Genomic DNA, 228,548 nt, shown 5'->3' with positions numbered 1-228,548 from the left:
TGCGGGCGTCGTCGAGCCGCAGGAACGGCTTGAACACTTCTTCGCGCATGTTGGCGGGAATGCCGGGGCCGTCGTCGTCGACGGTGATGGTGAGGTAGCGGTGGTCTCTGTGGCCGGTGATCGAGATCGTATCGGCGTGCCGCGCTGCGTTGGAGACGAGGTTGGCGAGGCAGCGCTTGAACGAGGCCGGCTTCACCGTCACGACCGGCAGGCCGTGGAATGCGACCGTCGTGGTGTGGCCGTGGCGCTCGGCGTCGCTGCGCAACTCTTCCAGCGCCATCGCCATGTCGGTCGGCTGCGCGACCTCGCCGGAATCGCCGCGCGCGAAGGCGAGATAGTCCTCCAGCATCATCGACATCTCGTCGACGTCCTTGCGCATCGCGTCGATCTCCGGACCTTCGCCGAGCAGCGCGAGCTCGAGCTTGAAGCGGGTCAGGATGGTGCGCAGATCGTGCGACACGCCGGCCAGCATCGCGGTGCGCTGCTCGATCGAGCGCTCGACGCGCGCCTTCATCTCGATGAACGCCTGCGCCGCGCGCCGCACCTCGCGGGCGCCGCGCGGCCGGAAGTTCGGCGCCTCGCGGCCCTTGCCGAAACTCTCGGCGGCATCGGCGAGCCTTAGGATCGGCTTGATCTGGTTGCGCAGGAACAGCACCGCGACGATCAACAGGATCGTCGAGGTACCGAGCATCCAGAAGATGAAGATCTCCGAATTGGAGGCGTAGGCGGCGCTGCGCTGCGCGAAGATCCGCATCACGGAATCGTCGAGCTGGACGCGGATCTCGACCAGATTGGATTTGCCGACGGTGTCGATCCAGAACGGACGGTTGATCTGCCGGCCGAGTTGCACCGACAGCGTCTGGTCGAGCAGCGAGAAGAACGGCTTTGGTCCCGGCGGCGGCATGTCGCCCGCGGGGAGGAAATCGACCACGAGCTGCAGCTTCTGCGCGATGCGGCGGAGCTGCGCGCGGTCCTTGTCCTGCGGGTAGTTCTTGTAGACGTCGATCAGCGCGGCGATATCCGATACCACCGCGGCCGACAGCCGCCGCGTCACCGTGTTCCAGTGCCGCTCCATGAACACGAATGCGACCACGGTCTGCAGGATCACCATCGGCACGATCATGATCAGCAGCGCGCGGGCATAGAGGCCGGTCGGCATCCAGCTCTTGAACGCATTGCCAACAGCACCATTGGCCTTCGAGACGCGCTGCGACGCGTTCTTGATTAGGGTCAGGCCGGTGTCGAGCGTGCTCATGGCAAATTCTTCGGCAGCTGCTTACGGCGAGGCCACCAGGCGATAGCCGATGCCGCGCACCGCCTGCAGGAACAGCGGATTGGCGGGATCATGCTCGATCTTGCGGCGCAGGCGGTTGATCTGCACGTCGACCGCGCGCTCGTTGACGGTGCCGCCGCTGGTCAGCGCGGCACGCGGCACGGTCTCGCCCGGCGCGCTGGCGAGGATGCGCAGCATCTCGCGCTCGCGGTCGGTGAGATGGATGATCTCCTCGCCCTGGCGCAGTTCGCTGCGCTCGATATGAAACAGGTAGGGACCGAACGCGATCTGCTCGACCGCGGTGACCTGCGGCGGCGCGGTGCGCTTGAGGATGTTGCCGATGCGCAGCACCAGCTCGCGCGGCTCGAACGGTTTTGCGACATAGTCGTCGGCGCCGATCTGCAGGCCCTCGATGCGGGCTTCCGCCTCGTGGCGCGCGGTCAGCATGATGATCGGCACGGTCGAGGAGCTGCGAATGAAGCGGGCGAGGTCGAAGCCGTTTTCGCCGGGCATCATCACGTCGAGGATGAGCAGGTCGAAATGCAGCCCCAGCAGCTTGGCGCGGGCGTCGGTGGCGCTCATCGCCGTGGTGACGCGATAGCCTTCGCCGGAGAGGAAGCGCGACAACAGGTCGCGGATGCGGCGGTCGTCGTCGACCAGCAGAAGATGCGGCGCATCGTCGGCCGGCTCCGCCGGCGTGCGCAGCACGGTTGCAGCCTGCACCACGGTCACTCCCTTGCTTTTCTGCCGCCGAAGATCGCCTCCAGCACCTTGTCGGGATCGTCGCGGTCGATCATGGCGCGCAGGAACTGGCGAACCGTCTCGACACCCTCGGCATCGATTCCGGCGATTGCGCGGTTGATGCGATCGGTCTGCAGCCCGGCGAGCCGCGCGACCAGCGCTTCGCCCTTGGGCGTCGCGTAGAGCAGGCGCTGCCGGCGGTCGTTGTTGCCGGTCTTCTGCACGATGTAGCCCTCGTCCAGCAGCTGCTTGAGCACGCGCCCGAGCGATTGCTTGGTGATTCGGAGCACGTCGAGCAGATCCGCGACCTTCAGCCCGGGATAACGGGTGACGAAGTGGATGACCCGGTGGTGGGCGCGGCCGAAGCCGAACGCCTCCAGCTCCTGGTCGGCGTCACCGACAAAGTCCCGATAAGCGAAGAACAGCAGCTCGATAATGTCCCAGCGCAGTTCGCGCGCACCCGCCGGAGCGGCGGACGCGGCCTCGCTCCCCTGCGAATCGGGCTTGGCTGCCATGCCTGAGTAATTTATGTCAGTCATATTGACGTATCTTGGGTTCAATGTTACAAAACTGCCTGTCGCGACGAAACATTAGGTCGTTTCGCCCTCGACAGCGTTTGAGGCGGCCTGAAAGAGCCAGTGATGGCGGTTTGGGCCGCAAATTGGACTACCGTGCGATTGTCGAGCGGCATTTCGGCAAACATACTGGACTTCAGCAATCCGCAAAAGCATGTCTAACCGGCATGTTGGCAACGGAACCGGCCCGTCGGCCGGAAGTGGTGAAGTTCAGGCCGACCGAGTCCTTAGGCCCGGGAGAAACGGGCCGGCGCCGAGACATCGCGCCGGTTCCGACAGCGGAAAGCAACAAGAAGATGAGCTTGAAATTCGATATCCAGCCTGCGCCCAGCCCGACGCCCGAGAAGGAGCGCGTGGCGAAGCTCGTGGACCCCGGCTTCGGCCGGATCTTCACCGATCACATGGCGATCGTCCGCTATAACCAGGCCAAAGGCTGGCACGACGCGCGCATCGAGGCGCGGGCGAATTTTCCGCTCGATCCGGCCGGCGCCGTCCTGCATTACGCACAGGAAATTTTCGAAGGCCTCAAGGCCTACAAGCGCGACGACGGCGGCGTGAACCTGTTCCGCCCGGACGCCAACGCACGGCGCTTCCGTGATTCGGCCGAGCGCATGGCGATGGCGCCGCTGCCCGAGGACGTCTTCATCGATGCGGTCGACCAGCTGGTGCGGATCGATCGCGCCTGGATTCCGGGCGGCGAGGGCAGTCTCTATCTGCGTCCCTTCATGATCGCGAGCGAGATCTTCCTCGGCGTGAAGCCGTCGGCGGAATACATCTTCTCGGTGATTGCCTCGCCGGTCGGCTCCTACTTCAAGGGTGGGCCTGCGCCGGTGTCGATCTGGGTGTCGGAGAATTACACGCGCGCTGCGATCGGCGGCACCGGCGCGGTCAAGTGCGGCGGCAATTACGCCGCGAGCCTGCGCGCGCAGGCCGAGGCGATCCAGCATGGCTGCGATCAGGTGGTGTTCCTCGACGCGGTCGAGCGCCGCTACATCGAGGAGCTCGGCGGCATGAACGTGTTCTTCGTGTTCGACGACGGCTCGCTCGCGACGCCGCCGCTCGGCACCATCCTGCCCGGCATCACCCGCGATTCCATCATCGCGCTGGCCAAGGACGCCGGCACCAAGGTGCGCGAGGAGCCCTACACGATCCAGCAATGGCGCGCTGACGCCGCCAGCGGCAGGCTGAAAGAAGCCTTTGCCTGCGGCACCGCGGCGGTGATCTCGCCGATCGGCAAGGTGTGTTCGGCGAGCGGCAATTTCGAGATCAGCGGCGGCGTCGCCGGTCCGGTCGCGATGGGGCTGCGCAAGAAGCTGGTCGACATCCAGTACGGCCGCACCAACGATCCGCACAACTGGATCCGCAACGTCGCGTAAGGTGCGCGTGAGCGTAAGGCAGGCACGCTCTCTGATTCCCTCGCCCCGCGCTCTTGTCCGCCGAAGCCCGCCTTCGGGCGAAGGCGGATGCGGGGTCGAGACGAGCGAAGCTCGCTCTCGGAGGGTGGGGTGAGGGGCTCATCTCTCCGCGGGCACCGCCTTCGCAATAGACCGCGTGCCATGCCCCTCACCCGAAATTCGCTCGCGCGAATTTCGTCCTCTCCCCGCAAAAGGGCGGGGAGAGGTGAAACGCCGTCACTTTCCTGTGCGATCGGCCGTGGTTTGGTGAACGGCCCGGCGCGGACGCGCGACAAAGGCCTCGGTTGCTGCTCCGATCACCCAAGCCGCTCGCGTGACATATGGCCAAAACACTCACACCACGCCTGAACTGCGCCGCGCTGATCATGGCTACGGCGTTCTCGTTCGCGGCACCCAGTTTGCCGGCCCGGGCCGAAACCATCATCGACGTTCGCACCGCCGACGCGGAGATGAGTGCCGCCATCGCCCATGCCCGCGAGACGCTGCCGACCTTCTGGGCCTCCTATGAGGCGCCGAAGCCGTCCGAAACTGGCCATTCGCTCAAGGTCCGCTTCCCGACCGGCGGCAGCCGCGGCGAGCACATCTGGATGGCCGACGTCAAAAAACTGCCGAACGGCGGCTATTCCGCACGCTTCGCCAACCAGCCGCGCGATCTGCCGGGCAAGCGGGTGGGCGATCTGGTCGAATTCAAGCAGGCCGACATCTCGGACTGGATGTTCATGCGCAACGGCAAGATCGTCGGTGGCGAGACCATCAAGCCGCTCTTGAAGTCGATGCCGAAGGCCGAGGCCGACGCCCTGCGCGCGCGGATGGAGCAGCCGTAGAGCATGATCCGGACCCGGAGGGCCGCGTTAGCGCAAAGAGCGAAGCGGTTTTCCGAAAAGATCATGCTCAAACAAAGAGCTAAAGCGCGACGATCGCGCTTTAGGCGGCAAGCCCCGGGTTGCCGCAATTCGCGGCGGCTGGTAAACGCCGCGCATGGCCGACAAACCCAAAAAACCGCAGAAACTGAAGGCGCGCCTGCCGCGCGGGCTGGAGGATCGTGGCCCGGCCGCGATCAACGCCACGCGCCAGATGGTCGAGAAGATCCGCGCCGTCTACGAGCTCTACGGTTTTGAGCCGGTGGAGACGCCGGCGATGGAATACACCGACGCGCTCGGCAAATTCCTGCCCGACCAGGACCGCCCCAACGAGGGCGTGTTCTCGTTCCAGGACGACGACGAGCAGTGGATCTCGCTGCGCTACGATCTCACCGCGCCGCTGGCGCGCTACGTCGCCGAAAACTTCGATGCGCTGCCAAAGCCGTATCGCTCCTATCGCTTCGGCTATGTGTTCCGCAACGAAAAGCCCGGCCCCGGCCGCTTCCGCCAGTTCATGCAATTCGATGCCGACACGGTCGGCTCCGCTTCGCCGGCGGCGGATGCGGAGATCTGCATGATGGCGGCCGACACGATGGAGGCGCTCGGCGTTCCGCGCGGCGCCTATGTGGTGAAGGTGAATAACCGCAAGGTGCTCGACGGCGTGCTCGAGGCGATCGGGCTGAGCGGCGAGGAGAATGCGGCGCGCCGCCTCACGGTGCTGCGTGCGATCGACAAGCTGGACAAGTTTCCCGCCGACGAGGTGCGCAAGCTGCTGGGTCCCGGACGCTGGGATGGCGGCGAAGAGGGCAAGGGCGATTTCACCAAGGGTGCCGACCTGAGCGATGCAGATGCTCACATCGTGCTAGCCGTCACCGAAAAGCGCGACGATTGGCGAGAGGCGATTGCTGCCGCTGACATCTATTTGGCCAAGAGCGAAGTCGGACAGACCGGCGTGGCCGAGCTCGAAGAGATCGCCAAGCTGGTTGCGGCATCGGGCTATGGCGAAGATCGCATTCGCATCGATCCCTCGGTGGTCCGCGGCCTCGAATACTACACCGGCCCGGTCTACGAGGTTGAGCTGCTGCTCGACACCAAGGACGAGAAGGGCCGCCCGGTGCGGTTCGGCTCGGTCGGCGGCGGCGGCCGTTACGACGGCCTGGTCTCGCGCTTCCGCGGCGAGCCGGTGCCGGCGACCGGTTTCTCGATCGGCGTGTCGCGCCTGCAGGCTGCGCTCACCATGCTCGGCCAGCTCGATACGCGCGCCGAATTCGGCCCCGTCGTCGTCACCGTGTTCGACCGCGACCGCGTCGCCGACTACCAGAAGATGGTCGCAGCGCTGCGCCAGGCCGGCATCCGCGCCGAGCTCTATCTCGGCAACCCGAAGAACATGGGCAACCAGCTCAAATACGCCGATCGGCGCAACTCGCCCTGCGTCATCATTCAGGGCTCCGATGAAAAAGCGCGCGGCGAGGTGCAGATCAAGGATCTGATCGAGGGCGCCAAGGCCGCGGCCGCGATCGCCTCCAACCAGGAATGGCGCGAGACGCGGCCGGCGCAGTTCTCCTGCGCCGAGGCCGATCTGGTCGCCAAGGTGCGCGAAGTGCTGGCGCGGCATGACGTGAAGTGGGGATAGCTGGATTGCCCTGCGCGGGCTTGACCCGCGCAGCCATCTTCAAAAGGATGGCGCGCCGAACCCGGCAATGACCGGTTCGCATGTCAACGATAACAAGGGAGTTTTTCCGATGCCCGAGATCACCGTCAGCATGGCCGCCGGCCGCACCGAGGAACAGAAGCTCGGCATGATGCGCGACATCACCCAGGCGCTGGTGAAGAACCTCGGCGTCGACGCGGACGCGGTCGTGATCCAGATCAACGAAGCGCCGCTGCATCACAAGATGAAGGGCGGCAAGAGCTTCGTCGAACGCGCTGCGGCCGCGAAGAAGTGACGCGTTAGCGTCATTCCGGGGCGGCCCGTCAGGGCTGAACCCGGAATCTCGATCCGCCACTTCTGGATTCCGGGTTCACGCTTCGCGTGCCCCGGAATGACGTCTGAGGCACCATGGACGCACGCGACTTCATCACAATCGGCATGAGCGCCGAGCGCATGCTCGTGGTGCCGCCGGAGCGCACGGTCGGGCATTTCGTGCCCGGAATGCCGATGGTCTATGCGACGCCGATGATGATCCTTGAAATGGAGATGGCGTCGGGCGATGCCATCCGCGCCGCGCTGCAGCCCGGCTGGGTCACCGTCGGCACCGAGGTCGACATCCGCCATCTCGCCGCAGCGCTGGTCGGCGCCACGGTGCGCACCACCTCGAAGGTCATCGCGGTCGAGCGCCGCGTGATCCGCTTCGAGGTCGAAGCTTTTGAAGGCACGCGCAAGCTCGGCGAAGGCCGCCACGCCCGCGGCCTGATCAACGTCGCGAGTTTCAACAAGCGGCTCGCCGGGACGTCGGGGCAGGCGCCGTAGACCGGTGCGTCTGCGCTGGCCACAGACTCCAACGTCATCCTGAGGTGCGAGCCTTGCAGCGCTGTTGCGCTGCTGGGCGAGCCTCGAAGGATGGGCCGCGGGCCGTGCATCCTTCGAGGCTCGCAAGAGCTCGCACCTCAGGATGACGGGCTTACAGAAATGCTCGCGGCGGTGAGCACGCTGGCGCTTTGCCCACCCTGCAATCCTACTTCGCCAATTCCTTCGAGCGCTTCGTCGCCGCGGCGATGGCGCGGGTCATCAGCGGCTGCATGCCGTCATCAGCCATCAGCACCTCGAGCGCCGCGGCGGTGGTGCCGCCGGGCGAGGTGACGTTCTGGCGCAAGGTCGCCGACGGCAGATCCGAACGGTGCAGCAGCTCGCCGGAGCCGGCGACGGTCGCGCGCGCGAGCGTGGTCGCGAGCGGCTCGGGCAGGCCGGCGGCAACGCCGGCGCGCGCCAGCTCTTCGGCGAGCAGGAACACATAGGCCGGGCCGGAGCCGGAGACCGCGGTCACCGCGTCCATCAGGCCTTCATCGCCAATCCACTCGACGAGCCCGGTCGCCTGCAGCAGCGCATCCGTGGTGGCGCGCTGCGCGGCGGTGACTGTCTTTGCCGGCACCGCAACCGTGATGCCGCGGCCGATCGCCGCCGGCGTGTTCGGCATCGCGCGCACCACCGCGCCGCCGACGACCTCCTCCAGCGCGGCGATCGTGGTGCCGGCCATGATCGAGACCACCAGCGTTGCGGGGCCGACGAACGCCTTCAGCGCGGCGCCCGCCTCGCGGAACGATTGCGGCTTCACCGCGACGACCAGCGTATCCACCGCGCCGATGTCCTGCGCTTTCGGATTGAGCCGGACGCCCTTTGCCGCGAGCGCGGAAATCTCCGGCGAAAGGTAGGGATCGATCACCACGACCCGCTCGGGCGCAAGTCCCTGCGCCAGCCAGCCGGTCAGCATCGCGCCGCCCATCTTGCCCGCGCCCGCAAGCGCGATGGTACCGGTGGTATTCGTCAATGCGCTGCTTGATGTGCTCACAGGGCGCTCCACACATTCTCCCGTCGTCCCGGCGAAAGCCGGGACCCATAACCACACGCGGTTCTAGTAAAGCGAGAAGGGAGCCACAAGTTCAAGTGTCATTGCCGGGCTTGACCCGGCAATCCATCGACTTGGAAGATTTTGCTGGATGGATGCGCGGGTCAAGCCCGCGCATGACGATCGAGTTTGCGGAGCCTACGCCTCGCCCTCGGTGTCGAACATCGCGGCGGACATCGCCTCGGCCGCCGACTTGCCGGCCCACACCACGAACTGGAACGCCGGGTAGTAGCGCTCGCAGGCGTGGATGGCGTTGACCACCATGGTCTCGCACTGCGCGGTGGAGGCGGTGAGACCGCCGGGCAGCACCAGCGCCTGGCGATGCATGATCATGCCGGTGTGGGTCCACAGATCGAAATGGCCGACCCACAATTGCTCGTTGATGGCGGCGACCAGCCGCTGCACCTCGGCGCGCCGCGCCGGCGGAATCTTCATGTCGAACGCGCAGGCGAGATGCAGCGCGTCGATCTCGCCCATCCAGGTGAAGGAGAGCTGATAGTCGGTCCAGTCGCCCTTGGAGACGATGGTCACCTCGTCTTCGCCGGAACGCTCGAACGCCCAGTTGTTGTCGGTGGCGATATCCTCGACCACCGCAAGCGGGTTGTTCCGGGATTCGATTACGCTTTCGAGGAGGGACATGCCGACTCGACCCTTGTTCTTATGATGATCGGTTGATACGCACACGGAAGCCGGCATGCGACAAACAGCGTCGTGGCCGAGTGCAGTTCCTTTGAGCGGGCTTCCGGATGCCCCTGGACCTGACGCGGATGAAGTGATGTGATTTGCGGAATCCGCGCAACCGCACGCCGAGTCCGTCCACAGCCAAAGCGCGCGTCGTCCACAACTGATCTCCGCCACACTTTTGATTTTGAGAACAAATCGGAATCGGCGTGGTGCCGTAACGGTTTGTTAACTATTTATCGGCGCCTCAAAGCGGCCGTGAATCAGCTGCGGGAGCGCGCGATCGCGCCGCCGAGCCTCGCGGGGCGCTCATGGGGACATGCCGATTCTCCGTGCCAAGGTGCTTGCCCGCCTGTCGCGGTTTAGTCATATTTGCTGTCAGGCACGTCCATCCCGGGCGTGCCGATGTTCTCAGGGCGGGGTGGAAATCCCCACCGGCGGTAAGGGTGATGAGCCCAAGCCCGCGAGCGCCTTCCTCCGCGAAGCCGGGAGAAGGGTCAGCAGATTCGGTGCAACTCCGAAGCCGACGGTTACAGTCCGGATGAAAGAGAACGGTTGCGGCAGCCCGCGCGGATTCGCGTGGGGCTCGTGTCGTTGTCCGTGTGCCCTGATTCTGGTCCTGAAAGAGGAAAGCCATGAATCAGATGTTGCAAGACGCTGAAGTCCAAACTTCTCAAGCCCAAGCCACCGAAACCGAAAATGCTCCCGACACGCCGGCGCTTCCGCCGGCGGTGGAGCATCCACGCTTCGCCAAGCCCCAGCGCGTCGCCTTCGTGCAATCGGCCTGGCATCGCGACGTGGTCGAGGAGTGCCGCATCGCATTCCTGCGGGAGATCGAAGAGCGCCACATCACCAATGTCGATGTGTTCGAGGTGCCGGGGTCGTTCGAGATTCCGCTGCATGCGCAGATCCTGGCGAAGACGCGGCGCTACACCGCAATCGTCGCCGCCGGCCTCGTCGTCGACGGCGGCATCTACCGCCACGAGTTCGTCGCCGACACCGTGATCAAGGCGCTGATGGACGTGCAGCTGCGCACCGAGGTGCCGGTGTTCTCGGCGGTGCTGACGCCGCAGCAATTCCACGAGACCGAGGTGCACTACGACTTCTTCCGCAAGCACTTCGCCATCAAGGGCGTCGAGGTCGCGGAAGCCTGTGCCAACACGCTGCTCAGCCTGGAGCGCCTGCGCGGCCAGGTCGCGGCCGGGATCGTCGGCTAGCACTGGTGCAAATGCGATCCCGGCATGCGCGCCGGGATCGCTCGCCTGCTGCGCTTTCGGCTATGCTTGCGGGCATAAAACAAAAGCGTGGGAGGCGTCCATGACCGAACAACATTCCACCGACTGGCTCGGCCTGTCGGGCCGCGTTGCCGTCGTCACCGGTGGAGGCGGCGGCATCGGCCGCGCCACGGCCGTCAGCTTTGCCCGTGCCGGCGTCAAGGTCGCCGTGATCGATCGCGACGAGCGCGGGCTGGCGGGGACGCAAGAGCAGCTGCGCGAGTTTGGCGAGCACCATCTCGTCCAGGCGTGCGACACGACGAGTGCCGACAGCGTCGCGGCCGCCGCCGACGCGGTGGAACGCGCGCTCGGGCCGTCCGACATCCTCGTCAACACCGCCGCGGTGCTGCGTCCCGGCGGGCTCGACACGCTGTCGCTCGCCGAATGGAATGCGGTGCTCGCGGTCAATCTCACCGGCTACTTCATTTGCGCGCAGGCGTTCGGCCGCCAGATGCGCAAGATCGGGCGCGGCAGCCTGATCCACGTCGCCTCGATCGCCGCCAGTAACGCGCAGGGCCAGAGCGGCGCCTACAGCGTCAGCAAGGCCGGCGTTGTGATGCTGTCGCAGCAGCTCGCCGCCGAATGGGGGCCGCACGGCATCCGCAGCAATGTGGTCAGCCCGGGCCTCGTGGTGACGCCGATGAGCCAGGCGTTCTACGATACGCCGGGGGTCACCGAGCGGCGCACCGCCGTGGTGCCGCTGCGCCGGATCGGCGCGCCGCAGGACATGGCGGATGCGACGCTGTTCCTGGCCAGCGACCGCTCGTCCTATGTCAACGGCGAGGAGATCATCGTCGACGGCGGCTATGCGCGGACCCTGATGAGCCACGTGCCGCGGCCGGGATTTTGAAGCGGCGGCGCGGCCGATCGGCAATCAATAACGGCCGCCACTGCCTTTTTGCTGCGTGATCCATTCCGACAAGGTCTTGGGTCGCGCTTCCGCTGTGCCGCGATTTGATTGGCCCGGAATTGCCTTGTTCCGGACCGCCGTCTGCGGGCGTTGTCGGAGCTCCCGCGCGTCCGGCGCCGTGGCGGCCTTTGACGCTGCGGCCAGATGGTCGGCGGCCTCCTTTTCGAGACGCAGTTTCTTCAAGCGCGCCATCTTGTCACGCTCAGCTTCGGCTTCAGCAGTGTCGGACAGCAGCGTCTTCGGGTGAGCGGTCTCGGCGGGCACGAGGAGCCCGATGATGGTTTCTTCGCCAAGCGCCTTGCAGGCTTCGAAGCGGTGCAGTCCCTCGACCAGAACGAAGCGGTCTTCGTCGGATCGAACCAGGATAGGAGCCTGCTGGCCGACGGCCAGAATACTTTCGGCGATTTCCTGAACCAGCTCGGGCTTGAGAGCTTTCTTCCGCTTCACCGGAACGTAGATCTTGTCGATCGGGAAGCTTTCCGGTTTGGGCATAGCTTCACCTCCGTAAGGATCGAGTTCCCATCCAGAGCACCAGGCGCCGGGAGCGGGACTTTAAGGATGAAGCGCCCGAGCGCCAAGGTAATTCCTTCGGGCCGACTGGACCACCCGCACGCGCGGGTGATGACATCGAGTTGGTCGATTAACAGTTGAAGCAGATCAACCCGTCATCCTGAGGCGCTCGCTCTGCGGCGCACTTGCGCCGCAGCGCGAGCCTCGAAGGATGAATCGGCCACAGACGGGGCCGTCGATCCTTCGAGGCTCGCAAGAGCTCGCACCTCAGGATGACGGATCCGACGGTGGCGCCACACGCTCACTGTCGTCCCGAAGGCTGGGCCCACAGGTTAGTGCCGCAATGGAGCGCGGTGGTGATGGGTCCCGGCTTCGCCGGGACGACGGCTAATACCGAACTTAGTCGAACAGGCTCGACACCGACTCTTCCGCGGCGGTGCGGCCGATCGCCTCCGCGATCAGGCCGGCGATCGAGATGGTGCGGATGTTCGGCGACTTGTTGACCGCCTCGGTCGGCAGGATCGAGTCGGTGATGACCAGCTCCTTCAGCCGCGACGAGGCGATGCGCGCGGCGGCGCCGCCGGACAGCACGCCGTGGGTGATGTAGGCCGAGACCTCCTTGGCGCCGTGCGCGATCAGCGCCTCAGCCGCGTTCACCAGCGTGCCGCCGGAGTCGACGATGTCGTCGACCAGGATGCAATTGTAGCCGGCGACGTCGCCGATCACGTTCATCACCTCGGACTCACCGGGGCGCTCGCGGCGCTTGTCGACGATCGCGAGCGGGGTGTTGATGCGCTTGGCGAGGCCGCGCGCCCGCGCCACGCCGCCGACGTCGGGCGACACCACCATCACCTTGGCGAGGTCGAACTTTTCCCTGATGTCGCGCACCATCAGCGGTGCCGCGAACAGATTATCGGTCGGGATGTCGAAGAAGCCCTGGATCTGGCCGGCATGCAGGTCGAGCGTCATGACACGGTCGACGCCGGCGCGCGAGATCAAATTGGCGACCAGCTTGGCCGAGATCGGCGTGCGCGAACCGGATTTCCGGTCCTGGCGGGCATAGCCGAAATACGGCACCACCGCGGTGATGCGGCGCGCCGAGGCGCGGCGCAGCGCGTCGGTGATGATCAGCAGCTCCATCAGATTGTCGTTCGCCGGATACGACGTCGACTGCAGGATGAACATGTCCGAGCCGCGGATGTTCTCCTGGATCTCGACGAAGATCTCCATGTCGGCGAAGCGCCGGACCACGGCCTTGGTCAGTTCGAGGCCAAGCCCCTTGGCGATGTCCTGCGCCAGCGCAGGATTGGAGTTGCCGGCGACGAGCTTGATTGATCCGTTCTTTGCCGACATCGATGCTTCCCCCCGCGCCTTGCTGGATACGACGTGCAGCATCTCAAGTCCTTACAGAACCGGCGGGTTTTCGGTGCGCGAGGGAATATCAGGATGGCGCCTCGGCTGGCAACCCATTAGCCCGGCTCGACCAGCGTTTTCTTGGGCAAAAATACCCCTTCTCCGGGGTATCGCGGGGTTTAGTTAGCGGAATATCCGAGCGCGACGGTCTCGGCCGCCGCCGGCGGTGGGGCGTTGGCGACCGCGGGGCCGCGCAGCTCGGGGGCCGGGCCGGGCGCAGGGCTCGCCGCGCCGCCATTGATCATGCTGGAGAGACCGCTGAGGCCGGCCTGGGCGATCTTGCGCAGCACCAGATCGTCGGCGGCGGCCCAGGCGTCGCGGCCCGCTTTGCCGGCGGGCTCCTCGCCGGAGAGGCGGAGCGCGCGCTGCTGGTTATTGTCGTAGACGTCCCACACCCACGCGATCACGGTGCGGCCGCGCACCACCTGCGCCGACAGATAGCTGCGGACGCGATAGGCCGCCGCGCCTTCGCGCGACACGATCGAGAGACTGCGCAGCTTCGATTCGCTGTCGAGCACGCCGACCATGCGGTCGAACACCTGCGGCGGCGGGCCGTCGATCGATTCGAACGTAACAGTCGCGCCGCTCGCCGGCGTTGCCATCGCATAGGAATCGGCCGCACCGCCGCCGGCGGCGCAGCCACCGAGCGTGCCGCCGATCGCAAGCCAAGTCGCGGCGATCGCGACGCGTACGATCGTCCCGGTTCGAGACTGGCTGTTTGACGCTTCCCTCATTTGCGTCCTGCGATATCGTTAAAACCGCTTAACGTCTAGGGCAGCGAGGGCACAGCGCCGTGAGCGAAACCGCCCGCAAAGGGGATGGATGGCAGGCTCGCCTGAAGAAACCACGGCAAAACAAGAATCTACGGCCTGATTCTGGGCCGACCTGAGCCAGGCCGCGGGATCGCATTTCTGTGTTCAGTCGGCCAGATGATGCCGCATCGCCTCGGTGATCCAGCTCCATTCCCGGTTTGGCTGGCATCCGGCGATTGTCCGCGCTCAGCCTTCCAGCGCGATCGCGTGAACGTGGCGGCCGTAATCGGCTTCCTTGCGGTGCACGGAGCGGCGATAGCTGAAGCAACGCTCGTCGGCATAGGTGTCGATGCCGAGATCGTCGATCATCAGCACGCCGGCATTTTCCAGCCGCATCCGGATGAAGCCGGCGAGATCGAACATCGCATGGCCGTCGCGTTCGCCGGGGATGAAGAACATCCCGTTCTCGGCATCGGCATCGATGAAGCGCGCGACGAACTCGCTGCCGACCTCGTAGGACTCCTGGCGGATCATGGGGCCGATCGCGGCGACGATGCCGCTGCGGTCGGCGCCGAGCTTCTCCATCGCGGCGATGGTCGATTCCAGGATGCCGGTCAGCGCGCCCTTCCAGCCGGCATGCGCCGCGCCGATCACGCGCGCATTGGGATCGACCAGCAGGATCGGGCCGCAGTCGGCGGTGGTCACCGATATCGCGAGGCCCTCGGTTCGCGTCACCAGCGCGTCGGCCTTGGGACGCGGGGCGCCGTTCCACGGCTCGGTGACGACAGCGACGTCGGGCGAATGCACCTGATGCACGCTGATCAGCTGCGCGAGCGGCACGCCGAGCTGCTCGGCCATCCGCCGCCGGTTCTCGGTGACCTTGGCCGGATCGTCGTTGGAGCCGAGGCCGCCATTGAGGCTGGCGTAGACGCCGTCGGAGACGCCGCCCTCGCGCGAGAAGAACGCGTGGCGCAGGCCCGGAATGGCCGACAGCAGCGGAGATCCCAGTGTCATGACTATTCAGCCTCGTCAGGTTGATCGCTGAGGCCGGCGATCGAGGTGAGGCGCGGATCGGAGATCGCCATCGCCTTGAACATCGAGCCCATGCCGCCGCGGCCCGAATCGGTCAGCCGCTTCAGCGCAGCGGCAATGTCGGCGGAGACTTCCGGGCTGGCCTTGGCCATCAGCCCCGCGGCGCGGGCCTCGACGCCGAGGCGCTTGAGGAAGTCGCCCTGCGTCACCGGCCCGTGCACGTTGGCGCCGACATCCTCGGCGGCCCGCGCCAGCGCCTGGAAATCGACATGGGCGGTGATGTCGGCCTCGCCCGGGTTCTTCAGCGGGTCGGCGAAGCTGTGGCGCGCGATCGCCTGGAAGGTGTCGCCGGCGTCGCTGCGCAGATGCCCGTAGTCGATGATCAGCGCGGCGCCGTCCTGGTCGCGCACCCGCGTCGCGAGCTTCATGATCTCGGTGTCGGGCCGCCATTCGAAGATCGCGCCCATCGGCGCGGCGCGCACCAACGGCGGCAGCAGCACCTCGAAGTTCGGCACCGGGTCGGGGGTGGCGGCGAAGTACAGCCGGCCATTGGCATCGATCCCGACGGTGCGCTCGTGCCAGCCGGTCTCGCGCCGGACCATCTGGTGGATCGGCAGCACGTCGAAATATTCGTTGGCGAGAATGACCGCGGGTCCCTCGGGCACCTCGTCGATGCTCTCGTGCCAGGTGATGTTACGCACCCCCGCCAGCGTCGCGCTCTGTTTTTCGCGCAGCACCGGGTTGACCTCGACGAGGTGGATGCTGAGCGACTGGTACAGCGGCGGCAGCACGCGGAGCGCGCGCAGCGCATCGGCCATCATGGTGCCGCGGCCGGGCCCGAGCTCGATCAGGCGCAGCGTCGCCGGCGAGCCGATCGCGCGCCAGATCGAGGCGCTCCACAGCCCGAGCAGTTCGCCGAACATCTGGCTGACTTCCGGCGCCGTGGTGAAATCGCCGTCGCGGCCCAGCGGATCACGCGAGAGATAGTAGCCGTACTGCGGATGCATGAGGCACAATTCCATGTAGCGCCAGACCGGCATCGGCCCGGACAGCTTGATCAGCTTCCTGATCTCGTCCAGCAGAGGAGAGGGGTCGCTCACGGCTGTCCTTGAACTGAGCTTGAAACGGAGTCGGGCGCCGGCCCGTTCGCCTTGCGGCGGACGGCGGCCACGATGATGATAGCGCCGACAATAATCATTGGCACCGACAGCAACATACCCATGGTTAACCCGCCCCACAGGAATCCGAGCTGCGGGTCGGGCTCTCTGAAATGCTCGCCGATGATTCGGGCAATGCCGTAGATCGCGATGAAGCTGCCGAGGATCAGGCCGGGCCGCCGCAAGGCCCCCATCCGGATCATAATGGCGAGGATGGCAAACAGCACGATGCCCTCCAGGCCCGCCTCGTAAAGCTGGCTCGGATGCCGCGGCAGCGGCCCGCCATTGGGAAAGATCATGGCCCAGGGCAGGCTGGCCTCGGCCGGGCGGCCCCATAATTCGCTGTTGATGAAATTGGCGAGGCGGCCGAGGAACAGCCCGATCGGCGCCACCGCGGTGGTGATGTCGCCAAGCGACAGGATCGAGATGTTGTTGCGGCGGGCAAACCACATCACGGCGGCGACGCAGCCGAGGAAGCCGCCGTGGAACGACATGCCGCCCTTCCACAATTCGAGGATTTCCGCCGGGTGCTCGATGAAGAACGGCAGATTGTAGAACAGCACATAGCCGGTGCGGCCGCCGACGATGATGCCGATGGTGACCCAGAGGATGAAGTCGTCGAGCTGCGGCAGCGTGATCGGCGCTGGTCCGCCCCACAGCCGCTCCTTCTTGATCAGCGAGCGGGCGTAGATCCAGCCGAGCACGATGCCGACGATGTAGGCCAGCGCATACCAGCGGATCACGATCGGCCCGAGCGAGACCGCGACGGGGTTGAACACCGGAAAGTCGATCAGCAGGAACGGCATCGGGATCAGAGCGCTTTCGTATAGACGGCGTAGGGCACGCCATGGATCGGCGGAGCATCGTGGCGCTTGCCGAAACCCATCTTCAGATACATCGGCAGTGCGACCGTCATGATGGGGCTCGTGTGCAGCGCGATCATCGGACTTAGGTCGCGCCGTGCTCGCGCAATGCATTCCGAGGTCAACGCATGCCCGAGTCCCTTGCCCCTGTCGACGGGGTCGACGACCAGCATGCGGATGATCGGCCACTCCTGGTCGAAGAACGCGGCTTTTTTAATGCCGGGACGGAAGTAGGCGACCGCGCCCGCCGCCCGGTCGCCGATCTCGGCGACGATGATCTCGCCGCTGGAACTGAGCTCGGAGGTTTTTGCCAGGCCGGCGCGCATCGCCGGCCAGTCGCTGTACTGCTCGCGGAATTGGTCGAAGGCGGCGAGCGCGAGCCGGTTCACCGCGCCGGCGTCGGACGTCCGGTAGTCCCGGATGCGCGCGCGCTCCGTCATCGCTGTGCCTAGACCAGGTTGCGGCGATAGAGCGCCAGCAGCCGCTCCCAGTGCCGTTCGGCGGCGTCGCGGTCGTAGACCGGGCGCTTGAGGAAGGCAAAACCGTGATGCGTGCCGGGATAGATCTCGACCTCGTTGTTCGATCCCTTCATCCCCGCCTTCACCCGCTCAATGATCTCGGCCGGCGCGTAGATGTCGGTCTCGGCGCAGGCGAAATAGAGCTCGGCCTTGGTCTTGGCTGCGGCGAGATGTGGGCTGTCGGGCTGATCGGTCGCCAGATGGGTGCCGTAGACCGAGGCGGCGGCCTTGACCCGATCAGGGAAATGCGTCGCCGCGTTTACCGCATAGCGGCCGCTCATGCAGTAGCCGACGGTGCCGACGATTTTGGTGTTCGCTGCCTTCTGGGTCTCGGCATAGGCGAGCAGGCCCTTGGTGTCTTCCATCACCAGCGGGATGTTGAGCGAGCTCATCAGCGCGAACATCCGCTTGCGCTCCGGCGATTCCGGATCGGGATTGATCGGGCCGAGCTCCATCACGCCGGCGCGGTAGTACATGTTGGGCAGCATCACGTAGTAGCCCGAGGTGCCGAGCCGCCGCGCCATGTCGCGCAGCTCCTCGCGGATCGCCGGCGCATCCATGTAGAAGATGACGACGGGAAACGGGCCGCCGCGCTCGGGATGGGTGATGAAGGTGGTGGTCTTGCCGTCCTTGGTCTCGATCTCGACGGTGTGCTCGATCATGGCGTTTCTGCTCGCGTTGAGAGGTGCGATTTCTGTTGTGGGTTCAATACGATTGCAAGGAAAGGCTGTTATGACAAGGCGAGCCGGGTGGGGCCTGCCATTCGCGCCGCACTTGAACCTGTCGGCGCGGATCGCCATTGTCTTTGCGCGCCCCTAGTGAATGCGGAGAGCCTGCCAGATGACCCAGACCAGCAACCGGTTTTTCGACGAGATCGGCCGTCTGATGAACGACGCCGCGGGCGCCGCCCAGGGCGTCAAGCGCGAGGTCGATCAGGTCATGCGCAACCAGGCCGAACGCATCCTGCGCGAGCTCGACGTGGTCAAGCGCGAGGAGTTCGACGCGGTCAAGGACATGGCCCGCCTGGCGCGCGAGGAGAACGAGACGCTGAAGGCGCGGATCTCAGCGCTGGAAGCCAAGCTCGGCATCGCCCCGGGAACGCCGGGCTGACCTTTTCACCCTCCCCTGGAGGGGGAGGGTCGGCTCATATTGAGCGCAGCGAAATGTGAGCCGGGGTGGGGTGAAGGTCCCTCCGCTCGACCAGTGCCCGTGTTGGGAGATCACCCCACCCCGGCCCGCATGCCGCTTCGCTGCATGCGGTCCGACCCTCCCCCTCAAGGGGAGGGTGACGCAAGAAAATTTCCTTCATTTCCTTGTCATTTCGCCCCTTTGGGGCTAAAAGCCCGCCACGTCCGCGGCCCCCGCACCCCTGGAGGCTTGCTGTGGACTTGAGCATGGGCCGCTTTGCGGCCTTTAACTTTTCAAATACAAGGACTTAACGCTATGGCGACCGTCAAGGAATTGAAGGCGACCGCGCGTCCGAAGAGCGGCAAGGGGGCCGCCCGGGCAGAGCGTCGCGCCGGGAGAGTTCCCGGAGTGATCTACGGCAACAACCAGCCCCCGGTGACCATCTCGGTCGACGACCGCGAACTGCGCCAGCGCATCCTGGCCGGCCGGTTCCTGACCACGATTTATGAGATCGATCTCGAGGGCAAGAAGCACCGCGTGATTCCGCGCGACTTCCACCTCGATCCGGTGAAGGATTTCCCGCTCCACGTCGACTTCATGCGGCTCGGCGAAGGCGCGACCATCCGCGTCAGCGTTCCGCTGCACGTCGTCGGCGCTGAAACCGCGCCCGGCATCAAGCGCGGCGGCACCGTCAACATCGTCACCCACGCGCTCGACCTCGAGTGCTCGGTCGACAACATCCCGCAATACATCGAGGCCAATGTCGGCAGCCTCGAGATCAGCCACTCGCTGCATCTCTCCGACGTCAAGCTGCCTGCGGGTGTGAAGTCGCTGGCCCGTGAGGACGCCACGCTGGTCACCATCGTGCCGCCGTCCGGCTACGCCGAAGAGCAGAAGGCCGCGGCTGCGGCGGCTGCTGGCGGCGCGGCTGCGCCGGCCGCGGGTGCTGCGGCTCCGGCTGCTGCGGCGGCCCCGGCTGCGGGTGCTGCGGCTCCGGCCGCGGCGGCCAAGGCGCCTGCCGGCGGCGACAAGAAGAAGTAAGGGGGCAGGTCGGCGCGCGATCGCTTGATCACGCGCCGGCATGGGATGCCGCGCCATGCGCCTCTTTGTCGGTCTCGGTAATCCCGGCGCCAGATACGCCAGCAACCGCCACAATATCGGGTTTCTGGCGGTTGACGAGATTGCGCGGCGTCATGGTTTCGCACCATGGCGCCGTCGCTTTCAGGGCGAGACCTCCGAAGGCGTGCTCGACCACGAGAAGGTCGTGCTGCTGAAGCCAACCACCTACATGAACGAGTCAGGCCGCGCGGTGCAGGAGGCGGCGAACTTCTTCAAGCTCGCACCCGCCGACATCACCGTGTTCCAGGACGAGCTCGAACTGCCGCCGGGCAAGGTGCGCGTCAAGATCGGCGGCGGCATCGCCGGCCACAACGGGCTGCGCTCGATCTCGGCGCATATCGGCAACGAGTATCGCAGGGTGAGGCTCGGGATCGGTCATCCCGGCGTCAAGGAGCTCGTGCACAGCCACGTGCTGTCGGACTTCGCCAAGAGCGACCGGGCGTGGGTGGAGGCCCTGTGCGAGGCCGTCGCCGACAATGCCGCCCTGCTGGCGAAAGGGCACAACGCCTCGTTCGCCAACAAGGTGCATCTGACGATGCAGGCCAAGGGATTTTTCGACAAGGGTGAGAACGGCGGAGAGCCCGCCTGATCCGCTTGTCGTCATGCCCGGCCTTGTGCCGGGCATCCACGTCTTTTGCGCGACATGCAGCGCAAGACGTGGATGGCCGGGACAAGCCCGGCCATGACGAGCCAAAACAATGTTGAGGAAGACATGGGATTCAAATGCGGAATCGTTGGGCTGCCTAACGTCGGCAAGTCGACGCTGTTCAATGCGCTGACCGAGACGGCGGCGGCGCAGGCGGCGAACTATCCGTTCTGCACCATCGAGCCGAATGTCGGCGAGGTGGCGGTGCCCGATCCGCGGCTGGAGAAGCTCGCTGCGGTCGCGAAGTCGGGGCAGATCATCCCGACCCGGCTGACCTTCGTCGATATCGCGGGCCTGGTCCGTGGCGCCTCGCAGGGCGAAGGCCTCGGCAACCAGTTCCTCGCCAACATCCGCGAGACCGACGCCATCGCGCACGTGGTGCGCTGCTTCGAGGACTCTGACATCACCCATGTCGAAGGCAAGATCGCGCCGATCGCCGACATCGAGACCATCGAGACCGAGCTGATGCTCGCCGACCTCGACAGCCTGGAAAAGCGCGTCGACAATCTCACCAAGAAGGCCAAGGGCAACGACAAGGAAGCCAAGGAGCAGCTCGATCTGGTCAACCGCGCGCTGGTGCTGCTGCGCGACGGCAAGCCGGCCCGCGCTCTGGAGCGCAAGCCGGAGGAGGAGCGCGCATTCCGCATGCTCGGGCTGTTGACTTCGAAGCCCGTGCTGTATGTCTGCAATGTCGAGGAGGCCTCCGCCAAGGACGGCAATAACTTCTCGAACGCCGTGTTCGAGCGCGCCAAGCAGGAGGGCGCGGTCGCGGTGGTGATTTCGGCCAAGATCGAATCAGAGATCGCGACGCTGTCGCGTGCGGAGCGCGCCGACTTCCTGGAGACGCTGGGTCTCGAAGAGGCCGGGCTCGATCGCCTGATCCGCGCCGGCTACCAGCTGCTCGACCTCATCACCTATTTCACCGTCGGCCCGAAGGAAGCCCGCGCCTGGACCATCGACCGCGGTACCAAGGCGCCTGCCGCCGCCGGCGTGATCCACACCGATTTCGAGAAGGGCTTTATTCGCGCCGAGACCATCGCCTATGACGACTACATCGCCGGCAACGGCGAAGCCGGCGCGCGCGATGCCGGCAAGCTGCGGCTCGAAGGCAAGGACTACGTCGTCGCCGACGGCGACGTGATGCATTTCCGGTTCAATACGTGATCGCGATCACGGCCGCACCTTCTTCCCTTCTCCCCTTGTGGGAGAAGGTGGCGCGAAGCGCCGGATGAGGGTATGCCTCCGCGGACTCAGGACGTGGGAGTATGCGGAGAGATACCCCCTCACCCGGATCGCATCTGCGATGCGATCCGACCTCTCCCACAAGGGGAGAGGTGAACTTCCGCCGCTGCTTTCACCTTCTCGCCTTCACCGGTCCGCCCGGCCGATCACGTCCATCAGCTCGGTGATCTTGCGCCGCTGGTCGGCCTTGTCGCCGGAGGCGATCGCGTGCTCGACGCAATGCGCGACATGGTCGCGCAGCACCTCTTCCTCGACGCGGCGCAGCGCCGCGCGCGCCGCGGCGATCTGCGTCACCACGTCGATGCAGTAGCGGTCGTCCTCGACCATGCCGGCCAATCCGCGGATCTGACCTTCGATCCGTTTGAGCCGTTTTAAACAGGATGCCTTGATCTCTTCCCTCATAAGGCTCATATACCCCCCTAGGGTATCTAAATCAAGAGGCCGGGATACCGGCCGGGAAGAGTTGCCGTGGCACACGCAGAGCACGACCATTCGCACGGGCATCATCATGATCACGGCGCCGCGCACGCCTGTTGCGGCGGCAAGCATGATGATAGTGCCGCGCCCGCTGAGGCGGCGTTCGCGATCGATCCGGTCTGCGGCATGAAGATCAATCCGGCGACCGCGAAGCACCGCTTCAGCTACAAGGGCGAGGAGTATCTGTTCTGCAGCGGCCGCTGCCGCGAGCGCTTTGAGGCCGAGCCGGAAAAATTCCTGAAGCCTCGCGAGGCGGAGCCGCCGGCGCCTGCCGGCACCATCTACACCTGCCCGATGCATCCGGAGGTGCGCCAGGTCGGTCCCGGCAGCTGCCCGATCTGCGGCATGGCGCTGGAGCCCGAGCAGGTCTCGCTCGATGACGGCCCCGATCCCGAACTGATCGACATGACGCGGCGGTTCTGGATCAGCCTCGCGCTCACGCTGCCGGTGTTCGTGCTCGAGATGGGCAGCCATCTCGGGCTGATGCATCTGGTGCCGCAGAGCTGGTCGAACTGGATCTCGCTGGTGCTGGCGACGCCGGTGGTGCTGTGGGCCGGCGCGCCGTTCTTCGTGCGCGGTTGGCAGTCGCTAGGGCTTGATCCCGAAAAGTGGCTTTCCGGTTTTCGGACCAGATCAAGCCCCACTGAAAAGCGCACGCGCAATCTCAACATGTTCACGCTGATCGCGATGGGCACCGGCGTCGCCTATGTCTACAGCGTCGTCGCCACGCTGGCGCCAGATCTGTTCCCGCCGACCTTCCGCGACATGCATGGCGCGGTCGCGGTGTACTTCGAGGCGGCCGCCGTCATCACCGTGCTGGTGCTGCTCGGCCAGGTGCTGGAGCTGCGCGCCCGCGCGCAAACCTCCGGTGCGATCCGCGCGCTGCTCGGCCTCGCGCCGAAGACGGCACGACGGATCACCGAGCACGGCGACGAGGACATCGCGATCGACGCGATCAAGGTCGGCGATCGCCTGCGTGTGCGTCCCGGCGAGAAGGTCCCGGTCGACGGCGTCGTGATCGAGGGCAGCGCCGTGATCGACGAATCCATGGTCACGGGTGAATCGATGCCGGTCACCAAAGCTGTCGGGCAGAATGTGATCGGCGGCACGGTGAACCAGAGCGGCGGCCTCGTGATGCGCGCCGACAAGATCGGCCGCGACACCATGCTGGCGCGGATCGTCGACATGGTGGCCAAGGCGCAGCGCTCGCGGGCGCCGATCCAGCGCCTCGCCGACCGCGTCGCCGGCTGGTTCGTGCCGGCGGTGATCGCCGCGGCCGTCGCTGCGTTCGCCGCCTGGGCGATGTTCGGCCCTGAGCCGCGCCTGACCTTCGCGCTGGTCGCCGCCGTGACCGTGCTGATCATCGCCTGCCCGTGTGCGCTGGGACTGGCGACGCCGATGTCGATCATGGTCGGTGTCGGCCGCGGCGCGCATTCCGGCATTTTGATCCGCGACGCGCAGGCGCTGGAGCGGATGGAGGCGATCGACACGCTGGTGATCGACAAGACCGGCACGCTGACCGAGGGCAAGCCGAAGGTCGTGCGCATCATCCCTGCCGAGGGCTTTGATGAAGACGGTTTGCTGCGTCTGGCCGCCAGCGTCGAGCAGGGCAGCGAGCATCCGCTGGCGCAGGCCATCCTCGCGGCGGCAAAGCAGCGCACGCTTGCGGTTGCCGCCGTCAGCGATTTTGCCTCGCCCTCCGGCAAGGGTGCGACCGGTACGGTCGACGGCAAGCAAGTTGCGCTGGGCAACGCAGTGCTGATGGGCGAATTGAAGATCGCAACGTCGGCGCTGGACGAGGCCGCCGAGGCCGCGCGCCGCGACGGTGCGACCGCGATCTACGTCGCGGCCGATGGCCGGATTGCGGGCGTGATCGCGATCGCCGATCCCGTAAAGCCGTCGGCGGCGAGCGCGCTGCAGGCGCTGCGCGCCGAGGGCCTCCGCGTCGTGATGCTGACCGGCGACAACGAGACCACCGCGCGCGCGGTGGCGCGCACGCTCGGGATCGACGAGGTCGAGGCCGGCGTGCTGCCGGAGCGCAAGAGCGAGGTGGTGCAGCGGCTGCGCGGCGAGGGCCGCACCGTCGCGATGGCCGGCGACGGCGTCAATGACGCGCCGGCGCTGGCAGCCGCCGACGTCGGCATCGCCATGGGCGGCGGCACCGACGTTGCGATCGAGAGCGCCGGCATCACGCTGTTGACCGGCGACCTCACTGGCCTCGTGCGCGCGCGAAAACTGTCGGTCGCGACCATGCGCAACATCCGCCAGAACCTCGCCTTCGCCTTCGTCTACAACGCCGCCGGCGTGCCGATCGCGGCCGGCGTGCTGTATCCGCCGTTCGGCATTCTGCTCTCGCCGATGCTCGGCGCCGCCGCGATGGCGCTGTCCTCGGTCAGCGTCATCGGCAATGCGCTGCGACTGGGAAGGGCGAAGCTGGATTAGAGCTCTCCCTTGCCTCTCCCGCCTGCGGGGAGAGGCCGGATCGCATCGCAAGATGCGATCCGGGTGAGGGGGACTCTCCACGAACTCATCTCTCACCGTGATTGCGGATGCAGCCCCTCACCCCAACCCTCTCCCCGTAAAGAACGGGGAGAGGGAGAAGGAAGTGCGTAGCCCGGATGTAGCGCAGCGAAATCCGGGGCCGCTCTTTCCGCATCGCGATCCCGGATTGCGCTTCGCTGCATCCGGGCTACGAAGTTCACGCCGGCTGCAGCACCGTGGCCCTCCGCTCGATCTCCGCATCGAGCCAGGTCGCGAGATCCTCGCTGACCTCGATCATCGGCAGCCGCACTTCGGGGCTGTCGATCAGGCCCTGCCGCCACAGCCAGTGCTTGGCCGGCGCCGGGCTCGGCTCGGCGAACAACAGCCGCGTCAGGCCGGCGACGCTGCGCCATGCGGCTTGCGCGGCATCGCGATTGCCCTGGTGCAGCAGCGTGCGGATCGCGGCGAAGGTCTTGGTCTCCAGATGCGCCGACAACAGGATCGCGCCGTCGGCGCCGTCGGAGAGCGCATCGAAGGTCTGCGCGTCCTCGCCGGTTAGCACGCGGAAGCCGGCGGGCCGCCGCGCGAGAAAGTCGATCGACTGCGCGCGGTCGGCGCAGCAATCCTTCATGCCGACGATGTTTTGATGCGCGGCGAGCGCCAGCAGCGTCTCGTTGGTCAGGTTCACCGCCGTGCGATACGGGATGTTGTAGAGCACGATCGGCGCAGCGGCGTGATCGGCAAGCGCATTGAAGTGCTGCAGCAGGCCGCGCTGCGAGGGCCGCGTGTAATAGGGGCTCGCGATCAGATAGCCGCTGATCGGCCAGTCGCAGGTATCGTCCAGCGTCTCCTTCATGCGGGCGGTGCTGGGGCCTGACAGTCCGAGGCAGATCGGCAATTGGCGGGAGTTGGCAGTAAGCTCGGCGAGCACCACGCTCACCAGCCCTTCCAGTTCGCCCATGCTGAGCGACATGCCTTCACCGGAGGTTGCACCGAGGATCAGGCCGTCGATCGGCCCGCCGGCGTAGTGCCGCACCAGGCGGCGCAGCGAGGCGACGTCGAGTTCGCCGTCGCGAAACGGCGTGATCAAGGGCAGCCAAAGGCCCTGCAATTGCTGATGTAGTTCGGTCATGTTCCATCTCCTTGGGCAGACAAGCCGGAGACGGGACCAACAAAAAACCCCGTCCAGGCGGCGGGGTTTCGGGATCGGTCAAATGCGAAGATGATCTTATCGCGCGCGATCTCGTGTCCCCGTGAGGGGAGCTTTTTTCGACGAGAGAACGGCGCACGAAGTCGTGATCATTCGTTAATCATGCTGCGCCGCGTGGTTGTTGTCAATGCGCGCGCTGACCGCGGCGTGCAGCGCATTCGACGTGATATCTGGATAAAAAAAAGCCGGGCTCGAACGAGCCCGGCTTAAGGTATTGGCCACGTGAGGCCGACACAATCACCTTCCAAGAGGGATTACTGAACACCCGCGCCACTGGAGGAGGGGGACATATGCGCGACGCGAACGCTCAGCGTGTAGGCACTATGATCCCCATCGGTGCCATGCAGCAACCATCCAGGTCGCATGTCAGACATGCGGAGACTTGGGGGGCGCTCGCGGCCTCGTGAGGTCGCGCAATTTGTGTATAGCCAATGCCTATAAGCGCCGCTTAATCAGGACGGCCAGCGCTGCGCCTTGCTGACGACGAAGTCGCGAAACACCTGCACGCGCGCCACCGTCTTCAGCTCCTCCGGATAGACGAAGTAGGTGTCGAGCGCGATCGAGTCGGACTCGCCGAACAGCTGCACGAGGTTGTTCTGCTCGACCAGATAGTCGGGCAGCGCGGCGATGCCGAGGCCCTGCTGGCAAGCGCGCACCAATCCCAAAATGTTGTTCACCTTGAAATAGGGTTCGCGCGGACCGGAGCCGTTGCGGCCGGCGTCGATCAGCCAGCTGCGGTTCTGCAGATGCGGCGGCACCTGCGCGTCGCCGAGCATGATGATGCGATGCGAGTCGAGATCGTCGAGCGTGCGCGGCGTGCCGAAGCGCTTGATGTATTCCGGCGAGCAATAGGCGTGGAAGCCGATCGAGAACAGCTTGCGCTGGATCAGGTCGGGCTGGGTCGGCTTGCGGGTGCGGATCGCAACGTCGGCCTCGCGCATCGAGAGATCGAGATCCTCGTCGGTGACGATCAGCGAGATCCTTATGTCGGGATAGAGCGCGGTGAATTCGTCGAGCCGCGGGATCAGCCAGTTGATGCCGAGCGCCGGCGGCGTCGTGATCTTGAGGTCGCCGCTCGGCCGTTCGCGGCTGTCGGTGAGCTTGGCGCGCGCCGCCTGCAGCTGCATGAACACGTCATGCGCGGTGCGGAACAGCAGGTCGCCCTGCTCGGTGAGGATCAGGCCGCGGGCGTGGCGGTGAAACAGCGAGACCGAGAGCTCCTGCTCCAGCGCGCTGACCTGGCGGGAGACCGCCGATTGCGAAAGCCCAAGCTGCTCTCCGGCATGCGTGAAGCTGCCCGCTTCCGCCGCTGCGTGAAAGACCTTCAGCTTGTCCCAGTCCATATCCGTAAATCCGTCGCGAGATCGTGCCATGGGTTTATTCCGCCGCTGCGCGATCGCTCGCGCGTAAAGCCAGGAAGCGTTCCGCCTCGAGCGCTGCCATGCAGCCGAGGCCGGCGGCGGTCACCGCCTGCCGATAGGTTTCGTCCGCGACGTCGCCGGCGGCGAACAGGCCGGGCACCGAGGTCGCGGTGGAGTTCGGCGCCACTTCGACATAGCCCGACGGTTTCAGCTTGATCTGGCCTTTGACGAGCTCCGTCGCCGGCGCATGGCCGATCGCGACGAACACGCCGTCGGTCTTGAGCTCGGTCAGCGTGCCGCTCTTGACGTTCCTCAGCCGCACATGGGTGACCTTGTTCGGGTTCTCCGTGCCGCAGATTTCATCGACCACGGAGTCCCAGACCACCTTGATCTTGGGGTGCTTGAACAGCCGCTCCTGCAGAATGCGCTCGGCGCGGAAATGACCGCGGCGATGCACGATGGTGACCTGCGAGGCGTGGTTGGTGAGGTACAGCGCCTCCTCGACCGCGGTGTTGCCGCCGCCGACCACCACCACTTCCTTGTTGCGGTAGAAGAAGCCGTCGCAGGTCGCGCAGGCCGACACGCCGCCGCCCTGGAATTTCGCTTCGGACGGTATCCCGAGCCAGCGCGCCTGGGCGCCGGTGGCGAGCACCACGGTCTCGGCGAGATAGACGTCGCCGCTGTCGCAGGTCAGGCGAAACGGCCGCTGGCCGAGCTCCAGCTTGGTGACCAGGTCGGTCACGATCTTGGTGCCGACATGGGCCGCCTGCTTCTCCATCTGCTCCATCAGCCAGGGGCCCTGGATCACGTCGGCGAAGCCCGGATAGTTCTCGACGTCGGTGGTGATGGTGAGCTGGCCGCCCGCCTGGATGCCCTGGATCAGGACCGGCTCGAGCATCGCGCGCGCCGCGTAGATCGCTGCGGTGTACCCGGCGGGGCCGGAACCGATGATTACGATCTTGGCATGGATAGGCGCGGGCATTTTGCGATCCCTCTGTGTTGGGGACTTTGATGAGGACTTGTGCGGGAAGCGCCCCGGAAACGCGTCGCGGGCGGCGCCAAAAGTGTCAAATCCAAGTCTAGGATATCTGGATAGCTATGCAAGATTTGCAATCCATCTCAGCGATTTTTCCCCGGAACTGAAGGTCACAATCGCGAAATCGTGCGCTGCACGCGCAATAAAATTGCGCAACGCGCGCCGCCTGCGCTATGAGAGTTGCGGACGGACTTGCCAAGTCCTGTAAATCAAGTCCTGCAAACTTTCTAGGGAACTGTAGTCGCGTGTCGAAGAGCCTTGACGAGATCGACCTTAAAATCCTGGCCGAAATCCAGGCCGATGGCCGAATCACCAACGTGGAACTGGCCAAACGGGTCGGCATCTCGCCGCCACCCTGCCTGCGCAGGGTCAGGGCGCTGGAGGAGGAAGGCTACATCCAGGGCTACCGCGGCCTGCTCGATCCGCGCCGGCTCGGCTTCGACGTCACGGTGTTTGCCGCGGTGCATCTATCGAGCCAGGCCGACGCCGATCTCCGCGCCTTCGAAAACTTCGTGCGCGCCGAGCCCCTGGTGCGGGAATGCTGGATGCTGTCGGGCGAGGTCGATTTCATCCTCAAATGCGTCGCCCCCGACATGGCGACCTTCCAGGATTTTGTCACCCACCTGACCGCCGCGCCGCATGTGCGCAACGTGCGGACCTCGCTGGTGCTGCACAATTCGAAATACGAGGCCGCGGTGCCGCTGGATCTGAAGGCGGCGGGCTGACGCGCGCTATTCAGCAGCGGCCTGCCTGACGCGCCGCTGCTCCTCATCACGCGAGTAGCGCAACTTGCCAATCGCAGCATCGACGCTGACCGGTCCGCCGCCGGCGACCGACAGATAGAGACAGGCGAAGCAGAACAGGATCGCTGCGGTTCCGCCATTGACGAGCGGCAGAAACACCGGCTCTCCGGTCTTGAACATGTGGCCGAGGAAATAGGCGAAGGCCATTTCGCCCGCCAGGATGAACGCCGAAATCCGGGTGAGCAGACCTATCATCAACAATGCGCCGAGCACGAGTTCGAGCGCGCCGGCGGTGACAATCAATGGAGGCGGATTGGCGAAATAGGCGAGCGCCGGAAACTTGAAGACTTTTGCGATGCCATACTGGAACAGAAGCAGACCCGTAATGCACCTGAACAGGCTCAATATGAAGGGCCGATAGGTTACGGGAAGAGGATCCAGGTTCATGTTCATCGTGCTCTCCACCACCGACCATCCCCGCGGTCAACGACAGCGGCGATGTTTGGTTCAACGATCAGCAGATCGCAGAGGCGCGACACGCTAACGAGTTCGTGAGCGTTGAAAATAGATCCGTATCGTCAAGCATTGGAACCTGGCCCGACGGTGGTTGTGGTGCGCCTCGCGGGACGGATGGATCGGCCGGAAATTCCGAGGCGCCTGCGTGACCCGCTACACGGTGTCGCGCTACAGCCTCCGCTTCCATCGCAGCAGGGCGTCGAGGCTGAGCGGCCCGCCGCCGGCCGAGGCCAGATAGAGGCAGGCAAAGCAGAAAATGATGGGAAGGCTTCCCTCGTTACGCAACGGAAAGAAGCTCACTGGCGCGTGCTCAATAAAATAGGCGAATGCCATTTCACCGGAGAGGATGAAGGCGACGCTCCGGGTCAACAGGCCCAGCATCAGCATTCCGCCGAGCACCAGCTCGAACATGCCTGCGACCCCCCACAGCGAGAACGGCGTCACCTCGGCGAACATCTCGACATGCGGAAACTTGAACAGCTTGGCGACACCGAACTGGAAGAGCAGCAGCCCGGTGATGAAGCGGAGAACGCTCAGCAAATAGGGCCGAGCGGTTGCGCCAAGGCGATCCATGTCCATGTTGCCCTCCGAATGATAATGCGCGCCGATGCCGGCGCGCATTATGGAGAACGTAGCGACGCTGTCACGCCCCCGCGTGCGATTCCTTCCGGAGCGCTATGCGGTCTTGCTTTCGCGGATCGCATCCAAGCTCAATGGGCCCGGGCCGGCGAACACGAAATAGAGGAAGACAAAGCAGTAGACCGCGGCGAGCTCACCGCCGTTCAGGATCGGATAGAAGCTCTTGCCCGCGTGCGCCATGAAATAGGCAACCGCGGTGAAGCCCGAAAGAATGAAGGCCACCGGTCGCGTGAACAGGCCGACGAGAAACAGGGCGCCGCCGATAAGCTCGATCAATCCGCCGATGCCCGCCAGCGAGCCGATATCGACATTGGCGAACATCGGAACGGTCGGAAAATGGAGAACCTTTGCAGTGCCGTGCTGGAGCAGGCTGAGGCCGACGTAGATACGAAGGATGCTGAGAAGGCTGGGCGAATACCGCCCGATCAGAACGCTGTTCATGCTGCTGGTGTCCCCAGATGGTTATGCAATATAATCAATTCCGTGGGACGAACCAATTAACAAGTTAATCAGATTTGCCAACTCACAATCGTGTCAGCGCGGGCTTGCGCACAAAAAAGCCGCGGCGATCCGCGGCTTTTCTGCACCAGTCACATCGAGGTAACTACCGCCACTCGACCTTGGTGATCTCGTAGGCCTTGGCGCCGCCCGGCGCCATCACTTCCACGGTGGCGCCCTTGGCTTTTCCGATCAGCGCGCGCGCAAGCGGCGAGGTGATGGAGATGCGTCCCTTCTTGGCGTCGGCCTCGACCTCGCCGACGATCTGCCACACCGCTTTCTTCTCGGTGTCCTCGTCGATCAGCGTGACGGTGGCGCCGAACTTGATGGTGTCGCCGGAGAGCTTCGAGATGTCGATGACGTCGGCGCGCGCGAGCTTGTCCTCGAGCTCGGCGATGCGGCCCTCGTTGTGCGACTGCTCTTCCTTCGCGGCGTGATACTCGGCATTTTCCGAAAGGTCGCCGTGCGAGCGCGCCTCCGCGATGTGTTCGATGATGCGCGGACGATCCACCGATTGGCGATGCTTCAACTCGTCAGTCAGCGCGGCGTATCCACCGGCAGTCATCGGAACCTTATCCATCATCTTCGGTCCTTCATCGCGCACGCCGCCGGCGTGCACGAGTATTTGGTTCGGTTTACGCAGGATCAGGGCACAAGCGTGCCCGGAGCCCAGTGATTTTCGGCCCCGCTAAGGGCCGTGACAACATCTAAGCGCGCGGTGAGTTCCAGCCATTCGGCTAATTGACCGCTTCGGGCCTTCAGCCCGGGAAGCGGTCAGCTCTCGGAAAAGTAACTCTGAAGCGTGCGGACCTCAAGGTCCCCGTCCCGATAGGCCCGGATCCCCTGCGCGGCCGCCACCGCGCCGGAAAGAGTGGTGTAATACGGCACTTTATGCAAGAGGGCAGCCCGCCGCAGCGAACGGCTGTCGGCCAGCGCCTGCGGACCTTCGGTGGTATTGAAGACCAGCTGGACGTCGCCATTGGTGATGGCGTCGACGATATGCGGCCGTCCTTCGAGCACCTTGTTCACCTTCTCGGTCGGCACGCCGTTGTCGCTGAGGTAGCGCTGGGTGCCTGACGTCGCCATCACCTTGAAGCCGAGCGAGTGCAGCAGCCGCACCGCATCCGCGATGCGGATCTTGTCGTCGCCGCGCACCGAGACGAACACCGTGCCACGGCGCGGCACCCGCGTGCCGCCGCCGAGCTGGCTCTTCGCGAACGCGACTTCGAACGAGCGGTCGATGCCCATCACCTCGCCGGTCGAGCGCATCTCCGGTCCGAGCACGGTGTCGACGCCGGGGAAGCGCGCGAACGGGAAGACCGATTCCTTGACGCCGACATGGCCGAGCTGCTTCTTCTGCAGCTTGAAATCGGCGAGCTTCTCACCGGCCATGATCCTGGCCGCGATCTTGGCGACCGGCGTGCCGACCACCTTGGCGACGAACGGCACCGTGCGCGAGGCGCGCGGGTTGACCTCGAGCACGTAGATCTCGCCGTCCTTGATCGCGTATTGCACGTTCATCAGGCCGACCACGTCGAGGCCGAGCGCAAGCTCACGCGTCTGCCGCTCCAGCTCCTCGATGGTGCTGGCGTCGAGCGAATGCGGCGGCAGCGAGCACGCGCTATCGCCGGAGTGGATGCCGGCTTCCTCGATGTGCTCCATGATGCCGACGATGAAGGTGTCCTTGCCGTCGGACAGACAGTCGACGTCGACCTCGGTGGCGTCGGACAGATAGCGGTCGAACAGCAGCGGGTTCTTGCCGAGCACGGTGTTGATCTGCCCGGTCTTGTCGTTCGGATAGCGTGCCTTGATGTCGGCCGGCACCAGCTCGGGCAGCGTGCCCAAGAGGTAATCGTTGAGCTGGTTCTCCTCGCGGATGATCTGCATCGCGCGGCCGCCGAGCACGTAGGACGGGCGCACCACCAGCGGCAGGCCGAGATCGGCCGACACCAGGCGGGCCTGCTCGACCGAATAGGCGATGCCGTTCTTCGGCTGCTTGAGGCGCAGCTTGTCGAGCACGCGCTTGAAGCGGTCGCGGTCTTCCGCAAGGTCGATCGCATCGGGCGAGGTGCCGAGGATCGGCACCTCCGCGGCTTCCAGCGCGCGCGCCAGCTTCAGCGGGGTCTGGCCGCCGAACTGCACGATTACGCCGTGCAGCGTGCCGTTCTTGCGCTCGGTCGCGATGATCTCCAGCACGTCCTCGGCGGTGAGCGGCTCGAAGTACAGCCGATCGGCGGTGTCGTAGTCGGTCGACACCGTCTCCGGATTGCAGTTGATCATGATGGTCTCATAGCCGGCGTCGTCGAGTGCGAAGCAGGCATGGCAGCAGCAATAATCGAACTCGATGCCCTGGCCGATGCGGTTCGGTCCGCCGCCGAGGATGATCACCTTCTTGCGGTCCGACGGCGCGCTTTCATCGGCGAGCTCGCCCGCGAACGGGCGCTCATAGGTCGAGTACATGTAGGCGGTCGGCGAGGCGAATTCCGCCGCGCAGGTGTCGATGCGCTTGAACACCGGGCGCACGCCGAGCGCGTGACGCCTGGCGGCGACGTCGGCTTCGGTGGTCTCCGTGAGCACGGCGAGCCGCGCGTCGGAGAAGCCCATGGCCTTCAGCGTCCGCATGCCGAACCCGTTCGGCGGCAGGCCGTTGCTGCGGACCTTGTCCTCCATCTCGACGATGGCGCGCATCTCGGCGAGGAACCAGGGGTCGATCTTGCAGGAGTTGAAGATTTCCTCGTTGGTCCAGCCGAGCCGCATCGCTTGCGCGACCTGCAGGATGCGGTTCGGCGTCGGCGTGCCCAGTGCGGCGCGGATCGCGTTCTTGTCGTCGCCGCGGCCGAGGCCTTCAATATCGATCTCGTCGAGACCGGTCAGCCCGGTCTCGAGCCCGCGCAGCGCCTTCTGCAGGCTTTCCTGGAAGGTGCGGCCGATCGCCATCACTTCGCCGACCGACTTCATCGATGTGGTCAGCGTCGAGGACGCGCCGGGGAATTTCTCGAACGCAAAGCGCGGAATTTTGGTGACGACGTAGTCGATGGTCGGCTCGAACGAGGCCGGGGTGGCGCCGCCGGTGATGTCGTTGGCGATTTCGTCGAGCGTGTAGCCGACGGCGAGCTTGGCCGCGACCTTGGCGATCGGGAAGCCGGTGGCTTTCGACGCCAGCGCCGAGGAGCGCGACACGCGCGGATTCATCTCGATCACGACCATGCGGCCGTCGACCGGATTGATGCCGAACTGGACGTTGGAGCCGCCGGTCTCGACCCCGATCTCGCGCAGCACCGCAATCGATGCGTCGCGCATGATCTGGTATTCCTTGTCGGTCAGGGTCAGGGCCGGCGCGATGGTGATGGAATCGCCGGTATGCACGCCCATCGGATCGAGATTCTCGATCGAGCAGATGATGATGCAATTGTCCTTCTTGTCGCGCACCACCTCCATCTCGTACTCTTTCCAGCCGAGCACGCTTTCCTCGATCAGCACCTCGTTGGTCGGCGAGGCGTCGAGCCCGCGCTCGATGATGTCGAGGAACTCTTCCTTGTTGTAGGCAATGCCGCCGCCGGTGCCGCCCATGGTGAAGGAGGGCCGGATGATCGCGGGCAGGCCGATCTCGGACAGCGCCATCAGAGCCTCGCCGAACGCGTGCTCCTGATAGCGCTTGCGGCGCTCGTTCTCGCCGAGCGTCCACTGCCGCTCGAGTTCTTCTAGCGCCTCGCCGGACAGCTTCTCCCGCTCGGCAAGGTACTTGTCGCGGTAGGACTTCTTCAGCGCCGAGGCGTTGGCGAGTCGCGATTTCGGCGTCTCCAGCCCGATCTTGGTCATCGCCTCGCGGAAGAGCTGGCGGTCCTCGGCCTTGTCGATCGCGTCTGCGGTGGCGCCGATCATCTCGACGTCGAACTTGTCGAGTGTGCCCTGGCGGCGCAGCGACAGCGCGCAATTCAGCGCGGTCTGGCCGCCCATGGTCGGCAGCAGCGCAAAGCCGCCCGGAATGACGTTGCGCTCTTTCTCGATGATCTTGCCGACGATCTCGGGCGTGATCGGCTCGATGTAGGTGGCGTCCGCCAACTCCGGATCGGTCATGATCGTGGCCGGATTGGAATTGACCAGGACGACCCGGTAGCCCTCTTCCTTCAGAGCCTTCACCGCCTGCGTGCCGGAATAGTCGAATTCGCAGGCCTGGCCGATCACGATGGGACCGGCGCCGATGATCAGGATGGTGGAGATGTCGGTTCTTTTGGGCATCAGCTCTCGCGGACTGGAATTTAGGCACAAAAAAAGGGCGCGCTGGTCGCGCGTCCCTCGGGGCCATGCGCTACGCTTGTAGCGCCGGAAGCGCGATCCCTCGCGCGCGGGTGGTCTTTAGACCAGTTTCCGCACCCGCGAAACCCCCAAAAGTGCCGAATCGACAGCGTTTCTGGGGGAAATTCCGCATTGGGCGAGTGAGGGACTGGGGGCTGGGGAGGGCTTGCCGAGGCCCGGCTTCGCCCTTTGGGCTACGCCGCGGCAGCCTTCGCTACGAGAGGGCTTGCCGAGCCGAAGCTGCGCGAGCAGCGAAGGCTGGAGGCCCGGCCTGGATTTGAACCAGGATACTCAGTGTTGCACCACTGCCGCGTCGACGCTTCCGCCACCGGGCCGAGCGGATCATTGCTGATTATTTCCGCACCGGCCATCTATCATTTTGATTAACGTTAACCTGTGTTGCAACCTCTGATCAGTGGTGCGCGACGAAGGTCATTCGCCACGGATTGTGCCCGATGTTGCGCGGCGCGAGCGTGGCGCTGAAGCCGGCCGCGCCGAGCTTTGCGATCATCTCGTCCTTGCCGTAGCGCTGCAGGCCGACCTTGTTGCGCAGCTGCCGGTAGTCGGACAGGGCGGTCGAGATCAGTCCGATCAGCGCATCGCGCAGGAAGCCGTGACGCGCCGCGAAGCCGAGCAGCGCCAGCACGTCCCTGATCATGCCGACCTCGGGGCGCAGGATGTCGCCGAGCACGAAGCGGCCCGACGGCTTCAGCAGGCGGTGGATCACGTCGAACGCGTTGTCCAGTTCCTGCGGCGTCATGTATTGCGCCACCGAATTCATCACGACGAGGTCGATCGAGTCAGGCTCCATCTGCTTCAGCTCGTCGAGCGAGCGCACGCGGATCTTGGTGTTGGGCGCAAAGCGCGCGACCAGCCGGCCGCGCACGCCGGGCGCGGGCTCGGCGAGATAGAGCCGTGCGCAGGCATCGGCGACCTTGGCGGCCGACAGCGCCTCGCCGCAGGCATAGTCCAGCACCACGGCATCGGGCGAGGCGATGTAGCCGATGATGTCGCGCGCGATGACTTCAAAATGCAGGTCGCGGTGCAGCCGGCTTGCATAGATCGTATGCGTGGAATCGTAATAGTCGATCCATTCATCCATCGCGTTAGGTATCCGGTAGAACAGGGGTTCCTGAGCGCAGGAACCGGTGATTGGGGTGATGCGTTAGCGGTCCGGCAGCCAGCATTCAATGCGCCGATAGTCCGGTTCCTAACAGGAAGGTTCACCGTGAGCAAAGCCAACAACAAATCCGGCAAGATTTCCTCTGATCTCGACACGCCGAGCGATCTGCCGCAGGCCGCGGTGGACACGGTTTCGGCCTCGCTCAACACGCTTCTGGCCGACGCTTTCGCGCTCTACCTCAAGACCAAGAATTTCCACTGGCACGTCAGCGGCCGGCATTTCCATGATTACCATCTGTTGCTGGACGAGCAGTCGGACGCGATCTTCGCCACCACCGACCAGCTCGCGGAGCGGGTGCGCAAGCTCGGCGGCGCCACGCTGAAGTCGATCGGCGATATCGCCAGGCACCAGACCATCAAGGACAATGACGAGGACTACGTCCCGCCGCGCGAGATGCTGCGCGAACTGATGGAAGACAACAAGCACATGGCCGCCGCGATGCGCAAGGCGCACAAGGTCGCCGACGATCACGAGGATTCCGGCACCGCGGGTCTTTTGGAAACCTTCATCGACGAGACCGAGCGCCGCACCTGGTTCCTGTTCGAGGCCAGCCGCCAGGAAGGCAGCAACGCGGCGTAGAATTCACCCTCTCCCCTTGTGGGAGAGGGTGGCGCCGAAGGCGCCGGGTGAGGGGTATGTCTCCGCGGATAGAAACCCCTCATCCGTCGCGGACTGCGTCCGCGCCACCTTCTCCCACAAGGGGAGAAGGGAAGATCGTCAATCCGCGGAAATGCCGTTCCCGGATTGCGTTGCGCTCCATCCGGGCTACGAATTTATACAACTTCGGAATATTGGAATATTACCCCTGACTTGCCCGACGTGTCAAGTCGCCTTCTCGAGCCGCGGTAGCCGGCGGCAGCCGCCGGCTACTTTGCATGGGGTTGTTTTCGCCATTATTGGAGTCCGGCCCCTGGGATAGCCCTGTGTGCTCACGGGCTGCGGCTTTCGCCGGGCCGACGGACTTGCTTCCACAGCCGCACCAGCGGGCCGTCCTTGCCCATCACCGGATCGGTCGCGGGGATTGCGACCAGCGGAATCGTCTTCAGCGCCCTCGCGTGGTTCTCCGGCGTCGGCCGCTGCAGATCCATCGGCGGCCCCGGCGGATAGGCGCCGACAACGGAAAAATCGTCGCTCGCCGACAGGCATTGATGCCCGGTGCCGGCGGGAAGGATCGCGACGTCGCCGGCCGCGATCTGAAGCGCCCGACCGTGCGCGCCGCCGAACTGCACGCGGGCACTGCCGCGGGCGACGCCGAGCACCTCATGCACGGTGGCGTGATAATGCGCATAGTCGTAGACGCCGTTGCGCCACATCGCACCCCAGCCATGGCTGCCGAACAACCGCTCGATCGTGGCTTCGGGATCTTTGCCGACGTCGACCGCGCCCTTGTAGACCAGGAACGGCATCGGATTGTTCGGCACCAGGCCGTCGTCCTGAAACACGATGGTCAGGGGATTGCTATCGGCACGGACGACGGACATGGCAGCTCTCCGGCGTTTGAACGAACTGATCTTCGCACAGACCAAATCGTCTGTCCGAAGGCCGGTTCCTACTGGATCCTGAACTTCAGCACCTCGTCCTTGAATCTTAGCCCATGCCCCGGCCGCTCCGGCGCCGTGATCATGCCGCCCCTGATCGCGGGCGGATCGACCCAGAGATCGTCGATCAGCGCCATGTTCTCGCACCAGATGCCGTTCGGGATCGAGGCCAGGAGGTGCACGTTCAGCTCGGGAAACAGATGCGGTGCGATGGTGACGCCCCAGGTGTCGGCAAGCGCCGCGATCTTGCGCAGGTCGGTCATGCCGCCGCGCATCGGGTCGGGCTGCAGGATCGGCAGGCAGGGATTGAGGAAGAACGGCCGCAGATCGTAACGCGTGAAATGGGTCTCGCCGCCGACCACGCGCATGTCGAGCGCGGCGGCGATGCGCTGGTAGCCGGCGAAGTCATCGGCCGGTACCGGCTCCTCGAGCCAGTAGATGTCGTATTTTTCGAACTTGCGCCCCATCTCGATGGCGAGATCGGCGCTCCAGCCCATGTTGACGTCGATCATGATGTCGATGTCGGGACCGAGCGCCTCGCGCATGCGGCGCACATTGTCGAGGTCCTGCGCGGGGGTGTGGACATGCGCGACCTGCATCTTGATCGCCTTGTAGCCTTGTTTGACGAAATGCAGCGCCTTCTCGATCATGCCGTCGCCGCCGGCGCCGCGGAAGCAGCCGGAGCCGTAAACCGGGATTTGCGAGCGATAGTGCCCCCACAGCCGGTGCAGCGGCAGGCCGGCGCGCTTGCCGACCGCGTCCCACAGCGCGATGTCGAGCGCCGACATCGCCATCGCGGCGATGCCGCCGCGGCCATAGGTCATCGTCGCGGTCCAGAGGTCGCGCCAGATCGCTTCGATGGCGGTGGCGTCCTTGCCCTTGACGCGTGGGATGATGCATTCGTCGAGGCAGGCGGCAATCGACTTCATCGCCGGACGGAACACGAACAGATATCCCATGCCGGTGATGCCGCCCGCCGTCTCGACGTCGCAAATCAGGATGTCGCGGGTGTCGCCGAGCGCTGCGCCCTTCAGCCAGGGATCATCCGCCCAGGGCAGCCGCAGCATCGTCACGCTGATGTCACGGATGGTCATGTCCGGATTGGCTGAAGTCATCGCGCGTCTCCCTGTCACTGCCGGGTCATGTTGGCCTGATCTCGGACAGCGAAAGTCAACCACACAACGCCGGCGCTGATCCAGCGCACGGCGTCATGCCTCCAATGCGCGCGGACGTGATGGTCTCAGGTTTTCGGCAGTTCGAACACCAGGCAGGTCGTGGTCGCGTGCGCCACCAGCTTGCCCTTGGCGTCAGTGATGCGGGCCTCGGCGGTTGCGACGCGGCGGCCGGCGTTGAGCACCTTGCCCTCGGTGCGGATGGTGCCGGTGTCCTTGCTCATGCCGCGGACGAACGAGATCTTGAACTCCAGCGTGGTGTAGCCAAAGCCCTGCGGCAGCGTGCTCTGCACCGCAAGCCCCATCGCGGAATCCAAGAGGATCGCGGCATAGCCGCCATGAACCGAGCCGATCGGGTTGTAGTGGCGCAGGCTAGGTACGCTGTGGATCACCACATGGCCGGTTTCGGCGCTGCAGTCGAACGGCTCGACATTCTCCATGATCGGCGGCTCCGGCAGCGTGCGGGCAAAGATGCCGCGCACGAAGTCGAGCCCAGACATCGAGGCCATCACCGCCAGCGAGGCGACGCCGTATTCGACCTTCGGGGCGGAGCTGTCGGTCATCTGCAAAGGTCTCTGTCATTGCGAGCGGAGCGAAGCAATCCATCTCTCCGCATTTGCGGAACGATGGTTTGCTTCGTCGTTTCGCTCGTCGCAATGACGAGGGAGCTACGCCGCGCTCTTCTTCTGCCGCATCAGGTCGGCAAAACGCTGGAACAGATAGTGCGAGTCGCGCGGGCCGGGGGAGGCTTCGGGGTGGTACTGCACCGAGAACACCGGCCGGCCCTCGAGCGCGATGCCGCAATTGGAGCCGTCGAACAGCGAGACGTGGGTCTGCGTCGCGCCGGAAGGTAGCGTCGCCTGGTCGACCGCAAAGCCGTGGTTCATCGAGGTGATCTCGACCTTGCCGGTGGTCTCGTCCTTGACCGGATGATTGGCGCCGTGATGGCCCTGATGCATCTTCATGGTTTTGGCGCCGACGGCGAGGCCGAGCATCTGGTGGCCGAGGCAGATGCCGAAGGTCGGTGTGCCGGAATCGATCACCTGCTGGATCACCGGCACGGCATATTTGCCGGTCGCGGCCGGATCGCCGGGGCCGTTCGACAGGAAGACGCCGTCCGGCTTCATCGCCAGGATGTCCTCGGCCGAGGTGGTTGCCGGCACCACGGTCACCTTGGCGCCGACGCCGGCGAGCAGGCGCAGGATGTTGCGCTTGATGCCGTAGTCGATCGCGACCACGTTGAATTCCGGCGCGGTCTGCTGCCCAAAACCCTTGCCCCACACCCAGGGCGTCTCGTCCCAGGTGAAGCGCTGGCCGGAGGTCACCATCGGCACCAGGTCCATGCCCTCGAGGCCGGGCCATTCGCGCGCCTCTTCCTTCAGCCCGTGCAGGTCGAACGCGCCGCTCTTGGCATGCGCGATCACCGCGTTGGGCATGCCCTTGGAGCGGATCAGCGCCGTCAGCGCGCGGGTGTCGATGCCGGACAGGCCGATGATGCCGCGGGCCCGCAGCCACTGGTCGAGATGGCGGGTGGCGCGGTAGTTCGAGGGATCCGTGATCGCCGAACGCAGGATCACGCCGCGCGCGCCCGGCGTCGCGGCCATGTTCACCGTCTCGATGTCGTCCTCGTTGGTGCCGACATTGCCGATATGCGGGAAGGTGAAGGTGATGATCTGGCCGGCATAGGACGGATCGGTCAGGATCTCCTCATAGCCGGTCATCGCAGTGTTGAAGCAGACCTCGCCGACGGCGTGGCCTTCGGCGCCGAGGCCGAAGCCTTCCAGCACGGTGCCATCGGCGAGCACAAGGAGCGCGGTCGGTTTGTGGTCCGGCCAGGCGGGAGCATTTTCGGATGTTGTCATGAGCGCTTTAAATAGCCGCCGCACCCTGTGGCGTCAAAGCGAAAGGGCGCGGATTCACACGGCAATGCCGGCCGATTTGACAGGCCGGATCGGCCTTTTAATCTAAAGTTCCCTTTGCAGGCGGTTTGCTTGCCGAAAATGACCGGGTCCGGAGCGTCCATGGACAACACAATGCCGATCCTGCTGGTCCCTGGCGTCATCTGCTCGCCGCGGATTTTTGCCCCCGTGATCCCCGCGCTGTGGCGGTTCGGGCCGGTGACGGTCGCCAACCACGTCCGCGACGACAATATGGGGGCGATCGCCCGCCGCATCCTGGCCGAGGCGCCGCCGCGCTTTGCGCTCGCCGGCCACTCGATGGGCGGCTACATCGCCTTCGAGATCATGCGCCAGGCGCCGGACCGGGTCGCCAAACTGGCGCTGATGAGCACCCAGGCGCGGGCCGACACGCCGGAGGCGACGGCGCGCCGCCGCGGCATGATCGAGCGCGCCAAAACCAGCCAGTACCGCAGCGTGGTCGACGAGTTGTATCCGGGCTTCGTGCACCCGTCGCGGCAGAGCGACGCAAGTCTGCGCCAGATCGTCGACGATATGAGCGAGGACGTCGGCGCGGAGGCTTTTGCCCGCCAGCAGACCGCGGTGCTGAGCCGGCCGGATTCGCGGCCGAGCATGGCCTGGATCAAGTGCCCGACCCTGGTGCTGACGTCGGATACCGATAACACCGTGCCGAATGTGCTGTCGGACGAGATGGCCAACGGCATTCCCGGCGCGAAGCTCGTGGTGCTGTCCAATTGCGGTCACCTGCCGCAGTTGGAACAGCCGAAGGCCTGCGCCGACGCGCTGGTTGAATGGTTGCGGAACTAGTTGTTCTCACGCGGCAAACTGCCTACATGAGGGGATTACCGGTTCAAGGACATCAGGATGCTGCGCGACGACATCAATAATGCGGTCAAGGACGCGATGAAGGCGAAGGACGAGCGCAAGCTCTCCACGCTGCGCATGGTCAATTCGACCATCAAGAACGCCGACATCGACGCGCGCGGGCAGGGCAAGCCGCCGCTCTCCGACGCCGATCTGCTCGGCCTGTTGCAGAAGATGATCAAGCAGCGCCAGGAATCCGTCGAGCTCTACGACAAGGGCGGCCGCGCCGAGCTCGCCGCCCAGGAGCGCGAGGAGATCGCAGTGATCTCGGCCTATCTGCCGAAGCAGATGTCCGACGACGAAGTGAAGGCCGCGATCTCGGCCATCGTTGCCGAGACCGGCGCCGCCGGCATCAAGGACATGGGCAAGGTGATCGGGGCGCTCAAGGCCAAATACGCCGGCCAGATGGATTTCGGCAAGGCCAGCGGCCTGGTGAAGGCGGCGCTATCGGCCTGATCTGACTTCGTAGCCCGGATGCAGCGAAGCGCAATCCGGGTAGGTCCATCCGCTTGGTGAGGTCCCCGGATTACGCTTCGCTGCATCCGGGCTATAAGTTTCTTCGTCATGCCCGGGCTTGTCCCGGGCATCCACGTCTTTAGACTGGCGTCCAATCAAGGATGTGGATGGCCGGGTCATGCCCGGCCATGACGAGGGACGGAAGCGACGCGCGCCATGCTCAAGGAAGCCGCTACCTACGACGAGCTCTACCGCAACTTCCGCTGGGAGATTCCGGACCGCTTCAACATCGCGACCGCCTGCTGCGACCGTCATGCCGATGGCACCGGCCGGCTCGCGCTGATCTATGTCGACGAGGACGGCGGCATCACGCGCACCTCGTTCGACGAGGTCGCGGACGCCTCGCGCCGCTTCGCCAATGTGCTTGCGGCCGACGGCATCGTTCGCGGCGACCGCGTCGCGGTGTTCCTGTCGCAATCGCTCGAACTGCCGGTCGCGCATTTTGCAGCCTACCGCGCGGGCATGATCTCGATCCCGCTGTTTGCGCTGTTCGGCGAGGACGCACTCGAATTCCGCCTGTCGAATTCCGCCGCCAAGGCCGTCGTCACCGACGCAGCCGGCTGGGAGAAGCTGGCAAAGATCCGCGATCGCCTGCCCGAGCTGAAGCGCGTCTACATCCTCGGCGAGAAGGTGCCGGCCGGCACGACATCATTCTGGGGTGCGATCCGATCGGCATCGCCCGAGTTTGCGACCGTCGACACCTCGGCCGACGATCCGGCGCTGATCATCTACACCTCGGGCACGACAGGAAATCCCAAGGGCGCGCTGCACGCGCACCGCGTGGTGCTTGGCCATCTGCCCAATGTCGAGATGTGTCACAACTTCCTGCCGCGGCCGGGCGATCTGATGTGGACGCCGGCCGACTGGGCCTGGATCGGCGGCCTGATCAACGGCTTGTTCGCGTTCTGGTATCACGGCATTCCGATGGTCGGACATCGCGCGCGCAAATTCGAGCCGCAGGCGGCGATGCAGATGATGGCCGAGCTCGGCATCCGCAACGTGTTCCTGCCGCCGACCGCGCTCAAATTGATGCGCCAGGCCAATGTGGAAAATCCGGGCGTGAAGCTGCGCAGCATCTTCACCGGCGGCGAGTCGCTCGGCGGTGAATTGTTGGGCTGGGTGCGCGACACTTTCGGCATCGATGCCCATGAGGTGTTCGGCCAGACCGAATGCAATCTGGTGATCGGCAGCAACTCCAACCTGTTTCCGATCCGCCCGGGCGCGATGGGCCGTGCCACGCCGGGCTTCGACGTCCGCATCGTCAACGACAAGGGTGAGGAATTGCCGCGCGGCGAGCGCGGCATCATCGGCGTGCGCCAGCCATGCCCCTGCACCATGATCGAATACTGGCGCAATCCCGACGCGACCGCGAAGAAATATGCCGGGGAATTCCTGCTTACCGGCGATCTCGGCGTGCAGGATGCCGACGGCTATTTCTGGTACGTCAGCCGCGAGGATGACGTCATCACCACGGCCGGCTATCGCGTCGGCCCGTCCGAGATCGAGCACACCTTGATGAAGCATCCGGCGGTCGCGATGTCCGCCGTCGTCGGCATCCCCGATCCGATCCGGACCGAATCGATCAAGGCCTGGATCGTGCTGCGCCCGGGCTACGCGCCGAGCGATACGCTTGCCCGCGAAATTCAGGAGTTCGTCAAGGTGCAGCTCGCCGCCCACGAATACCCGCGCTTCGTGCAGTTCGCCGAGACCTTGCCGATGACGGCGACCGGCAAGGTGCTGCGGCGCGAGCTGCGGGCGTTGGGCTAGATTATCTCCGGCAGGTTCGACACGATACGCACATGCAAAAAACCGCCTCTCAGGCCCCGGGCCTGCACCGCGCCTCGCTCAAAAAACTCCACGACCTCGATGCGGCGCTGGAGCTGATGTATTACGGCTGGCGCGGGATGACGCTAGAGGCGGACCGGTATCTCGCCACGCTCGGCCTGTCGCGCCCGCACCATCGCATTCTCTACGTCGTTGCGCGGCGGCCCGACATCTCGATCGGCGCGCTGATCGAGGTGCTCGGGATTTCCAAGCAAGCCTTGAACCGGCCGCTTGGTCTGTTGCTGGAGCGCAAGCTGCTGGCGTCGAAGCGCTCGCCCGAGCAGCATCGTTCCAAATTGCTGCGCCTGACCGAGGCCGGGCAACGCATCGAACAGCGCGCGTCGGGCTACGAGCGCAAGGTGCTCCGTGAGGCGTTCGATCGCGCCGGCGCACCCGGCGCCGCGGCGTGGATGAAAGTCATGGAAGCCATCGCCGACAACAACTAGTCGTCTCACGTCAACATGGTTGACGTCAGGATTTGACCATGCCAGTGTGCTCCGCGGTGATGCCGGGGAGGGCGATGGCATGGGCGAACAGATCATGGATCGGGCGGCCGCCGGACGCTTTGTCGCGGCGTGGTGCGCAAGCTGGTGCAAGGTCGATATCGACACCGTCGTCGCGCACTTTGCCGACGACGCGGAGATGCGCAGCCCGTTGGCGCTCAACCTGACGGATTCTCCGGTGGTCGCGGGGGCCGAGAACATCCGCGCCTATTGGCGCCAGGCCTACGGAAGCCTCGAAAGCGCAGACCTCAAGATCCTGAATTGGAGCTGGGACGAGACCATCGCGCGCCTGACGGTGTGGTGGCAACTCGGCGAGACACGCGCCAGCGAGTTCATGGACTTCGACGGTGCCGGCCGTGTGGTGCGCAGCGAAGCCTTCTACGGAAAATAGCCGATGCGATTTTTGGATTTCATCCTGCTCCTCAACGCGCTCTGGTTCTGCGCCGCCTTCGTCCAGTTCAGCATCGCGCAAGGCAATACGCTGAAGATACTGGTTCCGCGAGAAGAGCGTGGGAATCCGATTGCGCCGACCTTGTCGGCCAGCGTCGCGTTTCTCGGCGGCATCAATCTGCCGATCGGGTTGCTGTCGCTATATTGCCTATTGGCACGGCCGCCCTTCTTTCAGGCGACCGACGCGCAGCTCGCGTTGTTCCTGTTCTTCGCCGCGTGTCATTTGAGCCAGTTCGTCTACAACCTGCCCGTCCTGCTGCGCGGCGGCCGCGTCGGGGTCGCCTACTGGCCGGTGCTGAAGGGCCCGATGCTTCGGATTTTCGTCATCGATGCGACGCTGTTCGTGGCCAATCTGATTGTCGCGCTGCTGCTCGTATCGTGATCGGGTGGTCGTTTCTCCACGACCGTGAGTGTGGTGTCGCATCGCGTGCCAAACAAATCGGTGTCATCACCCGCGCATGCGGGTGATCCAGTATTCCAGAGACAGCAGTGCGTGAGCCGATAGGCCGCGGCGTACTGGATCGCCCGGTCCATGTGCGCAATTGCGCACAGGCCGGGCGATGACAGTTATGGGTGGGAACACAGCTTCGCGTTTGTGATTATGGGTCCCGGCCCCCGTGCGCAATTGCGCACTAGGCCGGGACGACGGCGGAGTTTGGGACGACTTGCGTCGCAAGCTTCACGACGGCAGCGCGATCCCCAATTCCTTCAGCGCGGCCATCATGCGTGCCGGGGGCTGCATCGGGATCACCATGGCCTTGCCGGACTCCAGGAGGCTCTTCAGGCTGGAGAGGATCGCCGGCCAGCCGGTGCGGCCGCCAGACAGGATGTCGTCGCTGATCGGGCGGTCATGCGACTGCAGCAGCGTCAGCTTGACGCCGTCGCCGGCCGGCTCGATCTCGTAAGTGACGAGCGTCGGCCCGAGCTTCTCGACCAACTGCGGCCAGTTGACGTTGAAGGTGACGGTCAGCCGCTTCAACGGATCGCATTCGATCACCTCGCCGGAGATATGCAGCGCACCGTCCGGTGTGCGCACGATGTAGGCGCCGCCGATCCGAAGGTCGACTTCGACCGCATGGCCGGAGAAATACTGCCGGCTGAATTCGGCCTCGGTCAGCGCCTGCCACACCTTCTGCGGCGTGGCGGCGATGTAGATCGTGTAGACGATCGCCGGTTTGAATTTCTCGATGTTCATGTCCAGGCGTATCCTTCGATAGATCTTCATTGTCATTCGGCGCCCTCAATCCCGAGCGCCGCGAGCGGAATCGCAGCCGCCCTGCCGGTCTCGAGCAGGCTCTTGAGCCCGGACAGGATCGCAGGCCAGCCCTTGGAGATGCCGTCGAGCAGCTTGCTGCCGACGCCAAAACCCTCATGCGTCACGATCAGCTTGACGATCTTGCCATGCGGCTCGAGCGTGAAGACGACCTTGGTCGCCGGCTCCTTGCGCATCTCGGGATCGGCCTCGTGCTTGAATGTGTAGGACAGCCGGCGCGGCCGGTCGGCCTCGAGAATTTCGCCGGTGTCGGTGATCGTTCCGCTCATCACCAGCGCGAGCGATGAGCCGACCTTCCAGTCGGACTTGAGCTCGGTGTCGAACCAGTATTGCCGCGTGAACTCGCTTCGGGTCAGCGCGTCCCACAGCTTTTCCGCCGTGGTCTCGATGTAGGTGACATAGACGAATTCGGGCTTAGGCATGGCTGGCCTCCCTGGCGCCGCTCGCGGGCAGATCGGCCGGCAGCTCGCGTCCGGTCTCGAGGAAACTCTTCAGGCTTGCGATCACCATCGGCCAGCCGCCGGAGATGTCGCGCAGCGTCTTCGGACCGAGGTTGTCGTGCGTCACGGTCAGCTTGACGACGCGGCCGCGCGGCTCGATGTCGAAGGTGACGCGAGAGGTCTGCTCGCGCGCGGCGCCGTCCTTCACGACGTCCCAGCTGTAAGCGAGCCTGTTCGGCGGCTCCACGGTCAGCACCTCACCCTCGACGGCGCTGCGGCCGTCCTTGACGAGGCGAAACGGTGAGCCGACCTTCCAGTCCGATGTGGCGCGGTAACCGAACCAGTAGCGTTCGGTGAAATCGCCCGATGTCAGCGCGTGCCACAGCTTCTCGGCGGTGGCCTCGATGTAGGTGACGTAGACGTAGTCCGGCTTACTCATCACGCTTCTCCAGTTGTCGTTTCAATTCGCTGAGCGCGGCAAGTTTCCCGCGCTCGAATTTTCTGATCCACCGCTCGCCGATCTGATGGATCGGAACCGGGTTGAGGTAGTGCAGCTTCTCGCGGCCATGTCTGATCGTGGTGACGAGGTTGGCCTCTTCGAGAATCACAAGGTGCTTGGTGACGGCCTGGCGCGTCATGTCGAGGCCGTCGCAGAGCTCGCCGAGCGTCTGCCCGTTCTGATCATGAAGCCGGTCGAGCAGCGTCCGCCGCGAGGCATCCGCGAGTGCTTTGAAGACTTCATCCATGGGTCGGATAATAGGCAACCAAATGGTTGCATGTCAAGAGCGTGTGTTTGGGCGCTGATTTCGGCGTGCTATGTCACCGGCAGCCAACGCAGATTGGCGCGGGAACACGGGGTGATGCGGATGGGTGGTCGCGTTACGGCAGCTTGCTGCACGGTTTTGCTTGTTCTGTTCGCAGGTGGCGCGAATGCCCAGCAACAAAAGATCGGCGACCCGCCCGAAGCCTCCAACATGAGGCTGGTTGGAACCAGCGACCTGCAGGCGCGCAGCGCGTATCAGCCGACCATTCATCACCAGGGCGACAGGTGGATCGCCTATATCGGTCATCACGGCGGCACCGACGACATTCCCGATCCGGTCAATCCGATGACCGGCAAGGCGGAACCGAACGGCACCTCGATCGTCGACGTCACCGATCCCGCGCATCCGAAGTATCTGCGGCACATTCCGGGACAGGAAGGCAAATATGAATCCGGCGGCGCGCAGATGGTGCGGATCTGCGACGGCAAGGATCTGCCGAAGGGCGACCGCAACGCGGTCTACATGCTGCGCGCCGTCGGCTCTCAAGGGCATGAGATCTGGAATGTCGCTGACCCCGCCAATCCGGTTCTCGTCACCAGGATCGGCGAAGGCCTGAAGGACACGCACAAGAGTTTTTGGGAATGCGATACCGGAATTGCGTACCTGGTGTCGGGCGCACCCGACTGGCGCACGCGGCGGATGACGCAGATCTATGATCTCAGCGATCCCGTGCAGCCAAGGAAGATCCGCGATTTCGGCTTGCCGGGACAGGAGCCGGGCTCGACCGGCGCGGTGCCGACCGAGTTGCACGGGCCGATCTCGACCGGGCCGAAAGGCAACCGCGTCTATTTCGGCTACGGCACCAACAAGGGCGGCTTCCTGCAGATCGTCGATCGCGACAAGCTGCTGAACGGGCCGAAGGAGCCGACGCCGGACAATCTGAAACTCCCGGAGATCGCGCGGATGCCGCTGTCGGGGCTGAATGGCGCGCACACGGTGTTTCCGATGCCGGGCATGCCGATCGCCGAATTCGCCCACGACAAGGACGGCAAGACCCGCGACATCGTGATGATCGTCGACGAGGCGATCCAGAACGAGTGCGGCGAGGCGCGGCAGATGGTGTGGTTCGCCGACGTCACCACCGAGGCGCGGCCGATGCTGATCTCGAGCTACACGGTGCCGGAAGCCAGCGGCAATTTTTGCGAGCGCGGCGGCCGGTTCGGCTCGCATTCGTCGAACGAGAGCATGGCGCCGGTCTATTACAAGAAGCTCGCCTTCATCGCCTTCTTCAACGCCGGCGTCCGCGCGCTCGACATCCGCGATCCCTACCACCCGAAGGAGGTCGGCTATTTCATTCCGTCGATCACGGCGGCGACCGACAAGCGCTGCGTCACCATCGACGGCAAGGACGGCTGCAAGGTCGCGATCCAGACCAACAATGTCGAGACCGACGAGCGCGGCTACATCTACGCGGTCGACCGCGCCAACACCGGCCTGCACATTCTCGAACTGACCGGCGCTGCGCGCGCGATCGCCGGCCTGCCGTGAGGCCGTGATGCGCGCATGGCCGGTCATCGCAGCGATGTTTCTGGCGCTCGGCGGCCTCTCGGCCGTGGCCGGCTACGAGATGGCGTCTCCGCGCGGCGGTGCATGGCGCGAGATCGCCTGGCCGTTCCCGCGCGACGGCTGGCCCGCCGGCCGCGCCTACCGCTGCGGCGCCGCCGCGTGCGGCGCCGATATCGAGGTGTACCTCCGGCCCAAGCTCGGCTTCTGCAACTGCGATACCGGCGTTGCCGATGACGACGAGGTCGATCGCGTCGCCGACGTCGACATGATCACCCCGCGCTTCGCGCCACTGCGGGCGGGCGATGTCGTGCGGGTCGCGGAGATGCCCGGCCGCATCAGAGCCTATGACCTCGACATGCCCGGCGGCAAGCGAACCGCGATCGGCATCGCAGTGTCGCATCGTTGCGATCTGATGGCAGTTGCGGCCCAGGGCAGCGGCGATGCGGCGCATGTGCAGCGCGCGGTGTTGGCGTTGCTGGAATCCGCCAGCTTGAAGCAATGGATGATTGCCGCAATGGACGGCCGCTGAACTGATGCCGCTTCACCTCTCCCCGCTTGCGGGGAGAGGTCGGATCGCATCGCAAGATGCGATCCGGGTGAGGGGGTACAGGTCTATTAACCCGCACCGCCTGGTGGAGAGAGCCCCTCACCCCAACCCTCTCCCCGTGAAGGACGGGGAGAGGGAGCAGATCGCGCGCTGAGCGCAACGCTCCTTCTTCACCTCTCCCCGCTCGCGGGGGGAGGTCGGATCGCCCCCGGCGATGCGTAGCATCGTCCGGCGCGATCCGCGTAAGGGGGTACTGGTCTCACCATCCGCACCAGACGTGCGGAGAGCCCCCCTCATCCCGACCTTCTCCCCGCACGCGGGGAGAAGGGGAAGCGCGCCGCTTCCCTCCGCCTCCGCCCCATGCATAATGTCGGCAACGAACAAAAGAGTCCTCTTATGTCCCTGCAAGCCTATCTCGCCTTCGTTGCCGCCTGCGTTGCGCTGGCGCTGCTGCCCGGTCCGATCGTCACCATGGTCATCGCCAACGGCCTGCGCTACGGCACGCGCGCTGCAATGATCAATGTGCTCGGCGCCCAGGCCGGGCTGGCGATCGTGATCGGCATCGTCGCGGTCGGCCTGACCTCGCTGATGGCGACCATGGGATATTGGTTCGACTGGGTACGCTTTGCCGGCGCCGCTTATCTGGTCTGGCTCGGCTACAAGCTGATCCGTGCGCCGGTCGAGGGCGTCAGCACCGACGAACCACTGGCGCCGCCGCGCGGCGGCTTCTTCCTGCAGGGCTTTCTGGTGCTGCTGTCGAACCCGAAGGTGCTGGTGTTCTTCGGCGCCTTCATCCCGCAGTTCATGGATATGGAGAAGCCGCACGTCCCGCAGGTGGCGCTGCTCGGCATCACCTTCATGGTGACGGCGGTGATGAGTGACGGGCTCTATGCCTTGCTGGCCGGCCGCGCCCGCAAATTCTTCTCCAAGGAGCGCACCCGGCTGATGTCGCGGATCTCCGGCGGCTTCATGATCGGCGGCGGCATCTGGCTTGCGCTGACCCGGGCGCGCTGAGCCTCGAGCGGGATGAGTATGCGGCGGGACGGGATCTCGGTTCACCTCTCCCCGTCGGGGAGAGGTCGGATTGCGCTCGGCGATGCGAAGCATCGTCAGGTGCAATCCGGGTGAGGGCCTTGCTCACTCGATAGACCATGACCCCTCACCCGATTTGCTGCGCAAATCGACCTCTCCCAAGGGAGAGGTGGTACTTCCGATGCCGCTACAGGCTCATCCCATCCGACCTAGCCCGCAAGCCGCTCGACCACGTCGCGCACCAAGCCCTTGAGCAGGTCGAGCTTGTATCCGGTCATCGGCAGCGGCTTTGCGCCCGACGTCGCAAGTTCGGCGGCCCGCGCGACGGTTTCGGCATCGGTGGGCTTTCCTTTCAGCGCCGCCTCGCATGCCGCCAGTCGCAGCGGCACCGGGGCGATGCCGCCGGCGGCGATATCGACCTGCTCGAACGTGCCGCCTGAGATCACGGCCCGCACGCAGACCTCCACCAGCGGCCATTCCGCATGGGTGCGGCTGATGGCGCGCTTGTAGAGCGCGCGCTCGCCGGCGAGCGGCGCAGCGAGCTCGATGCGCTGGATCCGTTCGCCTGATCCAAGCAAATTGTCGGCGGTGCCATTACTGCCGTCGCCGAGCAGGTCGGTGATCGACAGCCCGCTGCGCCGGTCGGTGGTGATCCTCGCGTCATAGGCCAACAGCGCCATCGCCATCGTCGACGGATGCGGCGCGACGCAAGGGCCGAGGTCGAACGCGACGTGATAGAGATGGTTGCCCGTTCGCGCCGGACAGTCGGTGCCGCCCTTCTTGAGACAGCCGATCTGCGGATTGCGGAAATACCAGCAGCGCGAGCGCTGCGCGAGGTTGCCGCCGAGCGTCGCCAGCTGCCGGATCTGCGGCGTCGCAAGGCCCTGCGCGGCCGCGGCGATGCCGGGATAGGCCTGCGCGATCCGCGCATCGGAGGCGATCGCCGCGATCGAGGTCAGCGCGCCGATCCGCGCCGCGCCGTCGGCGGCCCAGGTGATCCCGATCGTATCGGGAGTGGCGGCGAGATCGACGATCGGCCCGCGCGACACGCCGCTGCGGCGGCGTTCCGACAGATCGGTGCCGGCGGCACGGAATTCCGGCGCCGTGATTGTAGCTGCGGCTGCAGCACTCATGCGGCGGTCCTCCCTTTCAGCGCGGCAATGATGCGGTCGGGCCGGATCGGAATTTCGGTGAGGCGGACGCCGATCGCGTCGTGAATCGCGTTCGCCACCGCGGGCGACGTCGGCACCGTGGCGACCTCGCCGATGCCGACGCTGTTGCCGAGCACATGGTCGAAGCCGGCCTCGTCGAAATGCACGTTGATCTCCGGCGTGTCTGAAATCCCCGGGATGCGATAATCCTCCATCCCGGCCGTCAGCACGTCGCCGCTGATCGGATCGAGCTCGCGCGCCTCGTAGAGGGCGTAGCCCAGGCCCTGGATCACCGAGCCGCAGGCCTGGCTGTGCGCCAGCGCGGGAGCCGCGACCTTGCCGACCGCAAGGCCGGTGTGCACGTTGAGCACGCGGACGTGGCCGAGCCAGGTGTCGACCTCGACCTCGATCACCTGCACCGAGCTCGGCACGCCGGCGCCGACCACGATGTTGGAGAAGCGGCGCATCATCCAGCCGAAGATGATGCCGATGAAGCCGGCGTCGCGCAGCGGCGAGCGGACGCCGGGCGCGGTGTTCTTGCCATCCTCGCCGCGGGTCTCCGTCACGGCGATGTCCGCCGAGCGCGCGATCAGCTCGCGCCACGGCGCGTTCGAGCCGGGCGCCGGCTTGCGCGTCGCCTGATCGAGGATCGCGGCCTTCAGCTTCCGGATCGCGAGCAGCGTCGGCGGCAGCACCGAGGCGGTGACGCGGCTGCCGCCGGAGCCGGGCCCTTCCGGCAGCGACGAATCGCCGATGCGGACCTCGATCTCATGAGGCTCGAGATCGAATTCGCGCGCGACCGCGTCGGCGATCACGCTGCGGGTGCCGGTGCCGATATCCTGCGTCGCGGTGCTGGCGATGATGCGGCCGCCTCTCACCGCGACCTCGACCTTCACCTTGGGCTGCCAGAGATAGAGCCAGTAGCCGGTCGCGACCCCGACGCCGCGGCGATAGCGGCCGCTCTGGCCCGCCTTGCGGTTGCGCCAGACGTCGAGCCCGGCCGCCCAGTCATACAGCCGTTGCCGGTTGGGATCGGGATCCCAGCGCTTGCGCAGCGCAATCGGGTCTACCTTGAGCCGCCGCGCGGCCTCGTCGACCGCCTGCTCCACCGCAAAAGCCATCGGCGGACCGCCGGGGCCGCGGAAGGCGGACCCGGGCGGCAGATTGCTGATGACGTCGAAATCCGAGAGCGCCTTGGCTTCGGCCGGATAGATCAGCCGCGCCAGGCCGGCGATCGTCGAATTGATGGCGGCGCCCGTATCGGCATGCGCGGTGACGGACAGCGCCTTCAAGCTGCCCTGCTCGGAGGGCAGCAGCGCGACCTTCACCTCCGCGGCCGGCCGATAGCCGGCGACCGAGAGCTCCTCGTGCCGGTCGTAGGCGACCCGGACCGGCGCCTTCGCCGCGCGCGCGAGTTCGATCGCGGCGATCGTCTCCACGCCCATGCTCGACTTCGAGCCGAAGCCGCCGCCGACATGATCGGCGATGACGCGGACCTTGTCGTGGTCGAGCTTGAAGCGCTTTGCGATTTGCTCCTTGAGATGAAACACCCACTGCGACGAGGCGTGCACGGTGAGCCGGTCGCCGACGAAACGCGCCACCGCGGCGTGCGGCTCGAGGCAGGTGTGCTGCTGCGTGCCGGTGCGAAAGGTTGCTTCCACGAGCAGCGGGCTGCCGGCCTGGCGCGCCTCGTTGACCCAGCTGCGCACCTTGCCGGCGCGCTGCGAGAACGCCGCGGTCGGCCCGCGCACGTTCTGCTTCCACGGCGCCGGCCCGCCGCCAGCTTCCGAGACGTTGCCTGCGCGCTTGCGGCTCGCTTTGTCGAACACCACAGGCGCGTCATCCTTGCGTCCGGCGTCGAGCCCGATCACCGCGGGCAGGCGCTCATAAGTCACGTTGATCGCGGCGAGCGCGGCCAGCGCGCTTTTGCGGTCCTTGGCGGCGACCGCGGCAATCGGCTCGCCGACATAGCGCACGACGCGGTCGTCGGCGAGCAACGCCACGGCGGCGACGCCGGACAGTGCGCGCGCCGGCGCCAGATCGAGCGCGGTAATGCGGGCATGCGCCTCGCGCGAGCGCAGGATCACGCCCTCGAGCTGGCCGTCGTGCCTGATATCGACGGTGTATTTGGCCGCGCCCGTCACCTTGTCGCGGGCCTCGATGCGCGGCGCGGCCACGTCGTTGCCGTCGAACCGGCCGGCGCAGGCATCCGCCACCGCGCGAAAAATCCCGTCATAGGCGCCGCAGCGGCAGAGATGGCCCGACAACGCCGCGCCGATCTCCTCGCGCGACGGCACCGCCGTGCCCTTGGTCGCGCGCCAGCGGTCGCAGAACGCGGCGGCTTCGACGATGAAGCCGGGCGTGCAGAAGCCGCATTGCAGCGCGTCGTGTGCCATGAACGCCTTCTGCACCGCATGCAGGCTTGCCGCGCCGATGCCCTCCACCGACGTCACCGATTTGCCGGCGGCGGCCTGCGCCGGCATCAGGCAGCTTGCGACCGGCGCGCCGTCGACCAGCACCGTGCAGGCACCGCAAACACCGGCGCCGCAGACCAGCTTGGTGCCGGTGAGCCTGAGCTGGTCGCGGACGACGTCGATGAGCAGCGCGTCGGGATCGTCGGGCAGGGCTTCGACGCGGCCGTTGATGGTCATCGTGCTCATGGAGATCCTCCAGCCTTGCTCCGTGACGGTCTTCGCTCCGCCGCCGCCTTGCGGGCGGACGGCTTTTGCCTCGGCGCGGCGCCGGCGCACAGCACCCGCACCATCAGCGCCATGTCCTTCAGAAACGCATCGACCGGCTGCATCCCCGGGTGCTGCGATTTCGATGCGTGCAGGGCCATTTCGACCAGTCGGGCGAATTCGGCCGGTGCCATGCCCTGCGGCAGCACGAGCTGCAGCCTCTGCGCGGTGCGCGTGACGGTCGCGACGAGACGCTCGGCATAAACGGCCGAATATTTCTGGTAGAGGTCGCGCGCCTGCGCCAGATGCTCGGAATACAGCTCCTCGATATGCGGCGAGCCGTCGAACGAGGCGATCATCGTCTGCATCCGCGCCGTCATGCCGGCGACGAGGATGTCGGCAAGCGTGCCGCCGTCCTGCTCCGCCTTGCCGATCGCGGCCTGCTCGGCGGCAATCGCATCCTCATGCACGCGTTCGATCACGGCGCGGAACAGCGCTTCGCGCGATTCGAAATGATGATACAGCGCCTGCCGCGTCAGCCCGGCGGCTTCCGCCACCTGCTCGATCGAGGAGCGGCGAAAGCCGTGGCGGCGGAACACCAGCATGGTCGCATCGAGAATGCGGGTTTTCGGTCCCATTTGTCGAATTTGACAAATTATGGAAATTTGTCAAATCGCGATTTGGTGACTGCCGGGGGGGACACCTTGCCGCGCGGGGCGCGGCTCAGGTCTCGATATTCGGCACGCGATACATCTCGCGGCGCCATAGCGCCGGGCTGATGCCGACCGCGGCGGAAAACACCCGCGTGAAATGGCTTTGGTTGGCAAAGCCGGCCGCGATCGCAATCTCGGACAGCGGCAGGTCGATCACCGCCATCAATTGCTTGGCGACCTTCACCCTCTGCTGCAGCAGCCATTGGTGCGGCGGCAGGCCGGTGGAGACGCGAAACGCACGCGAAAAATGGCTGACCGACAGGTCGAACTCGGCCGCGATCTGCTTCAATGGGATCTTGCCGCGAAGGTCGGCCTCGAGCCGTTCGCAGGCCTGCCTGGCCTGCCATGCGGCAAGGCCGCCGCGGGCCGGCGCGGTGACGCTGTGCAGTCCGCCATAGGTCCGGGCGACATGGGCGCTGAAGGCGAGCATCACATGATCGACGAACAGCTGGTTGACTTCCTCCGGCCGGCGCAAGGCCTCGAGCAGCACGGCGCTGAGATGGCGGATGACGCCGTCGTCGTGGCCGATGCCGGGCTCGTAGCCGAGCTCGTCGATCCGCCGCGCGCGGGACTGCCGCGCGATATCGTCAAGCGCCGAGCGCGGCAGGTAGAAGAAGACGGAGTGAAACGGCTTGTCGATCACGTAGCGCGGGTCGCGCTTCAGATCGTACAGATAGGTCGCGCCGCTGCGGATGTTCGACTTGGTGATGCAGCGGCCGTCTTCCCAGCACTCGCAATCGTCGTAGTCGCGAAACTTGAGGCTGACGAGATAGGCGTCGTCCGCAGGCAGCGAGCCGGACAGATCGCGCACCGGATTGTCGTTGCGAATTTCGGTGACCGCGAGCGCATCGCTGCGCAACGAACGCGTGATCAGCGAGGGCGCATGTTTCAATTGCAGGGGTTGCCCGAGCCTCCGTCCGTAGACGCCAGCCTGTGCCATGTCGATGAATTCCGTCAGTGTTATCAGACCCGGGAGCCCACGATCGTCGTCCCAAATGGTCGTACTGCATTATCAGAGATCGGCGCGGCGCCGTCCAGTTCCTGGCGCGATCGTAAGCGGCCTTGGCGGAGCGATCACGACAACGCGATTTCGAAATGATTTCAAGGGCATTGAGGTCCGATGACGTTGCGCCGCATGCCGGCGGCCGGCGCCGGCAGGTGCACTAGCCGCAATCGCTCTGCAGGTACGGCAATCGCTCTGGGGCGGCGGCACGTCCAATTCGCTAGACCATCATCGCGCCCACGCCAACGACGGAGACACGCGATGATCTGGAAAGATTTAGGCAGCTCCCTTGCTCTCACCCGGCGACGCAGGGCCGTCGCCACTGCGCTCATGTACGGGCTCACGCTGACGGTTCGCTTCACGTCGGCGGCCGGTGACGAAGCGGACACGCCGGCAAAGGCCGTTCAGGGCAGCGATCCGATCACGTCGATCATGATCAATGACGGTACGCCGATCCTCGCCGGGGACTGGCTGCCGGGTCCGGCGCAACTGGCTGCCCTTCGCCGCGGCGCGTCGCTGAGTTCGCGAGGTTGCCTTGCGGCATGCGAGCGTCCCGCGCGCATGCCATTCGTCACCGGCTGCGTCTCGCGTCAATAGCGCGACTGAAGCCCGATTCACCTGTTCGCGTCGTTGATCGCAACAAGCCTTGCCGCCCGCGGCAGGCAGCGGCGGCGCGCGCGCCTGACTACCAAACCAGAGGAGACTTGAAATGCGAATCGTCATCATTGGTGCCGGCTTCGCCGGTATGTATGCCGCGCTGTCCGCCGCCCGCCTGCGCGAGATCAAGGGCGCTTCGCCCGAGGAGCTCGAGATTGCGCTGGTCGCGCCGCAGCCGACGCTGGTGGTCCGCCCGCGGCTCTACGAGCCGAAGCCGGAAACCCTGACCGCGCCGCTGCTCGACGTCTTCAACGCGATCGATGTGGTCTATGTGCAGGGCAGCGCCGAGGCGGTCGACACCAAGGCCCGCACCGTGCAGATCGTCACCGCCAAGGATGCGCGCAAGACGCTGCCCTACGATCGCCTGATCGTGGCGACCGGCAGCCGGCTGTTCCGTCCCAACGTGCCTGGGCTTGCCGAGCACGGCTTCAGCGTCGACAGCCTCGAGGACGCGATCGCGCTCGACAAGCATCTGCACGGCCTTGCCAAACTGCCGCAATCGACGGCGCGCGACACGGTCGTCGTTGCCGGCGGCGGCTTCACCGGCATCGAGGCGGCCACCGAGTTGCCGTCACGGCTCCGCGCCATCCTCGGCAAGGATGCCAAGCCGCGCATCGTCATCGTCGATCGCGGCGCCGCCATCGCGCCCGATATGGGCGAGGGCCCGCGCCCGATCATCGAGGACGCGATGCGCAAGCTCGGGGTCGAGGGCCGCTTCGGCGCCGGCGTCGCCGAGGTGAGCAAGTCCGGCGTCACGCTCTCGAACGGCGAGCATATCGAGGCCGCGACCGTGGTCTGGGCCGCCGGCATTCGCGCCGCGCCGCTGACCCAGCAGATTCCCGCCGAGCGCGACAATTTCGGCCGCCTGCTGGTCGACCGCGATCTGCGCGTGCAGGGGATCCCCGGCGTGTTCGCCGCCGGCGATGCGGCGCGCGCCGCGTGCGACGATGTCGGCAATTACGCGCTGATGTCGTGCCAGCATGCGACGCGAATGGGCGCCTTTGCCGGCAACAATGCAGCCGCCGAGCTGCTCGGCGTTCCGACCAGGCCCTACCATCAGAAGGGTTACGTCACCTGCCTCGACCTCGGCGGCGCCGGCGCGCTGTTCACGCGGGGCTGGGAGCGCGAGGTGACGATGGTCGGCGACGTCGCCAAGAAGACCAAGCAGGAGATCAACACCGTCTGGATCTACCCGCCGCGGGCCGAGCGTGCCGCCGCGCTGGCCTCCGCCGATCCGGAGCATGTGACCGACGTGTCTGGCTTCTTCTAGACCCGTCACGGAGCGGGCCGCGCTTGCCCTGAAGCGCGGCCCGCCCACCTCAAATCACTCTGGAGCTCGATCACCATGAAACACGACACCGTGCGCGCGTCGTCGTTCGCGATGCCGCTGACCAATCCGGCCTTTCCGCCCGGGCCGTACCGCTTCATCAACCGCGAATATTTCATCATCCAGTACCGGACCGATCCGGATGCGCTGCGCCGCGTGGTGCCGGAGCCGCTGGAGCTGACCGATCCCGTGGTGAACTACGAGTTCATCCGGATGCCCGACTCCACCGGCTTCGGCGACTACACCGAGAGCGGCCAGGTGATCCCGGTCGCCTACAAGGGCCAGCTCGGCGGCTTCACCCATCAGATGTTCCTCAACGATCATCCGCCGATCGCCGGCGGGCGCGAGCTGTGGGGCTTTCCCAAGAAGCTGGCGCAGCCGAAGCTCGAGGTCGAGATCGATACGCTGGTCGGCACGTTGAACTACGGCTCGGTGCGCATCGCGACCGGCACCATGGGCTACAAGCACCGCGCGCTCGACATCGCGGCCGAGGCGAAGAAGCTCGCCGCGCCGAATTTCCTGCTCAAGATCATTCCGCATGTCGACGGCACGCCGCGCATCTGCGAGCTGGTGCGCTATCACCTCGAGAACATCACCGTGAAGGGTGCATGGACCGGACCGGCTGCGCTCGATCTCTATTCGCACGCGCTGGCCCCGGTGGCCGAGCTGCCGGTGCTGCAGGTGCTGTCAGCCAAGCACCTTGTCGCCGACCTCACGCTCGGGCTCGGCAGCGTGGTGCACGATTATCTCGCCGCCGGCCACACCGCGCCGCGCCGCGGCGCCGACGCCTTGATCGAAGCGAATGCCGGCTGAGCGGAATCAGCCTCATCAGGAGTGCCAACCATGTTGAATGTGATGCGCGAGCAGACCAATCCGGTGCCGCGGCAGGCCAGGTCGCTGCCGTATGATGTCGTGGCGCTGGTGCTGCAGGGCGGCGGCGCGCTCGGCGCCTATCAGGCCGGCGTCTATGAGGGCCTGCACGAGGCCGGCATCCGGCCGAACTGGCTTGCCGGGATTTCGATCGGCGCGCTCAACGCCGCCATCGTCGCTGGCTCGCCCGAAGCCGAGCGGGTGCAGCGGCTGCGGCAATTCTGGGAGACCATCTGCGCCTACTCGATCGAGTGGCCCGCCGGCGAGGGGCTGGTCAATGCCTTGCCCTTTGCATTCGACATCAGCTCGGTCCGCAACGCGCTGGCGGCGATGCGGGCGCTGGTCCAGGGGCAACCCGGCTTCTTCAAGCCGCGCTTTCCCTCGCCGCTGTGGTCGCCGTTCTCGGGTGATGCCTCGACAAGCTTCTACGACACGGCACCGTTGCAACAGACCCTGGAGCGGCTGGTCGATTTCGACCGGCTGAACTCCGGGGAAGTGCGGGTCAGCGTCGGCGCCGTCAACGTCCGCACCGGCAACCTGACCTATTTCGACACCGCCGAACGCCGCCTCGGACCGAAGCATTTCATGGCGTCAGGCGCGCTGCCGCCGGGATTCCCTGCCGTCGAAATCGAAGGCGAGCACTACTGGGATGGCGGCGTGGTCTCGAACACGCCGCTGTCCCGTGTGCTCTCCGGGGAGCCATGCGACACGCTGACGTTCCAGATCGATCTCTGGTCGGCCAAGGGCCGCGTTCCCTACGACATGATGGAAGTGTCGAGCCGCCAGAAGGACATCCAATATTCCAGCCGCACCCGCGCCATCACCGATCAGGCGCTGCGGATGCAGAAGATGCGGCAGGCGCTGCAACGGACGCTCGCGCTGCTGCCGGACTCCGCCAAGCAGGATCCGGAAATCCGCGCCATCGCCGAGATGGCCCGCCATCGCTCCTGCAACATCGTCCACCTGATCTATCAGACCAAGCTCCACGAAGGCCATTCGCGGGACTACGAGTTCGGGCTGAGCGGAATGCGCGCACACTGGCAGAGCGGGCTGGAGGACATCCGCCGCACGCTGGCCGACCCGGGCCGCCTCGACCGGCCGGCGCCGGAGCTCGGCATCGTCACCCACGACATCCATCGCCGCGACTGAGCTTGCGGCACATCTCACCTACAAAGCATCGAAAGGAATTGTCATGTTGAAGGGCAAGGTCGCGATCGTGACCGGATCGACCAGCGGCATCGGGCTCGGCATCGCCAGCGAGCTGGCGAGGCTCCGCGCCGACATCGTGCTGAACGGCTTTGGGGATGCCGGGGAGATCGAGCAGATCCGCGGCGGCATCACGCGCGAGTATGGCGTGCGCGTCGCCTATGACGGCGCCGACATGTCGAAGGAGGAGGCAGTGCGCGGATTGATCGCCGCCACGGTTGAGAAATACGGCCGGCTCGACATTCTCGTGAACAATGCCGGCATCCAGTTCACCGCGCCGGTCGAGGAATTTCCGGCCGCGAAGTGGAACGCGATCCTGGCGATCAATCTGTCGGCCGCGTTCCACGGTATTGCCGCCGCGGTGCCGCAGATGCGGAAGCAGGGCTGGGGCCGCATCGTCAACATTGCCTCCGCGCATGGGCTCGTCGCGTCGACGCACAAGGCCGCCTATGTCGCGGCCAAGCATGGGCTGATCGGCCTGACCAAGGTGGTCGGTCTCGAGACCGCCGGCAGCGGCGTGACCTGCAATGCGGTTTGTCCCGGCTGGGTGCGTACGCCGCTGGTCGACAAGCAGATCGACGACATCGCCGCGCAGCGCGGCATCAGCCAGCAGGATGCAGCGAAGGAGTTGCTGGCGGAGAAGCAGCCGTCGCTGCAGTTCGTCTCGCCGGCGCAGCTCGGCGGCACTGTGGCTTTCCTGTGCTCGGGCGCGGCCGATCAGATCACGGGGACCGCGATCTCGGTCGATGGCGGCTGGACCGCGCAGTGACAGAAGGGCGAACCAACATGCAGGACGCGAAAGTCATTATTGTCACCGGCGGGAGCTCCGGCATCGGGCGCGCGGCGGCGCTTCGCTTTGCCCGGCAAGGCGACAGGGTGCTCGTAACCGGACGACGTGCCGGGCCGATCGAGCAGACGGTTGCGGAGCACCCGGGCATCGTGGGCCTGGTTGCGGATGCGGCCTCCGCGGACGACGCCGCGCGCACCATCGCCAAGGCGATCGAGACCTGGGGCAGGGTGGATGCGTTGATCAACAATGCGGGCGCCGGCGCGATCTTGCCGCTGGCCGATGCGGCAGCTGATCGCATCATGGATATCTTCGCGGTCAATGTGATCGGCCCCAGCCTGCTTGCGGCGGCCGCGCTTCCTCACCTGCGGGCCACGCGGGGCAGCATCGTCAACGTCTCGAGCACCTTCGGCCACAAGCCGGCGGCGGGATTGTCGCACTACGCCGCCAGCAAGGCGGCGTTGGAGCATTTGACACGCTGCTGGGCGCTGGAGCTCGCGCCGTTCGGCGTTCGGGTGAACGCGGTGGCGGCGGGGCCCACCGAATCGGGCGCGCTGACCGGCATGATGGGGCTCTCCCCGGAGCAGGCGGCAGCGATCAAGCAGCAGGAGCGCGCGCGCATTCCGCTCGGCCGGCGCGGTGTGCCCGACGATGTTGCTGAATGGATCGTTCGGATTGCCGGCCCGGCCTCGGAATGGATGACCGGCCAGGTGATCGCGGCCGACGGCGGTCTGGGGCTCGCCTAGCCGTGGCACCTGCCGGCCACGCGGCCGCCTGAGTGTGGTGCCGCCTTTCCGCGAAACCATCTCTGCCGACACGCATTGTCGGCGGGGGTGGAAATGGAGCGGAACATGGCGTCACGGAGAATTTGGATCGCAGTGGCGGGACGGCCAACAACACCGTCGGCGGGCCCGGCGTCGGCGTCGGCCACGCCGCCAACGGACGGCCGACCGGTTCGGGGCTCGGCTCTCCGGAGAATCCGATCAACGGTTCGCAATAGCGGCGGGAGGCGACCGGGATCGATTAGAACGATCCTAAGTGTCCTCGACTGAAGTGGGCGAAATTGCCGCAGCCTACTTCAACGCGCGTTGCGGGTTCGCAACAGAAGCAGCGAGATAGCCGGACCTTGGACGGGTTCTAAGGGCCGCACCGCTGCGCGCCGATCTCATCATGCTAGTGACGTGGCGATGAAATGCATCTGACGCGCGCGTCAGATGATCCGGAATTGGCAATTCAATTGACGTCAACCACAAAATCCCTGCGGCGCTGGGGCGCGGTCCACAAGTGGACCAGCCTGATCTGCACGCTGTTCATGCTGCTTTTGTGCATCACCGGCCTGCCGCTGATCTTTCACGAGCAGATCGACGATCTGCTGCACGAGCAGGTCAAGGCGGCCGAGGTGCCGGCCGGCACGCCGCTCGCCAATCTGGACCACATGCTCGCCAACGCGCTGGCGCAGGCGCCGGGAAAGGTGCCGCACTTCCTGATCTGGGATCGTGACGATCCCAACGCCATGTTCGTCAGCGTCGGCCCGACGATCGATGCCGATCCGACCAAGAACCTGCTGATCCGGATGGATTCGCACACCGGCGCCTATCTCGATGCGCCCGACGTGACCGGGCGCTTCACCTACATCATGCTGAAGCTGCACACCGACATGTTCGCCGGCCTGCCCGGAAAGCTGTTTCTCGGGCTGATGGGAATCCTGTTCTGCGTCGCGATCATTTCCGGAATCGTGGTCTACGCGCCCTCGATGCGCAAGCTGCGCTTCGGTGCTTACCGCGCCAAGCGCACCCGCGTTGTGCGCTGGCTCGACGTGCATAATCTCGCCGGCATCCTGCTGGTGGCCTGGACACTGGTGGTCGGCTTCACCGGCGTCATCGACACCTGGGCCGATCTCGTGCTGAAGATGTGGCAGTTCGGCCAGCTCGCCGAAATGACGGCGCAGTACAGCGACCGGCCAGTGCCGTCGAAGCTGACCTCGGTCAATGCCGCGGTGCAGGTCGCGACCGAGGCGGTGCCCGGGATGACGCCGAGCTTCGTCGCATTTCCGGGCACTCTGTTCAGCAGCAAGACCCACTATGCCGTGTTCCTGCATGGCGACACGCCGCTGACCTCGCGGCTGCTCAAGCCGGCGCTGATCGATGCGGAAACCGGCAAATTGACCGACAGCCGCGACATGCCCTGGTATGTGCTGACCCTGTTCGTGTCGCAGCCGCTGCATTTCGGCGACTATGGCGGCATGCCGCTGAAGATCGTCTGGGCGCTGCTCGACATCCTGACCATCTTCATCCTGGTCACCGGCCTTTATTTATGGTGGCGGCGGCGCAAGGCCGGCGTCAGCCAGGAGCGCGCAATCGCCAATGCCGGGGCGATCGATAATCCACTCTTGTCGTCGTCGCGCCGCTGATGATCTCGCATCGCTCTTTGGCCCAGATCTTCGCGGCCCCGCTCGTCATCGCGATCCTGAGCACGGTGGGACTGATCAGCGCGCTGGTCGGCGACGGCTGGTGGGATGCCATCTCGTGGGCGGCGCTCGGCCTGCCGGTGTTGCTGTATCTGCTGTTCATCTGGCGGCGCCGGTCCTATTGATCAGAACGCCAGCGCGTGCGCGGCGATGTTCTCGCCCGGCCTCGAGATCTTGCTGCACTACCCGAGCCGCAAGGGCCTGCCGGCGCGGGTCAGGGCCTTTGTCAAATTCATGCTGGAGCATCTGCGCAGGAATCCCGACCTGCAGACCGATCCGCACGTCCTGCTGGCGCCGTTCCGCGGTTAGAGCATGATCCGGAAAAGTGCGAAGCGGTTTTCCGAAAAGATCATGCTCAACAAAGAGCTAAAGCGGGCGCCCCGTGAATCAGCAACCTCGCGCCAGTGTGAGCGGCCTCACAGATAGCCTTGCGTCGGCCGCCTACACTTCGGTCATGCAAGGGCGAGCCTGCTCGCCCGGATGCTGCGAGGACACGTGCATGACCCAGGTCTATTTTCACTGCTCCAACACCCAAGGCGTGCTGATGGATCGCCGCGGCACCGCCGTCACCAGCCTCACCGAGGCGTGCGAGGCGGCCACCTGCGCGATGCGATCGCTGGTCGCGACGGCCAGCCTGGAAGACTGGCGCGACTGGGCCATGCATGTCAGCGACGAGGCCGGCGACGAGATCTGCCTCCTGTCCTTTGCATCCGTCCTCGGCAAGCCGCACTGAGAGATCCCAGCACCCCGAAATCATAGTCCGTAGTTCGTCTCGACCGTCCAGGAGTCCTTCGGCTGGCTGTGCAGATGCCAGAACTGGTCCGCCACCGCCGAGGCTTCCTTCGATTCCGGGGCAACCAGGGTGCAGACCGTCACCGTCGCGACATGGATTCCCTTGGCCCGGTACTGTTCGAAAAGCCCGTGAGCCAACGCGCGAATGCCGGCCTTGCCGATGCTGATCGAGAGAAAGTCCGGGCTCGGGGCAAGGGCGAAGCCGCCTCCCGTCAACAGAATCGTACCGGACCGTTGCGCTTCCATCTTCGAGGCAACGGCCTGCGCGGCGGCAAGCGCGCCTCCGATATTCACGGCCAGATCAAAATTGAAGCTGTCGCGCGGCTGCTCGGCGAGCGTCGCCTTGCGCAATGACGCCGCGTTGTAGTGCAGGACGTCCACCGAGCCGTGCCGCGTCTCAACTTCGGCGACCAGCTCCGCCACGCTCTTCGCGTCGCTCGCATCCACGTTCCGCGCCTCGGCCTTGTAGCCTTTCGACATGAGCCGATCGGCCAGCTCCTGAGCCCTGGGGAGCCGCCGGGCGGCCAGAACCACTTGAAAGCCTTCCCTTGCAAAGCGCTCGGCGGTCGCGAAACCCATTCCCGGGCCCGCTCCGATGCTGAGAAATGTCTTCATCGCTTGTTTCCCTTCGACGCTGCACTTGAACCTTCACCGCACGCGTCGCCGCCAATCGCTGGGGGTCTCCCCGGTCAACTTTCTGAACGCCGCGGCGAAGGCGGTCTGGGAGGAATAGCCGAGCGCGGCCGCGACCGAGACGACCGACACGTCGGTGTCGCGCAGCATGCTCATGGCCTGCTCGAGCCGATGCTGGCGCAACCAGGCATGCGGGGAGAGCCCGGTGCTTTCCTTGAACGCGCGGCAGAAATGGAAGCGCGACAGGCCTGCATCCGCAGCCAGGGCGGCAAGCGAGACGTCGGTGTCGCTATCCGAACGCAGGCGCTCGATAGTCCGGCTCAGCACCCTGGGCGACAGCCCGCCCATGACCGGCCGGAACGCGGCAGGTGAGCCGGCGTGCGCCGAGAGCAGGCGCGTCGCCAGAAGGTCGGTCAGCTGGTGCCTGAACAGCGTATCCAGTGCCGCGCAGCCCTCGAGCGCATCGGCCGCGCTCAGCAGCAATCGGGATGTGATGGGGTCGGGATGCGCGGTTCGCTCCACAAGGTCACCGGCAGCGGCGGTGCCGGCTTCGAGGGCAACGCGATCGAGCGTTGTTTGCGGAAGATAGAGCTGGAGGACGCTCAAGGGCTGAAAGATATCCCACCGCGAGGTCGAACCGGCCGGAATCACCGTGACGGTCCCGGGACGCGTCATTCCGTTGACAAACGCCCGGCCGTCGCGGCGCTCGAACCGCACCGGCTCGGCGGGAAAAGTCATGATGACGTGGTCGGCCATCGGCCGGACCACGTCATGCAGCGGATCATGCCTCCAGAAGGTGATCATGCCGCTGGTTGGGTCCGACGCCATGTGTAGCGGCGCCGTCTTGAGCACCCGCGCCATTTCTGCGTCGGCATGCGGGCGTTCGCCGGTCGGTAAATCGTCTTGCTGCACCGGAGACGCGCCTGCCTGATTCTGCGAAATAGCTCGCGCAAGCGGCTTGCTCATGGACCTGTTCTCGCCGGTGAGAGGGTCTGTCTTGCGCGTTCGATGCGTTCTAGGCGCGGTACGGGTCTGGGGTCTTTCCCGAAGCGACTGCGATTTGTCCGATCCTGCTGCACTTATCCGAAAACGCGCGCTCGATCGCAAGGCGGTGCGACGTTTGTGAAAGACAACAATCCTGACGCATCTGAGCAAAGAACCGAGCTTTGTGTTACGATTTTCCAAACTGTCATCCTCGCGCAACGGCTTCGCCTTTGTCGCTGGAGGTGCAAGCCCAGCAGCGCAATTGCGCTGCTGAACCCCGGAGGATGAACCGGCCCGGCTGGCGGCCGTCGATCCTTCGAGGCTCGCTTCACGAGCACCTCAGGATGACGGAACGAACAGCGCCGCACGACACCATGTCTGTTGCGCGATGGTCGCGATGCAGCCCGGCGGTTGTTGCCGGCGGCAACCTATGTCACCATCCAGACATCGAATTGTCATGGTTTCTGGAGGCCCATGCCACGGCGGAAATTTGCTTGGGAAAAACTGTCGGATGAGCAGTTGCTCGGGCAACGTCTCAGCAGCCTGCGGGTTGCGGTCGAGGGCACCTGGCTGCAGGATTGTCTCGGCACGCTGCACGAAGAGTTGGAAGAGCGCGGCATCCGGCTGCGGCCGCACGCGTGGATATCGAGCGAATGGTTCAGCCCGGCCAATGTGCCCGGCATCGCCATCCCGTTCTATCTCGCGCATCCCCGCCTGATGAAGCTCGAGAAGAAGATGATGCTCGACGTCGAGGGCGGCACCTGGTCGCAGTGCATGGCGATTCTCCGTCACGAGGCCGGCCATGCCCTGCAGCACGGCTACCAGCTGCAACGCCGCCGGCGCTGGCAGCAGCTGTTCGGGCCGTCCTCGAAACACTACCCGCGCTACTACCGGCCCAATCCGGCCAGCCGGAACTACGTCCAGCATCTGCGGCTGTGGTACGCGCAGAGCCATCCGGACGAGGATTTCGCCGAAACCTTTGCGGTGTGGCTGCGGCCGCGCTCGAACTGGCGCACGCGCTATGCCGGCTGGCCGGCGCTGAAGAAGCTCGAATATGTCGACGAGCTGATGGGCGAGATTGCCGGCAAGCGGCCATTGGTCGTGAACCGGGAGCGGGTCGATCCGCTGCACACTCTCAGCCAAACGCTTGCCGAACACTACAGGAAGAAGCAGGCGTTCTACGCCTTCAGTCCGCCGAAGACCTACGACCGCGATCTGTCCCGGCTGTTCTCCGCCGATATCAAGCATGTGCGCTCGCCGCCGGCGGCGGTATTCATCCGGCGTCACCGTGCCAGGATCAGGCAGCTGGTCGCGCAGTGGACCGGCGAGAACCAGTTGACGCTCGATGCCGTGCTCGATGACATGATCTCGCGTTGCCGCGAGCTCAATCTGCGCGCGGTCGGGCCCGAGCACAGGCTCGTCACCAACTTCACCATCCTCTTGACCGCCAAGACCATGCACGCGCTGTTTGGTCCGTCGCGGCGGAAATGGATTGCGCTATGAGGCGCCTTCGCATTCTCGTGCTGATGCACCCGGACTTCGTGCCGCCGGACTCGTCCGACGGATACTCCGCGCAGGAAATCAATGCGTGGAAGACCGAATACGACGTCGTCAGCACCTTGCGCGCGGCCGGCCACGAAGTCCGGCCGCTGGGCGTGCAGGAAGAAATCAAGCCGGTGCGCGACGAGATCGAGAATTTCAAGCCGCATGTGGTGTTCACCCTGCTCGAGGAGTTCCACTACGAGGTCGTGTATGACCAGCACATCGCGAGCTTTCTCGAGCTGATGCGGATTCCCTATACCGGCTGCAACCCGCGCGGGCTGATCCTGGCGCGCGGCAAGGATCTGTCCAAGGCGCTGGTGCATCATCGCCGCATCGCGGTGCCGGCGTTTGCGGTGTTTCCGATGCGCCGCAAGGTGAAGCGGCCGGCGCGGCTGGCGCTGCCGCTGATTGTCAAGAGCCTGAACATGGACGGCTCCTTCGGTATCTCGCAGGCCTCGATCGTCGATACCGACGAGAAGCTCGCCGAGCGCGTCGCCTTCATTCACGAGCGGATCGGATCGGCCGCCATCGCCGAGCAATATATCGAGGGACGCGAGCTCTATGTCGGCGTCATCGGCAACAACCGGCTGCGCGCGCTGCCGGTCTGGGAATTGGAATTCGGCAGCATGGGCGGCCAGCGCGCGCGACGCATCGCCACCGAAAAGGCCAAGCACGATACCAGCTATCAGGAACGCGTCGGAATCGTCGACGGGCCCGCCAAGGATTTGGCGCCGGAACTGGCGACCCGCATCCAGCATACCGCCAAGCGCATTTACCGGGCGCTCGGACTCGATGGATATGCGCGCATCGACTTTCGTCTCTCCGCCGACGGCATCCCGTATTTCATCGAAGCCAATCCCAATCCCGAAATCGCCAAGAGCCAGGAGTTCGCGACCGCGGCCCGGCACGACGGGTTCGACTACCCGGACCTGCTGCGGCGGATTGTTGCGCTGGGCATCAGCCGCGCCAAGGCCGGCGTGTCGCTGGGCTGAGAGCTGCGGCGAGGCCCGATTGATCGCGGGCCGCCGGAGCGTGATGAGATTAGGTCGAGCAGTAGCCGCATCGGAACGTGCCCCTCTCCCGCAAGCGGGAGAGATGAGCGAATTTCGAATCCAATCTCCTTTCGCGGCTAGATCTTCGCTTCCTTGCGCAGCGTCGTTTCGATCTCGCCGAGGATGCGCGCCAGGCGGTCGGCCCACGCGGTCTCGCCGGCCTGGTCGGAGATCAGGTCCTGGCGGATCTCGATGCCGGAGTTCATCAGGCCGCGCTTCTCGCCGTGCACGGGGATGGTGTAGTCGGTCTCGTCGCTGACCGCATAGGGCTCGTTGTCGCCGACCACGAGATCGCCCTCGCTGCGCAGATGTTTCAGCAGCAGCGGCGGCAGCATGGTGTCGCGATGATAGAGCGTGCCGATGTGCCAGGGCCGCGCGATGCCGGCATAAACCGGGGTAAAGCTGTGCAGCGCCACCAGCACCGTCGGCATGCCGTCGCGCAGCCGCCGCTCGATGATCTCGTCGATCCGCGCGTGATAGGGATCGAAGATCTGCGCGCGGCGCAATTCGGCCGCCTCGCGCGACAGCCCTTCATTGCCGGGAACGGTGGTGGCTTCGCTGATCAGCGGGATCGAGCTTGCGACATGCGGCGGGCGGTTGCAGTCGATCACCAGCCGCGAATAGCGCTGCGCGACCAGATGCGCTCCGAGGTGGTCGGCGAGTTGCGTGGCGACGCCGGCGATGCCGATGTCCCAGGCGATGTGGCGCACCAGCTCGCCCTCGGGCAGGCCGAGGCCGCCGAGCGGCGCGGGGATCTGCCGGCCGTAGTGATCACAGGTGAACAGGAACGGCGAGCGGCCGTCGGAATTATGTTCGAGGACCGGTGACGCGTCGGTGCTTGCGAGTAGGACGGATGGACCACCAGCATAGTTCAACGGCTTTTTTCCTCAACTTTGCCTATTCAGGCGGCATGCTGATCTGTAATCGAGCAGTACCCTCTATAGATTATCCAAGCCAGAATCACGATGATTGTCGACGATGCCGCTGCTGACCATCCATCACAAGACCGTTTATCGCTACGCCCGCCCGGTGGCGTTTGGCGAGCACCGCCTGATGCTGCGCCCGCGCGACGGCCACGATCTGCGCGTGCTCGACAGCGCGCTCCTGATCGATCCGGCGCCGATGTCGCTACGCTGGATCCACGACGTATTCGGCAACAGTGTGGCGATCGCGACCTTCGACGAGCGCGCCGACACGCTGTCGTTCGTGTCGACCGCGACGGTTGAGCTCAACACCGCGGAAGCCTTCGCGCTGACGCCGGACGATCCCGCCTATTTCTATCCCTTCCTCTACGACGATGAGGAATATCCCGACGTGCAGCAGTTCGTCACGCCGCAGTACGGCGATCCGAACGGCGAGCTGTCGGCGTGGGCGCGCCGCTTCCTGGATGCCGAGGCGCCGACCCCGACATTCAAGATACTGAGCGGCATCACGCATGCGATCAGGGAAGAGTTCAGCTACCGCAAGCGCCATGAGCGCGGCACCCAGCATCCGCTTGATACACTGCAGACGAGGTCCGGCACCTGCCGCGACTATGCGCTGTTCATGATCGAAGCGTTGCGCCGGCTCGGCATGGCCGCGCGCTTTGTCTCCGGCTATCTGGCGATGCCGTCGGATGGCGCAGGCTATCTCGGCGGCGGCTCGACGCATGCCTGGGTGCAGGCCTATCTGCCAAGCGCCGGCTGGATCGAGTTCGATCCGACCAACGGCATCGTCGGTACGCGCGATCTGATCCGCGTCGCGGTGGCCCGCGATCCCCGCCAGGCGATCCCGTTGCACGGCGTCTATCTCGGTCCGGCCGATGCCTTTGTCGGCATGGACGTCGATATCGACGTGGTCTCGGCCAGCCAGAGTGCGAACAGGGAGATGGCGTGACCATGCAGATCGGGGTCGGCTTCGAGATCACCTACACGGCTCCGCAGCCGACGCCGATGGTGATCATGCTGTCGATCCATCCGTCGCGCTTCGCCGACATCGTCGGCACCGAGCAGATCACGACCGATCCCGACGTGCCGGTCGGCTTCTACCGCGACAGCTTTGGCAATGTCTGTGGGCGGCTGGTTGCGGCGGCCGGCGGCGTCACGTTCCGCGGCAATGCATTGGTGCGGGATTCCGGGGTGCCCGACGCGGTCAATCCAGCCGCGCAGCAAGTGCCGATCGAGCAATTGCCGGACGAGATGCTGGTCTATCTGATGGCGAGCCGCTACTGCGAGACCGACAAGCTGACCGACATCGCCTGGTCGCTGTTCGGCAACACGCCGCCGGGCTGGGCGCGGGTGCAGGCGATCACGGATTTCGTCCACAACCATGTCAGCTTCGGCTATCAGCATGCCCACCACATGAAGTCGGCGCATGATGTCTACGAGAGCGGCGCCGGCGTCTGCCGCGACTTTGCCCATCTCGCGCTGACCTTCTGCCGCTGCATGGGGATTCCCGCGCGCTACTGCACCGGCTATCTCGGCGACATCGGCGTGCCGCCCGACCCGGCGCCGATGGATTTCTCGGGCTGGTTCGAGGTCTACCTCTCCGGCCAGTGGCACACCTTCGATGCCCGCCACAACACCCCGCGGATCGGCCGCATCCTGATGGCGACCGGCCGCGACGCCGCAGACGTCGCGCTCACCACGAGTTTTGGCCGAATGACGTTGGCGAAATTCGTGGTGGTGACCGAGGAGGTGGCCGCGGCGTGAGCGGCCTGGATTGCTTCGCTCCGCTCGCAATGACATAGAAGGCCATGACCTCCGACCTTCTCTTCGTCTACGGCACGCTGATGCGCGGCTTCGACCATCCGATGGCAAAACTGCTGGCGGGCAATGCCGACTTCCTCGCCGAGGCGCAGTGCCGCGGCCGGCTCTATCTGGTCAAGCACTATCCGGGGCTGGTGCGATCGGACGATGCGGCCGACATCGTGCATGGCGAGCTGTTCCGCTTGCGCGCGCGCGACGCCATGCTGGATGAGTTTGACATGTACGAGGCCTGCGGCGAGGGGTTTCCGCCACCGACCGAATATGTCCGCGAGATGCTGCCGGTCAGGCTCGCCGACGGCAGCATCAGTGAGGCCTGGACCTATCTCTACAATTGGCCCGTCACCGACCTGCCGCGGATCGCGTCAGGACGATTCCTGGAACACTAGAGCGATCGACCAGGCGCTGGTTCAGTCGACCGTCACGTGGGCCGTGCTGATGATCTCGCCCCAGCGCACGCGCTCGGCCGCGATGAACTTTGCCGTCGCCTCGACATCCATCGGATCGACCTGCACGCCCAGCTTGCCGAACTGGCCGCGCACGTCGTCTTCGCGCAGCAGCTCCGTCACCGTCGCGTTCAGCTTGGCGATGACGTCGTCCGGCGTGCCCTTCGGAGCCATCAGCGCGAACCAGGTCACCGAGGTGAAGTCGGGCACGGTCTCGCGCACCGTCGGCACGTCGGGCAGCGAAGGCGCGGGCGTCGGACCGGCGACGCCGAGAATGCGCAGCGTGCCGCCTTGGTGCAGGCTCAGCGACGAGCCGAGATTGTCGAAGAACAGGTCGACCGTATTGCCCATGATGTCCTGCAGCGCCGGCGCCGTGCCGCGGTAGGGGACGTGCACCATCGTGGTGCCGGTCAGCTTCTGGAACAGGATGGTCGTCAGATGCGAGGTCGAGCCGTTGCCTTGCGAGGCGAAGGTGACCTTGCCCGGATTGGCCTTGGCGTAGTCGATCAGCTCCTTGACGGTTTTGGCCGGAAAGCCGGGGCGCACGTCGAGCACGTTCGGCACGATGCCGATCAGCGCCACCGGCTTCAGCTCGGATGGATCGTAGCCAAGCTTGGCGTAGAGCGACTGATTGATCGCGATCGGACCGGGCGGGCTCGCCAGCAGCGTATAGCCGTCGGGCGGACTGCCGGCGACCGCCTCGGCGCCGATATTGCCGCCGGCGCCCGAACGGTTGTCGATGATGACAGGCTGATTCCATTTCTGGCGCAGCTTCTCGGCGAGGATCCGCGGCAGCGTATCCGCGGTGCCGCCGGCCGGGAACGGCACGACGATCCGGATCTGGCGGGCCGGATAGCCGGCCGCATCGTTCGCCTGCGCGGCGAGCGGCGTTGAGGCGGCGAGCAAGCCCAGGGCAATGCGGGCGGCGGTGTAAAATCTCATGTCTGAGCTACAATCGGTTGGAGGTCTGCGGGTGCGCCGGACTCGACAAACGCGTCGGCAAAGAATTGCGCGTCCGGCAGGCGATGATTTTCGGTGAAGTCGCGTTGCGCGGCGCTGACCATCAGCGGGTTGCCGCAGGCATAGACGTCGGCAGCGGACAGATCGCCATGGTCCTCGCGCACCGCCTCGTGCACGAGGCCGGTGCGGCCGGTCCAGGACGGCGAAGGCTCCGACAGCACCGGCGTGAAGCTGAACCAGGCAAACCGCTTCGCCCACTTCATCGGCAGATCCGCCAGATAGATGTCCTCGCGCGTCCGGGCGCCCCAGTAGAGATGCGTCGGTTGCTCGGCGCCGGCATGGATCGCGGATTCGACGATCGACTTGATCGGCGAAAAACCCGTTCCGCTCGCCAGCAGGATCGCGGGCCGCCCGGATTTGCGCAGGAAGAAATCGCCGAACGGCGCCTCGATCTGCAGCGTGTCCCCCACCGCCAGCCGCGGCAGGATCTGCGTCGAGAATCTGCCGCCGGAGACGTGCCTGATGTGCAGCTCCGCCCCGTCATTGTCGCGCGGCGCGTTGGCCAGCGAGAAGTTGCGCCGCTCGCCGTCGTCCATGATGACCTGCAGATACTGCCCGGCTTTGAACGGGGCGCGCAGCCCGATCGGAAAGCGCAACGTCACGATGCTGACGTCGGCGGCCGGCCGCGCCAGCCGGTAGACCGTCGCCCTGATGGTCTTGCGGCGGAAGATGTCGATCCGCTCGAACCGCTTCGGCTTGATCACGAGGTCGGACCGCGGCCGCGCCCGGCACATCAGCGCGGTGCGGTCCTCGGCGGTGCGGCGTCCGCGGCCGCGCTGGTCGACCTCGCCGCCGAGCAGGCCGGCTTCGCAGGTGTTGCAGGCACCCTTCCGGCACGACGACGGCATCGCGTAGCCGGCGCGCTCGGCGGCGTCGAGCACGAATTCGCGCGGCTCGCACGGGAAGGTCACCCCATGCTCGGCGACGGTGACGTTGAAGCTCATGCGATGCCCGCCTGCGTGGTGGATTTGTCGGCGGGCAGATTGCCGATCAGCCGCAGCGTTCGTAGCACGGCCGAGTGGTCGGCCTTGCACTGACCGGCGATGTCGAAGGCGCTGCCGTGACCGACGCTGGAAAACAGCACGCCGGCGCCGACCGACAGCGCCGAGGCGTTGCGCCCGGCCAACAGCTTGATCGGAATGTGGCCCTGGTCGTGATAGATCGCGACGAAGCCGTCGATGTCCTTGCGGCCGAGCATGATATCCGCGCCGACCGGGCCTTCGGCCGCGATGCCGGCCTGGCGCAGCCGCGCCACGGCGGGCGCGGTGATGTGATCATCGTCATCGCCGAACAGGCCGTTCTCGCCGGCATGCGGATTGATGCCGAACACGCCGATGCGCGGGTGTGCTACTCCCAGCCGTTGCAGGGTGGACGCGCAGGCGAGTCCCGCTTCTTCGATCAATTCCGGCGTCAGCCGCGCCAAGGCGTGATGGATGCGCTCGTGCAGCGTCGCATGCAGGATGCGCAAGCCGCCGCCGACCAGCATCATGAAGACCTTTTCCTCGGGCTTGCCGGTGAGCCGCGCGATCAGGCCGGGGTAGCCGGAGAACGGAATGCCGGCGGCGTTGACCGCGGTTTCGTTGTGCGGGCAGCCGACGATCGCGTCGACCGTGCCATCGCGGACCAAGCCGATCGCGGCTTCGACATAGGCGACGGTGGCGCGCCCGGCGGCGGCCTCGATCTGGCCGGGATGGAATTCGGATGCGGCCAGCGCGTCGACCCCATGCAGCAGGATGGCGCCATCAGCCGCGGGGGCAGCCGTGAAGTGCTGTAGCCGGGCGCCGGCACCGACGCGCTCGACATAGTGCCTGACGACGTGCGCGTCCCCGACCAGCACGATGCGGATATCGTTGCTCGCGTGCAGCTCCGCCGCGGCCCTGACCGCAATCTCCGGACCAATGCCATTGGGATCGCCAATGGTCAGCGCGATGGTCTTGCTGTCCTGGTTCATAGCGGCAACGCCAGCAAGGTATCGAAGCGGGAGCTGTCGCAGACCACGATGCGCTCGCGCAGCCTGGGCCCGCCGCCGTGCATGCCGTAGCGGTCGATGTAGCGGCCGGTCGCATAGACATCGGTGGTGCCGTCGCGCATGATCCGCGCCACGAAGAACGATGTCTCGCTGCGGACCTCGTCCGCGCTTTCGGAAACGATCCATGCCTGGCCGAGGAAGTGGCGGTAGACGTGGCGCTCGTAGATATTGGCCTCGCGCAGCGAGGCGACGCGGTCGCGCAGCATGCCCTTGGAGTTGGCGAAGATCACGCCGGCCTCCAGGCCTTGCGCAAAATTGTCCGATGTCGTGATCTTGTAAACGCAGTCGTCCTCGAAGAAGTCGGGCCAGGCCTCGAGATTGCCGCTGTCGATGCAGCGCGCGTAGGCGTTCTGAACGTGGTTGATGAGGCCGATCGTATTGCTCACGTGCATGACCTCAAACGCCCATCCGCGCGCGGTAGGCCTTCCAGAAGCCACGCACCGAGGCTTCGGTGACCCGGCTTTCGCTGGAGTCGGTGCCGGAGCCGCCCATCTCGATGATCGCCTGCTCATCGGGCGCGCCCAGGATGCCGCGCTGCACGAAGCCGCCGACGCAGCCGTCCTCCATCGAGATGTAGCCGGCCGGGCCGACCAGATTGGCCTGCTTCAGCCGCGTCATTCGCTGCTCGGGCGTGTCCTCGGCGAAGCCCAGCAGGGTCCAATGCAGGTCGGTCTTGTCGGGACCTCGGGGAACGATCTGCCGGACCGCGATGGCGTTCTGGATCTGCTGCAGCACGAAGGTCGGAAACACCGATAGAATCTGCAGCGTCGTGTTGTCGGGGAATTCCTTGAAGCTCTGCAGCAGCGACGGATCGGCGAGCTTGAACTCGCTGTCGGAGCGCAAATCCTGCGCGTCGTAGTCGCTGCTTTTCGCCGCGTTCGGATCGATGGCGGAGAAGCTGACATGGTGGCCGCCGGAGGGATCGACGATGATCCCGCCGGTCTGCGACAGACGGTTGAGCTCGAAGGTCGTGAAGAACAGGTGCAGGATGCTCGCGTGGTAGGAGTCCTTCACGTTCTCCATGTAGAGCTTCCAGTTGTTGGGCAGCGCCTGGGTGTAGCGGCCGAGCACGACCGGCGTCCGCCCGCTCATCACGCGTCCGATCCGGGAATAGATCTCCTCGCCGAGATGCTCCTCCAGCGGCGGCACGTCGTTGGAGAAGCTGCCGAACACGACGCCGAACGCTTCGGCGAGCCGGAGCTTGCGCGGGTTGTGCTGCTCCATGCAGAACGAGGGCGGCATGCCGCCCTTGCCCTTGATGCCTTCCTTGAACGCGACCTCCTTGAGGTTGCCCTGCCGGTCGTAGCTCCAGGCGTGATAGACGCAGGTGAATGCCTTGGTGTTGCCGCGGCTCTCCAGCGCGATCAGGGCGCCGCGATGCGCACAGCGGTTCTCGAACGCATAGAGCTCGCCGTCTGAATCGCGCGACACGATCACCGGCGTGTCGCCGACAAACGTGGTGACGAAGTCGCCGGTGTTCTTCACCTCGATCGCGAGGCAGAGAAAGTTCCAGCTCGGGCCCTGGAAGATCCGCTGCTGCTCGGCGGCGTAGATCGCCTTGTCCTGGAATATCCAGAACGGAACGCGCGTCACGCCATCGTTCGACCAGACGCGATCGCTTTCGCGCGGCGTGCCGCTGACCTGATCCAGCATGAATACCTCCCGACTCCGTGGCGCGTGGTCGTTGCCAACGCCCTGATTTGTTCGTATAACGAACAAGTGATCAACCCAGAATCATTCCGAATTTTCCTGTTGTCAACACGGCGTCCAGAGCATGCAGGATTGCAAAACTGAAGCACGGTTGCCGGAGGGCATGGCCGGCCTCGCCAAGGGATTGGCGATCCTCGAGGCCTTCTCGCCGCGGCGAAGGCGCCTGACGATCACGGAGGCGGCGGAGGTGTCGGGAACGTCGCGCGCCTCGGCGAGACGATGCCTGCTGACGCTCGCCGAGCTCGGCTATCTCGACTTCGACGGAAAATACTTCCGGCCGCAGGCGCGGCTGCTCGCATTGAGCTCGGGCTATTCCGGCTCGCGCTCGCTGCCGGAGATCGCGCAGCCGTTCCTGGTGTCGGCGCGCAACAGGCTGAACGAGTCGATTTCGCTCGCGGTGCTCGATGGCCAATCCGCGCTGTTCGTGGCGCGGGCCGAGGCCGAGCGGCTGGTGACGACCGGCATTCAGCTCGGAACGCGCATCGACCTGTATTGTTCGGCGACCGGACGGGTGCTGCTCAGCGGCTGGCTGGACGATCGCATCGCCGGCTACCTGGATGAGACGGAGATCACGGCTCGCACCCGGCATTCGCTGGTGAAGAAGGCGGCGCTGCGCGATGCCGTCAAGCAGGCACGAGCGAACGGATACGCCACCACCGACCAGGAGCTCGAGATCGGGCTGCGCTCGATCGCGGTGCCGGTGTTCGACGGCCGCGGCAACGTGGTGGCGGCGATGAGCGCCAGCGCGTCGTCGGCGCGCGTCACCATTTCGCAGATGGTGAATACGTTCGTGCCGGCCCTACGGGCGAGCGCCGACGGCCTCGGGCGGATCGCCTAGATCCTAGATTTCCCGCTCGACGCGGACGTCGACCTCGCGCTCGACATAATTCCATTCCTCGGTCGCGCGCAGCATGGCGACCAGCTCGTCGAACAGCGCCGCATGTTCGGGCGCGAATTCGAACCAGGTCAGGAAGTCGAAGGGCACGCCGAGGTCGCGCGAATGGTAGAGCTGCCGCGCGATCGCCGGCAGGTATTTCAGGGTCCCCGAGATGTGGTGCGACTTGTCCTCGAAAATCTGGCGCCGCTCGTCCTGGGTCAGCTCCCACCAGGCGGCGGATTTCCGGATCGGGATCAACGCCGCTTGGGTTGCCTCGCTGCGGCCGAGCCCGGCCTGCACCGCGGCAAGCTGCTCCTTCTCCGCCTTCTCGGTGTAGCGCAGATGACTGGCGACGCCGGCGAGCCGCCATGCGGTTTGCGACGGCAACAGCGGCAGCGCGATCGCCTCGCTCGCGATCACCGAAAGCGCCGCGACCTTCGGCAACGTCTCGCCCTTGATCCGGGCGATCGACGTCACCTTCCAGCCGCCGCTCTGTCCGCCTCTGAATGTCGTAAACATGGCGCCATCCAAGCGCGGAACCGGGGAGAGGGCAAGTCAGCCACATGGTCACTCCACTTGTCATTCCGGAGCGGCCCGAAAGGGCTGAGCCCGGAATCCATAGGCCGACGATGCGGATGCATGGATTCCGGGCTCGACGCGGAGCCTGTCATCCGGCCGCGCCTGGCGCGGACCCGTTGGCATCGCCCCGGAATGACGGGGGTGTGGATACTATGGATAGCGGGTGGAGGCGGATAAACTTGGTGGTCTGAGGAATTCCGCACTATATCGATGATCGTTTCGTACCGAACCCGAGCCAGATGCGTTTCACGCCGGAATTCCTCGATGAGCTGCGCGCCCGGCTTCCGGTCTCGGAAGTCGTGGGCAGGCGCGTCAAGCTCAAGAAGGCCGGGCGCGAGTGGAAGGGGCTGTCGCCGTTCCAGCAGGAGAAGACGCCGTCGTTCTTCGTCAATGACCAGAAGCAGGCCTGGTTCGACTTCTCGTCCGGGCTGAATGGCAACATCTTCGACTTCCTGATGAAGACCGAGGGCGTGACGTTTCCCGAGGCGGTGGAACGGCTCGCGGCGATGGCGGGTGTTCCGCTGCCGGCGGTGACGGCCGATGCGGCGCGGCATGAGCAGCACCGCCGCACCCTGCACGACGTGATGGAGCTGGCGGCAAAATTCTTCGCCGACACGCTGGCCTCGCGCCACGGCGCCAAGGCGCGCGGCTATCTCGCCGACCGCGGCCTGTCGCCAGCGACCCAGCTCCAGTTCCGCATGGGCTATGCGCCGCCGGATCGTTTTGCGCTGAAGGAGCATCTCGGCGCGCAGGGCATTTCCACCGAGGACATGGTGGAGGCCGGGCTTCTGGTGTCCGGCGAGGACAAGCCGGTGCCGTTCGACCGCTTCCGCGACCGCGTGATGTTTCCGATCACGGATGCCCGCGGCCGCGTCATCGCCTTCGGCGGCCGCGCGCTGGAGAAGGATGTTCCGGCGAAGTATCTGAACTCGCCGGAAACCACGCTGTTTCACAAGGGCGACAACCTCTACAACCTGTTCACCGCGCGCCAGGCCGCGCATGACGGCGCGCAGCTGATCGTGGTCGAGGGCTATGTCGACGTCATCGCGATGGTGACGTCCGGTTTTCCCGGCGCGGTCGCGCCGCTCGGCACCGCGCTGACCGAGAACCAGCTCGCGCTGCTCTGGAAGATGGCCGACGAGCCGCTGCTCTGCTTCGACGGCGACCGCGCCGGACAGAAGGCGGCCTATCGCGCGGCCGACCTCGCCTTGCCGCATCTCAAGCCGGGCAAGAGCCTGCGCTTTGCGCTGCTGCCGGAAGGCCAGGACCCCGACGATCTCGCCCGCTCCGGCGGCCGCGGCGCGATCGAGGAGGTGATCTCGGCGGCGCGTCCGCTCGCCGACATGATCTGGTCGCGCGAGATTGAGGGCGGCAGTTATGGGACGCCCGAGCGAAGAGCCGCGCTGGAGGCGCGGATCGGCGAGCTCACCAATGGCATCCGCGACGAGGTGGTGCGCCGCTATTACCGCCAGGATCTGCAGGAGCGGCTGCAGCGCACCTTTGCCCCCGAGGGCGGCCGCGGCGGCTACGGCAAGGGCGGTTACGGCGGCGGCAATTTTCGCGGCGGCCGCGGCGGCGAATCACCCCGCCATTTTGTACCCCGCGGCCCGGCGCAGGCCGGCCGGTTTGCCCCCAAGGGCGCGCCCACCCCCGGGATTTTGCGGGGGCCGTACCAGGCGGCGAGCCCGCAGCTCGCCAACAGCCCGATCATGCGGGGACAGCGCAGCGCGATCTCCCGTCGTGAGGCCCTGATCCTGCAATCCCTGATCAACCACCCCTGGCTGCTGCACGACCATCTGGAGGAGGTCGCGGCCCTCGAACTCGCCTATCCCGAGGCCCACAAGCTCCGCGCGGCCATCATTGCGGCCTTTGCCAACGATCACCACCATTCCCCGGACGAGGAGGAGCAGGCCGAGAAGATGCGGGCCGATCTCGAGGCTGGCGGATTTTCGCAGGTACTTCAAAGGGTTGAGCGAGCGATCACAACCCAGGCGGTGTGGGGTACGCAAATCGGCGCGGCGCGCGAGGATGTTTTATCGACGTGGCGCCAACTTGTTGCCTTGCATCAGAAAACCCACGCCTTACTTAGGGAAAAAAAGGATGCGGAAGCGGCCTTGGCGGAGGACTCCAGCGAGGCCAATCTGGCATGGTTGCAGGATATCCAGGCCCGGATGGCAGAAGCCGACGGGACCGAGGCCCTGATCGAGGGGTTCGGCGAATTATCGGGCCGGTTCCAGCGTAATGTCTGATAACAAAAATGCTGCGGACGGCGCTGGCCGCACCCGCGAAAAGACTCGCCAAATCCATGGTTTGGCTGCAAAAACAGGGTTAAGCGAAACTTAATAGCTAACGTAGCATTTTCAGGCGAAGTGGTTCCCGGTTCGCCGTCCGAAAATGCGTCAGATTTAAAATCTGTCGCGTCTTCCGACCGTAAAACCGGTATCCACTTTTACGGAAGACGCGACGGGCTATTTCAGAATGGAAACCGTCGAGACGGATCAAAGGGGTGGCGAAACTTGCGCCGCCCTTTGCGCGTCGAGAGTTATCAGATGAATTGTGCGAAATGCGCGCGTTGCGCCATTCCGCACGACCGCGTTTCGGGAGCTTAGTGAATGGCCACCAAGGCAAAGACGCTGCAGGTTAAGGACAAGGAAAAAGACGACAAGGCAGCGGATGCCCCTGAGAAGGATTCCGCTGACGCGCCGTCGCCGTTGCTCGACCTGTCGGATGCCGCGGTGAAGAAGATGATCAAGCAGGCCAAGAAGCGCGGCTTCGTGACCTTCGATCAGCTCAACGAAGTGCTGCCATCCGACACCACCTCGCCCGAGCAGATCGAGGACATCATGTCGATGCTCTCGGACATGGGCATCAACGTCACCGAGGCCGACGACAGCGAAGGCGAGGACGAAAAGGACGACGGCGACGACGACACCGACAACGAGCTTGTCGAGGTCACGCAGAAGGCCGTCACCGAGGTCAAGAAGAGCGAGCCCGGCGAGCGCACCGACGATCCGGTGCGGATGTATCTGCGCGAGATGGGCACCGTCGAGCTGTTGTCGCGCGAGGGCGAAATCGCGATCGCCAAGCGCATCGAGGCCGGCCGCGAGGCGATGATCGCGGGCCTCTGCGAAAGCCCGCTGACCTTCCAGGCCATCATCATCTGGCGCGATGAATTGAACGAAGGAAAGATCTTCCTCCGCGACATCATCGATCTCGAAGCGACCTATGCCGGCCCGGAGTCGAAGGGCGGCATCAATCCGAACCTGATCGCTGGCCCCAACGGTGAGGGCGCTGCGACCGAGGCCAATGGCAACGGTGCCGACGCGGCCGCGCCCGCCCATGTCGCGCCGCCCGCGGCGCCGCCGGCGGCAACCCCGTTCCGCGCCGCGCCCGCTGGCGGCGAGGCCGAGGCCGAGGAGAAGGATCCCGGCGAGGCCGCCGCCGAAGCCGACATGGACGACGACGAGTTCGAGAACCAGATGTCGCTCGCCGCCATCGAGGCCGAGCTGAAGCCGAAGGTGGTCGAGACGTTCGACAAGATCGCCTCCGAGTACAAGAAGCTGCGCCGCCTGCAGGAGCAGGACATCGCCAACCAGCTGCAGAGCGAGTCGCTGTCGCCGTCGCAGGAGCGCAAGTACAAGAAGCTGAAGGACGAGATCATCGTCGAGGTGAAGTCGCTGCGGCTCAACCAGGCCCGCATCGATTCATTGGTCGAGCAGCTCTACGACATCAACAAGAAGCTGGTCTCGTTCGAGGGCCGCATGATGCGGCTCGCCGACAGCCATGGCGTGGCGCGCGACGACTTCCTGCGCAACTACCAGGGTTCGGAGCTCGATCCGCGCTGGCTCAACCGCGTCTCGAAGCTGTCGGCCAAGGGCTGGAAGAACTTCGTTCATCACGAGAAGGACCGCATCAAGGACCTCCGCCACGAGATCCAGTCGCTGGCGGCGCTCACCGGGCTCGAGATCGGCGAATTCCGCAAGATCGTGCACGGCGTGCAGAAGGGCGAGCGCGAGGCCCGTCAGGCCAAGAAGGAGATGGTGGAAGCCAACCTCCGCCTCGTGATCTCGATCGCCAAGAAGTACACCAACCGCGGTCTGCAGTTCCTCGACCTGATCCAGGAAGGCAATATCGGCCTGATGAAGGCGGTCGATAAGTTCGAGTACCGCCGCGGCTACAAGTTCTCGACCTACGCCACCTGGTGGATCCGGCAGGCGATCACCCGCTCGATCGCCGACCAGGCCCGCACCATCCGCATCCCCGTGCACATGATCGAGACGATCAACAAGATCGTCCGCACCTCGCGCCAGATGCTGAACGAGATCGGCCGCGAGCCGACCCCGGAGGAGCTCGCCGAGAAGCTCGGCATGCCCCTCGAGAAGGTGCGCAAGGTTCTCAAGATCGCCAAGGAGCCGCTGTCGCTGGAGACGCCTGTCGGTGACGAAGAGGATTCACACCTCGGCGATTTCATCGAGGACAAGAACGCGATCCTGCCGATCGATGCCGCGATCCAGTCCAACCTGCGCGAGACCACCACGCGCGTCCTGGCCTCGCTCACCCCGCGCGAAGAGCGCGTGCTGCGCATGCGCTTCGGCATCGGCATGAACACCGACCACACGTTGGAGGAAGTCGGCCAGCAGTTCTCGGTCACCCGCGAACGCATCCGCCAGATCGAAGCCAAGGCGCTGCGCAAGCTGAAGCATCCGTCAAGGTCGCGGAAGCTGCGGAGCTTCCTGGACAACTGATTTTTGCGATCCATCGCAACAAGAACGGCGGGCAAGAGCCCGCCGTTTTTTGTTGCTGGACCGCGCCACATCTCTCGCGCCAGCGCCCGCGGCCACCCCTCTCCCCGACCCTCCCCCGCAAGGGGGGAGGGAGCCTGAGAAGCGTGCTCACCTCACACCGCAACGCGTCTCGTAGCTTGCGCGAAGCTTCAGCGTCGATCGCGCGTAAGTGAAGCACCGGCGGAAGGGCTCCCTCCCCCCTTGCGGGGGAGGGTGGGGAGAGGGGTGCCGCTCCGCTGCCGATCGAGCGCGAGAACAACACCCTCAGCACGATCAGACTCTCACCCGCGGCTGCCGCCCAGCGAGATGAACGCCATCAGGCACGGCTCCGGCAACGGGTTGCGCCAGCGGTGCCTTGTGCCGTTCTGCACCACGCAATCGCCCTGGCGCAGATGGACCTTTTCGCCGTCGTCGAGCTCAAGCGTCATCTCGCCGCGCACCACGATGCCGTAGTCGATGGTGTCGGTGGTATGAAAGCCGGGCGCATTGCGTTCGAAATGGTCGCCCATGCCGGGGACCTTTTCCGTCATCTCCTTCAGCCCGCTCTCGAAGGTGACGCCCGCCGGCGGCTTCCAGCCCTCGGGCCGCTTCGGCGGATAGGAGATCAGGCGAAACATCGTGCCGCCGGGGCCGGGGAACGCTTTCGTTCCGCCCAGCATCGGGTCCGGCTCGAGGCCGGTGAGCCGCGGCACGCCTTCGGTCATGTAGAGCTCGTAGAAGGTCAGTCCCGGGTTGGCGTCGATCTCGACCACCTTGCTGGTGACGTCGACCGACTTGAACACCGACTTGCCGGCCTCATTGCGCCCGGTCACCACCCGCTTTGGCGCGGGCAATTCGCTGGCGTCCTTGGCCTCAGTCGCGCGCGATATCGCGGCGAGGGCGCCGCCGCCCGCCAGCGCGGACAGCGCCTGCAACAGATGACGCCGGTCGTCGCCGTGGATTGGCCGGGACGCGGGCGCCTCCGGAGAGTGGGTCCTGCGCCGCGGCCACCAGCGCCAAGCGAGCCTGCTCATCGATATCCTCCGCTGTCTTGGTTGTTGTTGTCGTTGGCCTCGCACATGCCGGCGCCCGAAGGGATCGCGGACTCAAGGGGAAGCGGAAAAAGGGGGAGCGCAACGTCAAGGCGAGCCGCGCTCAGCCTAGAGCATGATCCGGAAAAGTGTGAAGCGGTTTTCCGAAGAGATCATGCTCAAACAAAGAGCTAAAGCGCAATGACGATTCGACCAAATCTCATCGCGCTTTAGGGGGCGGCGATCCGGCCGGCAAATGATGCAGCCGCGGCAGATCGCCTCGTATCGCGCCGGTGCGACACATCGGTCCGGCGGGCATCTCGCGCGCCGCGAACGGAGAGGGGAGGGAGGAACGCGTTACTTCTTCTTCGCGCCGACGCGGGCGATGCTCTTGATCTCGAGGGGCGGGCGGCCGCTCTTTTCCGCGATCTCGCGGTCCTGCTCGTGGATGTAGGCGCGCGCCGGTTCGTCGCCGTCGAGGCCGCCGAGCAGCTCGGCGGGCACGCGGCGGTTGGAGCGCTGCGAGCCGTCTTCATAGACGACGTTGAAGAAGGCGAATTCGCCTTTGGGATTGGTCCCGGGTTTCTTCGGCATGCGCGGCTTGTGATCGATCGGAGCCGCACTGTCAAAGCAAATCGCCGCGTTTCCGCGCCGGTCTGCCCTGCGGGATTCGCCCGCAAAAGCCCCTTGCGAGCCTCAGCCCTCGAACAGCACGAATGCCGCCCAGACACTGGGGTCGGCTGCGCCCGTGACCTTGCCGTCGCGGGCATCGCGCCTGGTCTGGCGCAGCGCGTCCGAATAGGTCAGGCCGCCGGCGAGGTGCTCGTAGAAGCGCACGGTAAAGTTCGCGGTGCCCTCGTCGGCGACCGGCCACAGCGTCAGCAGCGAGCGCCGCGCGCCGGCGATGCCGAGCGCGGTCGGCAGGCCGCGCAGGCCAGAGACAAAACTCTCGTCGCCGCGGCCGGTCTCGCAGGCCGACAGCACCAGCAAATCGAGCCCGGAGAGATCCCAGTCCATCAATTCGAAGGCGTAGAGATAGCCGTCGGCCTCGTCGGGCACCGGCAACCTGAGATCGCCGGCGCCTGACAGCACGATGCCGCTCTGCCAGAGCGTGTCGAGGCCCGACGGCGTCGAGTCGTGATAGAAGCCGTGGGTCGCCAGATGCGCGATGCGGGCCTTGCCGATCGCTTTGCGCAGCACGGTTTCGCCGACGCCGCCCCCGGTCAGTATCTCGACCGCAGCTCCACGGGCGCGGGCAAGCCGCGCGATCGCCTCGATCTCGGTTTTGGTCGCGGGCAGCGGCATCGGCCCCGGCACGCCATAGTCGATGCCGCCGGCGAGCAGGATCGCGCCCTTCTGCTCCAGCGTCTCGCGGGCATGGATCGCGATCAGCGCATCGGGGCTGGTCAGCATCCGGATCGTGAAGCGATCCTCCAGCAGGCCGCCGTCGCGGCCCGACAGCAGCGCGAACGGCACCGCGAACAGGAATCCATCAGGCACGATGTAGAGCGTGGTCTTGTCGGCGAGCAGCGGCTCCAGCGGCGCGATCAGCCGCGCCTCGAGGTTCTGGAAGCGGCCGCTTGTCGCAAGGTCCGGCACGGTCGCCCGGGTCGAGCGCAGCCGCGCGATCTCCGTGCGCACGCCGACATCGACCATGCGGCCGGGATCGCCGAGATTGACCACGCGCGGCTCGGCCTGCGCGGTGTCGATGATGGCATAGAGCACGGTCGCCGCCAGCGGCGCCTCGGACTGCCGGTCCGCCTTCCATTGCCGTGTGATGAAGTAGTTGACTACGGCTTCCCGCGGCGCCAGCAGCTGCGCCGGGCGCACCGGCTCGCGCGGCAGCGTGACGCCGATCGCGGCCAGCCGCTGGTCGAGCGCCTTCTCGGCCTCGTCCTGGCGCCGCCACACCGCGCGCGCCCAGTCGTCGATATTGCCGGACGAGAACAGCTCCTGCTTCTCGCCATTCAGCCGCAGCGCGGTGCGCACCAGCCGCGCGGTCTCCTCGTCCTTGCCGGCAAGCTTCGTCTCGAGCTGGCGCAGCGCGGTGGCGTCGGCGCCGCCGAGCGACTTCCAGCGCAGCACCGCGGCGGCAAACGCCGGCTGCGCCACCGCGCTCCCGGCGCCGGTGGCGAAGCGGCCGAACGCGAACAGCAGATGATCGGCATGGGCGCGGATCGCCTCCGCGACGGCGCGGTCGCCGGCGGTGCCAATCTCGCGCTTCATCCAGTCGAACATCGCGCGATCGAGCGCGGCAAACTTTTGCACGGCGAGCCTTGCATCGGTCGCGATCAGCGCCTCGGCGATCCCGAGCTCGATCTCGAAACTGACCGGATGCTGCGCGGTGAAGGCGCGCGTCGAGATCTTGAGCGCGGTCTCGCGCAGCCGCAGGCCCTTGTCGCGCTCGCCGCGTTGCTCGCGCTGGCCTGCCGCCAGCACCGCGGCCTTGATCCGCAGAAAGTCGGCGAAATTCTCCTCATTGGCGACGATCGCCTCCAGCCGCTCGAGGTTGGCCTCCGGCATCGCCGTGTCGCCCGCGGCCAGCATGTCGGTATAGAACAGCCAGGCGTCGGCCTGCCCGGCAAAGCTCGGATCACCAGGCGCCAGCACGGTCGCGATCGCGCGATGCCGGCGAAAATAGCGCCGCGCCTCGTCGAAGCGGCCGAGATTGAGAAAATCCTGGCCGGCATTGTTGACCGTCACCAGCGTGTTGAGGTGGTTCTCGCCGTAATGTTTGGCGCGTTTCTCGATCGCGAACAAATCGAGCTCCAACGCCTTGGCGGGCGCGCCGATTTCGCGCAACATGTCGGCATAGTTGTTGGCGAGCTTCCAGGTGGTGCGATGATCGTTGCCGAGCGCCTTCTGCGCCAGCTCGAAATTGCGCCGGCCGAGATTGGTCGCGGAGGCCGGCGAGCCGTTGGCCGAGAGCGCCACCGCGAGCTTGTCGTTGGCGATCAGCGATTCCTCCGAGCCTTCGCCCCAATAGCCGTTGAACAGGGCGATCGCCTTCAAATAGAGCGGCACCGCCTCCTGGATCCGGGCGTGGTCGGAGGTCAGGATGGCGTATGCCAACAGCACGTCGGCATTGGCGGGCGGCGATTGCGCCGCCGCCTTGCTCTGCATCGCCCGCGCGAACAGCTTTTCGGCGAGTTCGTCGCGCTTCACCGCGCGCAGCGCCGAGGTCGCCTGGTAATAGCAGCCCATCACGAACTGGGCGTCCTCCGGCTTGCCCGCGACGTCGAGTTTGTCTGCCGCGTCGAGCGCGGCGACGAGCTGCGCGTAACCTACCTCGGCCTTGCCGCCGCGCGTCGTCGCGATCGCGCTCTTCAATTGCGCGGTGACGGCCTGCGTCGCGGCCGCGCCCTGTGCCGGACGTTTTGCGCGGGCATCCTGCGCGGCGGCGATGCCGGTGGTGACCGCGAGCGTCGCGCCAAGCGCAGCCAACCCGATCGATGCGGCGATGATGCGCGCAGCCAGTCCGGCAAATCTCATCGGCAGGCACCTTCGTGGTGATCGGTCATCGGCCTCGCTTTAACGGTGCGGCTTTGCATGAACAAGACGGGACGAATGGAGGCGGTATGGAGCGGTTTTTTGCGATCTCTGTTTTGTCGCGGCCGGTGCGCTCGACGTTCACGCATCCCTTCCTTCTCCCCCTTGTCCGCCGAAGCCTTGGCGAAGGCGGATGTGGGAGAAGGTGGCAGCCGAAGGCTGCCGGATGAGGGGTATGCTTCCGCGAGTGCGGTGTACGTGGAGATATACCCCTCACCCGAGCGCATTCCTGGCTGACGCCGGTGCAGCCCTCTCCCACAAGGGGAGAGGGCGCAGTAATAGCCGCCGTGCCTTTTTGAGGCCGATATCGCCAGCGCATTCCTGGCCGACACCGGTGCTGCCCTCTCCCACAAGGGGAGAGGGCGCAGCAACTGTCGCCGGTCCTCGACGCAGCACCGGCGGGCGGCTAGGCTGCCGTACGCCATGCCCGATCCGCATTTGACCGTCTGGTACAACACGCGCTGCCCGGTCTGCGACGCCGGCATCGACTGGCAGCGCAGCAAGCTGGTTGCCGCGGTGCGCGCCGGGCGGATCGCCTTCAAGGACATCAATGAGACGCCCGATGCGCTGGCGCAGTTCGGCGTCTCGCTCGACGACGTCCGCCGCCGCTTGCATGCCACCGACCAGGACGGCCGCCTGATCGTCGGCGCCGATGTCGCGATCGCGATCTGGCGCCTGACCGCGAGCGAGGGCTGGCTGGCGGCGGTGTTCGGCAACCGGGTGATGCTGCCGCTGACCCGGTTCGGCTATGACCGGTTCGCCGACCTGCTGTTTGCCTGGAATCGGCGCAACGGCCGCTGGTGAGCAGGCCGGCGCGCGGAAGCTCCGGCGATTTCCCGGCAGCCGACTTTCGCAACGCAGCTGAAACGAAAAGCCGGACGAAAGCCGAGCGATTTTCTGACCATCGTCACTTGCGCGGCTACCGCCGATTCGCGTATGAGGCGAATCCTGCCACCTCTGCAACTTTCCTCTTGGGACGCCACCCCCGATGTCCAGTGCCACCCTCGACGCCAACAAGGCGCTCGTGCTCGCGCATTATGATGCCGTCATCAACCGCCACGATCCCGATGCCATCCGGGCGCACTTGGCACCCGGCTTCTTCGATCACGCCGCGGGCAAGAGGATGGGCGCCGACGAGGTGATCGCGCATTCGGCGGCGCTGCACGAGGCCTTCGCCGACCTGTCGGCGGTGGCCGAATGTCTGGTGGCGGAACGCGACATCGTCGCCGGCCGCCTCGTCTGGCGCGGCCGGCACCGCAGCCCCTGGCGCGGCATCCCGCCGACCGGCCGCCACGTCGAATTCCGCGGCATGACGTTCTGGCGGATCAGGGAGGGACGGATCATGGAGAGGTGGGCGGAGATAGATTTTGCGGGACTGGAGCGGCGGCTCACCGAATGATCCGGATTGACGGTAGTGGTCTTAGCACTGCTCAGAATTTCGCGCATTTGCCAGCCACAAGATGATCATTGCAACCGTAAGGATGAGAGCCCAGACACCGGTTGCCAGCTGCGATCGAAGAGGCAAAATCTTGCAGTTCATAGGCTGCGACTGCAGTCTCCGCGTATACTTTGGCTAGAAGTGTGAGCGAGTTTTCAGCTCTTCCAATTGTTTCGGCGTCTTCTAGACAGCTGTAGGCCGCCTTTTGGGCTCCATGGCTCGAATAGATGCTTGCCGCTTGAAGGAATGTCTCTACCAAGAGCTGACTCTCGTATAGTGCGGTGTACACGCGCGTTAGGCTGGCCAAGATAATTGGACTTACGTCCGCGCTGTACTCATTCGCAATCTGGCTAGCTTCTCCCGCGAGCTCGATTAGTGACGCGCGTCGATCGTCAGATCGAACATTGTACGCCAATCTCTCGAGTTGTAGACAGCCATCATGCACCCGCCCAGCATTAAACAGGCACCTGGCCAAGAGCTCAAGGAACAAGCAAAGTGGCCAGTTCAAAGCTCTTTCTGAGAAGAAGGCCACTGCACTTTCGGCGAGCTTGACGGAGGAGTCCTGATGTACGAGTGCGATCTCCATCATGTCATTGTAGAACTCTATCACATTCCGGTGGACGCCTTCCTCTGTGGCGTCATCCAGCGTCTCTGTCAGACCCGCAACGAGCGCAGTCAAGGCTGCATCAAGTCCGCTAGATAGATCGATCTTGCTCAAGGTGGCGTTCCAAAAAGAGGAAGGATGAGCCAATGTAGCACAACCATTAGATGTTATATCAAGAGCTGCTGGCTATGCGGAATGCCGGGTAATGTTACCCGAGTTACTGTGCAACGAACGTCGACAGAGGCGGGATATCTGCTTGCCGCTTTTGACGACTTCGTTTCGGCCATGGCATGATTGGTCACGGAAGCGGGAGTAATTTCGCATGCTCAGATGTTGGTTAGTAGCCTTTACCGGGGCCTTCTTGTTTGTATCCCCCTCCCACGCCGCCCGCTGTGGCGGCAATTTCAACAGCTTCATCCAATCGTTCTCGCAGGAAGCCGCTGCGGCCGGCATTTCGCAGAATGTGATCTCGTCGGCGCTCGGTGGCGTGCAGCAGGATGGCGGGGTGCTCGCGTTTGACCGGCGGCAGCGCTACACCTTCAACAAGACGTTTGAGCAGTATGTCGCGACCCGGGTCGGGCCGGGGCGCATCAATGGCGGGCGGGCGATGCTGCAGCGGCATGCCGCGCTGCTGTCGAGGATCGAGCAGCAATACGGCGTGCCGCGCCAGATCCTGGTTGCGATCTGGGGGCTGGAGACCGATTTCGGCAAGGGCGACATGGGCAAGCTGCCGGTGTTCCGCGTGCTCGCGACGCTGGCGCATGATTGCCGCCGCACCGAGCTGTTCCAGGGCGAGCTGCTCGCGGCGCTCAAGATCGTGCAGCGCGGCGACCTCGCGCTCAACGACATGATCGGCGCCTATGCCGGCGAGATCGGCCAGACGCAATTTTTGCCGTCGTCCTACATCAAGTATGGCGTCGATTTCGACGGCAACGGCCATGTCGATCTGCGCCACTCGGTGGCCGACGTGCTGGCCTCGACCGCGAACCTGCTCCACACCAACGGCTTCAAGATGGGCGCGCCCTATGGCGAGGGTACCGCGAATTTCGAGGCGATGCGCGAGTGGAACAGGGCGGTGATCTATCGCAAGACCATCGGGTATTTTGCCGATCAGTTGGTGGGGCGGTGAGGGCCGGATTCTGGCCCCGACGTCATTGCGAGCCACCCGGTCGGCGCGCAGCGCCGCCGGATGACAGGCTCCGCGAAGCAATCCATCTCTCGGCATATGCGGAGCGATGGATTGCTTCGTCGCTTCGCTCCTCGCAATGACGAGTTGAGAGTGCAGAGTGCCCCGGCATGGAAACCATCGGCAGCCAAAAGACCTGGTCGTTCTTCGATCACCGCGGCTGCCAGGTCGCGAAGAACTCGGCGGTGCGGCAGGGGGCGGGCCATCGTGTCGGGTCCTATGTCGAGCTCGCGACCAAGATCGCCGAGCTGCAGTTTCGCAACCGCGACCACGTGCTGCTGTTTCGCGGCCAGGGTACCGACCACCGCAACGTCAAGGGCAACTCGTCGCTGAAGCCGTCGCTGTTCCGCGGCGGACGCGGCAATCCGGACCGCGTGACCTTGGTCGAGCGGTTCGAGCGGCTCAAGCGCGCCGAGCAGATATTGATCGCGGAGTATGCGAAAGAAAAGCTGCTCGGCGTCGATCGGCTGAAACGGCATCACCTGCTGCGTTGGTCAATCCTGCAGCACTACGAGGTCTGTTCTACGCCGCTGCTCGACGTCACCCATTCGGTCCGGATCGCAGCTTCGTTTGCCTCACTGGCCGAGACCGATACCGCCTTCCTCTACGTGCTCGGTGTCCCGAACCTGAGCGGCGCGAACACCGCGAGCGCCGAGGCAGGTCTGCAGATCGTTCGCCTGTCCTCTGTCTGCCCGCCATCGGCGGTGCGGCCGCACCTGCAGGAGGGCTATCTGCTCGGCGAATACCCCGATATGACCGGCTACGAGCGTGAGGAAAACTACTATCCCTACGAAATGGATTTCGGCCGCCGGTTGGTGGCAAAGTTCTCGTTCAAGCCGGCCTCGTTCTGGAAGAACGACGACTTTCCTCGGGTGGCGCGCAGCGCGCTCTATCCGTCGGAGAAGAGCGATCCGGTCTATCGCCTCGCGCTCGGCGTGAAGAACCAGCTGGGGTGAGGGCGCATCCAACGTGATGCGAGCACGCCGCCAAGGCTCCCTCCCCCCTTGCGGGGGAGGGTTGGGGAGAGGGGTGGCCCCGGGCGTGATCGTCGAGGGAGGCGCGGCTTTCGCAACTCCGGTCATGCTTGCTTCGACACGTGCATCGAGAGAGCATGCCGTGTGGCACCCCTCTCCCTAACCCTCTCCCGCAAGGGGAGAGGGAACCCTACCCTTGTGCTCGCCTCACCTGCTCATCACTGTGGTCGTGCAATCGTCCACAGCGCTACTTCGCCGCCGCGTCGCGCGCCAGCCGGCGTGCCGCGGTCTTCTCCATCTGGCGCTGCATCACCTTCCAGTAGGTGGCGGGGAGGAAGCGTTGCAAGAGGTCCATGATGCGGGCGTCCTTGCCGATCAGGATGCGCGGCTCGTTGCTCTCGATGCCGGCGATGATGCGCTGCGCCGCGGCGGCCGGCGCGGTCCGCGCCAGCGCGTCGAACCGTTCGATCGATTCGGCGCGGCGGGCGTTGTCGGTGACGCCGACCCCGGTGCGGGAATTGCGCGCGATGTTGGTGGCGATGCCGCCGGGATGCACCACCGACAGGCGGACCGGGCTATTTGCCACCGCAAGCTCGTGGCGCACGCTTTCGGAAAAACCGCGCACCGCGAATTTCGCCGCGCAATAGGCGCTCTGGCCGGGCGGGGCGAGGATGCCGAAGATCGACGAGATGTTGACGATGTGGGCCTCGCGCTGCCGCGCAAGCTGCGGCAGGAAGGCGCGCGTGCCGTGCACCACGCCCCAGAAATTGATGTTGAACAGCCACTCCATCTGCGCCTGGTCGATCTCGTCGAACTGGCCGAGCAAAGCGACGCCGGCATTGTTGATGACGATGTTGAGCGCGGGATGGGCGGCGCCGGCGGCCTCCGCGAACGCGGCGATCTGATGCGGCTCGCTGACATCGACGCGATGCACGGAGACCTTGCGCTGGCCGGCTTTCGCAATGTCGGCGGCTACCGCCTGCAGACCGGCCTCGTCGCGGTCGGCGAGCGCGAGGTCGCAGCCGCGCGCGGCGAGCTCAAGCGCGAGCGCGCGGCCGATGCCGTTGGCGGCTCCGGTCACGGCGGCGGCGGATCCACGGATGGTGGTCATGCTGGGTCAAACTCCCTCGAACAATTTTGTTTCTGAAAATGGCAAATGGGGAACAGGGCAAGCCTGCCGTTTTTCTCAAATTGGAACCGAACCATCCAGCGATTTTATGCATTGACGTCAGGATACGTACTCGAACCAAAAGCACTCAAGCAAGGGAGGCACCGCCAATATGGGACAATCAACGCCCTATCGTGCGAAGGCCCTGGTGGTCGAGGACGACCCGATGCAGCGCGCGATGCTTGAGCTGCTGCTGGAGGAAAGCGAGTTCGAGGTCGTCGCCTGCGCGAGCGCGGAAGCCGCCGAGCTGGTGCTGCAGGGTAGCGGCGACAACGTCGCGCTGATGATGACGGATGTCGAGCTGGCCGGACACATGACCGGGGTCGAGCTCGCTTATGTCGCGAAGAAGTACAATCCCGATGTCGACGTCATCGTCACCTCGGGCAAGCCGCTGCGGCAATCGCTGCCGGCCGGCGCGATGTTCTGGGCCAAGCCCTGGGCGCCGCTGGACGTGATCCGGGTCGCCGAGATGAAGGCCTCGGCGCTCCAGGACGCGCGCCGGCCGTCATAACGAAGACGTCAGCGGGGCGGATGGCAGAATGCCGCCCCGCGCTTCCGCCGCGGCGGAGGGCGTGATATTGGCGGGCCGATGTCCCGCCCGTGGTTGACCATCGGACTGGTCTGGCTTGTCCTGTCACTCTTTCTGGCGATCGCGGCGCCTGCCGCGGCGGCAGAGGCGATCGTCAATTTCCCCTCGCTGGACGGCGCGACCGACCTGGTCGGCCATCTCACCCGTCCCAAACCGATTCCACCTGACTTCATCCCGCTTGAAAGAGCACCCGCATGACCTGGTCCTTCCTCCTCACCACGCTGATCGTGGTCGCGTCCCCGGGCACCGGCGTGCTCTACACCCTGGCGGTGGCGCTGACGCGGGGCTCGCGGGCGAGCGTGGCGGCGGCGTTCGGCTGCACGCTCGGAATCGTGCCGCAGATGATCGCGGCGATGCTCGGGCTGGCCGCCATCCTGCACACCAGTGCGCTGGCCTTCGCGGTGCTGAAATGGGGCGGCGTGGTCTATCTGCTCTACATGTCCTGGCAGGCGCTGCGCGAGCGCGGCGCGCTTTCGGTCGACACCGAGCTCAGGCCGCGCTCGAACGGCCGGGTGATCGTCACCGCGATCCTGATCAACCTGCTCAATCCAAAGCTGTCGATCTTCTTCCTGGCCTTCCTGCCGCAGTTCATCGCGGCCGACGAGGCCCATCCGCTGACGCGGATGGTCGAGCTCAGCGGCGTCTTCATGGCGATGACCTTTGTGGTGTTCGCGGTCTACGGCGTGTTCGCCGCCTCGGTGCGCGACCGCGTCATCACCCGGCCGCAGGTGATGGCTTGGCTCAGGCGGAGCTTTGCCGCTGGCTTTGCCCTGCTCGGCGCCAAACTCGCCTTCGCTGAGCGCTAACCGTGCGGCACACTCCGCTTCACCTCGCCCCGCGTGCGGGGAGAGGCACAGGCCGCCTCTGGCGGCCGTCATCAAGAACGCCAAGGCAATGCCTCGGCTACGACGCATCGATAGATGCGTTCCGGGTGAGGGGGAGTCTCCGCAAACGCAGCCGTCACCGAATGCGTGGAGAGAGCCCCTCACCCCAACCCTCTCCCCGTGAAGAACGGGGAGAGGGAGCGAGGCGCCGTCGGACTTCGACTTAACCTCATCATGCCCTAGGCAATAAAAAAGCAGGCCTTGCGCCTGCTGCCGTCTTCGATCGTGATGTCGTTGCGACCGATGATCCCGATCGGGTGCCCGGGCAGGGCGAAGCCGCTACCCGGGCGAGAAACGGTCTACTTCTTGGCCTTGGCCTTTTTCTTGGTGGCCTTCTTCGCCTTCTTCGCCTTCTTCGCTTTCTTAGCCATAGTATCCTCTCAAGGTTTCATGGATTGAACGCGACTCCGAGGCATGCTTGGCGGAGGGCCAGCCTCGCAACATCCTCGATATCAAACTCAGCAGATTCGGCGGCGGCTGCCGCGGGCTGTCACGACGCCGTCATCACGTTATCCACAACTGTTATGCGTTTTCGGCCGGTTTTCGCCCCGTTGTTGCCGCTGTCGGCCGCGTCGTTGTCGCAAGCGGCATGCTTAACGTTGCGCAAACGCCGAACGCTGCGTCTTCATCAAATCAAAACCACAGCATGGGATTGACCGGTTACGGGTGACGGACCGTTAAGCGGCGCGGCTGCATCCTGCCCGCAAGACAACGGGGATTGTCGTCGGAGGAAGCCCAACGGCGGGCGGTTCGACTACAGGAGAGGCGGGATCCAGAGCGATCTCGGACAATGGGCGATGTTGAGCGTTCCGACGCTTTGGACGGTGTTCGTCATCAACTTTCTCGCGCTGGGCCTGATCTGGGCCTATGTGACGCAGAGCTATCCGGCTTTGGGCGCGGCGCGGTTCTGGACTGCGTCGGCTTTCGTCGCGGCCGCCGGCGCCGCCTGCGCCATGTTCCGCGTGGTGATGACGGATTCGCTGTTGCCGCTGCTGGTGGCCGGGACGCTGATGGTGTTCGCCGCCTGCCTTGCCGCAATGGGCATCGAGCGGTTTTACGGCAAACCCGTGACCTGGCGCCGCACCGCGCTGACCACGGCGCTGACTTTCGCCGGTCTTGCCGTCTTCATCTTCGCCCATGACAGCATGCCGCTGCGCATCCTGGTCTACACCGTCGGGCAGGTCACGCCGTTCGCATTGACGCTGAGACTGCTGCTGTCGCCCGAGAACGGCCGCGTCAGCCCCGGCGCCCGGCTCGCCGGCATCGTCGCCTGCGTGCTGATCGCGATCTATGCGCTGCGCCTCGTCGGCGCGCTGCTGCAGCCCGGCGAGTTCTCCTTCGTGCGCTTCAATGCGAGCCAGTCGCTGGTGATCCTGCTGATGGTGTTCCTGGCGATGGCGCTCAATTTCGGCTTCCTGCTGATGGCGATCGACCGGCTGCGCAACGAGGTCGCCGACCTCGCGCTGCTCGACGATCTCACCGGCGTCGGCAACCGCCGCCATTTGCTGCAGCGGCTGACCGAGGAGTGCGCGCGCTCCGACCGCAGCGGCGATCCGTTCGCGCTGCTGGTGATCGACCTCGACGGCTTCAAGGGCATCAACGACACCCACGGCCACGCCGCCGGCGACGCCTGCCTGCAGCATTTCACCCTGATGGCGCAGACCAGGCTGCGGCCGGGCGACATGCTGGCCCGCTCTGGCGGCGACGAGTTCTGCATCGTGCTGCCGTCCTCGACCTTGCGCGAGGGAGCGATGATCGCCCGCCGCGTGGTCGAGGTGTGCCGCGCCGACGCCGCGCAGTGCACCGGCAAGGACATCCCGATCGCGGTCTCGATCGGGGTCGCGCAATGGACCCGCGAGATCGGCATGCATCCGGAGCGGCTGATCGCGGCCGCCGACCACGCGCTCTACGACGCCAAGAAGGGCGGCAAGAACGGCTTTGCGGCCTACGAGCCCGGCCCGGCGCCGTCGCGCGAGGTGCTCGAACTGCTGGAGGCCGCCCTGCGCAAGCGCGCGTGAGCGTGCTAGAGCATGATCCGGAAAAGTGCGAAGCGGTTTTCCGAAAAGATCAGGCTCAAACAGAGAGCAAAAGGCGACACGGACCCCTTTGTATGATGCTTCGCCTGCTTGCCGCCTGCCTCGCCCTCGCTTTGTCCTCCACCGCGCGCGCCGAAACGCCCGACCTCGCGGCGCTCGCGCGCGCGCAGGGCACGCCCGAGATCCCCGGGCTGAAGATGGTCTGGCTGTCGCCCTGGGGCGACGTCGCCAAGTCCCATCCGTGGCGCAACATCATCGTGCACCAGACCGAGGGCCCGGCCGGCTCGGCCCGCCTCGGCGCCCATGAGCAGCACAACAACCCGACGCGGCGCGGCGTCATGGTCTGGGTCGAGACCGACGGCACGGTCTATTGGGCGGTCACCGAGGACCTCGTCCCGACCCATGGCGACGGCGCCAACCGCAACGACAACAAGTACATCGACAACCGCGCGACCTATCGCCAGGTGGTCGGCAGCAATTCGATCGGCGTCGAGTTCGCCGGCAATTATCCCGATGTCACCAAGGGCCCGACCGACGCACAGATCGCCGCCTGGCGCGTCCTGGTGAAGCTGCTGCGCGCGCGTTACAAGATCCCGCTCGATCGCGTCTATGCGCACAACTGGATCGACTTCAAGGACGCCCGCTATTGCGAAGGCTGCGCGCTGGCGACGATGGCGCGGGAGTGGGGCGAGTAGGCTCTGTTGCTCGAAGCCGATACCTTGTATCGTGACGCCGCCTGCGGTTTCCTCGTCCAGCACATGGTGTAGGTGAGGGGTGATCATGGAAATTGGTCTGCGTGGTGGGCCGCCGGCCTTCGGCATCGGAGCCGTCCTGAGGCGCCACGCGAAAGCGCTGGCGGTGGGGCTGGTCGCCCCTGCGCTGTGCGCCTCGCTGCTGATTGCGCTGGAGCCGCCGAGCAAGCCGTTCCTCGACAGGAACAGTTTTCTGCTGTCCTCGGCCGGCTTCCGCGTCCAGGTCGCCAACGATGCCGCCGGCAAGAAGGCGCTCGACGCACTGCCGCCGCATCGCTTCGTGATCCACCGCAACGGCGGCGACGTGCGCTATCTCTACGCCGAGCCGCAGCACTGCGTCTGCATCTTCATCGGCACAGCGGCCAACTACCAGGATTACCGCGACATCGTAGGCCGCTCGATCACGCAGCCCGACGACGTCGCGCCCGACTACAAGACCCAGGCCAGCGCGCTGCTCTACGGCGATCCCTACGACTGGGACAGTCTGCACCAGCCGGACAGCATGGCCGAGTATTTGCGGACGTATTATTGATCGGGCGGACGAGAGCATTTTTGGTCGGGCCGGTTTCGGGCCATCTCTCCTCGACACTCGATGTGTTGCACCGCGCTTCAACCCGTCATCCTGAGGAGCGCGCTCTTGCGCGCGTCTCGAAGGATGCACGGCCCGGATTTTGCCGCGCGGCCAGAGCCGGGCCGTCGACCCTTCGAGACGCGCCTTCGCGCTCCTCAGGATGACGGTGATTGGATTGAGTGCGCATAGTCCGGAAGAGGTGAACCTCCGACGCCGCTCCGGCTCGCCCTCGTCTCATCGCGCGACAACAAAAAGCCGGCGTCGCCGCCGGCTTTCCTGTCTGTCGGCCCCACCCATCCCGCAGCCGAGCAAGAGCTCGCTCGCGTTAACGACGCTCGACGATTTCCGGCCTGAGCGAAATCGCTTCTAGGCTTGTTAAAATTTGCTGAGTACCTGTTCCACGCAAGGGATCAGGGGAAGACAAGATATGGCCAAGCGGGCCAAACGTGCAAAGACCGAGCCGCTCGCGATACCGGTGGCCGGAAGAATAGCAATTGGCGCCGTCGCCGCTGCCGCGTTGGGCTACGGCTTGCTGTCTAGCCCGGCGAGCGTTCAACCGATACCGAGGCCGTCCGCGCATCAGGTTTCGGCATTATCGGCGCCAACGCGCGTACCTGTTCCAGTACCAGCTCCAGTTCGTGCGGCAGCGGCGGCTCCGGCTCCGGCTCCAATCCCGGTCCCGACGCCTCCGGTCGAAACACCAAAAGCCGTCGACGCAAAAGCCGCTGATGCTCCCGGGAGATTTGTTCGCCAGGTGGTTGACTACGTCAGCCACCAGACGCCGGGCACCGTCGTCATCGATACCGGAAACACATTCCTCTTTCTCGTGCTGAACGACCACCAGGCGATGCGTTACGGCATCGGTGTCGGCCGCGAAGGCTTCACATGGTCCGGTGAACAGACCGTGGCGCGCAAGACGGAATGGCCGGATTGGCGTCCGCCTGCAGAGATGATTTCGCGCCAGCCTTATCTGCCGCGGTTCATGGCCGGTGGTCCCGGCAATCCGCTCGGCGCGCGGGCGATGTATCTGGGCGAGACCGAGTACAGAATTCACGGCACCAACAAGCCCGATACGATCGGCAAGCGGGTTTCGTCCGGCTGCATCCGGCTGACCAACGAGGACGTCATGGACCTCTATGAGCGGGTGAAGGTCGGCGCGAAGGTGATCGTGCTCCCGCCGCCCGCGCCCAATCGGCCATCCCGGGAAGCGCCGCCCGACGCCGCCTTCCGATCACCGGATCCGGTAGCGCCGTCAAACCGGCCCTCGGCAACCAACGCGCAAATGCAATCATCGTAGGATTGGGGGAGAGTAGGGGGGTCGTCGTCCTGATTGGACGAGGACGTTCGGCTCAGCAAAAGCTGTCATCGCCCGGCTTGACCGGGCGATCCAGTATTCCAGAGGCAGCAGTTATTGCGCGCCCTTGCTCGACCGCCGCGGCGTACTGGGTCCCCCGCTTTCGCGGAGGACGACAGCGGAGTTGGTGAGAAAGCTGCCCCAAAAAAACAAAAAAGCCGGCGTTGCCGCCGGCTTTCGTGTCTGTTGTTGGCTTGGCCGCCGCGCTTAGTGCGCGGCTTCCAGAGCGGCTTCCTGCCGGGCGATGGTGCCCTTGACCGCCGACTGCACCTTCTCGAAGGCGCGGACCTCGATCTGCCGCACGCGCTCGCGCGACACGCCGAACTCGGCGGCGAGGTCTTCCAGCGTCATCGGCTCATCCGCCAGGCGCCGCGCCTCGAAGATGCGGCGTTCGCGCGGGTTGAGCACGCCGATCGCACCATTGAGGGCCTGCCGGCGATGATCGAACTCCTCGCTCTCGGCCATCATGGCTTCGGCGTTGGGCGAGTTGTCGACCAGCCAGTCCTGCCATTCGCCGGCTTCGCCGTCGTCGCGGATCGGGGCGTTGAGCGACGCGTCACCGCCGAGGCGGCGGTTCATGTCGACCACGTCCTGATCGGTCACGCCGAGGCGCTTGGCGATCAGCTTGACCTGGTCGGGGTGCAGATCACCCTCTTCCAGGGCCGAAATCTTGCTCTTCGCCTTGCGCAGGTTGAAGAACAGCTTCTTCTGGTTCGCGGTGGTGCCCATCTTCACGAGCGACCAGGAACGCAGAATGTACTCTTGTATCGACGCCTTGATCCACCACATGGCGTAGGTGGCGAGACGGAAGCCCTTCTCGGGCTCGAATCGCTTGACCGCCTGCATCAGGCCGACGTTGCCCTCCGAGACGACCTCGGAGATCGGCAGACCGTAGCCGCGATAGCCCATGGCGATCTTGGCCACGAGCCTGAGGTGGCTGGTGACGAGTTTATGCGCCGCGTCGCGATCGTCATGCTCGCGCCAACGCTTGGCGAGCATGTACTCCTGCTGGGGCTCCAGCATGGGGAACTTGCGGATCTCGGCGAGGTAACGGGAAAGACCGGATTCTCCGTTGAGGACCGGTAACGTAGCTGTACGGGCCATTCGTGCGCCCTCCAGTGGTTCAGGCCCCCGATAGCGGCGGGCCCGGCAGGCGGCCGCTGTGTTAAAGCCGGCCGTGCTGCGATGTTCCGCGTTGGATATTCAACGCAGGTGCAACATACACCAAACTGTCCGTGATAGGGAAGGATTGCTGACGTCACGTCCCCGTGTGCCAGCTATAACCTGCTGTCATACCTCAGCTTTTCCGGAGGGGGTGCGTCATACCGCCGCCGCCAGGGCCTGTTGCAGGAGAAGCAAATCCTCCGGCAAAGCCGCCTCCCAGTGCAAAAGTTCCCCGGTCCGGGGGTGCTCCAGAGCCAGCAGGTAGGCGTGCAGGGCCTGCCGGCCGAGCGCGGTGAGTGATTCTTTACCTACCGCACTGAGCTGTCCGGCCTTGGTCTTGAAGTGCGCGCCATAGACGCTGTCGCCCAGCAGGGGATGGCCGATATGAGCGAGGTGGACGCGGATCTGATGCGTGCGTCCGGTCTCGAGCTGGCAGGCGAGCAGCGAGGCGATCGGCCTGCCGTCGCGGCCGGCAAAGGTCTGCTGCACCTCGTAATGGGTGATGGCCTCGCGGCCGCCCTGGCGCACCGCCATCTTCTCACGCGCATGCGGGTGGCGGTCGATCGGCGCGTCGATCGTGCCGTGGGGCCGGTTCGGCACGCCCCAGGCGAACGCCATGTAGCCGCGCTGCATCGCCCCGGTGCGGCCGTGGTCGGCGAACTGGGCGGTCAGCGACTGGTGAGCATGGTCGTTCTTGGCGACCACCATCAGCCCCGTGGTGTCCTTGTCGAGCCGGTGCACGATGCCCGGTCGCTTCACCCCGCCGATGCCGGACAGGCTGGAGCCGCAATGGGCGATCAGCGCGTTGACCAGCGTTCCGGTGGCGTGGCCGGCCGCCGGGTGCACGACGAGGCCCTTCGGCTTGTCGATGACGATGATGTCGTCGTCCTCGAACACGATGTCGAGCGCGATGTCTTCCCCTTGGGGTTCGGCCGGCGCCGCCTCCGGCACGTCGATTATGATCGTATCGCCCTTGGCGACATGATAAGCGGGGTCGCGGACGGCGGCGTCCTTGACGGTCACGGAACCGGCGAGGATCAGCGCCTTCAGCCGGGACCGCGACAGCTCGGGAGTGCGCTGCGCCAGCACGCGGTCGAGCCGCACCGAGCCCTCGTCGCCCGCGACGATGACCTCCAGCTTCCGACCGCCATTGGTAGAGACCTGTTGCAAAGAAGAGCCTTGTGATGACCGACACCGCCGTGACCGAACCGACCCCCGAGCAGGCCGCGTTGATCGCGCGGGTGCGGCGCATGATGCTGATCGCGGGCCTGACCTCGGCACTGGCCGTCGCCGTGGTGCTGATCGCCGTGGGCTACCGCCTTTATCGCGGCGAGGGAAGCCCCGTTTCGGTCACCGACGTCAGCGCTGCGCTGCCGAAGGGCGCCCGCATCGTCTCGACCGGCGTCGCCGGCGAACGGCTGGTCGTGACCCTCGATATCGGCGGTGCCACCGAAATCCGCACATTTGATGCAAAGACGCTGAAACCTGCCGGCAGGCTGACCTTCGTCACCGAGCCCTGATCGAAGCAATCGCGAATTCGCAGCGGCGATCAACCAAAAGCTGCAAAGTATTTTTGCATCTGCGTTCGCGCATTGAGATGCGCGCCGCCATCTTTTCGGCCGAGTTGCACGTTCAGCTTGCGCCATGTCGGAGTCCAATCCCAGCGCTTCCGTCAATCAGATCGGTCAATCCGAGCCGACGTCGTCGTACGCTGATCCGACGCGTCGCGCGCTGCTGACGGCATTGGCCGGATGCGCCTGTCTCGCCGCGATCGAGTCCGCCGCCGCCGATGACGAACAACCCGGCGCCAGTGAGCGGCCGCAAAAAGCCGACGTGCTGGTGCGCGCCGAAGGCGACAAGGCCGGCGAAGTCATCACGGCGGAGGATCTGACGCTCGGCGGGCCGCCGCTGCGCGCCTGGCCGAAGGATCCGAAAACCTCGGTTGTCCGCAAGGGCTCGCGGCTGAACGAGGTGGTGGTGGTCAAGCTCGACCCCAACGAGCTGGACGAGACCACGCGCGCCCGCGCCCCTGACGGCATCGTCTGCTACTCCGTGATCTGCTCACACGCCGGATGCCCGATCACCGCCTGGGTGAAGGAAGAGCAGGGCGACAAGAACGTCCTCAAATGCATGTGTCACAACTCCGAATTCGATCCGCGGCAGAATGCGCAGGTGGTGTTCGGGCCGGCGCCGCGTCGCATCGCGGCGCTGCCGCTTTCGGTCGCCGACGGCGCGATCTCGGTCGCAGCGCCATTCGTCGGAAAGGTGGGTGCTCAACAGGGAGGATGAGGCCGCCGCATCGGGATTTCTGCATGACCTAGAGCATGATCCGGATCCGGAGGACCGCGTTAGCGCAAAGCGTGAAGCGGTTTTCCGAAGGAGATCGTGCTCAAAATAAATCTGAAAAACAAAACAGAGCAGGGAGGTAGCATCTCATGACAAGGAAGCACTTGTTGTTGTCGGGCTGTGTCGCGTTCACATGCCTGGTCTCGACCTACGCCGCCGCAGGCCCGATCGAAAACTACAGTCCGGTGACGTCGGCGCGTCTCGAAAATCCGGAACCCGCCAACTGGATGCTGTATCGGCGGACCTATGACGGACACGGTTTCAGTCCGCTCGACCAGATCAACACCTCCAACGTCAAGGACCTCAAGCCGGCCTGGACCTTCTCCACCGGCGTGATCGAGGGTCACGAGGCGCCGCCGATCGTCAACAACGGCGTGATGTTCGTCGCGACCCCGATGGGGCAGGTGATCGCGCTCAACGCCAAGACCGGCGAGGAATACTGGCGCTACAAGCGGCAGCTGCCCGACGATCTGTTCCAGCTGCATCCGACCAGCCGCGGCGTCGGGCTGTGGGACGACAAGGTCTATCTCGCCACCACCGACGATCACGTCGTCGCGCTCGACGCCAAGACCGGCAAGGTGGTCTGGGACACCAAGGTGCAGGATTACAAGAAGGGTCAGTACATGACCCTGATGCCGCTGCTGGTCGACGGCAAGGTGATCGTCGGCGGCTCCGGCGGCGAGTTCGGCGTGCGCGGCTATGTCGTCGCCTATGACGCCAAGAACGGCAAGGAACTGTGGCGCACCTTCACCATCCCGGCCCCGGGCGAGCCGGGCAGCGAGACCTGGCAGGGCGACGACTGGAAGACCGGCGGTGGATCGGCCTGGATGACCGGCAATTACGACAAGGACACCAAGACAATCTATTGGGGCGTCGGCAACGCGGCGCCGTGGCCGGGGTCGGGACATCCCGGCGACAACCTCTACACCAGCGCGGTGCTGGCGCTCGATCCCGAGACCGGCAAGATCAAGAACCACTTCCAGTATCACCAGAACGACAGCTGGGACTGGGACGAGGTCGATGCGCCGATGCTGATCGACCTGCAGCGCGACGGCCGCTCGTTCAAGAGCCTGGTGCATCCGGGACGCGACGCGATCTTCTGGGTGCTCGAGCGCAAGCCGGACAAGATCAACTATGTCGCCGGCTGGCCGTTCGTGAAGACCAATGTCTGGAAGGGCATCGAGGCCGAGACCGGCCGTCCGATCGTCGATCCCGAGCACAAGCCGGTGCTCGGCAAGCGGGTCGAATTCTGCCCGTCGCTGTGGGGCGGCAAGGACTGGCCGTCGGCGGCCTATAGCCCGAACACCAAGCTGGTCTACGTTCCCGCCAACGAAAACTTCTGCGGCGGCTTCACCGGCGAAAAGACGCCGCTGGTTCCCGGCCAGCTCTGGCTCGGCACCAAGCCGGAGGACATCGGACTGACGCCGGGGCCGAACGCCGATCATTTCGGCGAGCTGCAGGCGTGGGATCCGGCCACCGGCAAGAAGGTCTGGCAGCACGACTTCAAGACCTCGCAGCTGTTCGGCTCGGTCACTGCGACCGCCGGCGACCTGGTGCTGGCCGGCGGCACCAACGACCGCGCCTTCCGCATCTTCAACGCCAAGACCGGCGAGTTGCTGTGGGAGCAGAAGACCAACTCCGGCATCATGGCGATGCCGATGTCCTACGAGGTCGACGGCACGCAATACATCGCAATCCAGTCGGGTTGGGGTGTCGACGCGCAGCGCATCCAGGACGCGCTCGCCGGCAAGGTTGCGGGCTTCGAGAACAACGTGCCGCAAGGCGGCGTGATCTGGGTGTTCGCGCTTAATAAGAAGTAGCAAGAAACTAGAAGCGCGAACCGTAGTCAGGGGGCGATGCGATCGGGAAGCGGCGGAGGGGGGAGCTCCGCCGCTTCCTGGTCCGCTTTCTGTCTATCCCCCGTCATTGCGAGCGAAGCGAAGCAATCCATCGCTCCGCATACGCTGCGGCATGGATTGCTTCGCTGCGCTCGCAATGACGGCTCAACAATCCCGCACTCCAAAAGAAAACGCCCGCGAGCAAGTCGCGGGCGTCCGGTCTGTTGCGTCTGGCGCTTCGCCGTGATCACGCCTCCAGCTGCTTGCCGATCGGCAAGTTGCGGATGCGCTTGCCGGTGGCGGCGAAGATCGCGTTGATCAGCGCCGGTGCGAACGGCGGCACGCCGGGTTCGCCGACGCCGCTCGGCGGTGTGCCGGGGGCGGGCGGCACGATGTAGACGTTGGTGATCGCAGGCGACTCGTCCATCCGGATCACCGGGAAGTCGTCAAAATTGCTCTGCTGCACTTTGCCGTCCTTGAAGGTGATCTCGCCATACTTGGCGAGGCTCAGCCCCATGATCGCGGCGCCCTCGATCTGCGAGTGGATGCGCTCCGGGTTGACATAGGTGCCGCAATCGATCGCGGTGTCGACCCGCGGCACCGTCAGCTTGCCCTTGTCGTCCACCTGCACCTCGACGATGGTCGCGATGTAGCTGACGAAGGAGCGGTGCACGGCGATGCCGAGGCCGTGGCCCTTCGGCACCTTGCGGCCCCATTCGCCCTTGTCGGCGACCAGCTCGACCACCTTGCGCAAGCGCGCGGTGTCGATCGGGTAGCTGTCATAGGGCTCGCCGTAGTTCCAGGGATCCTTCACCGAAGACAGGTTGACGATCCGCGGACTGCCGATCAGCTCGAGCAGCATGTCCTTGGGGTCGCGGCCCGTCGCCTGCGCGATCTCCGCGACCATCGACTGCACCGCGAAGGCGCGCGGGATGTTCGACACCGAGCGGAACCAGCCGATCCGCGTGAACGCGGCCGCTTCCGGATTCTCGCACTGCAGATTGGCGATCTCGAACGGGTTGTCGATCAGGCCCATGCCGAGCTCGAACGGCGCCTCGTGATTGGCGCCGGCCGCAAAGGTCGAGGCGATGGTCGGCGCCACGCTGCGGTGCCGCCACGCGATCACCTTGCCGCTCTTGTCGAGGCCGGCCTCGATGCGTTCCACCGAGACCGTGTGCAGGAAGTCGTGATGCACGTCGTCATCACGGGTCCACTGCACCTTGACCGGCACGCCGAGCTCCTTCGACAGCAGCGCCGCCTCGATCGCGAAGTCGCACTTCGACTTGCGCCCGAAACCGCCGCCGAGCAGGGTCACGTTGACGGTGACATTGCCCTCGGGGATGCCGAGCGTCTTGGCGACGTCCTCGCGGGTGCCGCCGGGGCTCTGCACCGGCGCCCAGATTTCCGCCTTGTCGCCCTTGACGTCGGCCACCGCGACCGGCGGCTCCATGCTGACATGGGCGAGATGCGGCAGGTAGTACTCGCCGGTGATGACCTTGTCGGCGCCCTTCAGCGCCGCCTCGACATCGCCCTCCTTGCGCACCACGAGGCCGGGTTTTCGTGCCGCTTCCTCGAGCGAGGCGCGATACGCGACCGAGTCGTACTTGGCGTTGGCGCCGTCGTCCCAGACGATCTTCAGCGCGTCGCGGCCCTTGATCGCGGCACCGGTGTTGTGCGCGATCACGGCCACGCCGCCGAGCGGCTGGAATTTCGACGGCCACGGCCAGCCCTTGACCTCCATCACCTTCTCGACGCCCGGCACCTTCTTCGCGGCGCTGTCGTCGAACGACTTCAGCTTGCCGCCGGTTACCGGCGGCCGCGCGATCACGGCATATTTCATGCCGGGCAGGCGGATATCGGCGCCGTAATGCGCCTTGCCGGTGGTGATGTCGTGCAGGTCGACGATCGAGACCTCGCCCTTGCCGAGATAGCGAAAGTCCTTCGGGTCCTTCAGCTTGAGGCTGTCGATCGCGGGCACCGGCTCCTTGGCGGCATCGGCGGCGAGATCGCCGAAGCTGGCGCGGCGGCCGCTCGCGGAGTGCACGACCTCGTGGTTCTGCGCCTTCACCTCGCTGGCCGGCACGCCCCATTTCTTGGCCGCGGCGGCCTCCAGCATCGCGCGCGCCGAGGCGCCGATCTGGCGCATCGGGATCAGATAGTGCCGCGTGCTGCGCGAGCCGTCGGTGTCCTGGTTGCCGAACTTGGCCTCGTCGCCATGGGCTTGCTGAACATGGACGCGTTTCCAGTCGGCCTCCATCTCCTCGGCGACGATCAAGGGCAGGCTGGTGCGGACGCCGGTTCCCATCTCGGCGCGGTGCGCCAGAATGGTGACGATGCCGTCGGGCGCGATCGCGACGAACACGCGCGGGTCGACCACGACGCCATGCGGCATCTTGCCGGCGCCGGTCTCATAGGCAAAGGCGGTGCGCGACATCACGGGCGCGGCGAGCACGAAGGAGCCGGCGATGCCGAGGCCCTTCAGGATGCTGCGGCGCGACACGTTCTCGACCTTCACGTGCTTCTCGAAGCCGCGAAGTTTTCCGGGATTGGTGATGATGTTCATGTCACACCCCCGTCGATGCGAGATGCACGGCATTCTCGATCCGCTGGTAGCAGCCGCAGCGGCAGATATTGCCCGACATCGCTTCGCGGATCTGGTCGTGGCTGGGCTTGGGGTTTTCGTTGAGCAGTGCGGCGGCCTGCATGATCTGGCCGGCCTGGCAGTAGCCGCATTGCGGAACATTGACCTGGCGCCAGGCCTTCTGCACCGGATGATCGCCGGTCGGATGCAGGCCCTCGATGGTTACGACCTCGCGGCCGACCACGTCGGACACCGAGGTGATGCAGGCGCGCACCGCCTCCTTGTCGACGATCACGGTGCAGGCGCCGCACAGCGCCTGGCCGCAGCCGTATTTGGTGCCGGTCAGCCCGGCTTCATCGCGGAGATACCAGAGCAGCGAAAGATCCGGGTCGCCGTCCCAATTCTGTTCCTGGCCGTTGATTTTTAGTTTGATCATGGTCTGTCCTCGCTCTGCTTAAGCCTTTGACCGGGAGCGGTGCAGGCGATGGAACGTCTTCCCTTGCCGGCGGCCGCCTTGATGTTTGTTTTGCCAAGATGTTGGATAAGCTGTTGGTTAAGCCAAATTGCCGTGCGTGCGCCTGGGGCGTGCGCTGTGTTCCAAGCACTCCTCTCGCTTCTCGGGCGCCCCGCCGGGCGCAGCATGGTGAATGGCTGCAATGCTATCAGAGGCTGGCGCCGAGTGACTTCACAGGCAGGTGTTTTGCATTTGCCGTTTGGCAAAAGCGGGGCCGTGCACGACAGCGGCGTGACATCTTAAGGTGGGACATGCTGCTGCAGGCGAGGCGACGGTGGCGTCTCGTCCGACACCCGTCATATCCCGATGCCAATGCCGCATCTGCGGGCATCGCGCCGCGCTGAACCCGCAAATCCGGAGCTCCGGCGCAAGATTCCGCCCCCGGGCCCGTAAAGGATCAGTGACAAAATCTCCGCCGCAATGCACAAGCCATCTTGCGGCAGGCCGATTTCAAGGCTATTGCCTTGCCTCTCAACGCTCCCTTCGTCTAGCGGTTAGGACGCGGCCCTCTCAAGGCTGAAACAGGGGTTCGATTCCCCTAGGGAGCGCCAGTGATGTCAATGGCTTAGATCCATTTGACAAAAATCCTCGAATATCCGTCGAATAAGCATTGGCGAACGTGGGCGAACGGGCGTCGCTGGTTAATCGGCTCAGCCGCTGCCTATGTGCGCTAGCGCCGCTTACTGAACGTGGGATCGCGATTGGAGCGAAGCCGCTTTTTTAGCGGGCTCATAGACCGCGTGAAAATCCGTTAGAGTAGCCTGCCTCGGCCGCTCCTGGACTTGTTTCTTTTCACAACGGCAGAACCGGACCGCGTCCGGCTACCAAGAAGAGTGGGTCGCGAGCCTACCTGCGGTTCATCCTGAGCGTCCCGATTTTCAAGGGCTCGGCTGCGAGCGCAAAGGTCAGGTTGCGCTGGGACGTCTTTTCATGTCCGCGCAGGACCGTGATGATCGACGCGTGATCGGTGGTGAAGAGCAGTTTTTCATCAAGGCAAGCTTCCACGTCGCCCTTCGGCCGCTTTTCCGATACGAGACCGAAGGATAGGATCGGGCGGATTGTTGGGTGAACATTGATCCCTGGCGTCGCCGCCTGCGTTTCGCTAAGGATAGGGTCTGTCTCCCAATACTTGTCACCATCGAAGAAAATCATCGGCGTCACCTCGTCGAGGGTTTTGGCGTAGTAGTTGCGCTCCACATCCTGATAAATCTCCCGCATCGTCCCGCCGCCGCCGCGGCCGTAAATGATGCCCGCTCGCGAATTGTTGACGAGGGCCTCCTCCCGCAAGCTGTTTTGGAAATATTTCGCGTAGTGCGTTGCGAACGGCATGGTTGGCTCCGCGCCATAGAGCCAGGTCGGGATCGCCAAACTAACCGGCAGGATCGAAGGCGCTTTAGCGCGAACCTCAACGGCCGTCTTCAACCAGTTGCGTGCTTCGTCGATCGCCCCAAGCTTATCTTTTTTGATCGTCCAATCATCATTAAAGAGATCGTCGAGGAAGGGGGCTTTTGGCGCGGCGCTTATGAGCCCAATTGCTTCGTCGAGCGGTCCAGCGCTGTCGAACGAAGAAAATGCCACCCCCAGATGCGCGGCCTCCATCACGCCCGGCCCGCCACCCGTGACCAGCAGAAAATGCTGCCGGGCGAGATCGCGCGCGAGGTGGGCGATGGCTGCGTAGGCCTTGTGATTGCGCGGAAGGCTGTGGCCGCCCATGACTCCCACGAGCGGCCGTTGAACCGTCTTCAGAAAGACCCGCAAGGCGTCGGCAATCGCGGCGTCATGCGCGGCCTGCGCTGCGCGGATGGCGAGCGACGTCGGCAAGGGGCCCCCGTCGCTGGCGAACTCGCGATAGATCGCGAAATCTCGCGACAGCGTGAAGCCCATCGGGTCCCACGGGTTAAAGCCTCCCAACAAATCGTCGGCGGTGTAGAGCTGATGGGGCACGGTCGCAGGCATCGCAATCCTCCGGAGAAAAATGACAAGAATATAAAGGGCGGAAGGCGTCTGGACGGGCGTTATACTCCTCCTGCACGTATTGCGCGAGCGGTCTATTCGTGCATGATATCCAGCCGAGCGGGGGAAGCGGTCATGGTCACTCCAGTGACAGTCAAGGCCTATGCGAGTCCAGGCTGCGTGCTTTTGACATTCAATTGGGCGGACGGTGTCGACCATCCGGATTTCCTGGGCTTCGCCATCGAGCGTAACCCGGGCTACGGGCGCGACGGAAAACCGCAGTTCTTGTTCAACAAGCTCGATTTCGTGCCGCTTGCGGAAGACGCCCGCCCGAAGGGAAGCGACCGCGCGCCGATCCAGAAGTTTAACTGGTGGGACGGCGGCATCAATGTCGACGACCAGGGAAGGACTTTTGAATACTCCGTCATTCCGGTCCTGGGCACAGGCCCGAATGACTTGACATTACAAAAGGGGGCTGCCGGTAAGCGAAAGGTCGCCGTGCCAAAGCCGCTCCAAGGGCAGATCGCCACCTATTTCAACCGGGCTGTCGTGAGCGCCCAGAGCTTTGCCAAACAAAAGGACAAGCCGCTCGAGAAGCAAATGGATTGGCTAGCCAATGGCCTCCAACATGCAATCCCAGACATCCTCGAGGAAAGCGACGCGTTCGACTGCGCCATCTATCATCTGACTGACAATCGATGGGTCATCCCGGCTTTTACCAGTTTCGAGGGACGCGGCTCGATTGTCTATTTCGACAAGGCGGACGATTCCAAGTCCCGCGCCGCCGCCCGTCTGATCGCGGACGAACGCCACAATATCTCGATCCACAAGCGCGATGCCATCTCAAAGCTGATGCACGACAAGTTCATTATTTCTTACAAGAAGAAGCATGAGCAGGCCGTGCTGATGGGCTCGACAAACTTCACGCCCGAAGCCCAGACGGTGCAGGCGAACCTTCTGCACATCATCCATTCGCGCGAGCTCGCCGCGCTCTATGCAGAGCGCGGCAATCTCCTCGCCAAAAACATCGGCAAGAAAGACATGGAGGCGCCTGCCTGGAGCGATGTGACAGACGTTGAAAATACCAAGATCCGCGTCTTCTTTCTGCCGGAGCCCGGCACGCAGCGTGAATTTTTGGACACGGTCACGGAGGCCGTAAGCAAGGCCAAATCCTCGGTGTTGTTCTGTATGTTCACAGCGTCCGACAAGGACCTGATGGAAGCCATCTTTGCCAAGGGCGATTCACCGAAGCATCTGATCTATGGCTTGTTGAACAGCATTGATGATCCCGATAAGCCGACCAAAAAGGGCGAAAAGCGAAAGCTTCCGGAGATCGCCAGCACCATCTTCCACCGCTCGCAGACGAATCCGGACACGCTTCCCTATTCAGCCTTCGGCGCCAATGCGCCGCGTGGCTTCTTGCCCGAATTGAGGACGATCGACACAACGGCTTACGACGCGTCGGTCACCAAGAGCAAGGCCAAGGCCGGGAAAAAGAAATCGCGCGTTCCGCCGATTCATGTGCACCACAAGTTCATCGTGATCGACGGCGACACCGCGGCGCCGACCATCTACACCGGCTCCCCCAATTTCAGCAAAGCCTCGGAGAATTCCAACGACGAGAACGTCCTGGAGATAAAGGGCAATGCCGCGCTCGCTCAGGCCTATGTCGCGGAATTCATGCGCCTCTACAACCACTATCGGGCGCGCGCCATTTGGAACAAGACCCATGAGAAAAAGGGAGCGAAACCGAAGCCGGGTTCCGACGCGGACCCGCTTGTGCTCAAGCAAACTCGCGATGAGTGGGTAAAGGATGCTTATAAGAAAGGAACGAAGGCATCGCTCGCCAGAGAGCGTGGTCTATAGGCCGAACGCCGAAAGGGCGGCACGACGGCTTGCTTTTTTGACTTTGCGCATAACTTTGTTGATTGACGTTGAACCTATGCTGTTCGCAGCCGATTAAAACGAAGCGATTGCAACCATGGCCCAGTCTGCACGATCGCCGACCCTTCTCTGTTTTTCAATCACGATAGGGTGGTCGCCGTCGCGGCCGGCTCGTCCATCGGTCAACCTCAGGAGCGTCCCATGCGAATTCACCGGTTGATCCTGTTAGCCGCTTTCATGCTGCTTGAAGCAACGCAGGGCGTGCAGGCGCGCGACGTCAAGATCGCAACGTGGAATCTTGGATGGCATCTGAGCCAGGCTGAAGCAAAGGACTGGATCCGCGATTGCGGCCAGCCTTTCAAGCTCAATCCCGCCAGCGGATTGTTCGAACCCGCGACAACCGGGACGACAAAGCCCGGCTGGGAGCTCAAATGGGGGCGTAACGCAAAGATCAAATGGGACATCGCCGTAAAGCCCCCATGCGACGTCTATCAGGCGAATTTCAAGATCGTCCCGGTAACCGAAGCGGCCTATCAAAAGCGCGCTCAGCAGCTCCAAGACTTCATCGGCCGGAACCTCGATCCGGACATCATGACGTTTCAGGAGGTGAGCGGCGCCACCGCCGTGCGCGAAGTTCTGCCCAACAACGGTGCTGACTACGAGATCTGCTCGTTTGGCACTTTCAAGGTTCAGCGGCTTGCGATTGCCTGGAAAAAGAGCCTAGGCACCGGCTCCGACTGCGGCGTCATTGCGCCATTATCGTTGCCGGATCTCGCTGCGAAGGATCAGGTGCGCCCCGGGTTATCGCTGACGCTTCAGATCGACGGCAAACCGCTGCGGATCATGACCGTGCATCTCAAGTCGTCCTGTGTTAGCCCGCTCGAAGACCGAGGCAAACTTGATGGTGGCGGCGATGCTTGCCCGATCCTCCAGCGACAGGTTCGTCCGCTCGAGGATTGGCTAGAAACAAGCTCCTCCGGCATGCCGGTCATCCTGATGGGGGATTTCAACCGGAATCTCTCGCACGAGAAAACCTCTATCGCGAAATCAGCCATCCGTTCCGACGGAAGCGACCCAGCGACGTCCCTGCCAACCGGCGTTCTCGTTCGCAGCTTATACGGCGAGGTTAATGATGGCGCCCCAGCTTCCAGCGCCCTTGCTCACCTGGAACCCGAATGCCCGGTCAATGCTGTCGCCAGGCAGCTCTGCGAGCGCTCTAAGCGGGAGCTCTTCGATCAGGATGCGCTGAAGCCGCTAACGCGCGCAGATAGCCTTGGCTGCCGTAATCCGATCGGGTTGGACCAAATGCTCGTGAGCTCGAGCCTTTCGGTGTCAAATCCCGCCACCAAGGTCGCGATCGGTCGCTTCGGAGGGACGCGGCCGGCCGGGCAAGGCCATCCCGATCCGTTGCTGGCGATCTCGGATCATTGTCCGTCGACCGCAACTTTGAGCTTCTAGCGTGGCAGGGACCTAATAACTTCCGACGCCCGTCTTCGACATCTCACCATATGAAAGTACGACATGTCTTCATTCGCAATCTACACCTTAGATGCAGTGTCGGATACATTCGAAAATCTCCATGTCGTCGTGTCCAGCGAGCAGGATGCGCGAAACACGGCAACGGGATTGGACGCCCTCGTGTTCAAAGATGGCGTGCCGTGGAAGTACTTCGATAATCACGGCGCCTCTTTCAGCATTACCGAGGAATAGAGTCCGGGTGCCATTCGGTTCTTTCATTGTTCGTTACCTTAAGGAGGACTCACCATGCCACCCGGTGAAAATCAAACCAGCGACGAAGCTCTCGACGGTCAAAAGCCAGGCGACAAGGGAAGCGGCGTTTTTGCCGTTCCGGATCCTACAAGCCCCGAGCAGGGTGCGTTCAAGAAAGTAATCGTGTCCGACATCACCTATCCGGATTGCGTTCGGCGAGGCCAGAACTGCATGGTCTACAAATGGCTGCCCAAGAAGCTGAGCCAGGGGACAACCGAATGTCCGACCAAGGGCGTCCTTTGCAACAAATCATGCGCGCATGATCTCTGCCTTTGCATCAATGGCACCTGCCAGTGATGCTATGTGGAGGCTCTTTCTCTTCTTTCTGATCACGTTTGTTATCTTTGCCGGTGTTGTCGGTGGCCTCCTTTACACCGCCGATCAATGGATTCCGATCGTAACGACGCGGCTCGGCAAGGCGGAGGAGACCAACAAGCTCCTGGTCGTTCTGCCCGCTGCCATCGCGACGTTGCTCGCCGCGCTTACGAGCGGCGTTAGCGCCCTGATGCAGACGGGTGCCCAGCGGGCGATGAACCGGGAGCTTGCCACTCAAAAAGCCGCGATCGACGAGGATCTCGACCGGAAACGCAATACGCTTCTTGAACAACTGGACAACAAGAAGACGGATAACATGAAGGCCTTGGAGGATCACAAGACCTTGCTTGCCAAGGAGCTTGATGAGCACCGCGATGAGATCAGTCGTAAGCGAGCCGAACTTGGTGAAGAGATCGAATACCTAAAGGAAGCCCGGGACACGGCGACCTACTATCGCTTCTTTGTCGGACAGCTGCGCGTCGGAGCGTATTCAGGCAGGGAGACGAAGGCCTACCACGCAAAGCTGGTCATCGCGCGTGACAGGCTCCCCCGAGAAAGCGATCTTTACCTGGAATGGTGCGCGTTTATGCAGTGGGGCCGTCTTCTGGAAGAAAATGCAGGGAAACGAAAGACCACGGGACAAGTGGAGGTCTGGGAGGAGCCTATCCCAGAGCATGGCGACCTCGAGCTCGGCGTGATTTTTGCCGATAGCGGCGAGCGCGTCCTGGCGCTGATCGAAGAGGCAATCGCCCACCTGCGCACGACGCGTTGAGAGAAGGGGACTGCGCGCACGTTCACGGTGGCCGCCAAACAACTGCTATTGATTTTGGTCGCGGACCACAACAACGCCCGAGCCGCCATCGCCACCGGTCGTAACGTACGCCGCCAGATCCGGCGACGGATTGGGAAAGCCCGATGCCTGAAAGGCCGCGACCGCGGCTTAGGCTTTCAGGTGACGAATGCCGTCTTCGCTCTCGCTCATTTCCGCCGCGCGGGAACACCGTTTGGCCTTTTGTAGGTCTCGTTGATCCTTTCATTCTGGCCGGGGAAACCTCACGCCTCCGGGGGGATGGCTGCCGTAATTTCTGCTGAACGGCGCAGATGACGACGTAAACCTGAGGAATTGTGGAAATGAGCCTCGACAACCCCGGGTTCTGGATGCGATGTTTTCTGCATTTGGGGAGAGGAAATAATGGCTTCACCACTTTCAGCGCACGAACAGCCGGTCTCTAAAATATTCGGTGGCGACTATGTTTTTGAAATTCCCGGTTTTCAGCGTCCCTATGCGTGGACGGTTGAGCAGGCGCGCGACCTCCTGGACGATCTTTGGGATGCCGCCAAGTCGAAAGACCCGGGGGAAGAGTACTCACCCTATTTCTTGGGAAGCATTGTCCTCATCAAGCCGGAAAATGTACCGGACTGCCAGGTCGTGGACGGCCAGCAGAGACTGACCACGATCACTCTCCTTCTTTCGGCCATCCGGGCAAACCTATCTGCCGAAGAAGGCCGCGACATCACCCAACTCATCTATGAAAAAGGAAGTCAGATCCTGGGTACGCAGGACCGGTTTCGGTTGGCCCTGCGGTCCCGGGACCTTGATTTTTTTCAGACCTACGTTCAGCGCGAGGGCGGCTTTGCCAAGCTCATTGCGTTAGGCGAGCAGAATTCAGACAGCCGACAGAACCTGCGCAGAAATGCTCTTTATTTCGACGAGCGGCTGAAAGAGATGACCGTCGCCGAGCGCGTGACTCTCGCGCAGTTCATGGTGACGCGATGCTTTCTCGTTGTGGTGTCGACCCCTGATCTAGACTCCGCTTATCGCATTTTCTCGATCCTCAATAGCCGGGGCTTGCCGCTCGCCCCGGGCGACATATTGAAGGCCGAAATCGTCGGCGCGATCGAGGACAGTCAGCGCGACGCCTACACGAAGAAGTGGGAAGATCTGGAAGAGTCTCTGGGACGCGATCAGTTCAGCGAGCTTCTAAGCCTCATTCGCATGATCTATCGCAAGGCAAAGCCGAAGGGCACGGTTCTCAAGGAATTCAAAGAGCACGTCGCGCAGGCGTACAAGCCGAAGCAACTGATCGACGATGTCATCGTTCCCATCGGCGAGGTGTTCGCGGAATTGACCGACTCCGCTTACGTTAGCTCGGAAAAAGCGGAGATCGTCAACGAGCATTTGAAATGGCTCAATCGCCTCGAATTCAACGACTGGCTCCCGCCCGCCTTGGCTTTCGCCGTGCGCCATCGCAGTCAGCCGAAGAAGATGGAGATCTTCTTCCGAGATTTGGAGCGCCTTGCATACTCGATGTTGATCCGCAAGAGCAGCATCAATGACCGCATCGATAAATTCTCGCGGCTTACCAAAGAAATTGAAAGCGGTGATGATCTGACGAGCGAGAAATCAGCCTTGCAGCTTTCGCAGGCTGAACAAGCGGCGACGTACAAGGTCTTGAGCGGACCTCTATATGACACTCTCGCCGCTCGTGCCCGCTCCGCCGTTCTGCTTCGTCTGGACGCGCTTATGTCCGGCGGTGGCGCAAGTTACGACTACGATACCATCACGGTCGAGCACGTGCTCCCGCAGAATCCCAAAGCGGACAGCAAGTGGGCCGAGTGGTTTCCTGACGCGCAGAAGCGGATCGAGGTGGTCCACTCGCTCGGTAACCTTGCGCTTCTGACAAGGAAGAAAAATGCTTCGGCCAGCAATTGGGATTTCGACCGCAAGAAAAAGGCCTACTTCTCAAAAGATGGCGTTTCGCCATTCGTCCTCACGACGCAGGTTCTCGAGCACAACGATTGGATGCCTGCCATCGTGGAAGCCCGTCAAAAACAACTCTGCGACAAGCTTGAGGCTCACTGGCGCTTGCAAAATCGCAAGGCCGCTTAAATTCTTCGCGTAAGGGCGAGCCGAAGTCGTCGCCGGGCGCTTCGAGGCGGCGGTCCGTAAGCGAAACACACTTCGATCCTTTGACGCAGCAGCAGGTGCGGCGGCATTCCCCTGCCGGTTCCTTTGCCCCCGTAGCGGCAGGAGGGCGGCAAGCCGTTCAGGAGATTGCAATTTCATAGGTGCCGAGCTTGGCGAAACGCTCATCGATGGGCTCTGCCCGGGACCGCGCTGCGGCATAACCGTATTGCAGCGGCGGATCGAGGGCATCGTTCCTGCCTGGCTCGGAGGCCTCTCTCGGAAGACCAAACCCGGTCGAGAAATCCATGGTGTCGCTCGCCGGAGGCACTCGCACGAAGGGCTGCCGCTGCGCGGCATCGCTATCACTGCCCGTCGCGCGGGTGCCTTGTTGACCGGTCTCGCGACTGCACTCGCTTTCGGGCCCCGCCGTCATTTCATGCCGGCGTCGCTATCACTGTCCCGAAATCGGGTGCCTTCCTTTTAAGCCCGCTAAGAGGCCAGCATCGGTGGCCTCGGCGGACATCGTTGCCGCTGGCATATGTCGGGACCGGCGCCCGAAGCGCATCCGCCTCCGGGCGACAGTTGTCGCCGTCATAGTTTGCGCCGCATTCCCGTCGTGTGCCCTCCTAGCGCGCGCATATTCCTATTTAGGTATGCAGGTGTATTTTCAGACGTTCAGTCCGCAGCTTCCGACTTGAATACCGACTTGGATCGGATAGCTCGTGAGGCGACTACATATCGGGCGTAGATCATCGCGCTGGTCCCGATAGACGTCAATGTCGTTACCGTCATGCACTCGGGGCGTTCGGATAGGCCCGTCCTAAGGCTTCCGTAAGAACGCTCAATCGCTTCTCAAAGTATTGGAGCGAGAGATGCGTGAGCCTGATCCATTCGTCCCAAACGAGCGAATGGCCGGGAGGCCTCTCGGGATCGTTGAGAATGGAGGCGCGGGATCGGATCTGGTCGCGGGTCTGACGAATGAAGCCGAGCGTCCCCTCTAGATCGATGTCGGGGTCCGGTTTGAACGACTCTTCGAGCGTATAGCGCATGCTCTTATCGTCGATTGCTTCGGCGGCTGTCTGCATCGCCTGCCACTTACCCTCAGACAAGAGCTTGAACGCTAGTTCGTCGATGACTCCGGTGCGCTGGCGCAGATCGTTAGCCTCGAATGTATCCGGCAGCTTGTCGACCTCAAAACACAGCGCTCCGATCATGTCCAAACACTGGAAAAAGCTGGTCGGGCGAAAGCTGAGGAGCCCTGGATAGGTCGCCATCAACGCATCGATAGGAATGAGTAGCGCTGAGTAGTACTCAAATAGCAGCTTGGCTTGCCCGGCCATGGGCGATGGCCTCCTGTCACCGTCCAGGGCGCTCATGTCCTCAATATTCTCAAACGACAGGACGCGTTTGAGAACGTCGGTCGTAACGTCCGCAAAACGAGCGGATCTCTGCAGAGTAGCAGGAGTCGTCTTCATGGGGTCGATCGTCTTAAATTCGGGTGCGCCAGCCGCGCGAAACGATGCCGCGACGAGCGCCGAGCAAAATGTGCGATCGTCACGCGGCCGACCCAGGTGTACGCCCGGTACGATCGAGGAAATCGCCGCTCGCTTGGAATATGCTTTGGCAAACGACATCATTGCCGCGCTGGCCGCCGCGCTTGCAATCGCTGCGTTGGGATACCGGAGAACCCGCACATGCTCGGGGTCATGGATGAAGCAGTTGTGCGAATTGATATTCGAAACACCGGAATCGATGGCTTCGATGAGCGTGGGTGGCGTCGTGCAGAGGAGTGCGTGGCTGAAATCGCCACGTGATCCCGTCGCAATCGCGTCTGAGACTGCCTTTCCCTTGAAAGACGTTGATTCCGCGTTTCTTGCGAGAATGACATCGCCGCACTCTAGCTTGTTAGCATCGAACACGTAGACATAGAGCCCATTATACCGAGGGTTCTTTTCAGTCATCGGCATGATCCTGCATATCGCTTTCCCAGACGGTGCCCTGTTAGCTTAATTTGTCGGAGATCAGTTGTTCAAATTAAAGCACTCTTGGGAGGCGCCTTTTCTCCGCTGCTTGATATCGCCGGCCTCGCGGAAGTGCACGACTCAGGCTAACCTGGCGCGAGATACTGATAACAACGGCCGGCGATGTCGAACAAGATCAAGGGAAGGCTCCTCGAGGACCTCGTGGCGATGCTGCACGCCGCGCCGGGTGTCACTGTGGAGACGCGGCGGAAGCTGCCCGTGATACGCGGTAACCGCAAGCGCAAGCGGGAAGTCGACGTCCTGATTACGGCCGACGTGGCGGGATACCCGGTACACATTGCGATCGGATGCAAGAACGAGAGCAAACCCCTCGACACCGATGCAGTCGACAATTTCGCCGGCATCCTCGAAGATACCGGCATCCCCCTCCAGCAAGGCATCCTCGTCAGCGCGAAGGGATACACGGCCGACGCGCGGGACGCGGCTGCCGCGCGCCGCATCCGGACGCTGGTCTTCGAAGGACTCAACGTCGACCGGCTGAGCCAAGAGATCAACGCCGCGTTGAAGGCCGTCGTCTATCTCCTGGTCTCGCAATTCAATCTCAGCATGCTTCCGTACGTTCCCGAGGGGTGGAAGGATGATGGTCTCTTCATCACGGTGGTGCTGGATCGCCTCGATGAGCCGCCGATAACCGAGATCCTGAACGCGATCTGGTTCTTATGGGTCTCCGAAAAAATCCCGGCCTCGATTGGCGAGCACCTCGTTCGCCTCGCGCCCAAGAACCCGGATGCCACGTGGATTGCCGTGGGGGCCGTCACCGTGACGGGGTGGATGGCATCTGCGCCGGGTATTGTGAAACACGGGATTCTCCGCGATGCCCAAGCGGGGACGATCGATCGTGTGCATATCGCGGCGACGTTCGAGGAAACAAAGGGCCCGCTCACGCTTGAGCCCGTGACTTCCGAGAAAGCATTGGCGGATATTGTCGAGAAGCAGCGCAACTCCCTCGTCATGCGCATACGCGTCCCCCGCATTGTGTCCGACGTTGGTTATTGGCCGCCAACCGTCGCAGCGATGAACAAGGCCAAGGCGCTCTTTGATGCTGGAAAGAAGATTACGTTTGAAGACATGGAGGACACAAATATCATGGACGCATGGCGCTTTAAGACCAGCTGACAACTGTATGAACTCGCCATGGTGTGCGCGCTGATTGCCGGTGGATCAGTGCGGCGGTCCCGGTGAGATGTGCGACGCGTCCTTGACGTGTCGCTCGCCGGAGGCACTTGCGCAATGGGCTCGCCTTCCGCGCCGCTATCGTTGCCGTTGCCCGGGTGCGTTTAACCGGTCTCGCGACTGCACTCGCTTTCGGGCCCCGCCGTCATTTCATGCCGGCGTCGCTATCACTGTCCGAAAATCGGGCGCCTTCTTTCTTTTAGGTTCTCCAAATCCCAACGTAGTACGCGTCGGATGCTTGCGTGGCGCGATTATGTCAGATCGTTCCCGCGGTCGGTGACTGTCCCTTGGCGAGGATGTCTTCCAAATATGCAAGGAACTGCTGCAGCTCTTCCTCGGGCGTCAGCCGCAATTCCGTCGCCCATTGCTTGGCGACCATTGTGGGATCTCCAAGTGCTGCGATGTCCGGCTGTCCGTCAATGACGGGTAGGGACTTAAGCTTCTCGGCCAGCCCCTTTGCCGCCTGGTCTTTTATAGCGCGCGCGAAACTCTCGCGCGCCTCGTCCCCCCGCTCTTTGCCGAGCCGCCGCAGGATCTCACCGATGCGTCGTTCGAGACGTTCCTTCGGCGTCCGCACGATGCTTGCGCGCTTGTCCATATACTCGGTCGTGGTACTTGATGTGATCTGCACCTGCGATAGGAGATGCAGAAGAAATGCCGGGACATCACGCACACCGGGATTGACGATCTCGAGCCGCCGGTTGGGATGGAATTCGAGCCACTCGCGGATGACAAGATTGATGTGCAGGTCGCCAAAGCCATAGCCAATACATACGAGCGTGGTGACAAAGTTGAGATTCTGCTGAAAGTGCTTCAGCATGCTCTTTGGCAGAACCTGCTGGCTTCGGGCGTCAAATTTGTAGGCGCCGGCCAGGAGAGTCCGCCGAAGAAACTGCATCACGCCCTGTTCATCGGGGTAGCAAATCTGGTTCGCCGCTTTCGCGCGCATGCCGTGACCGCCGGGGATCTCATAGAAGAGGCCCTCGTTGGCGGCGCGTAGAACATCGATGACGCCTTCCTGCCCCGGCGCGCCTGGCAGCAGCTTTAGCAAATCCTCACCCTCGTTGAACGTGAAAATGTCCAGCGCACCATGAATCTTCAGAAGATAGATTCCTGGCTTAGGCGGGTTCGGGAAATACATGGCGTACTTCTCGAGTTCGGCTTTGGTGAGCACTTCCGCCTGGATCTCACCGATCGGCTTTCCAGCCCGATCGCGACGGATAAACTTCTTTCGCTCCGGACTGAACCCGCTGTGAAGCGAGATGGACAAGCGTGCCGCTATTGCCTCGACAATTACGTCATGGTTGAGCGAGAAAATCCACAAAGGTGAATTCTCATCAGCCAGCGCCCGAAGGCCGTCGTAAGCGGAAAGTTGTCGAGTGAGGTACGCTTCGTTGTTGACATGCCGATAGTAGAGCATGTGGTAGACCATTTCGACCAGCCACACATAGAGCCCGTGATACGCAAGCGCATGCGCCCGGTGACGGCGCCACTGCGCCTCAAGGTAGCCAAGGATCGCCTCGTAGTGCATCTCCGGGCGCCCAAGGCAAACAATCAGATCCTCGATCACCTCATCCGGATGGCCGCCTCCCTGAATCCGCCATCCTTTATTGAACTCGCGTAGCTCTTTGGGTGTAAGCCATTTCTTGATTTCGTCGGTCAATTCCCAGACGAGCGGCAGTCCCGCCTCATAGGATGCACCTGCGCCAAGGAAGAGGCCTGTAAGTGGCTTCATTTGCTGATGGCCATTGTTGAACGTGGCTGCTGGCAAATTCGATCTGTCGCAACCGGGTAGGCTGCTCGCAGGCTCGTCTTTTCGGGTGGTAGAGTCATGCGTCCCATTGAGCAGCTTGCTCATCGTCATCGCGCTTGGCTGACTCTACCTGCTTTCGCATTTGCGTGTGCGCGACTGTTGCCCAGCGCCGCAGGGCTCCAATCGGGTGCTCGAAGAGCGACCGGAGCGGCTCCTCGTAGAGCGCGAAATAGATAGCCAATGACCCAGACCACCCAAACGTATGCATATTCTGCATGAGGTAGCGCCGCACGTCGTCGCGATCGCCAAATTCGTTCAAAAGCCGCATCGTGAGAGGGTGAAAGCTTCGTTCGACGCCTGCAGCGCGGGTCGTGAGAACCGGAAGCGTACGCGCCAGGAACGCGGGAGCCGCATCAGGATTGGCGTGCGCCCAGGCAAACAGAATATCTTCAGGCACGTGCAGGATGGCCGGCTGTTTCTTGTCTGCAAACGAAAAGCCATCTCCGATGGCGTGCTCGATCCGCCATGCCGTGGCTCGGTCCCGAATGATCGCGTTACCGAACACCGGCCATACGATGGACGCGAAATTGTGAAACATGATGGGCAACAACGGCTTGATCATCTTGGCCGTGTCGCCGTCCGGGTTGGCCGCAAGATAGTTCGCCAACTTACCAGCCGCCACCCGCGCGTCGGTGTCGTCTCGCCCCTTTTTGAGAAGCCAGACCAAGACGTGCTCGAAGTGATGTGCGCTCATCTGCGAACCGCGCCGCTTCGGACGCTTGCCGACGTGGTCGACCGCCAGCATGATCTGGGGGCGCAACTCCTCAAGGCGATTTAGATTGCCATGGACGAACATGCCCATCACGTCCAGCGCGACGGAATAGGCCGCGCTGTCCATACCCAGAAGCTGATCAAACAACGGTGCTGCCGACGCAGTGTCAAGCTTCGCAAATACCCCGCCCATACCCCAATGCGACATGGCGCGCGGCCGCAGTGTTCCTGCTCTCAGGCCTTCGCATACGAGCCCGACATCATCTGCCGTTATGCCCAGCAACAGGCACAAGAACGGCAGCGTGGGTGCAAAAATATTCGAATGGACGGCCTCGCGCTTGTAGGCGCCGAGCACGGCGGGATGTTGGGCGGCGAGGCCGGAATAATATCCGGCAATCAGCCCGTAGTTCCGGCTGTCTTCGGCGGCTGCGGCGTAGGCTCGCTTGATCGGCTGTTCCCATACAAGCGGGTCGTCGGCGAGTTCGGCGATAGCCTTGCCGAAAGGGACTGACATTCGCTGTTCATCACGGGACAAAGCATCGAGCGCCTTAAGCAGCGCATCCGGCTGCGCGAGGGCCTCGCTGGCCACCGTGCGCACCGTCTCGATTTGGTGCGCTTCCCGCTCGTGAAACTCAAGCTTCGCGTCGATGGGATAATCCCATGGCATCTCGGTGACAAGCAGGCGGATGCGGCCAGCAATGTCTTGCGGTGAAAGATCAGCAATGAGTTTACGAACGCGCGGCTCTTCATCGTCCTTGAGTTCAGACAAATCGTACTGCAGTACATCGCCCAGCGCGTTGAGCGCTGCGGGCCAATAGGGATGAACTGCCCGAACTTGCGCAACCCACCTCTCTACATCGTCGATCAAGCCGCCGCTCACGTATGAACGGAATTCCTGAGCGATCCCATTGCGGGCTTGCGCGCCCAACGCGTCGCCGCGGAGGCCGATCGTGACCAATCGATCGACGCACGCAATCACGTATTCCCACGCGTCCTTCCAATACTTCGGTTGCCAGGGGACCAGTTGCGGACGGCTACCGTGTGTTTCAGGCCCCATCATGCTTGCATGCGATTGCATACTGGATGCCTCGATGAGTGCATCGATCACGATGGGCATTTCCTGCGGATCATCTCTCTGCAACAACTCATCGAAGAGACGCAGGCGGGGCGCCGCCGGCGCAGTCGTATTCGCCCCAAATACCGGGAACAACGCCTTGAACTGCCCAACGGAATTGTTGCCCCATTGCTCGTTTTCGGCAACGGCCAGCCTGAGCAGCAACAGCGCGGCACGCTCGAAGGTGATGTCGATAAAGCCGATTTTTTCAAGAGCATGGACCAGTCCGCGCCGCAGGTCGCCGCGAACCTCTTCGAGCTCCTTGATAGATAGCGGGTTCAGGACGTGCTCCAGGAGTGTGACGACCGCTTCCGCATCGATCTCCGCCAAAGCGCTGACAACGTCGCCGGCACCTTCTTGGCCGAGGGCTTCCAATGAAGCAAAGGGGCCATCAAAGCGCATCACATGCCGTGCGACCTGCGGCGCGATATGGCCGGTGTTCAAGAGTGCGAGCTGCCAAGCGGCGTTCTGCCGTAGCCGCTCTGGAAGATTTCCAGCGAGTATGCCGTCCCATGTTGCGTGGCCCCATTGCCGCCACTGCCGTTCAGCAAGCGCCAGCGCGAGCGGCTTGGGTTGCAGGCTAACCAGACGCCCATGCTGCTGCACCACGCCGCGCGCCTGCAGATCGGCGAATGCGGCGCGCAGATCCTCGACGGATCGGCCCCGCGCAAAACGAGCAACATGTGTGAGATCATCCAGTTCACCGGCGGTGCCGAGAAGCCGGAACGCCCCCAGGAGCATCCCCGCATCTTTTAGCAACGCCGGATCGGTCGGCCTTCGACCAAGAACAATCCGGTCGATGAGCTCGTCATCCGTGGCGGCCGCGATGGGCATATCGCTGAGCCACGCCTGACCGAGCAGGGTTGCCATCTGTGGGAACCCACGCGCAAATCTCAAAAGACGGCGATGATCTTCGCTCGGCAGTTCAGGGGCGATCTGCTTGATCATCCCTTCGACGACAGCGTCACTCGCCCGATCGACCATCAGCAACTCATCGTCGCCCTGAACGGATGGGGGAACGTCGTGGTCGATGGTGATGAGTGAGACGCGGCTGCCGGAACGCTTCACCATGCCGACGAGGTCGTGATGGGACTCGAGCGGACAACGATCAACGACGACGATCGCTCGGAAACCGGAGTCGACGAGGCTTTGTACGATATTCTTGATAGCCACCGGTCCAGCTTCGGACTCCACCGAGTACAGAACAAGGTCCGAGAGTTGAACGCCCGATGCCTCCTCCTCCTCGGTCGGGCCGAGAGCTTCATGCGTCAGTCGCGACTTACCAACGCCGGACAAACCCACGACGCGGGCGATGCCTCGCGGCCTGCCGACCAACGAGTGGAGCTTTTCGCGGAAAGAAGGTAAGCGCGGGTCCGGAATCCACGGGCTGCCGTCGAAACGGCCTGCCCAATGCGTCCAGTCTTTGAAGGGCCCGACCAAGCCGGGCTGCGTCTGCTCGAGAACCCAGGCCGCGACGGGCGGCAGAATGTTTACCCATGACGCGAGCTGGTCGGCGTCACGAAACTGAACCTGCTCGGGTTTGACCTTGAGCCCTGCTTTCGCGAGGGCCTTGCGGATGCTTTCGGCGCGCGCTTTGACGAGCTTGTTCTCGTACGAGTGACCACACGCCATAATGTAGCAGCCGCCTTTTTCCAAGGCGTCGCGTACCATCGACTTGACCTCGCCGGCCGGCGTCAGAACGTCCGCGCCGGCTTCAGCCGGCGAGATCGGTCCGGCCTTCAACTGGAACTGCGAGATGCGGTTTGGCAAAAACGTCGTCCGTTCGGGGCCGTCCTGCCACTCGATGCGCGCATCCTCGCCGCCGTCGGCAGCGGTGATGTTGGCTGCGACGTGGATGCCGTCCATCGGCAGGTTCCCGCTGAGCGCCTCACCATCGAGGAGCCGGCGCATGAGCAGGACGAATTTTCTCGGGCTGAGCGCCGCGATGTGCTTGCCGGTGACCTCGAACGGTCCCGTGCTGTCTAGTTCCATCGGCGCGACCTTGCCGCCGGACAGGGTGATGATGGCGGACGGGTTGGCGTCGAGCAGACGCAGGATATTCGCCGTCGCGCTCGTCGGCTTAATCGTCCCGGATTCATATTTCGTGAAGGCGCGCGGACCGCCGCCAAGCAGCTCGCCCGCCTCCACCTGCGACAGGCCGATCTTCTCGCGGATACGGCGGATTTCCTGGGGTGTAAGGTCCGCTGGCTTGCCTTGCGTCATCGTTCAGCACCAAAATGGTCATCGAATCATTGAAATGTACCATTATGGTCACTTACTGGATTTTCCATTGTATAGCAAGGTACGATTGTTAACATGTTGATTTAACGTTACTTTGGCCGAATTTCATTCACTGCTGGGATGCGACTAGCGGCGAATCGCGAAGGAGCCTAGCTATCCAGCCGCCCGAGATAAGCGCGCGGCGCCGAGCCGCATCATGGTGATTAGGGTCCGTTGGTCACATGCCGATCGCGCCGGATCGTTCGTTGGGATGAGCGGCTCCCATCGCGGCACTGGATCGGTTCCGGTTTTGCAGTTCGCCTGGAGCATGGTGGAGAAATCCGTCAGCCTGGTCATGGTCATGACCTCCGCAGGGGTAAGGTCGTAGATCATGTCCGGCGGCGTTGACCAAAGACGCGGACGGATCGGTGCAGGCATCCCCATCTTGGCCAGGAATCCGTCGAGCTCGCGCACGCTTCGCGCGGTTTGACGATGCAGTTCACAGGGCGACCAGCGCGCCGCGGCTTCATCCACGAAGGTGAACATATGCACGCCGATCACGTCGCCATCGCGCCGGAAGCCGCTGGCCCAGATGAAAGAACATGCGCTGGCGCAGCGGCAGGCAAATCCATCAGGGTCAGCCAAGCCATCGCCGCCGGCGCGCACCTTATCCTGTTGCTTGCTGAAACGCGCAATGGGGTTCGCCCTGCTTGTCACGAAACGGCGCGCGCACCTCGCCGCGTAAGGTGCGGATCTGCTCGCCAATATCCATCGCGCCTCGACTGAAGCGCCGAGGGAGGAGATCGTCACGCGGTAGAGGAGGTAGCCCGCCCGTACATACGGCGTCACCAGCGTGCGAAAGCGCTGCCCATCCTGCGTACCCACCTGACCCCAGCGATTGACGTAAAGTAGCTTTCGCTGTGGGTCCTTGACCGCCCGCATGGCAAGCTGCGGCTGCGCAGAACCGATTTCCGGCGCGACGACAGGACGTTCTTTAATCGACGACGGCGCGTTTGCCTCTGATGGTTTCTTCCTCTCCAGAGGAGCGCGAGGGATGGTCCCTTTCCCATCTGAAAAGCTCCAGCCGGCCAGGATCACAACACAGGCGAGTGCACTCGCAGCCGTTGGCATGAAAGCCAGCTCGTACCATGCCCTGACCCGTGGACGGGCTTGGTTGAAGCCCTGATAGCTCATGCCGCGCGCGAGATTGCGTCTGTCGTTGATGGGCGTCGGCCGGCTATATGGTGTAAACGGATTCTGCATGCGTGGTCTCCCCACCGGAGGTGCACGCTCAATCTATCTACGGGTGATCGCGAAGCTATTCGCGATGGCCCGGAATGGCTGGGAATGTCTGCTACGCTCGGTTGCCTGCCGTTTCCTCGCGACGAACGATTACGACTTGAAGGCGTCGGCACTATGACTATCTCGCGAGAGACTTTCCCCTGGCCTCCCTCTGCCCTCGCATGCTGTTAGCGCGAGAGCAGCTCAAAACCGAGAACAATGCTTGCCTAAGCCACACATGGACGATCGCGCCAAAAATCAAGCGCTGCCTCCTGGCCGGAATTACGTCTGCGCGGCGACGCTTTCCTGCGCGAAATCCCGAACGACGCCTTTGCGGCTACCGTACTTGCGGGCGCATTTCAGGTTGGCGAAAGCAGGAACCCGATCCGTGGCAATCTCGGCGCGGCGGTGATCCGCGAAGTTGCCGGGCACGTTCTGCACGCGCTCTCGCCGGACTCGCGTGTGTCCAAGTGCTGCTGGTACAAGCAAGAACCGAAAGCCAACGGCCCGACCCGACAGCAGCGAGCGATCTATATTGTACAGGGCGGTCTACCAATCGACTTCGTGACCAACACCCTCAAGCTTGACCCCTTTGATTAAGGCTATCGATAGGTATTAAGGCTATCGATAGGTTGAATCGAGCCACCCATGTGCGCGAAGAAACTATCCTGACGGATGACAAGGAAATACGCAGGCTTGTCGATGACGCATTGAGTGGCCTTCTTGACGTATTCGCGGAAGTTCACAAGCAGCTAGCCGACGAAATTCACGATGCCGTCTTCGATGCGTTCTTGACAGAGACTCTCCAAGAACTCGACGAGCTGTCGACGCACACAACGGTCGATGACCATTACGTTTCCGAAGTTCGCGTCCACAAGGTGGACGAGGAATTTATCAATATCGTTGCCAACGGAACCGTCTATGTCGAACTTTAATACGGCTCCGGTTCAGACCTGCGCAATGACATGGGCGCCGTGATCTCGGATTCCTATCCTTACAAGGCGCGCATGAAATCAAAGGTCCGGTCGCGAAGCGAGATCATCAAGGACACCGTCGCCGTTTCGGTCGATAACCGCAGCTTTTATGAATGATCCGCTCGTGAAGCTCGTGGCCGTAGTGGCTTCACCGGGCCTGCGAGATCTAGCCTAAGAAGCTTGCGCCGGCCTTAGTATTTCACGCGGCATTGGGACGATATCGCTGATCTCCGCAATGCTTCCGGAACCCGACGTCGACATCGTCAGATCGAAACGGCGGCCCGGCTGCGTGATCGTGCTGCGCAGCTTGTGACAAAGGACATCGGCTAACGCTCGGTTCTCGACGGCAACCACGACCTGCCGGCCGGTCCGCCGGATCGCGGACAGCACCTCAACGAGATTGAGGGCCCGGTAATCATCGATGTGTTGGACGGGATCATCGAGCAACAGGGTCTGCCATTGGCACCAGCGCCGGGAAAGATGGATCGACAAAAGAAACGCCAAGCCTGCGGCGCGCCGTTGGCCGCTGCTGAAAAGGAACTGCACGTTGTGTCCGTTGCCGACCGTGAAGTTCAGGGTCCCTCTTACCTTGCCGCCAAAGTCGGATTCGATCTCGCGCCACTCGGAATGGGGGCGAAGCCGCCGGTAAAGCTCTTGCAGCAGCGGCATCACGGTATCGAATTGTTCTGCGGAAATCTGGTTTGCCACCGTTTTTGCAGCCGTCTGGACCTCGCGGGCCTTGGAAACCGCCCGCTCGGTATCGGCATGCTTCGTCGATTCAGCATCAAGGCTGCTGCGCAATCCGTTGACACGGTTCTGCCAGGTCGCCACACGGTCGGCGGCTCCGGAGGCTTCCAGAATGAACAAAGCGCGCTCGATGCGGGCAATCTCTTCCTGTTCGTCCAGCAAAGCGATCTGCGCAAGTTCAGGCTCAGCCGGATCCGCCTTGAATTGGAAGGTTTCGAACAGCGTCGTGATATCCTGGAGGCGCTTTAAGGCATCCGCTTGTTGCTGTTGAGCGCCCATGATGTCGATGCGGAGGCCATCAATTTGCGTGCGTTCCGTCTGGAAAGTCCGTTCCGCCTCCTGCATGGCAACGGTTGCTTGCGCAAGGCTGTCATCACGGCCCGCGAGTTTTGTTCGCGCGGCGGCGAGCGCCGCCTCGAACGCGTCATTGGAGCGTACAGCATCACAAAGAGGGCAATGACCATCCTGCAGCCCAAGATGCGCGCCATGGTCGATAAGTGCGGCAAGGTGGCTGGCAAAGGTATCGCTTTCGCGTTCGGCCTCAAGAGCCCGCGCGGCTGCGTCAAGCCCCGCCTCCGCAAGCGAGGCGCGCTCTTCGGCTGCAGCAAGCTCGCGTTCCATCGCCTTGAGCTCTTCATCCCACGTGCTCGACCGAACGCGGTCCAGAACGGACTTCAAGTCGAACGCCCGCGAGATCAGCCGCTCCAACTCCGCCACACGCTGCCTTCTCTCGGCGACGATCTGCCGCAACGCATCGTTACCGCCTTCGGAGGGGAGGGAGAGCTTCATGTCTTCGAGCGTCTTCATCGCTTCAGCGACGTCGGGTGACTTCTCGGCTGCGCTCCTTGCTTCGGTGAGCGAGCTCAAGGCGCGCCCAAGCTCCGCTTGCACGTTGTCAAGGCGTCGCTTTTGTTCGTCCCTTGCGCTGACGGCGGCATCGAGAATTTCCTGCGTCCGCTCCGAAAAGTCAGGGCCGACCAATCCGCCAATGGCCTCACGAACGGCCTCGAAACGCGCTTGTTCCGACTGATCGACGCTTAGCCGGACGATCGACTCGTCCCGGATCAGGGTCGTCTTCATCAGAGTTTCGGCAGATACCCGTCCGCCGCCACCGCACAGGAAATCGACGCCCGTCGGTCCCTGATCGACCAGGCCACGACGGGTGCGCGTGACTGTGAAGCGTTTCCCATCATCCGTGATGAATCCAATCGAGACGAAATGCTCCTTGGCCTGGCCGCCGCCAATCCACCAGATGTGGTCTTCAAGTCCACCGCCACGCGCGTTGCGTACCGTGAATTTGTTGATCGAGCCGGTGAGGGCGAAATCGATCGCGTCCAAGACGGTACTCTTGCCGGCGCCGTTATGGCCGGTAAGGACAGCGAAACCCGCAGGGAGCTCGAAGCGCGTTCGCTCCTTGAATCCGCGAAATCCGGCAATTTCGACGAATTCGATCCTCATGATTTCGTCCCTAGCAGCGCGATGACGTCCGCTGGCGGCACGTCTTCATTCAGAGCGGCTTCGGCCGCGTCCGGCGCGAAGTCTGCGATCCGGCGGCGCAAGCGGGCGGCGTAATCTTCCTGTTCAAGTGTGGGGCGGTATTGAAGGGGCATGATGGGCAATAGCGCCGTCACGACTTCGTCGACGGTCCCTACGCCACATGCAGCGATCTTGCGCGTCCGGTCGAGGTCTTCTTCAATCTGCCGAATGACTCGCGCCTGCTCCTCTTCGGCCGCGGTCGCACAAAGGAAAATCGAGTAGATGTTCCAAGCTTTCTCGTTCGCCGCGCGGAAGCGGGACGCATAGCGGTTCAAGGTAGCTGCCTCCTGCGCCCGCCACTGTTCGATCAGAGATTGCGGATCCTCGAAGACATAGCCAAATCCCATCAAGGTATCGTCTTCAAACGTCACGCCGGCGCGGCGCTCCACTGGCATCAGCCAGCATTGATATCCGCCGTCTTTGAGAACCAACTGGAGCGTCGAAAGCAGGTCTGTCATATTCCAAGTTCCACCCGGGCCTGTTCAAGTGTAAGCCATTTTGCGCTTCCGCCTTTGGTTGGACGGACCACGCTCGCGCCTGCGCCCCCCGGGATGATCTTGGCAGGCAAGCTGAGATCGACTGCGCCTGCACAAATCACATAATCGGGCGATGCGAGCGACGTTGGTTCGTCGTATCGCTCCCGCACGGTCGACAGCGATTGGCCTCCACCTTGGACCACCCGGATCGTTTGGTTGTTAAGCCTATACCAGGCCCCCTCCCGTGTCGCGTTCGCCTGTGTCAAAAGTAGATGAGCCAGGGCGGCTTGGGCGGCTTCAGGGGCCGGACCCTTCTGCCTGGCTGCCCGGTTGTATGGAACGCCTTCGGCGTCCCTGCGTAAATCGTAGAGCTCATCACCCAGCCAGCCAGACGGGTCCGGAGCAGGAATCGCGGGCGCCATGGCTTGGGCAAGCCTAAAGAACCGGCGAGCCCACACTTTTGAAAAGGCCGTTCGCAATTGATCGAGCGCCTCGTCGCCCGAGCCGGCAATATGAGAAAACTGCGTGCCGGCGGTGAGATGGCCCCAAAGACCCGGCGCCTTCCGTTGAAGGCCCTCTGCCGAATCGGGATCGATGACCAGCACGCGCCCAATGCCGCCGACAGCGATGGCATCGGCTAGGACATCATTGAAATATCCCCAGTCAGTCCAGAAGCCCACAATGAGCAGGTCCTTGCCGGGCAAATTGATGGAAAGCCAGTGCTTGATGCTCTCGATGCGCTGCTGGACGTTCGCCTCGCCGAGTTGGTGCTGCGTCCACAGCGTCCCATCCCTGTCTCGGTCGAGGCAGCCATGAAACTTGAGCAGGGGGTTGGTCGCGGCACTGAATTCGGTGGCCTGCGCGCCATCCAACGCGCCGCGCAGATCGATTTTCCGGGTCTTGGCCCAGATTTCGATCAACGGGTCGAAGTTCGCCGACAGTGTCGAGTGCGCCGCGCGCGCGACCAGCAGATCGGACACGGCAGCATGCCCGGCATTGGGCGCGCCCAGCAACTCGGCCCAGGGAATAAGGCCCAAGAATTGATCCTTGAAATGACCGGCCGCGTGGAAATGACCGGCCAAGGCGTCAAGGTCATAGCGGAGCGCTTCCGGCAGAACCTCGATATCACGCCTCTTTTCGTAGCACAGCTCGGCCACCCTCCAGGCGGGTAGAAGGTTGCTCGGCGACGGCATTGACAGCCCGGCGCCACAAAGAAGCATGAGCCGGTTGGCTTCAATGCTCCCAAGCAACTCGGTGATAATAGGGTCACTCAGAACGGGCATGTGGTCCGTCAAAATCAGCAAGCGCGCGGAAGCCATGCCCGAAGCAGGTACGCTCAACTCCATTGAGCGTCAGCGCGGTGCTGCAACCAAGCTAATCGTAATCAGCCCGTCCCGCCATGTCGATCTCAAACGTGAAATTGGCATCATCTCCGTAGCTTTGACCCAGGCTTTTCCACGCGCGCATGGGCGCTCTTCGATCTCGCGGCTGCGCCGCATATCTCGATCGGGCGTCCCCGGACTACCGGAGCCTTAAATGCCGGCGACGGGAGAGCCCCGGCGCCCTCTTCGAGATGCTCGGCCCAAGCCCGGATCTTGAGGTCAACGCGCACCATCAAGTCACCCGACCTATTCCGCCGATGGATATGTGGTCAAGAGCAAGACGAGGTCCGTCCTGTGCCTACCGCTCGTCAACGAGGCCAGGTTGAACGCGTGCTTTATCTCGAGAATAATCTTGCTTCCGGAGTGTTCACGCCCGACCGTACAGCCATACTGAAGCTACTGGCTTCGCAAGCCGCCGTCTCTCTTGAGAATACCTATCTCTACGGAGATCTCGCACAGGCGATTGAGCATCTGAAACGGGCGGAGAGTCACCTTGCAGGCGAGAAGCGTGTCCTGGAGTTGATCGCTTCGGGGCAGCGTCTGCGCGATGTTCTCGCGGAACTATGCAAGCTTTTTGAGGAGTCAGTGCCAGATTGTTACTGCGGCATATATCCGATCGATGATCGCAGCAAGGCGTTTGAGTTCGGCGTCGCTCCGTCCCTTCCTGCGAGCTATACCGAATCGATCGAAGGTCTCTCGCTGGCTTTCGATGACTCACCGCGAGGGCGGTCGATTAGCAAGAAGAGCCAGATCATCGCGGAAGATATCGCGTCCGACCCGCGGTGGTTAGAAGCTCCGTGCCGCCCACATGTGCTGAAGCATGGGTTGAGGTCGGTCTGGAGTACGCCAATCGCGTCCCATTGCGCATGAAGTCAATCAGCCGCTGGCCTCGATCATCACAAACGGGGAAACGGGGCTGCGCTGGCTGAAGCGTGACGAGCCGAATTTGACGAAGGTAGAGGGTTTGCTGATGCGCGTAGTTGACGATGCGAGGCGCGCAGTTGGAATCGTTGACGGTATCCGGACCATGGCGAGTCGGGTTCAACGACACATTCGGAGATCAAGCTCGCTGATATCTTAAAGGAATCGATCGCGTTCGTTCAGCACGAGCTTCAGATACGAAACGTGTCGATCTCCCTCGAAGTGGCGGCCGATCTTCCGATCATCGTCGGCGATCGCACTCAGCTTCAACAAGGTGGTCGTCAATCTCGTGATCAATGCCGCGCAGGCCCTGACCAAGGCGGGGCTTGCGGAGAAGAGCATCGCGGTCCGGGTGCAGAAGATCGACGCCGAGACCGTTTGCTGCGTAGTCGAAGATAGCGGGCCAGGCATCGATGCCGACCACTTGCCGCATTTGTTCGATGGCTTCTTCACGACCAAGGAGACCGGCATGGGCCTTGGTTTGCAGATCACCCAATCGATCATCGAGGCGCACGGTGGTCATATCGGTGCCGACAATAGTTCGACCTTGGGTGGCGCAAGATTTGCGTTCAGCCTGCCGATCGCCGCGGGCGATATGCCGTCTCCGATTGAACGGGGTGCAATAAGATCGTCCGCGGCCGGTTCGCAGCATCGGGGGCGATCCGGGGCCGCTTCCGCTCTCCTTCCAACAGTGAGGATGGAAGCCGTGCTCATCGTGCCCGGCAGGCGAAGCGGCTATTCCGACAGAGAAAAAATCCATTGCGACTTCAATCCAGATCTGGCGACCGGTTTGTCGGAATAGTCATTGATTTTCCTAATGAATCATACGCTTCTTAATCAGCGGTCCCAGGTTCGAGCCTTGGTGCGCCCACCATATAAATCAAGACCTTAGCGTGAGAAACCGTTTGAGAGAGCCGAACTAAAACGGTTTTTCAAACGGTGTTTTTGGCGGTCGGTTGGCGAGTCCACTCTCGGTATTGTGATCTCCTTTGCTCGCCTCGGCGGCGGCGAACCCGACTCGAAGGCCGCCAGCCAGAACCGCTTTTCAATGCCCTATCTGGTTCAGAGCCGCCCAATACAGCCGGCATTTTCCCACTTTTGTTCAATGTCATCGGCGACGCATCGGGGCAGCTGCGCCGCGCTGCCATCGAAATAGTGCTTGAAGTCAACGTGAACCCTCAAGTTGTCCGGCCGATAGGCCGCGATGCGGTCGTAGAGGAGAACCGATCCTGCCTCGAAGCGCCGATAGACCGATTTGTGCACCGGTGATCTCGACTCCCCAGACTCCGGATCAATGGGAAGATCGCGAACCCCGGCCTTGAGGAAGCCGCCCGCCTGCTCATTGTGTTGGGGCCCGGCGGGGTCGGGTGACAGCCGTAGGACACTGCCGTCGTGCTTCAGGCCGCCCGGGATGAGCGAAGCTCCGGCGAGAAGCCAGTTGAGCGCGACGTCCGAGAGCCGCGCCTCATTCTCGAGATAGCCGCCGCCGATATCGGCGTGCACGCCCGGAAACCAGACCTGTTCGAAGTAAAGGTTGCCGTGCGCGTCCCGCTCGTCCTGCTTCTCGGCCGTGGGCGACCAGCCGACACGTTTGAAGTCGGCGCGGTTCTCGTCGATCGAAATCGCGTGCTTGGCGTAGCCGACGTTGGGATTCAGCGTCGTGTCGTAGAATTTGTGCTTCGGCGGCGCGAAATGCACGGTCCGGAGGCGCTTCAAGAACCCGTAGCCGGGCAAGGATGGCGCGATTTTGAAATAGTTCATGAGAAAGACAATCAGGGCTGTGGCGACGCCGAGGTAACTCAGAATCCAGGCCACCCAACCGGCCCAAGGAAGGACCGGTTGAAGGAAGCCACCGAGCCAGTGAAGCCCGATCAGTAGCGCAATGCCGGAGGTCACGAGCGCCGCGCCCAGATATTTGTGGCCGAGGGCCGCGACGGTATCGAACACACCGATGAAGTAGGGAAAGACGTTCGCGTGCTCGGCGCCAGCGACGGTGATCGTACTGCCGTATTGCTCTCTGAATTGGGCGGCGATAGCGTCGCGGGTCTCCAGCAGGAATTGGCGATACCCAACAATCTTGCGCGAGTACGATGGGCAGAATTGATAGACATTCTTGACGGCGTGCTCGGCCAGACTGTGGATGCTCTTTGGGTCGCGGCGTACGGGCGAGCCGTCGGGCATATGGCGCGGGACTCCGCAATAGGTCATGACACCGGCAACTGATCGGACCGTGTAGGCGCCCCGGCTGAAGCCGACGAGAAATATGCGATCGCCTTCCTCATACAGGGCTATAATCGCGGCATAGCAGTCGACTATGTTCCGGGTGATCCCAAGGCCCGTCGCCATACTGGCGAGGTTGTAGAGCCACCGCATCCAGCCGATCTTGAAGTGGCCGCCGTCGGACGCCGAACCAAGACCGGCGTCGTAGAAGGCGACCTGTTCTGATGGTTCGACCTTCGTGTCTGGGCCGACCCGGCAGGCGCGGTAAAGCTTGTAAACATTCGTCCGAGCTTCGTCGAAATTGATGCCGCCAGCCTGGCCTGTGCCGTCGGACAAGATCACAATATTCTTCGGCATTGCACACCATCCCCAAAAGTGCGCCAAAGGCCAATCAATATCACAGATTGCATGGGCGAAGTGTGAGCTAGTCCACTTGCGCACAGTGTGGGACGGCCACGTCCTCCTCGCTGGAATTCACCTAGCGCAGTAAAAGGAGCGCTCGGCGCTCTGCATCGGCAAGAAGCGAGGGTACATGGCGCGGCTATCTTGGGTCATTTCAATAACGTTTATTCTTGGAGTTAGACCTGCAACTAGGCCGTTATGAGCGGCAGACTATCGATCAGCTTCGTTGATTTTGTTGCATTTTCGTTTGAAGTTGATCACGTTCGTCGTGATTTGTTCACGTCGTTTTTGGTGCGAAACTGGTGCGGTCGGTGAGCTTCGATAGACACTTTACGCCGTTGGCGACACAGTCTGTCCCATGATGGATTGGACCGGACATCGCAAAAAAGGAAGCAGCGCCAGCACTTAAGCCGCTTCTCGATCGATCATGTCGTACCAAATGTAGTACTGTCGCTGGTTCGGAGCTCGACGAGCGAGCATTGTCGCGCCGTCCGCCGGCTATAGCGTAGCAACGGCGTAACCGCGTGCCGCGGCCTGGCGATAAGCGCCTGCGTCGTCCGCATGCAACGTTCTGCGCGGTCATTCTGCTCGGAGCTTTGCTCTGCGCGTGGGCTAGGGCGGTTACCCGCCCGGCCTTAGACCCAATTCCGCGGCAATTGCGAAAGTGTTGCGACACCTCTGGACGCGGGCCTTCGCCTGGTAGTTGTTCATCTGCAGTTCAACTCCTACATGCTACCCGGAAAGTCCCGCGTCAGATCCTTTTCTCCGGGCCGACTATCGCGAGGAACGCTCTAACATGAAAAAGCTTACGCTGGTCTCATCGGTTGGTCTTGCGGCAGCTATCGGCGTCGCCACGTCCGCGAGTTGGCTGACCTACAAGCACGACTTCGTGATGCGAGAACGGCTGGGAGCCGAGTGGACCGCGCTGGCGCTCATGGACGAGGCTCTTGCGAACGGGCGGCGTCCTCAGGCTGCGGATGCCGCGGCATTCCTTTCCAACAAGGCGCTGAACGGTGCATTGCAGCAACTGGTCGGCGCGACGGTCCACGTGCCTGCGGAGAAGGTCGGAGGCATCGCGGCGACGATCGAAGAGATCCGGATCAAGCCGGGCATCGGTCTCGCCGGAGCCGCGATGGATATCCGCGTGGCGAGCCCGAGCCACGGCGCCGCCGTCAAGATGCATGTAGAGGGCGACCTCGCCTTCCGAGGCACGAGGCTGGTCCAGCGGGCGGCTGCGAGTGCGCAGACCGTCGCCGAGTTTGCGATCTCAATCGCGAACGCGGAGCCGCGGCTCGACTGGGGCTTTATGGATCTGCCGGGACGGCGCATGGTCGGAGAAGTCATCGCGTCCGGTCTCATGCTTGCGCTCGACCGTCACCTCGTCGTGGAAATCCCGATGGAGAACGGATTGGCGTTCGACACTGGGTTCAACAACGTCAGCACCGTTCCTACGAGCGCGGGTTCGGTGACGCTCAAAAGCTCTCTGCCCGGCCAAACCGTGCGGCAGAACTTCGCGTTCTCGATGCCGCTCTTCGTCAAGTCCGGCGTCTGGCTGATGGGGACGCGGACTGCGCCGGGTGAAGTCGCGCCCGCCAAGCCGACCGTTCCGCAAGCCGATCTGCCGGCCAAAGTCGCCGCGTTGCGGACGAAGATCGGCAACGAAGTCGAAGGTCTGGAGCAGAAGCACGATCTCGTCCTCATGCTGAGAGGGGCCGCCATCGTCGGAATGGCGGACCAGATCGCGCGGCTGCCCGAGGCGAACCGCACCGCCACGATCGCCTCGATTGCGACCACGGGTCAGCTGGTTTCCGACGGAAAGTCCTACGTCGAACTGAGGGACCCCACGTCGGCGACCGCCCGTGTCGTCATGTCCAACGTGGCTGCACGATGGATACCGAACCAGGGCGCCGCGCTTGCGGTCAACCTCAACATGGACATGGAGGCAAAGGTTCACGTTCACGCCAACCCGCTTCCCGTCGGCGGCGGCGCGGGCACGACCGTCTTGCTTAAGGGCAGTGCCGGCAAGCATGTCGACGGCACGCTCCGGCTCAACCGCATTGCGACCAATGGCCATTCTCTGCTCGTTCTCGACGCATCCGTGCCGTGCGGCGGCGTAATGGCCGACGTCAAGACCGACGGCCGCATCGAGGTCGGCGATTTCAAGACCGATCTGTTTCCGGTCGGCCTGCGATGGAACGTCCCAGTGCCTCAGTCCATTGGTCAGCCGACCATCGTCGTCGACGACCTTCCGAAGCAGTTCGCTCTCGAAACCACGCATCGTTTCGACGACGGTACTTCGTTCCGGATGGCACACGATGCCATCGAATACCGCGTCAGCGTCGCCGACGTCCAAGCAAGCCAGGACGGTTACGTCGTGTCCGCCGACTTGGAGGTGCACCCCTCGGATGGCGCGATTTCGCGGTCCGAGCCGGAGGCCCAGAGAGCGGCGATTTCGGCCGCTCTCGAGTCCGCCAAGCATCCGGCCTGCCCGGCCGTGGAAGGCGACATGAGGGTGACCATCGGCGACATCGAGATCGGTCCCAACGGCGAGATTATGAGGGCCCTCCGAAACTTCGTGCATGACATCACGAAAGGTCCTGGACCGAGCAATGATCTCGTCGGATCGGATGGTGCTGTGGCGACGACGCTCAAGAACGCGGCCAAAGATCTTACCCAAGGGCCGGGTCCCACCAACGACGCGGTCGGTCGCAAGGGCTGGGTTCGTCAAAGATTGGGGTTTTGACTACAAGTCGTCACCCTTGTTTGCACCTCAGTGGGATGACGCCGTATGCGAGTCTCGTTGACGCACGGTCCGGTAGCGGCGGGATAAATTCGTTCTCCGTTTTCAGAAAGAATGCCTCTTCAGATGCCTCGCGACGATGCCGACCAAACGAAAAAGGATCCCAAGCGTCGGGACTTCCTCATACTGAGTCTCTGTTGCATCGCGGCTTGCGTCGCCGTCCGAGCACCTTCGGTATTCGACGAGATCAAAGTCCCATTGATCGATCTGAAGCTGAAGCTGAACGCCGGTTATCTTCTCGTGTTCGGGCCGCTGTTGATCGTGCTCGTGATACTGGCGATTCACTTCCTTCGGGAAGACATGCCGCGCACGCGGGGGAAGAAGGACCTCAAGAACGGGCTCTTCCGGGCAATACCTCCATTGGGAGCGGCTTTCCTGAGTCTGCAGTTCTTTCTGTTGCTGACGCCGAAGGGCGAGTGCAATACCTTCCAGAGAAGTCGCCTTCTGTTCGAGTGGCTTCATGCGTTCCAACCCGAATATTGCATGTATCTGCCCGCGGAGACGCAGGAACATATGCCCTGGCTCTTCGAGCCACCCATGCTGCAGGCATGGATGCAGATCGTCCTGCCGCTGATTGCTCTTGCCGTCGCTGTCAAGGACTGGCGAACACTCGCCGGATAGCCGTTCTGCCTTCCGCGGCGAGTTCGCGACCAGCCTCGGACAGTGCGAATTCCAGGGAGGGCTTCGATGCGGCCTGGGCGAAGCTGAAGGGCTTCTACGTCGAGCTCGGCATCTCGCCTCCGGCCTGACGGTGGCTGCGCCCTAGGCGCCGTTAATCCGCTTCTCTAGCCCGGCGATCCGATCCAGGATTTCGTCGAAGGTTGGCGGCGGGTCGTCGAACATCATCGGCGCCATCTTGCGGTAGTCGGCACGTAGATCCGCAACGCGATCGGGGTGAGGTGAAAGCCGGAGAGTGCCAATACGTGCGGTATCGTAGCTCGCCCAGGCCGCGCGGAAGAAAACCGACTTGTGATGGGCAACCTGCTTCAGCAGATCGCCGTCCTTCATCGCTTCCTTGCCCTCGTCCGTGTCCGCCAGCGTCGCGAGGTCGTAGTAGTGCCGCGAGAAGTACGGCGGTGTCGGCGACTGCGGTTCGCGATGGTGCTCGGCATGAAGCGCCGTCGCCTTCTCCCAGAAGGTTCGTCGCAGCGCCAGGACGTCGACCTTGCATGCGGGGTCGGCGAAGAGATTGGGAAACTCCTGCGCGGCATAGGGTTCGATTTGGCGCTTTTCGGTGGGCCAGGGATCGCCACGCGCTCCGAACTCTAGCTTCACCCTGCGGCTCATGTATGCGAAGCCGGCGTAGTCACCGTTGGACAGGCTCGACGGGTACTCGAATATCAGGTTCTGAGGATGGCCGGACTCGATTGTCAGGCTCCATCCGGCCTGGGTGGCCGGACCCAGCTCGCCGGCGATGGCTGCGGTCAAGCTAGGCAACACTACGTCTGCAATATGCTTCTCGACGTCTGCAACCAGATCTTCGATGAGCCGGTCGGCCTTCTTTCTTGAAGGGGCCTCTTCCGGATTCCGTTCACCTTCGTAGCCGAGGTCGGCCCGATCGAACGACAGGTCGATATCCTCCGAGAACCTGCGGATCGCGCCGTACGCTTTTGACAGCGACGTTCCGCCTTTGAAGACGAGACCGGGCGAGCCTTCTCCCTGGATGCCGAAGAGACGCTTCAGTGTCCAGCAGACCCAGAAGTCTTTTTCGATAATCGCGTTCGCCAGGCCACGGGCCGCGCCCGCTTCGTTGAAAAGGGCGGCGCGGTCCGCAGCCGGTGTTTTAGCGATCGTGTCCACGGTTCAGGCGGCCGTCCGCTGCACGATCTCGTCAAGCGCGGGCCGCATCCAGGCGGGAGCCTGCTTGATGCCGCTCGCCAGCGCGCGCCGGTCGGAATCCTTCATGCGCGCGGCTGCGGCGGCAACCACGGCCGCGGTCGAGTCGGGACCGAGATGGCGTAGCGCCTGGACGACGTTGCCGGCCATGCTGCCCGGCGCGATCAGATGCTTGGGCGAGGCGTGGCGGATGTCGACGGTCCGCTTGCCGAGCACGACCCGGCGCGACGGTCCGTCGGTCAGATACACGTTGCGTGCCGGCACCTGGGTGGACAGTCCGAGAGCGTTGGCCGCCTGCGCTCCAGTCATCTGCAGGTGCGAGCCAGTCTCGCGCGCGAAGGCCTTGGCGATTGCATCCGGCGCTGGCGCCAGGTCGCCCAGCTGCGGGTGCACGCGCGGATAGTCGTAGAGGCCATGGGCGAGACGGCGAAGACGCTTGTCCTTGCAGAGCCGCGACAAGGCCTGGTCCACGGCGGGACGACTACCGAACCTGATGAAATCAGAGGGCGTGAAGACGCTGCCCGGACCTCGAACTCGAACATACCGCAGGATTTTATCCGCAACCGAAATCATTGAGATCGCTCCTCTCGTCAGAAAATAGGGTAAGTTTTTCTGACATGCAAGGATTTCCGTACACGTACATACGCAAGTATTTTCAATCAGGTAAACGACGTCTTCCAGTATGCAAGGTTGCGATCGCGAAAAAGAGGCCAGAGGCCCTCTTGACGAATGGCATTGTAAGATTATCTTACCAAGCGTCAGATAGGAGAGTCCATGGAACCCAAAGAGCTTTTGAAAACCCTGATCGAGATCATCGGTCAGATACAGACCGACAGCGAGCTTGAATGCCCGCCGCTCACCGGCGCGACCAAACCCATCGGCGCCGTTCCGGAATTCGACAGCAAGGTGTGGCCGGTCGCGACCACGATCCTAGCCACGCAGATCGACGTCCCGATCCCCGACGACGTCAACATCTTCATCGACGAGACGACCAAGGAACCGCGCTCGCTCGACGAGATCGCGGTCTTCGTATGCGAGCTGCAGAAGAAGCAGGGCGAGAAAAAAGCAGCGGCATGACGGATCAGGAATCAGTCAAGCGCGGCCAGATCGCCGAACGTCTCAAGGAAGCCCGGCGGCTCGCCGGTCTCTCGCAGGGGCATGTCGCTCGTATCCTGGGGCTGCATCGGCCGTCGGTATCGGAGATGGAAGCGGGTAACCGCAGGGTCTCCGCCGAAGAACTCGCGAAGTTGGCGTCCCTCTACGACGTGAGCGTGGCCTGGTTGCTCCGCGAAGTGCCCGATACGGTCGAGGCCGAGGATCCCCGCCTCGAACTCGCCGCGCGCGAGCTTTCCAAGCTCAAGCCCGAAGACCTCCAGCGACTGCTCAAGCTGCTGGCCGTGATGCGGGACGAAAAAGACGAGGGAAGCGGCGGCTGATGCAGATGCAGCGGACGGATAAACCGGGCTTCGACCGGATCTCACTGGCCTCGCGCGCGCTGAAAGCCGCGGTCGCGACGCGCGCCAAGGCGGAAGCCGACCAGTCGCAGCCGATCTGCGTCTACGGGATCTGCGAGAAGCTGGGCGTGAGCGTCCGCTTCAACAACATCAACATGGAAGGCATGTACCAGCGCAGCGCCCAGCCGCGCATCCATCTGTCGGCCCGCAGGCCGCTTCCCCGACGCGCCTTCAACTGCGCGCACGAACTTGGCCATCATGTATTCGGTCACGGTAGTTCGATCGACGAGCTCCGCGAGGACGCGAAGGAGAATCCCTGGAACGACCCCAAGGAATTCCTCGCGGACACCTTCGCGGGCTTCCTGATGATGCCGACCATGGGTCTGCGACGTGCCTTCCGCGCGCGCGGCTGGGCCGCCGCGGCGGCGAGCCCGGATCAGATGTTCGCAGTCGCTTGCGAGTTCGGCATAGGTTACGAGACGCTGCTCACGCACCTCTCGCTCGGCGTGAAGATCATTCCCTACGCGCGCGCCAAGATCCTGAAGCGGACGGGACCGCGCGCGATCCGCGCCGGGCTGCTCGGCAGGCTGGTTTCCGAACCGCTGATCGTCGCGGACCGTCACCGCGTCGCGACCACGATCGACGCCGAGGTCGGCACTCTCGTGCTGATGCCGGGCGGCACCGACGCCGAAGGTTCCGCGCTTGTCCGCGAAGGCGACGTCGAAGCCGGTCGCGTCTTCCGCGCCGTTCGTCCCGGCATCGTGCGGGCGGCGGCCGAGGACTGGGCGTCGTTCGTCCGCATCGCACCCAAGGAATACGTGGGGTTGGCTCAATTCAGGCACCTGGAGGAAGATCCCGATGAGTAGGTCGAATTCTCACGCCGACGAACCGACCGTCATCAGCGACACCAATCTGTCACGGGGATGGGCGCGGCTGTTCCTCGCCATCTACGACAGCCGGCGGACGGAGATTTCGCCCCTGACGCTGAGCTTGACGGGATTCGATGCGGCCGGCGTCGTTCCCGAGATCGCCGACGTGCGCGCCGCACTCGACAGGATGCTCAAGCTGAAGAAGAAGATCTCCGTCGATACCGTGGCCTTCACGATCTTCCCCGAGCGGCTGTGGAAGATCGCCCGAGGCGACCGGGAACGTCTGTTCGCCCTCTACTCCGGCGCGTTTCCGCGATATGTCGCGATGAACCGCTCCGTTAACGGCAGGGGGCTTTACTTCGAGCGCATGACGCATTTCAACGAGGCGACGCCTTCGAATGGCAATCAACTTGAATTCATTCTGACGAACTGGAAGGAGGGAGTTCGCGACACCATGTTGCAGGTTTCGATTTTCGATCCGGCCCGCGATCACACGAGGCAAGCGCGAATAGTGTTCCCGTGCTTGCAGCACGTCTCATTCGTGCCCACGAACGAGGGGCTCGTCGCGAACGCGTTCTACGCCACCCAATACGTGTTCGATAAGGCCTACGGTAACTATCTCGGCCTCGCGCGCCTCGGCGCCTTCATGGCGCACGAGATGCAGCTTCCGCTCGTCAGGCTCAACGTGACCGTCGGCGTCGCGAAGCTCGACGGCGTCAAGAAGAAGGACGCGTCTTTGGAGCCGATGATCGCTGCCTTGCGCGCCGCCGTCGCGCCGTCGATCGTTCCGGGAATCGGCGAGCCGGTCGGGCTCGCGGGAGGAGTTTCGGTTTGAAGGAGTCTACGCGTAACCGGTCGGCTAGGACGCGCGGCGCAGGGAAAAGGGCGGAAGCGGAGGGGGCGTCGGACCATCGGCCCGCATCGCCGGTCGTCTTGAGCCATCTTGCGCCGGCAATGATTTCGGAGGTCTACGAAAGCTATTGGCGTTTCGCGGCAGAGCGGCAGGCTGTCTTCTTCCGCAGGGCGCGCGCGGAGGCGCCGCCTTGGACGCGCGATGCAGTGATCGAGACCTACAAGTTCACCAACGCGTACCGCGCGTCCGATCGTGTCAGTCAGTACCTGATCAGGCGGGTGATATACCGCGAGGACTTGCCGAAGAGCCACGCCGAGGTGTTCTTCCGGATCCTGCTGTTCAAACTGTTCAACAAGATCGAGACCTGGGAGATGCTCGAACGCGCGTTGGGACAGATCACCTTCGAGGGCTACCGCTTCGAACGTTTCAACGCCGTGCTCGAACGCGCGAAGGCCGCGGGTAGGCAGATCTACTCGGCGGCCTACATCATGCCGCCGGGCGCGGCGGCCTACGGGTGTCCCTCCAAGCACCAGAACAACCTGTTGATGCTGGAGCGGATGATGGCCGATCGCCTTCCGGACCGTCTCGCACAGGCCAACTCGATGCAGGACGGTTTCGAGAAGCTGCGTTCCTACCCGACGATCGGAGACTTCCTAGCCTACCAGTTCATCATCGACATCAACTACAGCGAGATCACGGACTTCAGCGAGATGGACTTCGTCGTTCCGGGACCGGGCGCACGGGACGGCTTGCGCAAATGTTTTCGCGACCCGGGCGGACTGAACGAGCCCGAACTGATCCGCCTGATGGCGGACATTCAAGAGCGGGAATTCGACCGCTATGGTCTCGAGTTCGAAAGCCTGTGGGGACGCCGTCTCCAGCTGATCGATTGCCAGAACCTGTTCTGCGAGGTCGACAAGTATGCCCGCGTGGTCCACCCGAACGTGTCGGGCAAGACCGGGCGGACCCGCATCAAGCAGAAATTCCAGGCGAATTTGACGCCAATCAAACCGTTCTACCCGCCGAAATGGAAACTGAACCTGAAGATCGAATCGGGCGCGCCGCCGGTCGCGCGACCGGCCGCGACAGGAGCATAGGATGGACTTCAAGACCTACCAGCGGGAGGCCCTGGGCACCGATCGCGTGCCGACGAAGGGACCGGACGACATGGCGTCGCTGATCGTGCCGATGCTGGGCCTCGCCGGAGAGACCGGCCAGTTGCTGAGCGAATACAAAAAGCACCTGCGGGACGGCGAGGCGCATCGGCTCTTCAAGGAGCGCGTATCCGAGGAGCTCGGCGATCTGATGTGGTACGTCGCGAACGTCGCCAGCAAGTTCGATCTCGATCTCGACGAGGTCGCTGCCGCCAATCTCCGCAAGACGCGCGGCCGCTTCATTTCCGGCAGTACGACGTCGGACAGCTTCGACGCCGATCTTCCCGACAACGAACGTCTACCGCGCAGGTTCGAGGTCGAACTGGTCGACTGCGACGGAGGCGTCAGCCGGCGGGTGCGCGTCGTCATCGACGGCGAGCCGTTCGGCAGCGAGCTCACGGACAACGCCTACGATCCCGACGGCTATCGCTTTCACGACGTCTTCCATTTCGCCTACGCCGCGGTCCTCGGCTGGTCGCCGGTCACGCGCTCGCTGATCAGGCGGAAGCGGAAGAGCAGGCCACTGCTCGACGAGGTGGAAGACGGTGGCCGAGCTGCCGTGATCGAGGAGGGCGTCGCCGCGCTCGCGTTCGACTATGCCCGCCGGCACCGGATGCTCGACGGCGTCGGCAGCCTGGACTTCCAGCTTCTGCGCACGGTCAAGGACATGACGTCGCACCTCGAGGTGAAGCTGCGCACGACGGGAGAGTGGGAGCAGGCGATCCTTCAGGGCTTCGAGGTCTGGCGCGCCGTGCATGCCGCCGGCGGCGGCCGCATCTCCGTCGACCTCGACGCCCATCGCGTGGACTATCTGGGTCCCTCGGCCGGGTGCGCTGACTGAGGCGGAACGCCGAGTGCGATCGCGCTGGCAATGGACATGCCGCCGGCGTGACTGATGCTTAGCTTCCAGTCGATGACGCCCATCGCGGCCGCGGCCGACGCCGCGCCCCCCCTCAGCACCACCTCCGGCGGGCATCCTGCATTCCGCCGCACCACGACGTCCTTGAAGGAGATGCCGGCGCCATAGCCGGTGCCGAGAGCCTTGAGCACGGCCTCCTTGGCAGCGAACCTACCTGCGAGACGCTCGACCCGGTCCGATCCCTCGCCGATTTCGGTGATCTCCTCGGCATTAAAGCAGCGGGAGACGAGGGGATCCCGCGGATCTTCGATCCAGCGACGGATCGATTCGACGTCCACGAGATCGACCCCATGTCCCAGCACCATCATGCGCACAATCTATAGAGGTGGGACGTCTCGGACAATCCCGAGTTGTGTGCTAATCGTCGTCCCGGACCGGCAGCCGGAGGACGACTACCATGGACGGAGCGGGATCTTTCTGGAGCGGCGAGACGTTGGGCGAGCGGTTGCCGGATCTGATCGAGCCGTTCTCCGCTGACAGGATCGACTGCGCCGCGTACACCCTGGCCGTCGGGCCGGAGGTGTACGTGTCGCCCAGCGATCAGTCGGTCGATCCCGCGCAGGTGACGGTCCGCAGGCTTTCCGAGGAAGAGGCATTCACCATCCCTCCGGGACAATTCGCGTTTCTTCTCTCCGAGGAGGTCGTTTCGTTGCCGGCGGACGCGATCGCGTTCATCTCAATCCGCGCCAGGATCAAGTTCAGGGGGCTTGTCAACGTATCGGGCTTCCACGTCGATCCCGGCTATCGCGGCCAGTTGACCTTCGCCGTGTTCAACGCCGGGCCGGTGCCAATCCATCTGAGGCGGGGTCAGCCGATCTTCCTGATCTGGTTCGCCCGTCTCGATCGCGAAACGAAGCTCAAGAAGGACGGACCGGTCCACAGAGGCATCGATATCGACGTCATCACGTCGGTAGCGGGCGAGCTCCAGTCGTTCGCGGGCCTTTCCAAGAAGATCAAGGATCAAGAAAAATCGCTCGGTGATCGGATCCACGCGATCGAGCGCGAGCAGAACTATTACCGCGGCATCGCCGCTCTTGTGCTCGCCGTCGTCGTCGCGTTGAGCGTGAATTGGCTCAAGGATTCGATAGCAGCGAAATCGCAGCAGCCGACCGTTCAATCTCAAGAACGGCAGAAGTGACAACCGTTCTTGCGGCGATCCGGAGATTTTCGTGAAATACGACGATAGAGCCGAGCCCTCGCGGCTCAGTCATAGAACATGAACGCGCCGCAATGTTACGCAGGTCCGGGTGGATGCGGCGTATCGCAGGGGGAGTCATCCATAACGAACGACGTCCGGACGGGCATCGGGATCCGCGCGAATGCAGGAAGGCGACGTCTCGCCGACATCGGGCTGGGCTGAAGTGCTGCATGCGGCCAAAGAATGTACCGGACGGAAAGAGATCGGTCAGCTGTGGGCTTCCTGTTCAGTCAATTCAACGGCGAACACCCGGCGAAATCGTTTCAGAAGACAATGGCTCGGTGCTGCCCGTGTAAGTCTCGTCCGACATGAGCGCAAGGAGTGATGATGCGTCGGCCGGATTCAATGGAAACTTCGGCACAGGATTGAGAACAGCGAACGCTGGCGTACCCAACACCCCGTTACGCAAGATGACCGCTCCGAACGCAGTCACATAAGTTGCGGTCACATGCGACCCGCCATAGCGACCATACAGGGCCAATGACAGGATGGCCGCTCGTCGCTGGACATGGGGAAGCATGAGATCGGCAGCCGCAATCCCGTGATCTTGGATTGCTATGAAACCTGGACGCTGGCCGGACAACTGGCTCGCAGCTTTGCGCATCGCTTCGAGCAATGGTTTAGAGGTGTCGTCCTCGCGCTTGCTGCGCATGACAACAAGGCACCCACCCTCTGCGGTAAGGCCACCCGAGATGTGCGTGTTCGCACCGAATGCTGTACCGCAAGCCTTGTACAGCGCCTCTGGGCCTGACATCGATTGATCCGGCACCACGGCATCGAAGTTCAGGCGTTCCAAAACGAAGCCACCTCCAGCAAATGATGTCCGCGCACCGTCCGCTAGAATTGACCGGACTGCCGTAAGGAGCCTGGCTTGGTCTGAAGTGCTCGGCGACAGCCGCGTGTCGAGCGTAATGAGCAAGACTTCGCGTCGGCAAGCAGCGCGTTGCACTTCAAGCGCTGGTAGAATCGCTTCCATGAAGCGGTAGAAGTCTTTCCGGTGGATCTGTCGACCAGCATCAGCCGATTGGCTTTTGCATTCAACCTCACCGACGAAAGAATCTTTGCCGAATAAGAGATCGAACTGGCCCGTTCCCTCCATGTCGGCAAAACTAACGTCGAACCCAGCATCCATCAGCCTTTGGGCGAGATCGAGCTCGAGGAACAGAGACGCGTAACTTGTCTCTGCCTTGAGGCAATCGCGCAACCGGCCTTCCAAGTTCTTTTGTCCCAGGGGCGATAGCCGCGCGTGTATTTCGACCGTGCTTGCTGCGAACTTCAGAGCTGCGACGATCAGTTCATCGACCAATTCTGGTCGCAAAACGCCTTCTTTCATTAAGACGTCATGTTGAAAGCCAATCGCCATTTCAAGCCAGTGATAGTCGCTAATGATTTTCCAATTGAAGGGCGACCTATGTTGTGCCGCATCGAGTTGGTCCAAACGTTTGAACCAGAGTCTTTCGCCGACAAGGCCAAGGAAGCGTGGAAGATACTGTCCCAGAGCTACTAATTCGGAGGGAATGACGACTTTCATGATAGTCTTGTGCCTCTGCTCGAGGGACGCATCAAAAGGTATCCTCGTCGTTGTGGATGATCTTGCGCTGATGGCCGCGGGGCTGTCTGGTCTTCATCGCCCGCGATGGTCACGGCGTTAGCGCGGCCGGGTCTTCCTTGACGCCGCGGGCGACGACTCGGAGGCTGCTGTCCGGAAGCGGCCGCTGTAGCTTCAGGGCCTCGTCCGGAGGTGCTGTCATCCAGGTCTCGATCTCTTCCGGCGTTGTCAGGATGACGGGCATCGCCTTGGAATGGATGGCGCCGACCTCGGCATTCGGCTCCGTCGTGAGGAACGCGTAAAGGTCGTTGGTCGTCTCGCCTTCCTTGACCTTCCGGACGGACGTCCAGTTGGTCCAGATACCGGCGAAGCAGGCGAGGGGACGGGTCTCGTCGAGCGCGAACCAGATGTCGCCGCCCTCGGCTTTGTTGAACTCGCTAAAGGAGTTGAACGGCACCACGCAGCGGTTTTCGACTCCCAGCCATCGCGTCCAATGCTTGCTCTTCACATTGCGGATATTGGTTGTGCCGCTGTCCGGCTCCATTCTGAGCAATTCCTTGAAATCCACTGCCTTGCCTTTGCCCTGCAGCTTCTCGGCTCGCTTCTTCGTGGCGTCCATCAGCGCCTTTGATGACGACGGCATGCCCCATCGTGCAGTAGTGAGCTCGCGACCCTCGGCCCCGTTGCGCACGATAGGGGCCTTGTAGTCGGGAAACACGCCCGGCATCGGCGCCAAATTGCCCACGTATCGGTTCACGACACGAAACAGCGCGCTGATCGCGGCTTGGTTGGTCGTGATCGAATAAAGATTGCACATCGGTCAGGGTTCGGTTCGAGGGTGGCGTGGCTGCCACGTCAACTGTAGCAGAGTCGCCGATGGGCGCCGGCCTGCCTTGGCGCATTTGCGGCAGCGCAGCCGGCTGGCGAGATCGTGCACGAAAGTGGTCGGCGGGTGCTTCATCGCCGCGAGGTCCACGTCGCTCGGCGTCTTGCAGCGCCCGCACCTGATCTCCAGCCAGGGGAAGCCTCCGTTTACGGCCTGATCAATCGTCGGCGATGGATGGATCGGTTCGCCGTCACTCCACATCCGCTCGTTCCAGCTTTCGCAAAGCAACCTGTCGGCTTGCTGGATCATCGCCTCGCCTTTGGCCCGCATCTCCGCTGATTGGGTAGCCAGCATGCTGGCCATTGCGCGCGCCTTGCCGAGCTCTTTCGCCAGAGCCTTGCGATCGCCGCCCGACAGTGGCGTAGGGTGATACTTCGGGGCCATCCGGACATCCAGGCGCAAACAGATCGGATCGGCAAATGCAGAGCGGCTACGGCGTCTCGAATGCTGGCCAGCACCCATCTTCTTCATGCCGGCCGGTGCGCTGCTGGCAGGTTTTGTCGAGCAGACGTTGCGCCACGTCCTTCCAGACTGCGTTGGCGCCATACAAGCGGACGGCATCGGCGGTCTGTATTTCCACGGTCCGCTCGCAACGGCGGCAGGAGACGCGCAACACGTGGCCCTTGATTTCCGAAAGGCGTCGCTGTCGGACCTGGGCCACAGCCGCGCCGGCGCGAGGATCTTTGAGGACCGATTCCCAATATTCGGCCGGGAGGGGGGCATCTGGACCCGCAGCGGACGGCGCTCGTCTACGGTCGGCTTCAGCGGCCAATTTTTCCATCTGCTTCGGGGTCGGCATGCGCCAGCTCGCGGGTCGGTCGGTCATGCCCGAATTAGAACATAACAAGAACAAATGTCGAGTCCGACAAGGTGGCCGCCGAGAAAAATCCTCCTGTGGGGCGGGTCGCGGTGTCGGAACCAAGCCCGGTCGTTCGTCTTGAATCCGGTATCAGGATCGGAGTTCCCCCGACATGGCCCCCCGCGCTAACTGGAAAGGCTTCCTGCGTCTTTCCCTCGTCACCTGTCCGGTTGCGCTCTATCCGGCCACCTCGGAATCCGAAAAAGTCTCGTTCAACCAGCTGAACCGAAAGACCGGCCATCGGATCAAGTACGCCAAGGTCGACGCCGACACCGGCGAAGAGGTCGACAACGAGGACATCGTCAAGGGCTACAAGGTCGACACCGATACCTACATCGAAGTGACGAAGGAGGAGCTCGAGAATGTCGCGCTGGAATCGACGCGAACCATCGAGATCGACGAGTTCGTCGATCGGAGCGAGATCGACCCACGGTATCTGATCCGCCCCTACTATCTGGTGCCAGATGGGAAAGTTGGCCACGACGCCTTCGCCGTCATCCGCGAAACCATCCGAGAGATGAACAAGGTCGCGATCGGGCGGGTGGTACTGACCAATCGGGAGCACATCATCGCCCTCGATCCGCTGGACAAAGGGTTGATGGGAACGCTGCTGCGCTATCCCTACGAAGTCCGCTCCGAAAAGGAGTATTTCGACGAGATCCAGGATGTCAAAGTCACCAAGGACATGCTTGATCTCGCAAAACACATCGTCAATCAGAAGGCAGGCCATTTCGAGCCGGACAAGTTCGAAGACCAGTACGAAACCGCCCTCATCGATCTCATCAATCAGAAGCGTGCCGGCAAACCCATTACCGCGAAAGCGCGTCCGCGAGGTGAGAACGTCGTGGACCTGATGGACGCGTTGCGCAAGAGCATCGGACGAGACGCGACGGGCCCGATAGCGGCGCCGAAGAAGACGGCCAAGAAGCCGCGCAAGGCGGCGGTTGGGCAGAAGGAAATGCTGATGCCGATCACCGGCAAGAAGCCGAAGGAAGCCGCCGCTAAGAAGTCGGTGTCCAAGCCGCACCGGAAGTCGGCCTAGCGCGCACGATGGCTTCGCGTAAGCCGCAAAGCGCGGGGCTACTCCTGTTTCGAGGACACGCCACCGATCTCGAAGTCTTGCTCGGTCATCCAGGTGGACCATTTTGGCAGAACAAGGATGACGGAGCCTGGAGCATCCCGAAAGGTCTGATTGGCGCCGATGAAGCGCCGATGAAGCGCCGCTGTCCGCCGCTCGGCGCGAATTCGCCGAAGAAACTGGACACGACCCCGAGGGACCTTTCTTGCCACTCGGAGAAACACGGCAACCGGGCGGCAAGGTCGTCCAGGCGTGGGCCGTCGAAGACGATTGGGATGCCAAGATCATCCGTAGCAACACCTTCGAGATTGAGTGGCCGCCGCGCTCCGGGCGCCTTCGGACCTTTCCGGAAATCGACCGTGCGGCTTGGTTCGCCATTGCCGACGCGCGGCGGAAAATCCTCAAGGGACAGGCGATTTTCGTCGATCGATTGCTCGAGGCTCTGGCGGAGGGACGTGCGTCCGGAACAGCGGACGGAATTCGATGAGAACTACGCGATGTGCCGGCCCGCTCGCTCAACCTTTCGCGGTGATCCAGTCGATGCGGCCAGATGTCATGTAAACTATCGCGCCGCGCTGCGCGCCCAAGACATGAAGATACTGACCAAGTTGCTCTCGATAGGCCATGCGGTCTCGTCCGCTCGGCGCAACGTCGCTTTTCCAGTCGAACGCGACCAGATCGCCGTCGTCTGCTCGAGCGACCGCATCGGCGCGCCCGGAAATCAGTCCGCCGGTGCCTGCGATCGTTGCGCCGTACAACGGCACTTCCGGAACGAGCCGGTGAATGAACGGCTGTAATTCGGGCAGGGTGAAGGTGCGAAGGGCGGTGTCCGCCATCTCGTCGGGATCGGGCTTGCCGTTCGAGGTCGCGTCCGTGTCGAGCTGCCGGCAAAAGTCGTGAGCCCTTTCTCGCATTTCGCCTGCTATCGCGGCGAGTTCTCCGGTCGCCAGCTCCTCCATGAGCTTGTGCAGAATGATGCCGCGCAGGCGACTTCCCTGGATTAGCACCGGGGCGTCGAGCGCTGCGTCTTCGGCGGAATCCGGGAGCTGCGTCGATAGGATATCCGGATCGCTCTCGCTGGGCTTGATCCATACGATCGGCGGAGAGCCTCGCTCGATCCGCGACTGTTCTTCGGCGAAGACCTCTGCAGACTGTCGATTCTCGCTCGACTTTGGTGCAGCGACGACGGCGCGCGGAAGCTTCGAGACGTCCAGTTCGGGGATGTCGTCGAGCCCGAAGTCGAGCTGCTTCGCCCAGGACTTGTCGTCGCACCAGGTGAAGTGGGGAATGACGAGCAATTCCATGGCGCGCGTGCAAGCCACGTAGAGCAGCCGAAGGTTCTCGTCGCGCTTTTCCTGGTTCTCTCCTTGCAGCGCGCTCTCCAGCGTGGGCGGCGTCACCTGGCCGAGCGCCCAGTGCAGGCTCTCGTCGCTCCGGCGGTACACGAAGGGCTCGGGCGGGCGCGGCATCGAAGCCCGGTTGATGGGAATGACGACCGGCCACTCAAGGCCCTTTGAGCTGTGAACCGTCACGATCTCGATGGATCGGCCGTCCGCTTCTACGATGCCCTCGGCGAATCCGGTGCCGGCCGACCAATCGTCGTCCAGATCCCGCGCGAATTGCACGAATCCGCGCACTCCATAGTTCCGGGCGCGCTCGAGCAGACCATCGACGTTGGCGAGCGAGCGCGCGGCCTGGTCCGCACCGCGTCCGGCGACGATGGCGCGCACTCGAAGCCGCTCGATCGCCTCGGCGAGCAGCAATGCAGGCGTGGTGACGCGCAGCCGGAGCCGAAGGTCGCGCAAAATGCCGAGTACCTCTCGCGCAAGACCGTTTTGTACGATGGTCGGGTCGGTGTTTAGCGAGAGGCGGGCGGACTCGCTGCCCGGCGGAATGGGGAGGCTTGTGGTGATCGTGAGCAAATCCTGCTCGGAGAGTCCCACCAGGGGCCCTCGCAGAAGGGAGCCCAACGCCAACGTGTCGCGCGGGTCGACGATACTTCGCACCAGCGCGACGAGATCCTGGGCCTCCTGCCGCTTGAAGAGGTTTTTGCCGGCTTGCGACGCGAACGGTAGTCCAGCCTCCTCGAGCGCTCGCTCGTAGCGCCACAGCTCGGTCGAGACGGGCGCCAACAGGGCGATGTCCCCCGGCGTCAGGCGCCTGCTGCCGCCGTTGTTCAGTTTCAGTTCGACGTTGCCGATCAGGCGGCTGCAGATCTCGGCGACAACGCGGGCCTCTTCGTCCCTGCTAGTGTCTATTCGGGTGTTAGGCAACAGGTCGACGGAAACCTTGGCGACGCTTGGAAAGCCGTGATCAGCGTCGTCTCTCGTGCCCTGCAGCGCGACGTACCCAGCCTGTTGCGCGGCGAGCGGTCCCACGAAGCAGCCGTTGATGTGTTCGAGGATGCGCGGTCTCGAGCGAAAGTTGGCGGTGACCCGCAGTATATTGTCGGGAAACTGGGTCTCGATCGCGTTCCTCACCATGAGATAGGTAGCGAGGTCGGCTCCTCGGAAGCGGTAGATGGCTTGCTTGGGATCGCCGACCAGGAAGAGTTGGCCAGGTCCCAGGCGACGCTGCTGCCAGGCAGCACCGGCGGCGCCGTCGGATCCGGCCAAAAGAAACAAGATCTCCGCCTGCACGGGGTCCGTGTCCTGGAACTCGTCGACCAATATGCGCGAGAAGTGTTTGCCGGCGGCGGCCCGTACCCCGGGATATCCGCGAAGGACCTCGCGGCAGGTGAACAGCAGGTCGTCGAAATCCATTGCCGCCGCTCGCCGCTTGAACGCCTCGTATTCGGCAAGGAGTCCGTCGAGCTCGGACGAAAACACGCTGACTATCGCCGTTGCGATCCGGCCCATCAGCGTGCCGTAGGCATCGCGGCATCGCGCATAACGCTCTTCAGCCTGGTCGGCGAGGGGGCCACCCTCTACGTCACCCTTGGCGCGCTTCCAGGTCGAACGTCGCCTGTATTCGCGCAGATCGAACGATTTGGATCGCATCAAGGACAGCGTCGCGGGATGCGCCGCGTCCCACAACCGCGCGAAGTCGAGGCCCGCCGCAAAGCTGCGCTCGAAGTGCGTAGCCAGCGCTTCGAGATCGGCGATATCGCTTTCGGCGTCGCGCGGTCCCCCGACACGGTCGTACCAGCGACGGAATTCGCGAACGTTCTCCCCGAAGCCGAGGTGAGCGTCGGCATCCAGGTCGGGCGACAGGGGGCGCGCATTCCTGTGGCGCCGCCTCGATTTGGCGAAGTCGCGCAGGAGCTTCTCGGCTCCGGTCGGATCCTTTCGCGCCACCACCGTGATCGCATCATCGGCCGGACGGTGCTCGTCGAGCCGATCGCGCCACCAATGATCGAAGATCGCGTCGAATATGAAATCGGCCTGATCGCGATCGAGAATCTCTGCGCCCGGATCGATCGCTGCCTCGACGGAATAGGTCCGCAGCAGGTCGTGGCAGAATCCGTGTATGGTCGAGCAGGTCAACTCGTCCAGTAGCTCGCTCGCCTTCTCCAGCGATCTCCGCTGCGCCGCCTTCAGTTTCGACGGAATGCACAACCGCATTTCGTCCGGAACGGTTCCGGAGAGCAGGGAGTCGAGGTAGTGAGCGATCCGTTGGCGGAGCTCGCCCGCGGCGAGCTCGGTGAAGGTGATCGCCGCGATGGACCTAGGAGCCGCGCCGCCGGCGAGCAGCATCACCACCCGCCCGGCGAGCAGCGACGTCTTGCCCGTTCCTGCGGCGGCTTCGACCAGAAGCGTCGAATCGAGCTCGGTCAATGCGCGGTGGCGGTCGCCGTCGTCGTCTCGCAGCGTCATGCCATGTTCCAAAATTTATAGAGTCCTCCCGCAGCACGGTCGAAGGCCACGCGTTTGCGCCGCTCGTACCCGGGGGAGGCGGGAAAGGCCAATCGAAGATCGTTGGAGCTGCCGTAGGCAAGCCTTCCGGGGACTGCGTTTCCTCGGTCCAAAATGGCCACCACTTCGGTCACGAAGTCGCCGACCCGGACGATAGCCGCATCGACATCCTGCAATCGGACCTCGAACGGCTCACCGGCTAGATACAACAGCCTCGCTAAGACCCTTGGTTCTTCTTCGAACAGTTGCCGGCACGCAAGCGCGTACAAGGCGCGTTGCAATTCGGCACCGCCGCCGATCACGATGCGGGCTGCGTTCTTGGGCGGTGCTCCCGTTTTGTAGTCGGTTACCCTCACAGCAAACGGATTGCTACGCATGTCGAGGCGGTCGATGGTGCCGCGAAAACTGACGGGCGTGCCCGGTATCTTGACCGGTATCGTCGGATCCCACGGCAGTTCGCGACCGGCTTCGAAGTCGGCGGATTGACCGAAGGCCACCTCGGTCCAACTGCGCGTGCCGTCTTCATTGATGTCCTTCCGCAGCAGGCCTGCCAGCGCCATCGCTTTCGCGTAGTCGACGGTATTGGTCCACAGCAGCCTCGGCGGGACCGGACGTTCAAGGGGCCAGGCGGCGTGAACGACGCTGCTCGCGTTCTCCAACGCGTTTTCGATCTGGATGTCGGACGCCTTCGCGTACCCTGGTTTCGGTTCGAGGGCATCGACGGCGCGCCGCAGCAGCTTGTGCACAAGCTTGCCGAATTCGTCCGGCGCGATCGTCAGCGGCTGCTCGCGCTCCTGTGGGACGTCGAAACCGAGAGCATACTTCCAGACGAATCCCAGCGGGTCTTGCAGTAGCCGCTGCAGCGATGTCGCCGACTGGATTCGCTCGATCGAACGCTTGATGGCCGGATGACCAGGCTGGAAGCATCCGTCGTGATCAGTGAGGCGTTCGACGTGCCAGTTGCGCCAGCACCGGCCGGCCGAACCTACCTGATCAATGCTGGTTGCCTCTTCGGGGCGGGCCAGCAGCCGATCGGAATGGTTGAAGGCGTGCTCCGGAATTCGCTCGCGCGGAAGGACGGTCTCTGTGCGGTTCTGCAGCAGCGGGCTGCGACCGACACGACCGCCTTGCGGGCCTCGGCGACCGCGCGAAAGCACGGCGCTTCCTGACGCGGCAGCGAGGATGACAGCGAAATACCTGCGGTCAGCGCGCGCCACCGGATCGACGTCGAAGGCGTCAGCCGGCAGGACATGGTCGGGCAAAATCGGATCTTCTCCGCTTCCCCGTGGCCAACCTCGGTTCGTGAGTCCGAGCAGCCGCACGTGGGGACGGGGTGCGGCGGCGAGATCGCCGGCCGGACACCACACGACGGCATCGGCCGCATCCGTATCCGACGCGAGACGTATGCCCCGCAACGACAGCTCGATGGCATCAGTCGGCGCGGAACGGGTTGCTGCCTGCCAAATCCGGAGCGCGCGCCCATGAAGAAACATCGCCGCCGCCTCGTTCGCCGCGTTTGGTCCCTTCGCGAGCACCTCGAGAAGGCGCGCCGTGGCATCGACGGAAACCCGTCCTGGTGCTTGGCGATCCGCCGTTTCGAGCGCGCGCCTCCAATCCGATACGCTCGATAGCGCCGCGCCGCGCGGTATGGCGTCCAGCCAACGGTCCGGGAGCTCGTCCGGCGGCAGGCCTTGCCCCCGGGTCACGGCGAAAAGCCGGCGAGCGCGCTGCTGACTCAAGCCGTGCATCAGGACGTCGGCCAAGGCCGCGCAGCGTTGTCCGTCGCGCGAGGCGAGTGCCGAAACTCCATGGGAAAAATGAAGGCGGAAGCCGGTGCCTTCGGAGCATGCGAGAAAGTGATCGTCCCATGCCGTCGTGTTAGCCGAGGCGATCGCGATCTCGTTGGGTTTTGCGATGCCCGAAGCGATGAGTTGCCGCGCCCATCTCAAGCTCTCGACCACCTCGTGGCGGACGTCGGCGCACGAAACGACGGCGGGTTGCTTGGTCGACGCCGGATCCAGCCGCACGATCGTGCCACCGAACCAGCCGGCGTCGGTTCCGGTAGGCGCGATCCACTCGACCGGGACGACTTGGTGAAGCGCCTCGATCAGCGGCCGCCAGACCGGCGCGATGAAGGACAATCCCTCGATGCGCATCTCACCGACGATCCGAGGCGCATGCCGAACGCGCTTCAGCGCGGCGTCGCGCAGTTCCCGTGGCGTCATCGCAGCCTGAGGTAAGCGCGATTTCAGTCGGGCCTCTATCCGATACATGTCCGCGATGCGGCGGTGAGTGTCGCGGCCCGGCGCCGAGAGATCGAAATCCGCGGCCCAGATCTTCCTCAGGGCCCGGAATACCGCCCGCGTCATGCCCGGCAGATGTCGCACGCGCTCGAGTTCGTCGAAGCCGCCTTCGTCGAGCGCCTCCTGAATTGCGGGCTCCAACTGATCGGCCGAAGCCGGAATCGCGAAACCACCGGCGAGCCTTGCGGCGACCTGTGGCAAGTTCAGGATCTGGAGACCGCAGTCGTTGGCCTGCGCCGCGGCGAAGCGGCGCATCTGGAACGCCAGGGGTCCCTCGATCACCGCGGTCCGGAGTGTGGGTAGACGATCGTCGCTCAAATGCCCGTGCCCATTTTCACGCCCTTGGAAGTGTCGGTGGTCGTCGACTGAGAGTGGCGACTGAATGGCTGTCAGGTCAGGCCGTCGCGGTGAATTATTGGCGACCCCTATCGCGGATCGCCAGCCATGGACCAGAACTCCCGCTCCTGCTCAGCCTCAAGTTCCTCGAGCGATACCGGGATGAGAGAGAACTCGAGATTGTACATCGGAATCTGCCACTCATTGTACAGTGTCCCGGCATGTTCGGCTTTGGCTGTATCCAGAATTAGGCCCTCGTCGTGCAACCGCGTCAGCAATTGCTCCGTCAGCTTTCTGCCGTCGTGATGATCTTCCTTCTCCCTGTACTCCAGGCTGCCCCAGATTTCCGACACCGCCTTCAATCCGGCGGTCGTGAACATGCCGACCTGCTCCATGGCCTCGGCGACAAGTAGTGCGCGCGGCCGGAACGATCCGAAGTGACCGTAAGGTGGATCGCGTGGCGCGCTCCATTCCAGTGTGCCGTCCTGATAGGCCTCGACGTCGGCATAGAGCAGGCTCTCGCGCTGATATATAGCCCAATTGGGCGCGATGTATTCGCCGGCGTGCCCTTCGAGATAGTGCCCGTGTCGTTGCTGATCCACGTATTCGCGAAGCTCGGCGAGATGCGTCGGCTTCCACGAAACTGCTTCGGCATAGATCAACCGCGCCAGATGATTGTAGAACCAACCGACGATTTTATTCAGACGGGACGCGATGAGTTTTGGTGGGCAACGCACCGCATCGACCAGGATCAGGATCTTGGCGGCTTCTTCGTCCGCATAATTCTCCAGGACTTTTGCTTCCCGACTGTGCGCCTGCAGTTTTTCCGCGGCGGCCCAGAAGCCCTGTGCACTCCGCAGAATGACCGGCAGTCCTTCGGCGATAAACGCCAATCGTTCGGCATCGTCGAGCTGGCATAGACGCCTTGCTTGATGGAGCCCGATGTCAGGCCCTTTGGGCCGCTTCTTTGCGTTGTCCATTGTGCCATCCGCCTCGATCTCGCGCCTGCGCTCTATTGCGCCGACGCTTCCCGCCTCGCCAGTCGCCCAAGTCCGACTGCTGCCAACCATAGGAGCAGAAGCGAAGCGATGAAGCCGGCGCTCATGAACAGCAAAGAATCGACCGAGATGGGCAGGGCGAATTGAAAGTTCCTCCAGGTGCGGCTTGCAATGTCCTGGTCGTAGCCATTCGCAAAGGCGGCGACGCGGGTGAATGCGCCTGGCTGGTTCATCGCGGATTGCTGCGCGCGAAGCCTGGCCAGGCGATCGATCGCCTCCGACATTCTGGTCGCCTGGTCGCGGATAAGCTGTTCTTGATTTCGACCCATTAGCGCCAGCGCACCGGCGCGGTCGTACCCCGAACGTCGCGAGTCCTCGTCGAAGTGACTGACGATGCGATCGAGTTCGTCGATGGCTCCGCCGAGGCGCTGGGTATACTGCTGTGCGAACTCCGGCGCTTGCCCAAACAAGGCCGCGGCGATCAGCGAAATTGCAACAAACAGCCACGTGCGCATGCTGGCGCTCCTATCCCGCCGCCCCCAACGCAGCCATCGAATCCGCAATGATGTCGCTGCGATCGATATCGCGGTCGGCGGCAAAATCATAAAGGCGACTGATGCGCTCGCCGTCCCAGCGGAAGCGAAAGTGGGCGCCTTGGACGCCGCGGTCCACCAGCACCTCGTTGTTGAAGATGCAGATGAATTCGCTGCCGGGCAGTTCGGTCATCTTGAAGAGGACGCCGTGAACGCCGTCCTCGTAAAGGCGCTGTCCCATCATCCACCGCGCCGTCTGCGACGTCTCGGGCGGCAGTCCGCGAAGATCGACGAATTTTCCGACGACCCTGTTGGTGATCATCCTCATATCGACACCGCAAGCCGGCTCGTCGGTGCGGGAAAGGAATTCCTCACGTCGAATGATCGCGCGAGCGAGCGCGCCCCGCTCGTCGGCGGCAAGTTCAAGGACCGAGTAGGGCGGCGGAAGCGAATACGTGCCTTCCGGCATGGGATACGCGAAAGGTGCGTGGTTCCAGTTCTGCAGCCTGGGAGAATTGGAGTCGGCCGAAATGTCGCCGCCGGTGATGCGGGCTTTCGCTGCAAGACGCGGGTTGGTGATCGTCTCGAGCTCGGCGGCGAACGTCTGCATCTCGCGAGAACCGAATTTCTCGTAGATGTCGATGGTCGGCCATTTCGAGGGAATCAACCGACGATACTGGTCGTCGACTGAGATTTGCGAATACTCCAAACTTACCCTCCGCGCTGGGCATCGACGTACTGTCGTACCCTGATGATGTCGCTCAGATTGCCGCTCAGCATCACATCGAGGGCCGTGGCCCCCTCGAAGTACCGGTTCGGCCGTCGGATCCAGCTCACGGCGGCCTCCGAGGAGTCGAGCAGGATGCTGAGGGCCTTATAAATCGATCCGAGGTGTGAAATCCGCTCGAGCGTGTCAGCGGACACATCGCCACCGTCCTTGCGCCAGCGGAAAAAGGTCGAGCGTGCCGGAGATCCCAGCAACTTAATCTGCTGTTCGGTGCTCAAATCCCAGATTTCCGCAAGTTTGAAGAAGAAGTCGAGAGAGGTTGGCTGACCCCCACGGGGTCGTTCGCTGGTCTCCGTGTGGTTTCCCGGGTGCATTCGCCCTCCATGGCATAGTGTCAAATCGGACTTGATTTGCAAAATTAGTCCTATTAGATACAGTCCCATAACGGACTGATTCGAGATCATCCGTCCCTTCCGGGATTTCGTCAAGGCCTGGGCCCCGTCCGTGTGCCCGGAAATGGAGAGACTTATGGATACGGTGCTGACGAGTTCCCATGGCGAGCAGGCGGTAACCTGCTCGTTCGAAGTCCAGATCGGCGACGCCAACTTCGACTTCGCCACTGTCGCGTTCGATGACGCCAAGGTCACCGGCGCCCAGGTCTGCATGGCCGCCGGCCGGCACCCGGTCGAGGATTATGTAGTGCTGCGGCATCTCGGGATGGGGGAGCTTGAATCGCTCCGTCCTACCGAGACCTCCGACCTCGACAAGAACAAGGTCAGCCGCTTCTTCGTGATCAAGGGCGGCGACACTCACCGGTTCTTCGTCGAGGGCCTGGCCATGGAATGGCCCCACGACAAGCTGATTGCTTCGCAGATCAAGTTCCTCGCCGGCGCCGGCGACGACCAGGCGTTGTCGCTGGAACGCCCGGGCGTCGATCAGGTCTTCGAGGATGACGACGAGGTCGACATCGGCGGCGACGGGGTCGAACGCTTCAAGCTGCGGCGCCGCAAGAAGACGGTGACGGTGATCTATGGCGGCGATGTCGAGTTCGAACTCGAGCGCCGCATCTACACCACCGAGGAGCTGATGGCGGTGTTCGGCGTGCCCGCCGGCTACAAGCTGGACATCATCGGCAGCGACGGCGTCTTCCGCGAGATGGCGCCGGGCGAACGCCTCAAGGTCAAGGACGGAATGGAATTCGCCTCCCATCCGCCGGTGGGACAGTCGTCGTGACCACCGAGCTTCAACTCGCGGCGCTGCGGCGGATCAACCGCGGCGCCGAACTCTGGGACGAGGGAGGTCAGCCCCTCGTCTACCTGCCGGCGATGAAAGTACAGCACAACGGAGGCACGGCGACGGTCGACGGCCTGCTCTGCCCACGTAGCCATGGCAGCTACACCACCCGCCTCTTCCTGTCGCAGCCCTTTCCGAACCGCGGTCAGAATTGGACCGTCCATCAGATCATGGGCAGGGCCTGGCACACGATGTCTTACAACTACGTGCCGGCATCACTGCGCTGGGCCGAGATCCTCGCCATTCACCTGGGGCAACTCAAATGAAGGTAGTACTGAAGATTACGGGTCCGATGCTGGACCTCGTCCGGCGCGATCTCGCGCGCCCCCATTTTTTCGCGCGCGAGCGCGTCGGCTTCCTGACGGCAGGCGCCGCCGCCGCGCCGGGCGGGTTGATGCTGCTGGTCCGCGGATACGTGCCGGTCGCCGACGAGGATTACGAAGTCGCCCCGGGCGTCGGTGCGCGGATCGGATCCAACGCAATGCGTAAGGCCGCGCAATCGGCGTACCGACCCGCGTCGACGCTGTTGCATGTCCATACCCATGGCGGCCGCGGCCTTCCCGGATTCAGCGGCGTCGACCTGAAGAGCGGCAACGAATTCGTTCCGGGCTTTTTCCAGTCGTGCCCGAAGATGCCGCACGGCCTCCTGGTGCTGAGCGACAACGGCGCGACGGGCCTGCTCTGGCTCGAGCCCGGCAAGCCTTCCGTGTCGATCGACCGCTTCATCCGCGTCGATCAGCCGATCGTCGAACAATGGGGTGCGAAATATGAGCTGGCTTGACCGACAGAGCTTTCTCGGCGCCAAGAGCGAACAGCGGCTGGCGGAGGTGACGGTCGGCCTAGTGGGCCTCGGAGGCGGAAATTCGCACGTCGCTCAGCAACTCGCACATGTCGGCGTCGGCAACTTCGTGCTGGTGGACGACGACCGCATCACCTTGACTAATCTCAACAGGTTGATCGGCGGCACCTGGTGGTACGTGCTCAAGCGGACCGCGAAGGTCGCGATCATGAAAAGGATGATCCTCGCGGTCAATCCGAACGCCCGCGTCGAGATCCATCGCAAGCAATGGCAGCTCGCGGGCGACGCGCTGAAGCGCTGTGAGGTCATCGTGGGCGGTCTCGACAACGTGCGCGGCAAGGACGAACTCGACGCCTTCTGCCGGCGTTTCCTGATTCCGTACATCGATCAGGGAATGGACGTGCACAAGCTGGGCGGCGGGCATGGTCACCTTGTTGCAGGCCAGGTGGTGCTGTCCGAGCCCGGCAGCCCGTGCCTGCGCTGCATGGGAATCGTGACCGACGCGGCGCTGGTGGAAGAGTCCCGCAGGTACGGCGCCGCCGGCGGGCGTCCGCAGGTGGTGTGGTCGAACGGCGTCCTCGCCTCGCTGGCGGTCGGGCTGGTCGTGCAATTGATCACGCCGTGGAGCCGACGTACCAGGCCGGGAGCCTACCTCTCATACGATGGCAATTCGGGCTTGGTGGCGGAGGCCGAACGATTTCGGCGCTGGTCGGCTTCCTGCACGCATTACCCGAATGCTGCGGTCGGCGACATGGCCTTCGATATCCGCAAATACATGGCAGGGGAAAATAGTGCAGGTCAGCCGCGCGTTTCGTTGGTGGAGCGCATCCGGCTGTACTTTCGGGCCATGAGGAACAATATGCTAGTGTAGGTCAGCAGAGGGTAAGGTTTTCCCCAATTTTGAGACCTGTGAAAAATACCAGGCTGTTCTCGCAGGATTGCCAGCGTCACGTTCGCTCAAGTCTTTTAGTGGGTGTGCGCGTGCGGCTAGGGCCGCACCGGGCTCTCGTGAACCGAGCCGCGCAGCGTCTCGGTAGGGTAGGCGCGGGACACCTCGTAAGAGGACATCCCTACGCCTCCCTCCAAACCGTGCGGGCACCTTTCAATGCACACGGCTTTCCGTACGCGCATGCTTTCGACCAGAAACGGTTGTTCGGCATGACGGGCGCAGGACAATGGTCTTGCGCCGCCAACCGGACTGTTTCCAAACCGCCAGCACGCTGCGCAGATCTCCTACGCGGCGGAGGTGATGCATCTCAAATGGTCCGCTCGTACCGCCGCACGCTTCGCACCTGCGAGCGCTAAGTCGATCGATGAGATCATTTGGGTTTTTGACCCACCACGCGCCTGCCGTGACGTTGTCCACAACAGGACTCGGCCAGAAGGTTTGAGTGAGATGCTTCAGTCTCCACAGCTTGATGCTGCGAAGCTTGCCACGAACTACAGAGCTAACCTCGTAGTCCGTCCCATTCCACAGACGCCTCATGGTTCTTGCTGTCGTCGTCCGATGTCGCATCGCCAGCGTCTTCACGGCACTGCGGAACACGACAAGCTCCAACAGTCTCAAGGCGCTTTTGATGTCGTCGGCCAACGAATGGTAGTTCGCGAATCCACGGAACTCTGAGTTATAGGCGAGGACGGTTGCGACGTCGCTGGTAACAAGGAACTGTGCGCGATGACGGCCAGTCTTCTTGGCGAGGTCGCCATAGCCGTGTCGCTTACAGAACTTGGTGACTTCTTGCCGAGGCACTCGCAAGCTGACATTGTCGGTGGTCGGGCGGCGTAGCACGCGCCATGTCCGTCCGTCCGGTCCCGTGCGGCTGGTTTTCCGTCCAGCCCCGTAGGATGTGTATGTCGAGATGCGATAGCTGAGGAAGGTCACTCCCTTTGAAGCAGCGTGAACTCCACTTTTCTCGGGCGACACGGCGAGCTTCAGGGCGTGCGTCAAGAACTGTTCGACGCCCGCCATGATCTCATACGCTTCCCGCTTGCTCCCGATCACGCCGATGAGGAAGTCGTCGGCGTAGCGGCAGTAGCGGAGCCTTTTGAAGTTGGGGTCCATCGGATCGACGGAAGGTACTTTCCGTCTGTCCTTGTTGACGGCTTTGATCTCTGCAAATGCAGCGTCGATCTCAGCCTGATCCGCGCCGTCGGCACGGAGCCGTTCAATTTTGCGGCGGAGACGGAGCACGCGCCGTTCCAGCGCGGCATAGCGCGGGAATGGACGCCGCACGCGGCCTTTGTCGAAGTCCGCTTTCATTGTCTGCATTTGCTGATCCAGCTCATGCAGATAGATGTTGGCGAGGATCGGGCTCACAACGCCGCCCTGTGGCGTACCACTGTACGTGCGTCCGTAGACCCAATCTTCCATGTAACCTGCTTTGAGCATTCCTTCGATCAGGCCGATGAACCTATCGTCATCGATCCGTTTCCTCAGAAGCTCGAGCAGAATGTCATGGTCGATATTGTCGAAGAACCCACGCACATCCACTTCGACTAGCCACTTACAACCCGTCCAGGTCTTCTTGATAGTCTTAAGAGCGGTATGGCCGGATCGGCCCGGGCGGAACCCATGTGACTCATCGAGGAACACAGGTTCGTAGATCGCTTCGAGTAGAATCCTGACCGCCTCCTGAACGAGCCGATCTTCCACCGTGGGGATACCCAGCGGTCGTGTCTTGCCGTTGTCCTTCGGGATATACACCCGCCGGACCGGCCGGAAGCGATAAGTGCCATCTGCCACGCGCCTGGCGATGTCGGCGAGCTTCTCCAGCGACATGCCGTCGAAGGTCTTGCCATCTACACCGGGCGTCAGGGCTCCCTTGTTGCGGGAGACCTTTTCGTAAGCCTGCTCGAAGAGATACGGAGATCTCATCAAACGGTGAAGGCTATTTACGCGCTTACCCGACCGCGACAAGGTCGGCAGTGATTCAATTCTCCTCTGGATGGTGACGGCCTGCATCAGCAGAGCCTCTCCGTCGAAGAATCTTCTCTTCGCATACTGCACTTGCCGTTGTTAGCGGCATCGTCCTTCCTCCGATCGGAGGCGCTTTCGGTCCGGTCACCCGGCCTTATACGCATGATCGTCCGCCTCGCGACGGCTGTCCCGGCCATTACGCCGGGCATTTGGGTACTATGACGGCTCCGTCGCCATACAGGTTCGCGAATGAACCTGCTGCAGGCGATCCCGTAGTTACGTGTGCGGGGAGTTGCGGTGTGTTTAGGTGTCCCTTTCGCTTCCTTAACCCTCCGACGGAGGTCGTCCCACGCGGACTGGTGGCAAATCACACTGGCCGGTGCGATTTGCCCCGCGTGGCGTAGCGTGTCAGCCGCGTTCGCTACTGCCAGCCCTTTGGCGACTGGAAACTGGGATTCAGGCAATACAGCTTTCACCATGCACACCTTACTTTGTGCTCTCCACCGGGCTACGGCGCCCGATTTCGAGACGTTTCCCGGCATGCTCTGGTCCCGTTCCCCTTTCGGAGTCTCAGTCGTTTCCGACACCGGTAAGCCGGGCAAGTAAGAGCCATAACCAGCAGGCTCCATTCTTTCGAACACTCCCTTCTTCTTCACGCCACAACGGCGCACGCCTTGCGGCTTCGATCCCTCGCGCCAGAGCTTTGCTGCTCCTCGCCGGGGGCACTCGGGAAAGGGGCTCGCCTGCGGCGATCGCTATCACTGCCCCGTTCCCGGGTGCCGCTATTGATCCGGTCTCGTCGCTGCACTCGGACCCGCGTGCCCCTTCGGGTCGCTATGCTCACGCTCTCCGGGTGCCATTTTCCGTTGAGGCGATGCGCCCTGCCGCACGACTGATCAGGCCTGCGGCCGCGAGGCGATTGCAAAGAGGCTGAGAGTAAGAGTGCAGGCTGGTTTCTCCGTGACGGGTTACAAGCTGCGAGAGAGGCTCGTGGCGCCCGTCGCGGAGACCCCGCGATGTCGAACCCTACTGCTTGCGCGCGCGTCGGCCAGGACCGGGCGAACCTCTATACCGAAATCACCGACAAGATCATTGCCGAGCTTGAGGCCGGTCGCGTCCCCTGGGTTCAGCCGTGGGGTACGGCCGCGGCGAAGGCGCCGCTGGCGATGCCGAAAAATGCGTCGACCAACCGGCAATACAGTGGTGTGAACATCCTCATCCTCTGGGGAGCCGTGGTCGAACGCGGATTTACCGGTCAAAGTTGGCTCACCTTCCGTCAGGCGCTCTCTCTTGGCGGCCACGTTGGCAAGGGAGAGCGCGGGACTACCGTCGTCTACGCGGATCGTTTCGTGCCGAATGACGAAAGGCGACGCGCCGCCGAGACCGGCGAAGACGCGCAGGCAATTCCATTCCTCAAACGATTTACCGTCTTCAACACCGATCAGTGCGATGGCTTGCCTCCGGAGATCGCAACGACGGCGCCGCCTCCGCCGCCAGGCCTGATCGCGCCAAAGGTTGAATACCCTGATCAAGGCGACCGGGATTGACTTCCGCATTGGCGGGAACCGCGCCTTCTATGTGCCGGCTGAAGACTATGTGCAGGTGCCGCCACCACAAGCCTATTTCGAGCCGATCAACTGGCATCGAACGGCCCTGCATGAATTAGCGCATGCCAGCGGCCATCCGTCACGTCTCAACCGCGACTTGTCCGGCGGTTACGGTACCAAGAAGTATCCCTTTGAAGAACTGATCGCGGAGATATCGTCCGCATTCGGTTGCGCCTCGCTCGGCATTGTGCCGACGGTGCGGCACGCGGACTATATTGGCTCCTGGCTTGAGGTGCTGCGAGAGGACAATCTTTCGGCGCTCGGAATTGATCTCACTATCTTCGTGATGGTCCGAACCCGGCACCACACGAGAGAGTGGGCGGACCGATTTCGGAAGTACGTCGAGCGCCAGCCAGAAGTTATCGACTTCCATCGCATCGGTGGAGACTGGGACTACATGAGCAAGATCGCAGCCAAAGGAACCAGTGGCTAGGATAACTTTTACCAGCGGCTGATAACGAGCTTCGATTTCGACCGCGTAACCGGATCGTTCTCGATGGAAGCTATCGTCAACAATCGCGCGATTGATCTCATGCAGCTGGTAACATCAAACGTCAGCACGACGCCAAAACGTTCATTTGTCGAGATATCCGAGAATGAGCCGAGTCCTGACGTACGTGGGTGAGCCTAGTTTTGAGAAGGCAAGGCGTTTGAACGGAGGGTTCAAATGGCCAATCTTCTGTTAGGACGGGGGATGGGCCAGGCGCTCGACGGTTTGGATGTGGCGCGCAAGCAGGTTGCAGGCTTGATCAAGGTTGCGCGCTCGCAGCGCTTGCAGAATCATGCGGTGATCCTGGTTGGAGCGCGGGCGCCAGCCGGCACTGCGTGCCGTGGCGAGCACCAATCGAGAATTTGCAAGCTGCAGTCCGTCGAGACTGGCGAGCAGTCGCGGCATGGCACAGGGTGCCACCAGCGCGTGGTGAAAGGCGCGATTGGCAGTCTCGAAATCCTGAATGGTCTTGGCGTTATCTGCTTCATTCAGTGCTATCTCGATCTGTGCCAAATGGGCCGACGTCAGCTTTGGCGCGGCGTTTCGCAACGCGACCAATTCGAGCGCCGCGCGCATCTCGGCGATCTCCTTCACCGAGTTTGTATCGAGCGGTGCAACCCGGACGCCACGGCGGGGCAAACTGACGACGAGGTGTTTAGCTTCGAGTTGCCGAAACGCCTCGCGCACAGGGACGTGGCTCGAGTTGAATTCACGCGCGACATGGTCTTGTCGCAGTGGAGCGTCTGGTAGCAGCGTTCCGTTGATAATGCGCTCCGCGATTGAATTGGCAATGCGCGCTGCCGTCGTCGCGTTCTCATCCACAGGCAACATCATAGATTATCTATCAAGAAAACGGGTGTTCTTGCCTTCGAGTTCGAGTAGCGTCGTTGCAGCAGAGAACCTAATCATAGATAGTTCGTCGAATTATCTATGATCTATCCCAGGCCGAAGGGCAAGTCGAATGGTCGATGCTGTAGGAGTGGATCGGAATGACGGCGCTAACATCGGGGCCGTCCGTCATGACTGGACCGGCATCGACGCCGAACAACTCTATGCCCTGCCGTTTGCCGACCTAATGTTTAAGGCACAGAGCATTCATCGCAGCAACTTCGACCCGAACCACGTCGAGACGGCGAGCCTTCTAAGCATCAAGACCGGCCGGTGTCCCGAAGACTGCGGCTACTGCTCACAGAGCGCGCACTATGACACGGGCCTGAAGGCCACGCGCCTGATGGACACGCCGGATGTGATTGCGGCGGCGAGGCGCGCCAAGGACGCTGGCGCGACCCGATTCTGCATGGCCGCCGCTTGGCGCAATCCGAAGGACCGTGACCTCGAGAAAGTCTGCGATATGGTCGGCGCGGTCAAGAGTCTGGGCATGGAGACCTGCGCCACACTCGGCATGCTGACACCTAAGCAGGCTGGACGACTCTTCGACGCCGGCCTCGACTTCTACAATCACAACGTCGACACCTCGCCCGAATTCTACGGCAAGATCATCACCACCCGTACCCTGCAGGATCGCGTTGATACGCTGGCGCATGTGCGCGACGCCGGCATCAAGGTCTGTTGCGGCGGCATCATCGGCATGGGTGAACGCATTGACGACCGGCTGGGCATGTTGGTTCTGCTCGCTAATCTGCCAAGCCATCCCGAGAGCGTGCCGATCAACCTCTGGAATGAGGTTGAGGGCGTCCCAGTCAACAACACCGCGGAGCGGCCCGATCCGATCGCGCTGGTGCGGCTGATCGCGGTCACCCGCATTCTGATGCCGAAGAGCGTCGTGCGCCTCTCCGCCGGACGGCAGTACATGACCGATGAATTGCAGGCAATCTGCTTCCTGGCCGGCGCGAACTCCATCTTCATCGGTGACGTCCTCCTGACCACCAAGAACCCGCAGCGCGATCGCGACGCGAATTTGCTGGAGCGACTCGGCATGACGTCGCGGCTTACTCAAAGCCAGATCGCGTAGTCAGACCGGCAAACATCCGCACAGGTCACACATGCAAATCACCTTGATGAAGGGCAAGATCCATCGCGCCTCGGTAACTGAAGCCGACCTGCACTATGAAGGCTCGATATCGATTGATCGCGCGCTGCTGGATGCTGCGGGCTTCCTGATCAATGAACGTGTCGAAATCTACAACATCGAGACGGGAGCGCGTTTCGCTACATACGTGATCGAAGCGCCTCAGAGGTCTGGCATCATAGGCCTGAATGGAGCGGCAGCGCGACTCGCGCTGCCAGGAGACAAAATTATCATCGTTGCATATGCCTCCTTTGATGGAGCGGAAGCAAGAACGTATCGACCGCGCGTTGTGTTGGTTGACCGGGAGAACCCCATCTTGCCGACTTGAAGATGCGAAGCCGGCGCTGGAGCTTTGGCTTCAAGAATAGTTGCGTGCCCGATACTCCCTGGGAGTGGCGAATGAGCCCAATCCAAGCGGCCAAAATTGGCGACTATCTCAAGGCACTGGACGCCCTGAAGGACGACAACCGTCTGCGCGGTCTTAGGCCGCGTGCGGGGATCGATTTCGCTTCGAATGACTATCTGGCGTTGGCTAGCGCCCCGCGTTTGAAGAATGCCATCTCGGCTGCGCTCGAGACAGGGACCACGATCGGAGCTGGTGGGTCGCGGCTTCTGCGCGGCAACTGCGAGGAACATGAAGGTCTCGAAGCGGAAGCGGCTCAGTTCTTCCGAGCAGAGACGGCTCTTTTCTTTGGCGCCGGTTATGTCGCAAATTTTGCCGTCCTGACGACTCTTCCACAAAGGGGCGATCTGCTCGTTCTCGATTCTCTTGTGCACGCGAGCATTCATGAAGGCGCGCGAGCTGGCCGGGCCGAGATTCGGATAAGTGCCCATAACGATCCCCAGTCGGTGGAAAATGCAATTCGTGACTGGCGGGCAAAGGGCGGAGCCGGCCGCGTCTGGATCGTGGTCGAAAGTCTGTACAGTATGGACGGTGATTTTGCGCCGCTTGCTGAACTCATCGTAATCGCCGATCGGCATGATGCGTTCCTGATGGTGGATGAGGCACATGCTACAGGCGTTTTCGGTGAGCACGGACGAGGACTGGCCGCCTCCTATGAGGGCCGCGAAAACCTCGTGATCGTTCATACCTGTGGCAAGGCGCTGGGTGCAGCAGGCGCACTAGTTACGACCACACGAGTGCTGCGCGACTTCATGGTCAATCGCTGCCGACCGTTCATTTTCGCCACCGCACCGTCACCTCTAATGGCCGTCGCAGTGCGAGAGGCATTATTGATCCTGCAGGATGAACCTAAGCGGCAACAGCGTCTAGCCAGCCTGGTTACGTTCACGCATCGAGAGATCATCGCGCGCGGTGGCCTGACTCGTGCAGATTCGCAAATCGTTCCATACATCGTTGGTGACAATGCGCGCGCGATGCGGCTTGCATTCGCGCTGCAAGCTCGCGGCTTTGATATCCGTGGGATCCGGCCGCCAACCGTGCCGGCGGGGACGGCCCGGTTGAGAATTTCTCTGACCTTGAACGTCGGCGAGGATGACGTGCGCGCAATGCTTGATGCCCTAATGGAAGAGGTCAGAGGCGAAGTCTCATGAGCCGCCGGTTCGTGGTGACCGGCACCGATACCGGCATAGGAAAGACGGTCTTTTCCGCCGGGCTCGCCAATTTTCTCAGTGCGGATTACTGGAAGCCCATTCAGGCCGGTCTCGACGGGGAGACCGATTCACAGCTGGTCGCACGGTTGGGTGAGCTTTCCGATGATCGCATTGTCCCGGAGTGCTACAAGCTCAAAACACCCGCTTCACCGCATTATGCCGCCGAAGCAGACGGAATTTGCATCGATACCGATTTGCTCGATGCGCCAGATTCCGTGCGCCCGTTGGTGATTGAAGGCGCTGGGGGGCTCATGGTACCTCTGAATGGCAGCACACTTTATATTGATGTCTTTGCGCGATGGCAGCTGCCGGTCGTGCTGTGTGCGCGTACTTCACTCGGCACTATCAATCATTCGCTATTATCGATTGAAGCGCTGCGAAGTCGAAACGTCAATATTCTCGGGATTGCATTCATTGGCAACGAAAATCTCGACACGGAGAGCACGATTTGCAGCATCGGACGGATTCGGAGGCTTGGCCGACTTCCTCGACTTTCTCCACTCTCGACAAGTACACTCCGCAACGCATTCTTAACCTCATTCCGGCGCGACGATTTCAACCCATGAGGCGCAAACAGACGTCGCCGATTTGGCACCCTTTCACGCAGCATGCGCTGCAAGAGAGTATGACAAAGATCGTGGGGGGGAAGGGAGCTCATCTCTATACCGCAGATGACCGTCGCATCATTGATGCAATTTCCTCCTGGTGGGTCGTGACCCACGGCCATTGCCATCCTCATATCGTAAGCGCCATCCAGGAACAGGCAGAAAAGCTCAACCAGATCATCTTCGCTGGCCATACTCATGAACCGGCCGAGGAGGTGGCTGCACTGCTCTTGAAGCTTGCGCCGCGTGGCCTCGAGTATGTCTTCTTCTCCGATAGCGGTTCGACCAGTGTGGAAGTGGCGCTGAAAATGGCGCTCGGTTACTGGAACAACATCGGTGAGCCGCGGACACGTGTGGTCGCGATGCAGCACTCCTATCACGGCGATACAGTGGGGACGATGTCAGTTGGCGCGCGGGGCGTTTTCAATGCAGCGTACGAGCCACTTCTGTTCGATGTCACCACAATCCCATTCCCGGCGAGCGGTCATGAACAGGCGGCCATCGATGCGCTCGAATCTGCATGTCGGAATGAAGCTCCGGCCGCCTTTATTGTGGAGCCCCTGATATTAGGTGCGGGTGGGATGCTCATGTATCCGAACTGGGTGTTGAAAGAGATGAGGCGGATCTGCGAGCTCTCGGATGTCCTCTTCATTGCCGACGAGATCATGACTGGCTGGGGTCGCACCGGAACATTGTTCGCTTGCGAACAGGCGGATATCTCGCCGGATATTGTCTGCTATTCCAAAGGCCTCACAGGCGGATCGCTTCCGCTCGCGGTGACGCTTTGCCGCGGCGACATCTTCGATGCCCACTATTCGAAGGATCGTGCACGCACGTTCTTCCACTCAAGTTCATATACCGCGAATCCCGTAGCGTGTGCTGCGGCAAGGGCAAACCTCGAGCTCTGGCAGCAGGACGCCCGCAAGCACATGGCGTTGGTCGCCGCGATGCAAGAGCGGCTTATTGCGCCATTCCGCAGTGACGCCCGTTTTCTAAACGTTCGCCGGACCGGGACCATCACGGCGCTTGATCTTAAGGCCGGCGATGCAGGTTATCTCGCGGGCATTGGTCCGAAGCTTCAGACTTTCTTTGAGGGGCGAAATCTGCTGCTCCGGCCGCTCGGAAATACGATCTACCTGATGCCGCCTTATTGCGTCACGGAAGCAGATCTTAAGGAGATCTACGAAGGCATCAGGGATGCTGCCGACGCGCTGGCTTGAAGATCTGGTTCGGGCGGGGAGCCATCCGGCCAGATGCAGCCGAAACAGCGCACGGCCATAGACGCGCAAATTCGGCTCATCTGCAAAGGGATGATGCTGCCGACTCCATAGCGCGATTCAGGTTTCAAAGATAAGTGGCACGGCGCGCATCCGGTGCGGGCAACCACAATCCGGGCGGGCGACGAGATGAGTAAGATGTCGCCTTCTGCCAGGCGACGATCAGTCGCTATTTCGACGCGTGCAACGTGGCTGGCTATGAGGCCCTGATGGCGACTGCTTCTTGTTTGTTTCGGCATACCCGACGGTCGCTAGTCCAGTGGTAAGCCCGTCGGACGGTGAGATCCATGCGATGCGGCGAAGTCAAGTTTGTTGCCTTGAGCGGAGATCAACCGTAACCGGCTATCGTTCACTTGGGAAACAGCTTGTCCCGAATGTAGCGGGATGTCGGCGTTAGCCCGATCCGTCGCGGCTTGCGCCAGACCGCCTTGTGATTTCCTTTGTGTCACCAATCTTCTTTGGCCGGACGCTTTCTTAGCCACGAAAATAGCATCGCCCATCTTGTGCCCAGATCGGCGGTTCGTGCCCTTCACTTCTTTCCGGAGCTTTACGGTCCGAGTTTGATTTTCGGAAGTTCTTCCGCAATCTCTCGACGAAGGCTCGCCCTGTCACTCTCACGGGCACGCTAGCAGCCCCCCGGAAACATCCAGAGCCCGTCGCGACGGCGTCTGACCAGAAGCGCACGCCCGTTCTTCGCAACGACAAGTTTTGAGGATTTTGCCATAATGGCCCGTAACCGACATGCCGTGGTCACCCGGCGATGTCCGGTTTTAGGGGTAAAGCCGACACGGCGGATTACGAGTAGGCGCCCCAGCGCCGGTATAGATCCGGCCTGGATCCTTGCGGCGAGGGCGGAACAAAGCCGTGTTTGTCGGGCGTGCAACAGACCGTGCACGGCATCCGACAGTGCGGCCGCACATGCAGGCGCATGGTCCTTGTGTGGCTGATCCGGCTTCGCCTCCCAGACCCAGCGGGTATCACTGCAGCAGTTGCGGCGCGGTGAGGTAATAGATCCCTCCCCGACACCATGAAAGAGCGAATGCCGCACGTTACCTTCGGCAGTTGGCACGATTACTCGATTTCGACGATCAGCTTCGGCGCAACCCAGATCGCCTTGTGCTCGATTCGTTTGGTGTAGGCCTGCGTTTTACGGATCAGCGGCGTCAGGCGTTTGTGGAGATATCGGCGGCCGAGGCCTTGTCGAAGCCGTGGTCGACCTTGCTGGCGTAGATCAACTCGTCATCCTTGGCTAACATAGATACCGTCCTATTCATTGCCGTTCAGCGCAAAGCCCTCAATGACGCGAGTGCATATCTCTCACGCGCGCGGACTCTCTGAGTCAAACCTGCGTATGTCGGCTTTTCCAACCCCATCGCGTGGACGGACTAGATACTTCGAGATGAAATCCTGCCTCGAGCAAAACGAATGGCGCAGTCGATCGCTTGCGAGCCGACCTAGGGATGGTGACAATGCCCAAGAAGAAGCTTTTGAGTGGCACGAGGCCGCCTACGAGACTGGCCCGTCGCCCGACCCGCCTGGGGGGATACTGTGGAAGTTAAGTCGGACCGAGAACAAACCTTGGTATAGGCTTTGCAGCCCATGCGATATTACCTGCTTACCTTTGTAGAGTTGAGCCTCCTTCAGGTTGTCCCTACTTTCGATTTCGAAGCTGAATCATTCGATCGAACGGTCGACCTTGAACTGACGCGATTCACCTAGAAGGCGTTGCGCTCCATTCAGACTTGAGCACGAGAGTAAATGGAAACACGTGAGCCCACCTCTACATCTTGAGGCGGACCTCAGGCTGATTGCGCGCAAAAAAAAAGACGCGGGTCGTTATCTTGCGAAGGCGCTCTCTATTCGAGATCGCGCTCAGCCAGCGGGTCCGGCGTTCATTCAAGCAACGAGGATGGAAGAAGCGGAGGATTGAGCCTCTGCTTGGGGACATGTGAGGCTTTAGAGCGGCCGTTTTCGTTTCCCTCATAATAGTGGCTTGGCCGCAGTGGCCGCTTTAATGGCGATGGCCGTAGCGCGACGTGCTAGCGAGTTTGCGTCACCCTCTTTGAATGCGAGTCGAGATGACATTTACAGAGCTTTTCATCAAACGTCCCGTGTTGTCTATCGTAGTCAGTCTCCTGATCTTGCTGATCGGCCTTCGCGCGGCCACTGTTCTGCCAATCCGGCAGTATCCCAAGCTGTCTAATACGGTCGTCAATATCACGACCTCCTATCCTGGCGCCTCCGCCGACATGATCCAAGGCTTCATCACCACTCCTCTGGAGCAGGCGGTCGCTTCCGCAGATGGCGTCGACTATGTCACTTCCTCATCTGTGCTCGGTACGTCGACGATCCAAGTCTATATCAAGCTCAATTTCGATCCCAATGAGGCACTCACCGAGGTGCTGTCTAAGGTCAATTCAGTCAAATATTTAATCCCGAAGGAATCAAACGATCCGGTCGTCACTAAGTCATCCGGTCAGGCCACCGCTGTCATGTACATCGCCTTCTCCAGCGCGGAACTGACTGCCAGCGCGATCTCGGACTATCTCTCGCGCGTCGTGCAACCGGTTATGTCGACCGTCGACGGCGTCGCGGCGGCAGACATCCTGGGCGGCCAGAGTTTTGCGATGCGGCTGTGGCTCGATTCTGCGAAAATGGCGGGGCACGGCGTGTCGCCGGCAGATGTTTCGGCTGCAATCGCCGCCAATAACTTCCAGGCCGCGGCCGGCCAGACCAAGGGCTACTTCACTATCTCCGATGTCACGACAAATACCGACCTGCGGAGTGTCGATGACTTCAAGCGCATGGTCGTCAAAGCCAATGACGGCGGCTTTGTACGCATGGAGGACATTGCGACAGTCGAGCTTGGCGCGCAGACGGCAGACGTCAGCGTCTCCATGAACGGCGAGCACGCGGTCTTCATCGGCGTGCAAGCGAGCCCGCAAGGCAATCCGCTGAACATAGTGCGAGGTGTTCGGGCGCTGTTTCCAGAAATGGAGCGTAACTTGCCGCCAGCACTGAAGATGAAAGTGGCCTACGATTCCACCAAATTCATTCAATCGTCGATCGATGAAGTGGAGAAGACGCTCATTGAGGCCGTCGTGATAGTGGTGCTGGTCATCTTCCTATTCCTGGCCTCGCTTCGCTCGGTCATCATTCCTGTCGTTACTATTCCGTTGTCGCTCGTCGGTGTCTCCAGCATGATGCTGGCGCTGGGGTTTTCATTCAATCTCCTTACCCTTCTTGCGATGGTGCTCGCGATCGGTCTCGTGGTCGACGACGCGATCGTGGTGGTGGAGAACGTTCATCGCCATCTGGAAGAAGGTGCGCCGCCCCTGCAGGCTGCGACGAAAGGGGCGCGCGAGATCGTGGGCCCCGTCGTCTCCATGACGATTACGTTGGCCGCCGTATACGCGCCCATCGGCTTTCTCGGGGGGCTCACCGGTGCGCTGTTCCGCGAGTTCGCGTTTACGCTGGCGGGCGCGGTGATCGTGTCGGGCGTGATCGCTTTGACGCTGTCGCCGATGATGTGCTCGGTCTTCCTGAAGAGTGCTGAGGAGGGGCGGTTTGCAAGAGTTGTGAACCGCGTGTTCGGCGCCACGACACGCTGGTACGGACGCCAGCTCGACCGCTCGCTCGACTATCGTCCGATTACCGGGCTGTTTGCCCTGACCATGCTGGGTCTCGTGGGTTTTCTCTATATGCACACTTCCAAGGAACTCGCGCCGGAGGAGGATCAAGGTATTGTATTCGCGCTAACTAAGGCGCCGAAATACGCCAATATCGACTACCTCGACTATTACGGCGCCAAGCTCGAGAAGGCGTTTCAGAAATTTCCCGAGACCGATTTGAGCTTCGTGCTCAACGGCACTAGCGGCTCGCGGGCGGGGATGGCCGGCATGTTGCTCAAGCCTTGGGATGAGCGCAAGCGGTCATCGATCGCGCTAAAGTCCTTTGTCCAGGTCGAACTGTCCAAAATCGAAGGTATTAACGCATTTGCTTTTAGCCTGCCGCCGCTTCCGGGAGGCACGGACGGGCTACCAGTGCAGATGGTGATCAATTCGACACTAGGTTTCCAATCCGTCTATGAGCAGATGTCGAACCTGAAGGATGCCGCGCGCAAGAGCGGTCTGTTCATGGTCAGCGACTCTGACCTCGAGTTCAACCAGCCGGTGGTACGAATCAAGGTCGATCGATCGAAGGCCAACGATCTTGGCATCACGATGCAGAATATCGGTAACGCGCTCGCCACCCTACTTGGCGGAAACTACGTCAATCGCTTCAATCTGCAGGGCCGCTCCTACCAGGTGATTCCGCAGGTGCCGCGCGAGGAACGCCTGGCCCCGGAAGCGATCGGGAACTATTATGTGAAGACCGCGACGGGCTCGATGCTTCCGCTATCTACCGTAGTCTCGATGGAGACTGCGACTGATCCGAACGCACTTACGCACTACAACCAGCTCAACTGCGCGACCTTTCAAGCCGTGCCGATGCCCGGCGTCACGATCGGTCAGGCCGTGGACTTCCTGGAAGCGCAAGCAAAGAAACTGCCCGCAGGCTTCAGCCACGACTTCCTTGCCGACGCCCGGCAATATGTGCACGAGGGTAGCCAACTTTCCATCACCTTCGCGTTTGCCCTGATCGTCATATTCTTGGTGCTTGCGGCGCAGTTCGAAAGTCTGCGCGATCCCCTTGTTATTATGATCAGCGTGCCGATGGCAATCGTCGGCGCCTTGATACCGCTGTTTTTGGGCTGGGGGACGATGAACATCTACACCCAGGTCGGACTGCTGACGCTGATCGGGTTGATTTCCAAGCATGGCATCCTGATGGTTGAGTTCGCCAATGAACTGCAGCTCAAGGAGCGACTTGACCGTCGCTCGGCTATAGAGATGGCGGCGCGCGTCCGATTGCGTCCAATCTTGATGACGACGGCGGCGATGGTCACGGGCCTCATACCCTTGTTGACCGCAACGGGAGCTGGCGCCGCGAGTCGCTTTTCGATCGGGCTCGTGCTTGTCGCTGGCATGTCTATCGGCACGCTCTTCACTCTCTTCGTGCTGCCGGCCGTCTATGTCGCGATCGCGTCCGATCACCGGGCCGACGCGAGTGCCGGCCACGCGAAGAACGGTACCGAGGTTGAACTCACCGGCGCCGCTGACGCCCAGCTGGCCAAGCAATAGCGATAACTCAATTCTGGTTCGCTCGATGGTTGCTCCCTATAGGACGTTGTTCGCCGACCGCGGTGATTTCATCGGCTCGAATTCGCGAGGGTACCGAAGGATGATCTCCGCCTGCCGCCCTTCTGTCGACCCATCATTCGCTCGAGGTGAAGGACTGCACCGCCAAAAATACGGCCGGCTCATGATGCCGATGCGGTCAGCGATAGAGCCTAGGACGGCTTCACACTGAATCGCGCATTGAGATCTTCACTCCGTGCTGCCTAGCTTGGCGAGCGTCAGGCGTCCGGCGAAGAACTTGTCGGCGATGCTGAAAAGGTGGTGTTGCTGTTATCCCAACGGCTTTGGAGGAGAATCACTTGTTTCCATCTGAGCGCGTCACATTGATAGTTGAAACGGACGACCTCTGGGTTGCAACGGCCTTAGGGTTACTTACCGACAGTTCAAGTCAACCGGTGAACGGTTCGGAAACTGGTCGTCAGGAGCCATGATATCTACGACCGTCGCAATCCTGGCTTCGACACGAAAACCATCGATCACCAGCCGAAAAATGGACTGACCCGTATTGGCTGAGTGATCGTGGTCGCGTAGGGGAAGTGTACAGCCGAAGTGGATAATGGGAGAAACTGTTGAACTTTGCGCTTGGCCACAGCCAAAGCCAATGTGATGGCGGTCGAAGCTGTGAAGCTGGTGGTCAGAATCTGCCGCAATCCTGATGATCAATGCCCATGTCTGATCCGCTCACGTGTGATCGGACGTGCTCCGGACTAGGAAAGTTAAGAATGCCTGAGTTTGATGGTGCTATGTTATTCTTGGCCGCAACAACTTGCTTTGCGGCCTTTGTAAATGGAGCCATTGGCTACGGTTTTTCGTCGCTCACTGTGCCCCTTGCGCTGGTTTTCTACACCAATCGCATTCTCAATCCCGCCATCGTCGTCATCGAGGTGTTCGTCAACGTTTACGTCCTCTTCATCAATCTGAAGGGCGTGCCGGCGGCTTGGGGACGAGTGTTTCCCATCTTGCTTGGGCTCTTGCCGGGCATTGCGCTCGGCGGCTATGCGTTGGCCTCACTGCAGCCGGGGTGGATCAAATTCGCCACGTACACGATCATTTTGCCTCTGATCTTGTTGCAAGCCGCGGGCTGGCGCCGCCCCATCGAAGCAAGCTGGCTGATCGGTCTGCCTTTCGGGGCGATGCTGGGCATCCTCTATTCGGTGACGACTATCTCCGGCCCGCCTTTGGCCATGCTGTTTAACAACCAGGGCCTGGTCAAAAACGAATTTCGCGCCGGCCTAGCCCTGGTTCGCGTAGTGGAATCGGGCGCGACCGCCTTTGTCTATTACAAGCTCGGCCTTTTCATTTCCGAAAGCGGCAGCCTGCTCTACGCCTTCATACCCAGTGTTGTGCTCGGCATCCCGCTGGGATCCTACGTCATTCGGCGGCTTGATCCGGAGATGTTCCGACGTATCTGCATGAGCTTTGATGCTTGGATCGTGGGATTCGGTCTGTCACGGGTGCTGATCGAGCTTGATCTCGTGCAGAACGCCTGGGCTTACAGCGTGATGACGGCGACGATACTGATCGATTTTTGCTTGCTATACTCTTTCTTTACCACGCACAGTCCGACCTGGTCAGAGCGACAGTCACGGCGTTCTGCGGATATAAGCGCTTGAGGGATGTCGGCGGGCGCCTCAGTATCGAGCATGCGCGCGTCTTGACCTGACCAGCCCGATAGCAAAGGTAATTGATGACTGCACGCGACGCAGCTGTTGCCTTTTGGCGGCAACATAAATGGCAGGGAGGATTTGGTTGATTGCTCGATGATAACCCCCAGCGCTCTGACGCCGGGAATTTGGAATCGCAGCTCTGAACCTTCGGAGGCAGTTGTTGCAGCCTTACCACTCGAAGTGGTTGTGATCGTCGCCTGCGAGCGCTAATCGGTCAAAAACGGATCACTCGAGACACAAACACATCGAGCGGGGCGCGGAAACCATCTTGCAGTCTGAAGCCGGAATAAGGGAAATTCTCAGGTATCGAGCCCGACAGTGACGGCTTGCGGGACCGGAGCTGACCGCGGCGAGCTTCTACACTACACCGGGACATCGGATCGCGGCAGATCCGAACGGGACGGAAATCACTCCAAGCGCCGTGCCACGTTTGAAGATCATCTGTGCGATATTCAGCGGAGAGTTTCCTTATCGCGATCCGAGCCACATGCGGTGCAATTTCTTCCCAACAACGAGGCGGCAATTCGCCGGCCATTGGACGGGCGGAGACGCTTCGGAAAAGCCAGCCGTAAATGCAGAGCCGTCGGTCGCTGCCGCAGCAATAGCGGGTTCGAAAATCGTGCGCCGCACAGCCGCGGGTTGTGCTCGCCGTACGGCGTTATCCGGAAGACAGATCCACGAATGTTCGTTGTATTGAGCTCAGGCGTAGCGCGGCGCCCTTGCTTCTGATGAGAGCTTCCAGATTGACAAGAAATTCTGCCGGGGAACCTACGGCCGTATTCGCGCTAGCTGTGGTGTTCTTCTCGAAGTACACGCAAGGTCCGGGTGCCGTCGGCTTTGTGCGCTTTGCGACAAAGCCATCTTGAGCTGTTGCACTTCTGACTGTCGGAAACAAGCAAAGACTGGCGTCCCTCGCAAGGCTAGCCCATCCGAGAACGATAGGCCGAGACACGTGTCTGGGGGCGTGAGGATCATTCCGCGTTGACGCTCGCCGCTCTAGCGGTGGCCCGAGCTTTTACGATGGCATCGCATTTGCAACGATGAAAATGTCAACGTGAGGCCATCATCGTCGAGCTGCGGGCCGCTTGCAGGCGACGCACACAGGATGAGGGGCGCCGCGCTCACCAGCCCGTTCTCTCAGGAGTGCCTGTGATACCATCTGCCAATTGGGCTACCGGCCTGCTTGGGACGCGGCTTGCGTTCTTTGTCGCCGGATTTGGCCTTGCGGCGTGGGCGCCTTTGGTGCCGCTCGCCAAGGAGCGGCTCGCGGTAGACGACCGCATGCTTGGTCTTCTGCTGCTCTGTCTCGGAATGGGATCCGTTCTCGCTATGCTTTTGACCAGCGTGTCGAACGCGCGGTACGGCAGCAAGCCCATTATCCTCGTGGGTGGACTCGGCCTCGCGCTTATCCTGCCGTGGCTTTCTATCGCCGGAACATCTCTTACGCTGGGCGCCACGCTGTTTGCCTTCGGCGTTTCACTCGGTTCGATCGATGTCGCCATGAACATTTATGCGCTCGAATTGGAGCGCGTCACGGGCCGTCCATTGATGTCCGGCTTCCATGCCCATTACAGCATCGGAGAATTTACCGGATCTGCCGTCGTGACTTTGTTCCTCTCGCTTCAGCTTGGTCCGCTTTTCTCGACGTTAGTCTGTTCGACGTTTATGATGATCGCGATTGTGTCGGCCTGGCCGCGGTTGACCGCGACGAGCGTAAGGCAGCAGGGGCCAGTGTTTGTCTTGCCCCATCGCAGTGTGGTGCTAATAGCTGCGCTCGCGGCTATTACGTTTCTTGTCGAAGGTGCAATGCTTGATTGGAGCGCTTTACTTCTCGTTGGGCAAGATCTTCTCGCTGAGGCGCATGGAGGTCTTGGCTGTATGCTCTTCGCCATCGCGATGACTGCAGGACGTCTCGGTGGAGATGCCGTGGTGGAACGAATTGGCGACCGTGCCACATTGATGCTCGGAACTCTACCAATCATGATAGGCTTCCTGGCTGTGGTCGCCGCGCCGGTTGCGGTGATTGCCATGGCGGGGTTCCTGCTTATTGGATTGGGTATTTCAAATGTAGTACCTGTACTGTGTCGCCGCGCCGGCAAACAGAAGGTGATGCCGGTAGGCGTTGCGATCGCGGTCATCACGACAGCCGGCTACGCGGGTATACTGATGGGGCCTGCCAGCATCGGGCTCGTCGCACACATGACCGGCTTGCCTTTTGCGTTCGGCATGTTAGGCGCGCTCATGTGCATCGTCACGCTGTCGGCGCGGATGGTCATAGCCGACCCTCGCTAGGCCGCTGATCGAGAGGAAAAGGTTGCCGGCGCGTTTCGAACCGATGATCGGTTGCGGCGCCGTCGGTTGAGACTGAGGGGCGATCAGGTCTCAACCTGATAGCAGTAAGACGGCACGTCTCGATCACAACCATTCCTCTGTTCCTGCGAGTCGGCTCGCTGAACCGTAGCTAGAATGTGCGTGTCACTTGGATGATCGGACGTCCAACCGCTGCTGACGAAGAGCGTGGGCAACGCGCGGCAAAGTCAACCGTTACGTCGAGGGACGGGGCAGCGAGGGGATACCCGCCCACGGATCCTCGGATCGGCCTGCTTACGCCACTTGTCGGGGCAAGCAGTTCGCTCTGGGGCCGTCCATTTGTTATCGGCAAGATATGCCCGATACGTTAGCTGAATGCCCTCCTCCAGTGAGGTCTGGGCACGCCAGCCGAGCCTGGCCAGACGACTGACATCGAGCAGCTTGCGCGGCGTGCCGTCCGGGCGCGATGTGTCGAAGCTGATCTCGCCGCGAAAACCGACGGCGGCCGCGACCATGAGTGCGAGTTCGGCGATGGTGATGTCCTCGCCGGTGCCGATGTTGACCAGTTCCGGCGAGGAATAGGTCTTCATCAGATGGATGCTGGCGTCGGCGAGATCGTCGACATAGAGGAATTCGCGGTGCGGCGCGCCGGTGCCCCACATCGCGACGCTGCCCGCGCCCGAGACCTTGGCCTCGTGGAAGCGGCGGATCAGCCCGGCGACGACGTGGCTGTATTCGGGGTGATAATTGTCGCCGGGGCCGTACAGATTGGTCGGCATCACACTGATGAAGTCGGAGCCGTACTGGCTGCGATAGGCTTCCGCCATCTTGATGCCGGCGATCTTGGCGATCGCGTAGGGCTCGTTGGTCGGCTCCAGCGGGCCGGTCAGCATCGAGTCCTCGCGCAGCGGCTGCGACGCCAGCCGCGGATAGATGCAGGACGAGCCGAAGAACATCAGCTTCTCGCAGCCATTGGCGTGCGAGGCCTGGATCACGTTGGTCGAGATCGCCAGATTGTCGTAGAGGAACTCGGCGCGCAGCGTGTTGTTGGCGACGATGCCGCCGACCTTGGCCGCGGCGAGGAACACCGCCTGCGGCCGCTTGGCGGCGAACCAGGCATCCACCGCGGCCTGGTTGCGCAGGTCGACCTCGCTGCGCGAGATCGTCAAGAGGTCCGCCCCCTCGCGCGCCAGCCGGCGCAGCAGCGCCGAGCCGACCATGCCGCGATGGCCGGCGACGAAAACCGTCTTGCCCTTCAGTTCAAACGGAGCGTTTGCCATTGGCGGCGTCCTGTCTGGCTTCGGCGAGATCGCCGGCGACCATTTCCTTCACCAACTTCGCGAACGACGTCTTCGGCTTCCATCCGAGCTTGGCGCGCGCCTTGCTGGCGTCGCCGATCAGAAGATCGACCTCGGTCGGGCGGAAATAGGTCGGGTCGATGCGCACCACGGTCTTGCCGGTTGCCTTGTCGATACCGACGTCGTCGACGCCCTTGCCGCGCCATTCGACGCTGCGGCCGACCTCGGCAAACGCCAGCTCGATGAATTCGCGCACCGAGCGGGTCTCGCCGGTCGACAGCACGAAATCGTCGGGGCTATCTGCCTGCAGGATCATGTGCATGCCCTCGACATAGTCGCGGGCATGGCCCCAGTCGCGCTTGGCCTCGAGATTGCCGAGATAGATCGTCTTCTCCAGGCCGACCTCGATGCGGGCGACGCCGCGGGTGATCTTGCGGGTCACGAAGGTCTCGCCGCGAATCGGGCTCTCGTGATTGAACAGGATGCCGTTGCAGGCGAACATGTTGTAAGCCTCACGGTAGTTCACCGTGATCCAGTAGCCATAGAGCTTGGCGACGCCATAGGGCGAGCGCGGATAGAACGGGGTGGTCTCCTTCTGGGGCACTTCCTGCACCAGGCCGTACAGTTCCGAGGTCGAGGCCTGGTAGAACCGGGTCTCCTTTTCCATGCCGAGAATGCGGATCGCCTCCAGGAGGCGCAGCACGCCGATCGCGCCGGCGTTGGCGGTGTATTCCGGGCTCTCGAACGAGACCGCGACATGGCTCTGGGCCGCCAAATTGTAGACCTCGGTCGGCCGGATCTGCTGCATCAGCCGGATCAGATTGGTCGAATCGGTCATGTCACCGTAGTGCATCAGGAACGGCACATTGCCGACATGCGGGTCCTGATAGAGGTGATCGACGCGCGCGGTGTTGAACGAGGACGACCGCCGCTTGATGCCATGCACGGTGTAGCCGAGGCCGAGCAGATATTCGGCGAGGTAGGCACCGTCCTGCCCGGTGACACCGGTGATCAGCGCCACGCGCCGCTTCGAGTCCTGAGCCGCCATGGTTTCTCTTAGTTCCGCCGGAACGAAAGCGCCCTTTCGAAACGCAATTTGCGGAGCGCTTTCTCGATCTAGATGCGCAAGCGCGCACCACCCGCAATAAGAGGAAAGCGATCGTTACTCTAGGTCATACATCTCATATAGAAATGTGCACTATATACATTGATTTATTCTCGACTGTACCATTCAGGTTCAAGAAAAGAACGTCCGTTAACACAGGCGGCCCGCCTGACACCCGCGATGGTCCTAAGCAAACGAGCGGGACGAAAACGCCGTACGCGCAGCCAGACGCGATGCTCCAGCGATGTTTCCAATGAGATAGATGCCGACGGTGTTATCCAGGTACATGCTATATCCATTTTGCGTGGTCTCGCCACGGCCGGATAGAGTGATGTGCTGAGGTGCAGTTGTCGATGCATTTGGGAATGACGGCATACAAGCCAGCACAGCGAAGCTGCACACCAATATCGTATTCTACAAAGCGGACGCACCTTCAGAGTCCGAACAGAGCACGCAATCTGGTCAATAGGGTCATCGATCAGTTCGCATAGTGGACGGCAGACGCAAGACGAAATGAGAAAGAGTAGCAAACGTTGGTATAGGTCTTCGAACGTTTCGATATCAAAAGCTTACGTTCGTACAATAGAGTGTTGGATGCCAATCGTATAGCTTACATCCGAGTATGATGAGCGTCTTAAGCCAGCACGACAAAATCGTTCCAAACAACACAGGACATACATACTAGAGCGGCTGCGTAAATACACCGACGGCTGGCCATGTCGAAAGTGCCGTGAGGCGGCTTCCCTTATCCAATGGAGCGCGGCCGGTGCAGGCCTCTCGTGGAGACCCTCGGTGAGGGGCGGGGCTCAGTTGCCCCTACACCAGCTGCTAACCGGACCGGCCGCGTCGCAGCTCGCTTTCTCGGGAGTTTGAGCTGAAGAGCCGTGAATGGCTCATCAGCGGCGATGAGCCAAATAGGATATGACGTTTTACTGTGAGACAACTAGTCTGCCGATCTGGTTCAAATGTCCTCAATCTATGAAGCCTGAGGGCTTGCGCGATATGTCCTCGCAGCGGGCTTATTGCGACGCCGATGGCTATCGTCGCCATCGAGCAACGGGTCTGTTTGTTTTGGGATTAGATGCCGCACCAAGCCGCGCAAGCGTGCCCGGATATGGAGCTCACCTCGAAGCAGCCACGCCATTCGCTGCCGCATCACAGTTTATACCCGATGGCGGCAAGCAAAGGCGTAGCGTGGCTGGGCGAGGCGATGATGGTTGAAAGAGACCGAACTCACGCTGTGAATGCGGCGGCGATACAGGCAGCCGCGTCAAATTCCGAGCTTGATCCCCTTACCAATCGGGTACGCGAATTTCGTGAAAATGCTCTTTTAGGGGATGTTTGGCTTCTTGAACTTGGGCTGCATTGATCGATATGTGTGGAATAGTAGGCATCTTGGGACGTGGTCCGGTCGCTGGGCAATTGATCGCTTCGCTCAAGCGATTGGAATATCGTGGCTATGACTCCGCGGGCGTCGCGACGCTCGAAGGTCTCCATATTGAGCGCCGGCGCGCTGAAGGTAAGCTGAGAAACCTTGAGGAGCGGCTGCGCGATTATCCGCCGTCAGGTCATAGCGGTATTGGTCACACTCGCTGGGCGACGCATGGAAAACCCACCGAGAGCAATGCTCACCCGCATGCAACGGAAAATGTCGCGATCGTTCATAACGGGATCATTGAGAATTTCCGCGAACTGCGGGCCGAACTGGAGCGGAATGGAGCTCATTTCAGCTCAGAGACGGACACCGAGGTGGTGGCGCATCTCGTCGAATCGTACCTCAAGAATGGCTACTCGCCGCAGGATGCGGTACAAGCCTCGCTGCCACGACTGCGCGGAGCTTTCGCTCTGGCATTCCTGTTCAAAGGCCATGAGGATCTTTTGATCGGCGCGCGCAAGGGGTCGCCCCTTGCGATCGGGCATGGTACCGGCGAAGTTTATCTAGGATCGGACGCGATCGCACTCGCGCCCTTGACTGATGCCATCACCTATCTTGAAGACGGCGACTGGGCCGTGCTTACCCGCACGATCTGCATGATCTATGGCGCAGACGGGACGGTCGTCCATCGGGAAACATCAAAGTCTGGCGCGTCGTCACTCCTGGTGGACAAGGTGAACTATCGCCACTTCATGGCCAAGGAAATCCACGAGCAGCCGACAGCGGTCGGTCAGACATTGGCGCATTATCTCGATATGTCAGCCGAACGCGTAGCCCTGCCGCTCACACTACCGTTCGACTTTAATTTTATTCAGCGCATCTCAATTACGGCGTGCGGCACGGCAAGTTATGCCGGTTATATCGCCAAATACTGGTTCGAGCGGCTGGCGCGCCTGCCTGTCGAAATCGATGTTGCGTCCGAGTTCCGCTACAGGGAGGCGCCTCTGCGCCACGGCGATCTCGCGATCGTCATCTCGCAGTCGGGGGAAACCGCCGACACGCTGGCTGCGTTGCGCTATGCCAAGAGCCAGGGCCTGCACACGATATCCGTGGTCAACGTCTCGACGTCGACGATCGCGCGCGAGAGCGAATCCGTGCTGCCGACACTGGCGGGTCCAGAAATCGGCGTCGCCTCCACCAAGGCATTCGTCTGCCAGCTGGCGGTGATGGCGGCGCTTGCCGTCGCAGCAGGCAAGGAGCGCGGCAAGCTGTCCGAGTTCGATGAATCGGAACTCGTACGTGAGCTTATCGAAGTGCCGCGGCTGATTGCTGCGGCGCTGTTGGTCGAACCACAGATCGAGAAGCTCGCGCGTGATATCGCAAAGGCGAGCGACGTGCTATATCTCGGCCGAGGCACATCGGCGCCCCTGGCGTTGGAAGGCGCGCTCAAGCTGAAGGAAATCTCCTATATCCACTCAGAAGGTTATGCCGCCGGCGAGCTCAAGCACGGACCAATCGCATTGATCGATGAGACCATGCCCGTGGTGGTGATAGCACCTTACGACGACGTCTTCGAGAAAACCGTCTCGAACATGCAGGAAGTCGCCGCTCGAGGCGGCAGCATTATCTTGATCACCGATGCGAGGGGCGCTTCGGAAGCGACGGTGGATACGCTCATGACCATTGTGTTGCCAAACATGGCTGCAAGCTTTACGCCCATGGTTTATGCCATCGCGGTGCAACTGTTAGCCTATCATACCGCCGTGGTTATGGGAACGGACGTGGATCAGCCGCGCAATCTTGCAAAGTCGGTCACTGTTGAATAGACGTCGCGCCAACGTTGACGTGCTCTCCCGTGACAGTTCTGCGGATACAAGAACATGACAGACAATAGTCTGGCTCGCCGCCGCGTTCTGCCCGAGATTGTCGAGACTACGATCTGCGAATGGCTCTGGTCCGGCGCCAACAGCCCTCGGAAGGAGAGCGATCCGATGGCCCGAAAAGGCGAACTTTCGGCCGATCTCATTCGTGATTGACGCTAGTCAGCTTACCGTCAGGTCGCCTGGCTACTTTGGCGTGGCCCAATGAGCCTCAAATCAATAAGAAACTCTCTTGCCTTAGGAGTACGGATCCTCATGTACGGTCGAATCGGTGGATATTATAAAGCAGATACGTGGGCATCCCACGACGGACACGTGGATGCAGGAGATTTCGAGGGCAGGTTCGCCAACATGCACCTGTCCGCAGCGGAGCCGACCTCCTCTTCTGCAGCGCCAACGTATTCCCTCGTGACCAAACCTCCGATAGTGCCGATCGACAAGGAGACGTTTCGCAGGGAAGCAAAGGTCTTCCAAAATGATGATGAAATATTGCGCATCGCCGAGAATCCGCGGGAGTACTCGCGTTTCGTATCGACGCGAGCTAAGAACGTCAGAGAGGCTGCAGAGGACTACGGCACGACCAGAGATTCGGAGAACGCGCGATACTACAGCTATGAACTAGGAAACAAAACTGTCGCACTGCTGCGGACGGAAGGCGGATACAGCATGAACGAATTCCACGACGACAGGTGGCGAGAACTGTTTCCCGGGCGAGAACACATCACCTCCGTCGTCGATCTTCAGCTTGCCCATCCCTTGGTGGAGAACGCAGGCGATATTCTGCTCGAGTATCAGCTTCGGCGAGATGCGCGAGAGGGCGAACAACCGTTGCTCAAATGGTATCCACTTAATGAAGAATCGAAAGTTCGCGCGGCGAAGTTAGGTTTCGTAGAGGTCGACGATTGCAATATGGTACTTGATCCTACTCAGCATCCTGACAAATGGACAACGAATAGCGCAGGTGAATGGCAGCGCGCCAACAAACCTGAACGATATCTCGCTAAAGCAGACGACGGAGAGCGCCGTAATGTTCATGTAGCAAGCTCCGGGTACGAGTACGAGGATGACTATATGTGATGTTAGACCGGTGAGAACACGTTGACACACTTCGTCTATCTTCCTGGTTCTTGCGAACGATAGTCGTAAACTGCAGTGCGCGCCTGGGGTGCGCCTGCCCCATTTGCCGCATCCCGTGGGCTCAATGAAGCGCAATCGTTTTACGGAAGAGAAGAGGTATTCGGCGCCTCCGGATTGCGCCACCGGAATTCCGCCTTCGGACTTGAGACAAGCCGGTAAAGTGCATTTCCGTGCGGCCCGCCGCGTTCATTCCGACCAAACACGAGAGCCAGGTTTCGCCTTGCCCGGTTCCGGGGTTCGGTACCATTTCCGCATCAAAGGTTTGATGCGAGATCGGTATTTGTGCGCCAACCAATGCGCCATCTTCTAGAATACGGCATGGTCGATGCGCCGGAATACGTGCGCAGGCCGGCGATCATGTCGACCGTGCTGACACCTTGATTGCCGGAAAGGGCTTCAGTGAGCTCGCGAACAAACCCCTTCGCCTTTTCCTTGGTATCGTTGTGACGACGGACATGCGCCTGTGCGCCCCTCGCTTGCGAATGAGGTTCCCGGGTGGCGTCAGCATGAACGTGTCCGTCGGATCGCAATGAACACATCACTCAACGCAGCAAGGCCAGGCGTCCCGCGCACCTCCAGGCGGGCGCCCTGGAACTCAACTGTCACGACGGCGCATCCGGTGATCTGGAAGGCTCCCCGGCGGCCGGTAGCGCCGCCTCCGACACCACCGGCACGAACGACAATGTATCGGCCAAAGCCGGCAGCACCAACTGACCCAAACGCGCCCGGCGCCGCCAGTAATGTACCTGCTGCGGCCGGCAGCCATGACGGCGTGCGATATCCGTGAGAGTCGCCCTTGGCTCAAGGCTTTCCCCGACGATCTGGACCTTCAAATCGTCCGGCCACTGCTTGCGACCTGAGCCAGCATACACTTCGATACGCGGCGACAACGGTCGTCTTATGTCGTCCACTGGTCGTCGATTAAGAGCACCCTTGCTGCAGGCGACTCCATCCCCATAGAAATCTTCCAATAGCTCCTGAAATGTGGTGCTTGAGATATCCACGATGGGTGGTTTAGCAGTTAGTGAGTACGGCCGTGCTGTTGCCGAAGATGAACCAGTGTAGTGCCTTTGCGGCGCAACCTGCATACCGGAGAAAACATCCTCGAAGCTTTGTGAGCGTCACGAGAGGATCACCGGTGCCCGGGCTTGACTTGCGCGGAATGCTCTGGATAGCGCGGTCGGGATGATTGACGCCGCCGGCGCGCGGTGATGGGTTGATCTCGGTTCGGAGCGGGCAACGGGGATCAGAATGACCAGCGAGTCGCAGCTGCGCGAGAAGCTTCGGAAGATCGAGGCGTTGTTCGTGGGTGCCGGAACTGCTGGTGAGCGCCTTGCAGCGGAAGCCGCGCTGCTGCGGGTGCGAGCCCGGGTCGAGGAACTCGCTCGCCACGATCCACCGATCGAACAGCAATTCTCACTTCCCGACCAGTGGTCTCGGCACCTGTTTTTGGCGCTTTGCCGTCGCTGCGGGCTGCGGCCGTTTCGTTATCACCGCCAGCGACGCAACACGGTGATGATCCGCGCGTCACGGGGCTTCGTCGACAAAGTGCTGCTGCCGGAGTTCACCGAGCTGGAGAGGGCGCTGCAAGTCTATCTGCACGAGGTGACGCTGCGCGTGATCCGCGAGGAGATCTATGACGACACCAGCGATGCGCAGGAAGTTCCAGATGCCCTGCCGTCGAACTGATCAGGCGGCGAGCTTTGCCGGCGAACTGTCGCGCTCGGCCCTCCAATTCCACGGCAGCAGCATGTGCAGCTGATTGAACTTGGTGCGCCCGGAAACGATGCGCTCGAGAACATCGGTCAGATAGTGCCGCGGGTCGATATCTTGCAGCTTTGCCGAGTTGATGAGCGAGGCGAGAATGGCCCATGTCTCGGCGCCGCCTTCACTACCGGCGAACAGGTAGTTTTTCTTTCCCAACCCGATCGGCTTGATGCTGCGCTCGACCGTATTGCTGTCAATCTCGATGCGCCCATCATCGAGGAATCGCGTCAGGCCTTCCCAATGGTTGAGAGTGTAGCGGATCGCCTTGCCAAGGCCGGATTTCTTCGAGACTTCCAGCAGTCGTGCCTCGAGCCAGGGCTTGAAGTCCTCTATCAACGGTCTGATGTCGGACTGTCGCACCGCAGCTCGCTGCGTCGCCGGCAAACCGCGGATTCGATCCTCGGTGGCGTAGAACATCGCGATCCGTTGCAGCGCTTCCGCGGCAATCGGCGACTTGGTCGCGACGTGAACGTCCCAGAACTTCCGCCGCGCATGCGCGAAGCAGAACGCCAGCTGCACCAGATGGCCGCCGCTCTTGATCAGGCCCTTGTAGGCGGCATAGCCGTCGACCTGCAGGATGCCGTGGTAGTCCCCGAACAGCTGCTTGGCGCGGATCGCCTTGCGATCCTCGGCGAACACGTAGACCACCGCCGGCGGCGCCGGGCCGCCCCACGGGCGGTCGTCGGTGGCGATCGCCCAGAACTGGCAGACTTTGGTTCTGCCACGGCCGGGATCGAGAACTGGCAGCGGCGTCTCGTCGGCAAACAGCCGCGGGTAGGACATCACCGCGTGGCGCAACAGCGCGTGAAGCGGCTTCAGCCACCAGGCGACGCGGCCCATCCACGCGGCCAGCGTTTGCCGGTCAAGCGTGATGCCTTGGGCGGCAAACATCTGTTCCTGGCGATACAGCGGCAGCTGGTAGCCGTATTTCATCACCGCGACGTGGGCCAGCAAGGCTTCCGTCACCATTCCACCGTCGATCGCCTGGGCCGGCGCGGGTGCCTGCAGTATACCCTGGCGGCATCCCCGGCAGCCGTACCGTGGACGCACGATGCGCTTGACCCGGTACTGCATCGGAATGACGTCGAATGCTTCCTTGACGGTCTCCCCGATCCTGTGCAGTTGCTCGCCGCAGCAGGGGCAGATGTGGCTCTTGATATCGATCACGACATCGATGCGCGGCAAATGCTCCGGAAGCTTCCCCCGGTTGCGTCGCGCCGGTCGCTTTCCACGGCCCTCCGCTCCGTCAGGCAGCCTGCCTCCGGTCACGTCGTCGTTGGCGGCGGCACGAGCCGCCTGTGCCCTGATGGTGAAGAGAGACAGCTGTCCGATATCCAGTGTCTTGGAGCGCGGACCGAAGATCGTGCGCTTGTACTGGGACAGGATCATCAGGAGCTTGTCGTTCTCCTGGATCGCAGCGTCGCGTTGGGCGATCGCTGCATCACGCTCGGTCGCCAGCGTGCTGCATTCCTCCGACAACGCCGCGAGCCGTGACGATAGCGCCATCACGGTTTGTCGGAGCAATGCTGGATCGAAAGGCAAATCACTCATGCAGAGTGATTCTACAACAACTCCGCATGAGTGACGAACGGCTCTTGATAATGATCAACCAGCTCGTACCGGCTGATCCACAACTCGCATCGACACATGCCTCCAGTCCGAGCCATCGATTAGCACCGAGAGCTGAGCATGAGATAGCGACATGACGCCTTCCTTGATCGGCGGCCAAGTGAACTGCCCCTCGATTCTTTTGCAGTAAAAGGACAAGGCCGCTTCCATCCCAGGTCAGGATCTTTACGCGATCTCGGCGCTTGGAGCGGAAGACATAAAGTCCCCCGTCGAACGGATTGGCTCCAAAGGCCTCGCTCACCAGCATCGCCAGCGAGTCCATGCCGCGGCGGAAATCGACCGGCTGCGTCGCAATCCAGATCGACAACCCAGCTCGAACCCCGATCATCGACCAACCGTCCTGACTGCCGCCAGCACCTCGCACAGTGCCTGCCGGTCGACTGTCCCCCTGATACGGATGCGAACCGCGCCGACCTCAATCTCGATCGCCGCCTGCTCCTCACTCGGGCCCCCACAGCCGGCGATCGCGACCGGGACAAAGCCAGCTGGCATGCCTCTGTCCCCTTGCTCCCCGGTGCCCTGGCGACGCCAGAGAAACAACAGGCTTGGACTGATGTCGTGTCGCCGCGCAACCGCGGACACGCTTGCACCCGGCGCAAAACTCTCCGCGACAATCGTCGCCTTTGCATCGGTCGACCAGCGCCGACGCCGGCCCGTCCCGGTGATGATCTCGACACGCTGCAGCGTGTCGGCGCCGTGTTCCAGGATAGGCATATGCCTATCCTTATCGCTATCCTTACGACTATCCTTAGACATTGTGACCTCGCGACAAAACATTCCGCGAGATCTTCCTAGCCCACCAGATCAACCCTCAGCACGTGGTCTCTGCATGACGCTCACGAAGCTTTGGCTGCCTTGATCTGTGCGCACCACCGGTTTCAGTTTGCGTCATTGCATCAAAGTCGGAACTAACCATCCATGGAAAGCTGGGTGAACCATCTAGTCGATTGTACATGGATGTTCGCGCTCCGATCTAAGAAACCTGGTATGAGTGTCAGGCTACTAAGGCCTAGCGGGACTTGAAAGTCAGACTGTCTGACGAGAAGCTGACTGCGCTGCCAAGAAGTTGATCGAGATCGTCTCTCGCGCGAAGCGCCTAGATCAGACCTAAAGTTGGCGGTCGGCTGATCGTTTCAGGTGTCTCCGCCGCCGCCGTTCTCCTCCAGTGCGGCATCTAGGTACTCTATCAGCGTATGTCCGGCGAAGGGCTTGGCCAAGAAGCCAGCCGCTCCCGCGCTCAGGGCTGAGGCGCGCACGCGGTCGTTGGGGAAGGCAGTAATGAAAATGAATGGCACACCGTAGCCACGGGTCCGCATTTCCGCCAGCAGGTCCAAGCCGCTCATAACCGGCATCTGCACATCCGTAATTACACAGGAGGTTTCGTTCAACCGCGGCGACCTCAAGAACTCCTCGGCCGACGCAAACGTTTGAACGACGTAGCCACGCGATTTCAAAAGGTTCTCTGTCGCCGCACGGACCGATGCGTCGTCATCAACGACAGAAATCAAAGGCGTGGACAAGACAGGCCCTCCTTGCGCGGGACTAGCGACTGCCGAGGCATTAGCCATCCCTGGACGAAAAGTGGGCTTGCGTGGTTAAATTGTAAAATCATACTTAGGTTTGTTCGGGACGGTTAGAACGGATTCCGAGCGTCTCAGTCATTCTGATCAAATCCGCCAGCGATCGGGCGCGCATCTTTTTCATCACGTGTCCTCGGTAGATCTTGACCGTAATCTCGGCGAGCCCCAGCTCGGCAGCTATCTGCTTGTTCATCAAGCCGGTAGCGACCAGTTTCATGACCGCCTGCTCGCGCGGGCTTAGGGTCTCAAATAGGGACTTGAGGTTCGCGACGGTCTGGTCGGCTTCCCGTCTTTTGCGATCGCGTTCGGTCGCCGCGATCACGGCGTCCAGCAGTTCCTGATCGCGAAACGGTTTGGTGAGAAAATCGACCGCTCCACCCTTCATGGCCCTGACGCTCATGGGAATGTCGCCATGGCCTGTAATGAAGATGATGGGAATATGAATGTTCGACTTGGCTAGCTCAGTCTGGAACTCAAGGCCGCTCAAGCCTGGCAGCCGGACATCAAGAACCAGGCAACTAACGACGTCCGGAAGCTTGCTCTGCAGCATTTCTCGTGCCGATCCGAATGCAACGACGTCCAGGCCGACGGATTGAAAAAGGTTTGTAAGCGACCGACGCATCGAGACGTCATCTTCGACAATGAAGACAATCGCATTTGCCGATGCCTCGGCGCTGCTGCCTTCGCGCTGGGGGTTTGAGCGTTCGTTCACGACACCACCTCCTTGTGCAACGGCAGGTCAAACCGAAAGCTCGCTCCGGGCCCCTGCTTGTGGACGATCGAAAGACGCCCTCCGTGAGCTTCCACAATCGAGCGGCAGATCGAGAGGCCCATGCCAAGACCGCTCGATTTTGTCGTGAAGAAGGGGTCTAACACCCGATCGGCGTCATTCTCCGCGATGCCGACGCCACTATCAGTCACCGCAAGCTGCACGTGTTCCATGTCGTCCCTAGATGACTGGATCACCAGTTCGCGGGTCCGGTCCGTAACTGCGTCCATAGCTTCGATCCCGTTCATCACCAGATTGATAATCACCTGCTGCAGCTGAATCCGGTCCCCCAGAACCGCCGGCAGCGCTGCCGTCAGCTCGGTTTTCAGTGTCACTTGGTGGCTAACCAGCTCACGATTCACCAGCGCAATGACATCCTTAACGACGTCGTTGATGTCGAGCGGAAGCATTTCGATCTCGCCCTTCTTCGCAAGCGCGCGAACGCGACGGATCACCTCGCTTGCCCTGATCGCGTCTTCGATTATCCATTCAACGGATGAGCGCGCGGCGGAAAGATCAGGAGTTTTGCGGCCCATCCAACTGAGGCACGCGTCGGCGTTGCTGATAATAGCGGCGAGTGGCTGGTTGATTTCGTGGGCGATGGAGGTTGTCAGCTCTCCTAACGTCGTCACGCGCGTCACATGCGCGAGCTCCGCTTGTGCCTTCCGCAGCTCTTGTTCGGCCTGATCTGCGCGGATAACAGCGGTGATGTCGGTGCTGACGCCACGGTAGCCAAGAAAAGTGCCGCTTACGTCAAAAAATGGCTTGCCGCTCGTCCGGACGTAGATCGGAGATCCCATCCGGTTGACGGCGCGATAGACCAGATCACGAAATGGCAGATGTGCCTCTAGCCTTGCACGATGTTGCTGCCATTTCTCAGGTTCGTCTTCCAAGTCGCAAGCAATGTCCCAACGCGGCAGACCCAGGAGGCCTGTGGCCAGGATTCCCGCAGCGCTGGTATGTTCCGATAAGTGAGTGACTTTATGGTCTGGCCCGGTCTCCCAGAGCCAGTCGGAAGCCGTTTCGGCGTAGTCGCGAAAGCGCTGCTCGCTTTCGCGCAGCGCAGCAAGTGTGCTTTCCAGGCGTTCTCTGGCTGCGTATTGCTCAGTGACATCCATATGTGTCCCGATGAGCTCGCCGATATTGCCGTCGCTGCCAACCACGACATGAGCCACAGAATGTATGTGCCTCATCGAGCCGTCCGGGAGCAAGATTCGAAAATCATATTCAAAGCGGTTTTGCTTGCCGTCTCTCGCAAGTCGCTGCACTTCCTGAAGCCGCGGCAGGTCGTCCGGATGGATCCGCGAACGAATAGTCTCTATGGACAGGCTCTCTTGCGGGTCGAAGCCGAAGAGACGATTCACTTCGGCGGAGCGATACACAAAATCGACTCCGTGGACGTCCCATGACCAACTGCCAGTATGACTGAGATGCTGGGCTTCGGCCAGATAGGCCTCGCTGCGGCGTAGCTGCTGCTCTACTTGCTTTGTAACTGTGATATCCGTCGCTGCCCCGACAAACTCGATTTCGCCAGAGGCAGTTGTCGTGGCTCGCGCCTGCGCGCGGATGTGCTTCACCGAGCCGTCCGGTAGCAGCAATCGGTATTCATGCTCGAACTCCTGTGCGTCTTGCATCACTCGATCGATCGTCTGTTGGACGGAAGCTCGATCTTCCGGGTGCGTGCGCTCGACGACGAGTTGCGGGCTCGGTATCGTCTTCGGATCCAACTGGAAAATTCGAAAAAGCTCTTTTGACCAAAAAACCTCGCCAGTGGCGACATTCCAGCCGAAGCTGCCTGTGTGGCTCAACTCCTGCGCTTGAGCCAAATGGGCTTCGCTGCGCTGTAGGGCAAGTTCCGTCCGCCGTTTTTCCGTGATATCTTCGCAGGCTATCAGGACAACCGGCTTGTCATCAGCCCAAAGCATGGCTTTGGCATTTTCTCGCACCCACAGGACCGCGCCGTCTTTCCTGACCTTTTGGGCGTCCCAGGTTTGCGATTGACCGATATCTTCAAGGCATGTGCGAATGCACGTGCGAGCGAACTCGCGATCCTCCTCCGGAAAGAGCCTCAGGACGGATTGACCGATCAGTTCGGAGCGCGCATAGCCGAGGTGTGTCGCGCCGAACGTGTTGACGTTGAGGATGGTACCGGTTTCGTCGATCATGACGTACATGGCCGGATTGTGCTCAAAGATTGCGCGCCACCGCTTTTCACGGTCTTTCAAATCGGCCGTGCTGCGCCGGAGCTCGGCCGCAGTCTCACGCGCAGCCTCTCGTTCCTGGCGGATCTTTCCAATCAGGTGCGTTCCGACAATCGAGACGGTAAAGAATGCGACAACCACCAGAAGAACTTGAGGGTCGTCGATCCGCAGACTGAACGCCGGCGGCGCAAAGTAGTACGCCAAAGCAGCGATAGCTAAGACCGAAAGCGCGGATGACGCGATAAAGCTGCCGATCAATGAAAACAGCAATATAACCAGCAAATAGCCGAACGCCGTCGCAGCGAAATGTGTTTGAAGGTACAAGGAAGCTAGCGTCACCACCGCCAGCGTTACGCTGCCGAAAGTAAACTGCGTGGCAGAACGTTTGAAGTTATTGATCTGGTTATACATTCTTGGACCGTCCGGCCTTTCTCCGGCGGGAGAGTTATAACATTTTAGGCAAAAATGGGGCAATCCCTTCGGCTCCACGCTCGCGAGCGGTTCCGGGCGAATTGCTTGCAGCTGAACTCAGCACGTGCCGAAGAAAGGCGCATTACAAACGTAGGTATAGTTGTTCTAAACCTTTCCATATGGCGCGCTGACGTGCGTACAATCGGGGCTCATATGTCTGTTTTCCTTCACTGCGATAGCCCGTTGGCAGGCGCGCGCGGCTGTGGAGGCGCGGCCGAGCACAATTCCGTGCCGCCAAGGCACGTCCAACGACGAGGATAGCTGCTGCCGCGAACCCACCAAGACCCCGACGCTGAACAATGAGGCGCGCGTCGTTAAATCTCTAGAAGAGCGCCGACAAGCAGTGGAGCGCCTTGACGTTTGCTCCATGCGATCCATCTCGACTTGGTGAAAGTGCCAATCTGGTTCACGAGTCATCACTGGCGCAGCATCAGTGGACGAGGCCAGTCCGGTGGCCGCGCACCAAGCCGTTTCATGGGGAGATCCAGTACCTTGGCCCGTCAGGCCGGCCAGTTCGGTCGGAATCGTCTGCCTCCGGCCAACCTTGCCGGCATTTGGATCGCGTTGGGGCGCGACACCGATTCGTGGTGCGATCCGCAGATTCGCGAGAAGAACTCCGGCTCGCAGTTCAGTCGGCTGCGCCGATTGAACTGCGAAAAAATCACGGAGTTGGCTACGCTCAGTTCGAGCGCGCCTTGAAATCACGGATAGGACCTGGAGCCTACCTCCTGGAGCTTCGTGTATCGATACCGGCGGTGGGCTGTTTGAGCCGGGCATGCAGCGTCGCGTCGTCGAGCTCGCCTTCCCACCAGGACACGAACACAGCGGCGATGCCATTGCCGGTGATGTTGGTAAGGGCTCGCACCTCGCTCATGAACTTGTCGATCGAGAATACGATCGCCATGCCCGGCACCAATGCCGGGTTGACCACCGACAATGTCGCGGCGAGTGTGATGAAGCCTGCGCCGGTGACGCCGCTTGCTCCCTTCGAGGTCAGCATTGCCACGAGCAAGATCGTGAGCTGTTGGCCAAAGGTGAGATCGACCCCGAGTGCCTGGGCAATGAACAAAGTCGCAAGCGTCATATAAATGTTGGTGCCGTCGAGGTTGAAGGAGTAGCCGGTTGGCACCACGAGGCCGACCACGGGCTTTGAGCAGCCCAGCCGCTCGAGCTTCTCCATCAATTGTGGCAGCGCGCTTTCCGAGGACGAGGTGCCAAGCACGATCAGAAGCTCGTCTTTGATATAGATAATGAACTTGAAGATCGAGAAGCCGACGATCCGCGCGATCAGGCCGAGCACGACGACCACAAATATCGCGGCCGTCGCATAGAATAGTACGATCAGCCCGATCAAATTACCGAGCGCCGCCGGCCCGAATTTGCCGATCGTGAAGGCCATCGCGCCGAACGCACCGATCGGGGCCGCTTTCATGATGATGGCGATCACGCCGAACACTGCGTGCGCGACGTCGTCAATCATGCCGCGCAGTCGCTCTCCACGCTCCCCCAGCGCCATCAGCGAAAAGCCAAACAGGATCGCGAACAGGAGCACTTGCAGAACATCGCCGCGGGCGAGGGCGCCGATCACAGTATCGGGAATGATATTGAGAAAAAAATCGACGGTCTTCGAGGCTTCCGCCTGCTTGACGTAGTTGGCGACCGCCGCAGCGTCCGGTTTGACCGCAAGGCCATGGCCGATCTGGACCAGATTGCCCATGACAAGGCCCAACACCAAGGCAAAGCTCGATACGATCTCGAAATAGATCAGCGCTTTGACGCCGACGCGCCCGACTTTCTTTGCGTCCTGAATATGCGCGATCCCGGATGCGACGGTGCAGAAGATGATCGGTGCGATCACCATCTTGATCAGCTTGATGAAGCCATCACCGAGCGCTTTGACCCAGTCGTTGGTCGCGACCGACGGCCATAGCCAGCCGACGATGGCGCCAATCACGATCGCGATCAACACCTGAACGTAGAGAATTTTATACCAAGTCTGCGACGCGCGCGCGGGCGCCGCAGTTGCCATGGTGGTCATGACGCTTCCTTCCCGAATACACTCGAATGCGCGCCGCTACATCGTTGAGAGGCGACGGCATCATACGAGGCTGTCATTTTAGCCGTGTCCGATTGAAGACGATTCCGGGAGCCGGCGCGTCATTCCAAAGGCAGGCGTTCAGTTACGTTATCTTTTTTCGTCAAGCAAGATCCGCACCAGAGCCTAACCTGCAGACGATCGAGTCGCCGTCGGATAAGCGGCCTGTCTTCTGACGAGGTCTGATTGAATCTTCGAATGGCATTTGTGAGGTCGGTCGCGAAGGCGTTGCTCAGCGTCATGCCGCATTTTGCTGGCAAGTTTCCCGAGGCACGTCTCGGCATAGAAATCCTAGAGTGATCGGTACGCTTCAAGTGCTGAGCTTGATGCAACAGTACGTTACATTGGTAAAATTGATTGTTTGGATCGTAGGCATCCAGGCGATGGAAGCGTGCGACATCTAGCGGGCTGGTCGATGTGAGGTCGTATCCGCATCGGCGCTCGCCGAGCAGTTAGGCGTCTCGGCGTTGCGATGGAGTTCTCAACTCGTTCATTCCGCTCTGGCAGTTTTGAACGTTCTTCTTCTGAACTCTTTGCCAGGCAGGACGAGACCAATGTGACTTATTCTTGCTGCGGATGTCCCGGCGAGTTTGAATCGAGTTGCGACAATCGGATGGCGGTGGACGTGCTCCGGTATCGTCCGGTAAAACCGATGGTTCGGCAGAATTTCTGCGCAAAGTGATTCTGCCTCCGCATTGTGAAGGCGCCCGATCAACTTGCCATGCCCATCCGTGCAAGGTGCGTCTTTGCAGCCGCGAGTGGTGATCGACCAAGGTCGTAGGCTGGATGGGCGCTAGATAGAAGCGAGCTTTGCCGCCAAGCGCTGGGGATGAATAGCGCTTCAACTTGGGGTGTCGAAAGTCGCTTCCTCGATATTCGGTATCCCTCCAGAGCGCGCGCTTCTCCATGATGATGGCACGAAAGTGCCGCCGTTCGCGGCCGGCCTCTCACCTGGAGCTCTCAAATGCCCGATTCGATGTCAGATCTAGCGACGCGGTTCCTGCGTACACCGGAGGCTGCGCGTTATCTTAGCCTATCCGGCCGCACGCTCGAAAAGCACCGCACATATGGCACGGGGCCAGCGTATCGAAAGATCGGCGGTCGCGTGATCTACGCACTGGATGATTTGAGAGCGTGGGCCGATCTCGGCACCAAGACGTCGACGTCCGATCCCGGCAAGGGGACTGTGCTGCCGGCCAAGAAGCGCCCGATGCTGCGTCCCTACGCTGGACAGGAACCTCGCCGATAGCCGTACGAGGCCGCGACAGTGCAGGGACGAGATGCAGCGGGATATCCACGATGGCGAGGTTGGATTCAGCCGGTAGCTGTTTTGGTGCGCCGCAAGATCCTACCAAGCAGCTCGATCGGCATCTTGGATCATCTATGTATACAGAAAATCCATTGTAAGCCCGCATGTTCGTCATTTTTTCGGCCCGTTTCGATTCAATGTATACAGTCAGTGTCCATAAGCGAGGAATCGGCACATGAGCCATTGCTTTCCGACGAACGTCTGGTACGCGGCCGCTTGGGATGCAGAGGTGAAGCAGGCGCTGTTGCCGCGCACGATCTGCGGCAAGCACGTTGTGATGTATCGACGCGCCAACGGAGAGGTGGCGGCACTGGAGGATGCCTGTTGGCATCGGTTGGTGCCGCTCTCAAAAGGGCGTCTTGAGGGCGACAGCGTCGTCTGCGGCTATCATGGGCTGAAATTCAACGCGCAGGGCCGCTGCACCTTCATGCCCTCGCAAGAGACGATCAACCCCTCCGCCTGTGTGCGTGCCTATCCTGTGGTCGAGCGCGATCGCTTCGTCTGGCTGTGGATGGGTGATCCCGCGCTGGCCGACCCACGCTTGGTGCCGGATATGCACTGGAACGATGATTCCGCTTGGGCCGGTGATGGTGACACCATTCACCTGAAATGCGATTATCGTCTGGTTGTCGACAACCTCATGGACCTGACGCACGAAACTTTTGTGCACGGCGCCAGCATCGGCAATGACGCCATCGCGGAAGCGCCGTTTGACGTCACCCATGGTGAGAAGACCGCTACCGTAACGCGCTGGATGAAGGGGATTACCGCCCCGCCGTTCTGGGCCAAGCAATTGCAAAAACCTGGTCCGGTAGACCGCTGGCAAATCATTCGTTTCGAGGCGCCGTGCACCATCAATATCGACGTCGGAGTGGCGCCCGCTGGAACAGGCGCGCCGGAAGGCAACCGATCGGCCGGCGTCAATGGTATTGTCCTCAACACCATTACGCCCGAAACGGAAACGAGCTGCCATTATTTGTGGGCCTTCGTGCGCAATTATCGCCTGAACGAACAGCGCCTGACCACCGAACTCCGCCAAGGCGTTTCTGGCATCTTCCGCGAGGACGAGGTCATTCTCGAGGCGCAGCAGCGCGCGATCGACGAAAATCCAGACCGGGTCTTCTATAATCTCAACATCGATGCCGGCGCGATGTGGGCTCGCCGCTTGATAGATCGCATGATCGAGGCCGAGAATCCGTCGCAAGGTCGACAGGCCGCGGAGTAGGGCATGGTCGAGCGCGACAGCGATCGTTCCGTCTCGCAGACAGTACGCGCCCAGCTCAGCTTGCGCGACCTGATCCTTTCGGGTGACTTGCGGCCAGGCGAGCGGATCTCCGAGTTGCAGGCTGTGGAGACGACCGGCGCATCGCGCACCCCGGTGCGAATGGCATTGGTCCGGCTGGAGGAGGAAGGACTTCTGGAAGCGATCCCTTCTGGCGGTTTCATGGTGAAGGCATTCTCCGAGCGAGATGTCCTGGATTCGATCGAGCTGCGTGGCACGGTGGAGGGTCTGGCCGCGCGCTTTGCCGCCGAGCGCGGTGTTTCGTCGCGCGATCTTGAGCCTCTAAAAGGATGTCTTGACGAGATCGACGGCTTGGTGCGGCAGGATCCAATCTCCGTCGAGGCGTTCTCCTCCTACGTCGCGCTCAATGCGCGTTTTCACGCGCTATTGACCGAATTGTCGCGCAGTCCTCCCTTGATCCGGCAGGTCGATCGCGCGTCGGCCCTCCCATTCGCTTCGCCCAGCGGCTTTGTGATGACCCAATCGACACTGCCGGATGCGCGCCACACACTGTTGATTGCGCAAGATCAACATCGCGTCGTGGTCGACGCAATCGAAAATCGCGAAGGAGCACGGGCCGAAGCAATCATGCGCGAGCACGCCCGAGTAGCGGCGCGCAATCTGCGCCTGGTGCTCAGGAACAAGACGCATTCTGACCTGCTGCCAGGACTGGCCCTCATCAGGATGGCAGGCGATTAAAGGAAATCTCCATGCGGTTCATTGAAAGCTGGACACCCGCAACGCTCGTCGCGACGCGCGATCTGACACCTTCGATCCGCGAGTTCCTGATCAAACCGGAAAACTTTGATGGCGCGGCTTATCCGGTCGGCAGCCATATCAATATCGCCGTCACGATCGATGGGCGCCCGGAGGCGCGGTCCTATTCCTTGGTCGGCGAAGCCGACCGAACCGGTTATCGTATCGCCGTGCGGCGCGCAGAGGACTCCCGCGGCGGCTCGCAGTACATGTGGTCGCTCGCGCCGGGTGCCCGATTGACCATTACATTGCCGGCCTCTTTGCTGCCGATTGACTGGGCGCGCCGGCACTACTGCCTAATCGCGGCCGGCATCGGCATTACGCCACTGATCGGGGCAGCTCAGGCGTTGGCGCGCCGCGATGCCGACTTCACTCTGCATTATGCTGTGACGTCTCGTGAGCAGGCCGTCTATTTGGATGTTCTCGCTCCCTTGCTGAACGAGCGGCTTATTGTCCATGCAGGCAACGAAGGGCGCAGGCTCAATTTGGATGACTTGTTCGCTTCGCTGCCGCCCGACGCCTTGACCCTCTTGTGCGGTCCGATCCGGATGCTCGATGCCGCGCGCCGGGCCTGGACTGGTGCAGGACGCGCACTGTCCGACCTACGCTACGAGACCTTCGGCTCGAGCGGCTCGCTGCCGACCGAGGGGTTTCGGGTGCGCCTTGCAGATCAGGCCATTGAGATCGAGATTCCGCGCGATCGCTCGTTGCTGGACGTGCTCAATGGGGCCGGTTACGAGGTGATTTCGGATTGCCGGCGCGGTGAGTGCGGCGTCTGCGCCATCGATCTCGTCAAAATCGACGGTGAGCTTGACCACCGCGACGTTTTCTTCAGCGAACAGCAAAAGCACGCGAACGAAAAGATCTGTGCATGTGTTTCTCGCGCTCGCGGCACGATCACCGTCGATATACTGCATCGCCCGGACGCGCTATAGCTTCGCTGCAACTTCTTGTTTTAGGTAGCAGATCGTTGCCTCAGAACTCGGCAACCAACGCATGGCTATGGTTTGCTACGTTATCATAGAACAGTGCGCGCATGATTGCCGGATGGCGGTCCGCAGCCTGTCTTGCTCCTCGACAAGGCGAAAGTCGAGTACGGACTGAACTCCGAGAGTCGATCGCGTCCATTCTCGCAGTGGGGCTGTGACGGAGGCTCTGCGATTATACACGCTGGCCTTTGAGGGACACTGACAGGCAACCAACACTTCGAAGCAGCATCCACGTGAGGATTTGCATCGAGGCGTTGCGGATGCGCGCATCTCGGGCTGCCACTCTGCCGTCTCATTCTGCGGTCGCTGTCTGCTTGAGAACAAAGATGCCGGAAACCCGACAGCGCGTTAGGTTCATCCCGCAGTAGGGCTGGCAGCCACGCGCGTTTTTCTCACGTTAGACGCAGAGCCCACCACATTTCGCAAGCGGCACGCGGATTGCTGGTTGGTGAGCTAAGGAGCGGCCGCCGTCGGGCCGGTCGAAGCTGCCCTGTCACAGGAGTTTCCGATGAGCCTTGCGATTCTGCTTTTGCTTGCAGAAACGACGCGATCGCTGCGCCGGTATGGCGACGTGCTCTCGCCGGTGGGCTGACACACATGGATGCCCTTTCGTCAGAAATCTGGCAATCCGTTGCGCTCACGGTCGAGCTCGCCAGCGTGACGACAATGATCCTGCTGGTGATTGGCGCGCCGCTCGCGTGGTGGTTGGCACGGTCAAAAACGGTTTTGAGCGAGGCGGTGGCGACAATGGTCGCGCTGCCGCTTGTGCTGCCACCCACGGCGCTCGGTTTCTGCGTACTCGTCCTGCTCGGTCCGAACGGACCAGGGGGTCTTCTCGCCTCTTTCTGGGGCGAGCACACACTCGCCTTTACCTTTGCAGGAATCGTGGTCGGATCGGTCCTCTCGGCGCTCCCTTTGGTGGTGCAGCCGATCCGTAGCGCCTTTGTTGCGATGGGCAACCACCCGCAGGACGTTGTGGCAAGTCAGCGCGTTTCTGCGTTGTTCGCCTTCATTACCGTCGGCCTGCCGCTGGCACGGCTGGAGTTCCTCAAGGCTGGCCTGGTTGGCTTTGCTCATACGATCGGCACCTTCGGTGTCGTGATGATGATCGGAGGCAACATTCCTGGGCGCACTAAGGTGTTGTCAGCCTATGTCATTGACTACGTCCAAGCATCGCGCTGGCGCGAGGCAGGCTGGGTTGCCGGCGGTATGGTAATGTTTGCCTTTGCGGTCATGTTCACTTTGACCCTCATCGACAAAAGATGTGCCAGGAGAGGCACGTGAGGGGCAGACGTACCAGGCCGGATCGAAGCATCTTCGGCGTACTGGCCAAGCTGGCCGGTCAACCGAGCAGCAGTATTGCAAGTTAGATCCGTTCATTCTTGACGAGGATACAATGAACAAGCTCGTTGCAGCCGCGGCGGCCGCTGGTATCAGCTTTAATTCAGCACACTCCGCGCCTTTGCCCGAGGCGAGGGCCGATGACGTCGGAGTTTCCAAGCAGCGCCTTGCCAAACTGGACGAGTTCTTCGCTGGCGAGATCGCAACCAAGCGCGTGCCGGGCGCAGTGGTTGCAATCGCCAGAGACGGCAAGCTGATTCACTACAAGGCGTATGGGCAACTCGATCCTGAAAAAGGAACCTCGATGAGGCTCGATGCGATATTCGCGCTCGCATCTATGACCAAACCGATGGTGGCGGTTGCTGGGCTTACCCTCATGGAACAGGGTCGCCTGCCTCTGCGGGCCAAACTTACGGATTACTATCCCGAATTTGCAAACATGAAAGTGGGAGTACCGCAAGCTGACGGTTCATTAAAATTCGAAGCGCAGAGTTCCCCGATCTACGTCCACGACCTTTATCGCCACACATCAGGTCTCACCTATGGCACGCCGCCGGACAGCTCAGACCAAGTGGCGCGTCTCTATCCGGATTTCGCAGCGCCAGCGGTCAAGGGCAATAAGCAGGCTTTCATCGAAGGCATTACCAAGCTGCCGTTGGCGCACCAACCGGGAACGGAATTCGAATACGGCTTCTCGACCGATGTGCTTGGCGCTGTCGTGGAACAGGTTAGCGAGCAGCCATTAGGCGAGTATCTTTCCAGCAACCTGTGGAAGCCGATCGGAATGCTGGATGCCACTTTCCATTTGTCGGGATCGCAACGCGAGCGGCTCGCGCGTCCATTTAAAGACGACCCACTGACGGGAAAGCCACAAGACATCGAACTCCTCGAAAGTCCGACGAAGTTTGACTGCGGGGGAGCCTGTGCATTTGCGACAGTTGGTGACTACGTGCGCTTTGGGCAAATGCTGCTAAACGGTGGGGAGCTCGATGGGCAGCGCATTCTCGGTCCCAAGACGGTGCATCACATGATCTCCAACCACCTTGGGCCAGAGATCAAAAACAAGGTCGCTAATGTGGAGCCGCACCGTGCCGGCTTTGGGTTTGGGCTCGGAGTGGCTGTACGCATAAGCGAGGGTCTCTCGGCCGTTCCAGGCAATCCAGGTGAGTTCACCTGGACCGGCGCTTACGGAACACAATTTTTCTGTGATCCAAAGGAGCGCCTGGTCGTGGTGGTTGGAACGGCTGCGCCCGGAGAGATCCGCAAGTACTACCGCGAGCAAGTCCAGGATATCGTCTATGCTGGCATAGTTCGTTAGTTCGCTTGCCGTCGGAAAAGCTCGATAAACAGATTGGATAATTAGCAAGTGATGCCTGTGCCGCGGATGGGCGTCAAACTAAAAATACCACACCGTCGCCTGCTATCCGCGTCGGGCGAATCGGACCCAGTGCATGGAAACAGCAAGATCGCCTCTGCCATCGCTGCGAAGCTCACCGGAGAGAGGTGATGCGCCAAGCGATCGCCGTGCTGGCGCTTGGCTCGCGCGATGAACGGTCCTGGGAGAAAGCTCTCAAATGCACCCAGCCTTGGACCCGCAATCCTGGCGGGCTTGCTACCGAGCGTCATTGACCCAAGGCAGATCGGATCGATCCGCCCTGAAGGCGGTGTACTGCGGAGCGGAGGGCTCGCTATCGCGACGTTTCTTGGTCGCTGGTTCGGGTTGTTGGTGGTGACTGCCACTTTGGTGTCTGTGCGCAGTTGCGACGATCGCGGCCTCCATTGCATCTGAGAATGGCGAACAAGTCCCATTGAAATCGGTGCTCAGTGCGGTGTGGCGTGAACTGCGGCAATTGTCGTGCCGGCCGGTGTCGCGGCCGTACCTAGCGAGTGAGTATGACGCATTGGCCGCGAGGGACGAGCCATTGTGCGGCATTGTTGGAGTTCTCACGTCGACGGTCAAAACCGGACACATTAGCACGACGAGCGCTCGGGTTGCGCAGCCTGCGCCGAGCTCGCCGATCCACCGCAAATCGCGGAGTGGCGGCTTGGTACCGTCAGATGTTTGCCGTGCGCTGGCCCGTTTTTTGCTGCCGAATGTGAGCAATTCGTCACGGCCGACGAGAAACTTGGAAGGGGTTCATGGGCAGGGCAACGGAAACTTTCTACAGCGTAATCAGACGCCAGGGTATCACGCGCCGCAGTTTCCACAGATTTTGCAGTTTGACCGCCTCGAGCTTCGGACTCGGCCCGCTTGCCGCAAGCAAGATTGCCCATGCCCTGGAGACCAAACCGCGTATGCCCGTCATCTGGCTGCACGGGCTCGAGTGTACCTGCTGCTCGGAAAGCTTTATCCGCTCGGCCCACCCGTTAATCAAAGACGTGCTGTTGTCGATGATTTCGCTCGACTATGACGATACGATCATGGCCGCGGCAGGTCACCAGGCTGAAGCCATTCTGGAGGAAACCCGTGCCAGGCACAAAGGTAGATATGTGCTTGCCGTCGAAGGCAACGCGCCGCTGAATGAGGGGGGCATGTTCTGCATTGACGGCGGCAAGCCGTTCGTTGAGAGGCTCAGGTGGATGGCGGAATCATCCATGGCGGTCATTGCCTGGGGGACCTGCGCATCTTGGGGCTGCGTGCAAGCCGCCAAGCCCAATCCGACAGGCGCTGTACCGATCGATAAGGTGATCACCGAAAAGCCGATCGTCAAGGTTCCCGGGTGTCCCCCCATCGCAGAGGTCATGACCGGCCTAGTGACCTTCATCACCACGTTCGGAAGGCTTCCTGAGCTCGATCGCCAAGGACGCCCAAAGATGTTTTATTCCGAGCGCATCCACGACAAGTGCTATCGGCGTTCGCACTTCGACGCCGGCCAATTTGTCGAGGAGTGGGACGATGAGTGCGCCCGCAAGGGCTACTGCCTGTACAAGATGGGCTGCAAGGGGCCGACCACTTACAATGCCTGTTCGGCCCTTCGCTGGAACGGGGGCGTTTCATTCCCCATTCAATCAGGCCACGGCTGCTTGGGCTGCTCCGAAGACGGCTTTTGGGACAAAGGTTCGTTTTACGATCGGCTCACGACCATCCAGCAGTTCGGCATCGAGAAGAACGCCGATCAGATCGGCATGGCCGCTGCCGGCGTGGTTGGGCTGGCCGTTGCCGCACATGCGGCGGTCACGGCCGTGAAGCGATTGACCCACAAGCCGGATCGCGCAGCTCCCAAAGACAAGCCGACTTGAGAGGGCGACGGTGGCGGTCCAGACACCGAATGGGTTTAACCTCGATCGTTCCGGCAAGCGCATTGTGATCGATCCGCTGACCCGGATCGAGGGCCACCTGCGCGTCGAAGCCAACCTCGATGCGGACAACGTGGTCCGCAATGCGGTCTCGAGCGGGACGATGTGGCGTGGAATCGAAGTCATCTTGCGCGGGCGGGATCCGCGCGACGCCTGGGCGTTCACCGAGCGGATTTGCGGTGTCTGCACCGGCACCCATGCGCTCACCTCCGTGCGCGCCGTTGAAAATGCGCTGGGGATCACCGTTCCGGAGAATGCCAACTCGATCCGCAACATCATGCAGCTGTGCCTGCTTGTGCATGATCATCTCGTGCATTTCTATCACCTGCACGCGCTGGATTGGGTCGACGTCATCTCTGCGCTCAAGGCCGATCCCAAGTCCACCTCGGCGCTGGCGCAGTCTATCTCGCCCTGGCCGCTGTCGTCCCCTGGCTATTTCAAGGATCTGCAGATCAGGCTCACCAAATTCTTCGAATCAGGGCAGCCCGGTCCGTTCAAGAACGGCTATTGGGGGCATCCGGCGTACAAGCTGCCACCTGAAGTGAACCTGATGGCCGTGGCGCATTATCTGGAAGCGCTCGACTTCCAAAAGGAGATCGTCAAGATCCAAGCAGTCTATGGGGGCAAGAACCCGCATCCGAACTGGCTGGTCGGCGGCGTGGCCTGCGCGATCAATATCGATGGAACTGGTGCGGCCGGTGCGGTCAATATGGAGCGGCTTAACCTGGTGTCCTCGGTCATCGACCGTTCAATCGAGTTTGTCGAGCAGGTCTATCTGCCCGACATTGCGGCGATCGGCTCGTTTTATAAAGACTGGCTGCACGGCGGCGGACTTTCCAGCAAAAGCGTGATGTCCTATGGCGACATCCCCGAAATCGCCAATGACTGTTCCGCGAAAAGTCTCAAGCTGCCGCGCGGCGTCATTCTTGGCGGCAATCTTGAGGAGATTTTGCCGGTCGACCTTGGCGATCCCGAGCAAATCCAGGAATTCGTGGCGCATTCATGGTATAGATACCCTAGCGAGTTCAGCGGATTGCATCCCTGGGAGGGCATCACCGAGCCGAACTTTGAGCTAGGGGCAAACGTCAAAGGCAGCAGAACAGATATCAAGGAGCTCGACGAAGGCGGCAGGTATTCCTGGATCAAAGCGCCGCGCTGGCGCGGCCACGCCGTCGAGGTCGGGCCGTTGGCGCGATACATCATCGGTTATGCGCAAGGCAAAGCCGAATTCAAGGAGCCGGCCAACAGACTGCTCAAGGGGCTCAATCTTCCCCTGAGCGCGCTGTTTTCGACATTTGGCCGTACTGCGACGCGGGCACTCGAATGCCAGTGGGCGGCACATCAGATGCGTTATTTCCAGGACAAGCTGGTCGTCCACATCAAGGCAGGCAATAGCGCAACCGCCAACGTCGGCAAGTGGAAGCCGGAAAGCTGGCCTAACGAGGCCAACGGCTACGGTTTCACCGAGGCGCCGCGCGGCGCGCTCGGGCACTGGATCAAGATCAAGGACACCAAGATCGACAATTACCAATGTGTCGTGCCGACGACGTGGAATGGGTCTCCTCGCGATTCCAAGGGCAATATTGGCGCCTTTGAGGCTTCCCTGATCGGGACCCCGATCGCGGACCCGAAGCGGCCCTTGGAGATCTTGCGCACGATCCATTCCTTTGATCCGTGTTTGGCGTGCTCAACCCATGTGATCAGTCCTGACGGCCAAGAAATGGCTTCAGTCAATGTTCGGTAGGGACATGCCCGACAAGGCTCCGCAAAACCCTGCCGCCGTCGATGCGCCACCGACTGTTGGCGGCGGCCGTGGCGCCGCTTACGTCTATGAAGCGCCGGTGCGACTGTGGCACTGGGTCAATGCGGCGGCCATTCTGGTGCTGGGCGTAACCGGCTATCTCATTGGAACCGGGACACCGGCGATGCCGGGAGAGGCTAGCGGCAATTTCTTGTTCGGCTATATCCGCTTTACGCATTTCTCTGCAGGATATGTGCTCGGCGTCGGCTTTCTGCTGCGCATCTACTGGGCCCTGATGGGAAACCCGCATGCCATGCAGATCTTTTGCGTGCCGCTCTGGCGCAGCTGCTTTTGGCGCGAAGTTTACGATGAGATGCGCTGGTACGCGTTCCTCGCAGTTGAGCCCGACAGACGCGTCGGGCACAATCGGCTGGCTCAGCTTGCGATGTTCTTTATGTTCACGCAGACGATCACGTTCATGATCGTCACAGGCTTTGCACTTTATGGACAGGGCGCGGGCCGTGACAGCTGGCAGTACAGACTGTTCGGCTGGGTATTTGCAATCTGGCCTAACAGTCAGGACGTCCATACCTGGCATCATCTCGGGCTGTGGGTCGTCGTGACCTTTGCGCTGGTCCACATCTACGCGGTGATCCGGGAAGACATCATGTCGGAGCGGAGCATCTCCTCGATGATTTCCGGTCAGCGTCAGTTTCGCGATTGACTGGGAAGCCGATGCTGACTCCGGAGAACAAGAAAAGGATCCTGGTGCTTGGCATCGGCAATATCCTATGGGCCGACGAGGGATTCGGCGTGCGAGTGGTAGAGGAGTTTCATCGTCGTTACAGCATCGATGACAACGTCTCCATCCTCGATGGTGGCACGCAGGGGCTCTACCTTGTCAGTTTCCTTGAGCAGGCCGATTGCCTGATCGTGTTCGATGCCATCGACTATGGACTTTCGCCCGGGCAGTTGAAGCTTGTGCGGGATGACGAGGTGCCGAAGTTTAGCGCTGCCAAAAAGCTGAGCCTGCATCAGACCGGCTTTCAAGAGGTCTTGAGTGCAGCCGACCTGCTTGACCGCTGCCCGCGAGAACTCGCTCTGATCGGTTGTCAGCCGCTGGACCTGGAGCGTTGGGGCGGTCCGCTGACTGCTCCGGTGCGCTTTCAGATCGCGCCTGCGATCGAACTGGCTTGCAAACTGCTGGCCCAGTGGGGCTCGCCGGCGAAACTGCGAGCCTCGCCGCTGCCTGCATCAGAACGGCTGTTGGGGAACAATATCGACCATGTAAATTATGAAAGGGCGCAGCCGATCTAGCGGCGCGCGGCTATTCATGTGCCTCGGCTTACCAATGACGATTGTTGAGACCGACGGCATCACGGCGCTATGCGAGTATGGCGATGAACAGCGGCGCGTCTCAGTCATGCTGCTCTCCGGCGCGTCAGTCGGCGCCAAGGTCCTCGTCCATATCGACACAGCGGTGCGGCTGTTGGAGGAGGATGAAGCAAGTCGGATCTCGGAAGCACTCGACGGGCTTGAGGCCGGCCTCAATGGCGAGGACTGCGATCGCTTCTTTGCGGACTTGGTCGCGCGTGAGCCGCAATTGCCCGACCATCTGCGCTAGCGGCGCCGCGCACGGACATCGCGCTAGCGCGCCTTGCTCGCAAATCGAATCTGCATCGTAGGCAACCCCTGCACCGAAAATGTCAAGCGCTCACAGCCGCTGATCCGGGCGCGAACGCGATCGCCGTGAGACGATGGATTGGCATGTGCCTTGCTAATACCTCGCCGAGCAGAGCCAGAACACTATCAGAAAGGCCTCTGATGAACTTCCAGCCGGCGAAGCATGATCTGGCGCGGCCCGCTCTGTCCGAGGTAGAGAGTGTGGGCGTCCATGCACATCTTGCCACACAGGATCCTGGGAGGTGGGGCGTGGAGCTGCCGTCGGCAGCCGGTCCCGTATATTCGCTCCGGGCCAACCATGTCGCAATCGCGCTTTCTGAACAGATCAAGGCGCATCCGCGGCCCGTGCAAGGGGTCGTAACCGCGCGCAGCGCCGGCGGCGGGCTGGGCGGGCGCCTCGGCCTGCGTGGCCCGCCGACGCAGATCGAGCGCCATCAGCGCGGCACACTCCGCCGGGTCGGCAAGAGCCAGATCCGTCTGGTCAAGATCGACCGCATCTCGGCGCCGATCGTGGGATCACACGCCGGTGGCGACTGCACAGCCGATGGCATTTCCTCTCGGCCAGCCCCACGGAACGTCGCATCATGAAAACAGCGGCGCGCATCGGATACGAAGGCGCCGCTGCGGCGGTGGGCGGGTTTCCCGTGGATGCGGATAGTCGCGACATCGTCCATAGCGGGCCCACGGCTGTCGCGGCGCCGGCCAAGCGCGCTTGGCGCGATGCCGACGAGCTTGCAAAAAATTGTCCGAATGCCATCACGCTGTTATCGAATGCCGCTGCCGCCGCTCGTGGCCTGAAGAGCGGCGCACGCACACAACTGTACAGGCTTTCGAATCTCAGTGATCTCGAGCGCAACCTGATTGCCGAAGTGCTTGGAAAAGGCGAGGTCGCCGGCGTCGTTGCGCTGCCAGATGGCTCCCGGGCGGAAATCCAGGAGTCCGTACTTGCGGGAATCTGGCGCGTGCGTATCGGGGCGGATCCGGCACACGAATATGTTGAGGTCGGCGCGATCCCGCAGATTGTGCGGCGTGCCGCAACGGACCTGACGTCGACCGATCTGGTGATCGGCGCCGCGCCTGGCGGCGCGATGAACGTGCTGCCGGTGCTCGCCGAAACACGCGAGCGGGTCCGCGCCTGGCGGTCCGGCATGCGCGCGCATGTCATCAATCTCACGCTGTTGCCGATGAACGCCATCGACCTGGCGTTTCTCCAGCAAAGCGTGGGCAATGGTCCGGTCCAACTCATCCTTCGCGGCTACGGCGCATGCCAAGTGCGGGCGACTGCGACACGGAATGTGTGGTCGGTGCAGTTCTTCAATTCTATCGACAACATCATCCTGGACACGCTTGAGGTCGGCGGCGTGCCGATTGTTGCGTTGGCTGCCGACGAGGATTTCGAGGATTCCGCCGAACGCCTGCGGGAAATCATGAAGGCTTACGTCACATGAAGAGCTTGGAGAATATTTGGCATCCGGCCGGTTCTCACAGACGGCGCGCCCGTCCAATGTGGCGTTGGCTGGATCATGCACAACCGACCAGAGAGCAATGGCGACGCAGACTGCTGCGTGAGTGCGTTGCGTCCCAAAAATCGAAAGCGTCTTCGGCTTTCGCGCGTCGAAGTTCGGCTTCGCGTCGGTTGAAAATGATGCTTGAGCGCAAACAGGACCTTCGCAGGAGCGGGCACGCCGATGTGTCGGCATCTGAGGAGATGCTCGTAGCAGCCTATTGGGATACGGCCGGTCGAACCGTGCGTACGCGACCGACCTTGAACGATCCGCGTTCAGGGCCGAAGCGATTGGGTTTCGCACGGGCGGAGGGCAGGGCCGGCAGCGTGATGGGCGCGCCTTGGGCCATGAAGATGGTCGTTTTCCTGCGTAACAGCGCCTGCCAGGGGCATGCTGGGCGGAAATCGAACCTGCGCTTGCGAGTTCGATCTCGCGACATTGAGCTTGGTGTCAGCGAAATCGCATCGTTGAGCTCGATTGCCTGTTGCTCCCTGCTCTCGGCGATCTCCACACGCAAAGGTATGGGTGGTGCCCGCGCCGAAGCAGCGGTCCTTGCCACGATGTGGCCGGCCAACCGCCGAGCGCCAAATCATATCCATGCGCCACATCTCTGTCTGACCGACCGCCGGCATTTCTTGCGTGAGATGATGGCGGAGCGGTGCGCATGAGCCTCGTCGCCCGCAATAAAATCGATGTCACCATATCGCTTGCTGCCGACGTCATCGCCGCGGTCGAGATCCTGCCGCGAGTCCGGCCGCCACTGGCACGGCTGGCCGCCGGCAAACCGGCATCGGCGTTGCTCGAGGCGCTGCCGCATCTCTTCACAGTATGTGCCGCTGCGCAACAAACCGCACTGCTGTTCGCGATCGAGGCGGCACGTGACGAAAAGATCATGCTCGGGACGAAACAGCGTCGGATGATCCTGGTGGTTGCCGAGCGCATCTCAGAATTGCTGCGGGGCCTCTTTGTCGGGCATCCTACGCCCAACGTCAGTGCGGCGGCGATCCGGTCCCTCATACGAGGATTGTCAGTGCTTGTCAGCAGCGCACGGCCAGCACGCGGCTCTGCTCGGCGAGAGGCTATAGCGCAGATTGTGGCTGCGCTCGCGGCACTCGGCATGCCGGATGAAGATGGCGCGCCGAGGCCCGGTAGCCCGTTCGCGCTTTGCATTGCAGCGCTTGACGAGGTCGACTTGAAGTCCATCCCGATCGCGCACTCGTTCCTGTCCGCTGCCGACGACTGCAACATCACTGAACGGCTGCTCGGCGATGACCCGACATTTTGCCATTGTCCCAATCTTGGGGGACGTGCGCCCGAGACGGGTCCATGGGCGCGCCAAATGACGCGTGATCGGCTCTGGCTGGGTCGGTCGGGTGCGGTCGCGCGGCTGAAGGCCAGAATTGCAGAAATCGTGCAGCTATGCGATTGGCTCAAGTCCGGTGCTCATATCGAGTCGGCCGAGCCTGGGATCATCGAAAGCTACAAGCTAGGTCCCGGACGAGGAGCGGCCGCGGTCGAATGCGCCAGGGGCCGGCTCTATCACGCGGTCGAGCTTGATCCTCAGGGCCAGATATCCCGCTTCGAATGTCTTGCACCGACGGAATGGAATTTCCATTTGCGCGGACCGCTTGTCCGGAATCTGCAGGGCGCGGCGCTGACGGCCAGACGACATCAGAAAGCGGTTCGTGCGGTGATTGAATCGCTTGATCCCTGCGTCGGGTTCACGCTGAAGTTTCGCAAAGTTGACGATGCATGAAATGGCGCTTTGTCAAAGCATCGTCGAAATCGTCGAGGAGGAGGCGCGTCGCCGATCGCTTTCCCAGGTGCGGAGCGTCTGTCTGGAGATCGGGGCGTTGAGCCATGTTGCGCCTGAAGCGATCAGATTCTGCTTTGCTGTCGTTGCAACGCGAACCATTGCCGAGGGCGCGGCTCTTAGGATCATCGAACGTCCCGGCGTGGCCTGGTGCATGACCTGTTCGAAGAGCGTCGAGATTGCACGGCGCGATGAGTGCTGTCCATGCTGCGGCAGCTATCAGTTGCAGGTAACGGCAGGCGAAGAGATGCGAGTGAAAGAGCTGGAGATCGATTGATGTGTAGCGTATGCGGCTGCAGCGGACAGGCGTCTTCAACCGAACGCGCCGAACTGCATGATGCCCAAGGCCGCGCTCGCGAGCGTCCCCATGTGCAGGACAATCGCGATCGCCATGAGGCGCATCTGCATGGCGAGCAGCGCCTGCAGCATTCACACCATGCCGGCCATGATCACCCTCATCATCCTGGCCATCATCAGGCGCATGGTGGGCAGGCGCTTGTGAGCCGCGGCGCCGACCTGTCTGCCTTGAAGGTCGCGGGCATGAGCTGCGAGCACGTCATTCAGGTCGGGCGCGACATCCTTGGCAAGAATAACAGGATCGCGGCGGAAAACCGCGCCCTCTTCATGGCCGACGATCTGCTCGTATTTAATCTTATGTCCAGTCCTGGTGCAGGCAAGACCGCGCTGCTGGTCCGCACCGTGTCCGAGCTCAAGCGCAGCTGCCCGATCGGAGTCATCGAGGGCGATCAGCAGACCTCGAACGATGCCGAACGCATTCGCTCGGCTGGTGTACCAGCTATTCAAGTCAATACCGGCAAGTGTTGCCATCTCGATGCTGCCATGATCGGTGAGGCGTATCGCCGCTTGCCGCCGCTCACGCGCGGTATTCTCTTTATCGAGAACGTCGGGAATCTGGTCTGTCCCGCTGCCTTCGATCTAGGTGAGGCCTGCAAGATCGTGGTGTTGTCGACCACCGAAGGTGAAGACAAGCCGCTCAAATATCCGGATATGTTTGCCGCTTCTTCGCTGATGCTGATCAACAAGATCGATCTGGCGTCGGTGCTTGAATTCAATTTGGGCAAGACCGTCGAATACGCAAGACGCGTCAATCCCAAGATCGAAATGCTCGCGGTCTCGGCGCGGACCGGCGAGGGTTTTGGCGCACTCTACACTTGGATCGATAAGCAGGCAGCGCATCAAAGGCGCGCCTTGGAGGACACCAGGCGATGAGCGCCGCCACCATCCGCGACCCAACGCGGCTGCGCGTGCGCGTGAGCGGGGCCGTGCAAGGGGTCGGCTTTCGTCCCTACGTCTATGGCCTCGCCACGCGATACGGATTGGCGGGGTTCGTCGTCAATGGTCCGGAGGGCGTCACAATCGAAGTCGAGGGTAACCGGGCGCCCGAGTTTGTCGCCGCTTTGCCGCTCGAGCCGCCTCCACTGGCACGTATCGACCACATCAGCGTTCAGCGCACCAGGGCGCTCGCGGCACAAGACTTTTCGATTTGCGCGAGCGAAGACGGCAGGTTGTCAACGCGGATCGTTGCCGATGCCGCGACCTGCCGGCAATGCCTGGGTGAGTTATTCGATCCAGAAAATCGTCATTACCTTTATCCCTTCGTCAGCTGCTCCCATTGCGGCCCGCGCTACACGATCGCCGAACAGCTTCCGTACGATCGCCGCAACACGGTCATGAAAGCTTTCAGGCTGTGTGCCGCCTGCGCGGCCGAATATGCCGATCCAGCGAGCCGCAGGTTTCATGCGGAGGCGATCGCGTGTCCGATATGCGGTCCTCGGCTTAGCCATGGGGTCAATGCCATTGTTGCGGCGATTGCCCGCGGCCAAATCGTGGCGATAAAGGGGCTCGGCGGGTATCAGCTGCTTTGCGATGCGCGCAACCAGGACGCCGTGCAGCGTTTGCGCAGCAGAAAGCAGCGCCCCCAGAAGCCGTTCGCGGTCATGGTCTCTTCCATAGGGCGTGTCAATGAAATCGCGGAAGCGAACGCGGCAGAGCTTGCGTTGCTTGAATCCGTGGCACGTCCCGTCGTCCTTTTAGCTTCGCGCAATGATTTGGCGCCCGCCATAGCTCCTGGCTTATCCCGCGTAGGTGTCATGCTGCCGGTAGCGCCACTGCATCACCTCATCTTTCATGCGCTTCACTCGACAGGAGCATGGCTTGCGGGGGCAGGCCCGGTCATCGTCGCAACCAGCGCCAATTCTTGCGGCGAACCGCTCGTGATTGACAACGCGCAGGCGCTGCGGCGGCTCGAGGGGATCGCCGACCTTGTCGTGACCCATGATCGCGATATCCTGACGCGAGCCGACGACTCCGTGCTGTCGGTGGTGGCCAGCCGGACCCAATTCGTTCGCCGGGCACGTGGCTATGTTCCCGACCCGATCCGGCTTGCGAGGTCTGTGCCGGTCGTGCTCGCCGTCGGCGGCGCGCTGAAATCAACCGTCACCATCACGCGCGACAACGAAGCCTTCGTCTCCCAGCATATTGGCGATCTCGATACGGCCGAAGGGATATGTGTGTTCGAGCAGACGATCCACCACCTCACATCGACTCTTGATGTGGAGCCTGTCGTCATCGCCCATGATATGCATCCCAATATGGCGTCGACCCGGTTTGCGCAAGCAAGCGGCCGGGCGCTTGTCGCCGTCCAGCATCACCACGCCCACGCTGCCGCCGTCATCGCTGAGCATGGCCATGCCGGACCTGCGCTTGCCTTGGTGCTCGACGGCCATGGCCTCGGTTCCGACGGTGGTAACTGGGGGGGCGAGCTATTGTTGTGCGAAGGAACGAGGTTTCGACGCATCGGGCATCTCGCGCCCCTGCAAATGCCTGGCGGCGATCGCGCAGCCCGCGAGCCGTGGCGCATGGCAAGCGCAATATTGCAGGCGCTCGGCCGACGTCACGAAATCGGGCCTCGCTTTGCTGCGCAGCGGCAGGCTGGGCGTGTGTCGGCATTGCTCGATCAAGCGGGCGGGGCCACCACGACCAGCGCGGGCCGGTTGTTCGATGCCGCGGCGGCGCTGCTGGGGGTTGCAAGTTTGCAGAGCTATGAGGGCGAAGCCGCGATGAAGCTCGAAGCGATGGTGCGGCGGACTGAGATTTTCGAAGCGGGCTGGACCATCGACCGCGGCGTGCTGTCGCTTCGTCCGCTATTTTCGCGGTTGATTGCAGACGACCTCGACGCCGCAGACGGAGCCGGGCTGTTTCATGGCACCTTTGCCGCCGCCTGCATCGACTGGGTCGGGCGCGCTGCGCGGAGAACCGGCGTCAATACCATCATTCTAAGCGGCGGCTGTTTTCTGAACGCGGTGCTGGCGGATGAAATTGAGCGCGGTTGCCGCAGCGCAGGCCTCACCCCGCTGGTGCCACGGCAGCTGCCGCCCAACGATGGCGGCTTGAGCCTTGGTCAGGCCTGGATTGCCGCTCTGCAGACTGCCGAACAGCCGTCAGCCCTGAAAGGAGCAACCTGATATGTGTCTTTCGGTCCCGGCAAAGATTTCGAAAATTCTTCCCGACGATATGGCGATCGTGTCCATCGATGGGGTCAGCTTGGAAATATCGATCGCTCTCATCGATGAGCTCGATGTCGGCGACAGCGTTCTTGTCCATGTCGGCTACGCCCTATCGAAGATCGACCCGACAGAAGCCAAGCGCACGTTGCAGCTCCTGCAGGAGCTAGGCAGTGCAGGGCAGGAACCTTGATCATGAAATATGCCGATGAATTTCGTGACAAGACCATCGCACTGGGGCTCGCGCGGGCGATTGGCGCCGAAGCCGGTCCGCGACGGGCTTACCGGTTCATGGAATTCTGTGGCGGACACACTCATGCGATCTCCCGCTACGGCCTCGAGGAATTGCTGCCCGCGAACGTTCGCATGATCCACGGGCCCGGCTGTCCCGTCTGCGTTCTGCCCGCCAGCCGGATTGACATGGCGATCCGGCTCGTCGAGCGGCCGGAGGTCACTCTGTGCGTGTATGGCGACCTGATGCGCGCGCCCGGGTCGCAGGGACAGTCCCTGATGCGCGCCAAAGCGCTCGGCGCAGACATTCGGATGGTCTATTCGACACTCGACGCTATCCGGCTCGCCGAACAGGTGCCAAGCCGGGAGGTGGTCTTCTTTGCCATCGGATTTGAGACCACGACGCCCCCGACGGCGGTGATGGTCCGGATTGCCGAAAAGAAGCGGCTGAGGGGCCTCAGCGTGTTCTGCAACCACGTGCTTACGCCCTCTGCGATGCATAGCATTCTCGAGAACCCGAAGATGCGCAACATCGGTGGGGTCGCAATCGATGGCTTCGTCGGTCCTGCACATGTCAGCACGATCATCGGTACGCAGCCTTACGAGCCCCTGGTGGAACAATTCGGCAAGCCGATCGTCATCGCGGGATTTGAACCGCTCGACGTGATGCAGGCGATCCTGATGTTGGTGCGGCAGGTGAACGAAGGCCGCTACGAGGTGGAGAACCAATACAGCCGAGCGGTGACGCGCCAAGGCAATCGACGCGCCAAGGACGAGGTCTCGCAGGTATTCGAACTGCGTGAGCAGTTCGAATGGCGGGGGCTCGGTCTCGTCCCCAACAGCGGACTGAAGCTGAAGCGGGCCTACGCGGGATTTGATGCCGAGGCGCGCTTTGCGATGCACGAGCTGCGTGTCGCCGACAATCCGGCATGCGAATGCTGCGCGATCCTGCGCGGCGCCAAGCGACCGGTTGACTGCAAGCTGTTTGGAACCGTCTGCACGCCGGAAACACCCATCGGGTCCTGCATGGTTTCCTCGGAAGGCGCTTGTGCCGCGTATTGGACCTACGGCCGAGTTCGCGATGATCAGGTGAGGCGGTTGTCATGAGCGGTAAGGATTATCATGGCAAGCTCGACGTCGAGAACGGACGCGTTGATCTTTCCCACGGATCCGGGGGGCGCGCCATGGCACAACTGATCTCCGGCCTTTTTCACCAAGCCTTCGGTAATGAATGGCTCGCCCGCTGCAATGATCAGTCGGCTTTTGAGGTTGCGGCAGGCAGGATGGTGATGACGACCGACGGCTATGTGGTCTCGCCGCTGTTCTTTCCCGGCGGCAATATCGGGTCATTGGCTGTGCACGGCACGATCAATGATGTCGTGATGGCCGGCGCGCGTCCGCTCTATCTGTCGGCTAGCTTCATCATCGAGGAGGGTTTCCGGTTTTCGGATCTAGGGACGATTGCGCAGTCGATGGGCGTGGCGGCGCGCGGTGCCGGCGTTTACATCATCACCGGGGATACCAAGGTCGTCGAGCGCGGCAAGGCGGATGGGTTGTTCATCTCTACGACCGGGATCGGGGTTCTGGCCGATGGGCTCGATCTGTCCGCCGACAAAGCAAGGATCGGGGACCGTGTGCTGGTGTCGGGCAGCCTTGGCGATCATGGGGTGGCGATCATGTCAACGCGCCAGAACGCCGCTCTTCAAGTTGAGATCGTCTCGGATTCGGCATCGCTGCATGACCTCGTGGCCGTCATGATGGCGGCTGGCGGGCGCGGCATCCGGGTGATGCGTGACCCCACGCGCGGCGGTCTTGCCGCCACCCTCAACGAGATTGCGCATCAGTCTGGCCTCGGGTTCCGTCTGCAGGAAGCGGCCATTCCGGTAAAGCCTGCGGTTGCGGCCACCTGCGAACTCCTTGGGCTTGATCCGATCCATGTCGCTAATGAGGGCAAGCTCGTTGCGATCGTCGCGCCTGATGTGGCTGATGCCGTGCTTGCAGCCATGAAGGCGCATCCGCTCGGGTGCGATGCAGCCGATATTGGCGAGGCCGTAGCTGACGATCACAAATTTGTGCAATTGGCCACCAGTTTCGGCGGCGGACGTATTGTCGATTGGTTGTCAGGCGAACAATTGCCTCGGATCTGCTGAACACGCCACACCCATTTGCGGGGAGCATGAGGGAACGATGGTCAAGCTCAGCGAGCATGGTCGTCTCAATCCGGTTCGCATCTGTTTGTTTGAAATCCTGCGTCGCTGATCAAAGATCGCTGAATTCCTGCGCCATTTAGCCGCCTGCATCGCAATATCGCTGCGCTCTTGCGATTAAAAAGCCCCTCTAGGCAGGGAGTTTTCAAATGAAGGTCGGAGTCCCCAAGGAAATCAAGGCGCACGAATATCGCGTGGGCCTTACCCCTGGAGCCGTCCGCGAATACGTGGCAGCGGGCCACCGCGTGATGATCGAGACCAATGCCGGCGCCGGCATTGGTGCAACCGATGACGATTATCGCGCCGCCGGCGCCACGATTCTGGATTCCGCAGGGGAGATATTTTCATCGAGCGAGATGATCGTAAAGGTTAAGGAGCCTCAGCCGTCCGAATGGAGCCAGCTGCGGGAGAGCCAGATCCTGTTCACTTACCTGCATCTGGCGCCGGACCCGGAGCAGGCCAAGGGGCTCCTGAAATCTGGGTGCACCGCGATCGCTTATGAGACCGTAACTGATGCCCATGGTGGTCTTCCACTGCTGGCGCCAATGAGCGAGGTCGCAGGTAGGCTTGCGATCGAAGCTGCGGGTAGTGCGCTGAAGCGGAGTGCAGGCGGACGAGGGCTGTTGATCGGTGGAGTGCCCGGTGTTCAGCCGGCTCGGATCGTTGTGATCGGAGGCGGCGTCGTCGGCACGCACGCCGCACGCATGGCGGTCGGTTTGGGCGCGGAGGTCACCATCATCGACCGTTCGATACCCCGGCTCCGCGAGCTGGACGAGCTATTCGAAGGGCGGGTTCGTACCAGATTTTCTACCATCGAATCCGTGGAGGAGGAGGTATTTGCGGCCGATGTGGTGATTGGTGCGGTGCTCGTTCCAGGAGCGAGCGCGCCGAAGCTGGTCCGCCGGAGCATGCTGAGCTCAATGCGTAAGAGGGCGGTCATCGTGGATGTCGCTATCGATCAGGGCGGCTGCTTTGAGACGTCGCACCCAACCACTCACGCTGATCCAACTTACGAAGTGGATGGCATCATTCATTATTGCGTGGCCAATATGCCCGGCGCGGTGCCGCTGACCTCGAGCCAGGCACTGAACAACGCCACGCTGCCGTTTGGTTTGGCCCTGGCCAACAAGGGCTTTTCCGCCGTGCTCGAGAGTCCGCACCTGCGCGCGGGCCTCAATGTCCATCGGGGTCGGCTGACTTACAAGGCGGTTGCCGAGAGCCTCGGGCTCCCCTTCTCTCCGATCGAACAGGCTGCGGCCTGATTCCCAGAGGCCCACACGGGCGTTTCCTCCCTGACTTGGGCCACCCTTCGGGGTGGCTTTTTTTTCGGCTCTTTCGACCTGCTCAGTACCGCTGGCATTTCTTTGAGCGCGGAACGAAGCCGAGGGATCACCAGACGATCGCGCTTGGCTTTCGGTCGTCCCCGTGCTGCGAGCCAACTACCTCCGTCCTCTACAGGGAAAGCAGGTTTGCCGGTCATCCGCAGGGATCGAACATTGCCTGCCGCGGCTCGCCCAGAGGGACCGCGATCACCGAAGCGACCGTTATCTGCGCGATCGGGCACGACGTTTTCTGGCTGTGCTGGGAAATGCGAACTGGGCTGGCGGATCGACCCTGCGCTCTAACTACAGTGTCGAGATCAAGCTGCCGTGAGGCCGATTGTAGCATTTGCGACAACCATTGAGGCGGCGACATGCCTTTGGAAAATAGCCGAGACAGATCAAGCCCAGGCTCTTTGGCATAAGACTTGAAGGCAAGAAGCGGTCCGCACTTTGCTTATGGAATCGCAGTAATGGCCTACAAGATAATCGCGTCCCAGTGCACCGTCTGTGGCGCGTGTGAGTTCGAATGTCCCAACGCGGCGATCAGCCTGAAGAACGATATATATGTGATCAATCCGGCTCAGTGCACTCAATGTGAGGGTCATTTTGAGGCGCCGCAATGCGCTGTCGTTTGCCCAGTGCCCGACACCTGCGTGCCGGCATAAGGGGTGGCCGATGAGGGGGACTGCGGCACAAAGCAGGATGAAGACTCTAGCGACGGCTGTCTGGGTCGGGGACCTGGTTCTCTCACCCGCTGATCCCGCGTTGGCCAGGACTTGCGCGATCAGCTTGGAGGGGCGCGCGGGGCAATCATCGTCGGCTGGAGTTTTCCGTGTGCGAGCGGAGGATTGAATGCCTGCTGTACAAGAGACGGTCGAGCGCGTCCGGCGCATCGACGTCGACCAGTATCGATATGGGTTTGAGACGGAGATCGAGTCCGAGAAGGCCCCGAAGGGGCTGTCGGAAGACACCGTCCGCTTCATCTCCGCCAAGAAGGATGAGCCGGCCTGGATGCTGGAATGGCGTCTGGAGGCGTTCCGCCGCTGGCTGACCATGACCGAGCCGACCTGGGCGCGCGTCAACTATCCGAAGATCGACTACCAGGACATCTACTATTACGCGGCGCCGAAGCCGAAGAAGGCGCTGACCTCGATCGACGAGATCGATCCGGAGATTCTCAAGACCTACGAGAAGCTCGGCATTCCCCTGCGCGAGGTCGCGATCCTCGAGGGCGTCGAGCCGGCGCCCGGCGGCGAGCAGACGCCGAGCCGCAAGATCGCGGTCGACGCGGTGTTCGATTCGGTTTCGGTGGCCACCACCTTCAAGGCCGAGCTGAAGAAGGCCGGCGTGATCTTCATGCCAATCTCGGAGGCGATCCGCGAGCATCCCGAGCTGGTGCAGAAATATCTCGGCAGCGTGGTGCCGACCTCGGACAACTATTTCGCGACGCTGAATTCGGCGGTGTTCTCCGACGGCTCGTTCGTCTACGTGCCGCCGGGCGTGCGCTGCCCGATGGAGCTGTCGACCTACTTCCGCATCAACGAGCGCAACACCGGCCAGTTCGAGCGCACGCTGATCATCGCCGACAAGGGCTCCTACGTTTCCTATCTCGAGGGCTGCACCGCGCCGCAGCGCGATGAGAATCAGCTGCACGCCGCCGTGGTCGAGCTGGTCGCGCTCGACGACGCCGAGATCAAGTATTCGACGGTGCAGAACTGGTACCCCGGCAATTCCGAGGGCAAGGGCGGCATCTACAATTTCGTCACCAAGCGCGGCGACTGCCGCGGCAAGAATTCCAAGATCTCGTGGACCCAGGTCGAGACCGGCTCCGCGATCACCTGGAAGTACCCGAGCTGCATCCTGCGCGGCGACAATTCGAGCGGTGAGTTCTACTCGATTGCGATCTCGAACGGTTTCCAGCAGGTCGACAGCGGCACCAAGATGATCCATCTCGGCAAGAACACGTCGAGCCGCATCATCTCGAAGGGCATCGCGGCCGGCAAGTCGCAGAACACCTATCGCGGCCTGGTCAGCGCCCATCGCAAGGCAACCGGCGCGCGCAATTACACCGCCTGCGATTCGCTTTTGATCGGCGACAAATGCGGCGCGCACACCGTGCCCTATGTCGAAGCCAAGAATTCCTCGGCGACGTTCGAGCATGAGGCGACGACGTCAAAGATCTCCGAGGACGTGCTGTTCTACTGCGTCCAGCGCGGGCTCAGCCAGGAGGAAGCCGTCGGCCTCGTGGTCAACGGTTTCGTCAAGGACGTGCTGCAGCAGCTGCCGATGGAGTTCGCGGTGGAGGCGCAGAAGTTGATCTCGATCTCGCTCGATGGATCCGTCGGATAACTAAATGTTTCCGCGAGCCCTCGCGATTGCGGCTTGCGTTCTGGATGACGCATTTCAGGGGCGGGTTAAAATGGCGCTACTCGAAGTCCGAGATTTGCATGTTGGTATCGAGGACTGCGAAATTCTTCGCGGCCTCGATCTTACGGTCAATGCGGGTGAGGTGCATGCAATCATGGGGCCGAACGGCTCCGGAAAGTCCACACTCAGTCACGTTATCTCCGGCAAGCCCGGCTATCAAGTGAGCGCTGGCCAGATCCTATTCAAGGGTGAAGACCTGCTCGCGATGGAAGCAAACGAACGCGCCGCCAATGGCGTATTTCTTGCATTCCAATATCCGGTGGAAATTTCCGGGGTGACCACCATGAACTTCCTGCGTGCGGCGTTGAACGCCCAGCGCAAGGCGCGAGCACAAAAGGAATTCTCCACTCCCGATTTTATAAAACGAGTTCGCGAGGTTGCGAAGTCGCTCAACATACCGCAAGGCATGCTCAAGCGCGGCCTCAATGTCGGATTTTCCGGCGGCGAGAAGAAGCGCAACGAGATTTTGCAGATGGCGTTGCTCGAGCCGAGCCTGTGCATCCTGGATGAGATAGATTCCGGCCTCGATATCGACGCGCTGCGGATTGTCGCGGGTGGCATCAACGCTCTGCGTTCGCCGGAACGCGCGATGATTGTAATCACACACTATCGGCGGCTTCTCGACTACATCGTGCCGGACGTTGTCCACGTGATGTCGAAAGGGCAGGTAAGAAAGAGCGGCGGAAAAGAACTCGCGCTGGAGCTTGAGGCTTGTGGCTATGCCCAATTCGAAGACGCGGCGTGACCGCGCAAGGGATTTCCCGATGAAGCAGGTTGTGACCAAAGCCGCCGCCGGGCACGCAACGGACAATGTCTTCGCCGCGGCGCATGGACGGTTGCCTGGCTCCGGGCTCGTCGCTCATATCCGTACGAGGGCGTTCGAGGCCTACGAGCGCGCCGGCCTCCCGCATCGGCGCATCGAGGCTTGGAAATATACCGATCTGCGCACCCTGATTGGCGCGGTCCTGCCACTCGCTCCTCGACCCGATGCGGCCGCGCTGGTGCGCGCAGCGGCGTCGGTTAAGCAAGCAGGTGCCGATCGGGTGGTCAAACTCGTCTTGGTGGATGGCATATTCGCCCCGGAGCTTTCCGATGTGGACAGTTTGGAAGACGGGGTCGATGTGCGGTCGCTCCGAGAGGTCCTGGAAGATACGACCGACGGCGCGATGGCCGGCCTGGTGCTGGCGACCACAACTGATGCGGTGATCACGCTCAATGCGGCAATGGCGACCGATGGCTTGGTTATTGCGATAGCTGAGGGCGAAGCGGTGAAGCGTCTGATTCAGATCGTTCACGTCGCGACCGGATCATTGGTGTCCAACTTCACGCGCTCCTATCTGCAGCTCGGTCAAGGCGCGCATGCGGCCGTAGTGGAGAGTTTCGTCTCGGCTGAAGGCGCGAGCGGCTATCAGACCAACGACGCGACAATTGCCCTGGTTGGTGACGAGGCGTGCCTTTCGTATATCCGACTGGCGGCCGACGCCGCTGACGCGGTGAATATCTCATCGGGCATCATCGTGGTCGGCGCCAGGGCGAAGCTCGATCTCTTCAGCATGACCTGCAGCGGCTCCGTCAGTCGCTATCAGGGATTCGTTACGCTGGCTGGCGAGGGATCCAAGCTCTCGGCGAACGGGGTCAATCTCATCAGGCACAAGCAGCATGTCGACACGACAATGGTCGTCGATCACGCCGTGCCACATTGCACCAGTCGGGAGAAGTTCCGTGCGGTCATCGACGAATGCGGCCGTTCGGTGTTCCAAGGCCAGATTGTCGTTCGTCCTGGCGCGCAGAAGGCAGACGCCACGTTGACGACGCGAGCGCTGCTTCTGTCCGACGAGGCCCGGGCCGACAATAAGCCAGAACTCGAAATCTTGGCCGACGACGTGACTTGCGGCCACGGATCGACATCAGGAGCGCTGGACGGTTCTCTCGTATTTTATCTGCGTGCTCGCGGTCTATCCGAGAAGGACGCGCAGGCGTTGCTGATTGGAGCATTCCTGGGCGAGGCGATTGAGGAAATCGCCCCGGAGAATCTGCGCGATCTTGTGACCGCGCAAGCTGAACACTGGATGCAGGCGCGCAGATGAGCGTGCATCCCGCGATCAGCAATGGTAGGTACGAGGTTAACCGTCTGCGTGCGGACTTTCCTGCGCTGAGCATGACGGTCTATGGCAGGCCGCTGGTCTATCTCGACAATGCCGCCTCGGCTCAGAAGCCGAAGGCGGTACTTGACCGCATGATGCAGGTCTACTCAAGCGAATATGCCAACGTGCATCGTGGCCTGCACTACCTCGCTAACGCTGCGACCGAGGCATATGAAGGCGCGCGTGCCAAGCTGGCGCGATTTGTGAACGCCCATCTAAACGAAGAGATCATCTTCACCCGCAGCGCCACCGAGGCAATCAATCTGGTCGCCCAGACCTTCGGCCGGGAACGCGTCACCCCGGGGGATGAGATCGTTCTCTCGACGATGGAACATCATTCCAACATCGTGCCGTGGCATTTTCTCAGAGAGCGCCACGGTGCGGTGATCAAATGGGCACCAGTGGATGATGACGGCAACTTCCTGCTGGATGCCTTTGAGCAGCTCCTGACCCGGCGCACCAAGATTGTTGCGATCACACAAATGTCGAATGCTCTCGGGACCATCTTGCCGGTAAAGGAGGTGGCGAGGATCGCGCACGCTCGTGGTATCCCGGTGCTGATCGATGGTTCGCAAGGATGCGTCCATCTGAACACCGACGTCTGCGACATCGGTTGCGATTTTTATGTGATGACGGGCCATAAACTCTATGGTCCGACTGGCATCGGCGTGCTTTACGGCAAATCCGAGCATCTGGCGTCCATGCCACCCTTCAATGGCGGGGGCGAGATGATCCGTGAGGTCTCGCGTACCGGCGTCATCTATGGTGATCCGCCGCACCGCTTCGAGGCGGGTACGCCTCCGATCGTTGAGGCGATCGGTCTGGGGGCGGCTGTGGACTACATCAATTCAATAGGTAAGAAGCAGATCCGCGTGCACGAGAGCGCACTGCTTGCTTACGCTCAGCAGCAGCTGGCGGACATCAAATCCGTGCGCTTGATCGGGACACCAGCCGAGAAGGGGCCGATCGTTTCCTTTGATATGAACGGTGCGCACGCGCATGATATTGCCACCGTCATCGACCGCGCAGGTGTGGCGGTGCGGGCAGGGGCCCATTGCGCGATGCCACTGCTCAAGCGGTTCGGTGTTCTGGCGACCTGCCGTGCGTCCTTCGGCCTTTACAACACATATGAAGAGATTGATACGCTCGTCGATGCGCTTACCAAGGCGCGGCAGCTGTTCTCGTGAGCCGGCGAGTGTCCCACGTCTAAGTGGCTAGGCAGCCTGCATCGACCTCGGCGGGCGATGACGTCATGCACAAGACCATCACCCTCTTCGCTGAAGGTAAGCATCCGTCGTCCCGGCAACATAGATGGTATCGGCAAGCCGGAGCCGCGAGCCAACCGCTTGTCCATGTCAGCGGCCGTCCCGGCGAGCGCGATCGCAAGATAATGCAATCGGCTGCAACTTCGCGCCTTCGAGAATTGCGCGGCGCAGTTTCGCGGCCGGCACTTGTTCCATTTCGAACAGGGTCAACGAAGAAGTCTCCGTGCAAGGCGCGATGTCGCGTTCGCAACAACAACCAGCCTCATCGGGCGAGCCGCGCTAACTATGTTTATTTGTTCTGGTTTTTGCGCTCCCGATGGACTGGCATGCTCGTTGCAAAAGTCTTGGTCAGCAAGAAGCTCTTCCAACCGCTAACCCTTGAAGGACATCAGCATGAGTCTCGCCACGACCCAGAGCATTGCAGAAATCAGGGCTCGTAACAAACAGCTGATCGACGAGGTGCTGAAGGTCTATCCAGAGAAGACCGCGAAGCGGCGTGCCAAGCATCTCAACGTTCACCAGGCCGGGAAGTCCGATTGCGGTGTCAAATCCAACATCAAATCCATACCTGGTGTGATGACAATCAGAGGCTGCGCCTATGCAGGATCCAAGGGGGTGGTCTGGGGGCCGATCAAGGACATGGTCCATATCAGCCACGGCCCGGTTGGCTGCGGCCAGTATTCGTGGGGCTCGCGTCGTAACTATTACGTTGGCACAACGGGCGTCGATAGTTTTGTGACCCTGCAATTCACCTCCGATTTCCAGGAGAAGGACATCGTATTCGGTGGCGACAAGAAACTGGTCAAAGTCCTTGACGAGATCCAGGAGCTGTTCCCGCTCAACCACGGCATCACCATCCAATCGGAATGCCCGATCGGATTGATCGGGGACGACATCGAGGCCGTGTCAAGGTCGAAATCCAAGGAATATGGCGGCAAGACCATCGTGCCGGTCCGCTGCGAAGGCTTTCGCGGCGTGTCGCAGTCGCTTGGCCACCACATTGCCAACGACGCGGTGCGCGATTGGATTTTCGACAAGCTCGACCCCGACGACAAACCAAAGTTCGAGCCGACGCCTTACGATGTTGCGATCATTGGAGACTACAATATCGGCGGCGATGCCTGGTCATCGCGAATTCTGCTGGAAGAAATGGGCCTGCGGGTGATTGCGCAGTGGTCCGGCGACGGTTCACTCGCCGAGCTCGAAGCAACGCCGAAGGCAAAGCTCAACATCCTGCATTGCTACCGTTCGATGAACTACATCTCGCGTCATATGGAGGAGAAGTTCGGTATCCCGTGGTGCGAGTATAACTTCTTCGGACCTTCGAAGATCGCAGAATCGCTGCGCAAGATTGCGGGCTATTTCGACGACAAGATCAAGGAG

Annotated in this window: 211 protein-coding genes, 2 tRNA genes, 6 pseudogenes and 1 riboswitch (2 of these 220 cut by a window edge); of the genes and pseudogenes, 128 read left to right on the top strand and 91 right to left on the bottom strand. The window is 62.5% G+C overall.

The genetic code is table 11. The features are described from left to right. The 3 genes in view from CI41S_RS12430 to CI41S_RS12420 are tightly spaced (at most 21 nt apart) and all read right to left on the bottom strand, a layout consistent with a single transcriptional unit that may run on beyond the window. A protein-coding gene (locus CI41S_RS12430; protein WP_139480939.1) for an ATP-binding protein crosses the window boundary here: on the bottom strand, positions 1-1,255 show its 5' portion. It extends 131 nt beyond the left edge of the window; 1,255 of the gene's 1,386 nt are visible here — the first part of the coding sequence; the start codon lies at positions 1,253-1,255; its stop codon lies off the left edge, out of view. A gap of 21 nt (positions 1,256-1,276) precedes the next feature. Beyond that, a complete protein-coding gene (locus CI41S_RS12425) occupies positions 1,277-2,005 on the bottom strand; it encodes a response regulator (RefSeq protein WP_139859246.1) in 729 nt (242 codons plus the stop codon). Then, the gene (locus tag CI41S_RS12420) at positions 2,002-2,553 is read right to left on the bottom strand and encodes a MarR family winged helix-turn-helix transcriptional regulator (RefSeq protein WP_139480936.1); all 552 of its coding nucleotides are present in this window, start codon (positions 2,551-2,553) and stop codon (positions 2,002-2,004) included. Before CI41S_RS12420 ends, CI41S_RS12425 begins: the two co-directional genes overlap by 4 nt. Positions 2,554-2,885: 332 nt before the next feature. Between CI41S_RS12420 and CI41S_RS12415 the strand changes: the two genes are divergently transcribed. The 5 genes from CI41S_RS12415 (at position 2,886) to CI41S_RS12395 (ending at position 7,334) form a co-directional block, all read left to right on the top strand. Further along, positions 2,886-3,965, top strand: a complete 1,080-nt coding sequence (locus CI41S_RS12415) for a branched-chain amino acid aminotransferase (protein WP_139859244.1) — start codon at positions 2,886-2,888, stop codon at positions 3,963-3,965. Positions 3,966-4,369: 404 nt separating this feature from the next. Next, positions 4,370-4,828 (top strand): YegJ family protein, encoded by a 459-nt coding sequence (locus CI41S_RS12410; protein WP_244626489.1) that lies wholly within the window; start codon positions 4,370-4,372, stop codon positions 4,826-4,828. A 154-nt stretch (positions 4,829-4,982) separates the two neighbouring features. Next, complete coding sequence (gene hisS, locus CI41S_RS12405) at positions 4,983-6,497, top strand: histidine--tRNA ligase (protein ID WP_139859240.1); 1,515 nt, start codon at positions 4,983-4,985, stop codon at positions 6,495-6,497. A gap of 109 nt (positions 6,498-6,606) precedes the next feature. Continuing rightward, on the top strand, positions 6,607-6,810 hold the full coding sequence (locus CI41S_RS12400) for a tautomerase family protein (protein ID WP_024581090.1): 204 nt from the start codon (positions 6,607-6,609) through the stop codon (positions 6,808-6,810). A gap of 113 nt (positions 6,811-6,923) precedes the next feature. Continuing rightward, on the top strand, positions 6,924-7,334 hold the full coding sequence (locus CI41S_RS12395) for a thioesterase family protein (protein ID WP_139859238.1): 411 nt from the start codon (positions 6,924-6,926) through the stop codon (positions 7,332-7,334). Between the two features lie 205 nt (positions 7,335-7,539). Here the strand turns inward: CI41S_RS12395 and proC are convergent, their stop codons facing one another. Continuing rightward, positions 7,540-8,304 (bottom strand): pyrroline-5-carboxylate reductase, encoded by a 765-nt coding sequence (proC, locus tag CI41S_RS12390; protein ID WP_172628010.1) that lies wholly within the window; start codon positions 8,302-8,304, stop codon positions 7,540-7,542. 261 nt (positions 8,305-8,565) lie between these two features. Then, complete coding sequence (locus CI41S_RS12385; RefSeq protein ID WP_139859236.1) at positions 8,566-9,066, bottom strand: type III secretion system chaperone family protein; 501 nt, start codon at positions 9,064-9,066, stop codon at positions 8,566-8,568. 445 nt (positions 9,067-9,511) lie between these two features. Further along, positions 9,512-9,665: riboswitch (FMN riboswitch) on the top strand. A 78-nt stretch (positions 9,666-9,743) separates the two neighbouring features. Here CI41S_RS12385 and CI41S_RS12380 point away from each other — a divergent pair. Both CI41S_RS12380 and CI41S_RS12375 read left to right on the top strand, forming a co-directional pair. Continuing rightward, positions 9,744-10,325 (top strand): 6,7-dimethyl-8-ribityllumazine synthase, encoded by a 582-nt coding sequence (locus CI41S_RS12380; RefSeq protein ID WP_139859233.1) that lies wholly within the window; start codon positions 9,744-9,746, stop codon positions 10,323-10,325. A 100-nt stretch (positions 10,326-10,425) separates the two neighbouring features. Further along, complete coding sequence (locus tag CI41S_RS12375) at positions 10,426-11,232, top strand: SDR family NAD(P)-dependent oxidoreductase (protein WP_139859231.1); 807 nt, start codon at positions 10,426-10,428, stop codon at positions 11,230-11,232. Positions 11,233-11,256: 24 nt separating this feature from the next. On the opposite strand, the gene CI41S_RS12370 is transcribed toward CI41S_RS12375, so the two are convergent. From CI41S_RS12370 to CI41S_RS12335, 8 genes are all read right to left on the bottom strand, one after another. Further along, positions 11,257-11,784 carry a ParB N-terminal domain-containing protein gene (locus tag CI41S_RS12370; protein WP_139859229.1) on the bottom strand — a complete coding sequence of 176 codons (528 nt, stop codon included), beginning with the start codon at positions 11,782-11,784 and terminating at the stop codon, positions 11,257-11,259. A 417-nt stretch (positions 11,785-12,201) separates the two neighbouring features. Beyond that, positions 12,202-13,155: a ribose-phosphate pyrophosphokinase gene (locus tag CI41S_RS12365; RefSeq protein ID WP_172626691.1), complete on the bottom strand. Its 954-nt coding sequence runs from the start codon at positions 13,153-13,155 to the stop codon at positions 12,202-12,204. Between the two features lie 179 nt (positions 13,156-13,334). Beyond that, positions 13,335-13,949, bottom strand: a complete 615-nt coding sequence (locus tag CI41S_RS12360) for a hypothetical protein (protein WP_139859226.1) — start codon at positions 13,947-13,949, stop codon at positions 13,335-13,337. A gap of 264 nt (positions 13,950-14,213) precedes the next feature. Beyond that, positions 14,214-14,981 (bottom strand): peptidoglycan editing factor PgeF, encoded by a 768-nt coding sequence (gene pgeF / locus CI41S_RS12355; protein WP_139859223.1) that lies wholly within the window; start codon positions 14,979-14,981, stop codon positions 14,214-14,216. 2 nt (positions 14,982-14,983) lie between these two features. Next, the gene (locus CI41S_RS12350; RefSeq protein ID WP_139859317.1) at positions 14,984-16,039 is read right to left on the bottom strand and encodes a class I SAM-dependent methyltransferase; all 1,056 of its coding nucleotides are present in this window, start codon (positions 16,037-16,039) and stop codon (positions 14,984-14,986) included. A gap of 56 nt (positions 16,040-16,095) precedes the next feature. Beyond that, positions 16,096-16,962, bottom strand: coding sequence for a prolipoprotein diacylglyceryl transferase (lgt, locus tag CI41S_RS12345; protein WP_139859222.1), 867 nt, complete (start codon positions 16,960-16,962; stop codon positions 16,096-16,098). A gap of 5 nt (positions 16,963-16,967) precedes the next feature. Beyond that, positions 16,968-17,459, bottom strand: coding sequence for a GNAT family N-acetyltransferase (locus CI41S_RS12340; RefSeq protein ID WP_139859220.1), 492 nt, complete (start codon positions 17,457-17,459; stop codon positions 16,968-16,970). Positions 17,460-17,467: 8 nt separating this feature from the next. Beyond that, positions 17,468-18,199 carry a dienelactone hydrolase family protein gene (locus CI41S_RS12335; protein ID WP_139859217.1) on the bottom strand — a complete coding sequence of 244 codons (732 nt, stop codon included), beginning with the start codon at positions 18,197-18,199 and terminating at the stop codon, positions 17,468-17,470. A gap of 178 nt (positions 18,200-18,377) precedes the next feature. Between CI41S_RS12335 and CI41S_RS12330 the strand changes: the two genes are divergently transcribed. From CI41S_RS12330 to ychF, 4 genes are all read left to right on the top strand, one after another. Further along, the gene (locus CI41S_RS12330) at positions 18,378-18,647 is read left to right on the top strand and encodes an accessory factor UbiK family protein (RefSeq protein WP_139480907.1); all 270 of its coding nucleotides are present in this window, start codon (positions 18,378-18,380) and stop codon (positions 18,645-18,647) included. Between the two features lie 333 nt (positions 18,648-18,980). Continuing rightward, on the top strand, positions 18,981-19,706 hold the full coding sequence (locus tag CI41S_RS12325; RefSeq protein WP_139480905.1) for a 50S ribosomal protein L25/general stress protein Ctc: 726 nt from the start codon (positions 18,981-18,983) through the stop codon (positions 19,704-19,706). Between the two features lie 55 nt (positions 19,707-19,761). Next, positions 19,762-20,373, top strand: a complete 612-nt coding sequence (pth, locus tag CI41S_RS12320; protein ID WP_139859215.1) for an aminoacyl-tRNA hydrolase — start codon at positions 19,762-19,764, stop codon at positions 20,371-20,373. A 123-nt stretch (positions 20,374-20,496) separates the two neighbouring features. Next, positions 20,497-21,594 carry a redox-regulated ATPase YchF gene (ychF, locus tag CI41S_RS12315; protein WP_139859213.1) on the top strand — a complete coding sequence of 366 codons (1,098 nt, stop codon included), beginning with the start codon at positions 20,497-20,499 and terminating at the stop codon, positions 21,592-21,594. A 204-nt stretch (positions 21,595-21,798) separates the two neighbouring features. On the opposite strand, the gene CI41S_RS12310 is transcribed toward ychF, so the two are convergent. Beyond that, positions 21,799-22,074 (bottom strand): metal-sensitive transcriptional regulator, encoded by a 276-nt coding sequence (locus CI41S_RS12310; RefSeq protein WP_139859315.1) that lies wholly within the window; start codon positions 22,072-22,074, stop codon positions 21,799-21,801. A gap of 66 nt (positions 22,075-22,140) precedes the next feature. On the opposite strand from CI41S_RS12310, the gene CI41S_RS12305 reads away from it, so the two are divergent. Then, the gene (locus CI41S_RS12305) at positions 22,141-24,591 is read left to right on the top strand and encodes a heavy metal translocating P-type ATPase (protein ID WP_139859211.1); all 2,451 of its coding nucleotides are present in this window, start codon (positions 22,141-22,143) and stop codon (positions 24,589-24,591) included. 256 nt (positions 24,592-24,847) lie between these two features. Here CI41S_RS12305 and CI41S_RS12300 read toward each other — a convergent pair whose 3' ends face one another. The 3 genes from CI41S_RS12300 to trxB form a co-directional block, all read right to left on the bottom strand. Further along, complete coding sequence (locus tag CI41S_RS12300) at positions 24,848-25,762, bottom strand: 4-hydroxy-tetrahydrodipicolinate synthase family protein (RefSeq protein WP_139859209.1); 915 nt, start codon at positions 25,760-25,762, stop codon at positions 24,848-24,850. Positions 25,763-26,292: 530 nt separating this feature from the next. Continuing rightward, the gene (locus CI41S_RS12295) at positions 26,293-27,213 is read right to left on the bottom strand and encodes a LysR family transcriptional regulator (protein WP_172626690.1); all 921 of its coding nucleotides are present in this window, start codon (positions 27,211-27,213) and stop codon (positions 26,293-26,295) included. A gap of 4 nt (positions 27,214-27,217) precedes the next feature. Beyond that, positions 27,218-28,183, bottom strand: coding sequence for a thioredoxin-disulfide reductase (gene trxB, locus CI41S_RS12290; RefSeq protein ID WP_139480897.1), 966 nt, complete (start codon positions 28,181-28,183; stop codon positions 27,218-27,220). 299 nt (positions 28,184-28,482) lie between these two features. Here trxB and CI41S_RS12285 point away from each other — a divergent pair, with 299 nt between their 5' ends. After that, positions 28,483-28,962: an Lrp/AsnC family transcriptional regulator gene (locus CI41S_RS12285; protein ID WP_139480895.1), complete on the top strand. Its 480-nt coding sequence runs from the start codon at positions 28,483-28,485 to the stop codon at positions 28,960-28,962. Between the two features lie 6 nt (positions 28,963-28,968). Here the strand turns inward: CI41S_RS12285 and CI41S_RS12280 are convergent, their stop codons facing one another. The 7 genes from CI41S_RS12280 to CI41S_RS12250 all read right to left on the bottom strand — a co-directional run bounded on the left by CI41S_RS12280 (position 28,969) and on the right by CI41S_RS12250 (position 36,031). Further along, positions 28,969-29,433, bottom strand: a complete 465-nt coding sequence (locus tag CI41S_RS12280) for a DoxX family protein (protein WP_371814941.1) — start codon at positions 29,431-29,433, stop codon at positions 28,969-28,971. Positions 29,434-29,664: 231 nt separating this feature from the next. Beyond that, entirely contained in the window at positions 29,665-30,069 is a 405-nt protein-coding gene (locus CI41S_RS12275) for a DoxX family protein (RefSeq protein ID WP_139859310.1), read from the bottom strand. Between the two features lie 102 nt (positions 30,070-30,171). Beyond that, positions 30,172-30,576, bottom strand: a complete 405-nt coding sequence (locus tag CI41S_RS12270; protein ID WP_139859207.1) for a DoxX family protein — start codon at positions 30,574-30,576, stop codon at positions 30,172-30,174. A gap of 163 nt (positions 30,577-30,739) precedes the next feature. After that, a complete protein-coding gene (gene greA / locus CI41S_RS12265; RefSeq protein WP_139480892.1) occupies positions 30,740-31,213 on the bottom strand; it encodes a transcription elongation factor GreA in 474 nt (157 codons plus the stop codon). Between the two features lie 194 nt (positions 31,214-31,407). Further along, positions 31,408-34,872 (bottom strand): carbamoyl-phosphate synthase large subunit, encoded by a 3,465-nt coding sequence (gene carB / locus CI41S_RS12260; RefSeq protein WP_139859205.1) that lies wholly within the window; start codon positions 34,870-34,872, stop codon positions 31,408-31,410. 316 nt (positions 34,873-35,188) lie between these two features. Beyond that, positions 35,189-35,264: transfer RNA gene (locus tag CI41S_RS12255), tRNA-OTHER, on the bottom strand. A 77-nt stretch (positions 35,265-35,341) separates the two neighbouring features. Beyond that, entirely contained in the window at positions 35,342-36,031 is a 690-nt protein-coding gene (locus tag CI41S_RS12250; protein WP_139859203.1) for a class I SAM-dependent methyltransferase, read from the bottom strand. A gap of 126 nt (positions 36,032-36,157) precedes the next feature. On the opposite strand from CI41S_RS12250, the gene CI41S_RS12245 reads away from it, so the two are divergent. Continuing rightward, entirely contained in the window at positions 36,158-36,691 is a 534-nt protein-coding gene (locus tag CI41S_RS12245; RefSeq protein WP_139859202.1) for a Dps family protein, read from the top strand. A 350-nt stretch (positions 36,692-37,041) separates the two neighbouring features. Here CI41S_RS12245 and CI41S_RS12240 read toward each other — a convergent pair whose 3' ends face one another. The 4 genes from CI41S_RS12240 to carA form a co-directional block, all read right to left on the bottom strand. Then, positions 37,042-37,593 (bottom strand): cupin domain-containing protein, encoded by a 552-nt coding sequence (locus CI41S_RS12240; protein ID WP_139859200.1) that lies wholly within the window; start codon positions 37,591-37,593, stop codon positions 37,042-37,044. Positions 37,594-37,661: 68 nt separating this feature from the next. Further along, a complete protein-coding gene (locus CI41S_RS12235; RefSeq protein WP_139859198.1) occupies positions 37,662-38,765 on the bottom strand; it encodes a mandelate racemase/muconate lactonizing enzyme family protein in 1,104 nt (367 codons plus the stop codon). A 125-nt stretch (positions 38,766-38,890) separates the two neighbouring features. Next, complete coding sequence (locus CI41S_RS12230) at positions 38,891-39,385, bottom strand: PaaI family thioesterase (RefSeq protein ID WP_139859196.1); 495 nt, start codon at positions 39,383-39,385, stop codon at positions 38,891-38,893. Positions 39,386-39,490: 105 nt separating this feature from the next. Continuing rightward, complete coding sequence (carA, locus tag CI41S_RS12225) at positions 39,491-40,684, bottom strand: glutamine-hydrolyzing carbamoyl-phosphate synthase small subunit (RefSeq protein WP_139859194.1); 1,194 nt, start codon at positions 40,682-40,684, stop codon at positions 39,491-39,493. 159 nt (positions 40,685-40,843) lie between these two features. Between carA and CI41S_RS12220 the strand changes: the two genes are divergently transcribed. The 6 genes from CI41S_RS12220 to CI41S_RS12195 all read left to right on the top strand — a co-directional run bounded on the left by CI41S_RS12220 (position 40,844) and on the right by CI41S_RS12195 (position 45,277). Further along, complete coding sequence (locus CI41S_RS12220; RefSeq protein ID WP_139859192.1) at positions 40,844-41,545, top strand: alpha/beta fold hydrolase; 702 nt, start codon at positions 40,844-40,846, stop codon at positions 41,543-41,545. A 57-nt stretch (positions 41,546-41,602) separates the two neighbouring features. After that, positions 41,603-42,058 (top strand): GatB/YqeY domain-containing protein, encoded by a 456-nt coding sequence (locus CI41S_RS12215; protein WP_139859190.1) that lies wholly within the window; start codon positions 41,603-41,605, stop codon positions 42,056-42,058. A gap of 216 nt (positions 42,059-42,274) precedes the next feature. Further along, positions 42,275-43,885: an acyl-CoA synthetase gene (locus CI41S_RS12210; RefSeq protein WP_139859187.1), complete on the top strand. Its 1,611-nt coding sequence runs from the start codon at positions 42,275-42,277 to the stop codon at positions 43,883-43,885. Positions 43,886-43,917: 32 nt separating this feature from the next. After that, on the top strand, positions 43,918-44,388 hold the full coding sequence (locus tag CI41S_RS12205; protein WP_139480996.1) for a MarR family winged helix-turn-helix transcriptional regulator: 471 nt from the start codon (positions 43,918-43,920) through the stop codon (positions 44,386-44,388). A gap of 79 nt (positions 44,389-44,467) precedes the next feature. Continuing rightward, the gene (locus tag CI41S_RS12200; protein WP_139859185.1) at positions 44,468-44,836 is read left to right on the top strand and encodes a nuclear transport factor 2 family protein; all 369 of its coding nucleotides are present in this window, start codon (positions 44,468-44,470) and stop codon (positions 44,834-44,836) included. Positions 44,837-44,839: 3 nt separating this feature from the next. Then, positions 44,840-45,277, top strand: coding sequence for a hypothetical protein (locus tag CI41S_RS12195; RefSeq protein WP_139859183.1), 438 nt, complete (start codon positions 44,840-44,842; stop codon positions 45,275-45,277). A gap of 297 nt (positions 45,278-45,574) precedes the next feature. Here CI41S_RS12195 and CI41S_RS12190 read toward each other — a convergent pair whose 3' ends face one another. From CI41S_RS12190 to CI41S_RS12175, 4 genes are read right to left on the bottom strand one after another with little or no spacing between them, the layout of a single operon-like run. Further along, entirely contained in the window at positions 45,575-46,090 is a 516-nt protein-coding gene (locus tag CI41S_RS12190; protein ID WP_139859181.1) for an SRPBCC family protein, read from the bottom strand. Between the two features lie 32 nt (positions 46,091-46,122). Then, positions 46,123-46,590: an SRPBCC family protein gene (locus tag CI41S_RS12185; RefSeq protein ID WP_139859179.1), complete on the bottom strand. Its 468-nt coding sequence runs from the start codon at positions 46,588-46,590 to the stop codon at positions 46,123-46,125. Further along, positions 46,583-47,047, bottom strand: a complete 465-nt coding sequence (locus CI41S_RS12180) for an SRPBCC family protein (RefSeq protein ID WP_139859177.1) — start codon at positions 47,045-47,047, stop codon at positions 46,583-46,585. Before CI41S_RS12180 ends, CI41S_RS12185 begins: the two co-directional genes overlap by 8 nt. After that, entirely contained in the window at positions 47,040-47,354 is a 315-nt protein-coding gene (locus CI41S_RS12175) for an ArsR/SmtB family transcription factor (protein ID WP_028333124.1), read from the bottom strand. Before CI41S_RS12175 ends, CI41S_RS12180 begins: the two co-directional genes overlap by 8 nt. A gap of 120 nt (positions 47,355-47,474) precedes the next feature. Here CI41S_RS12175 and CI41S_RS12170 point away from each other — a divergent pair, with 120 nt between their 5' ends. The 3 genes from CI41S_RS12170 (at position 47,475) to CI41S_RS12160 (ending at position 50,499) form a co-directional block, all read left to right on the top strand. Further along, the gene (locus CI41S_RS12170; protein ID WP_139859175.1) at positions 47,475-48,920 is read left to right on the top strand and encodes an LVIVD repeat-containing protein; all 1,446 of its coding nucleotides are present in this window, start codon (positions 47,475-47,477) and stop codon (positions 48,918-48,920) included. A 7-nt stretch (positions 48,921-48,927) separates the two neighbouring features. Then, a complete protein-coding gene (locus CI41S_RS12165; RefSeq protein ID WP_172628006.1) occupies positions 48,928-49,467 on the top strand; it encodes a hypothetical protein in 540 nt (179 codons plus the stop codon). 414 nt (positions 49,468-49,881) lie between these two features. Next, positions 49,882-50,499 carry a LysE family translocator gene (locus CI41S_RS12160; RefSeq protein ID WP_139859172.1) on the top strand — a complete coding sequence of 206 codons (618 nt, stop codon included), beginning with the start codon at positions 49,882-49,884 and terminating at the stop codon, positions 50,497-50,499. A 227-nt stretch (positions 50,500-50,726) separates the two neighbouring features. Here CI41S_RS12160 and CI41S_RS12155 read toward each other — a convergent pair whose 3' ends face one another. The 4 genes from CI41S_RS12155 to CI41S_RS12140 form a co-directional block, all read right to left on the bottom strand. Next, complete coding sequence (locus CI41S_RS12155) at positions 50,727-51,650, bottom strand: FAD binding domain-containing protein (RefSeq protein WP_139859170.1); 924 nt, start codon at positions 51,648-51,650, stop codon at positions 50,727-50,729. Beyond that, entirely contained in the window at positions 51,647-54,328 is a 2,682-nt protein-coding gene (locus CI41S_RS12150; protein ID WP_139859168.1) for a molybdopterin-dependent oxidoreductase, read from the bottom strand. The genes CI41S_RS12155 and CI41S_RS12150 overlap by 4 nt, the downstream gene beginning before the upstream one ends. Continuing rightward, a complete protein-coding gene (locus CI41S_RS12145) occupies positions 54,325-54,984 on the bottom strand; it encodes a TetR/AcrR family transcriptional regulator (protein WP_139859166.1) in 660 nt (219 codons plus the stop codon). Before CI41S_RS12145 ends, CI41S_RS12150 begins: the two co-directional genes overlap by 4 nt. Before the next feature lie 85 nt (positions 54,985-55,069). After that, positions 55,070-55,999, bottom strand: a complete 930-nt coding sequence (locus tag CI41S_RS12140; RefSeq protein WP_139859163.1) for an AraC family transcriptional regulator — start codon at positions 55,997-55,999, stop codon at positions 55,070-55,072. Positions 56,000-56,323: 324 nt separating this feature from the next. Between CI41S_RS12140 and CI41S_RS12135 the strand changes: the two genes are divergently transcribed. From CI41S_RS12135 to CI41S_RS12095, 11 genes are all read left to right on the top strand, one after another. Beyond that, positions 56,324-56,659, top strand: a complete 336-nt coding sequence (locus tag CI41S_RS12135; protein ID WP_139859161.1) for a hypothetical protein — start codon at positions 56,324-56,326, stop codon at positions 56,657-56,659. 112 nt (positions 56,660-56,771) lie between these two features. Further along, a complete protein-coding gene (locus CI41S_RS12130) occupies positions 56,772-57,989 on the top strand; it encodes an NAD(P)/FAD-dependent oxidoreductase (protein WP_139859160.1) in 1,218 nt (405 codons plus the stop codon). A 75-nt stretch (positions 57,990-58,064) separates the two neighbouring features. Continuing rightward, on the top strand, positions 58,065-58,859 hold the full coding sequence (locus CI41S_RS12125; protein ID WP_139859158.1) for an acetoacetate decarboxylase: 795 nt from the start codon (positions 58,065-58,067) through the stop codon (positions 58,857-58,859). Positions 58,860-58,889: 30 nt separating this feature from the next. Continuing rightward, complete coding sequence (locus CI41S_RS12120) at positions 58,890-60,065, top strand: DUF3734 domain-containing protein (RefSeq protein ID WP_172628005.1); 1,176 nt, start codon at positions 58,890-58,892, stop codon at positions 60,063-60,065. Between the two features lie 43 nt (positions 60,066-60,108). Then, positions 60,109-60,891: a 3-hydroxybutyrate dehydrogenase gene (locus CI41S_RS12115; RefSeq protein ID WP_139859156.1), complete on the top strand. Its 783-nt coding sequence runs from the start codon at positions 60,109-60,111 to the stop codon at positions 60,889-60,891. A 17-nt stretch (positions 60,892-60,908) separates the two neighbouring features. After that, a complete protein-coding gene (locus tag CI41S_RS12110; RefSeq protein WP_139859155.1) occupies positions 60,909-61,655 on the top strand; it encodes an SDR family NAD(P)-dependent oxidoreductase in 747 nt (248 codons plus the stop codon). Between the two features lie 122 nt (positions 61,656-61,777). After that, positions 61,778-61,909 (top strand): hypothetical protein, encoded by a 132-nt coding sequence (locus CI41S_RS44950; protein ID WP_283813085.1) that lies wholly within the window; start codon positions 61,778-61,780, stop codon positions 61,907-61,909. Positions 61,910-62,146: 237 nt separating this feature from the next. After that, entirely contained in the window at positions 62,147-63,319 is a 1,173-nt protein-coding gene (locus CI41S_RS12105; protein WP_283813084.1) for a PepSY-associated TM helix domain-containing protein, read from the top strand. Further along, positions 63,319-63,501: a hypothetical protein gene (locus CI41S_RS12100; protein WP_139859150.1), complete on the top strand. Its 183-nt coding sequence runs from the start codon at positions 63,319-63,321 to the stop codon at positions 63,499-63,501. Before CI41S_RS12105 ends, CI41S_RS12100 begins: the two co-directional genes overlap by 1 nt. A 25-nt stretch (positions 63,502-63,526) precedes the next feature. Next, positions 63,527-63,685 carry a hypothetical protein gene (locus CI41S_RS43395; protein ID WP_172628004.1) on the top strand — a complete coding sequence of 53 codons (159 nt, stop codon included), beginning with the start codon at positions 63,527-63,529 and terminating at the stop codon, positions 63,683-63,685. A gap of 190 nt (positions 63,686-63,875) precedes the next feature. Further along, positions 63,876-64,109: a DUF6894 family protein gene (locus CI41S_RS12095; RefSeq protein WP_139859148.1), complete on the top strand. Its 234-nt coding sequence runs from the start codon at positions 63,876-63,878 to the stop codon at positions 64,107-64,109. 20 nt (positions 64,110-64,129) lie between these two features. On the opposite strand, the gene CI41S_RS12090 is transcribed toward CI41S_RS12095, so the two are convergent. Together CI41S_RS12090 and CI41S_RS12085 are read right to left on the bottom strand one after the other, a co-directional pair. Further along, a complete protein-coding gene (locus CI41S_RS12090; RefSeq protein ID WP_139859146.1) occupies positions 64,130-64,783 on the bottom strand; it encodes an SDR family NAD(P)-dependent oxidoreductase in 654 nt (217 codons plus the stop codon). 33 nt (positions 64,784-64,816) lie between these two features. Then, the gene (locus CI41S_RS12085) at positions 64,817-65,767 is read right to left on the bottom strand and encodes a helix-turn-helix transcriptional regulator (RefSeq protein WP_139859144.1); all 951 of its coding nucleotides are present in this window, start codon (positions 65,765-65,767) and stop codon (positions 64,817-64,819) included. 492 nt (positions 65,768-66,259) lie between these two features. On the opposite strand from CI41S_RS12085, the gene CI41S_RS12080 reads away from it, so the two are divergent. Then, a complete protein-coding gene (locus CI41S_RS12080; RefSeq protein ID WP_139859143.1) occupies positions 66,260-67,288 on the top strand; it encodes a putative zinc-binding metallopeptidase in 1,029 nt (342 codons plus the stop codon). Next, positions 67,285-68,319 (top strand): D-alanine--D-alanine ligase family protein, encoded by a 1,035-nt coding sequence (locus CI41S_RS12075; protein ID WP_172628003.1) that lies wholly within the window; start codon positions 67,285-67,287, stop codon positions 68,317-68,319. The genes CI41S_RS12080 and CI41S_RS12075 overlap by 4 nt, the downstream gene beginning before the upstream one ends. 137 nt (positions 68,320-68,456) lie before the next feature. On the opposite strand, the gene CI41S_RS12070 is transcribed toward CI41S_RS12075, so the two are convergent. Beyond that, positions 68,457-69,254, bottom strand: a complete 798-nt coding sequence (locus tag CI41S_RS12070; RefSeq protein ID WP_139859139.1) for an N-formylglutamate amidohydrolase — start codon at positions 69,252-69,254, stop codon at positions 68,457-68,459. Between the two features lie 103 nt (positions 69,255-69,357). Between CI41S_RS12070 and CI41S_RS12065 the strand changes: the two genes are divergently transcribed. From CI41S_RS12065 to CI41S_RS12055, 3 genes are read left to right on the top strand one after another with little or no spacing between them, the layout of a single operon-like run. Next, entirely contained in the window at positions 69,358-70,254 is an 897-nt protein-coding gene (locus CI41S_RS12065; RefSeq protein ID WP_139859137.1) for a transglutaminase family protein, read from the top strand. A 2-nt stretch (positions 70,255-70,256) separates the two neighbouring features. Next, positions 70,257-71,069 carry a transglutaminase-like domain-containing protein gene (locus CI41S_RS12060; protein ID WP_139859306.1) on the top strand — a complete coding sequence of 271 codons (813 nt, stop codon included), beginning with the start codon at positions 70,257-70,259 and terminating at the stop codon, positions 71,067-71,069. Positions 71,070-71,113: 44 nt separating this feature from the next. Next, positions 71,114-71,512: a gamma-glutamylcyclotransferase family protein gene (locus CI41S_RS12055; RefSeq protein WP_139859135.1), complete on the top strand. Its 399-nt coding sequence runs from the start codon at positions 71,114-71,116 to the stop codon at positions 71,510-71,512. Positions 71,513-71,533: 21 nt separating this feature from the next. On the opposite strand, the gene CI41S_RS12050 is transcribed toward CI41S_RS12055, so the two are convergent. From CI41S_RS12050 to CI41S_RS12030, 5 genes are read right to left on the bottom strand one after another with little or no spacing between them, the layout of a single operon-like run. Then, the gene (locus CI41S_RS12050) at positions 71,534-72,511 is read right to left on the bottom strand and encodes a Bug family tripartite tricarboxylate transporter substrate binding protein (RefSeq protein WP_139859134.1); all 978 of its coding nucleotides are present in this window, start codon (positions 72,509-72,511) and stop codon (positions 71,534-71,536) included. Further along, complete coding sequence (locus tag CI41S_RS12045) at positions 72,508-73,533, bottom strand: 2Fe-2S iron-sulfur cluster-binding protein (RefSeq protein WP_139859131.1); 1,026 nt, start codon at positions 73,531-73,533, stop codon at positions 72,508-72,510. Before CI41S_RS12045 ends, CI41S_RS12050 begins: the two co-directional genes overlap by 4 nt. Further along, positions 73,530-74,540, bottom strand: a complete 1,011-nt coding sequence (locus CI41S_RS12040) for a PdxA family dehydrogenase (RefSeq protein ID WP_139859129.1) — start codon at positions 74,538-74,540, stop codon at positions 73,530-73,532. Before CI41S_RS12040 ends, CI41S_RS12045 begins: the two co-directional genes overlap by 4 nt. After that, entirely contained in the window at positions 74,537-75,004 is a 468-nt protein-coding gene (locus CI41S_RS12035) for an aromatic-ring-hydroxylating dioxygenase subunit beta (RefSeq protein ID WP_244626480.1), read from the bottom strand. Before CI41S_RS12035 ends, CI41S_RS12040 begins: the two co-directional genes overlap by 4 nt. A 10-nt stretch (positions 75,005-75,014) precedes the next feature. Further along, positions 75,015-76,271, bottom strand: a complete 1,257-nt coding sequence (locus CI41S_RS12030; protein WP_139859126.1) for an aromatic ring-hydroxylating dioxygenase subunit alpha — start codon at positions 76,269-76,271, stop codon at positions 75,015-75,017. 121 nt (positions 76,272-76,392) lie between these two features. Here CI41S_RS12030 and CI41S_RS12025 point away from each other — a divergent pair, with 121 nt between their 5' ends. Beyond that, positions 76,393-77,166: an IclR family transcriptional regulator domain-containing protein gene (locus CI41S_RS12025; protein ID WP_210242644.1), complete on the top strand. Its 774-nt coding sequence runs from the start codon at positions 76,393-76,395 to the stop codon at positions 77,164-77,166. Between the two features lie 3 nt (positions 77,167-77,169). On the opposite strand, the gene CI41S_RS12020 is transcribed toward CI41S_RS12025, so the two are convergent. Next, positions 77,170-77,724, bottom strand: a complete 555-nt coding sequence (locus CI41S_RS12020) for a chlorite dismutase family protein (RefSeq protein ID WP_139859124.1) — start codon at positions 77,722-77,724, stop codon at positions 77,170-77,172. Positions 77,725-78,023: 299 nt separating this feature from the next. Here CI41S_RS12020 and dnaG point away from each other — a divergent pair, with 299 nt between their 5' ends. Both dnaG and rpoD read left to right on the top strand, forming a co-directional pair. Then, positions 78,024-80,033, top strand: a complete 2,010-nt coding sequence (dnaG, locus tag CI41S_RS12015; protein WP_139859122.1) for a DNA primase — start codon at positions 78,024-78,026, stop codon at positions 80,031-80,033. Between the two features lie 363 nt (positions 80,034-80,396). Further along, on the top strand, positions 80,397-82,529 hold the full coding sequence (gene rpoD / locus CI41S_RS12010; RefSeq protein WP_139859120.1) for an RNA polymerase sigma factor RpoD: 2,133 nt from the start codon (positions 80,397-80,399) through the stop codon (positions 82,527-82,529). A 320-nt stretch (positions 82,530-82,849) separates the two neighbouring features. Here the strand turns inward: rpoD and CI41S_RS12005 are convergent, their stop codons facing one another. The 3 genes from CI41S_RS12005 to CI41S_RS11995 form a co-directional block, all read right to left on the bottom strand. Continuing rightward, positions 82,850-83,581 (bottom strand): cupin domain-containing protein, encoded by a 732-nt coding sequence (locus CI41S_RS12005; protein ID WP_244626479.1) that lies wholly within the window; start codon positions 83,579-83,581, stop codon positions 82,850-82,852. A 354-nt stretch (positions 83,582-83,935) separates the two neighbouring features. Further along, a complete protein-coding gene (locus CI41S_RS12000; RefSeq protein WP_139481032.1) occupies positions 83,936-84,172 on the bottom strand; it encodes a hypothetical protein in 237 nt (78 codons plus the stop codon). Between the two features lie 102 nt (positions 84,173-84,274). Beyond that, positions 84,275-87,070, bottom strand: coding sequence for a CHAT domain-containing protein (locus CI41S_RS11995; protein WP_139859118.1), 2,796 nt, complete (start codon positions 87,068-87,070; stop codon positions 84,275-84,277). 480 nt (positions 87,071-87,550) lie between these two features. Here CI41S_RS11995 and CI41S_RS11990 point away from each other — a divergent pair, with 480 nt between their 5' ends. After that, entirely contained in the window at positions 87,551-87,931 is a 381-nt protein-coding gene (locus CI41S_RS11990) for a thiol-disulfide oxidoreductase DCC family protein (protein ID WP_139859117.1), read from the top strand. A gap of 184 nt (positions 87,932-88,115) precedes the next feature. Then, positions 88,116-88,526, top strand: coding sequence for an ester cyclase (locus CI41S_RS11985; RefSeq protein ID WP_139859116.1), 411 nt, complete (start codon positions 88,116-88,118; stop codon positions 88,524-88,526). Positions 88,527-88,557: 31 nt separating this feature from the next. Here CI41S_RS11985 and CI41S_RS11980 read toward each other — a convergent pair whose 3' ends face one another. Further along, positions 88,558-89,283, bottom strand: coding sequence for a hypothetical protein (locus CI41S_RS11980; RefSeq protein ID WP_139859115.1), 726 nt, complete (start codon positions 89,281-89,283; stop codon positions 88,558-88,560). 208 nt (positions 89,284-89,491) lie between these two features. On the opposite strand from CI41S_RS11980, the gene CI41S_RS11975 reads away from it, so the two are divergent. Together CI41S_RS11975 and CI41S_RS11970 are read left to right on the top strand one after the other, a co-directional pair. After that, positions 89,492-90,298, top strand: a complete 807-nt coding sequence (locus tag CI41S_RS11975; protein WP_139859114.1) for a lytic murein transglycosylase — start codon at positions 89,492-89,494, stop codon at positions 90,296-90,298. Positions 90,299-90,465: 167 nt separating this feature from the next. Further along, the gene (locus CI41S_RS11970; RefSeq protein ID WP_139859113.1) at positions 90,466-91,311 is read left to right on the top strand and encodes an FRG domain-containing protein; all 846 of its coding nucleotides are present in this window, start codon (positions 90,466-90,468) and stop codon (positions 91,309-91,311) included. Positions 91,312-91,576: 265 nt separating this feature from the next. On the opposite strand, the gene CI41S_RS11965 is transcribed toward CI41S_RS11970, so the two are convergent. Then, positions 91,577-92,440, bottom strand: a complete 864-nt coding sequence (locus tag CI41S_RS11965; RefSeq protein WP_139859112.1) for an SDR family NAD(P)-dependent oxidoreductase — start codon at positions 92,438-92,440, stop codon at positions 91,577-91,579. Positions 92,441-92,609: 169 nt separating this feature from the next. On the opposite strand from CI41S_RS11965, the gene CI41S_RS11960 reads away from it, so the two are divergent. The 8 genes from CI41S_RS11960 (at position 92,610) to CI41S_RS11925 (ending at position 98,626) form a co-directional block, all read left to right on the top strand. Next, positions 92,610-93,008: a response regulator gene (locus CI41S_RS11960; RefSeq protein WP_139481040.1), complete on the top strand. Its 399-nt coding sequence runs from the start codon at positions 92,610-92,612 to the stop codon at positions 93,006-93,008. Between the two features lie 93 nt (positions 93,009-93,101). Further along, complete coding sequence (locus tag CI41S_RS11955; RefSeq protein WP_139859111.1) at positions 93,102-93,284, top strand: hypothetical protein; 183 nt, start codon at positions 93,102-93,104, stop codon at positions 93,282-93,284. Beyond that, positions 93,281-93,892 (top strand): LysE family translocator, encoded by a 612-nt coding sequence (locus CI41S_RS11950; RefSeq protein ID WP_139859110.1) that lies wholly within the window; start codon positions 93,281-93,283, stop codon positions 93,890-93,892. The genes CI41S_RS11955 and CI41S_RS11950 overlap by 4 nt, the downstream gene beginning before the upstream one ends. 496 nt (positions 93,893-94,388) lie before the next feature. Then, complete coding sequence (locus tag CI41S_RS11945) at positions 94,389-94,640, top strand: hypothetical protein (RefSeq protein ID WP_139859109.1); 252 nt, start codon at positions 94,389-94,391, stop codon at positions 94,638-94,640. Between the two features lie 127 nt (positions 94,641-94,767). Next, positions 94,768-95,988, top strand: a complete 1,221-nt coding sequence (locus tag CI41S_RS11940) for a GGDEF domain-containing protein (protein ID WP_139859108.1) — start codon at positions 94,768-94,770, stop codon at positions 95,986-95,988. 92 nt (positions 95,989-96,080) lie between these two features. Further along, on the top strand, positions 96,081-96,701 hold the full coding sequence (locus tag CI41S_RS11935; protein ID WP_139859107.1) for a peptidoglycan recognition protein family protein: 621 nt from the start codon (positions 96,081-96,083) through the stop codon (positions 96,699-96,701). 85 nt (positions 96,702-96,786) lie between these two features. Next, positions 96,787-97,290 carry a hypothetical protein gene (locus CI41S_RS11930; RefSeq protein ID WP_244626478.1) on the top strand — a complete coding sequence of 168 codons (504 nt, stop codon included), beginning with the start codon at positions 96,787-96,789 and terminating at the stop codon, positions 97,288-97,290. Positions 97,291-97,756: 466 nt separating this feature from the next. Next, complete coding sequence (locus CI41S_RS11925) at positions 97,757-98,626, top strand: L,D-transpeptidase (protein WP_139859106.1); 870 nt, start codon at positions 97,757-97,759, stop codon at positions 98,624-98,626. 264 nt (positions 98,627-98,890) lie between these two features. On the opposite strand, the gene rpoH is transcribed toward CI41S_RS11925, so the two are convergent. Both rpoH and CI41S_RS11915 read right to left on the bottom strand, forming a co-directional pair. Further along, the gene (gene rpoH, locus CI41S_RS11920; RefSeq protein ID WP_139481257.1) at positions 98,891-99,787 is read right to left on the bottom strand and encodes an RNA polymerase sigma factor RpoH; all 897 of its coding nucleotides are present in this window, start codon (positions 99,785-99,787) and stop codon (positions 98,891-98,893) included. A gap of 216 nt (positions 99,788-100,003) precedes the next feature. Beyond that, positions 100,004-100,984, bottom strand: a complete 981-nt coding sequence (locus CI41S_RS11915; protein ID WP_139859298.1) for an RluA family pseudouridine synthase — start codon at positions 100,982-100,984, stop codon at positions 100,004-100,006. 47 nt (positions 100,985-101,031) lie between these two features. Between CI41S_RS11915 and CI41S_RS11910 the strand changes: the two genes are divergently transcribed. The 3 genes from CI41S_RS11910 to CI41S_RS11900 all read left to right on the top strand — a co-directional run bounded on the left by CI41S_RS11910 (position 101,032) and on the right by CI41S_RS11900 (position 104,013). Further along, entirely contained in the window at positions 101,032-101,367 is a 336-nt protein-coding gene (locus CI41S_RS11910) for a hypothetical protein (RefSeq protein ID WP_139859105.1), read from the top strand. Positions 101,368-101,491: 124 nt separating this feature from the next. Continuing rightward, positions 101,492-102,136, top strand: coding sequence for a QcrA and Rieske domain-containing protein (locus CI41S_RS11905; protein ID WP_139859104.1), 645 nt, complete (start codon positions 101,492-101,494; stop codon positions 102,134-102,136). Positions 102,137-102,282: 146 nt separating this feature from the next. Further along, positions 102,283-104,013, top strand: a complete 1,731-nt coding sequence (locus CI41S_RS11900) for a methanol/ethanol family PQQ-dependent dehydrogenase (protein WP_139859103.1) — start codon at positions 102,283-102,285, stop codon at positions 104,011-104,013. Positions 104,014-104,278: 265 nt separating this feature from the next. Here CI41S_RS11900 and CI41S_RS11895 read toward each other — a convergent pair whose 3' ends face one another. After that, positions 104,279-106,594, bottom strand: a complete 2,316-nt coding sequence (locus tag CI41S_RS11895) for a xanthine dehydrogenase family protein molybdopterin-binding subunit (protein ID WP_139859102.1) — start codon at positions 106,592-106,594, stop codon at positions 104,279-104,281. Position 106,595: 1 nt separating this feature from the next. After that, complete coding sequence (locus tag CI41S_RS11890; protein WP_139859101.1) at positions 106,596-107,048, bottom strand: (2Fe-2S)-binding protein; 453 nt, start codon at positions 107,046-107,048, stop codon at positions 106,596-106,598. 554 nt (positions 107,049-107,602) lie between these two features. Here CI41S_RS11890 and CI41S_RS11885 point away from each other — a divergent pair. Further along, positions 107,603-107,677: transfer RNA gene (locus CI41S_RS11885), tRNA-Glu, on the top strand. Between the two features lie 295 nt (positions 107,678-107,972). On the opposite strand, the gene CI41S_RS11880 is transcribed toward CI41S_RS11885, so the two are convergent. Then, positions 107,973-109,082 (bottom strand): SLOG cluster 4 domain-containing protein, encoded by a 1,110-nt coding sequence (locus CI41S_RS11880; protein WP_172628002.1) that lies wholly within the window; start codon positions 109,080-109,082, stop codon positions 107,973-107,975. A gap of 132 nt (positions 109,083-109,214) precedes the next feature. On the opposite strand from CI41S_RS11880, the gene CI41S_RS11875 reads away from it, so the two are divergent. From CI41S_RS11875 to CI41S_RS11850, 6 genes are all read left to right on the top strand, one after another. After that, positions 109,215-110,945, top strand: a complete 1,731-nt coding sequence (locus CI41S_RS11875; protein WP_172628001.1) for a phospholipase D-like domain-containing protein — start codon at positions 109,215-109,217, stop codon at positions 110,943-110,945. 219 nt (positions 110,946-111,164) lie between these two features. Next, positions 111,165-112,421 (top strand): endonuclease/exonuclease/phosphatase family protein, encoded by a 1,257-nt coding sequence (locus tag CI41S_RS11870; RefSeq protein WP_139859098.1) that lies wholly within the window; start codon positions 111,165-111,167, stop codon positions 112,419-112,421. A gap of 63 nt (positions 112,422-112,484) precedes the next feature. Continuing rightward, positions 112,485-112,673: a hypothetical protein gene (locus CI41S_RS11865; protein WP_139859097.1), complete on the top strand. Its 189-nt coding sequence runs from the start codon at positions 112,485-112,487 to the stop codon at positions 112,671-112,673. 54 nt (positions 112,674-112,727) lie between these two features. After that, positions 112,728-113,030: a hypothetical protein gene (locus CI41S_RS11860; RefSeq protein ID WP_139859096.1), complete on the top strand. Its 303-nt coding sequence runs from the start codon at positions 112,728-112,730 to the stop codon at positions 113,028-113,030. Further along, positions 112,993-113,820: a hypothetical protein gene (locus CI41S_RS11855; protein WP_139859095.1), complete on the top strand. Its 828-nt coding sequence runs from the start codon at positions 112,993-112,995 to the stop codon at positions 113,818-113,820. Before CI41S_RS11860 ends, CI41S_RS11855 begins: the two co-directional genes overlap by 38 nt. 420 nt (positions 113,821-114,240) lie before the next feature. Continuing rightward, the gene (locus CI41S_RS11850) at positions 114,241-115,938 is read left to right on the top strand and encodes a DUF262 domain-containing protein (protein WP_139859094.1); all 1,698 of its coding nucleotides are present in this window, start codon (positions 114,241-114,243) and stop codon (positions 115,936-115,938) included. Between the two features lie 157 nt (positions 115,939-116,095). Here CI41S_RS11850 and CI41S_RS43390 read toward each other — a convergent pair whose 3' ends face one another. Continuing rightward, positions 116,096-116,263, bottom strand: coding sequence for a hypothetical protein (locus CI41S_RS43390; RefSeq protein WP_172628000.1), 168 nt, complete (start codon positions 116,261-116,263; stop codon positions 116,096-116,098). Between the two features lie 481 nt (positions 116,264-116,744). After that, positions 116,745-117,917, bottom strand: coding sequence for a C40 family peptidase (locus CI41S_RS11845; protein WP_139859093.1), 1,173 nt, complete (start codon positions 117,915-117,917; stop codon positions 116,745-116,747). A gap of 183 nt (positions 117,918-118,100) precedes the next feature. Between CI41S_RS11845 and CI41S_RS11840 the strand changes: the two genes are divergently transcribed. Continuing rightward, a complete protein-coding gene (locus tag CI41S_RS11840; RefSeq protein WP_139859092.1) occupies positions 118,101-119,114 on the top strand; it encodes a restriction endonuclease in 1,014 nt (337 codons plus the stop codon). Between the two features lie 313 nt (positions 119,115-119,427). Here the strand turns inward: CI41S_RS11840 and CI41S_RS11835 are convergent, their stop codons facing one another. The 3 genes from CI41S_RS11835 to CI41S_RS11825 form a co-directional block, all read right to left on the bottom strand. After that, positions 119,428-121,029 (bottom strand): hypothetical protein, encoded by a 1,602-nt coding sequence (locus CI41S_RS11835; protein ID WP_244626477.1) that lies wholly within the window; start codon positions 121,027-121,029, stop codon positions 119,428-119,430. Next, positions 121,001-125,032, bottom strand: coding sequence for a type II TA system antitoxin MqsA family protein (locus CI41S_RS11830; RefSeq protein WP_139859091.1), 4,032 nt, complete (start codon positions 125,030-125,032; stop codon positions 121,001-121,003). Before CI41S_RS11830 ends, CI41S_RS11835 begins: the two co-directional genes overlap by 29 nt. Before the next feature lie 171 nt (positions 125,033-125,203). Further along, on the bottom strand, positions 125,204-126,292 hold the full coding sequence (locus CI41S_RS11825) for a hypothetical protein (RefSeq protein WP_139859090.1): 1,089 nt from the start codon (positions 126,290-126,292) through the stop codon (positions 125,204-125,206). 306 nt (positions 126,293-126,598) lie between these two features. Here CI41S_RS11825 and CI41S_RS45280 point away from each other — a divergent pair, with 306 nt between their 5' ends. Both CI41S_RS45280 and CI41S_RS44245 read left to right on the top strand, forming a co-directional pair. After that, positions 126,599-126,910 (top strand): pPIWI-associating nuclease domain-containing protein, encoded by a 312-nt coding sequence (locus CI41S_RS45280; protein ID WP_172628009.1) that lies wholly within the window; start codon positions 126,599-126,601, stop codon positions 126,908-126,910. A 50-nt stretch (positions 126,911-126,960) separates the two neighbouring features. Continuing rightward, a pseudogene (locus tag CI41S_RS44245) lies at positions 126,961-127,401 on the top strand (pPIWI-associating nuclease domain-containing protein). A gap of 54 nt (positions 127,402-127,455) precedes the next feature. Here the strand turns inward: CI41S_RS44245 and CI41S_RS11815 are convergent. Genes CI41S_RS11815 through CI41S_RS11805 form a run of 3 tightly spaced genes read right to left on the bottom strand, consistent with a single transcriptional unit; the run spans position 127,456 to position 131,389 of the window. Further along, on the bottom strand, positions 127,456-129,489 hold the full coding sequence (locus CI41S_RS11815; RefSeq protein WP_139859088.1) for an AAA family ATPase: 2,034 nt from the start codon (positions 129,487-129,489) through the stop codon (positions 127,456-127,458). Then, positions 129,486-130,025, bottom strand: a complete 540-nt coding sequence (locus CI41S_RS11810) for a hypothetical protein (RefSeq protein WP_139859087.1) — start codon at positions 130,023-130,025, stop codon at positions 129,486-129,488. Before CI41S_RS11810 ends, CI41S_RS11815 begins: the two co-directional genes overlap by 4 nt. Next, positions 130,022-131,389 carry an SIR2 family protein gene (locus tag CI41S_RS11805; RefSeq protein WP_139859086.1) on the bottom strand — a complete coding sequence of 456 codons (1,368 nt, stop codon included), beginning with the start codon at positions 131,387-131,389 and terminating at the stop codon, positions 130,022-130,024. The genes CI41S_RS11810 and CI41S_RS11805 overlap by 4 nt, the downstream gene beginning before the upstream one ends. A 366-nt stretch (positions 131,390-131,755) precedes the next feature. Between CI41S_RS11805 and CI41S_RS11800 the strand changes: the two genes are divergently transcribed. The 3 genes from CI41S_RS11800 (at position 131,756) to CI41S_RS11790 (ending at position 133,148) form a co-directional block, all read left to right on the top strand. After that, complete coding sequence (locus tag CI41S_RS11800) at positions 131,756-132,295, top strand: GAF domain-containing protein (protein ID WP_139859085.1); 540 nt, start codon at positions 131,756-131,758, stop codon at positions 132,293-132,295. Next, the gene (locus CI41S_RS45275; protein WP_139859295.1) at positions 132,285-132,506 is read left to right on the top strand and encodes a histidine kinase dimerization/phospho-acceptor domain-containing protein; all 222 of its coding nucleotides are present in this window, start codon (positions 132,285-132,287) and stop codon (positions 132,504-132,506) included. The genes CI41S_RS11800 and CI41S_RS45275 overlap by 11 nt, the downstream gene beginning before the upstream one ends. A gap of 114 nt (positions 132,507-132,620) precedes the next feature. Then, positions 132,621-133,148: a sensor histidine kinase gene (locus tag CI41S_RS11790; RefSeq protein ID WP_172627998.1), complete on the top strand. Its 528-nt coding sequence runs from the start codon at positions 132,621-132,623 to the stop codon at positions 133,146-133,148. Positions 133,149-133,408: 260 nt separating this feature from the next. Here CI41S_RS11790 and CI41S_RS11785 read toward each other — a convergent pair whose 3' ends face one another. After that, positions 133,409-134,923: a T6SS phospholipase effector Tle1-like catalytic domain-containing protein gene (locus CI41S_RS11785; protein ID WP_139859083.1), complete on the bottom strand. Its 1,515-nt coding sequence runs from the start codon at positions 134,921-134,923 to the stop codon at positions 133,409-133,411. A gap of 841 nt (positions 134,924-135,764) precedes the next feature. On the opposite strand from CI41S_RS11785, the gene CI41S_RS11780 reads away from it, so the two are divergent. Further along, positions 135,765-137,711: a hypothetical protein gene (locus CI41S_RS11780; protein ID WP_139859082.1), complete on the top strand. Its 1,947-nt coding sequence runs from the start codon at positions 135,765-135,767 to the stop codon at positions 137,709-137,711. Between the two features lie 255 nt (positions 137,712-137,966). Next, positions 137,967-138,389, top strand: coding sequence for a hypothetical protein (locus CI41S_RS11775; protein WP_139859081.1), 423 nt, complete (start codon positions 137,967-137,969; stop codon positions 138,387-138,389). Between the two features lie 141 nt (positions 138,390-138,530). Here CI41S_RS11775 and CI41S_RS11770 read toward each other — a convergent pair whose 3' ends face one another. Together CI41S_RS11770 and CI41S_RS11765 are read right to left on the bottom strand one after the other, a co-directional pair. Further along, positions 138,531-139,568 (bottom strand): nucleotidyl transferase AbiEii/AbiGii toxin family protein, encoded by a 1,038-nt coding sequence (locus tag CI41S_RS11770; protein ID WP_139859080.1) that lies wholly within the window; start codon positions 139,566-139,568, stop codon positions 138,531-138,533. Positions 139,569-139,571: 3 nt separating this feature from the next. Continuing rightward, positions 139,572-140,177: a DUF6088 family protein gene (locus CI41S_RS11765; protein WP_139859079.1), complete on the bottom strand. Its 606-nt coding sequence runs from the start codon at positions 140,175-140,177 to the stop codon at positions 139,572-139,574. A 201-nt stretch (positions 140,178-140,378) separates the two neighbouring features. On the opposite strand from CI41S_RS11765, the gene CI41S_RS11760 reads away from it, so the two are divergent. From CI41S_RS11760 to CI41S_RS11735, 6 genes are all read left to right on the top strand, one after another. Further along, positions 140,379-140,681, top strand: a complete 303-nt coding sequence (locus CI41S_RS11760) for a hypothetical protein (protein ID WP_139859078.1) — start codon at positions 140,379-140,381, stop codon at positions 140,679-140,681. Further along, positions 140,678-141,040, top strand: coding sequence for a helix-turn-helix domain-containing protein (locus CI41S_RS11755; protein WP_139859077.1), 363 nt, complete (start codon positions 140,678-140,680; stop codon positions 141,038-141,040). Before CI41S_RS11760 ends, CI41S_RS11755 begins: the two co-directional genes overlap by 4 nt. 5 nt (positions 141,041-141,045) lie before the next feature. Further along, positions 141,046-141,924: an ImmA/IrrE family metallo-endopeptidase gene (locus CI41S_RS11750; RefSeq protein ID WP_139859293.1), complete on the top strand. Its 879-nt coding sequence runs from the start codon at positions 141,046-141,048 to the stop codon at positions 141,922-141,924. Positions 141,925-142,093: 169 nt separating this feature from the next. Then, on the top strand, positions 142,094-142,762 hold the full coding sequence (locus CI41S_RS11745; protein ID WP_244626475.1) for a thymidylate synthase family protein: 669 nt from the start codon (positions 142,094-142,096) through the stop codon (positions 142,760-142,762). A 119-nt stretch (positions 142,763-142,881) separates the two neighbouring features. Further along, on the top strand, positions 142,882-143,877 hold the full coding sequence (locus CI41S_RS11740) for a nucleotide kinase domain-containing protein (protein ID WP_139859075.1): 996 nt from the start codon (positions 142,882-142,884) through the stop codon (positions 143,875-143,877). Position 143,878: 1 nt separating this feature from the next. After that, positions 143,879-144,775: a nucleoside triphosphate pyrophosphohydrolase family protein gene (locus CI41S_RS11735; RefSeq protein ID WP_139859074.1), complete on the top strand. Its 897-nt coding sequence runs from the start codon at positions 143,879-143,881 to the stop codon at positions 144,773-144,775. Here CI41S_RS11735 and acpS read toward each other — a convergent pair. Beyond that, entirely contained in the window at positions 144,742-145,161 is a 420-nt protein-coding gene (gene acpS, locus CI41S_RS11730) for a holo-ACP synthase (RefSeq protein WP_139859073.1), read from the bottom strand. The genes CI41S_RS11735 and acpS overlap by 34 nt on opposite strands. Positions 145,162-145,250: 89 nt before the next feature. Here acpS and CI41S_RS11725 point away from each other — a divergent pair, with 89 nt between their 5' ends. After that, positions 145,251-145,991: a dCTP deaminase domain-containing protein gene (locus CI41S_RS11725; protein WP_139859072.1), complete on the top strand. Its 741-nt coding sequence runs from the start codon at positions 145,251-145,253 to the stop codon at positions 145,989-145,991. A 295-nt stretch (positions 145,992-146,286) separates the two neighbouring features. Here CI41S_RS11725 and CI41S_RS11720 read toward each other — a convergent pair whose 3' ends face one another. The 4 genes from CI41S_RS11720 to CI41S_RS11705 all read right to left on the bottom strand — a co-directional run bounded on the left by CI41S_RS11720 (position 146,287) and on the right by CI41S_RS11705 (position 149,312). Beyond that, positions 146,287-147,582, bottom strand: a complete 1,296-nt coding sequence (locus CI41S_RS11720) for a hypothetical protein (RefSeq protein WP_139859071.1) — start codon at positions 147,580-147,582, stop codon at positions 146,287-146,289. Positions 147,583-147,691: 109 nt separating this feature from the next. Beyond that, positions 147,692-148,417 (bottom strand): SOS response-associated peptidase, encoded by a 726-nt coding sequence (locus CI41S_RS11715; protein WP_139859070.1) that lies wholly within the window; start codon positions 148,415-148,417, stop codon positions 147,692-147,694. A gap of 3 nt (positions 148,418-148,420) precedes the next feature. Beyond that, positions 148,421-148,870 carry a hypothetical protein gene (locus CI41S_RS11710; protein WP_139859069.1) on the bottom strand — a complete coding sequence of 150 codons (450 nt, stop codon included), beginning with the start codon at positions 148,868-148,870 and terminating at the stop codon, positions 148,421-148,423. 46 nt (positions 148,871-148,916) lie between these two features. Further along, on the bottom strand, positions 148,917-149,312 hold the full coding sequence (locus CI41S_RS11705; protein WP_172627997.1) for a hypothetical protein: 396 nt from the start codon (positions 149,310-149,312) through the stop codon (positions 148,917-148,919). 145 nt (positions 149,313-149,457) lie between these two features. On the opposite strand from CI41S_RS11705, the gene ku reads away from it, so the two are divergent. Together ku and CI41S_RS11695 are read left to right on the top strand one after the other, a co-directional pair. Then, positions 149,458-150,387: a non-homologous end joining protein Ku gene (gene ku, locus CI41S_RS11700; protein WP_139859067.1), complete on the top strand. Its 930-nt coding sequence runs from the start codon at positions 149,458-149,460 to the stop codon at positions 150,385-150,387. An 8-nt stretch (positions 150,388-150,395) separates the two neighbouring features. After that, positions 150,396-150,910 (top strand): annotated as a pseudogene (locus CI41S_RS11695) (NUDIX hydrolase). Positions 150,911-150,938: 28 nt separating this feature from the next. On the opposite strand, the gene CI41S_RS11690 reads toward CI41S_RS11695, so the two are convergent. The 6 genes from CI41S_RS11690 to CI41S_RS11665 all read right to left on the bottom strand — a co-directional run bounded on the left by CI41S_RS11690 (position 150,939) and on the right by CI41S_RS11665 (position 159,548). Beyond that, positions 150,939-154,238 (bottom strand): UvrD-helicase domain-containing protein, encoded by a 3,300-nt coding sequence (locus CI41S_RS11690; protein WP_139859066.1) that lies wholly within the window; start codon positions 154,236-154,238, stop codon positions 150,939-150,941. Then, on the bottom strand, positions 154,235-156,835 hold the full coding sequence (locus tag CI41S_RS11685; RefSeq protein ID WP_139859065.1) for a PD-(D/E)XK nuclease family protein: 2,601 nt from the start codon (positions 156,833-156,835) through the stop codon (positions 154,235-154,237). The genes CI41S_RS11690 and CI41S_RS11685 overlap by 4 nt, the downstream gene beginning before the upstream one ends. Positions 156,836-157,005: 170 nt before the next feature. Next, a complete protein-coding gene (locus CI41S_RS11680; RefSeq protein WP_244626474.1) occupies positions 157,006-157,896 on the bottom strand; it encodes a hypothetical protein in 891 nt (296 codons plus the stop codon). Positions 157,897-157,928: 32 nt separating this feature from the next. Further along, positions 157,929-158,429: a DUF2937 family protein gene (locus CI41S_RS11675; RefSeq protein WP_172627996.1), complete on the bottom strand. Its 501-nt coding sequence runs from the start codon at positions 158,427-158,429 to the stop codon at positions 157,929-157,931. Positions 158,430-158,439: 10 nt separating this feature from the next. Continuing rightward, a complete protein-coding gene (locus CI41S_RS11670) occupies positions 158,440-159,156 on the bottom strand; it encodes an RES family NAD+ phosphorylase (RefSeq protein ID WP_172627995.1) in 717 nt (238 codons plus the stop codon). A gap of 2 nt (positions 159,157-159,158) precedes the next feature. Next, a complete protein-coding gene (locus CI41S_RS11665; protein WP_139859062.1) occupies positions 159,159-159,548 on the bottom strand; it encodes an antitoxin Xre/MbcA/ParS toxin-binding domain-containing protein in 390 nt (129 codons plus the stop codon). Positions 159,549-159,702: 154 nt separating this feature from the next. Here CI41S_RS11665 and CI41S_RS11660 point away from each other — a divergent pair, with 154 nt between their 5' ends. From CI41S_RS11660 to CI41S_RS11645, 4 genes are read left to right on the top strand one after another with little or no spacing between them, the layout of a single operon-like run. Then, the gene (locus CI41S_RS11660) at positions 159,703-160,407 is read left to right on the top strand and encodes a multiubiquitin domain-containing protein (RefSeq protein ID WP_172627994.1); all 705 of its coding nucleotides are present in this window, start codon (positions 159,703-159,705) and stop codon (positions 160,405-160,407) included. After that, positions 160,404-160,733, top strand: coding sequence for a hypothetical protein (locus CI41S_RS11655; RefSeq protein WP_139859060.1), 330 nt, complete (start codon positions 160,404-160,406; stop codon positions 160,731-160,733). The genes CI41S_RS11660 and CI41S_RS11655 overlap by 4 nt, the downstream gene beginning before the upstream one ends. 26 nt (positions 160,734-160,759) lie before the next feature. Continuing rightward, the gene (locus CI41S_RS11650) at positions 160,760-161,248 is read left to right on the top strand and encodes a hypothetical protein (protein WP_210242642.1); all 489 of its coding nucleotides are present in this window, start codon (positions 160,760-160,762) and stop codon (positions 161,246-161,248) included. After that, positions 161,235-162,137: a HesA/MoeB/ThiF family protein gene (locus tag CI41S_RS11645; protein WP_139859058.1), complete on the top strand. Its 903-nt coding sequence runs from the start codon at positions 161,235-161,237 to the stop codon at positions 162,135-162,137. Before CI41S_RS11650 ends, CI41S_RS11645 begins: the two co-directional genes overlap by 14 nt. 231 nt (positions 162,138-162,368) lie before the next feature. Here the strand turns inward: CI41S_RS11645 and CI41S_RS11640 are convergent, their stop codons facing one another. Further along, positions 162,369-164,228 (bottom strand): reverse transcriptase domain-containing protein, encoded by a 1,860-nt coding sequence (locus tag CI41S_RS11640; protein ID WP_210242640.1) that lies wholly within the window; start codon positions 164,226-164,228, stop codon positions 162,369-162,371. A gap of 971 nt (positions 164,229-165,199) precedes the next feature. Between CI41S_RS11640 and CI41S_RS11635 the strand changes: the two are divergent. Together CI41S_RS11635 and CI41S_RS44240 are read left to right on the top strand one after the other, a co-directional pair. Beyond that, positions 165,200-166,040, top strand: a pseudogene (locus tag CI41S_RS11635) (ArdC family protein); the annotation flags it as partial. Further along, positions 166,038-166,331, top strand: a pseudogene (locus CI41S_RS44240) (Lrp/AsnC family transcriptional regulator); the annotation flags it as partial. The pseudogenes CI41S_RS11635 and CI41S_RS44240, both read left to right, overlap by 3 nt. Before the next feature lie 141 nt (positions 166,332-166,472). Here the strand turns inward: CI41S_RS44240 and CI41S_RS11630 are convergent. After that, positions 166,473-167,111, bottom strand: a complete 639-nt coding sequence (locus CI41S_RS11630; RefSeq protein WP_139859290.1) for a GntR family transcriptional regulator — start codon at positions 167,109-167,111, stop codon at positions 166,473-166,475. A gap of 130 nt (positions 167,112-167,241) precedes the next feature. Between CI41S_RS11630 and bioB the strand changes: the two genes are divergently transcribed. From bioB to CI41S_RS11605, 5 genes are all read left to right on the top strand, one after another. After that, complete coding sequence (bioB, locus tag CI41S_RS11625; RefSeq protein ID WP_139859057.1) at positions 167,242-168,252, top strand: biotin synthase BioB; 1,011 nt, start codon at positions 167,242-167,244, stop codon at positions 168,250-168,252. A gap of 31 nt (positions 168,253-168,283) precedes the next feature. Then, entirely contained in the window at positions 168,284-168,637 is a 354-nt protein-coding gene (gene panD, locus CI41S_RS11620; protein ID WP_139859056.1) for an aspartate 1-decarboxylase, read from the top strand. A 71-nt stretch (positions 168,638-168,708) separates the two neighbouring features. Next, positions 168,709-169,863, top strand: coding sequence for an 8-amino-7-oxononanoate synthase (locus CI41S_RS11615; protein ID WP_139859055.1), 1,155 nt, complete (start codon positions 168,709-168,711; stop codon positions 169,861-169,863). Next, positions 169,860-170,489 (top strand): dethiobiotin synthase, encoded by a 630-nt coding sequence (gene bioD / locus CI41S_RS11610; RefSeq protein WP_139859054.1) that lies wholly within the window; start codon positions 169,860-169,862, stop codon positions 170,487-170,489. Before CI41S_RS11615 ends, bioD begins: the two co-directional genes overlap by 4 nt. After that, positions 170,486-171,748 (top strand): adenosylmethionine--8-amino-7-oxononanoate transaminase, encoded by a 1,263-nt coding sequence (locus CI41S_RS11605; RefSeq protein WP_139859053.1) that lies wholly within the window; start codon positions 170,486-170,488, stop codon positions 171,746-171,748. Before bioD ends, CI41S_RS11605 begins: the two co-directional genes overlap by 4 nt. Positions 171,749-172,154: 406 nt before the next feature. Here the strand turns inward: CI41S_RS11605 and CI41S_RS45270 are convergent. After that, a pseudogene (locus CI41S_RS45270) lies at positions 172,155-172,529 on the bottom strand (NUDIX hydrolase). A 1,354-nt stretch (positions 172,530-173,883) separates the two neighbouring features. Here CI41S_RS45270 and CI41S_RS11595 point away from each other — a divergent pair. The 3 genes from CI41S_RS11595 (at position 173,884) to CI41S_RS11585 (ending at position 181,004) form a co-directional block, all read left to right on the top strand. Beyond that, positions 173,884-176,988: a multidrug efflux RND transporter permease subunit gene (locus CI41S_RS11595; protein ID WP_139859052.1), complete on the top strand. Its 3,105-nt coding sequence runs from the start codon at positions 173,884-173,886 to the stop codon at positions 176,986-176,988. A gap of 779 nt (positions 176,989-177,767) precedes the next feature. Beyond that, entirely contained in the window at positions 177,768-178,658 is an 891-nt protein-coding gene (locus CI41S_RS11590) for a sulfite exporter TauE/SafE family protein (protein ID WP_139859051.1), read from the top strand. A 1,206-nt stretch (positions 178,659-179,864) separates the two neighbouring features. After that, on the top strand, positions 179,865-181,004 hold the full coding sequence (locus CI41S_RS11585; RefSeq protein WP_430642056.1) for an MFS transporter: 1,140 nt from the start codon (positions 179,865-179,867) through the stop codon (positions 181,002-181,004). A 245-nt stretch (positions 181,005-181,249) separates the two neighbouring features. Here CI41S_RS11585 and CI41S_RS11580 read toward each other — a convergent pair whose 3' ends face one another. Further along, the gene (locus tag CI41S_RS11580) at positions 181,250-182,302 is read right to left on the bottom strand and encodes a GDP-L-fucose synthase family protein (RefSeq protein WP_139859050.1); all 1,053 of its coding nucleotides are present in this window, start codon (positions 182,300-182,302) and stop codon (positions 181,250-181,252) included. After that, positions 182,283-183,368, bottom strand: coding sequence for a GDP-mannose 4,6-dehydratase (gene gmd / locus CI41S_RS11575; RefSeq protein ID WP_139859049.1), 1,086 nt, complete (start codon positions 183,366-183,368; stop codon positions 182,283-182,285). Before gmd ends, CI41S_RS11580 begins: the two co-directional genes overlap by 20 nt. Before the next feature lie 1,171 nt (positions 183,369-184,539). Here gmd and CI41S_RS11570 point away from each other — a divergent pair. The 3 genes from CI41S_RS11570 to CI41S_RS11560 all read left to right on the top strand — a co-directional run bounded on the left by CI41S_RS11570 (position 184,540) and on the right by CI41S_RS11560 (position 187,757). Continuing rightward, a complete protein-coding gene (locus CI41S_RS11570; RefSeq protein ID WP_139859048.1) occupies positions 184,540-184,794 on the top strand; it encodes a hypothetical protein in 255 nt (84 codons plus the stop codon). Between the two features lie 5 nt (positions 184,795-184,799). Next, positions 184,800-186,626, top strand: coding sequence for a glutamine--fructose-6-phosphate transaminase (isomerizing) (gene glmS, locus CI41S_RS11565; RefSeq protein ID WP_139859288.1), 1,827 nt, complete (start codon positions 184,800-184,802; stop codon positions 186,624-186,626). A gap of 309 nt (positions 186,627-186,935) precedes the next feature. Continuing rightward, positions 186,936-187,757, top strand: a complete 822-nt coding sequence (locus CI41S_RS11560) for an effector protein NopP (protein ID WP_139859047.1) — start codon at positions 186,936-186,938, stop codon at positions 187,755-187,757. Between the two features lie 662 nt (positions 187,758-188,419). Here the strand turns inward: CI41S_RS11560 and CI41S_RS45265 are convergent. Next, positions 188,420-188,905: a transposase gene (locus CI41S_RS45265; protein ID WP_139859046.1), complete on the bottom strand. Its 486-nt coding sequence runs from the start codon at positions 188,903-188,905 to the stop codon at positions 188,420-188,422. Positions 188,906-189,068: 163 nt separating this feature from the next. Here CI41S_RS45265 and CI41S_RS11545 point away from each other — a divergent pair, with 163 nt between their 5' ends. After that, complete coding sequence (locus tag CI41S_RS11545; protein WP_139481219.1) at positions 189,069-189,506, top strand: hypothetical protein; 438 nt, start codon at positions 189,069-189,071, stop codon at positions 189,504-189,506. Here the strand turns inward: CI41S_RS11545 and tnpC are convergent, their stop codons facing one another. The 7 genes and pseudogenes from tnpC to CI41S_RS11515 all read right to left on the bottom strand — a co-directional run bounded on the left by tnpC (position 189,507) and on the right by CI41S_RS11515 (position 196,174). Next, complete coding sequence (gene tnpC / locus CI41S_RS11540) at positions 189,507-191,090, bottom strand: IS66 family transposase (RefSeq protein WP_139859286.1); 1,584 nt, start codon at positions 191,088-191,090, stop codon at positions 189,507-189,509. Positions 191,091-191,189: 99 nt separating this feature from the next. Further along, a complete protein-coding gene (gene tnpB / locus CI41S_RS45260) occupies positions 191,190-191,363 on the bottom strand; it encodes an IS66 family insertion sequence element accessory protein TnpB (RefSeq protein WP_430650016.1) in 174 nt (57 codons plus the stop codon). After that, positions 191,314-191,541, bottom strand: a pseudogene (gene tnpB / locus CI41S_RS45255) (IS66 family insertion sequence element accessory protein TnpB); the annotation flags it as partial. The pseudogene tnpB (CI41S_RS45255) and the gene tnpB (CI41S_RS45260), both read right to left, overlap by 50 nt. Then, the gene (gene tnpA, locus CI41S_RS44945) at positions 191,538-191,927 is read right to left on the bottom strand and encodes an IS66-like element accessory protein TnpA (protein ID WP_172626723.1); all 390 of its coding nucleotides are present in this window, start codon (positions 191,925-191,927) and stop codon (positions 191,538-191,540) included. The pseudogene tnpB (CI41S_RS45255) and the gene tnpA, both read right to left, overlap by 4 nt. A 419-nt stretch (positions 191,928-192,346) precedes the next feature. Next, the gene (locus tag CI41S_RS11525; protein WP_139859045.1) at positions 192,347-192,781 is read right to left on the bottom strand and encodes a response regulator transcription factor; all 435 of its coding nucleotides are present in this window, start codon (positions 192,779-192,781) and stop codon (positions 192,347-192,349) included. Between the two features lie 46 nt (positions 192,782-192,827). Next, positions 192,828-193,505 (bottom strand): response regulator transcription factor, encoded by a 678-nt coding sequence (locus CI41S_RS11520; protein WP_139481215.1) that lies wholly within the window; start codon positions 193,503-193,505, stop codon positions 192,828-192,830. Beyond that, positions 193,502-196,174 carry a PAS domain S-box protein gene (locus CI41S_RS11515; protein ID WP_139859044.1) on the bottom strand — a complete coding sequence of 891 codons (2,673 nt, stop codon included), beginning with the start codon at positions 196,172-196,174 and terminating at the stop codon, positions 193,502-193,504. The genes CI41S_RS11520 and CI41S_RS11515 overlap by 4 nt, the downstream gene beginning before the upstream one ends. Positions 196,175-196,726: 552 nt before the next feature. Between CI41S_RS11515 and CI41S_RS11510 the strand changes: the two genes are divergently transcribed. Next, on the top strand, positions 196,727-196,933 hold the full coding sequence (locus CI41S_RS11510) for a hypothetical protein (protein ID WP_139859043.1): 207 nt from the start codon (positions 196,727-196,729) through the stop codon (positions 196,931-196,933). Between the two features lie 22 nt (positions 196,934-196,955). Here CI41S_RS11510 and CI41S_RS11505 read toward each other — a convergent pair whose 3' ends face one another. Beyond that, positions 196,956-198,272 (bottom strand): dicarboxylate/amino acid:cation symporter, encoded by a 1,317-nt coding sequence (locus tag CI41S_RS11505; RefSeq protein ID WP_139859042.1) that lies wholly within the window; start codon positions 198,270-198,272, stop codon positions 196,956-196,958. A 1,021-nt stretch (positions 198,273-199,293) separates the two neighbouring features. Here CI41S_RS11505 and CI41S_RS11500 point away from each other — a divergent pair. The 28 genes from CI41S_RS11500 to nifD form a co-directional block, all read left to right on the top strand. Then, the gene (locus CI41S_RS11500) at positions 199,294-199,578 is read left to right on the top strand and encodes a helix-turn-helix transcriptional regulator (protein WP_139481212.1); all 285 of its coding nucleotides are present in this window, start codon (positions 199,294-199,296) and stop codon (positions 199,576-199,578) included. Positions 199,579-199,813: 235 nt separating this feature from the next. Then, positions 199,814-200,863: an aromatic ring-hydroxylating dioxygenase subunit alpha gene (locus CI41S_RS11495; protein WP_139859041.1), complete on the top strand. Its 1,050-nt coding sequence runs from the start codon at positions 199,814-199,816 to the stop codon at positions 200,861-200,863. A 3-nt stretch (positions 200,864-200,866) separates the two neighbouring features. Further along, the gene (locus tag CI41S_RS11490; RefSeq protein WP_139859040.1) at positions 200,867-201,619 is read left to right on the top strand and encodes a GntR family transcriptional regulator; all 753 of its coding nucleotides are present in this window, start codon (positions 200,867-200,869) and stop codon (positions 201,617-201,619) included. 11 nt (positions 201,620-201,630) lie between these two features. Continuing rightward, complete coding sequence (locus CI41S_RS11485; RefSeq protein ID WP_139859039.1) at positions 201,631-202,611, top strand: PDR/VanB family oxidoreductase; 981 nt, start codon at positions 201,631-201,633, stop codon at positions 202,609-202,611. A gap of 651 nt (positions 202,612-203,262) precedes the next feature. After that, on the top strand, positions 203,263-203,949 hold the full coding sequence (locus CI41S_RS11480; RefSeq protein WP_172626722.1) for a molybdate ABC transporter permease subunit: 687 nt from the start codon (positions 203,263-203,265) through the stop codon (positions 203,947-203,949). Positions 203,950-204,061: 112 nt separating this feature from the next. Then, a complete protein-coding gene (locus CI41S_RS11475) occupies positions 204,062-205,324 on the top strand; it encodes a serine hydrolase domain-containing protein (RefSeq protein WP_139859038.1) in 1,263 nt (420 codons plus the stop codon). Positions 205,325-206,145: 821 nt separating this feature from the next. After that, complete coding sequence (locus CI41S_RS11470; protein WP_139859037.1) at positions 206,146-207,246, top strand: hydrogenase small subunit; 1,101 nt, start codon at positions 206,146-206,148, stop codon at positions 207,244-207,246. Positions 207,247-207,256: 10 nt separating this feature from the next. Beyond that, positions 207,257-209,047, top strand: coding sequence for a nickel-dependent hydrogenase large subunit (locus CI41S_RS11465; protein WP_139859036.1), 1,791 nt, complete (start codon positions 207,257-207,259; stop codon positions 209,045-209,047). A 4-nt stretch (positions 209,048-209,051) separates the two neighbouring features. Next, on the top strand, positions 209,052-209,768 hold the full coding sequence (gene cybH / locus CI41S_RS11460) for a Ni/Fe-hydrogenase, b-type cytochrome subunit (RefSeq protein WP_139859035.1): 717 nt from the start codon (positions 209,052-209,054) through the stop codon (positions 209,766-209,768). Between the two features lie 11 nt (positions 209,769-209,779). Next, positions 209,780-210,361: a HyaD/HybD family hydrogenase maturation endopeptidase gene (locus tag CI41S_RS11455; RefSeq protein ID WP_139481204.1), complete on the top strand. Its 582-nt coding sequence runs from the start codon at positions 209,780-209,782 to the stop codon at positions 210,359-210,361. Between the two features lie 16 nt (positions 210,362-210,377). Beyond that, positions 210,378-210,668: a HypC/HybG/HupF family hydrogenase formation chaperone gene (locus tag CI41S_RS11450; RefSeq protein ID WP_139859034.1), complete on the top strand. Its 291-nt coding sequence runs from the start codon at positions 210,378-210,380 to the stop codon at positions 210,666-210,668. A 308-nt stretch (positions 210,669-210,976) separates the two neighbouring features. Next, positions 210,977-211,315 (top strand): hypothetical protein, encoded by a 339-nt coding sequence (locus CI41S_RS11445; protein WP_244626472.1) that lies wholly within the window; start codon positions 210,977-210,979, stop codon positions 211,313-211,315. Continuing rightward, positions 211,312-212,175: a hydrogenase expression/formation protein gene (locus CI41S_RS11440; RefSeq protein ID WP_172627992.1), complete on the top strand. Its 864-nt coding sequence runs from the start codon at positions 211,312-211,314 to the stop codon at positions 212,173-212,175. Before CI41S_RS11445 ends, CI41S_RS11440 begins: the two co-directional genes overlap by 4 nt. Further along, positions 212,172-212,900, top strand: a complete 729-nt coding sequence (gene hybE, locus CI41S_RS45140; RefSeq protein ID WP_139859032.1) for a [NiFe]-hydrogenase assembly chaperone HybE — start codon at positions 212,172-212,174, stop codon at positions 212,898-212,900. Before CI41S_RS11440 ends, hybE begins: the two co-directional genes overlap by 4 nt. Beyond that, complete coding sequence (locus tag CI41S_RS11430) at positions 212,897-213,988, top strand: nickel-dependent hydrogenase large subunit (protein WP_139859031.1); 1,092 nt, start codon at positions 212,897-212,899, stop codon at positions 213,986-213,988. The genes hybE and CI41S_RS11430 overlap by 4 nt, the downstream gene beginning before the upstream one ends. Next, complete coding sequence (gene hypA / locus CI41S_RS11425; RefSeq protein ID WP_139481300.1) at positions 213,981-214,322, top strand: hydrogenase maturation nickel metallochaperone HypA; 342 nt, start codon at positions 213,981-213,983, stop codon at positions 214,320-214,322. Before CI41S_RS11430 ends, hypA begins: the two co-directional genes overlap by 8 nt. Then, positions 214,322-215,275, top strand: coding sequence for a hydrogenase nickel incorporation protein HypB (gene hypB / locus CI41S_RS11420; protein WP_139859030.1), 954 nt, complete (start codon positions 214,322-214,324; stop codon positions 215,273-215,275). Before hypA ends, hypB begins: the two co-directional genes overlap by 1 nt. Beyond that, a complete protein-coding gene (hypF, locus tag CI41S_RS11415; RefSeq protein WP_139859029.1) occupies positions 215,272-217,530 on the top strand; it encodes a carbamoyltransferase HypF in 2,259 nt (752 codons plus the stop codon). The genes hypB and hypF overlap by 4 nt, the downstream gene beginning before the upstream one ends. A 1-nt stretch (position 217,531) precedes the next feature. Beyond that, positions 217,532-217,762 carry a HypC/HybG/HupF family hydrogenase formation chaperone gene (locus CI41S_RS11410; protein ID WP_139481198.1) on the top strand — a complete coding sequence of 77 codons (231 nt, stop codon included), beginning with the start codon at positions 217,532-217,534 and terminating at the stop codon, positions 217,760-217,762. Between the two features lie 2 nt (positions 217,763-217,764). Next, entirely contained in the window at positions 217,765-218,907 is a 1,143-nt protein-coding gene (hypD, locus tag CI41S_RS11405; protein ID WP_139859028.1) for a hydrogenase formation protein HypD, read from the top strand. Beyond that, positions 218,904-219,950: a hydrogenase expression/formation protein HypE gene (hypE, locus tag CI41S_RS11400; protein ID WP_139859027.1), complete on the top strand. Its 1,047-nt coding sequence runs from the start codon at positions 218,904-218,906 to the stop codon at positions 219,948-219,950. The genes hypD and hypE overlap by 4 nt, the downstream gene beginning before the upstream one ends. Positions 219,951-220,156: 206 nt before the next feature. Next, positions 220,157-221,269 (top strand): alanine dehydrogenase, encoded by a 1,113-nt coding sequence (gene ald, locus CI41S_RS11395; protein WP_139859026.1) that lies wholly within the window; start codon positions 220,157-220,159, stop codon positions 221,267-221,269. A gap of 530 nt (positions 221,270-221,799) precedes the next feature. Beyond that, positions 221,800-221,994, top strand: coding sequence for a 4Fe-4S binding protein (locus CI41S_RS11390; RefSeq protein WP_139481194.1), 195 nt, complete (start codon positions 221,800-221,802; stop codon positions 221,992-221,994). Between the two features lie 187 nt (positions 221,995-222,181). Next, positions 222,182-223,678, top strand: a complete 1,497-nt coding sequence (gene sufB / locus CI41S_RS11385; protein ID WP_139859025.1) for a Fe-S cluster assembly protein SufB — start codon at positions 222,182-222,184, stop codon at positions 223,676-223,678. A gap of 70 nt (positions 223,679-223,748) precedes the next feature. Further along, entirely contained in the window at positions 223,749-224,501 is a 753-nt protein-coding gene (gene sufC / locus CI41S_RS11380; protein ID WP_139859024.1) for a Fe-S cluster assembly ATPase SufC, read from the top strand. 19 nt (positions 224,502-224,520) lie between these two features. Then, positions 224,521-225,843 (top strand): Fe-S cluster assembly protein SufD, encoded by a 1,323-nt coding sequence (gene sufD / locus CI41S_RS11375; RefSeq protein WP_139859023.1) that lies wholly within the window; start codon positions 224,521-224,523, stop codon positions 225,841-225,843. After that, positions 225,840-227,087 (top strand): cysteine desulfurase, encoded by a 1,248-nt coding sequence (locus CI41S_RS11370; protein WP_172627990.1) that lies wholly within the window; start codon positions 225,840-225,842, stop codon positions 227,085-227,087. The genes sufD and CI41S_RS11370 overlap by 4 nt, the downstream gene beginning before the upstream one ends. Positions 227,088-227,558: 471 nt before the next feature. Then, positions 227,559-228,548, top strand: partial view of a nitrogenase molybdenum-iron protein alpha chain gene (gene nifD / locus CI41S_RS11365; RefSeq protein ID WP_139859022.1) — the 5' portion only. It continues 513 nt past the right edge of the window; only the first 990 of its 1,503 coding nucleotides appear in the window; the start codon lies at positions 227,559-227,561; its stop codon lies off the right edge, out of view.

It is taken from the genome of Bradyrhizobium ivorense (assembly GCF_900696085.1).
GTDB classification, from domain to species: Bacteria; Pseudomonadota; Alphaproteobacteria; order Rhizobiales; family Xanthobacteraceae; genus Bradyrhizobium; species Bradyrhizobium ivorense.
This window is presented reverse-complemented; position numbering and strand designations above follow the sequence as displayed.

Bases quoted from the DNA above. Each gene is read 5' to 3' on its own strand.
- CI41S_RS11615 (WP_139859055.1), top strand. From the start codon at position 168,709: ATGAGCCCAATCCAAGCGGCCAAAATTGGCGACTATCTCAAGGCACTG.
- CI41S_RS12180 (WP_139859177.1), bottom strand. From the start codon at position 47,047: ATGAGTAAGCCGGACTACGTCTACGTCACCTACATCGAGGCCACCGCC.
- CI41S_RS11810 (WP_139859087.1), bottom strand. From the start codon at position 130,025: ATGACAGACCTGCTTTCGACGCTCCAGTTGGTTCTCAAAGACGGCGGA.
- ku (WP_139859067.1), top strand. From the start codon at position 149,458: ATGGCCCCCCGCGCTAACTGGAAAGGCTTCCTGCGTCTTTCCCTCGTC.
- CI41S_RS11725 (WP_139859072.1), top strand. From the start codon at position 145,251: ATGGACGGAGCGGGATCTTTCTGGAGCGGCGAGACGTTGGGCGAGCGG.
- CI41S_RS11735 (WP_139859074.1), top strand. From the start codon at position 143,879: ATGGACTTCAAGACCTACCAGCGGGAGGCCCTGGGCACCGATCGCGTG.
- CI41S_RS11515 (WP_139859044.1), bottom strand. From the start codon at position 196,174: ATGTATAACCAGATCAATAACTTCAAACGTTCTGCCACGCAGTTTACT.
- CI41S_RS11580 (WP_139859050.1), bottom strand. From the start codon at position 182,302: ATGGCAAACGCTCCGTTTGAACTGAAGGGCAAGACGGTTTTCGTCGCC.
- CI41S_RS11935 (WP_139859107.1), top strand. From the start codon at position 96,081: ATGATGCTTCGCCTGCTTGCCGCCTGCCTCGCCCTCGCTTTGTCCTCC.
- CI41S_RS12360 (WP_139859226.1), bottom strand. From the start codon at position 13,949: ATGAGGGAAGCGTCAAACAGCCAGTCTCGAACCGGGACGATCGTACGC.
- CI41S_RS12140 (WP_139859163.1), bottom strand. From the start codon at position 55,999: ATGGCACAGGCTGGCGTCTACGGACGGAGGCTCGGGCAACCCCTGCAA.
- CI41S_RS12190 (WP_139859181.1), bottom strand. From the start codon at position 46,090: ATGAACATCGAGAAATTCAAACCGGCGATCGTCTACACGATCTACATC.
- CI41S_RS11490 (WP_139859040.1), top strand. From the start codon at position 200,867: ATGGTCGAGCGCGACAGCGATCGTTCCGTCTCGCAGACAGTACGCGCC.
- CI41S_RS12380 (WP_139859233.1), top strand. From the start codon at position 9,744: ATGAATCAGATGTTGCAAGACGCTGAAGTCCAAACTTCTCAAGCCCAA.
- CI41S_RS11975 (WP_139859114.1), top strand. From the start codon at position 89,492: ATGCTCAGATGTTGGTTAGTAGCCTTTACCGGGGCCTTCTTGTTTGTA.
- acpS (WP_139859073.1), bottom strand. From the start codon at position 145,161: ATGATGGTGCTGGGACATGGGGTCGATCTCGTGGACGTCGAATCGATC.
- CI41S_RS11740 (WP_139859075.1), top strand. From the start codon at position 142,882: ATGATTTCGGAGGTCTACGAAAGCTATTGGCGTTTCGCGGCAGAGCGG.
- ychF (WP_139859213.1), top strand. From the start codon at position 20,497: ATGGGATTCAAATGCGGAATCGTTGGGCTGCCTAACGTCGGCAAGTCG.
- CI41S_RS11680 (WP_244626474.1), bottom strand. From the start codon at position 157,896: ATGGACAACGCAAAGAAGCGGCCCAAAGGGCCTGACATCGGGCTCCAT.
- CI41S_RS12340 (WP_139859220.1), bottom strand. From the start codon at position 17,459: ATGACGGAGCGCGCGCGCATCCGGGACTACCGGACGTCCGACGCCGGC.
- CI41S_RS12095 (WP_139859148.1), top strand. From the start codon at position 63,876: ATGACCCAGGTCTATTTTCACTGCTCCAACACCCAAGGCGTGCTGATG.
- sufB (WP_139859025.1), top strand. From the start codon at position 222,182: ATGCCTGCTGTACAAGAGACGGTCGAGCGCGTCCGGCGCATCGACGTC.
- CI41S_RS11965 (WP_139859112.1), bottom strand. From the start codon at position 92,440: ATGACCACCATCCGTGGATCCGCCGCCGCCGTGACCGGAGCCGCCAAC.
- CI41S_RS12215 (WP_139859190.1), top strand. From the start codon at position 41,603: ATGCTGCGCGACGACATCAATAATGCGGTCAAGGACGCGATGAAGGCG.
- CI41S_RS12300 (WP_139859209.1), bottom strand. From the start codon at position 25,762: ATGACCGAACTACATCAGCAATTGCAGGGCCTTTGGCTGCCCTTGATC.
- CI41S_RS11865 (WP_139859097.1), top strand. From the start codon at position 112,485: ATGTCTTCATTCGCAATCTACACCTTAGATGCAGTGTCGGATACATTC.
- sufC (WP_139859024.1), top strand. From the start codon at position 223,749: ATGGCGCTACTCGAAGTCCGAGATTTGCATGTTGGTATCGAGGACTGC.
- CI41S_RS11890 (WP_139859101.1), bottom strand. From the start codon at position 107,048: ATGATCAAACTAAAAATCAACGGCCAGGAACAGAATTGGGACGGCGAC.
- CI41S_RS11930 (WP_244626478.1), top strand. From the start codon at position 96,787: ATGGAAATTGGTCTGCGTGGTGGGCCGCCGGCCTTCGGCATCGGAGCC.
- CI41S_RS12090 (WP_139859146.1), bottom strand. From the start codon at position 64,783: ATGAAGACATTTCTCAGCATCGGAGCGGGCCCGGGAATGGGTTTCGCG.
- CI41S_RS12230 (WP_139859196.1), bottom strand. From the start codon at position 39,385: ATGACCGACAGCTCCGCCCCGAAGGTCGAATACGGCGTCGCCTCGCTG.
- CI41S_RS11840 (WP_139859092.1), top strand. From the start codon at position 118,101: ATGTCGAACAAGATCAAGGGAAGGCTCCTCGAGGACCTCGTGGCGATG.
- CI41S_RS11410 (WP_139481198.1), top strand. From the start codon at position 217,532: ATGTGTCTTTCGGTCCCGGCAAAGATTTCGAAAATTCTTCCCGACGAT.
- CI41S_RS11815 (WP_139859088.1), bottom strand. From the start codon at position 129,489: ATGAGGATCGAATTCGTCGAAATTGCCGGATTTCGCGGATTCAAGGAG.
- CI41S_RS11440 (WP_172627992.1), top strand. From the start codon at position 211,312: ATGAAAACAGCGGCGCGCATCGGATACGAAGGCGCCGCTGCGGCGGTG.
- CI41S_RS12210 (WP_139859187.1), top strand. From the start codon at position 42,275: ATGCTCAAGGAAGCCGCTACCTACGACGAGCTCTACCGCAACTTCCGC.
- hisS (WP_139859240.1), top strand. From the start codon at position 4,983: ATGGCCGACAAACCCAAAAAACCGCAGAAACTGAAGGCGCGCCTGCCG.
- hypD (WP_139859028.1), top strand. From the start codon at position 217,765: ATGAAATATGCCGATGAATTTCGTGACAAGACCATCGCACTGGGGCTC.
- proC (WP_172628010.1), bottom strand. From the start codon at position 8,304: ATGGGCGGCGCGATGCTGACCGGCTGGCTGGCGCAGGGACTTGCGCCC.
- CI41S_RS12275 (WP_139859310.1), bottom strand. From the start codon at position 30,069: ATGGATCGCCTTGGCGCAACCGCTCGGCCCTATTTGCTGAGCGTTCTC.
- CI41S_RS12030 (WP_139859126.1), bottom strand. From the start codon at position 76,271: ATGCTGGATCAGGTCAGCGGCACGCCGCGCGAAAGCGATCGCGTCTGG.
- CI41S_RS12000 (WP_139481032.1), bottom strand. From the start codon at position 84,172: ATGCCGAAGAAACCCGGGACCAATCCCAAAGGCGAATTCGCCTTCTTC.
- CI41S_RS11940 (WP_139859108.1), top strand. From the start codon at position 94,768: ATGTTGAGCGTTCCGACGCTTTGGACGGTGTTCGTCATCAACTTTCTC.
- CI41S_RS12130 (WP_139859160.1), top strand. From the start codon at position 56,772: ATGCGAATCGTCATCATTGGTGCCGGCTTCGCCGGTATGTATGCCGCG.
- hybE (WP_139859032.1), top strand. From the start codon at position 212,172: ATGAAGAGCTTGGAGAATATTTGGCATCCGGCCGGTTCTCACAGACGG.
- CI41S_RS12410 (WP_244626489.1), top strand. From the start codon at position 4,370: ATGGCTACGGCGTTCTCGTTCGCGGCACCCAGTTTGCCGGCCCGGGCC.
- CI41S_RS11880 (WP_172628002.1), bottom strand. From the start codon at position 109,082: ATGCCTGCGACCGTGCCCCATCAGCTCTACACCGCCGACGATTTGTTG.
- CI41S_RS11660 (WP_172627994.1), top strand. From the start codon at position 159,703: ATGGATACGGTGCTGACGAGTTCCCATGGCGAGCAGGCGGTAACCTGC.
- CI41S_RS11995 (WP_139859118.1), bottom strand. From the start codon at position 87,070: ATGAGATTTGCCGGACTGGCTGCGCGCATCATCGCCGCATCGATCGGG.
- CI41S_RS12045 (WP_139859131.1), bottom strand. From the start codon at position 73,533: ATGAGCTTCAACGTCACCGTCGCCGAGCATGGGGTGACCTTCCCGTGC.
- CI41S_RS12135 (WP_139859161.1), top strand. From the start codon at position 56,324: ATGATCTGGAAAGATTTAGGCAGCTCCCTTGCTCTCACCCGGCGACGC.
- CI41S_RS11590 (WP_139859051.1), top strand. From the start codon at position 177,768: ATGCCTGAGTTTGATGGTGCTATGTTATTCTTGGCCGCAACAACTTGC.
- CI41S_RS12050 (WP_139859134.1), bottom strand. From the start codon at position 72,511: ATGAGATTTTACACCGCCGCCCGCATTGCCCTGGGCTTGCTCGCCGCC.
- CI41S_RS11495 (WP_139859041.1), top strand. From the start codon at position 199,814: ATGAGCCATTGCTTTCCGACGAACGTCTGGTACGCGGCCGCTTGGGAT.
- pgeF (WP_139859223.1), bottom strand. From the start codon at position 14,981: ATGACACTGGGATCTCCGCTGCTGTCGGCCATTCCGGGCCTGCGCCAC.
- CI41S_RS12325 (WP_139480905.1), top strand. From the start codon at position 18,981: ATGGCGACCGTCAAGGAATTGAAGGCGACCGCGCGTCCGAAGAGCGGC.
- bioD (WP_139859054.1), top strand. From the start codon at position 169,860: ATGAGCCGCCGGTTCGTGGTGACCGGCACCGATACCGGCATAGGAAAG.
- CI41S_RS11760 (WP_139859078.1), top strand. From the start codon at position 140,379: ATGGAACCCAAAGAGCTTTTGAAAACCCTGATCGAGATCATCGGTCAG.
- trxB (WP_139480897.1), bottom strand. From the start codon at position 28,183: ATGCCCGCGCCTATCCATGCCAAGATCGTAATCATCGGTTCCGGCCCC.
- carB (WP_139859205.1), bottom strand. From the start codon at position 34,872: ATGCCCAAAAGAACCGACATCTCCACCATCCTGATCATCGGCGCCGGT.
- CI41S_RS12115 (WP_139859156.1), top strand. From the start codon at position 60,109: ATGTTGAAGGGCAAGGTCGCGATCGTGACCGGATCGACCAGCGGCATC.
- CI41S_RS11630 (WP_139859290.1), bottom strand. From the start codon at position 167,111: ATGTTGCCTGTGGATGAGAACGCGACGACGGCAGCGCGCATTGCCAAT.
- CI41S_RS43390 (WP_172628000.1), bottom strand. From the start codon at position 116,263: ATGGATTTCTCGACCGGGTTTGGTCTTCCGAGAGAGGCCTCCGAGCCA.
- CI41S_RS11450 (WP_139859034.1), top strand. From the start codon at position 210,378: ATGTGCCTCGGCTTACCAATGACGATTGTTGAGACCGACGGCATCACG.
- CI41S_RS12375 (WP_139859231.1), top strand. From the start codon at position 10,426: ATGACCGAACAACATTCCACCGACTGGCTCGGCCTGTCGGGCCGCGTT.
- CI41S_RS11570 (WP_139859048.1), top strand. From the start codon at position 184,540: ATGGAGCTCACCTCGAAGCAGCCACGCCATTCGCTGCCGCATCACAGT.
- CI41S_RS12220 (WP_139859192.1), top strand. From the start codon at position 40,844: ATGGACAACACAATGCCGATCCTGCTGGTCCCTGGCGTCATCTGCTCG.
- carA (WP_139859194.1), bottom strand. From the start codon at position 40,684: ATGACAACATCCGAAAATGCTCCCGCCTGGCCGGACCACAAACCGACC.
- CI41S_RS12400 (WP_024581090.1), top strand. From the start codon at position 6,607: ATGCCCGAGATCACCGTCAGCATGGCCGCCGGCCGCACCGAGGAACAG.
- CI41S_RS11545 (WP_139481219.1), top strand. From the start codon at position 189,069: ATGACCAGCGAGTCGCAGCTGCGCGAGAAGCTTCGGAAGATCGAGGCG.
- CI41S_RS11690 (WP_139859066.1), bottom strand. From the start codon at position 154,238: ATGACGCTGCGAGACGACGACGGCGACCGCCACCGCGCATTGACCGAG.
- CI41S_RS12005 (WP_244626479.1), bottom strand. From the start codon at position 83,581: ATGAGCAGGCTCGCTTGGCGCTGGTGGCCGCGGCGCAGGACCCACTCT.
- CI41S_RS12145 (WP_139859166.1), bottom strand. From the start codon at position 54,984: ATGGGACCGAAAACCCGCATTCTCGATGCGACCATGCTGGTGTTCCGC.
- CI41S_RS11805 (WP_139859086.1), bottom strand. From the start codon at position 131,389: ATGGAGTTGAGCGTACCTGCTTCGGGCATGGCTTCCGCGCGCTTGCTG.
- CI41S_RS11910 (WP_139859105.1), top strand. From the start codon at position 101,032: ATGACCGACACCGCCGTGACCGAACCGACCCCCGAGCAGGCCGCGTTG.
- CI41S_RS12240 (WP_139859200.1), bottom strand. From the start codon at position 37,593: ATGTCCGTCGTCCGTGCCGATAGCAATCCCCTGACCATCGTGTTTCAG.
- glmS (WP_139859288.1), top strand. From the start codon at position 184,800: ATGTGTGGAATAGTAGGCATCTTGGGACGTGGTCCGGTCGCTGGGCAA.
- CI41S_RS12085 (WP_139859144.1), bottom strand. From the start codon at position 65,767: ATGAGCAAGCCGCTTGCGCGAGCTATTTCGCAGAATCAGGCAGGCGCG.
- CI41S_RS11750 (WP_139859293.1), top strand. From the start codon at position 141,046: ATGCAGCGGACGGATAAACCGGGCTTCGACCGGATCTCACTGGCCTCG.
- CI41S_RS12280 (WP_371814941.1), bottom strand. From the start codon at position 29,433: ATGAACATGAACCTGGATCCTCTTCCCGTAACCTATCGGCCCTTCATA.
- CI41S_RS11845 (WP_139859093.1), bottom strand. From the start codon at position 117,917: ATGACTGAAAAGAACCCTCGGTATAATGGGCTCTATGTCTACGTGTTC.
- CI41S_RS12385 (WP_139859236.1), bottom strand. From the start codon at position 9,066: ATGTCCCTCCTCGAAAGCGTAATCGAATCCCGGAACAACCCGCTTGCG.
- CI41S_RS11455 (WP_139481204.1), top strand. From the start codon at position 209,780: ATGCTGACTCCGGAGAACAAGAAAAGGATCCTGGTGCTTGGCATCGGC.
- CI41S_RS12330 (WP_139480907.1), top strand. From the start codon at position 18,378: ATGACCCAGACCAGCAACCGGTTTTTCGACGAGATCGGCCGTCTGATG.
- bioB (WP_139859057.1), top strand. From the start codon at position 167,242: ATGGTCGATGCTGTAGGAGTGGATCGGAATGACGGCGCTAACATCGGG.
- CI41S_RS11645 (WP_139859058.1), top strand. From the start codon at position 161,235: ATGAGCTGGCTTGACCGACAGAGCTTTCTCGGCGCCAAGAGCGAACAG.
- CI41S_RS11430 (WP_139859031.1), top strand. From the start codon at position 212,897: ATGAGCCTCGTCGCCCGCAATAAAATCGATGTCACCATATCGCTTGCT.
- greA (WP_139480892.1), bottom strand. From the start codon at position 31,213: ATGGATAAGGTTCCGATGACTGCCGGTGGATACGCCGCGCTGACTGAC.
- CI41S_RS11990 (WP_139859117.1), top strand. From the start codon at position 87,551: ATGCCCGATCCGCATTTGACCGTCTGGTACAACACGCGCTGCCCGGTC.
- CI41S_RS11765 (WP_139859079.1), bottom strand. From the start codon at position 140,177: ATGATTTCGGTTGCGGATAAAATCCTGCGGTATGTTCGAGTTCGAGGT.
- CI41S_RS12160 (WP_139859172.1), top strand. From the start codon at position 49,882: ATGTCCCTGCAAGCCTATCTCGCCTTCGTTGCCGCCTGCGTTGCGCTG.
- CI41S_RS12175 (WP_028333124.1), bottom strand. From the start codon at position 47,354: ATGGATGAAGTCTTCAAAGCACTCGCGGATGCCTCGCGGCGGACGCTG.
- rpoH (WP_139481257.1), bottom strand. From the start codon at position 99,787: ATGGCCCGTACAGCTACGTTACCGGTCCTCAACGGAGAATCCGGTCTT.
- CI41S_RS11665 (WP_139859062.1), bottom strand. From the start codon at position 159,548: ATGCACCCGGGAAACCACACGGAGACCAGCGAACGACCCCGTGGGGGT.
- CI41S_RS11605 (WP_139859053.1), top strand. From the start codon at position 170,486: ATGAGGCGCAAACAGACGTCGCCGATTTGGCACCCTTTCACGCAGCAT.
- CI41S_RS12120 (WP_172628005.1), top strand. From the start codon at position 58,890: ATGTTGAATGTGATGCGCGAGCAGACCAATCCGGTGCCGCGGCAGGCC.
- CI41S_RS11860 (WP_139859096.1), top strand. From the start codon at position 112,728: ATGCCACCCGGTGAAAATCAAACCAGCGACGAAGCTCTCGACGGTCAA.
- CI41S_RS12080 (WP_139859143.1), top strand. From the start codon at position 66,260: ATGCCACGGCGGAAATTTGCTTGGGAAAAACTGTCGGATGAGCAGTTG.
- CI41S_RS12200 (WP_139859185.1), top strand. From the start codon at position 44,468: ATGGGCGAACAGATCATGGATCGGGCGGCCGCCGGACGCTTTGTCGCG.
- CI41S_RS11755 (WP_139859077.1), top strand. From the start codon at position 140,678: ATGACGGATCAGGAATCAGTCAAGCGCGGCCAGATCGCCGAACGTCTC.
- CI41S_RS11925 (WP_139859106.1), top strand. From the start codon at position 97,757: ATGGCCAAGCGGGCCAAACGTGCAAAGACCGAGCCGCTCGCGATACCG.
- CI41S_RS11875 (WP_172628001.1), top strand. From the start codon at position 109,215: ATGGTCACTCCAGTGACAGTCAAGGCCTATGCGAGTCCAGGCTGCGTG.
- CI41S_RS11710 (WP_139859069.1), bottom strand. From the start codon at position 148,870: ATGGCCCCGAAGTATCACCCTACGCCACTGTCGGGCGGCGATCGCAAG.
- tnpC (WP_139859286.1), bottom strand. From the start codon at position 191,090: ATGGCGCTATCGTCACGGCTCGCGGCGTTGTCGGAGGAATGCAGCACG.
- CI41S_RS12150 (WP_139859168.1), bottom strand. From the start codon at position 54,328: ATGAGCACGATGACCATCAACGGCCGCGTCGAAGCCCTGCCCGACGAT.
- CI41S_RS11685 (WP_139859065.1), bottom strand. From the start codon at position 156,835: ATGCGCCGCTTCGCCGCGGCGCAGGCCAACGACTGCGGTCTCCAGATC.
- CI41S_RS11900 (WP_139859103.1), top strand. From the start codon at position 102,283: ATGACAAGGAAGCACTTGTTGTTGTCGGGCTGTGTCGCGTTCACATGC.
- CI41S_RS11505 (WP_139859042.1), bottom strand. From the start codon at position 198,272: ATGACCACCATGGCAACTGCGGCGCCCGCGCGCGCGTCGCAGACTTGG.
- tnpA (WP_172626723.1), bottom strand. From the start codon at position 191,927: ATGCCTATCCTGGAACACGGCGCCGACACGCTGCAGCGTGTCGAGATC.
- CI41S_RS11985 (WP_139859116.1), top strand. From the start codon at position 88,116: ATGTCCAGTGCCACCCTCGACGCCAACAAGGCGCTCGTGCTCGCGCAT.
- CI41S_RS11970 (WP_139859113.1), top strand. From the start codon at position 90,466: ATGGAAACCATCGGCAGCCAAAAGACCTGGTCGTTCTTCGATCACCGC.
- CI41S_RS12250 (WP_139859203.1), bottom strand. From the start codon at position 36,031: ATGGATGAATGGATCGACTATTACGATTCCACGCATACGATCTATGCA.
- rpoD (WP_139859120.1), top strand. From the start codon at position 80,397: ATGGCCACCAAGGCAAAGACGCTGCAGGTTAAGGACAAGGAAAAAGAC.
- CI41S_RS12420 (WP_139480936.1), bottom strand. From the start codon at position 2,553: ATGACTGACATAAATTACTCAGGCATGGCAGCCAAGCCCGATTCGCAG.
- CI41S_RS12110 (WP_139859155.1), top strand. From the start codon at position 60,909: ATGCAGGACGCGAAAGTCATTATTGTCACCGGCGGGAGCTCCGGCATC.
- CI41S_RS11480 (WP_172626722.1), top strand. From the start codon at position 203,263: ATGGATGCCCTTTCGTCAGAAATCTGGCAATCCGTTGCGCTCACGGTC.
- CI41S_RS11470 (WP_139859037.1), top strand. From the start codon at position 206,146: ATGGGCAGGGCAACGGAAACTTTCTACAGCGTAATCAGACGCCAGGGT.
- CI41S_RS11650 (WP_210242642.1), top strand. From the start codon at position 160,760: ATGCTGGACCTCGTCCGGCGCGATCTCGCGCGCCCCCATTTTTTCGCG.
- hypB (WP_139859030.1), top strand. From the start codon at position 214,322: ATGTGTAGCGTATGCGGCTGCAGCGGACAGGCGTCTTCAACCGAACGC.
- CI41S_RS12025 (WP_210242644.1), top strand. From the start codon at position 76,393: ATGCAGGATTGCAAAACTGAAGCACGGTTGCCGGAGGGCATGGCCGGC.
- CI41S_RS12125 (WP_139859158.1), top strand. From the start codon at position 58,065: ATGAAACACGACACCGTGCGCGCGTCGTCGTTCGCGATGCCGCTGACC.
- CI41S_RS12205 (WP_139480996.1), top strand. From the start codon at position 43,918: ATGCAAAAAACCGCCTCTCAGGCCCCGGGCCTGCACCGCGCCTCGCTC.
- CI41S_RS12165 (WP_172628006.1), top strand. From the start codon at position 48,928: ATGCGCGCATGGCCGGTCATCGCAGCGATGTTTCTGGCGCTCGGCGGC.
- CI41S_RS11500 (WP_139481212.1), top strand. From the start codon at position 199,294: ATGCCCGATTCGATGTCAGATCTAGCGACGCGGTTCCTGCGTACACCG.
- CI41S_RS11595 (WP_139859052.1), top strand. From the start codon at position 173,884: ATGACATTTACAGAGCTTTTCATCAAACGTCCCGTGTTGTCTATCGTA.
- CI41S_RS11835 (WP_244626477.1), bottom strand. From the start codon at position 121,029: ATGAGCAAGCTGCTCAATGGGACGCATGACTCTACCACCCGAAAAGAC.
- CI41S_RS12195 (WP_139859183.1), top strand. From the start codon at position 44,840: ATGCGATTTTTGGATTTCATCCTGCTCCTCAACGCGCTCTGGTTCTGC.
- CI41S_RS12395 (WP_139859238.1), top strand. From the start codon at position 6,924: ATGGACGCACGCGACTTCATCACAATCGGCATGAGCGCCGAGCGCATG.
- CI41S_RS12065 (WP_139859137.1), top strand. From the start codon at position 69,358: ATGCCGCTGCTGACCATCCATCACAAGACCGTTTATCGCTACGCCCGC.
- CI41S_RS12075 (WP_172628003.1), top strand. From the start codon at position 67,285: ATGAGGCGCCTTCGCATTCTCGTGCTGATGCACCCGGACTTCGTGCCG.
- CI41S_RS11855 (WP_139859095.1), top strand. From the start codon at position 112,993: ATGATCTCTGCCTTTGCATCAATGGCACCTGCCAGTGATGCTATGTGG.
- CI41S_RS11830 (WP_139859091.1), bottom strand. From the start codon at position 125,032: ATGACGCAAGGCAAGCCAGCGGACCTTACACCCCAGGAAATCCGCCGT.
- CI41S_RS11780 (WP_139859082.1), top strand. From the start codon at position 135,765: ATGAAAAAGCTTACGCTGGTCTCATCGGTTGGTCTTGCGGCAGCTATC.
- CI41S_RS11475 (WP_139859038.1), top strand. From the start codon at position 204,062: ATGAACAAGCTCGTTGCAGCCGCGGCGGCCGCTGGTATCAGCTTTAAT.
- dnaG (WP_139859122.1), top strand. From the start codon at position 78,024: ATGCGTTTCACGCCGGAATTCCTCGATGAGCTGCGCGCCCGGCTTCCG.
- CI41S_RS11485 (WP_139859039.1), top strand. From the start codon at position 201,631: ATGCGGTTCATTGAAAGCTGGACACCCGCAACGCTCGTCGCGACGCGC.
- CI41S_RS11950 (WP_139859110.1), top strand. From the start codon at position 93,281: ATGACCTGGTCCTTCCTCCTCACCACGCTGATCGTGGTCGCGTCCCCG.
- CI41S_RS12055 (WP_139859135.1), top strand. From the start codon at position 71,114: ATGACCTCCGACCTTCTCTTCGTCTACGGCACGCTGATGCGCGGCTTC.
- CI41S_RS11640 (WP_210242640.1), bottom strand. From the start codon at position 164,228: ATGCAGGCCGTCACCATCCAGAGGAGAATTGAATCACTGCCGACCTTG.
- ald (WP_139859026.1), top strand. From the start codon at position 220,157: ATGAAGGTCGGAGTCCCCAAGGAAATCAAGGCGCACGAATATCGCGTG.
- CI41S_RS11870 (WP_139859098.1), top strand. From the start codon at position 111,165: ATGCGAATTCACCGGTTGATCCTGTTAGCCGCTTTCATGCTGCTTGAA.
- CI41S_RS12040 (WP_139859129.1), bottom strand. From the start codon at position 74,540: ATGAACCAGGACAGCAAGACCATCGCGCTGACCATTGGCGATCCCAAT.
- CI41S_RS11715 (WP_139859070.1), bottom strand. From the start codon at position 148,417: ATGTGCAATCTTTATTCGATCACGACCAACCAAGCCGCGATCAGCGCG.
- CI41S_RS12310 (WP_139859315.1), bottom strand. From the start codon at position 22,074: ATGAGGGAAGAGATCAAGGCATCCTGTTTAAAACGGCTCAAACGGATC.
- CI41S_RS43395 (WP_172628004.1), top strand. From the start codon at position 63,527: ATGTTCTCGCCCGGCCTCGAGATCTTGCTGCACTACCCGAGCCGCAAG.
- CI41S_RS11905 (WP_139859104.1), top strand. From the start codon at position 101,492: ATGTCGGAGTCCAATCCCAGCGCTTCCGTCAATCAGATCGGTCAATCC.
- CI41S_RS12060 (WP_139859306.1), top strand. From the start codon at position 70,257: ATGCAGATCGGGGTCGGCTTCGAGATCACCTACACGGCTCCGCAGCCG.
- CI41S_RS11960 (WP_139481040.1), top strand. From the start codon at position 92,610: ATGGGACAATCAACGCCCTATCGTGCGAAGGCCCTGGTGGTCGAGGAC.
- CI41S_RS11525 (WP_139859045.1), bottom strand. From the start codon at position 192,781: ATGGCTAATGCCTCGGCAGTCGCTAGTCCCGCGCAAGGAGGGCCTGTC.
- CI41S_RS12370 (WP_139859229.1), bottom strand. From the start codon at position 11,784: ATGCCCAAACCGGAAAGCTTCCCGATCGACAAGATCTACGTTCCGGTG.
- CI41S_RS11675 (WP_172627996.1), bottom strand. From the start codon at position 158,429: ATGCGCACGTGGCTGTTTGTTGCAATTTCGCTGATCGCCGCGGCCTTG.
- cybH (WP_139859035.1), top strand. From the start codon at position 209,052: ATGCCCGACAAGGCTCCGCAAAACCCTGCCGCCGTCGATGCGCCACCG.
- CI41S_RS11850 (WP_139859094.1), top strand. From the start codon at position 114,241: ATGGCTTCACCACTTTCAGCGCACGAACAGCCGGTCTCTAAAATATTC.
- CI41S_RS12155 (WP_139859170.1), bottom strand. From the start codon at position 51,650: ATGAGTGCTGCAGCCGCAGCTACAATCACGGCGCCGGAATTCCGTGCC.
- CI41S_RS12235 (WP_139859198.1), bottom strand. From the start codon at position 38,765: ATGACTTCAGCCAATCCGGACATGACCATCCGTGACATCAGCGTGACG.
- CI41S_RS12365 (WP_172626691.1), bottom strand. From the start codon at position 13,155: ATGTCGGCAAAGAACGGATCAATCAAGCTCGTCGCCGGCAACTCCAAT.
- CI41S_RS11560 (WP_139859047.1), top strand. From the start codon at position 186,936: ATGTACGGTCGAATCGGTGGATATTATAAAGCAGATACGTGGGCATCC.
- CI41S_RS12350 (WP_139859317.1), bottom strand. From the start codon at position 16,039: ATGCCGGTCTGGCGCTACATGGAATTGTGCCTCATGCATCCGCAGTAC.
- CI41S_RS11825 (WP_139859090.1), bottom strand. From the start codon at position 126,292: ATGCAGAATCCGTTTACACCATATAGCCGGCCGACGCCCATCAACGAC.
- sufD (WP_139859023.1), top strand. From the start codon at position 224,521: ATGAAGCAGGTTGTGACCAAAGCCGCCGCCGGGCACGCAACGGACAAT.
- CI41S_RS12270 (WP_139859207.1), bottom strand. From the start codon at position 30,576: ATGAACAGCGTTCTGATCGGGCGGTATTCGCCCAGCCTTCTCAGCATC.
- CI41S_RS11705 (WP_172627997.1), bottom strand. From the start codon at position 149,312: ATGACCGACCGACCCGCGAGCTGGCGCATGCCGACCCCGAAGCAGATG.
- pth (WP_139859215.1), top strand. From the start codon at position 19,762: ATGCGCCTCTTTGTCGGTCTCGGTAATCCCGGCGCCAGATACGCCAGC.
- gmd (WP_139859049.1), bottom strand. From the start codon at position 183,368: ATGGCGGCTCAGGACTCGAAGCGGCGCGTGGCGCTGATCACCGGTGTC.
- CI41S_RS12100 (WP_139859150.1), top strand. From the start codon at position 63,319: ATGATCTCGCATCGCTCTTTGGCCCAGATCTTCGCGGCCCCGCTCGTC.
- hypF (WP_139859029.1), top strand. From the start codon at position 215,272: ATGAGCGCCGCCACCATCCGCGACCCAACGCGGCTGCGCGTGCGCGTG.
- lgt (WP_139859222.1), bottom strand. From the start codon at position 16,962: ATGCCGTTCCTGCTGATCGACTTTCCGGTGTTCAACCCCGTCGCGGTC.
- CI41S_RS11720 (WP_139859071.1), bottom strand. From the start codon at position 147,582: ATGAAAGTCGTCATTCCCTCCGAATTAGTAGCTCTGGGACAGTATCTT.
- CI41S_RS11390 (WP_139481194.1), top strand. From the start codon at position 221,800: ATGGCCTACAAGATAATCGCGTCCCAGTGCACCGTCTGTGGCGCGTGT.
- panD (WP_139859056.1), top strand. From the start codon at position 168,284: ATGCAAATCACCTTGATGAAGGGCAAGATCCATCGCGCCTCGGTAACT.
- hypA (WP_139481300.1), top strand. From the start codon at position 213,981: ATGCATGAAATGGCGCTTTGTCAAAGCATCGTCGAAATCGTCGAGGAG.
- CI41S_RS11785 (WP_139859083.1), bottom strand. From the start codon at position 134,923: ATGCCGAAGAATATTGTGATCTTGTCCGACGGCACAGGCCAGGCTGGC.
- CI41S_RS12335 (WP_139859217.1), bottom strand. From the start codon at position 18,199: ATGATCGAGCACACCGTCGAGATCGAGACCAAGGACGGCAAGACCACC.
- hypE (WP_139859027.1), top strand. From the start codon at position 218,904: ATGAGCGGTAAGGATTATCATGGCAAGCTCGACGTCGAGAACGGACGC.
- CI41S_RS12170 (WP_139859175.1), top strand. From the start codon at position 47,475: ATGGGTGGTCGCGTTACGGCAGCTTGCTGCACGGTTTTGCTTGTTCTG.
- CI41S_RS45265 (WP_139859046.1), bottom strand. From the start codon at position 188,905: ATGCAGGTTGCGCCGCAAAGGCACTACACTGGTTCATCTTCGGCAACA.
- CI41S_RS11370 (WP_172627990.1), top strand. From the start codon at position 225,840: ATGAGCGTGCATCCCGCGATCAGCAATGGTAGGTACGAGGTTAACCGT.
- CI41S_RS12185 (WP_139859179.1), bottom strand. From the start codon at position 46,590: ATGCCTAAGCCCGAATTCGTCTATGTCACCTACATCGAGACCACGGCG.
- CI41S_RS12295 (WP_172626690.1), bottom strand. From the start codon at position 27,213: ATGGCACGATCTCGCGACGGATTTACGGATATGGACTGGGACAAGCTG.
- CI41S_RS12415 (WP_139859244.1), top strand. From the start codon at position 2,886: ATGAGCTTGAAATTCGATATCCAGCCTGCGCCCAGCCCGACGCCCGAG.
- CI41S_RS12020 (WP_139859124.1), bottom strand. From the start codon at position 77,724: ATGTTTACGACATTCAGAGGCGGACAGAGCGGCGGCTGGAAGGTGACG.
- CI41S_RS11895 (WP_139859102.1), bottom strand. From the start codon at position 106,594: ATGAACATCATCACCAATCCCGGAAAACTTCGCGGCTTCGAGAAGCAC.
- tnpB (WP_430650016.1), bottom strand. From the start codon at position 191,363: ATGGAAGCGGCCTTGTCCTTTTACTGCAAAAGAATCGAGGGGCAGTTC.